The sequence below is a fragment of the Lacrimispora sinapis genome (genome assembly GCF_043633585.1).
GTDB classification, from domain to species: domain Bacteria; phylum Bacillota; class Clostridia; order Lachnospirales; family Lachnospiraceae; genus Lacrimispora; species Lacrimispora sinapis.
The window spans coordinates 2,995,114-3,225,799 of the sequence record NZ_CP141832.1; the positions used below are offsets into that span (position 1 = coordinate 2,995,114).

Consider the following 230,686-nt stretch of genomic DNA (forward strand, 5'->3'; position numbering starts at 1 on the left):
GATCACCGTATATTTTATGATTCCCCGGTCAAGGATCGTACCAGGCTTCACCTCAGCCAATATGGTTCCGATCAAAACCATGGATACCGTAGTGGTACACCCGCCGATGTTTCTTACTGTATTCTCCAGAAATACCGGAAGGTTAAGCTGCGTGACCATTAAAAACATGCCGATGTATACCGCAACAATGCAAGGGTGGGTCACGACTTTTTTCACTACAGTCTTCCGGTCCGGGCTTTTTGTAAAATAGGATACTCCGGCCGACCACATTACGATCCTTTGAGGGATCAGAAAGATAGAAGCATACATCAGACCCTGGCCCCCGTAAACTCCTTCTGCAATCGGATTTCCCATAAATCCTGCGTTGGAACATACCGTACCATACTGAAGCACCTTTTTCCGTCTGTCCGGTTCCCTGTTATAAAGGGTCCTGGCAAACAGCAGACAGCCAAATTGAATTAATGTGGCGATCACCAAAATTACGGCAAATCCTTTTAAAATCTCCATATTAAACTCAATAAAAAAGGAGCTGATGATATTGCAGGGAAGAATCAGGTAAATGACCAGATCCGTCAATACAGCTTTTGCATGTTCCGGTAAAATACCTTTTTTCCGAAGCACAATGCCTGCCGCTACCAGAAGAAAAAGCATCCCCTGCAGATTTATGAGACTGCTGTAATCCATATTTATCACTCTTCTTTTGATTTCATGTATTCATCCATGGCATGGGCCACAATTTTAGAATAGGCGACCGCCTCTACCACGGTCCTGGCTCCTAACACCACATCTCCGGAGGCAAAGACACCCGGAATGGTGGTACGCCCTTCGTCATCGGTCATAAGAAGACCGTTTTGACTGGCTTTTAATCCTTCTGTGGTGTTCACAAGCTTGCTCTTTGGTCCCTGACTGATGGAAATGATGGTGGAATCCGCATAAACCTGTTCCTTTTCCTCGGATATCCCAATCTGTTTTCCTTCTTCATCATAGCTCACCGTTAAAAACACAGGACCGTCATCCGTAATCTCTACGATCTGCTTTCCAAACTGGAAATCTGCACCGTCAAGCTTGGCATACGTGGTTTCATGCTCGCTGGCATTGCTGCGGAGCCCTCTTGCATAGAGAGTCACCTTTCTCGCTCCATGGCGGATGACCGTTCTTGCTACGTCCATGGCAGAATTTCCCATTCCAATGACAGCCACCCGGTCTCCCAGATCATATGCATCGGGATTTGCCAGATAGTCTATGGCATAGTGGACATTGCCCAGAGATTCCCCTTTTACCCCCAGAGTCTTTGGTCTCCATACTCCGGTTCCGATAAAAATACTCTGATATCCATCCCGCACCAGATCTTTAATCTGCAAAGCGGTACCGATGGCTGTATTGGGGCGAATCTTCACGCCGAGGTCCAAAAGTTTTTTGCGGTACCGTTCCAAAATGGATTTGGGCAGGCGGAAATCCGGTATGCCGTACTGAAGGACACCGCCCAGCTTATCCTTTGCATCAAAAATGGTCACACTGTAGCCTTCCTTTGTTAAAAGAACGGCAATCGTGATGCCCGCCGGTCCTGCACCGATCACCGCCACCTTTTTTCCATTCTTGGGCTTGCATTCGATCTTCAATTTATCAAAAACCGTATCTGAAATATAGTTTTCAATACTGCTGATATGGACGGATTGGCCCTTTTTCCCGAGTATGCAGTGCCCCTCGCACTGCTTTTCGTGATTGCATACCAAAGAACACACCAGGGACATTGGATTATTCTCAAATAACATCTCTCCGGCCTGGTTGATATCTCCGCCCTTAAATGCCTGGATCATCTGTGGAATCGGGGTGTTAATCGGGCAGCCCTGCCGGCACATAGGCTTTTTACAATTTAAACAACGGTTCGCTTCGTCAATTACATGTACGGCCATATGATTCATCCTTTCTCTATCTGCTGTTTATGAAATTGCTGCAGTCAACACAGCATTATTTTTTAATTCATATCATATCATAGGGAAAATCATAAAATCAATAGGACCCAAAGATGTATCGAAAAAAATAAATTTTGATAAAAATATATCGATAATTGAAGAAAAACCGCCTGATTTTTCCTCTTATTTTCCTTCGTAAATGATCAGAGATTCCACGTCATATCCGGCAAGTTTTTCTCTTCCTTTTAATCCTGCAAGTTCCATGATAAAGCAGATCTTTACCACCTCACCGCCAAGCTCCTCCACTAATTTAATAATGGCTTCGATGGTTCCTCCGGTGGCGATCAGATCATCAATGATAACCACTTTCTGACCCGGCTTGATGGAATCTTTATGGATCTCAATGGTTGCGGTCCCATACTCCAGTGCATAATCTGCAGAAAGAACCTCTCTTGGAAGCTTTCCCTTTTTACGGATCGGGATAAAGCCTTTATGCTCTGCGTAAGCCACTGGAACACCGAAGATAAACCCTCTGGATTCAGGACCGATGACAGAATCGTATTCCACACCTTCAAGCATCTGGCGAACGCCATCCACTGCCAGGGAAAGTCCATTGGGATCTTCCAGTATGGTCGTCACATCCCGGAAAATGATCCCTTCCTCCGGAAAATCAGGAATGCTTGTGACATATTCTTCTAACTTTTTCATTTTTTATACCTCATCATTATATTATTCATACGGTAAAAGCACGACCTTTCCTATTATATCGCAAACCTGCTTTACAGGCAAATGTTGTTTTTACTGTTCGGGCATTTTAGGCAACAACAAATGCCTTCCGCAATGTATGACGGAAGGCATGTCAAAGTTCTTATTCATTCTTAACCTCTTGGATGGACTCCTGTATAAGCGTGGCGGACCGCATCTTTCTGGGTATAATTCATATACATCTGGGTGGTCGCCATATCCGAATGCCCCAGCATGGCTTGTACCACATGGATGTCCGCTCCGTTGCGGAGCAGATGAGCTGCAAAAGAATGGCGGAGAGAGTGAGGGGTGATATCCGCCTTAATTCCCGCCTTATCGCCGTAAAACTTGATGATCTTCCAGAATCCCTGACGGCTCATGGGCTTCCCGTTGCAGTTGGTAAACAGCCATTCCCCATCCTGTTCCTTTAATAAATAGCTCCGTCCCCGCTCCATATAGGCAGAAAGGGCAAGCTTTGCCACTTTTCCAAAGGGGATCATGCGCTCTTTATGCTGGTCCCTGCAAGTGATATAGCCTACCATAAGGTTTAAATCCGTTTTTTTTAAATTGATCAACTCGGATACCCGGATGCCTGTGGCATAGAGAAGCTCCAGCATGGCCCGGTCTCTCAGTTCCTTGGGAGAATCTCCGTCTGGCTGACTTAATAAGCAGTTCACTTCATCCACGGTCAGTATGGTAGGCGCTTTTTTTTCCACCTTGGGTGCTTTGAGCAGTTCTGCCGGGTCCTTGCTGATTCTGCCTTCTGCACATTCGTAATGAAAAAATGCCTTCATGGACGCCAGTGTTCTTGAAATAGTAGTCGTTGCTTTTCCTTCCTTTTCCAGGTAAAGGATATAGGAATTAAGGCTTGTCTTAGTGACTTTGCCTACTTCTACAATCCCCTGCCGTCCCAAAAAGGAGGCCATCTGCATCAAATCCCTCTGGTATGATACCTCAGTGTTTTTTGATGTTTTTTTTATCTCTCTCAAATAAATTATAAAATGATTAATCTCAACTACCATTTCCATTTCCCCTAACCGTTCGGTTTAAAAAACGCCTTAAAATAAGGCTTCATTCTACCATTATATAGACTATTTTCGATAAAATCAAACACATTTTTCCCACTTTTCTGGTAGTTTCCGACCACTTTACATAATATATACAAGATATTGGCTATTGGATGAATTTGTTCGCTAGATATGGTAATATTGCGGTTGTAATTTTTTTATTTTTTTTCTCTGATCACAGGACATATTTCAGGAAAATCGGGTTGATCCACGCTTCCAGTGCGCTGCCGGCGGACGTAAGGAGCAAAAGCAGCAGGAAGCCAGGAATCCGGAAACGCCGTTCTTTTTGCACTCCCCAAAACAGCAGGATGGAAAAAACCGGAAGGTAGCAAAGGCACTGGGGCATGACCGTCATGAGGAAAACGGGAAGCCCCATCAGACCTTTTTGTACGGTTATGACGGACACTACAAATCCCATGGAGAAACCTGCTCCGGCGGTAAATATGCCAAATAAAGGCAGGGCATATGCGGTCATACCCACCAGCCAGATGATCCAAACCTCCATCATTCTCTGGCTCAGTACCTGTCCGAAAAGCTCCATGCGCTCATCCTTTGTCAGATTCATATTTCTGTTTAAAAGCCCCAGATAGTAGCCCGCTTCATCAGCAAAGGATGAATACCAGAAATTTGCCATGACCGTCCCTGCAAAAAGTCCCGCAAAAAAGCAGAGAAGGAACACGTCCCAGGTCCTTGTGCTCCGGGTCACGGTCACATAGTTTCCTCCCGGAGCCTTTAAAAGTCTCACTCTTAATGTACGAAATAAACTGGGCATAAAAAATCCCCCTACAGGTCTTGTCACACTTTATGCCTGCAGGGGGACATTTATTCAGTTTGTTATTTCACATCATATTTCCGGGCATAGGCAAGAATGGCGGCTATGGTCTTTGCGTCGGTGATCTCTCCCCGGAATATCTTTTCTTCCAAATCCTTCACGGACCACGCTTCCACCTCAATGCATTCATCTTCATCAAGGTTCTGTTGGGATTCTTCCAAATCTCTGGCTACAAAAATATCAATGGCTTCATCACAAAATGCCACAGTCGTATTGACGCTGGCCAGGTATTCCAGATTTTCTTTCCGGGTCTTATATCCGGTCTCTTCCTCCAGCTCCCGTTGTGCACAGTCGATCTTTGGCTCCATCGGATCATCCAGTGCTCCGGCCGGTACCTCCAACGTAAACCGGTCTATGGCGTTACGGTACTGGCGGACCATCAGGATCTTTCCATCTTTTGTTACAGGCACTACTGCGGCGGCTCCGATGTGATGGATAAAATCCCAGTGGGCTTCATGACCATTGGCTAATACGGTATCTTCATAAATCGTTAATATGTTGCCTTTATATTTTAAGTTTCTGTTTAAGCGTTTTACAGGCGGCTGTCCCATTTTCATTCCTCCGGTCGGTGTTATAGTTCCGTACATTTTTTATAGCAGGCATCGGCTGCTTTTATGACGGCGTTCCTGAATCCTGCCTCTTCCAGGGCGGAAACGGCCGCAATGGTGGTTCCCCCAGGGGAACAGACCTTGTCCTTTAATGCTCCCGGATGCTCGCCGGTCTCCAGTACCATTTTGGCACTGCCGAGAACGGACTGGGCAGCCATCTCATAAGCCGCCTCCCTTGGCAAGCCGTATTTTACGGCACTGTCGGCAAGGGCTTCTATGAACATATATACGTAGGCAGGAGAGCTTCCGCTGACGCAGACCACCGCATTCATCAGACGTTCTTCCACCAGACGCATCTTTCCCAAGGAGCCGAAAATATCCGCAATGGCCTGTTTTTCTTCTGCTGAAAATGCCTTTTCCTCATAGCAGACTCCGGTCATTCCTTCTCCAAGGAGCGCGGGGGTGTTGGGCATGGCACGAACCACTCTTTTCTCATCTCCAAGCTTTTCTTTCAGCTGGGTGGTGGTGATTCCGGGAGCTATGGAAATAATAACATTCTTCTCCGTCACTGTATTTCTGATATCCGAGAGTACGGCAGGAAAATACTGGGGTTTTACAGCAAGGACAATGTATTGTGCGCTGGCTGCCAGATGTCCGTTGTTATCCACGTGTTCTATCCCCAGCTCTTTTGTGATTTCTTCGCACCGCTCTTTGTTCACATCGGTAAAAAGAATGTCTTTTCTGCTGTATGTTCCCAACAGCCCCTTTACGATTGCCAGTCCCATATTGCCGATTCCAATTATTCCGATCTTTGCCATAGGATAACCCTCCTGTCCTTTATTTCAGTTTTGCATTCAATTAGCACCATTTTAACACCATTTTTTAAATTGTCAATGAGGAGAAACGGTTTGAAAAAAATAACTATTGACATTTTGCTTTGCATCTCATATACTGTAGCAAAGCAAATCGTAAAACTGTTGAGCAGGAGTAAGTAAGATTTTTTCATCATGCACAGAGAGTTTCCGGCCGGTGAGAGGAAACGTTGATGTCTGATCCGAATGGACCTGCGAGGGCGGCTTGAAACCGGATATGTCCGGGAGTAGATGCTGACGGGTTTCCTATCCGTTATCAAGGGGATGCACATGTTGGTGTGTGATAAAGCGGGAGAAGTCTATCTTCTCCAATCAGGGTGGTACCGCGGAACGCAGATTATAAAGCTTCCGTCCCTCTTTCCATAGGAATATGGAGGAGGGACGGGAGCTTTTTTTTTATATTAAATTTCAGAAAGGAGTATGGAAACCATGAACATCACACCGGACTACCGGGAAATCGAAGCACTTGCCGCTTCCTATCCCGTAATCCCAGTCTGCAGGGAAATCTATGCAGACACTGTAACCCCCATTACCCTGCTGCAGAAGATCGCAGCGTTAAGCAGCCGTTATTACCTGCTTGAAAGCATTGAGGGCGGAGAGACCTGGGGACGCTACTCCTTTTTGGGATACGACCCGGTCATGAGCGTTACCTGCAAGGATCGGGAGGTTTTACTCCGTCATTACGGGACCGGTCCTGATGGGGTTCCTGACCAGATCATAAAAACGGATGCTCCCTATGACATTCTCCGGAATATCCAAAAGGAGTACCATGCCCCCAAGCTCCCCGGACTTCCGCCCTTTACCGGGGGGTTCGTTGGATATTTTTCTTACCGGATGATTGGTTATGCCGAGCCGGTTTTATCCATCAAGCAGGGGGACTGCAACGATTTTGACTTAATGCTTTTCGATACTGTGATCGCCTACGATCATCTGACACAGAAGATTACCATTGTGGTAAATATGAAAACCGGTCAGGTCCTGGAAAATTACAAAAAGGCCTGCGGCAAACTGGAACAGATAGCCCGCATGATCCTTCAGCCACCTCCTCTCCAAACGCCTGCCGCCGGGGTAAAACCTGACTTTCACTGCAATGTGACCAAAGAGGAGTACTGCCAGATGGTGGAACGGGCAAAGGAATATATCGCAAACGGAGATATTTTCCAGGCGGTTCTTTCCAGACGTTTTACCAGCGATTACCCGGATCATCTTTTCAATGCGTACCGGGTGCTCAGAACCACCAATCCCTCTCCTTACATGGTGTATTTAAATACGGGAGACATGGAGATCATGAGCACTTCTCCGGAAACCCTGGTCCGCTTAAATGAGGGGCGTCTTACCACCTTTCCGGTGGCAGGCTCCCGGCCGAGAGGCAGCAATGAGGAGGAGGACAAAAAGCTGGAACAGGAGCTTTTGGCGGATGAAAAAGAACTGGCGGAACACAACATGCTGGTGGATCTGGGAAGAAATGATCTTGGGAAAATCTCAGAGTTTTCCACCGTGGAGGTAACCGGATACCAGATGATCCACCGGTATTCCCGCATCATGCATATCTGCTCACAGGTGGAATCCCAAATCAGAAAGGACTGTGATGCTTTCTCTGCCATAGAATCGGTCCTTCCTGCCGGCACTCTGTCAGGCGCTCCGAAGATCCGGGCATGTCAGATCATTGACGAACTGGAATCAGAGCCAAGAGGTATTTACGGCGGTGCTCTCGGATATGTGGACTTTACCGGAAATATGGATACCTGCATCGCCATACGGATGGCGGTCAGAAAAAACGGAACGGTAACGGTGCAGGCAGGAGGCGGCATTGTGGCTGACAGCGATGCGGAACGGGAATACGAGGAATCGGAAAACAAGGCAAAGGCAGTGATACATGCGCTGGAACAGGCGGTGGAGGTGAACAACGAATGATTCTTTTTATTGATAATTATGACAGCTTTACGTATAACCTGGTACAGATGATCGGAGGATTGGACCCCAATATCCGGGTGATCCGCAACGATGAGCTTTCCGTGGAAGAAATTAGAACATTATCTCCCAGCCACATTATACTCTCTCCCGGTCCCGGCTACCCAAGGGATGCCGGGGTATGCGAGGAAGTGGTTAAAAGGCTTGCCGGATCAATGCCTATTCTGGGGGTATGTCTGGGGCATCAGGGAATCTGCGAAGTTTTCGGAGCCAAGATAAAACGGGCCCAGAAGCTGATGCACGGAAAGCAGAGCATGATCACCATTGCTTCTCATGATCCCCTGTTTCAAGGGCTTAAAAAAACCATTCCTGCTGCCAGATACCACTCTCTCATTGCCGCAAAAGAATCTTTTCCTTCCTGCTTACAGGTCATCGCCACAGATGACTCCGGGGAAATCATGGCGGTAAAGCATAAGGATTCTCCGGTCTATGGCCTGCAGTTTCACCCAGAATCCATCTTAACTCCCGACGGAGAAACCATTTTAAAAAATTTTCTTTCCATAAAAATCAAAGTTAAAGGAGGAAATCACCATGATTCAACAGGCAATCCATGAAGTAATCGAAGGTCAGGATTTAAGCTTTGAAGCTGCAAGAGAAGTCATGAACGAAATTATGAGCGGAGAAACGACTCCTGCCCAAATGGCGGCATTTTTAACCGGACTGCGGATGAAGGGGGAAACCATTGATGAGATCACAGCCTGCGCCACGGTCATGAGGGAAAAGGCACTTCGGCTGGAACCGGATTTCCCTGTGATTGATATCGTAGGCACCGGAGGGGATGAGGCCGGGACCTTTAATATTTCCACCACCAGCGCATTTGTGGTGGCCGCAGGGGGCGTTCCGGTGGCAAAGCACGGAAACCGGAGCGTATCCAGCAAAAGCGGGGCTGCCGACGTTTTAGAGTGCCTGGGCGTCAATTTAAATCTTACGGCGAAACAGTCCGAAAAAATTTTAAAGGAAACGGGCATGTGTTTTCTTTTCGCACAGGCTTACCACGCTTCCATGAAATATGCCGGTCCGGTCCGAAAGGAGCTGGGCATAAGGACCATCTTTAACATTCTTGGGCCCTTGTCCAATCCGGCAGGCGCGACCATGCAGCTGCTGGGCGTGTATGACAGAAAGCTGGTGGAACCATTGGCCCAGGTGCTTAGCAACCTTGGCGTCAAACGGGGATTGGTGGTATGCGGCCATGACGGACTGGACGAAGCCACGGTCACGGGGCCCACCCATGTGTGCGAGATCCGCTTTGGGGAACTGATTCCTTATGACATTACACCGGAGCAGTTTGGACTAAACCGTGCCACTCTGCAGGAACTGACCGGCGGTTCCCCGTCGGATAACGCGAAGATCACCAGGGAAATCCTCACCGGAAAACTTCACGGACCGAAACGGGATATCGTTATATTCAATTCCGCATTGAGCCTGTATCTTGGAATTGATGACTGTTCCATCCTCCAGTGTATGAAAACCGCAGCCGATTTGATTGATTCCGGAAAGGCGATAAAAAAGCTGGAACAATTCGTAACCGCCACCAGTGAGGTAGTCTTATGATCCTTCAAAAATTAGCTGCTGCTTCTAAAAAACGGGCAGAGGCAGCAAAAGAAAAAATTCCTTTGGAAGAAATGAAACGTCTGGCATATCTGGCACTTGAAGATTCGGGGAAAAACGGGAATGACGTTCCTTTTGAACAGGCACTTTCCGCACCGGGAATCTCCTTTATCTGTGAAATCAAGCGGGCCTCCCCCTCAAAAGGGCTTATCTCCCCTGAATTTCCTTATCTGGAGATCGCTAAGGATTATGAACAGGCGGGAGCCAATGCCATTTCCGTTCTTACGGAACCGGAATATTTCCTTGGAAGCAATGAGTATCTGTCCCAGATTCATGAGCTGGTCTCTCTTCCTCTTCTGAGAAAGGACTTTACCATAGACCCCTATCAGATTTATGAGGCAAAAGCCATTGGGGCATCTGCCGTACTGCTCATCTGTGCACTTTTGGATACGAATCAATTAAGGGAATATTTAAAAATTTGTGAAAGCCTTTCGTTAAGCGCCCTGGTTGAGGCCCATGACGAAGGGGAAGTTCATTCTGCGCTTTCAGCAGGAGCCAGGATCATTGGAGTCAATAACCGGAATTTGAAAAACTTTGAAGTAGATTTTGAAACCTCCCTCCGGTTAAGAGCTATGGTTCCCGAAGGTGTGCTCTTTGTTGCAGAAAGCGGAATAAAAACGGACACGGACATCCGCACCCTGGCAGGGGCCGGAGTCCATGGTGTCCTGATTGGAGAAAGCCTGATGCGCTCTCCGGATAAAAAAGAGGTGATCGGCCGGTTTCGGAGGGCTGCCCTATGAGGAATCGAAAAAAACGGATCAAACTATGCGGACTGACCCGTCCGGAAGATATAACGGCAGTAAATACATGGAAGCCGGACTATGCAGGCTTCGTATTTGCTCCTGGAAAAAGGCAGATCTCTCCTGCTGCAGCCCGTGTCCTAAGGGACTCTCTACTGCCTGAAATTCCTTCTGTGGGAGTCTTTGTAAACAGCCCGGTAAAAGAAATCATTTCCCTGGCCGGGGAGCATACCATCGGACTGATCCAGCTTCACGGAGATGAAAATGAGGAGTATATAAAATGTTTAAAAAAGCAGCTTGACCACCCGGTTCCCATTATAAAGGCCATAAGGGTCCGGTCAAAAAAGGATATTGACCAGGCTGTTGATCTGCCTGCCGACTTTCTGCTTTTCGATACTTATTCCAAGGACTCCTACGGCGGCAGCGGCAGAGTCTTTGACTGGACCTTAATCCCGGATATAAAAAAACCATGGTTTCTGGCAGGAGGACTTCAAGCCTCCAACATAAAGGAGGCCATGAAAACCGATGCCTACTGCCTGGACCTAAGCAGCAGCGTGGAGACCGATGGTTTGAAAGACCCTGAAAAAATCAAAGAAATCATACAAATTATAAGGAGTGAAAATCAATGTCAAAAGGAAGATTTGGACAGCACGGCGGACAATTTATCCCCGAAACGCTGATGAACGCAGTCGGGGAGCTTGAGGCGGCATATGAAACATACAGCCACGACCCGGCCTTTCTTTCAGAGCTAAATGCTCTGCACGAAACCTACACCGGAAGACCGTCTCTGCTTTATTATGCCGGGCAGATGACAGAGGATTTAAACGGTGCAAAAATCTATTTAAAACGGGAGGACTTAAACCATACCGGTTCCCATAAAATCAACAACGCTCTGGGGCAGGTCCTTCTTGCAAAAAAAATGGGAAAAACCCGGGTTATCGCCGAAACAGGGGCCGGACAGCATGGGGTAGCCACCGCCACTGCTGCCGCTTTGATGGGAATGGAATGTGAGATCTTCATGGGAGAAGAGGATACGGAACGGCAGGCTTTAAATGTATTCCGTATGGAGCTTTTAGGTGCCACCGTCCATCCGGTCAAAAGCGGAACCAAAACCTTAAAGGATGCCGTCAATGAAACCCTTCGGGAATGGACCAACCGGGTGGAGGATACCCACTATGTGCTGGGTTCTGTCATGGGTCCTCACCCGTTTCCCACCATTGTAAGAGACTTTCAGAGCATCATTGGGAAAGAGGTGCGCACCCAGATTTTAAAAGAAGAAGGCAAACTTCCGGACTTATTGATTGCCTGTGTGGGCGGCGGCAGCAATGCCATGGGACTCTTTTATGAATTTCTGGAGGAACCTTCCGTAAAGCTGGTGGGATGTGAGGCAGCAGGACACGGCATTCATACGGATAAAAACGCGGCCACGCTCTCCACCGGCACACCTGGCATCTTCCACGGAATGAAATCCTATTTCTGCCAGGATGAATACGGACAGATCGCTCCCGTATATTCTATTTCCGCAGGTCTTGATTATCCGGGCGTGGGACCGGAGCACGCAGCCCTGTTTGACTCCGGCCGGGCACAATACGTTCCGGTAACGGATCAGGAGGCAGTGGAAGCATTTGAATACTTATCCCGTAAGGAAGGGATTATTCCGGCCATTGAAAGTGCTCATGCCATCGCTTATGCCAGAAAAATTGCTCCTTCCATGGGAAAGGATCAGGTCATCGTCATCAATCTATCCGGGCGGGGCGACAAGGATGTGGCAGCCATTGCCCGTTACAAGGGGGTCCAAATCTATGAGTAGAATTTCACAAGCATTTTCAAAGGGGAAAGCATTTATCCCATTTATCACCGCAGGAGATCCGGAACTTGCAATTACGGAACAGCTGATTCCTGCTATGGCAAAGGCCGGGGCTGATCTTATTGAAATCGGAATCCCATTCTCCGATCCCGTCGCGGAAGGCATCGTGATCCAGGAAGCGGATATGCGGGCCCTGGCAGCCGGTACAACCACCGACAAAATCTTTGAAGCGGTAAAAAGGGTCCGCAAGGCAACCGATGTTCCCCTGGCCTTTATGACGTATTTAAACCCGGTTTTTGTATATGGCAGCGAGCGGTTCATTAAAAATATGGCGGAATGCAAAATTGATGCGCTGATCGTTCCGGATATGCCTTTTGAGGAAAAAGAGGAGCTTCACCCCATATGCCGCAAATATGGAATTGATTTGATTTCCCTGATCGCTCCCACCTCAAAGGAACGGATCAGGACCATCGCCTCGGAGGCAGAAGGGTTTGTTTACTGTGTCTCCTCCATGGGGGTTACCGGTGTCCGGTCGGAAATCAGCACCAATTTAGGAGAAATGGTTTCTCTGGTGAAAGAGACAAAAAAGATTCCCTGCGCCATTGGATTCGGCATCTCCACGCCGGAGCAGGCAAAAGAAATGAGCCAGGCGGCAGACGGTGTGATCGTGGGAAGCGCGATCGTCAAACTGGCGGCAGAATACGGAGCGGACTGCATCGCCCCCATCTGTAACTATGTGCGAGAAATGAAAGCCGCCATTACAGACATTTCCTGATTTTATTCTTGACAACCGTCTGACCCGGTGCTACACTAATGCCACAAGAGGGAGCTCGTAAGCGGGCTGAGAGGAAGTAATCAAACTTCGACCTTTATAACCTGATTTGGGTAATGCCAACGTAGGGATTTATACGAGACGGATGTATTTTCCGAGCCTGTACCTGTTGGTATGGGCTCTTTTTTTGTAATTTTCTAAAAAGCCCTCGTCAATCCCTCCGGATAACAAAAGGAGGATTTAAAATGAATTACACCACACAAATGGATGCGGCAAGAAAAGGCATTCTGACCAAAGAATTACTGGCGGTTGCCGAAAAGGAACAATGGGAACCGGAAAAGCTTCAGCAGCTGGTCGCGGAAGGAAAGGTTGCGATTCCTGCAAACAAACACCATACCTGCTTAAATCCAAATGGAATCGGTTCCATGCTGAAAACCAAGATCAACGTAAACCTCGGTACTTCCAGGGATTTAAATGACTTGAACATGGAACTTGAAAAAGTAAATGATGCCGTTGCCATGGGTGCGGAATCCATTATGGATTTAAGTTCTTACGGTGACACCAGAAAATTCCGCAAAAAGCTGACCGGCGAATGCCCTGCCATCATCGGAACCGTTCCCATCTACGACGCCGTGGTCTATTACCACAAGGCTCTTGGGGAAATTACTGCCGAAGAATGGATTCAGATTGTGGAAATGCATGCCAAAGACGGTGTGGATTTTATGACCATACATGTGGGAATCAACAAAGAGACCGCACGGAGATTCAAAGAAGCCAAACGTCTGACCAACATAGTTTCCAGAGGCGGCTCCATTATCTTTGCCTGGATGGAGATGACCGGACAGGAAAATCCCTTCTACGAGCATTACGACCGGATTCTGGAAATATGTGCAGAACATGATGTGACTTTAAGTCTGGGGGATGCCTGCCGCCCCGGCTGCATTGAAGATGCCTCCGATATTTCCCAGATCGAGGAGCTGGTGACTCTGGGAGAGCTGACCCGCCGTGCCTGGGAGAAACATGTCCAGGTCATTATCGAAGGTCCTGGCCATATGCCTCTTGATCAGATCGCTGCCAACATGAAGATTCAGCAGACCATCTGCAAAGGAGCTCCCTTCTACGTTCTAGGTCCGTTGGTTACGGATATTGCTCCTGGATACGATCATATCACTTCTGCCATCGGAGGAGCCATTGCCGCTGCCGCAGGCGCTTCTTTTCTCTGCTATGTGACTCCTGCAGAGCACTTAAGACTGCCGGATGCCAATGACGTGAAAGAAGGAATCATCTCCGCCCGAATTGCTGCTCACGCCGCAGATATTGCCAAAGGCATCAAAGGAGCCAAGGACTGGGATCACCAGATGAGTGATGCAAGAAAACGCCTGGATTGGGAAGCCATGTTCCATCTTGCCATTGATCCGGAAAAAGCCAGACGTTACCGGGAGACCTCTAAACCGGAAAAAGAAGACACCTGCTCCATGTGCGGTAATTTCTGCGCCATGAAAAATATGAACCGGATTCTGGATGGAGAAATGATCACCATCTTTGATGAATGATCTATTGTTTGATTTGTTTGAACAGGAGGAATTTTCGTGAATAACAAGGTATATGCAACAATACATAGAACCCCCCAGGGGGATCAGAGAATTAAAATCAAAAAACTGGCCGTCAGCGGTATGCTGGCAGCCTTTACCGTAGCACTCTCCGGCTTTTCCATCCCCATCGGTGCATCCAGATGTTTCCCCATTCAGCACCTGGTCAATGTGTTGGCCGGTATATTTTTAGGACCTGTTTATGGAGTTTCCATGGCATTTTGCACCTCCCTGATCCGAAACCTGATGGGAACCGGAAGCCTTCTTGCATTTCCCGGAAGCATGGTAGGTGCCTTTCTTGGGGCATACCTTTATAAAAAAACCGGCCGGGTTTCTCTCACCTGTCTGGGAGAAATCATCGGCACCGGATTCATCGGCGCCACGCTCTGCTATCCCGTTTCCGCACTTTTCATGGGTAAGGATGTGGGCCTATTCTTTTTTGTGGTTCCATTTCTCATGAGTACGGTCTGCGGTACTATACTGGCTGCATTTTTACTGGTAATCCTCCGACGTCTGGGACTGGTATCCTATCTGACCCGGCAGATGAACGAATAGAAAGGAAGGCATTATGAAACTGGAACACTGGGGCTCTCTGATCGGTCTGGTCAGGGAAAAACGCCCGCTCATTCACTGTATCACCAATTATGTGACCGCAAGAGACACCGCCAATGCCATTCTGGCCTGCGGCGGTTCTCCTGTGATGGCAGACCAACCGGAGGAGGTTAAAGAGGTGACCGGCATTTCCGACTGCCTTTTATTAAATACGGGGACTCCAAACAAACACTCAAAAACCGCCATGAAAAAGGCAGGAAGAGAAGCAAACCGGCTTCATCATCCGGTTATTCTTGATCCCGTAGGGATTGGCGTCTCTGCTTATCGGATGGATTTGATCCTGGAAGTATTAAAGAACGTAAAAATTACCGTCATCCGGGGAAATGCTTCGGAAATTCGCATCCTCCTAAACATTCTGACGGATGTAACATCAAAATCCAACCAGCCTCCCTCCCACGGCGTAGATGCCTCCCCGGAGGATCAAATCACCGGAGATAACATAACCGGGCTTGTGGAAACGGCAAAAGCATTAAGTGCCATGACCGGAGCGGTCACTGTCATAACAGGAATCACCGACATTGTTTCCACCGGGAGCGAAACCAGGCTCATAAAAAATGGCTGTTCTGAGATGGCACAAATCACAGGGAGCGGCTGCATGTTAGACGGTGTCATCGCTTCCTATGTGGCAGCCGTTCAGGATTTTTCTTCTTCGGATACCGGCCAGTCCGGCCTTTTAAAAGCGGTCTCTCTTGCCACCGCCGTTTACGGCCTCTGCGGAGAACGGGCAGCACAAAAAACAAAGGAGTCCCAGGGAGGAACCGGCAGCTTTCACCAATTTTTTATGGACGAAATCAGCCGTTGTGGGGAATCGGATTTGAAGGGAGGATTGAACATTGAAATTTCATAAAGACATGCTTCTTCTCTATGCCATCACGGACCAGGCATACACAGGAGAGAAGAATTTATTGCAGCAGATCGAAGAAGCACTTGCATCCGGAGTTACCTGTTTACAGCTCCGGGAAAAAAATATGGACAAACAGGATTTTCTGAACGAAGCCATGGCTGTCCGGAAGCGAACCCGGCAATATGGGGTTCCTCTCATCATTAACGATGATGTGGAGATTGCCATTGCGTGTAATGCGGACGGCGTGCATGTGGGCCAGGAGGACTTGACCGCCGGGGAAGTCCGCAGGCGCATCGGCCCCGACCGGATTCTGGGAGTGACTGTAAAGACTGCCGAACAGGCAGTAAAAGCATGGAAGGACGGAGCGGATTACCTAGGCTGCGGGGCTGTTTTTCCAAGCCCAACGAAAAAGAATGCCATTGCAATCACCATGGATCAGCTATCCGCCATCTGCCGCTCGGTTCCCATTCCGGTAACAGCCATTGGCGGAATCACATATGAAAATGTTTCTCTTTTGCAGGGAACCGGAATTGGGGGAGTCTCCGTCATTTCCGGCATCTTCGGTCAGAGTGACATTCCTGCTGCCGTCCGGGCTTTAAAAGAAGAGGTCAGAAAGGTGGTGGTATCATGAGCCTGTTTCTCCCATCCGTTCTGACCATCGCAGGCTCCGATTCCAGCGGCGGTGCCGGAATCCAGGCAGACTTAAAAACCATTACTGCTCTGGGACTTTACGGTTCCAGTGCGATCACTGCCCTGACCGCCCAAAACACCACTGGAGTCTATTTGACAGAAGCCGTGAATCCCAAAATGCTTGCCCGGCAGCTGGAGGCGGTCTTTTCTGACATTCCTCCCCAGGCGGTGAAAATCGGCATGGCAGGAAATGTTTCTTCCATAGAAGTCATAGCGGATAAACTGTCCTGCTACCCTAAGATTCCGGTTGTCTTAGACCCGGTCATGGTCTCCACCAGCGGAGGAACCCTTTTACAGGCAGAGGCATTAAAAACCCTGATTGAACGGTTGTTCCCCCTGGCGGCCCTGGTTACCCCCAATATTCTGGAAACAGAGGTACTTTTATCCCCAAAGAAACGGCTTCTATCCAAAAGAGATATGGAAGAAGCCGCATCAGAACTGTCCGGGAAGTACCAAACTGCCTTTTTACTGAAAGGGGGACACTGTGAAACGTATGCCGACGATGTATTATGCCATGACGGTACGCTTACCTGGTTTCCCGGAAAACGAATCCCTACCCCAAACACTCACGGGACCGGCTGCACGTTATCCTCTGCCATCGCCTGTGGGCTGGCAAAAGGTAAAACAATGACGGAAAGCATTGCAGCCGCCAAGGAATACTTAAATGGTGCACTGATGGCGGGGCTTGATTTAGGGAAAGGCAGCGGTCCGATATGGCATGGATGGCAAGCAACTATGGGAGAAACTACTGCCTTCCCTCCGGTTTTGCTCAAGCAGAAAGACCACCCTATCACCCCCTAAGTTTACAAGGGTGGTCTTTTTTTGCCAATTTGTGGGACTTTATAAAAAAACCGTCTTACCATTGGTTGCGTTCCGGCACCAGTCTTACTTCATAGGTAAACGCTTCCTCGTCAAACATATACTCCTTCTTCAAATCCGGTCCGCAGCTTTCAGAGCCGATGCCGTTTTGGCGGTAATCCAGGCAAAGAACCGTACTATCTGCCGGAACAAGTTCAAAGTTATGCTTTTTCTCCGTCAATTCCTCCTGTGTGTAAATGGATGCATTAAATGAAAATGCCCGTTCCGATGCCGCATGGAGAGAAACGTTTCTTCCCTTTACCGTAACAAAATCGCAGTCGCTTCTGCTTCCGTTTTCCTGTGGTTTCAAATAATCCTCGTGCATATCCTTTACACAGGCAGTAAACAGTCCGTGATAACTGGCCCTTCTCTTATCCATATAATTTTCAAACGGCCCAAGTCCATAATAGGTCACCTGATCCATCTGCCTGGGAAGAAAGAGACGGAGTCCAAATCTTGGAAGTTCCGGGAATTCCCCGTCTTTTTTCACTTCCAGCTTCCCATCAATCATACCATTCGGATGAATGATCCACTGTGCATCAATATTTAATATTCTCTGGATCGTTGCTGCGGTAATGGACAAAGTGGTCTTAACCTCCACCCGGTCTTCCAAGACTTCAAACGTAGTTTCATACGCTCTGGAGATTGCCCTGTGGTAATGTGCTTCCAGCCATTCGTTTTTGATCTTGCTGTCATTATCCGTAGGCGCTCTCCAGATGTTATATTCCATGGGACGGTCCAGAAGAGAGGCATTTTCATAATACATCTCCTGGAAACAGCCGGTAAGCTTGTTATAGGTATAGGTGAATGTCTCTCCATTTATGGTCAGATAACGGTCATCCTCTTCCGTTTTTAACGCCTTTTCTAAGCTTTCTCCTGTTCCAGGATTCTTTAACAGCTTGACGGCGGTCTGGTTTCTTCCATCTTGATTTTCCAGACGGATCTCATCAAACCCCAGACAATGTCCTGACTCAAGGAAATTGGATCCATTCTTTAACAAATAGCTTATCTTTAAATAGCAGGTTCCAGCTTCGGGGACTTTAAAATGAAGCGTCACGGTTCCCTCTTTATGAGGACAGATATCTAACAATAACTCTTCCTCAATGATTCCCTGATGGATCACTTCCCCGTCACAGGTCACCTCATAAGCCAGAAAAACGTAATCTTTTAAGTTTACAAAATCCATGTAATTGCGAAGCACCATTTGACCGGAGCTCTGATCATAGGAAACCACTCTTATGGGGCGGTAAACATTTTTAAACTCCTTCAGCCCTGTGTGGGGCTTTCTGTCCGGGTACACCAGTCCATCCATGCAGAAATTATTATCATGAGGATATTCCCCATGATCTCCGCCGTAAAGATACATAGGCTTTCCGTCCAGATTTCTCCCCTGGTATATGGCGTGGTCACACCATTCCCATACAAATCCTCCGCATACTTTCTCGTACTGTTCAAATACTTTAAAATAATCTTCCAGATCACCGGGTCCATTTCCCATGGCATGGCTGTATTCACACAGGATCATTGGCTTTCCTGTGTTTCTTGCCATATACTCATGGATTTCCTCCAAACTCGGATACATGCGGCTGTATAAATCCAGATTGGAATAATCATAGGTCTTATCCGCCGCCCGAAAGCGGGCTCCCTCGTAATGAGTCAGTCTGGAAGGGTCAAATTTTTTTGTCCAGGCAAGCGCTGCTTCAAAGGTACAGCCATAGGCACACTCATTTCCCATGGACCAGATGACAACACAGGTACGGTTCTTATCCCGTTCCACAAGAAGCCTGGCCCGGTCAACCGTAGCCTCCGTAAATTCCGGATTATCTGCAATGGCTCGGTTCCAGCGGTCTCTCCTGATTTCCTCCCTGCGGTTTTCCATATAGACGGATGCGGTGCCATGGCTTTCATTATCCGCTTCGTCAATCACATAAAAACCGTATTCATCACACAACTGATAGAACTGGGGGGCATTGGGATAGTGGCTGGTTCGGATGGCATTTATGTTATGTTCCTTCATCAGTTTCATATCCGTCTTCATCTGTTCCAGGCTGATAGAAAAACCGGTTACAGGATCGCTGTCATGACGGTTCACTCCATGAAACTTAATTTTCTGCCCGTTGAAATAAATCACACCATCCCGAACGGATATTTCCCGAATCCCCACACGGTCCACGATGACTTCATTCTGGGTTTCAAAAATAATGGAATACAAATAAGGCTGCTCCGCATTCCAAAGAACAGGATCATCTATGGTTACGTCAATCCTTCCATCTGAACTCCCTCCCTCTCTGAATGCCGCTGCATTGCCGCTTTGGTCAAGAACTGTAACCTTTAGAGGAACCTCTTTTCCGAAAAAGACCACCTTTGCCTGAATATGGGCCTTTCCATCCTCCCGGACGGTCTGGATAAAATAATCAAAAATCCCTTCTTCCGGCCGTTTTAACAAATACACGTCGCGGAAAATGCCGGTCATACGGAATTTGTCCTGATCCTCCAAATAGCTTCCGTCACACCATTTCAGGACCAGAACAGACAGGGTATTTTCCCCTTCCCTGATGTGCATTGTCACGTCAAATTCACTGGTACCGTGGGATACCTGGCTGTATCCGATGTAGCTTCCGTTTAACCATACATAAAAGCAGGAATCCACTCCTTCAAAATTTAAAAATGCCTTGGGCGCATTATTGTCTCTCTGATAAACAAAATGATGGACGTATGCCCCACAGGGATTCTCCGCCGGGACATAGGGCGGGTCCATGGGAAACGGGTAGCGGGTATTGGTATACTGGTGTTTGTCATAGCCATAATTTTGAAAACAGCCCGGAACCGGGATTTCCTCAAAGCTGCTAATGTCATAGTCTTCCCGGAAAAATTCATCGTTTACATCATAAATGCTGTCATAATAGCGGAATTTCCAGTTTCCGTTTAACAACTGGAACCGATCCGAATTCTCTCTCCGTTCCGTCAAATCAAAAAGCACCTTTGAGGCCGGGATGTAGTAGGCTCTGTTTGGCATGGTATTTTCATGAAGCAGATGCAGATTTTCGTAATGTCTGGGTACGATCATGGGTTCATCCTCCTTGTTATACTACCCTTATTATAAAAGGAAGCCGCAGAAAATCCATAGCTCGGATTAAACAAAATATGTACAAAATGATACCCGTGCCTTTTTCAGGAAGTTAAAAATACGTCCCCAATTTTCGCCAAATCATGATGCCTGACTCCGTGATAAAACGCCATTATGTTGTAGGATTTTTTATTCGTTACCACCCAATCTTTCAATATGCTGGCAAAAGCGACTAAATCCTTGTAATTATTTGTGGTTTTATGTCATGTTTTCAGATACTAACAAACAATCCACAATTATTTCCACATTATTGTGGATAACTGCAATTTGGGGGCACAGTACCTGCTGATGGCCGGTACTTTTTGTATAAGAAATGAAATAGTGCGTACGATAACTCTTATTGAAGACAAATAATCTATTTTCGCAAAAGATTTCTGGAGGAATTCATTTGAACGAGCTAAGTAAAGAAAAATCCCCTTATCTTCTGCAGCACGCTGCAAATCCGGTGAATTGGTTTCCCTGGAAACCCAAAGCCTTTGAGAAAGCAAAAGAAGAAGATAAACCAATTTTTTTAAGTATTGGGTATAGCACCTGCCACTGGTGCCATGTCATGGCCCATGAATCATTTGAAGATACTCAGGTGGCTGCCCTCCTTAACCGGGATTATATCTGCATCAAAGTGGACCGGGAGGAACGGCCGGATATCGACGCCGTTTACATGGCGGTCTGCCAGATGTTTACAGGCTCCGGGGGCTGGCCCCTTACGATTCTTATGACGCCGGATCAAAAGCCGTTTTGGGCCGGAACCTATCTGCCAAAAACAGAAACCTATGGAAGAATGGGCCTTATGGAGCTGCTGGAAGCCGTCCGTCAAATGTGGGAAAGCGACCGGAACGCACTTCTATCCAAGGGCGAACAGATTACCAGCTTATTAAACAAACCACAACCTGCAGGGAAGAAAACAGCCGATTTAAACAAAACCATCTTGTTACAGGCAGCCAGACAATTGAAAAGCAGCTATGACCCCAAGTGGGGCGGATTTGGGTCCGCTCCTAAATTTCCTACTCCCCACAATCTTCTGTTTCTTTTACAGGTTTTCCTGTTGGAGCAAGACGATTCTGCCCTGAAAATGGTCAAGCATACACTTACCCAAATGTTCCGGGGCGGCATCTTCGACCATCTGGGCGGCGGTTTTTCCCGCTATTCCACCGATGAAAAATGGCTGGTGCCTCATTTTGAAAAAATGCTCTATGACAACGCCTTGCTGGCCCTTGCCTATCTGGAAGCATACCATGTGACGGGTGAATCATTTTTTTCCAGAATTGCAGCACGTACCCTGGATTACGCCATAAACGAGCTGCTTGATGAAAACGGCGGTTTTTATTGCGGACAGGATGCCGACAGTGAGGGAATCGAGGGAAAGTATTATGTATTTACCAGAAATGAAATTTACGATGTTTTGGGAGAAGCCGATGGCCCCGTTTTCTGCCAGTATTTCGGAATAACGGAGCATGGGAATTTTGAAGGAAAGAATATTTTAAATTTACTGGACAATCCCCGTTATGCCGAGACTGACCACCAGATAAAAGAGCTTGTTCAAAAACTCTACACCTATCGTTTCAACCGTACCCGGCTGCATAAGGACGATAAGGTGCTGACTTCCTGGAATGCCCTTATGATCGCTGCTTTGGCAAAAGCCGGCTGGCTCCTTGACCGCCCACAATATATCCAAACTGCCAGAAACGTACATTCCTTTATAAAAACAGCCCTGACCGATGAACAGGGAAATCTCATGCTTCGCTGGCGCGAGGGGGAAGCTGCAAATGACGGTCAGCTGGATGATTATGCATTTTATGCCTATGCCATGCTGGAGCTATACAAAGCCACCTATGATACAGAATATTTACAGCAGGCCATCCGCACCGCAGAGCAGATGCTTTATAACTTTGAGGATGCTGACCAAGGCGGCTTTTTCCTTTATTCCAAGAACAGCGAACAGTTAATTAACCGCCCGAAAGAAACCTATGACGGTGCCATTCCCTCCGGCAACTCAGTGGCAGCCGTAGTGCTGGAACAGCTTTCCAAACTGACAGGAGAACAAAAGTGGCAGCAATTAAGCCGCCGTCAGCTCCATTTCCTTACCAACGCCATAGAGGACTACCCGGCGGGACACAGTATGGCTTTGCTTGCCGTGTCACAGGCAGTTTATTCCTCCTCGGAGCTTATTTGTGTAACTGCCGGAAACAATATTCCTCGGGAACTGACTGCTTATTTGAGACGCACTCCTACCGTCAACTTGTCTGTCCTTGTCAAAACCAAAGAAAACCAGGAGGACTTGGAAAAAGCCGCTCCCTTTACAGCAAGCTACCCGGTTCCCGCAAACGGAACGGTCTATTACTTCTGTCAAAACGGAGCCTGTGCTTCACCGACCGACGATCTTTCCACCCTGCTCCATCTATTTTGACCGGTTCACACAGGATTCCCGGATCACCAGCTCCGGCTTTAAAATCCGTTTAACCCGGCTTTCCTCATCAGGAATTCCGTTTATCTTTTCTAAAAGAAGTTCTGCTGCCATTGCCCCAAGCCGTTCCTGAGGGTGGGCAATGGTGGTCAGCTTCACCATTCCGTTTTCCGCAATAAAGGAATTGTCATAACCTGTTACGGAAATATCCCCGGGCACAGACAGGCCGCTTTTTTCAAGGGTTTTTATGACCTCAAGGGCAATTTGGTCGTTGTAGCAGACGATTCCGTCGATCTCCCTTCCCTCTTCCAGCAGATACTTTAAAATTTCCGACGGCTTGATGGTCCGGTCTTCCGTATGAAACCAGATGACCATATCCGGATCATAGGAAAATCCGGACTCCTGCAAAGCCTTCACATAGCCCTTGTGGCGGTCTCTTCCCTGGATATCATCCGCCTTAAAAATGCCCAGAATATGCTTATGCCCAAGGTCAATCAAATACCGGGTGACCAGATATCCGCCCATACGGTCATCCATGAGAATATGAGGCTTCTGCTTCATCTGGGAATAGTAACCCTGGATAAATACATAGGGAATCTGGTAAAAATCCAGCTTATCATACAGCCCTTTGTGACCACACATGATCTCGCTTTTGCTCGGCTCAATGATCAGACCGTCAATCCCCTTTTCCAACATCTCTTCCAGGCATTTGCTTTCCTTTCGCCTGCTGTTCCCGGTGTTTTTAAGAATAATGCTGTATCCGCCTCCCGTAAGCACGCGGTCGATTCCCTGAATCAGTCTGGGAAATATATAATCAGATAAATAAGTGGTAATGACCGCTACATTGCCCGTTCCTTTTTTCCCACCTGCTTTTCTGGAAACAAAGGTCCCTCTTCCATGCTCTGCCTCAATAAATCCTTCCTGTTCCAGAATGGAAAGTGCCTTTCTGACCGTATGGCGGCTGACGTGACAGGAGGCGGACAACTCATTTTCCGATGGCAGACGGTCTCCGGGCTTTCTTTTTCCTGAAATAATCTCTTGCTTCAGTTCTTCCATTAACACATAATATTTTGTTTTTCCGCTGTCCTCTGCCATATGAAACTCCTTATGATTGGTTCTGTCCGTAGTATGCATTCGGACCATGCTTACGCAGGAAATGCTTATCCTGCATGCTTTGAGGTGCCGGAACCACCGATGGATTGAGAATTTCTGTCATCAGATTCATTTTCGCAATTTCTTCCAGCACAACCGCATTATGGACCGCATTGGCCGCATCCGTTCCCCAGGTAAACGGACCATGGTTTTTGCAAAGAACCGCAGGAACATACATGGGATTTCTTCCTTTCAGGGTCTCAATGATCACTTTTCCCGTGTTCTTCTCATAGCCTTCCCTGATTTCCTCCTCCGTTAAATTTCTGGCACAGGGAATCTCCCCATAAAAATAATCGGCATGAGTGGTGCCATAGCAGGGCAGGGCTCTTCCTGCCTGCGCCCAGGAGGTAGCCATAGGGGAATGGGTATGAACGATTCCGCCCACCCCTTCAAATGCCTTATAGAGTTCCAGATGAGTGGCTGTATCGGAGGAAGGATTTAACTCTCCTTCCACCTTATTTCCCTGAAGGTCCATCACCACCATATCCTCCGGCTTAAGCTTATCATAATCCACTCCGCTGGGCTTAATCACAAAAAGACCCTTTTCCCGGTCGATTCCGCTGACATTTCCCCATGTATAGGTGATAAGCTCTCTTCGGGGCAGTTCCATATTTGCTTCATATACCGCTTTTTTCAGTTCTTTCAGCATTTTTTCCGCCTTTCTGCTCCTGTATTTATTTTAAGCTGTCTACTGCTGCACGTTCTATGGAAAGACCATTTTTATATCGTTCCATAAAAATTTCAAAACCTGTTTCGTCCTCTGGGTCCGGTTCAACAAGGGTTCCGGTTTCCCCGGCAAACACCTTTTTGGCCAGATAGTGATCCAGGGTTTCCCCTTCTTCTCTCCTTATCATGTAGGAAGCTAAAAGTGCAGCCCCCCAGGCACCGCCTTCTCCAGCTGTCTCCATGACAGCAACCGGAACCTTCATAGCAGCCGCCATAATCTTCTGGCCCGCCTCCTTTGTTTTAAAGAGGCCGCCATGCCCCAAAAGCACATCCAGCTTTACGCCTTCTTCATAAAGGATGTCCATTCCCATCTTTAAAGCCCCCAAAGCCGTATAAAGATGAACCCTCATAAAGTTGGCCAGATTAAAACGGCTTTTAGGAGTCCTTACGAACAAGGGCCTGCCTTCTTCAAAATGGGTCAGATGTTCTCCCGATAAATACCCATAGGATAAAAGATTTCCTCCATCCTTATCTCCCTCCAGCGCTTTCTGGTACAGCGTGGAAAACAGGGTGTTTTTATCCGTTTCCATTCCCATGGTCCGGGCAAACTCTTCAAAGAGAGAGACCCAGGCATTTAGATCCGAGGTACAGTTGTTGCAGTGGACCATGGCCACCGGGTCTCCGGCGGGAGTCGTAACCAGATCAATCTCCTGATGGACGTTTGACAATTCCTTTTCCAGAACAACCATCGCAAATACACTGGTTCCCGCAGAAACATTGCCGGTTCTTTTTGCCACGCTGTTGGTCGCCATCATACCGGTCCCTGCGTCTCCCTCAGGCGGACAGAAGGGGATTCCTGCCTTTAAATTTCCGCTGGCATCCAGAAGTTTAGCCCCTTCCTCCGTCAGAACTCCTGCTGCCTCCCCTGCGGTTAAAACCTTTGGCATAATGTCTCTCAACTTCCAGGGAAAGGCTTCTCCTGCAACCAGTTCATCAAACTGTTCCATCATGCGCCCGTGAAACTCTTTTGTATTGCTGTCAATGGGAAACATTCCCGCACAGTCTCCGATTCCCAGCACCCGTTGCCCAGTCAGCTTCCAGTGAACGTAGCCTTCCAAAGTTATGAGATAATCAATCTCCCGAACATGCTCCTCCTTATTGAGGATTGCCTGATACAGGTGGGCAATGCTCCATCTTTGAGGAATATGATAAGAAAACAATTGGGTCAGCTTCCCTGCTGCCTCCTCTGTCATGGTATTTCTCCACGTACGGAAAGGAACCAGGATTTCTCCATTCTTATCAAATGCCATATAGCCATGCATCATCGCGGAGAAGCCGATGGCTCCGATGGTAGTCAGCGTTTCCCCATATTGATTGTAAACGTCCTGTGCCATCTTTTTGTAGCTGTCCTGGACTCCTTTCCAGATATCAGCGATGGAATAGGTCCATATTCCATTTTCATACCGGTTTTCCCAATCATGGCTGCCGGAGGCGATGGGGTCGTGATTTTCATTGATTAATACTGCTTTGATTCTGGTGGAACCAAGTTCCATTCCCAGAGCGGTCCTGCCTTCCCGAATCGCCGCTGCAATTTCTTTTTCCTTCATTTGAAACCCCTCCTTAAAATAGGCCCGCCTCTTTTAAAAGGGGCGGGCCCCGCAAAGTATTTACCGGAATACCACTGAATTCCACCTTAATTCATTTTTTAAATCCCGGATATTTGTTTTTTCATCAATGTAAACGGCTTCAATTCCCATGGATTCCGCCCAGTCGCCCATCTGCTCGGCGGTTAAATCATAGGAAAACGCCGTATGGTGAGCGCCTCCCGCCAATATCCAGCTTTCCGCTCCGGTTGTTAAATTGGGTTCCGGAGTCCAGAATGCGGTGGCTACGGGAAGCTTTGGCATTGGTTTTTCCGTCTTTTTGCAGTTTACCGTATTGATGATCAGGCGGAACCTGTTGCCAAGATCAATGAGAGAGGTGGCAATCCCTTTTCCTTCCTTTGCGGTAAACACCAGCCGGGCCGGATCTTGTCTGTTCCCCATAGACAGCGGGTTCACTTTAATGCCGATCTTACCATCTGCAATGCTGGGGCATACCTCCAGCATATGAGACTGAAGAATCCCTTCTTTTCCGGGAACCAGATTGTAGGTATAGTCCTCCAGAAAAGACGTGCCCTTTGCATCCGTTATGCCCTCTGTCATGAGCTTCATAAGCCGGACCATGGCTGCTGTCTTCCAGTCTCCTTCTCCTCCAAATCCATATCCCTTCTCCATGAGACGCTGGATGGCTAGTCCCGGAAGCTGTTTTAAGGAACCCAGATCTCCGAAATGGGTCACAATTGCCTGATAATCCTTATCCACCAAAAAACGTTCAAACCCCAGCTCGATCTGGGCCTGAACGGCCACGTGGGCCTTAAATTCCTCCGGATCTCTCCCTTCGGTCAAAATTTCATATCTGCTGTAATACTCCTCCACCAAAGCCGATACATCGCCTGCTGCCACGTCGTTTACATACTCTGCGATCTCATTCACCGGATAAGCATCAATCTCCCAGCCGAATTTCATCTGGGCTTCCACCTTATCGCCTTCGGTCACCGCAACATTTCTCATATTGTCGGCAACACGGAGCACACGGATATGACTGCTTTCCATGATTCCAACTGCAGTACGCATCCAGTCCCCGATCCGTCTATGGACATTCTCATCATCCCAGAAGCCTGCAATGACCTTTCTCACGATCCCCATTCTGGTCACCATATGGCCGAATTCCCGGTCCCCGTGGGCCGACTGGTTCTCATTCATGAAATCCATATCTATGGAATCATAAGGAATCTCCCGGTTAAACTGGGTGTGCAGATGAAGGAGAGGCTTTCTGTACTCCTGAAGTCCCAGAATCCATGATTTTGCCGGGGAAAAGGTGTGCATCCAGGTAATGACCCCTGCACAGGTTTCCTCGGCATTGGCCTGCTGAAATAGGGCACGTATGGAAGTGTTGTCAATAAGTACAGGCTTTAATACCACCGGAAACGGAAGTATCCCGCAGGAATTAAGCCGTTCCGTAATAATTGCCGAATGTTCCGCCACATTTCTTAAACATTCTTCTCCATAAAGGTCCTGAGAGCCTGTTGCAAACCAGAATTGATACTGTTTTTTTACCATTTTTTTATCCCTTCTATTTTTATTTTCCAAGACGAATGACATTCCAGGAGGCTTTGTGCAGAGTACTTGTCATGATTCCTCCGTCGATGGCAGACTGGCTGGTCTGTTTTGGAGCCACCTTCTGGCTGAAAGGTCCGTTCTCCGCTTTTAAGTCATCCGATTCCAGTACAATATGCTCTAACACACGGTATCCTTCAAAGCTTCTTACATCGACCGTCATTTCCACATCTTCCGTAAGGCTCCGGTTTACTGCAAAAACAGTTAATTCGTTCTTTTCTTCATGATATACAGGTACCGCTTCCACTGCTGTTACATCCTCATGGGTGGCGGTATCAAACTTGGGCGTGCTGATAACTGGTAATAAAGCGGTGCCGCGGCCATATTTCGATGCATGCATAAACGGATAGAAAATTGTCTGCTTCCAGGCAGCTCCTCCCCCGGCTTCCGTCATGATCGGTGCAATCACATTCACAAGCTGTGCAAGGCATGCGATTTTCACACGGTCCGCATGTTTTAATATTGTGATTAACATAAGCCCCACTAAGAGAGCGTCTTCAAAGTTATAGATATCCTCCAACATTGGCGGTGCTGCCTGCCATGGATGGTTTTCTGTAATATCATTATCCGCCGCATTGGAATGATACCACACGTTCCATTCATCAAAGCTGATTTTGATATCCTTTTTGCCCCTCTTTTTCGCTTTTACAAAATCACAGGTAGCTGTAACTGTACGGATAAACTGATCCATATCATCGGAACAGGCAAGAAAATCTGCGGAATCATTTTTCTGGTTGCCATAGTACTGATGCATGGAAACGTAATCCACATAATCATAGGTGTGTTCCAGGGTGACTGCTTCCCAGTCAGGGAATGTAGGCATGGTCAAAGAAGAGCTTCCGCAGGATACCAGTTCAATGGAGGGATCAATAATCTTCATGGCTCTTGCTGTTTCTTCTGCCAAGCGTCCATACTCCTCCATGGTCTTATGGCCCAGCTGCCACGGACCATCCATTTCATTTCCCAGACACCAGGTCTTGATGTTGTGGGGTTCCTTATATCCATGACGAATCCTCAAGTCACTGTATTTGGTATTTCCCGGATGGTTGCAGTACTCCAATAAATTGCATGCATCTGCAATGCCTCTGGTTCCCAGATTCACCGCCATCATCACATGGGACCCCACATCCCTGGTCCATTTGGTGAATTCATTCAATCCCACCTTATTTTCCTCAATGCTTTTCCATGCAAGTTCCAAACGTCTGGGGCGCTCAGAGACAGGACCAACACTGTCTTCCCAGTAAAAGCCTGAAACAAAGTTGCCGCCCGGATACCGGATAATGGGAACATTCAATTCCCGGATCAGATCCTTTACATCGGCACGAAAACCATTTTCGTCAGCAGTCGGGTGTTCCGGAGCGTATATTCCGTCGTATACGGCACGGCCAAGATGCTCGATAAAAGAACCGTAGATCCTCTCATCGATTTCTGCAATGCAAAATTCCTTATCTATTACCATTTTCACTTTGCTGTATGCCATTTGATATCCCATCCTTTCTGAATTTGTTTCAGTTACTTATTCACCAAATGCTTTGCGGTAATCTTCCTGGAACTTTACAATTCCCTGATCGGTCAAAGGATGCTTTGTCATCTGCTCCAGCACCTTATATGGTACGGTTGCAATGTCCGCTCCGTACTTTGCACAGTCAATCACGTGGACGGGATTGCGGATACTGGCCGCAATGATCTCAGTCTCAATATCATGAAGGGAAAATATCTCCATAATATCCTGGATTAATTCAATTCCCGGCATGGAAATATCATCAAGCCTGCCTAAAAACGGGGAAACATAAGAAGCGCCGGCCCTGGCTGCCAGCAACGCCTGGGCTGCTGAAAATACCAGGGTTACATTGGTTTTAATTCCTTCCTTTGTCAGAACCTTTACTGCTTTCAGCCCCTCTGCGGTCATTGGGATCTTAACCACCATGTTGGGATGAATCCCGGCGATCTGGCGCCCTTCTTCCATCATTCCTTCGGCATCTGCTGTTGTGGCTTTTACCTCTCCGCTGACCGGACCGTCTACAATGGAAGTTATCTCTTCAATCACCTGCTTAAAATCCCTTCCCTCCTTTGCGATCAACGAAGGGTTGGTGGTCACACCGCAGATAATTCCCATGTCATTGGCCTTTCTGATTTCCTCAATGTTTGCCGTGTCTACAAAAAACCTCATACATTTCTACCTCCTGCTTTCTCCATAAGAATGAGAGCCTCATCCTCTTACTATCAATGTATAACTTGTACGCACCATTGCACAAGTTGTTTTTTTGTTTCACAAATTGGGTTTGACAAAAAACGGACAAAAACAGAGGCTTGGCTCCATTCTATCACTCTATAGAATTATATTTTTGATTTGTTGAGACATGCATATTTTTATGATTTAAAAAATACAAGAGAAAAATTTAGGTCAGGGCTATGATTAAAACTACTGAAAAAACTTCACCTTGCTTTGAAATAATAAAACGCCAGCTTTTACCATATTTATCCAATTATGATGTTTCCTACAGGTATTAAGCACAAAAAATGATAAATCATCACTTAATTTCTATATTTTTTTAATGATTTTCTATATAAACAAGACATTTTGCATAATTTTATTTATTTGATTGGTAAATGTTTGTTGACACTTTTTCATCAATATGGGGTATATTATTATTTGTAACCCCCCCAATACATTATATAGTTTTTGCTACACCCCATAAGAAACGAAATACCTTCTCCGAAAAAAGACCAGCTACCCCAGCTGGTCTTTTTCATTGTTGTTTATTTTTTTCCTTTTGTGTTCCGGCGTTCTTTTAACATCCGTTCAAAGGCTTCCGCATCGCCTTCTGCCTTTAAACGCCGCCTTCTCTCTTCTCTCCGAAGCTCACTTTGTCTGAATTCTTTTTTTCTTTTATATGCCACAAATCCCGCAGCGGCTCCGACGATCAGCAACGCACCTGCAATCCCTGCTGCCACAACTCCAAACGAATGACTGTCTGTTGTCTTCTTATCGGCAGGCGGTGTCACTTCTTTTCCGTTTTCCGTCTTTGGTTCCGTGGTGTTTTCCGGAGTTTCCTCACCGGACTCTGCCGCACCGTTCTTTGCAGTCAAGTATGCCTGGCCTACGTTCCGGTCATTATAAGTATACTGAATCAGAGCAACCGCTCCTTTGGGACTGTTTTTTGGAAGTTCTGTTACCAGAGACTCTTCCGCATCGGAAAACTTCGCGTCTTTTGGAAGAGTGATAAAGCGTTTGGGTTCCAGCTCCAGATCGGAAGGCTTATAGGCAGTCTTCCCCACCGTAACCGGATCATCTCCCTGCGTATATTTGGTTTCATTTCCATCCAGCGGTACATTCTGAAAACGGTCGTATCCGAACTGCAGAAGATTTTTTCCGTCAATAAAATACTGCTTGGGACTTCCTTTCAGAATAACGGAAATAAGTCTTCTTCCATCCTGTTCTGCGTAAGTGACCAGCGTATTCCCCGCTTTTATCAAATACCCTGTTTTTCCTGCAACCGCTGCCGGGAAATAGAATTCACTGGATGAATCCTTTGTTTTTACCAGTCGATGTTCATTATAAATGGTCAGTCCCTCCGGATTATTGGCAGTAGGAGGGATGTCATGGCTTAACGCAGAACTGATTTCCACCAGTTTTTTGTTGCCGTATGCTGCTTTTGCAATGATGGCCATATCATAAGCGGTAACATACTGGGTGTCTCCGTTCAGTCCCGACGGATTATCAAAGTGGCTTTCCGTACATCCAAGCTCTTCGATTTTTTGATTCATCATTTTGACAAAGCCTTCTCTGCTTCCAGCCACATGTTCTGCCAGCGCATTGGCAGCCTGATTACAGGAATGAAGAATCAGGGAATACAGGCAGTCTTCTACAGAAAGCTTATCTCCATCGGTTACATTTAACTTATTGCCGCTTCCTGCTTCCACGTTATAGATGGAATCCTTGGAAAAAGTAACCATATCCTCAGGGTCGGCATGTTCAAGTACAATAAGAGCAGTTAATATCTTTGTGATACTGGCAGGGGGATATGCATTATGTATATTCTTCCCAAATATAACTGCTCCTGTATCTGCATCAATAACAATCCCGGCTTCTGCCTGAACGTCCGTATCTGACGGCCAGTCCGGTTTTGCATATACAGTCATAAGAAACAGCTGGCTGATTAATATGCAGCACAGCAATAGTTTTAACTTACGTTTCACGTATCAATCCTCCGACATGAAACATGCCCTAAAACCGCACAAAGACAAGTATACGGTTTTAGGGCAATATTTTACTTTGCGTAATCTGTTACTCTGGACTCCCGGATCACGTTGACTTTAATCTGTCCCGGATATTCTAAGGATTCTTCGATCTTCTTTGAAATATCACGAGCCAAAAGAATCATACCGTCGTCATTGATCTGTTCGGGAACTACCATAATCCGAACTTCACGTCCTGCCTGAATGGCAAAGGACTTGTCCACTCCCTTAAAGGAATTGGTAATATCTTCTAACTGTTTTAATCTGTTTGTATATGTCTCCAGAGTCTCTCTTCTGGCTCCAGGCCTTGCTGCAGAAATAGTATCCGCTGCCTGGACAATGCAGGCGATAAGGCTCTGTGGTTCAACGTCCCCATGGTGGGATTCCACGGTATTCAGTACGATGGGAGATTCTTTGTATTTTCTGCAAAGCTCCACACCAAGCTGAATATGAGAACCTTCCATCTCATGGTCAACGGCTTTCCCAATGTCATGTAATAAACCAGCACGCTTGGACATACGGATATCAAGACCGATCTCCCCAGCCAATAAACCGGATAACTGAGCCACTTCCATGGAATGTTTTAATGCATTCTGTCCATAGCTTGTCCTGTATTTCAGTTTTCCAAGCAGTCTGATGAGTTCCGGGTGAAGACCGTGAATTCCCACTTCAAGAGCGGCGGCCTCTCCTTCTTCACGCATATTGGTTTCTACTTCTTTCTGTGCCTTCTCTACCATTTCCTCAATTCTGGCTGGGTGAATTCGCCCATCCACAATGAGTCGTTCCAATGCAATTCTGGCCACTTCTCTACGAACCGGATCAAATCCGGACAATACAACTGCTTCCGGGGTATCATCAATAATGAGTTCCACACCCGTAAGGGTTTCTAACGTACGAATATTACGGCCTTCCCTTCCGATGATCCTGCCTTTCATCTCATCGTTAGGAAGCTGTACTACAGAAACCGTGGTTTCTGCCACATGGTCTGCCGCACATCTTTGAATGGCTGTGACCACATACTCTTTTGCCTTTTTATCGGCTTCTTCTTTTGCTTTGTTTTCAAGTTCCTTAATTAATTTCGCAGTGTCATGTTTTACATCATCTTCAACAGATTTTAAAAGATATTCTTTTGCCTGTTCGGAGGTAAGTCCGGAAATTTTTTCCAGTTCCTGAATGCCTTTTTCATACAGTGATTCCACTTCGGCACTTTTCTTGTTCAGGGCATCCTCTCGAGCAGCAAGACCTGCTTCTCGTTTTTCCATAGCCTCAGACTTTTTGTCCAAGTTTTCTTCCTTGTTTAGTACTCGTCTTTCATAACGTTGAAGCTCAGCTCTTCTTTCCCTGGTTTCCTTTTCCAGTTCATTCTTAGTCCTTAAAGACTCTTCTTTTGCCTCAAGGAGAGCTTCACGCTTCTTTGTCTCAGCGGCCTTTAATGCTTCATCTATTATTTCCCGGGATTTTTCTTCTGCAGAACCGATCTTGCTTTCGTAGGTATTCTTACGGTAAGATATTGCAGCAGACCAGGCAATAAAAGCGACTATTACTGATGCCAAAATTACAAACAATACAGTCGTGAATACTGATACTGACACAGGAGCACCTCCTTATTAGATTTTCATTGTACAACAATACAACACTTCAATTTTAAACTGTTTTATACATTATGTCAAGTATTTAACCCCTGTTTCCGGTATACTTATACACATTTTCCTTATTGTCAGTCATCGTCATAAATACCGCCTAAAATACGGCTCACAGCTTCATAAGAGAAACCTTTTCTCGCCAGCGCGGCGATCACTTTACTCCGCTCTTTTCGGTCCATTTCTTCCAGGCTGGGGCACTTTTTCCGGATATACGCCTTGATTTGGGCTTCTTCATCTACCGGCTGTTCTTCTAATATATCCCGGATCACCTCTTTGTCCAGCCCTTTTCTCTGCAGTTCGTACCGGATCTGCTTCTCACTTTTTCTTCTGGAATTGTATTCCACGTACCGGCGTCCATAATCCTCATCGTTGATAAACCGGTGCTCCTTCAAAAAACCAATGGCATAATCAATGGCTTCTTTGGGGTACGCCCCATCCTTTAACTTTCGGATAAGCTCCTGCTCCGTCTTATCGGAGGCCTTTAACAGAAACAGGACCCTCTCTCTGGCCCTTTTGAATAAAACTTCATGAAGAAGCTCCTGGTAAGACTCCTCTGAAAAAAGCTGTCCTTCTTCTATTTTAAATCTTTTTAGATCCCCTCTATAAAGAACAAGAGTAAAGTCCTCATCAAAAATGACTTTACTCCTGCGTTTATCGACGGGCAAAATCTCAGTTACTAACATACATGCCCCTTATTCTATCTATCATTCTTTAGATCATCGGGAAAGGATTATTCCTTGCCGTCAACTGCTTTACTGTCGGCTGCTTTACTGTCATCCGATTTGATTCTTTTGCTTTCCTTTGCAGCTGTTCCATCTGCTCCCTGTGCAGCTGCACCGCCCTCTATGGGCAGATTGTAGTTCTCCCGGACTTTATTCTCGATCTCCATGCAGATCGCCGGGTTGTCATGAAGATAGGTCTTGGCATTCTCCCGGCCCTGACCGATCTTGGTATTGTTATAAGCAAACCATGCTCCGCTCTTTTCCACGATGTTCTCCTTTACCGCCAGATCCAGAACATCACCTTCTGTGGAAATTCCCCTTCCGAACATGATATCGAATTCCGCTTCCTTAAATGGGGGAGCGATCTTATTCTTCACCACTTTCACACGTACCCGGTTTCCTACCATATCTCCGCCCTGCTTTAATGTCTCAATCCTGCGGATGTCCATACGGATGGAGGCGTAAAACTTGAGGGCCCGTCCGCCGGTGGTAGTCTCGGGGCTTCCGAACATAACGCCCACCTTCTCACGAAGCTGGTTGATAAAGAGGACGATACAATTGGATTTGCTGATAACTGCCGTCAGCTTTCTTAATGCCTGGGACATAAGTCTTGCCTGAAGGCCAACATGGCTGTCGCCCATATCCCCCTCAATCTCTGCCTTTGGAACCAGTGCTGCCACAGAGTCTACGATTACGATATCCACGGCTCCCGAACGGACCATAGTTTCGGTGATCTCCAAAGCCTGTTCCCCGTTATCCGGCTGGGAAATGTAAAGGTTGTCAATATCCACACCAATGTTCTTTGCATATACAGGATCGAGCGCATGCTCCGCATCAATAAAGCCTGCGATTCCTCCGCGCTTTTGAACCTCCGCAATGATATGAAGCGCAACCGTAGTCTTACCACTGGACTCCGGTCCGTAGATCTCTACCACTCTTCCCTTTGGAATTCCGCCAAGGCCCAATGCAATATCCAGACTCAGTGCTCCCGTAGGAATGGTCTCCACGTTCATATTCGTTCCGGTATCGCCCAGCTTCATGACGGAACCTTTTCCATATGCTTTCTCTATCTGTGTAAGGGCGGCATCAAGTGCTTTCAGCTTATCATCTTTATTCATAGTATCCTCCAACACGAACAAATGTTCTTTTTCTAATTATAATAATAGTATACTTTACAGCAAATGTCAACCAGAAATTTAGACTTCTGAGACCAATGGACATCACACTCCCTGCCTGTCCGGCTAAAAATTCATACCTGTTATGGAAATCCCGGCGAAACGCCTGATAATGAATGGAAGAAAAAGGCGATATGCCTTTAGACTGTAAGGCTACTATAACACAAGCCCCCCAAGTCTGCAAGTTTTTTTAGAGTCCGGTGTTTTTAGTGTCCGGACCTGCCGAAGCCAAACGGCGGGGTCCGGATCATAATTCAGTATAAAATCACAGCAAAAGCCGTTCGACATCCAAAAGTCCCCAGCCCTGCTGGTTTATGGGAAGTCCTAAATCCACGGCTCTTTCGCGAAGCATAAGCTTAACATCCCGGTTGCTCATATAAGGATATTTCTGAAGAAGAAGCGCAATCGCCCCTGATACCAGGGGCGTTGACATTGACGTGCCGCTTTTGCTCTGGTATTCTCCTGGTTCATTGGAGCAGCTCATAATTCCTGCGCCTGGGGCGATGATTTCCGGCTTGCAGATACAGGCTCCCGTAGGACCTCTGCCCGAGTAATCAATCATCCGGTTTCCCATAACATTGACCTCTTTGTAATCGTCGGAACAGCCCACCGTGATCACCTTCCGGCTGATCCCCGGAGTTGTGATGGTATTGGTCCCCGGCCCCATATTACCGGCTGCCACACAGACAACCAGGCCGTCATCCCAGGCCGCATTTACCCCGCGCACAAGAACTGAATTTTCCGTCATCCCTTTTCTTGAAAAGGAACCCACAGAAATATTCACGATACGGATTCCGTATCTTTCTCTGTTGTCACGGACCCATTTCAATCCGGCCAGCACATCGGAGGCATAACCGTTTCCTTTTTTATCCAGGACCTTCAGCATTATGATATGGCACTCCGGTGCAACCCCCATATACTTTCCGTCTGAAGCATTTCCGCTTCCACCAATGATTCCTGCAATGTGGGTCCCATGACCATTATCGTCATAGGCATCCCGCCTGCGGTGTACGATATCTGTAAAAGCTGCTACTCTATGTTCAAAATCCTCATGGAGAAAAATTCCCGTATCAAGCACTGCAACTCCGACTCCCCGTCCAGTAAGTCCCATGCGATAAGCCGCTTCACAATGTATTGCCTCTCTTACTTGATTCACAGTCCACTACCTGATTCCTTTTTTATTAAGATATTCCAAGTAGACTCCCATGGTTTCTTTTCAGAGGCAAAATTTTCAATGGTTTCTTTTTCCTGCCGGAATGATATTAAGAAAATCTTCAGAATCTATTCAAATAATATACAAACTTTTCCAAGTGGGGTGTGATATACTTATGTCATAAGAAATGCACAATGTATAGCAATTATCCTTTTACCCTTTTTGAAATCCGAAAATCCTAAGAAAAATCCCCCCTGTGTCTTACGGCACAGGGATTTTTCTGTTTTAAGAACAAAAAATAAGGAAATGGCTAAGAAAGCCATTTCCCGCTCCAGCGATTGAGCTGAAGTTAATATTTTATATCTTTTAAGATGTCGCAAAAATCAAAGGTTGCAAAATAATCCTTGGGTGTCTCGGCTCTTCTTATCATCTGGACACTTCCATCTTCTTTTAAAAGCAGCTCTGCAGATCTTAACTTTCCGTTGTAATTGTAACCCATGGCATATCCATGAGCGCCCGTATCATGGATGAATAGCAAATCTCCCATAGCAATCTCAGGAAGCATCCGGTCAATGGCGAATTTATCGTTGTTTTCACAAAGGGAACCAACGACATCATACTTGTGGCTGCACACCTGGTCTTCTTTCCCCATGACCGTAATGTGATGATATGCCCCGTACATGGCCGGACGCATCAGATTCACAGCACAGGCATCTACACCGATATACTCTTTATAGGTATGTTTTTCATGAATGACCTCGGTCACAAGTCCGCCGTAAGGCCCCAGCATGAAACGGCCAAGCTCCGTATAAATGGCAACCTCTCCCATTCCTGCCGGTACCAGGATCTCTTCATAAACCTTTCTTACACCTTCCCCGATGGCCAGAATATCGTTGGGCTCCTGTCCCGGGCGGTAAGGAATCCCGATCCCTCCGGATAAGTTAATGAAACTGATCTCCGCTCCCGTTTCCTCTTTGAGCTTCACCGCAAGTTCAAAAAGTACCTTTGCAAGCAGAGGATAATACTCATTGGTCACCGTATTGCTGGCGAGAAATGCATGGATGCCAAACTTTTTGGCCCCCTTGCTCTTTAAGATCCGGTAAGCCTCAAAAATCTGCTCCGTGGTCATTCCATATTTGGAATCTCCCGGGTTATCCATGATATCATTGCTGATTTTAAATATTCCACCCGGATTATAACGGCAGCTGATAGTTTCCGGAATGTATCCAATGGCTTTTTCCAGAAAATCAATATGAGTGATATCATCAAGGTTGATAATTCCCCCCAGCTTTTCTGCATACCGGAACTCCTCCGCCGGTGTGTCATTGGAAGAAAACATAATATCGGAGCCGGAAAAGCCTATGGCATCAGACATCATAAGTTCCGTCAAGGAGGAGCAGTCGGCCCCGCAGCCATAATCCTTTAAAATGTTTAAGATAAACGGATTTGGTGTGGCTTTGACTGCAAAGTACTCCCGGTACCCTTTATTCCAGGAAAATGCCTGTTTTAATTTTTCCGCATTCTCCCTGATCCCCTTTTCATCATAAATATGAAAGGGAGTTGGATATTCTTTCACTATTTCACTTAATTTCTCCTTGGTAACAAATGGTTTCTTTTCCATAGCTTTCCTCTCCTCTCGTAAGTCCTACTATGCAGAAAGAGCCTGTCTCAGGCACATCTGCTGGTAAGCTACATTGTACCGGGGATAGACTCTTTTGTCCACTCTTTTTTTGTATAATTATTCAGAATTATTTCATTTATCTAATTTACATTAACCACACGCATGATATTGGTATGAGCGGCTGACTCATGCTTTCTGACTGGATTGACCACACCGGCAGTTACTACTACCGTGTCGTTCTCCTTTACAACTCCCTTTTCCTTTAACAATTCAATAGAGGAGTAAATCAGCACATCCGTAGATTCCGCACGCTTTGCATGATATGGCTTAACGCCCCAATATAACTGCATCTGACGAAGTGCAGAAGAGCTTGGAGACAATCCGATGATCTGGCTTTCCGGTCTCCATTTGGATAACAGTCTTGCAGTAAAACCGGTGATGCTGGGAGCTACGATAGCCTTTGCCCCTAAGTCTCTGGCGGTTGCTACAGAAGAATAGCATACTGCATTGGATACGTTATGTTCATTGGCTGCTGAAACTCTGCGCTGACGGAAACCATTGTAATCCAGATGTTTTTCTGTCTCTTCTACAATAGAAGCCATCATGGAGAGTGCTTCCACCGGATATTTACCCATAGCAGTCTCACCGGAAAGCATTACTGCATCGGTGCCGTCATAAACAGCGTTTGCAACGTCCGTCACTTCCGCTCTGGTAGGACGGGGGTTACGGATCATGGAATCAAGCATCTGAGTGGCAGTGATAACCGGCTTGCATGCCACATTGCATTTTTCAATGATGCTCTTTTGTACAAACGGAACTTCCTGTGCCGGGATCTCAACTCCCATATCACCGCGGGCAACCATGATTCCGTCGCTGGCTTCGATGATATCGTCAAGGTTTTCGATTCCCTCTGCATTTTCAATCTTAGCAATGACACCCATATTAGAACCGTTCGCTGCCAGGATCTCTTTGATCTCACGGATGGCATCTGCAGTACGGACAAAGGAGGCAGCGATAAAGTCAAATCCCTGCTCGATTCCGAACTGGATATCTAACTTATCCTTATCGGTCAGTGCCGGAAGCTTGATCTTAACGTTTGGTACATTAACGCCTTTTCTTTCTCCCAGCTCTCCGCCGTTTACAATTCTGCAGACGATCTCTTTGCCTTTTACTTCCAGAACCTCCAGCTCAATCAGACCGTCATCAATAAGAATGCGGTTTCCGGGAACCACATCTTCTGCAAGGCCTTCATAGGTAATGTGGCCTCTGACGGCATCACCGACAATATCCTCACTGGTCAGTGTATAAGTATCGCCTTCCTTTAACATCACCTTTTTGCCATCCTGCAAAACACCGGTACGGATCTCCGGCCCTTTCGTATCAAGAAGTGCTGCGATCGGCAGATCCAGTTCTTCACGGATACTTTTCAGCATTTCAAGGCGCGCCTTCTGTTCTTCATAGTCACCGTGTGAAAAATTAAATCTGGCAATGTCCATTCCGTGTTCAGCCAGTGCCTTCATTACGTTACGGTCATTCGTATTTGGTCCCATCGTGCAAATAATCTTTGTTTTCTTCATTATTATCCTCCGTAGCTAATTGATCGTATTGTCGGCTGTGGGGTGGTCCGACGTTACATGTTTATGTGTATACAAATGCTCAGAACAGTATTCAAAACTGCCTTCACATTTTGAACAATAACGGAAATCCAGGTCCGGAGAATCTTTTTCGGTACGTCCGCATACAGCGCACTTATGGTGGGTTCCCCCCTGGGGCATGATTTTCATCTGTTTCTGAAAATGATGCTTTCTTTTGATCTCTTTCGGATTGAACCGGCTTAAATTCCGAGTCAAAAGGAAAAAGAGGATAAAGTTAAATAGAGACATAAAAATTGTGACTCTGGTTGCCATGTTGCCGGCAATAAAGCCGTAAAGGAAATATAGCCCGTTGAAGATGGCCAGCCACTTGGCTTTCACAGGAATCACGAAAAACAAAAGGAATTCCAAATCCGGAAATGTTGCAGCAAAAGCAAAGAACAGGGAATAATTAAGAAATTCCGTTGTTAAATATACTGTCTTCCCCATTAACAGATAGACAACCAGCGCTGCCGCCACATGACCGATGACTCCCATAAAGAAATAAACATTAAAGCGGAATGCTCCCCAGATTCTCTCCAGGTTCTGGCCCAGCATATAATACAGATACATACTGATCAGGCTGAACAGCAGATTGGTACTGCCGGGAGGATAGATCATAAACGTTACGATCCTCCATACCTGGCCTTTAAGAATCATTCCTGCGTCAAGGGATAGGTACTGCCAATAAAATCCCGGTGCAAAAAGTTCCATAAGAAGTCCTACACCGTACATTCCGATGATATAATACATCAGATTTGAAATCGCATATTTCTTAAATTTGCGCTCCAGATTATAGAAAAATTTCATGCTACCTTCCTTTTCCTAAGATTAAAACAGATCTTTTTTTGAAAAAATCCACGCGACAATCAGTGTCAGGGCAAGTGTAAATCCTAATACAATCACAAACCCGTAAGGACTGTTGGCAAACGGCATCCCCTGGGTGTTTACATTCATACCATAAAAGCTTGCCACCATCGTAGGGATGGACATGACAATGGTAATGGTTGCCAGAAACTTCATTACAATATTTAAGTTATTGGAAATTACAGAAGCAAACGCATCCATGGTGCCGCTTAATATGCCGCTGTAGATATTCGCCATCTCGATGGCCTGCTTGTTCTCAATGATGACGTCTTCCAAAAGATCCGTATCTTCCGGATACTTTTTGATTTTTTCATTGCGCATGAGTTTTTCAAGCACCATCTCATTGGACCGCAGGGAGGTGGTAAAGTACACAAGGCTCTTTTCCAGTTCCAGAAGCTCAATAAGCTCCCGGTTCTTTGTCGACTTGTGGAGCTTTTCCTCAATCACTCCGCTCTTTTTATCAATGACTCTTAAATATTGCAGATAAAGTGACGCATTCTTATACAGAATCTGCAGAATAAAACGGGTTTTCATGTACGTATGGAAATCCCTGACCCGGCCATCCATAAATGCATTCAGTACCGTAGTATCTTCCAGACATACCGTAATAATGGCCTCATCTGTTGTTATTATGCCCATGGGTATGGTTACATACCAATCTTTGTCATTCCGTTCCTCAATAGTGGGAACATCCACCAGGATCAGCGTGTAATGATCCTCTGTCTGGATTCGGGAGCGCTCTTCCTCATCAAGCGGTGCTCTTAGGTCATCCGGATCAATCTTATAGGTATTGGCAATCTCCAGAATCTCCGTAGCGGTGGGGTTTGTAAGCGCTATCCAGGAACCTGGAGAAAGCGCATCCTTTTGTTGGATCAGACCGTCCTCTGTTTTATATATCTGTATCATAGCGTTTCCCCCTTCCACTGAAAATATTTTAGAAAATCCCTTGGCGGACTTTGACCTATACATTATAAAATCCCCAACCATATTTGTCAAACAAAATGGTACCTGATTTTGTGAACTTAAACAAATTTTGCTAGATTTAACATTAATTTAGCATGTTATGACAATTGTAATATTTCTTATTTTATGTTAAACTGATGTTCGGTGAGCCAGCAACTTACTTCTACACAAAAGGAGGCAGGGGATACCCCCGCACATATGAGTACATACAACACATTAGGAATCGATATCGGTTCCACTACTGTTAAAATTGCAATACTAAATGAAAAAAATGAATTATTATTTTCTGATTATGAACGGCATTTTGCTAACATACAGGAAACACTTGCGGGCCTTTTAAAAAAGGCCTTTGATAAACTTGGCCCTATGAATTTACGTCCGGGCATTACAGGTTCCGGAGGACTGACCTTATCCAAGCATTTAAAAGTTCCCTTTGTCCAGGAGGTCGTGGCAGTTGCCACTTCCCTTAAGGATTATGCCCCACATACGGACGTGGCAATCGAACTTGGCGGAGAAGATGCAAAAATTATTTACTTCACCGGCGGCATTGACCAGCGTATGAACGGCATCTGTGCCGGAGGAACCGGTTCTTTCATTGACCAGATGGCGGCTCTTTTACAGACCGACGCTGCTGGCCTTAACGAATATGCAGTCAACTATAAAGCCATTTATCCAATTGCTGCCCGCTGCGGCGTTTTCGCTAAAACGGACATTCAGCCACTCATCAACGAAGGGGCTACCAGAGAAGATCTTGCGGCTTCTATCTTTCAGGCAGTTGTAAACCAGACCATCAGCGGACTGGCTTGCGGAAAGCCCATCAGAGGCCACGTTGCCTTCCTGGGAGGCCCCTTGCATTTTCTTCCGGAACTGAAAAAAGCCTTTATCCGTACCCTTCATTTATCCGGAGATGAGATCATCGCACCGGAACACTCCCATCTTTTTGCTGCCATCGGTGCGGCAATGAATGCAGTGGAGGCCACCGATGCCACCCTCTCTCTGGAGGAAATGATCTCCCGTTTATCTTCCGGAATCCGCATGGAATTTGAAGTAAAGCGTATGGAGCCTCTGTTTAAAGATCAGGCGGATTTTGATGAATTTATCACCCGCCACAGCAAACACACCGTGAAAAAAGGGGATCTGTCTTCCTATCACGGAAAGTGCTTTTTAGGAATCGATGCAGGCTCCACCACAACCAAAGTCGCCCTCGTAGGCGAAGACGGAACTCTGCTTTATAAATTCTACAGCAGCAACAACGGAAGTCCTCTGGCAACAGCCACCCAGGCGATGAAAGAGATCAAAGAACAGCTTACTGAGGACAGTGAGATCGTATGGTCCTGTTCCACCGGCTACGGGGAAGCCTTATTAAAGGCAGCCTTTCTTCTTGATGAAGGAGAAGTGGAGACCATTTCCCACTATTATGCAGCCTCCTTTTTTGAACCGGAGGTAGACTGCATTCTGGACATCGGCGGCCAGGATATGAAGTGCATACGCATCAAAAACGGCACCGTAGACAGCGTTCAGTTAAACGAAGCCTGTTCTGCCGGCTGCGGCTCCTTTATCGAAACCTTTGCCAATTCCCTGAATTATAAGGTGGAGGATTTTGCAGAGGAAGCAATTTTTGCAGAAAACCCAACGGATCTTGGAACCAGATGTACGGTATTTATGAACTCCAATGTAAAACAGGCCCAAAAGGAAGGGGCACCGGTTTCTGATATTTCTGCCGGTCTTGCCTATTCCGTTATTAAGAATGCCTTATTTAAAGTAATAAAAATTACAAGTGCTTCTGATTTAGGGAAGCACGTGGTGGTTCAGGGCGGTACTTTTTATAACAACGCAGTACTCCGGAGCTTTGAAAAGATCTCCGGCTGCCAGGCAGTCCGTCCGGACATTGCAGGCATTATGGGGGCATTCGGTGCCGCACTGATCGCACGGGAGCGCTATGAAGCGTCTGCAAAGACCACCATGCTGAGCCTTGATGAAATTTTGAATCTTCACTATGAGACTTCCATGACCCGATGCAGAAAATGCACCAACAACTGTGTTCTTACGGTAAACCGTTTTGACGGCGGACGTAAATTTATTTCCGGCAACCGCTGTGAGCGGGGGCTTGGAAAAGAGAAAGCCTCCAGTGATGTTCCGAATCTTTTTGATTACAAATATCACCGAACGTTTGACTATGAGCCTTTGGATGAGGCTGCTGCGGAGCGGGGCACCATCGGTATCCCGAGAGTTTTGAACCTTTATGAAAATTACCCCTTCTGGGCTGTTTTCTTTAAAACGTTAAAATTCCGCACCATTCTCTCCCCCCAGTCCACCAGAAAGATTTATGAACTGGGCATTGAATCCATTCCAAGCGAATCCGAATGCTATCCGGCCAAGATTGCCCACGGTCACGTGGAATGGCTGATCCGGGAAGGAATCAAAACTATTTTTTATCCCTGCATCCCTTATGAAAGAAATGAAACGCCTGATGCAGGAAACCATTTTAACTGTCCCATCGTCACCTCTTATGCGGAAAATATCAAAAACAACGTGGAAGGGATCCAGACAGAGAACGTACGGTTTTTAAACCCATTTATGGCATTTACCAACGAAGAGGTATTAACCTCCCGTCTGGTTGAAGTATTTAAAAACGAATTTAAAATCCCTGCCTCCGAAATTACCGCCGCGGCTCACGCCGCCTGGGAAGAGCTTATGGCTTCCCGCGCCGACATAGAGAAAAAGGGAGAGGAAACCTTATTATGGCTCAAGGAGAACGACCGTCATGGGATCGTACTGGCGGGCCGTCCTTACCACGTTGATCCGGAGATCAACCACGGCATTCCGGAACTCATTGCCTCCTTTGGTTTTGCAGTTCTCACGGAGGACTCGGTCTCCCATCTTGCAGAGATCGAACGGCCTATGGTGGTCACAGACCAGTGGATGTATCATACAAGACTCTACAAAGCAGCCACTCTCGTGAAACGGGAGCGGAATCTGGATATGATTCAACTCACTTCCTTTGGCTGCGGTCTGGATGCCGTAACGACAGACCAGGTTAGTGATATCCTTACCGGATCCGGCAAGATTTATACGGTTTTAAAGATCGACGAAGTCAACAACCTGGGAGCGGCCAGAATCCGTATCCGTTCCCTGATTGCGGCACTAAAGGTACGGGACAAAGAGCACTTTGAGCAAAACGTCGTATCAAGTGCTTATCACCGGGTGATGTTTACCAAAGAGATGAAACAGGATTATACCATTCTCTGTCCGCAGATGTCACCGATTCATTTTGACTTGATTGAACCTGCGATCCGTACATTCGGCTACAAGATCGAGGTCCTGCAGAATCACAACCGGACCGCCGTTGATACAGGACTGAAATATGTAAACAATGACGCCTGCTATCCCTCTCTCATCGTTGTGGGACAGATTATGGATGCGCTCCTTTCTGGCAAATACGATTTAGACCATACTGCCGTATTCATGAGCCAGACCGGAGGGGGCTGCCGTGCTTCCAACTATATCGGATTCATAAGAAGAGCGCTTGAGAAGGCAGGCATGGGCCAAGTTCCTGTGATCTCGGTCAATGCCAATAACATGGAGACCAATCCGGGCTTTAAGATCACACTTCCTATGCTGACAAAAGCGATGCAGGGTGTGGTTTACGGAGACGTATTTATGAGAGTGCTCTACGCCACCCGTCCTTATGAAAAGATTCCCGGTTCCGCCAATGCGCTTCATGAGAAATGGAAAAACCGGTGCATCGAATCTTTATCGAAGAAATCACCGGATATGATTACATTTTCCCGTAATATCAGGGGCATCATCAAGGATTTTGACAATCTGGAACGCAACGACATCCAAAAGCCGAAGGTCGGGGTGGTCGGCGAGATCCTGGTGAAGTTCTCTCCATTGGCAAACAACCATATCGTGGAACTTTTAGAGGCAGAAGGTGCGGAAGCAGTGATGCCGGATCTGATGGATTTCCTTTTGTACTGCTTCTATAACAATAACTTTAAAGCAGAGAACCTTGGCGGAGCGAAAAAAACCGCCACTCTCTCCAATATGGCAATCTCTCTGCTCGAATTCTTCCGAAAGACAGCAAAGCGGGAACTGACAAAGAGCAGACACTTCACCGCTCCTTCCCACATCGGAAACCTGGCAGATATGGCCAAGGATTTCGTTTCCATTGGGAATCAGACGGGGGAAGGCTGGTTCTTAACCGGTGAAATGCTGGAGTTAATCCATACCGGTACCAATAACATTGTCTGCACTCAGCCTTTTGGCTGTCTTCCAAACCACATCGTGGGCAAGGGCGTCATCAAGGAACTGCGGAAATCTTATCCGGATTCCAATATCATCGCTGTGGACTATGACCCTGGTGCCAGCGAGGTAAACCAGTTAAACCGTATTAAACTGATGCTGTCAACAGCACAGAAAAATCTGCAAAAAGACCAGACTTCTGTACAAGGCAGTCATTAAAGAATGAATATGAAGTTTTCTATAGAAAAAAGGCAGGTTTTCCTGCTTTTTTTCTTTTATTTTCCAATCCATTCTATCAATTACAGGTCTATCAATCGGCTTTTCTCCCCATATTATGGGCATTTTCTTATTTTTTTCTCCATTTGCATATTACCATTATTCGGAAATATTACAAAAGTATTAAATATTATCACATTTCTTACACATTCTTACGCCTTTTTTACATGGCTTGACCTTGGACCTGCTCCATGGTTTAAAGTCACACCAACAGCGGAACACGCTGGTTAAACAAAACAGGAGTTATGAAAGGAGATTACAATGAGAAAACAGAACATGAAATGGATTGTTCCCTGCGCAGCGGCGCTTTTTACCATAGGTGCCTCAATGACATCGTTTGCAGCTCAAGGCTGGACCGAGGAGAACAACTCCTGGGTGTATTATGACAACGATGGGGATCAGATAACCGATTCCTGGAGAAAATCCGGAGATAACTGGTTCTACTTAGATTCCGATGGCCAGATGGTAACCAGCAGCCTGATCGAATCTGATGATAACTATTACTATGTAAACTCCGTAGGTGCTATGGTCAGCAACGAATGGCGTGAAATCACCGTGGACGACAGCGATGACGAAGACGGCCAGGACACATTCTGGTACTACTTCGGCAGCAACGGAAGAGCTTATAAGGCTGGTAATTCCGGAAAAACTTCCTTTAAATCCATTAAGATCGCAAACGGAGAAGTTCATGACTATGCATTCGATTCAGAAGGCAAAATGCTCTATGGCTGGGTAAACGAGGATTCTACCCGTGTTACCGGTGATGATGCCTGGAAGGAGGGACTCTACTACTTAGGTGATTCTACAGACGGCGCTAAAACAAGCGGCGCATGGAAGTTACTTGAAGTAGTCGATGATGACAATACCAAAGATAACTTCGACGGCACCTACTGGTTCTACTTCGGACCCAATGGTAAAAAGCTGAAGGATACTACAAAAACCATTAACGGAAAGAAATACCGGTTTGATGAAAATGGTGCCGCTGAATCCGAATGGTATGAAAAAGCATCTGTTGCATCAGCAAGCAATCCAAACCAGTATTACAACCTTCCAGAGCAGTCCTGGCTGGCAAAAGGCTGGTTTAAGACCATTCCAAGCGAAAACGTTGATCAGGAAGCTTACGAAAACGGCGACGAGTACTGGTTCTATGCAAATAACAACGGAGATTTAATCACCAGCCAGATCAAATCCATCAATGGTTTAAGATACGGATTCAATGAAAAGGGCGAAATGCTTCACGGTCTTTACAAACTGACCTTCGATTCCAACAGAAAGATTGATTCTTACGATGAGATTGAGACAGAGGATGAATTCCCAACGGCAGATGACACCGCTTCTGTTTACTATTTCGGTAACTCTCCAAAAGAGGGCGTTATGGCTACCGGCAAAACCACCATTGATCTTGACGGCGAAAATTACACCTTTAACTTCCGTAAATCCGGAAGCAACAAGGGTGCCGGCTACAACGGAATCTACGATGACAGCATCTACATTCAGGGCCGTATGTTAAAGGCTGACAAGGATGAGAAATACAAAGTAGTTGAATTCGACGGCAAAGAATATCTGGTATCAACCTCCGGCAAACTTGCAAAGAACAAGTCAAACATCAAAGACGGAGATGACAAATACTACAAGACAAACAGTGACGGAACCATCAAAGAGTCCGGATACGACAAATTAAAGTAATACATCTATGAGAAAAGGCTGCTGCCACAAAAACACAGTAACAGCAGCCTCTATCATAAAGCAATACAAGTATAATAAACAGCAGTTACAAGCAGCTCAGTTCGGTTATCATATCGTTATAAACGAACATCACAATACAAGATACAATCAATCAACGCAAACAGCACAATGAAAAATATTAACGCACTTCCATCCTAATACAAATCAAAAAGAGCTTTGAAGATAGATATAATACCCTTCAAGGCTCTTTTTTTGATTCATTCCAACGGCTGAAACATGCCGATTTTTAAAAGAAAAAATTGGCATAATAATTCAGTCCAAACCGTTTACAATAATAAACGTAACAATCAATGAAGGAGGGTTTATCTATGTTAGCAAACGGGATTAATGAATGTATCCAATGTTCTATCGACAACTGTGAATATCACGCAAAAAAAGAAGACTATTGTACCCTTGACAGAATCAAGGTAGGTACCCATGAGCAGAATCCTACCCAAAAAGAGTGCACCGATTGTGAGTCTTTCAAAAACCAGGCATAAGCAGCCAAATCTAATTTCCTCCTAAAATGCTGTGCAGAATCCTCTGCGCAGCATTTTTATTGAGAAAAGGGTATCCCTAATGTCATTAGAGATACCCTCAACCAGTCATTTATTCATACAGCGGATATTTATCACAGATTTTTGTGACTTCGCTTCTGATGTAATCGGCTTTATGTTCAAAATCCGTAGCAGCCAGCCAGATACACTCTGCAATCTTATCCATATCTTCTTCCTTTAACCCTCTGGAAGTGATGGCTGGAGTTCCTATACGGACACCAGAGGTCACAAACGGGCTTCTCGGATCATTGGGTACTGCATTCTTATTTAACGTAATATAGACTTCATCACAGCGGTTCTGAAGCTCCTTACCCGTAACTTCCATTCCCTTTAAATCAATCAGCATCAGATGGTTGTCGGTTCCACCTGTTAAAATATTAAATCCCTGTTTTACAAGGGCTGCAGCAAGAGCTTTTGCATTCTTTACTACCTGCTCCTGATACGTCTTGAATTCAGGCTTTAACGCTTCACCCAAGCAAACTGCTTTGCCTGCGATGATGTGCTCCAAAGGACCGCCCTGTATTCCCGGAAACACCGCTTTATTAAAGTTGAACTTGTCAGCAGCCTCCTGGTTCGCAAGGATCAGTCCTCCTCTTGGTCCGCGGAGAGTCTTATGGGTCGTGGTGGTCACTACATCTGCATATGGAATCGGACTTTCATGAAGTCCTGCTGCAACCAGACCTGCAATATGAGCCATATCCACCATCAAATAGGCATTGACTTTATCTGCCACCTCACGGAACCGTTTAAAATCAATGGCTCTCGCATATGCACTTGCGCCAGCCACAATCAGCTTTGGCTTATGCTCGATTGCCAGACGCTCCATCTCATCGTAATCTAGGATTCCCTGGTCATTCACTCCATAAGGTACAATATTAAAATACAAACCGGAAAAGTTTACAGGGCTTCCATGAGTCAAATGACCGCCATGGTTTAAATTCATCCCCAAAACCGTTTCACCTGGCTTTAACATGGCAAGAAAAGCCGCCATATTTGCCTGTGCACCGGAATGAGGCTGAACGTTGGCGTAATCACAGCCGAACAGCTTTTTTGCACGTTCAATGGCGATGGTCTCTACAACATCCACTTCTTCACAACCGCCATAATACCGTTTTCCAGGATAACCTTCTGCATATTTATTTGTAAGTACAGTGCCCATTGCCATCATGACCGGTTCTGAAACAATATTCTCCGATGCGATCAGCTCTAAGTTTCTTCTCTGGCGTCCACACTCTTTTTCAATTGCCTCTCCGACTTCCTTATCATAGCCGGTAATAAACTTCATTACTTCATTTACCATGTCCATTCCCTCACTTTTCCTTTTGAAAACTGTGACTTTTGTATTTTGGTCGATTATATAGCTACTTTTTTATTATGTCAAGGCTTTCTGTCATTCATTTTGGAATCTTATAATTCTTTATAATGATCTGCAAAGACTTATTCCCGTTGTATTCGTTGACCGCAGGATAATAGATTACATCAAGTTTTCTGCAGTTTCCCAACTCCTCCAGAAAGGAATCACCGTCTGTAAACAGCAGGGCATCCATTGGCATTCCTTTTTCTGTGGCCAGGGAGAATTTTACTGCATTTCTATTTTTGCCCAGCACCCTGACGCTTCGTATGGATAAGCCCTTTTGGGCAAACAGAGGCTTTTCATTCCCCTGTCCAAAGGGTTCCAGTAAATTTAGTTCTTCAATCAGCGGTTCGCTTATGTACTCCAACGGCATGGGAACGTCGATCCACACTTTGCGGATAAAATCCTCCTCCTGAAGGGACGCCTGCTCATTCAGACATTTACGGAATTCCTCCACATTTTCCTTTTTCAGGGACAAGCCTGCTGCCATAGGATGACCTCCGAATTTCAAAAGCAGCTCTTTTACCCCCACCAATGCATCAAACATATGATAGTTTTCAATGGAACGGCCCGAACCTTTTACATTTTCCTCTCCATCGGTCAATACAAACGACGGCTTCTGAAAATGTTCCCTCAGCCTTCCGGCAATGATTCCAGCCAGGGATTCATGACATTCCGGCAAATATACCACCAGCACCTTATCTTCCTTATAACGTTCTTCTACCTGTTCCACGGCTTCTTGTGTTCCCTGTTTTGTCATGGACTTTCTCTGGTCATTGAGTTCCTTCAGCTCCAGTGCCATACGGTCCGCTTCTTCCTCATCCTCACTGAGAAGGAGAGAGAGGGCCAGTTTGGCTGTCTGAAGCCGTCCTCCCGCATTTAAGCAGGGACCGATCACAAACCCGATCTGGTAGGCGGTAATTTCACCCGGATCGAGATTGTTTTTTTCAATGAGTTTTCTAAGTCCCAGACTTTTGGTCTGTCCGATCCGTTTTAGCCCTTCCTTTACGATGATCCGGTTCTCATCCTGCAGCTTCATCACATCCCCCACTGTAGCAATGGCTGCAAATTCAAGCATTTCAAGCCATTTATCCTTGGAAATGGAACACGCTTCGTAAAGGGCCTGGACCAGCTTGTAAGCCACCAGGCCGCCGCAGATTTCGGGATAAGGATAAGAGCACAGCATTTGCTTGGGATTGATTATGGCATCTGCCGGAGGCAGAATCTCTTTTTCATTTTCCTTCATGATATCGTGATGATCCGTTACCAGTACCGTAAGCCCCAATTCCTTTGCCAGACGGATCTGAGCCGTTGCGGCAATCCCGTTATCACAGGTCAAAATGGTGTCAATGCCGTCTTCTGCCGCTGCCCGGATAATGGACTCGTTGATCCCGTACCCATCCTTTATGCGGTCCGGAATCTCATAATCTGCAACAGCCCCCACTTCCTGCAATGCCCGGTATAAAAGATAGGTGGAGCATACACCGTCAATATCATAGTCACCTACGATTCTTATCGGCTTTGACTGTCTGATCTTTTCTATCAGGATCTTAACAGTTACGTCCATATCCTTTAACAGGTGGGGACTGTATAGATCCTTTAACCCACCATGAAGATATTTTTCCACAGAATCCCTTCCTATTACATCCCGGTTGCGAATGATTCTGGCCGTAACCGGTGATATGTGATGGCACCTGGCCATTTCTTCAAAATCAGCACGTTTCGTCTGTAGCATCCATTTCTCTGCTGCCATGTTTCTTTCTCTCCCTGCCGGCCGGTTTGCACCGGCTTTTTTATCTGTCATATTACCGTGTTGCATTTTTAGTATATCAAATCCAGCTTCTCACTCCAGAGCTTCAGCTCTTTTCTTCTTTCCATGTAATCCGGGATTACACTCCCCACCACATTCCAGAACTCTCTGGAATGATTCATATGCAATCGGTGGGCTAGTTCATGAACCACCACATAATCCGCAAGCTCCGCCGGAAGCAGCACAAGCCGCCAGTTAAAATTCAGATTGCCCCTTGTACTGCAGCTTCCCCACCGGGTAGCCTGATCTCGTATGGCAATTTTTTCATAAGCTACCCCCATGTGCGATGCCCACCAGGCAGTCTTTTCTTCCAGATAGGCCCTTGCAATTTTTCGGTACCAGAGCTTCATTCCCTCCCTGACTCCTAATTCATAGGCTTCCCGATTATGTTCATCAAAAGGGCCTGTAATCGTAATTTTGCCGTCTGTTTTCCTGATCAGACAGTTTCTTGCTGAAGTGTCCGCAATTACAGAAAGAAGAATATTCTTTCCGAACAGAAGAACCACTGCCCCATTCTTCCAGGAAAATTCTTGCTTTTCCCGTAGTTTTTTCTGTACCTTACTGACCTGTTTATAAACCCATTCTTTATTTTCTAAAATAAACCCTTGCCCTGCTGCCAGGGAAACATAGCGGGGAATCTTGACCAGTACTTCTCCCTCTTTTGTCACCTGCAGCGCCATCGTACGACGGTTTGATGGTACAATTTTATAAGTACAAACGCTCCCGTCAGGAAAGGAAATCTGACCCGTTTTATTTTCTCCGTCATTATAAACTGTTTTCATACGCTTTTATCACTGCCTTTTTAATCTCTGCTCCCAATTATAGCGAAAAAGCCAGAAAGAAACAATAGAGATCTTTTAATAAGTAAAAGCACAGGATGTCCTAAGTGGTACCAGGTCTTCCAGTGCTTTCTATTTTTATATCCAATCAGTAAAGAAGTTATAATCCGTTATCTTTATAATAACCATCCTTTAATTCCTGTTCCGATAAGTTGAGCCTTTTTCCCCTCCGATCCATGTCTCGGACCAAAATCCCTTATTTTCACAGTTATAATACAATCTCACGTAATTCCAATCATCTATGGGAAATTTAAAAAAGTCCTTGAGTGATAAAGCAAAGAGTAACCATTTTATTTGGCTTCACTGTTTTATTTTCGTAAATTGAATGAGTTTCTGGATCGTATTAATATAATCTGTATTCATTTCCCTGGCTTCCCAGTTCACAATAAGATTGGACCGTAAACGTTTTGTCACATTGATTCTTGATGGATACTGATAATACCTTGCTGCTCCTGTCTCCGTAAGTCCATCTGATAACATGACCTTTTAAGAAAGAGAGCTCCATCTGTAAATCATTTAAGAAAGCGTAATTTCTTGTATCATGCGCATAAGCTCCATCGCGCTCCGGAACGGCACTGCTTTTCCCTGGGTCAGTTTGCCCTGCACTCTGCCCTGGAGACTGGAGTATAAACGGTATTCAATGGTGACTAACAGTGTTGCCCTTGCCTTTACCGCCCGCGATATTAATTGACTGCTATCCTGAAACCGAATCTTTGCTTTCACCGGCACATTGTTCTTACCTTCCATTCTATCCCGGTACTGATTCCCCATGCTGCGGCTTAAAAACCGGGGTTCTGTTGATGGATGGGGTGTCCCGATCCAGTTGCATATCTCATCAATTCTTAATACCAGCTCTCCCACATTCTTGAAAACAACAGGACGTTCCATATAGCAGCTAAGTATTTCTCCAAAAACATGGTCGTCCGCTTTCCCGTGCACACAGACAAGCATGGTACTGATTCGTTCCGTTGTTACCATAAAACTACAGTTTCTATACAGTTGGTCTGAGTTTCTCATAAGTCTTTTCCTTCCAATATTCTAAAATGGCCTTAGGTTCTGCCAGTGCTGTTAAAACGGTTTAAGACAGTTTCCAGTGTATTCACATATATCTGCGGATAGGAGCGGGTCTCCTTCTTTATGACCTTCAATGCTTCTGCTGCCTCCATGGAGGGTATATCCGCAGTGAAATAGTCAAACGTGTCGGCAACCATTACAATTTTTGCATATTCACTGATCCGTTCCTCTGTCAGTCTCTTAGGATAACCGCTTCCATCCATTCTTTCATGATGCTGCAAAATGATATTTCTACTGTTTTCCGGCAGTGAGCTGCCCGAAACATAACGTACTCCTAAAATACAGTGCCGTCGAAAAATTGCCTCTTCCTCCAGACTCCGTTCCGTAGGGATCTTCAAAATGCGCCTTGGTATCAGACGTTTCCCAATGTCATGAAAAAGTGCGCCCAGACCGATATCCGTTAAAATCACATCCGAATACCCCAGCTCCGCCCCCATCATCAGAGAAATTAAGGCCACATCTACAGAATGAGGATAAAGTCTGTCATTTCTTAAATTGAGGATTTTAATATACTCAGTCCATGGCTTTAGATCAGATTCATAAAGAATCTGGTTCATAATTCTGTATGCCCGCTCCAGCACCTGTTCCTTCAGCCGGTCGTTTATTTCCTTTGTTTCTTTTGTTTTCAGCAGATATCTGCTTTCATGGCTCATTCTACCACCTGCTTTCTTTTGTAATGGAAAATGCAACACTATACAGATATTGTTGCGTTTGCTGCAACTCCCAGTGTATGATTGAACATTGGAGTAATTTTGGAACAAATGCTGCAACAAAACTAGATGGAGGAAAGAAAAATGACAGTAGAACCGATCCGGGAAAAGGAAAAATTAGAACAAATGTATAATCTTCTATATAACCGGAACCCCAAATATGCAGTAATTTTTAAGTTTGGAATCAATACAGGGCTAAGAATCAGTGATATCATACCAATCCGCGTAAGCAGCATCTTTCTTGATGATGGCAGTTTCAAGGATTATTTTTCATTGATCGAAAAAAAGACAGGAAAGCAAAAGAAAATCAAACTAAACGAAACACTGAGAAGTACTTTGACCAGTTACGTTTTGGAGAAGTGTCTGACCGGAGAAGATTATCTTTTTCCCAGTCAGAAAGGCGGTTATGTGGGAAGAATTCAGATATACCGTATTTTAAAACAGACGGCATACACTCTTGACGTTGAGAACTTTGGTACTCACAGCCTTAGAAAAACATGGGGATACTGGACTTACCGGATTTCCCAGTACAATATTGGGCTCATTATGGACACGTTTAACCACAGCTCTCCTACGGTAACACTTCGTTATATTGGAATAAATCAGGATGAGAAAGATGAGCTTTATGCACTGGTTCAGCTCTAGAATTGAAGAAATAAACAAAAAATGGCTTGTATTATTGACACAACAGTTAGTACTCTCTATAATATTCATTATAAAACGCAACAATATCTGTATATTGTTGCATTTTTCCCATTAATTTACTCATGTTTACGATATTATAATAGAACATATTAGGGGGAATTATTCTATTATGGTTCCAAAATATTCCATTTTTTTAAAAAAGGCGGTTGGCTTTTTGCCTACCCCCTAAAGTCTGAATTTATTCAATTCATGCTGTATTTTCACATGTTACTATTTGAAATTTCCATTAATCTTTCTTTATCCATAATAACATATTTCTTTTCTTTTGCGATTATCCCCTCATCACAAAATTTTTTCATCACATACAGCACATGACGGTAGCTGACATTTAAATACTCGGAAACATCAATATGGGACAAACTGTATTTGCCGCCCTGCTGATGCTCAAGTATGAACGAAGCCAGTCTCCTTTCTAAGGAATAATTCAGATATTCACTCATGCGATAGCTTCTTGCCATCAGCTTTTTTGAAATATAAGATGCAAAATAAAAAGAAACTGCCGGATCTTCCATGCAGATCGTTTTCAGTTCCTGTAGATGAAATTCCAGGCAGACCGCATCTTCCACCACCTGATTTTCCTTAATATAATCTTCCTCACAAAACAGAGATAATTCACCCAGCCAACTCTGTCCGCTGGCAAAGTCCAGGATGGATCTTCTTCCGTTTTCGTGATCAATGTATATTTTCACCGTCCCTTTCTGTATCAGATAGCAATTTACAATTTCTTCTCCTATTTTAAATATGTGGTCTCCCCTTGAAAACTGTCTTTCTACACCTAATGCTCTTAATCTCTCAGGAAACCTGCCTTCGCTTTCCATAATCATATTTTAATCCCCAATGTGATATTTCTCATATTCAAACTTACAGTCCTATGGTACCATAATCCAGAGGTGAAAACAATGTATAAAAAAAACAGAACACAGGTAATATTATCCATTTTTTTCTTTATACTTTTTGGCCTGGGGATTTCGCTCCAACTGAAAGCAGCCATCGGACAGAGCATCCTGAATGCACTTGCAGTCACCATATCACAAGGTGTACAAATGAAAGTGGGATTCGTATTAAATATCATAAACTCCCTGTTTTTTATTTCTTATCTGCTGCTGAGGCACAAAAAGCTTGAAACAAAAGATGGAATTCAGATTGCAGCCACCGTACTAAACGGCTATATCATTAATTTTTTCCTATATTCCATCCTGTCGGCATGGACACCAGGCACTTACCCCCACCGGCTCCTTCTTTACTTTTCCGGACTGATTCTTGCTTCCATCAGCCTGGGAGCAGTGCTTGCCATTGGTCTGGTCAAATTTCCTCTGGAAAGCCTGTGTCTGACCATCAGTGAAAAATATAGTAAAAATTTCAGCAGAGTCAGAATGACCTTTGACGGGTTATTTTTAGCCGCTGCCCTTATTTTTTCTTTTGTGTGCAAATTACCTTTGGAGATCCGGGAAGGAACCCTGATCAGCATTCTCCTGTTGTCTCCGCTGTTAGGTATATGCTATAATTACTTCAAAAATTTATTTACTTCGGAGGAATGACCCATGTATGAGTTTTATTTACTGGATATTGATAATACCCTGCTTAACTTTGATGCAGCTGAAATCCGCAGTTTTCGCAAGCTCCTGGAATCCTATCACATATCTTATGAAGAAGAGTTGTTCCGCCATTATAAGAAAATTAATAAGAATTTCTGGAATTTGCTGGAACAGGGAAAAGTGGACAAGGAAACCGTCCTGATTGGACGTTTCAAAGAACTATTTGCATATTTGGGACTTGAAGCCGATCCCTCTGAAGCGGAAAAACGGTTCCAGAATCATTTAAGTGATTCCGACGATAAGATGCCCCATGCAGAAGAAACGCTTCTCCAGTTAAAGTCGGAAGGGAAAAAAATATACTCCGCTTCTAACGGAGTATATAACACCCAGATCAAGCGTTTAAAAGCTGCAGGGCTTTTTCAATATTTTGAAGGAATGTTTGTTTCAGAAAAAATCGGCTATGAAAAACCGGATAGAAGCTTTTTCGATCACTGTTTTGAAAATATCAAAGACTTTGACAAATCAAAAACCATTATGGTGGGCGACAGCCTGACATCCGACATCCAGGGTGCCTGCAATTCCGGCATAGACTCCTGTCTGTACACTCCAAAAGGCAGCAGTACTTCCTCCAAAGCCACTCATACCATCAATGACTTAAAGGAACTCCTGTCCTTATAAAGCAGACTGCCGCATTTGAACTACGGTCTTATTTATAAAATTTTCCTTCCAACGCCAGATACTGGTCTAAAATCATCCGGCTCACCCTTGCACCGAACACAGTGGCCGGATGGCCCGGATAGTACATGGCATCGGAAAAATCTTTATGGAACATTACGATCACATAAGGCCCATAAGGAGTAAATACGATTCCTCCGTCATTTCTGCATCCATCCATGCTTCCGCTTTTTGACGCAACAGAAATCAAAACATCATCGGTATTGTCACGGTCCATAAAATACGGCGGAAAGTCCTTAGTAATCATGCTGTTATAACGCTGTTTCTTAAAAATATCAAGCATCTGACGGTCCGCCTCAGGAGTTATAAGCTCTCCCTTTGCCAGACGGATAAAGACGCTTGCATAATCTCTTGGCGTACTGGTTCCCAGTCTGCGGTACTTCTCAAAATGAATGGGGTTATGGAGGACCGTATCCTTGCAGCCAAGCCCTTTGATGCACCGGTTAATGGTATCAAGCCCCAGATAATCAATCAGAATATTGGTGGCGATGTTATCGCTGACGATGATCATAAAAACAGCCGCATCCCGGACCCGAAGCATTGCCCCCGGCTTTAATGCCTCAAGCACTCCGCTCCCTTCCTCAAAATGCTCTGTTTTGTATTCCACCAGATCATCCAGGGAAGCATTTTTCCTCTCCACTTCATCAAATAAGCAAGCCAGTATCAGAGTTTTGATTGCACTGGCCGTTTCAAACGTTTCATCTGCCTGAATTGCGATGACGGTTCCATGAAAATCATCCAGATAGATCCCCATTTTCCCGTCATAGCTTTTGATCTCCGCTTCGATCCGTTTTTCCAACGTAAGCCTGGAATCCATAATCTCCTCCGTTTCAATCCTCTTTATTAAAATATACTTCCCGACGCATACCAGCTGTCCTTTAAATCCGCCCGGTAATCTGTGGCTTCCGGATTTAAGCTGTTAATCCTCACACCGCTGCTTCCTGCTTTCCCGGTTGCATGAATATAAGCACCATTCCCCAGGTACATGGCGATATGTCCCGGAAAGTACATCAAATCACCTGGCAGCATCTCCTCTTTTGGAATTTCATGGACCGGAAAACCTGGTTCTATTTTTGCATCCCGGAAAATAATAATTCCATTTAACAGATAACTCTCCGACGTGAGTCCCGAACAATCAATTCCATCTGTGGATTTTCCTCCCCATCGGTACTGGGTCCCCAAATACTCCATTGCCGTTTCCGTCACTCCATCACGAAATTTTGTCTCATCCACAATTTCCCGCTGAGGCAGAATCCCCGTCCACAGCCCTTCCTGGGAGAATTTCTTTTCCCTCAAATGCTGGTTTCTCACATACCCGCACTGTCCGGAAAGAAGCTCTACTCTGGCCCATCCCTCCCGTTGGGAATTAAGATCCAAACCCTTTATTAAAGCTCCTTTGGGAAGACTGAGCAAACGGATTCCCTGGACTCTTGGAAGGGATAGGATATCCACGTATCTTCCGTCAATGACCATGAGCCTGCTCTCTTCAAGCGCTTTTAAATCCTTTAAATCCAAAAGCAGCAAATCACTTTCTTTTACATATCCCGGATAATCATAAAATGTCCTGACCGGATAAAATCCACGGATCAGATCCCCCATAATTTTAAGGCCTGTTCCATATAGTGCTTCATCAGCAATGGCAGATACCGTTTCTCCCCGCTTATTCTTTTTGGTTTCTTCCGGCCCCTCCCATAGGGTAACCACAGGTTTGTGAACGATTCCATACTGCTCCATTCCACCCTCCTAAAAAATTCTAGTTCTCATACAGCTTCTTATACTCTACCGCTTCTTTCCTGTTGGCAAGAACGAAATGGTTGGGACCAATTTCCTGCCAAAATGGTTTATCCTTTGAATAGTCATGTACCGAAGGATCATAGACCAGCAGCTTTTTATGCTTTTCCCGCCTGGGGTCCGGCATGGGAATGGCCGATAACAACGCTCTTGTATACGGATGGAGCGCATGAGTAACCAGTTCCTCTGTGTCAGCCATTTCTACAAGCTCACCTTTTTGAATGACCGCAATCCGGTCTGTAATAAAACGCATGACCGACAAATCATGAGCGATGAAAAGATAGGTCATCCCCCGCTTTTTCTGCATTTCCATAAACAGATTCAAAACCTGGGCCCTCACGGAAACATCCAGGGCGGAAATCGGTTCATCTGCAATGATAAAATCCGGATTCATGATCAAAGCCCTTGCAATGCCGATCCTCTGTCTCTGTCCGCCTGAAAATTCATGGGGAAACCGGCCTGCAAATTCCGGCAGAAGTCCTACCTCGCCCAAAGCCTGCTGCACCCGTTTTTCCCTATTTCGTTTACTTAAACCGGGTTCCAGATTCCTTAAACCCTCGCTGATGATATAATCCACTTTGGCCCTTTCATTCAAAGATGCCTGGGGATCCTGAAAGATCATCTGTATTTCCTTTATTACTTTGTGATCCAGTTCCCTGGAAATAACCCCGTTGATCTTCTCTCCTTTATAAAGAATCTCTCCACCTGAGCTTTTTATGATCCTCATAATCGCCCGGCCAATGGTGGTTTTTCCCGACCCGGATTCTCCCACCAGTCCAAAGGTCTCCCCCTTGTATATTTTAAAACTCACCCTTTTAACTGCATCAAATCTCTTCCGGCGTTCTCTAAAGGTCACCTCCAGATCTTTCACTTCCAATAATACTTCCCGTTCCATCAGAACAGACCTCCTTTTCTGATTTTCTCAACCACCGGGGGCAAAGGTACCTTGGGCGCTCTGGGGTCCAGCAGCCAGGTTTTCGCCTTATGAGTAGGTGACACCTCAAAATAAGGGGGGCATTTTACAAAATCAATCTTCAGTGCCCGTGGATTACGGGGTGCAAAGGCATCCCCCTGTATGGAGGCAAATAGGCTGGGAGGCGTTCCCGGAATGGAAAAAAGCTCTGTTCCCTTCTGTCCCGCCTGGGGAAGAGAGGATAAAAGTGCCCAGGTATAAGGATGCCTTGGATCGTAAAAGATTTCCTCGCATGTTCCGATCTCCACCATATCACCTGCATACATAACCGCCACCCGGTCAGCAATATTGGCCACCACGCCCAAATCATGGGTGATTAAAATGACCGAAAGCTTATATTTGCGGCGCAGCTCCTTTAAAAGGTCAAGAATCTGTGCCTGAATCGTTACATCAAGGGCTGTAGTAGGCTCGTCACAAATCAAAATCCTGGGATTGCAGGCAATGGCTATGGCAATCACCACACGCTGTCTCATGCCTCCGGAAAATTCATGAGGATATTGCTCAAACCTTTTTTCCGGTTCCTCAATTCCTACATCTTCCAAATATTCCATGGTCTTTTTTATGGCATCCATCCGCCCCACTTTCTGGTGAAGCAGGATTGCCTCCATGATCTGGCTTCCAATGGTGCGCAGAGGATTTAAACTGGTCATAGGGTCCTGCATGATCATGGCAATCTCATGTCCCCTGATTTTGATCCAGTCCTTTTCCCGTTCAATGGCAGTCAGTTCCACTCCACTCTCATCATTACCTCCATAATAAACAGCACTCCCTCCCGCTACCCATCCGTTTTTCTCCAACAGCCCCAGAAAGGATCTGGTAAATACCGATTTTCCGCTTCCTGACTCTCCCACAATCGCCAGAACTTCTCCCTTATATAAATCCAGAGAAATTCCCCGAACCGCATGAAGAATTTTTCCTCTCAATTCAAAACGGATATCCAAGTCCTTCACTTCCAACATTTTTTTACGTTCCATCCCCTACCTCCTTATACGTGATTTCTCGGATCAGCCGCATCAGAAAAGGCATTGCCGATGATATAAAATGAAATCGTCACAAAAGAAAGGATGATAGTGGGATAAACCAACTGATACCGCAAAGCCGCACTGGTAATCAAAACCCTTCCTTCATTGATCAGATTCCCAAGACTGGGAATATCCACGGGAAGCCCCAATCCGATATAGGTAATAAAAACCTCATTTCCAATAGCTGCGGGAATCGTAAGTGCCATACGAAGCATAATTACCGAAACCAGATAAGGAAGCAGATTTTTCACGATAATCCGGCTGACCGGCGTACCAAGACACCGGCTGGCCACGTTATAATCCCTGTCCCTGATCATCAAGATCTGATTCCTTATAAACCTTGCCATCTGGATCCACCCGGTAAGGCACATAGCAAAAACCAGTGTCTTAACCCCCGGCTTTAGAATATAAGAGATTAAGATAAGAATAATGGTATTAGGAATATTATCTACGATATTATAAATCTCAGTAAGTATAAAATCTGCTTTTCTCACATATCCCCAGATCACACCCACCGTAATGCCAATCAGCGCTTCTGCCAAAGCCACGGAAAGCCCGATCAAAAGAGACGTCCTGGTTCCCGCCCAAATTCTTGCCCATAAATCCTGCCCAATGGAATTGGTCCCCAGCAAAAAAACTTTCCCCGGAGGAACATTCCGGTACTGCATTCCCCTGCTGTCATTCATAATCTTGTTGGGATCATACTGCCCCGGCAGATACGGCTGGACAAATGTAAATGCCAGCAATAAAACCAGCAAAACCAAAAGCGCCACAGCTCCCCGGTTCTTTAAGAACGCCTGAACCGTACTATTCCAATAGGAATAATTGCTGTACCCCGTTTTCTCCGCTTCCTCCTTTTTAAATTCCGCAAAAGAAAACAGTTCCGCTTCCTCCATATGCTCCATAATCTGTGCCTCTTTCGTATGACGGTAAGAAAACTGCTTCATCATCGGTCCCCCTCTTTCCCTGCCAAGCTGATTCTGGGATCCAGCATAACCATCAACAAATCTCCAAACAGCAGACCTAACACTCCCACACATGCATAGAGCAGCACGATTCCCTGAACCATGGCATTGTCATGCTTTTTAATCACCGTAACAAGAAGTCCTCCCATCCCCGGGATGCTGTAAAGAGATTCAATATAAATGGAACCGATGACTGTATTTAAAAATGCAGTGGGTATGTACTGCACCAGAGGAACAAATGCATTCCGGAAGATATGCTTCAACATGATCCCCCCTTCCGACATTCCTTTTGCTTTCGCCAGTTTTACATAATCCCGGTTATTTTCATCCACCATGTAACGTCTCAGCCACATGCCGTAAAAAGCAATATTACCAAGTGACATGGAGATAATCGGAAGAATCCAGTATTTGGGATCATCAATCTGAAACAAAAGCCCCACATTCAACAGTCTGGTTCCATAAAGCTGGATATAAAGAAAGTAAACGGCTGCCGGAACCGCCTGGATGCAGACAATAAAAAGTGTTCCCACCCGGTCCGCAAAACCATTCTGATTCTTTGCCATTACCGCTCCCAGCAAAATCCCCGCAAACAAGGAAACGATCATAGAACAAACCCCAAGCTTTATGGAAACCGGCAGCTTATCGGCTAAAATATCAGAGACAGGAACATTGGCACGGTAAATTCTTGATACCCCCAAATCTCCATGCAAAAGATCATTGAAAAAGCGGAGAAGCTGGACCGGAAGAGGATCATTAAGTCCCATTTCCTTTAACCCCACCTGTATCTGCTGCGGTGTCATTTTATCAAAGTTCTGGAAATATCCTTCTATTGGCATAAAACGGAGCAGGCAAAACACCACCGTTAAAATAACTGCCAACGTAAGAAAGGAACGTGCCATTCTTTTCCCCAAATACCATCCCATCCTCTTCCCGTCTCCTCTCCTTTTATAATATGAACTCTTTAAAAACAGAGACCCTCCACCCTTCCAGACGGTGTTTTCCCGCCGAATCAGAAACACACCCGCCCGGCAAAATTGGCCCCTTTCTATTTCCCGTTCGCATCCCGATTCGCTTTAAACTCCTCCATGGAAACATAATGATCCAGGAGATGCTGCCCTTTATACCGCAGATTTGACACCCCAAACGGTGCATACTGTCCCTCAAACACGTTAAGCTTGATTGCCAGATATTTGCTAACCGAAATACTGTAAGGCAGAACAAATGCGTGCTCAATGAGGCTGGCCTCCGCCCTGGCAAATGCTTCATACCGGGCATTTATATCCACTTTCATATCTTTTGCCGCATCAACCAGATCAAAATACTCCTTTGCCGCTTCTGCAGAAGGCGTTCCCTCTTCAATGATTTTAGCAATATTTCCATATTTATAACCCAGATCATATCCATTATCTCCCTTCGCCTGATAAAATGGATCTGTAAAGGTTTCCGGATCTGCATAATCCGCCCCCCAGTTGCATTTCATCAGGGCAAATTTTCCGCTTCTGCGGACCTCCGTTAAAAATCCGTCTGCCGGCCCCGCCTGAACTACGATATCAATAAAATCGCTTCCAAGAAGGCTCTCCATCTGCTGCTCCACCACCTGGCACTCCTTATCCCAGTTAATCTCAGAAGGATTGTATGGCATTAAAACTTTCACCGGAAACGTCACCCCCTCTGCAGCCAGTTCCTTCTTTGCCATATCCCGGTATGTTTTTGCCTTAGCCTCATCAAACGTATTTCCCAAAGCCTTCATATCACCTATGGTTGTATAATCCGTTCCATCCGCATTAAATGTGAACTCAGGCGGCGTAATGGACTGGATCACAAAATCCTCCGGAGTGGAAGGCTCTATAACAGCTACTTCCTTTGTTTTGTTCAGGGCTGCAAATAATGCCTTACGGAAATTTTCATTATTCACGGCCTTTCTCCATTTATCCGGCTCATACTGAGGTTCAAACTGTGGATTAAAGTTAAAGCAATAGAAATAGGAATAGCTGGTCTTGGGTCTCTCACGGCTCACAAGATTTTTCGTATCCTTCCCATTCAGCCAGTCATCAAGAATATCCGCTGAAATTTCTGCATAATCCACCTCTCCCCGCTTCACCATCTCCGGACCGATGGTATTAGATTCTGCATTGTATATTTCATGGATTTCATCTATGTAAACAGAATTGGCATCGTAATTAAACGGATTCTTCTTTAACACATGCTTCTCTTGTGGAGAAAATTCCGCCAAATAATAAGCACCGTTATAATACATCTTATCTGCCCCCGTACCAAAATCCTTCCCAAGCTCCTGAAGCTGCGGCCCATAAGCCGGCATATAAACAATATAAGCCAAAGAAGACAGGAAATAAGGAACCTCCTTTTCCAGAGTATAGGTAAGCGTATGTTCATCCACCGCTTTCACTCCCACTTGCGAAAAGTCAATGGAATTCCACACCGTTCCCTCCTGGTCTGTCCCTCCATTGTAAACAAGTCCGTTATAGTAACTTTCCGCATTTGCAATCATCCCAAAAAGCTTCTGCACATTGGCACTTTCATTTTCCGGAGACAGCTGGTACTTCATGGCATCCACAAAATCCTGAGCCGTAACCTCCGCCACTTCTGCCCCCGTATTATCCACCCATTTCGCCTCCCGCAGTTTTAAGGTCCAGGTCAAGGTCTCAGGGTCATAACTCCATTCCGTAGCCAATCCCGGCTTGATCCGCCCCAAGCTGTCATATTCCACCAGTGTATCCACACAGTTTGCACCAATTTTATAATCTCCCTCCGAAGATGAAACAAGATAATTCAGAGTCGATACCTCCGCCCCATACAATTTTGTATAAACTGCCGGACTGCCACTCTCCCTCCCATTAGCCCCGTTTGCCCCATTTTCTCCATCTCCCCTGTTTGCCCCATTTGCACCATATCCTTCCATTTTTGCCCCATTTTCTCCAGTCTTTCTTGTACTGCACCCACTAAATATAATGGTAATCCCAAAACCCATGCACAACAAAACTGCTGCTAATCTGACTCTTTTCATTTATATTCCTCCATATTCTACCATTCTTAATTATAATCAGACTAAAATGTAACCCGATTTTAAATCATCCCTTTAAATCAGGTCTTCATTTCTGATCCATAAAAATATGCCTCCTCTCCCTCCATTAAATTTCTGATGCAACTCAATAAAATGTCCGCGATCCTACGCTTAAGCCTGTGGGCCTCTGTCTCATTTCCGTAAAAGCAAACAATAGAGACATTTTCCCACAAGTATGTTACTATTTGTTACAAAAAAAGAGGCACTGGACCTATCGTCTGCAGCTACCTCATTGTGCCTTAATATGAATTATTTTACTCTAATTTTGGTATAATAAAAGGATCAAATAAATAAGTCAATGTAACATAAATAAATTTTTTATTATAATAAATCCAACTTATGATTATTTAAGCAATGATATTCTATAAATATTATTTTATATTACAATTCTCCCCCTTATATTCTTAATCACCAAAAAAATATACAAAAAAAGAACAGTTTTCAAAAAACAAAAACTGTTCTTTTCATGCGCTGGACAAGATTCGAACTCGCGGCCTTCTGGTCCGTAGCCAGACGCTCTATCCAACTGAGCTACCAACGCAATTATTTTACATCAGTAACTATACACCTAATTTATCCATTTGTAAAGATATGATTTCCTCTTAAACCCTTTAACCAAAAAAAATTGTATGGTTACTGTTGCACTATTTTTTATCCATCTTTATTTATTCACTATTTTTAGTGCATCATTATTTACTTAACATTCTATATCCAACACTATTTACTCAACATTTTTAATGTACCATTATTTTTTCAACCTTCTTTACACACTATTATTTTTTCAACCTTCCTTATACAACACTATTAATGCATCATTCCTTTTTCGCCATTATTTAACACTATATGCCTTTTATTTTTATTATAATAGTAGTACTGATAAAAAAACGTTTTATTTGATCATATCAAGTACCCATTGAGGTGCGAGCTGAGGCAATTCTTTTCCGTTCCTTTTTGCTTCTCTATAAGCCTCAATCGTGCGGCTCCGATCTATTTCATAGGCCAGTTTCTCTTCCGCCAGATCAAGGACTTGACCGATATACTCTCTGGGTATGACACATACGCCATCAGAATCGCCTGCTACCAGATCACCCGGATTCACCTTAACACCACCGCAAAAAATTTCCGTGTTTACATTCCCCTCATCCTTTTTAATTGGTGAATTCGGTATGAAGCCTTTGCTATAGACTGGAAATCCCAACTTAATATTTCCCTCTCTGTCTCTTGTGTATCCATCAACCACCATTCCCTCAAAACCGATTGCCTGACACGCACCCATAATTAAATCACCACAATATGCTCTGCTCTCAAATCCTTTTCCATCAATCACCATAACATAACCTTCCGACGGAGCACTATAAGTTGCCAAATGTATGGGAAAATTATCACCATTTCCAGTTTGTACAGTCAAAGCTGTGCCCACCATAGTCATTCCAGGGGCAACCGGTTTAATAGCTGCTTCCATGCATCCGTTATTTCGTAAATCTATATTTGCTTTTTTTACCCCATCACATAAAAGTGCAACGCTAAGATTTCTAGCCCTTTCCAAATACTTTTGTTCTATCAATTCTGCAGATTTATTAAACATATGTTCCCCTTTAAAATTTTGTTTATTTTATATTCTCACCTGGTGTTGTTTCATTTAATGTTTGTTTCGTTTAATGTTCGCTTTTAGGAGCATTCTATTTCTACCTTATAATCAGCCAATAACTCCATCCAAGCATTTGCCTTACTCCCTTACCTCTGCAAACATTTACATTATAAAAAAGTTTGTCTAATTTCTCCATATAGGCAAATGCTTAACTATAATAAAAATCAAGTATAACACGAAAAAAGCACCCTGTATAGGATGCTTTTACTTCGTGAACCATCAAATTAAAAATGTTAGTCAAACGAAAAAGGCCTCCTTTACAGGAAGCCTTTCTTTTTGCAAACCCTTATAAAATAAAGGTTTTCTGTACGTGCGTGAGAAGATTCGAACTCCCGACACCTTGGTCCGTAGCCAAGTGCTCTATCCAGCTGAGCTACACACACATATTCGATTACTTGCCTTATCAGGCAAATGCCGGCGACCGGAATCGAACCGGTACGGGAGGTAAGTCCCGCAGGATTTTAAGTCCTGTGCGTCTGCCAGTTCCGCCACGCCGGCATTCTCATGATTTCTCATGGAAATGGGACCTATAGGGCTCGAACCTATGACCCTCTGCTTGTAAGGCAGATGCTCTCCCAGCTGAGCTAAGATCCCATAAATGTGACAGTAAGCCATTATGCTTACCTGCTGGTATTAAATAACTGTACTTTCATACAGAACGACCCGGATGGGACTCGAACCCACGACCTCCGCCGTGACAGGGCGGCGCTCTAACCAACTGAGCCACCGGGCCAGATCATTAAATATTTAGTTCAGTGCTAGTGGACCTTCGGGGACTCGAACCCGGGACCGACCGGTTATGAGCCGGTTGCTCTAACCAACTGAGCTAAAGGTCCTAAAATATTAATTTAATACATATATTTGGTCTATGAAAGCCGATGATCGGACTCGAACCGATAACCTGCTGATTACAAATCAGCTGCTCTGCCAATTGAGCCACATCGGCATTCAATGACCCCAACGAGATTCGAACTCGTGTTACCGCCGTGAAAGGGCGATGTCTTAACCGCTTGACCATGGGGCCGTACTTTTGTTTCGTTATCCTCACAGCCTTCGCTTGAGTATCACGAACTCCCCGAGTAGGACTTGAACCTACGACCCAACGGTTAACAGCCGTTTGCTCTACCAACTGAGCTATCGAGGATTATTGCATTGCTGCAATTACTGAGGCATATACCCTCAAAACCACACATTGTCTTATATCTTTCATCCGTTCTTCCTCTTACCTAAACCAACCTGGTTAAGCCCTCGACCTATTAGTGACAGTCAGCTACACATGTTACCATGCTTCCACCTCTGCCCTATCTACCTCGTCGTCTTCAAGGGGTCTTACTCTTGCGATGGGATATCTCATCTTGAGGGGGGCTTCACGCTTAGATGCCTTCAGCGTTTATCCCTTCCCGACTTGGCTACTCTGCCATGGTCTTGATCACCAACAGATACACCAGAGGTCAGTCCATCCCGGTCCTCTCGTACTAAGGACAGCTCCTCTCAAATATCCTACGCCCACGCCGGATAGGGACCGAACTGTCTCACGACGTTCTGAACCCAGCTCGCGTACCGCTTTAATGGGCGAACAGCCCAACCCTTGGGACCTACTACAGCCCCAGGATGCGATGAGCCGACATCGAGGTGCCAAACCACTCCGTCGATGTGAACTCTTGGGAGTGATAAGCCTGTTATCCCCAGGGTAGCTTTTATCCGTTGAGCGATGGCAATCCCACTTTATACCACCGGATCACTAAGTCCTAGTTTCCTACCTGCTCCACCCGTCGGTGTCGCAGTCAAGCTCCCTTATGCCTTTGCACTCTTCGAATGGTTTCCGTCCATTCTGAGGGAACCTTTGAGCGCCTCCGATACTCTTTCGGAGGCGACCGCCCCAGTCAAACTCCCCGCCTGACATTGTCCCCCAGCCAGGTCATGGCTGCAGGTTAGAAACCCAGTATCGCAAGGGTGGTATCCCAACATCGGCTCCTCAAAGACTGGCGTCCTTGATTCTCTGCCTCCCACCTATCCTGTACATGCAATACCGAATCCCAGTATCAAACTAGAGTAAAGCTCCATGGGGTCTTTCCGTCCTGGCGCAGGTAACCAGCATCTTCACTGGTATTTCAATTTCACCGGGTGCATTGTTGAGACAGCGCTCAAATCATTACGCCTTTCGTGCGGGTCGGAACTTACCCGACAAGGAATTTCGCTACCTTAGGACCGTTATAGTTACGGCCGCCGTTTACTGGGGCTTAAATTCAGAGCTTCGCGTTTCCGCTAACCCCTCCTCGTAACCTTCCAGCACCGGGCAGGCGTCAGCCCATATACCTCACCTTTCGGTTTTGCATAGACCTGTGTTTTTGCTAAACAGTTGCTTGAGCCTATTCTCTGCGGCCTGATTTCTCAGGCACCCCTTATCCCGAAGTTACGGGGTCATTTTGCCGAGTTCCTTAACAATGCTTCTCCCGCCGGCCTTAGGATTCTCTCCTCATCCACCTGTGTCGGTTTACGGTACGGGCACATATTACACAATAGCGGCTTTTCTTGACAGCCCCTACAGAGACTTCCCTACTTTTGTTCGGTACGCGTCACACCTTCCTGTTGTTAAGCGGATTTGCCAGCTTAACCAGTCCAATGCTTGCCCCGGTCTTTTCATTCCCGGGTTCTCTCTCGGTTCTGTGTCCCCACAGTTCTGATAATATGCGGTACAGGAATTTCAACCTGTTGTCCATCGACTACGTCTTTCGACCTCGCCTTAGGCCCCGACTTACCCAGAGCAGATCAGCTTTACTCTGGAAACCTTAGATATTCGGCCTGGAAGATTCTCACTTCCATCTCGCTACTCATTCCGGCATTCTCTCTTCTTAACACTCCACATCTCCTTACGGTAATGCTTCGATGCATTAAGAATGCTCCTCTACCAATGTACATAAATGCACATTCCACAGCTTCGGTGTCGTGTTTTAGCCCCGGACATTTTCGGCGCAAGACCTCTCGACTAGTGAGCTATTACGCACTCTTTGAATGGGTGGCTGCTTCTAAGCCAACATCCTAGTTGTCTCTGAAATCTCACATCCTTTTCCACTTAACACGCACTTTGGGACCTTAGCTGGTGGTCTGGGCTCTTTCCCTTTTGACTGCCCAACTTATCTCGTGCAGTCTGACTCCCGTACATCATCTGACCGGCATTCGGAGTTTGATATTCTTTGGTAAGCTTTGACGCCCCCTAGGAAATTCAGTGCTCTACCTCCGGCAGACTAATACGAGGCTAGCCCTAAAGCTATTTCGAGGAGAACCAGCTATCTCCGGGTTCGATTGGAATTTCTCCCCTACCCACACCTCATCGCCACCCTTTTCAACGGATGTGCGTTCGGTCCTCCACCGCCTTTTACGGCAGCTTCAACCTGGACATGGGTAGATCACCCGGTTTCGGGTCTACCTTTACTGACTCAACGCCCTATTAAGACTTGGTTTCCCTTCGGCTCCACACCTTCAGTGCTTAACCTTGCCAGTAACGGTAACTCGCCGGACCGTTCTACAAAAAGTACGCGGTTCCACCTTTAACGTGGTTCCACAGCTTGTAAACACAGGGTTTCAGGTTCTTTTTCACTCCCCTCCCGGGGTCCTTTTCACCTTTCCTTCACAGTACTATGCGCTATCGGTCACTAAGGAGTATTTAGCCTTGGGGGGTGGTCCCCCCGAATTCCCACAAGGTTTCTCGTGTCTCGTGGTACTTTGGATCCTGCTCGCTGACTATTGCTTTCCCATACAAGGCTTTCACTTTCTATGGCCGGTCTTTCCAGGACCGTTCTGGTAACAAATCGTCTCACTTCCTGCAGTCCATAACCCCGCCATGCACGCATGACGGTTTAGGCTCCTTCCATTTCGCTCGCCGCTACTTTGGAAATCGAGTTTTCTTTCTTTTCCTCCGGGTACTTAGATGTTTCAGTTCCCCGGGTTCCCGACGTATGGCTATGGATTCACCATACGACAACTGAGGTTTGCTCAGCTGGGTTTCCCCATTCAGACATCTCCGGATCAAAGGATATTTGCTCCTCCCCGAAGCTTTTCGCAGCTTATCACGTCTTTCATCGGCTCTTAGTGCCAAGGCATCCACCCTGCGCTCTTATTAGCTTAACCAATTCGATGTTCACCTGCGGGTGCGGGCTACTTATCTAAGATACATAGCGTTGTATCTCTGGTCTTAGGTTTGTTCGTTTATCGTACGTCACGATAATTGAACGAGTTTTGTTTGGTTACATCGTTCGATGTAACACCTCGGATGTCTTGATATTGTCTTTTTGCAAAGACTTTATCTAGATATATTTCAATATGTGGTTTTCAAGGTACATACTAATGATTGTTCATTCAGCAAAACTCACTTTCGTTTGTTAAGCTTCCTGAACGGCCTCACACTCAATTCAGCCTTCGCCTTTCGGCTCGTCTTTATGAAGTGGCTTTCGGCCAATGGAGATGGAGAGATTCGAACTCTTGACCCCCTGCTTGCAAGGCAGGTGCTCTCCCAACTGAGCTACACCCCCATAAATAATCTGGCACCCACCTGCTCTCCCATGCCGTTTCCAGCATAGTACCATCGGCCGCTTAAGTCTTAACCATCGTGTTCGAGATGGGAACGGGTGTTTCCCCTAAGCGCATCGGCACCAGAAATTTCGTGTCTTACTAGTAATGTGTGCACGATTAGAAGTCAAAATGGGTGTTGTAAGCTTGCTTACATAATCACATTTTTATTTCTAATTGTATAAGCGGCACAGCCGCGACCGAGTGAGTTTACTCACGAGGTTACACATTACGTTTCTTGGTGTTTCCTTATTCAATTACTTCTTTGAAAACATAAGACTCAACAGTATATAAAACCCCTACTTTTTCTTCCTTAGAAAGGAGGTGATCCAGCCGCACCTTCCGATACGGCTACCTTGTTACGACTTCACCCCAGTTATCAGTCCCGCCTTCGGCAGCTCCCTCCTTACGGTTGGGTCACTGACTTCGGGCGTTACCAACTCCCATGGTGTGACGGGCGGTGTGTACAAGACCCGGGAACGTATTCACCGCAGCATTCTGATCTGCGATTACTAGCGATTCCAGCTTCATGTAGTCGAGTTGCAGACTACAATCCGAACTGAGACGTTATTTTTGGGATTTGCTCCAGATCACTCCTTTGCTTCCCTTTGTTTACGCCATTGTAGCACGTGTGTAGCCCAAATCATAAGGGGCATGATGATTTGACGTCATCCCCACCTTCCTCCAGGTTATCCCTGGCAGTCTCCCCAGAGTGCCCAGCCGTACTGCTGGCTACTAAGGATAAGGGTTGCGCTCGTTGCGGGACTTAACCCAACATCTCACGACACGAGCTGACGACAACCATGCACCACCTGTCTGGAATGCCCCGTAGGGAAGGCCCCGTTACGGACCGGTCATTCCGATGTCAAGACTTGGTAAGGTTCTTCGCGTTGCTTCGAATTAAACCACATGCTCCACCGCTTGTGCGGGTCCCCGTCAATTCCTTTGAGTTTCATTCTTGCGAACGTACTCCCCAGGTGGAATACTTATTGCGTTAGCGGCGGCACCGAAGAGCTTTGCTCCCCAACACCTAGTATTCATCGTTTACGGCGTGGACTACCAGGGTATCTAATCCTGTTTGCTCCCCACGCTTTCGAGCCTCAACGTCAGTTACAGTCCAGTAAGCCGCCTTCGCCACTGGTGTTCCTCCTAATATCTACGCATTTCACCGCTACACTAGGAATTCCACTTACCTCTCCTGCACTCTAGCAACACAGTTTCCAAAGCAGTCCCGGGGTTGAGCCCCGGGCTTTCACTCCAGACTTGCATCGCCGTCTACGCTCCCTTTACACCCAGTAAATCCGGATAACGCTTGCCCCCTACGTATTACCGCGGCTGCTGGCACGTAGTTAGCCGGGGCTTCTTAGTCAGGTACCGTCATTTTCTTCCCTGCTGATAGACCTTTACATACCGAAATACTTCTTCAGTCACGCGGCGTCGCTGGATCAGGGTTTCCCCCATTGTCCAATATTCCCCACTGCTGCCTCCCGTAGGAGTTTGGGCCGTGTCTCAGTCCCAATGTGGCCGGTCACCCTCTCAGGTCGGCTACTGATCGTCGGCTTGGTGAGCCGTTACCTCACCAACTACCTAATCAGACGCGGGTCCATCTCATACCACCGGAGTTTTTCACACCGTGCCATGCGGCACTGTGCGCTTATGCGGTATTAGCAGTCATTTCTAACTGTTATCCCCCTGTATGAGGCAGGTTACCCACGCGTTACTCACCCGTCCGCCGCTCAGTCAATCTTAATTCCACCCGAAGGCTTCCTTAAAATTGCTTCGCTCGACTTGCATGTGTTAAGCACGCCGCCAGCGTTCATCCTGAGCCAGGATCGAACTCTCAAATTTAAGCAAATAGTCTTTGAAAGCGGTCAGATATTTACCAGGAAGTCTGTTGGAAGCTCGCTTCCATAAGGACTTTCGGGTGAATAGCTGAACATTTGCGAAGCAAATGGTAGCGAATGAAGCAAAGCTTCATGAGCGTACCGCTTGGACCTGCCAGTTTGTTCAATCCACGGTCAAAATCAACTAACTAGCTAACTTATTTCCCGTTTTACTTGTTGTTTGGTTCGTATACAATTGCTTGTATTCGTTCTGAATTTCTCATTCAAAGCTGTTCAAACACAGCTTATTTATTAGAATTTTCAGGGTTTTACATACTGTTCAATCTTCTGTTTTCAAAGTGCTATGCATCTTAACGCGAAACTCTTGTTTCACCAAGATGCTGACGCAGAAGGAGGGATTTGAACCCTCGCGCCGCTATTAACGGCCTACTCCCTTTCCAGGGGAGCCCCTTCAGCCACTTGGGTACTTCTGCAGTAAGCTGATTCTATGTTTATATAGCGGCTAAAACCTGCCAACGGAGAGGGTGGGATTCGAACCCACGCGCCCTTGCGGACAAACGGTTTTCAAGACCGCCTCGTTATGACCACTTCGATACCTCTCCAAATGCGCTTTTACATTTTAATAGAAGTTTGTACTTTTGTCAAGCACTTTATTCTATTTTTTCCAAATCCCTTGGAGACCGTTGTTGCCTGTTTTTGTTGATGCCATCAGAAGCAACTTGGATAGTTTATCACTGTTTATTTGTTCTGTCAACATTTTTTTACATTTTTTTCAAATTATTTCTTTTTCCTTATAAATGCTCTAAAATACGTTGTTTTGCTTCCTCGGCTGTCTTAAACTTTTCTTCGGTCCCAACGATATAATAAACCGCATCTTCCCACGCCTTTACCGGATATTCAGCAGCCGGGATTTGAGCTACTGCAAAACGGCAGCGATCTTTAAATACACAGCCCCGCAAATCTGACAGGTACATACAACCGGACTCTGCAGCAATCCGGTCCAAAAGCCCAGCTTTCCTATCCTGGTCGTTCTTTCTCCTGTTTTCTCCAGTCTTCATCTACCGTACCTACTTCCCTTCTTCTCATCTGATGCAGCAGCTGATCATACTCAATAACCATGCAAACCTTATCCAGTAATTTTTAGCATGGTTATACATTAAATACTTTATATAACTAATAATATTGTAACGAATGCAACATGTCAAGTGATGGATTGCATTATTTACCACACATATTTCATTTAATGCAATACTATGGAATCAGGAGGAGTTGCCCATGTATATTGATTTTAATTTTTCAAAACGCCTCTCAGAGCTGAGAACTCAGAAAGGCGTATCCGCACGTGATATGAGCCTGTCTCTGGGACAGAACCCCACATATATTCACAAAATAGAAAATGGAATCGCTCTTCCTTCTATGATGGGTTTTTTCTATATATGCGAATATCTGAATATTGAGCCAGCCGATTTTTTCTCCCACAACGTAAACAGTCCGGCAAAATTAAAAGAACTGATGGAGGATGCACAGCATTTGAACCGTGAGCAGCTTGAACATCTGCATCTGATTGTAAAGGATCTTTTAAAATCAGGAGGGAAAAAATAAAAAGGAAGCTGCGCTTACAGCATTCCTTTTATTTTTTCCCATAAATTCTGTTTAACAATACTTCGGCTATCTCCATATCTTCTGGTGTGGTTACCTTTATATTGGTATAATCACCCCGGATCAGCTTTACTTTTTCCCGGGTCATGGTTTCTACTACCATTGCATCATCCGTTATCCCTTCCTGAAATGATTCCGATGACAGGAGCTTTTTATAAGCATTGAAAACAAGTTCATATTCAAACGCCTGGGGAGTCTGGATTTGCCATAAGCGGGTTCTGTCAGGTGTTATGTGGGCATATTCATTTTCGTCAGAGATCTTAATGGTATCCTTTACAGGCATACCAACCACGCAGGCTTTGTGTTTCATAGCTCCCTTTATAGCATCTTCGATGATTTCACCGGTGATACAGGGTCTTGCTCCATCATGAATCAGGACATAGTCACAGTCTGAGACTGCTTTAAGTCCTTCATAGACGGAATGGTACCGTTCTTTTCCGCCTTTGGTCACAGCTTTAACCTTGGAAAAACCAAACCGTTCGACGATCTCTTTTTGGCAGTAATCGGTTTCTCCGGGACCGGTTACCAGTATGATATCATCAATGGTGCTGGTTTCAAAGGCTTTTATTGCATAATACAGCATGGGCTTTCCAAGGAGTTCAAGATACTGTTTGTGTACCTGGCTTCCCATGCGCGTGCCTTTTCCTGCTGCCAGGATGACAGCGGCTGATCGTCCCATGAGCATCTACCTTTCCCCCAGCTTCAGGTTGGGAACAGCATTTAACTCCCAGCCCGCTCTGGCCCCGTTGATGTATTCGTAGTAGGCTGCTGTGCCGATCATAGCTGCATTATCGGTGCAGTAGATGGGAGATGGATAATAAAATGCCATGCCCTCTTTTTTGCAGGCGTGCTTCATCCCTTCCCGCAATGCGGAGTTGGAAGCAACACCTCCTGCAATGGCAATCTTTTTAAAGCCGTATTCTTTAGCTGCTTCTATGGTGTGGCTTACCAGTACATCCACAACCGCATTCTGAAAAGAGGCGGCCAAGTCCGGCACATCAATCTCTTCTCCAAGCATCCGGGCGTGATTGATATGGTTTAAAACTGCTGATTTTAATCCGCTGAAGCTGAAATCATAAATGCTCCCCTCCACCTTTGCCCTGGGGAACTTTATGGCGTGGGGATTCCCTTCTTTCGCGGCCTTGTCGATCTTTGGACCTCCTGGATAACCGAGACCAACGGCTCTTGCCACCTTGTCAAAGGCTTCTCCTGCCGCATCATCTCTGGTGCGTCCCAGTATCTCAAACTCCCCGTAATCTTTGACTATAACCAGATGCGTGTGGCCTCCGGAAACAATGAGACAAAGAAACGGCGGTTCCAGATCGGGATGTTCAATAAAATTAGCGGATACATGTCCCTCAATATGATGAACACCCACCAAAGGCTTTTTCGCCGCATAAGCAATGGCCTTTGCTTCTGCAACACCTACAAGAAGTGCTCCCACCAGTCCAGGACCGTAAGTGACACCTATGGCGTCAATGTCAGAAAGACTCTTTCCTGCTTCCAAAAGGGCGGCTTCTATTACCTGATTTATTTTTTCTATGTGTTTTCTTGAAGCGATTTCCGGAACGACACCTCCATATAACGTATGGAGAGCAATCTGAGAGGATATTACATTTGATAAAACCTCCCGTCCGTTCTTCACCACGGCTGCTGCCGTCTCATCACAGGAACTTTCAATTGCAAGTATATATACGTCTTCCTCTGTATGATTCTTCTTCATTTCCATTCTCTCATTCCTCATCAAATTCCAGCTCTGCTGTCCAGGCATCTCTGGCCGCTTTGGCTCTCGGAAATATCTCCCGGACTTTATCCATATATTCCTCTGGTCTGGTAAGTGAGGGGCTGTAATGAGTCAGCCACATCTGTTTGGGCTGAGCTTCTTTTGCCAGTTTGGCTGCTTCATAAAATGTCATATGCTTATATTCTCTGGCCTTCGCTTCTTTTCCGTCTTCTCCGTACATGCCTTCGCAGATAAAAAGATCCGCCTCCTTTGCATATTCCGCAATTACAGGAACCGGTCTTGTGTCCGTACAGTAGGTAACTTTAAGTCCACGTCTGGGCGGTCCTAAAACCATATCCGGAGTTAAAGTCCTCTCTCCGTCCTCAACCGTCTCCCCCTTTTGAAGGCGGTTCCAGAATTTCTGGGGTATCCCGGATTCCTTGGCCCGGTCTACATCAAAACGGCCTGTCCTTGGGATGGAAATGGAGTAGCCATAACAAACCACATTATGATTTACCCGGTAAGCATCGATCACATAGGGGCCGATGTTCCTCTGTTCCCGGTTTTCCGTAAGTTCTATAAACTTTAATTCAAAAGGAAGCTCCGGCGCAATGGTGCGCAGTGCTCCTACCACACGTTCCAGACCCTTGGGACCGATGAGAGTCAGGGGTTGTGTCCTTTCTGCATTGCCCATGGTCAAAAGAAGTCCCGGCAGTCCGCTGATATGATCCGCATGATAATGGGTAAAGCAAATAATATCTATAGGCTTGGGGCTCCAGCCTTTTTCCTTTAACGCAATCTGGGTTCCTTCTCCGCAGTCAATGAGAAGACTGCTTCCATCACACCTTGCCATCATGGCTGTGAGCCAGCGATATGGCAGAGGCATCATTCCTCCGGTTCCCAGCAAACATATATCCAACATAAAATTTCCTCACTTTTGCTTCAATCAATGAATGGCGGTCTTAAAACCGCCTCATAAAATCATAACACAAAGGAGAGGCAATTAGCAACTATAAATATTCTAGCTGATCTTCCACTTCCACTGGTATTTTAAATTCCATAACCATGGCATCATAACAGTTTTCACATAAATCAAAATGATGGATCTCCCCATCTTTCTCTGAAAAGAAGTCCCAGCCGTGATTGATACTTATCACTCCTTCTCTGGCAACGCCTTCTGACACAATAATTTTTTTGCCGCAACAGTTACAAACAACTGTTTCAAGCTGACCGCCATTTTTGTACTTTCTCATCTTACTCTCACCTTTCCTTTTTCGCACTTTCCAGATCCGCCCTGATTTTATACCGTTTAAACGCAAGATAGAAAAAAGGGCATCCTAACTGGATACCCCTACATTATAAACGGTGTTTTCCCTTATTTTTAGTGGTAAATGTTTCATATCCTGCTGCACCACATAATTACGGCGTTTTCACATGGATTCTGGTAGTAATTTTTCCGGACGCTCTCTTCGGAAAAACCATAGGATTTATAAAGGTTTCTGGCGATTTTATTGCTTTCCCGGACTTCCAAAAACATGGTTTTTACAGACTTTTTTCTGGAATATTCCACCACCTGGTCCATAAGTTTCTTCGCAAGTCCCCTCCCCCGGAAACCAGGTAAAAGGGCGATTCGGAGAAGTTCTCCTTCTCCGGCTATGATACGGAAAACACAGTATCCAACTATTTTCTCATCCACTGGGAGAACAAGCCAGGTATCCAGGCTGCTGTTTACCCCTTCTTTTATGGAATCCAAAGACCATGGGTCTGTAAAACAGAGTTCTTCTGCCTTTGATACCAACAGGACATCTTCCGCCCTCATCTCACGAACCATGGAGTTCTCCTTTTGCTTCCTGTTCTTCCCGTTCCCGCTCTGCCTGCGGTTTTCTTAAATAATCGGGGGCATGCTCCGCAGCTTCCACAATTCTGCCGTCTTCATAGTACAGACTTCCAAGCGCCGCAACGGCAGCACCTCTCTGCCGGTTTAAATGGGCAGGGGCGAAGGAAAATGGAACCGTCATCAATTCTTCTATCTGTTTTTTGTATACAGGTACTCCGTCGCCCAGGAATATCACGGTTTCTCCTGTTTGATTTAACTCCCTGATCAAATCTTTCACGTCCATGGCACAGGATTCTTTTATTACGGAAAATCCATCTCTGTTATCATAGATTCCGGTATAGACCTGATCTCTTCTGGCATCCATAATGGGGCAGACAATGCTGGTACAGCCGTAAAGATTATAGGCCATGGCATCTACTGTGGGTACGGAGACCAGGGGCTTATGAAGAGCAAGCCCCAGGCCTTTTCCAGTGGCAGAGCCGATTCTCAGCCCGGTAAATGAACCAGGGCCTGCCGAAACAGCAATGGCATCAATGGTATCCAAATCAAAATCTACCATAGTAACGATCTCATCAAGCATGGGAAGGAGAGTCTGGGAATGGGTCTTCTTAAAATTAACGGTGTATTCGGCTGTCACCACCTGATCCGTCACAATGGCTACGGAAGCTACCAGAGACGAACTTTCGATTCCAAGTATGTTCATTTATATTCCCTCCACGGTTATTTTTCTATAATCAAACCCTTTTTCCAGATCTTTTTCTATGGTTACGGAGATAACAGAATCGGGAAGTATTTCTTTAACCAGTTCCGACCATTCAATCAGAGTGACTCCGTCGCCATAAAAGCAGTCTTCGTAACCAATCTCCTCCATCTCGCTCACATCTCCGATCCGGTACACATCAAAATGATATAACGGCAGACGCCCGTCATCATACTGCTGGACAATCGTAAAGGTGGGACTGTTTACCGCTTCTTTTATACCAAGACCAGATGCAAAGCCCTGAGTAAAAACGGTTTTTCCCACTCCAAGATCTCCGTTTAAGCAGTATACCGAAGAAGACACTGCTTCTTGTCCCAGTTTCTTTCCCAGTTCAAAGGTATCTTCTGGTTTCCAGCTTTCTATTACCATAATCTATTTCCTCTTTCGCCTCTTAAAAGGCAATTTATTTATGATCCGCGCACAATAACGGTTGTATGCCGTTTGAAGTGAGCTGTTTAAAATTTCATGGTAAGTGCAATTCGCTTTTTGGGCACATCCACACTTATGACCTTTACTTCAACAATGTCTCCCACACTCACCGCTTCCAGAGGGTGTTTGATGAATTTATCTGATATCTGGGAAATATGGACAAGGCCGTCCTGATGGACCCCAATATCTACAAATGCTCCGAAATCAATGACATTCCTCACCGTTCCCTTTAATACCATGCCTGGCTGCAAGTCCTTCATATCCATCACATCCGTCCGGAGTATGGGCTTTGGCATCTCATCGCGTGGGTCCCTTGCCGGCTTTTCCAGTTCATTTACGATATCCTGAAGGGTGATCTCACCAATTTCCAGCTCGGCCGCAAGGGACTTGTAGTCGACGATTTTTTTGCTTATCCCACTCAAACCTCCGTGTCTTAACTGTTCCGGCTCATAGCCAAGTTTTTTGAGAAGTTTTTTTGCGGCTTCGTAGGATTCGGGATGAACGCTGGTTCCGTCTAACGGGTTTTTCCCGCCCTGGATTCTCATAAAGCCTGCGCACTGCTCATATGCCTTGGGACCCAGCTTTTGGACTTTAAGTAGCTGGCTTCTGCTTAAAAAGGCTCCGTTCTCTTCCCGGTACGCTACAATATTTTTTGCAATTGGCTTTGAGATACCGGATATGTATTCCAAAAGAGAAGCAGATGCCGTGTTCAAATCCACACCCACCTTATTCACGCAGTCTTCCACGACTCCCTGCAGGGCTTCGCTCAAATGTTTTTGATTCATGTCGTGCTGGTACTGGCCCACGCCAATGGATTTTGGATCAATCTTAACCAGCTCGGCAAGAGGGTCCTGAAGTCTGCGGGCAATGGAGACCGCACTTCTCTGTCCCACATCGAAATTGGGGAATTCTTCTGTGGCAAGTTTGCTGGCGGAATACACAGAGGCACCTGCTTCATTGACAATGATATACTGAACCTGCTGGGGAATCTCTTTTAACAGTTCTACGATTATTGCTTCGGATTCTCTGGAAGCGGTTCCATTCCCTACGGAAATCAAAGATATGTTATATTTTTTTATCAGCTTCTTTAAGACAGCTTTTGCTTCCTCTACTTTATTCTGGGGCGCTGTGGGGAAAATCACAACGGTATCAAGTACTTTTCCGGTCTCATCCACCACTGCCAGTTTGCAGCCGGTCCGAAAGGCCGGGTCCCAGCCCAGGACGACCCGCCCGACGATGGGAGGCTGCATCAAGAGCTGTTCCAGGTTTTTACCAAATACCTTGATGGCACCTTCTTCTGCTTTTTCCGTCAATTCGTTCCTCACTTCACGCTCTATGGCAGGTGCAATCAGGCGGTTATAGCTGTCCGCAATCACTTCCTGCAGCACTTTTGAGGTATGGGGGTTGTCCCTGACAATGACCTGTTTTTCCAGATACCGGATCATCTGCTCCACCGGAGCCGCAATCTTTACCGTCAGCAGCTTTTCTTTTTCTCCCCGGTTAATGGCCAAAATTCTGTGGCCTGCCGTCTTTTTTAATGGTTCTTCGTAATTGTAATACATCTCATAGACAGATTCTGCCTCTTCATCCTTTGCGGTTGACTGTAAGCTGCCCTGGCTGAATATGGCATTGCGGATATAGGTCCGATATTCCGCATTGTCGGAAATCCGTTCTGCCAGAATATCCTTTGCTCCGTCTATGGCCTCCTCCGGGGATGAAACTCCTTTTTCCTCGGATACGTACCGGGCTGCCTCTTCTAAAAGGGAAGTCTGAATCATCTGAAGAAGGATCAAATCAGCAAGCGGCTCCAATCCTTTTTCCTTTGCAATGGTGGCTCTGGTCCTTCTCTTTGGTTTATAAGGACGGTATAAATCTTCTACTGCCACCAGAGTCTTTGCAGCCAGAATCTTTTGCTCCAGCTCTTCGGTCAGCTTTTCCTGTTCCCGTATGGATGAGATGACCTGTTCTTTTCGTTCTTCCAAGTTTCTAAGATAGCGAAGCCGCTCATCCAGATTCCGGAGCACCTCATCGTTTAAGGAGCCGGTAACTTCCTTCCGGTATCTGGCAATAAACGGAATGGTATTTCCTTCATCGATCAGCTTTACAGCCGCCTCAACCTGATTCCGTCCAATGGAAAGTTCTTCCTGCAATGCTTTTATTATATCCATGCTGTACCCCTTGCTTCTTATTAGTTCATTTAATTTAATTATTATAATTCATCAGACTTTGGTTTGCAAGACCCGTCTGGACATACAGCCCGTTTCGTGCTACAATCATACAATGCGAGAGAACGCGCTCTTTGCTTTTTAAAATTCGCAAACGAGGTACAAATACAAATGGAAAATCATAACAAAAGCAATAACGGAATGATGCCCCAGCTTCCTCCGGCAGGTTCCTTTCTGGCCTATTGGTCTGTTTTCCTCGGCGGTCTTGGCCTGGTGACCGACTGCCTTCCTTTATTCACCATCTGGAATCTTCCCGCCGGATTGTTCTTGGGTCTGGGCGGTATCGCATGCGCAGTGCTTTCCAAACATGGGAAGCCAATGACACAACAGGCTCAGCTTGGTCTCATTCTGTCTGTCATATCTCTTATCTGCGGACTGCTTATGACACTTTTAATTATCTTTGTCTACGATGCCATGGATAACAACACTCCCTTTGGACAGTATTTCAGGGACGCCATCGAATCCACCACTCAGGCACTTATGCCATCCCGCGGATTAGGAGAATAAGATTTATTTCATAAGAGGAAGCAGGTCCACTCCCTTTATCACCAGCATATAATTCTTGAAGATCCAGTTGATCACTACAATTGCAGCTCCTGTCAGGATAAAAAAGCGGACTCTTTTGTTGTGGTCCATGGGTCGCTTGAACCGTCTGGATAGAAACCTTAGGAATAGTTCCAGAAGAATCACAAAAATAGTATAAAGGACCAGCGGATGATACTGAAAACTCATCCGCAGGTCCCCCCGTAATAAGGAGCGGACTGCCCTTGTTCCCCCGCATCCCGGACAGTAAAGTCCGGTCAGGGTATTGAACACGCAGGGAAGTCCCAAACCTAATAATTTCTTTAACCAATCCATTTCATTCCCCTGTCTAGTCTGCCAGATCAAAGACATCATGCACCGATCTCATGGAACGTTCCACATCTGCTTCATCAATCAAAACTGTTATCCGAATCTCAGAAGTTGCAATCATCTTAATGTTCACATTGGCGTTTGAAAGCGCTTCAAACATCTTGGCCGCCACGCCCGGATTGCTTGACATTCCGGCTCCAATGATAGAAATCTTGGCTACCCCTTCTTCACTGGTCACATCATGTGCCGAAAGAAGCTCTTTATTTTCTCCGAGCAGATCCAGAGTTTCCTTTAAATCCGTTTTTGCCACCGTAAAAGAGATATCTTTTCTTTCTTCCCTTCCGATGGACTGTATGATAATATCCACATTGATGTTGTGCTTTGCCAGAAGGTTAAAGATCTTAAAAGCAATTCCTGGCATATTCCTGACCCCGATGACGGATATTCGGGCTACATTTTTATCTGCGGCAACTCCGCTGACCAGCATTCTCTCCATTTTCGCTTCCTCCTTGACAATCGTACCTTCTTCCCTTGTCAGACTTGACCGGACAACCAACTGTACTCCGTAACGCTTTGCCATTTCCACAGACCTGTTGTGGAGGACCTTTGCTCCCAGGGATGCAAATTCCAGCATTTCGTCATAAGAAACTTCAGGAAGCTTTCTGGCGTTTGACACCACCCGGGGATCTGCTGTGTATACACCATCCACATCCGTATAGATCTCACATGCATCTGCATGGAGGGCTGCCGCAAGAGCGACCGCAGTTGTGTCAGAGCCGCCCCGTCCAAGGGTGGTTAAATCATCGAATTTATTGATTCCCTGGAAACCTGTGATTACGACAATCTTCCTGGCATCCAGTTCATGACGGATACGTTCCGTATCAATCCGCTTTAATTTGGCTGTGCCGTAAGCAGAGGTGGTATGCATGGCTACCTGCGCCGCATTCAAGGAAACAGCCGGAACCCCAAGTGCATCAAAAGCCATGGACATAAGGGCTACACTGACCTGTTCTCCGGTTGCAAGAAGCATATCCAGTTCTCTCTTCGGCGGATTGGGATTCACCTCATGGGCTTTGGCTATGAGACCATCTGTGGTCTTTCCCATAGCGGATAAAACGACTACCACCTGATTGCCTTTTTCATACTCTTCGATACAGCGTTTTGCTACATTGAAAATTCTTTCTTTGTCTGCGACGGAGCTACCGCCAAATTTTTTTACTACTAACATCGCTGCCTCCTGGCGAAAGTTTAAAATTCTGCGCGGATGCGCTGTCTGATTCCTGACAGCTCTTTCGCTTTTCTGTCGTATTCTTCTTCTGTCATCACTTCGGTTAAGAATGCAAACTCATCCATATGATCCAGTTCAATCCCCTCTACCTTACCGAACACTTCTTCCACTTCTTTCATACGCTTTGCGGCGATTCCCTTGATTCTTACAAAGTAGCGGAAGGACATGCTCTCCATGGATGAGATGGCAAGACCTTGATCATCCCAGCCAAAATCCACATGCTGGTCTTCATTTTTAAGGGCTTCAATGATGTCTGCAATAACTGCACTGGCAGTAGGAAGCTTTCCTGCTCCGCTGCCGTAAAACATGGAAGTGCCAAGCATGTTTCCTTTTACTAAAATGCCGTTATAGACATCACTTACAGAATACAGCGGATGGTCCCTGCCGATCATGACCGGAGCAACAAACGCATGGGCAGCTCCCTTTTCCATACGGCTGGAGCCTAACAGCTTAATGGAAGTCCCAAGACTTTCGGCATAGGCAAAATCCACATCCGTTATTTTTGTTATCCCTTCTGTATAAATATGCTCGAAATTCACTTCGTGTCCCGAAGCCATGGCTGTCAGGATGGCAATTTTTCTGCAGGTATCATGTCCCTCCACATCTGCTTCGGGATTTCTCTCGGCATATCCTAAATCCTGGGCTTCCCGTAAAGCTGTTTCAAAGGTTTCTCCTGCTTTTTCCATTTTGGTCAATATGTAGTTGGTCGTTCCGTTTAGGATGCCGGTGATTTCCTCGATTTCCTCCCCTGCCAGACACGTATAAAGAGGGCGAATGACAGGAATACCGCCGCCTACACTGGCTTCAAACAGGAAATTCACATTATGTTCTTTTGCAATCTTTAGAAGTTCAGTTCCGTATGCGGCAACCAGCGCTTTATTGGAGGTAGCTACGTGCTTTCCCGCTTCCAGACATGCTTTTACAAATGGGTAAGCGGGTTTTAGTCCTCCCATAGTCTCTATCACCATAGTTACTTCCGGATCTTTTACAATGATGGAAAAATCATGAACGATTTTATCCTCCACCGTTGTACCTGGAAATTCTCTTAAATCCAGGACATACTTCACAGAGACCGTATCTCCTACTTTTCTTGCTATGGTTTCTTTATTTCTCTCTAATATCTCTACTACACCAGAACCGATGGTACCATAGCCCATAACTGCAACATTCTTCATCTCTCTCTACTCCCTGGCTAAAATTTTTACGTAGTGGACCCCATTCTTTACTTCCATGTCCTCAACCATTTTGGATACGTTCCCGGTGGTTTCAAGAACCTCCACACTCAGTGTCAAAGTGGCTACACCATTGACTGGAATACTCTGGTGTATGGTAAGGATATTGGCGCGGTATACCGCCACAATGTGAAGAAGATCAGACAGCAAACCTGGTTCGTCGTCCATCTGCATCACAAGGGTAATGGTTTTTCCTTTCGTATTATCATAAAACGGAAAGATATCATCCTTGTACTTATAAAAAGAGCTGCGGCTGATCCCGACTCTGTCAGTCGCCTCCTGAACGGTGATGACACGCTCCGATTCCAACAGTTTTTTTGCCTCAACAACCTTTAGCAATACTTCAGGTACAGCTTTCTGCTTTACCACAAAATATTTACTTTTTTCTTCCATAAAAAAATATCTTCCCTTCTGTGTCCGCAACAGAAAAACATCTGTGCTCATAGGGAAGATATTAACATATTTACGATGGGTATGCAACTATTTTTCTATTTATTTTCTTTATTTCTATTCGGACTGGTCCTCACTTACCTTTGCTCCGGTGCTTAACCAGCGCAGATAGGCATACATAAACTGGTCCAGAGCCCCGTCCAAAACACTGTTGACATTGCCGGTTTCCGCATTGGTTCTGTGGTCCTTGACCATGGTGTAAGGCTGTAAAACATAGGAACGGATCTGGTTGCCCCAGCCGATTTCCGTCACATCGCCTCGGATGCCGGAAAGCTTTTCTGCATTCTCCTGCTGCTTTAATAAATAGAGCTTTGCTTTTAACATCTGCATGGCCTTATCTTTATTCTGGAACTGGGAGCGTTCATTCTGGCACTGCACCACGATTCCCGTAGGAAGATGGGTAATACGGATGGCGGAAGAAGTTTTGTTGATATGCTGTCCGCCGGCTCCGCTGGAACGATAGGTGTCAATCCTTAAATCCTCTTCATTGATCTCCACATCAAGATCCTCTTCAATATCCGGCATCACATCACAGGAAACAAAAGAAGTCTGCCGCTTGCCCGCAGCATTAAAAGGAGAGATGCGCACCAGACGATGAACTCCTTTTTCTGATTTTAAATAGCCGTAAGCATTGATGCCGTTTACCTGAATGGTAACAGACTTGATGCCGGCCTCATCTCCGTCAAGGTAATCCAGCACCTCGGTCTGAAAGCCCTTTTTCTCTGCCCAACGGCAGAACATACGGTAAAGCATACTGCACCAGTCACAGGATTCGGTTCCGCCTGCACCTGCATTCAATTTTAAAATGGCATTGTGGCTGTCGTATTCTCCAGACAAAAGAGTGCTTATGCGCATGGCTTCCAGTTTTTCCTTAAACTCCGTCAGCATTTCTTCCACTTCCGGAATCAGGGATGGATCATTCTCTTCATTGCCCATCTCGATCATCACACCAATGTCTTCGTATTGCTGTTCCAGGTCTTTATATCCCTGGACGGTATCTTTTAAATTCTTGGCAAGCTGGACGACCTTGGTGGATTTCTCCGGGTCCTCCCAGAAGCCCGGTTCTTCCATGGACTTGTCTAACTCAGCGATCCTCTTTAACTTATTATCTAAGTCAAAGTGAATCCCTCACTTCCACTAATGGTTTTTGAAACGTCGATAATTCATATTTGTACTGATCTAACTCTACCACTGTGTCACCCACTTTCTGATTATATTATTTATAAATACAAAATTGGGGCCCGCCCCTTTTGCAGGTGCGAACTCCAATTTTATAAAAATACTATACTAATTTACGTCCGCAGCACTGTTTGTACTTTTTACCGGAACCGCATGGACATGGATCATTGGGATAAACCTTTGCCTCCATCTTTTTCACAGGCGCTTTGGGCCCGCTTTCGTCCTTATTGGTTCCTGTCACCTTGGCAGCAGGTTCTCTTTCCACCTTTTGCTCGACCTTGATATGGAACAGGACTCTTACGGTTTCCTCACGGATCGCCGCAGTCATCTCTTCAAACATCTGATAGCCATTCATCTTATATTCCACCAGCGGGTCTCTCTGGCCGTAAGCCTGAAGACCGATTCCCTGGCGCAGCTGGTCCATATCATCAATATGGGACATCCATTTATTATCAATAATCTTTAACAGAATCACACGCTCGATCTCACGGATCTGCTCTGCCTCCGGGAACTCCGCTTCTTTGGATTCGTAAAGCTTGATGGCCTCTTCCTTCAGTCTGTGCTTCAGTTCGTTCTTTTTAATCTTTTTATCTTCCGGAATTGTAATAGGATTTAACGGAATGATGGGAAGAAGGAGGGTATTCAGTTCATTCAAATCCCATTCTTCCGGTGCCTGATCATCACTGACACAAAGATCGACTGCATTCTCCACAATATCAGTTACCATCTTTAAGATGACTTCACGCATATTGTCTCCATCCAGCACTTTTCTTCTCTCCGCATAAATGACTTCACGCTGGTCGTTCATAACCTCATCATATTTTAAGAGGTTTTCTCGAATTCCGTAGTTGTTTGTCTCGATCTTCATCTGTGCCTTTTCGATGGCATTGGACAGCATCTTGTGCTCGATCTCTTCGCCTTCCGGTACACCTAATGCATTGAACATGGTCACCAGACGCTCGGAACCGAAGAGACGCATCAAATCGTCTTCCAGAGAGATATAGAATCTGGATTCACCAGGATCGCCCTGTCGTCCGGCACGGCCGCGGAGCTGGTTGTCAATACGGCGGGATTCATGACGCTCGGTACCGATGATCTTTAAACCACCTGCTGCCTTAGCTTCATCGTCAAGCTTGATATCGGTACCACGGCCTGCCATGTTGGTTGCGATGGTAACCGCTTTGTGGACACCGGCATCGGCTACGATTTCCGCTTCCAGTTCATGATATTTTGCATTCAGGACTTTATGAGGAATCCCGCGGCGTTTTAACATTCCGCTGAGCATCTCAGAAGTCTCGATGGTAATCGTACCAACTAAAACCGGCTGCCCTTTTTTGTAAGCCTCTTCGACTTCCCTGCAGACTGCCTCAAACTTCTCTTTCTTGGTCTTATATACCGCATCTTCCCGGTCAATACGGGCAATGGGGCGGTTGGTCGGAATGGAAATTGCATCCATACCGTAGGTATTACGGAATTCCTTTTCCTCTGTAAGAGCGGTACCGGTCATACCTGATTTCTTCTTATACTTATTAAAGAAGTTCTGGAACGTAATTGTTGCAAGCGTCTTACTCTCTCTGCGGACATTTACATGTTCCTTGGCTTCGATCGCCTGATGAAGTCCGTCGGAATAACGTCTTCCTGGCATAATACGTCCGGTAAATTCATCTACAATCAATACTTCATCGTCTTTTACCACATAATCCTTGTCTCTGAACATAAGATTATTGGCACGAAGAGCCAGGATGATGTTATGCTGAATCTCCAGGTTCTCCGGATCGGATAAGTTCTCAATATGGAAGAACTCCTCCACCTTTCGTATTCCCTGCTCGGTTAAATTTACAACTTTATCCTTTTCATCCACAATGAAATCACCGGTTTCAATGATCTCTTCTCCCATGATGGCAGACATCTTGGTGAATTCCCCGGAGGTCTCTCCGCGTTCCAGCTGACGGGCAAGAATATCACAAACTTCATATAACTTTGTGGATTTGCCGCTCTGGCCAGAAATAATAAGAGGTGTTCTGGCTTCATCAATCAGCACAGAGTCTACCTCATCAATAATGCAGTAATCTAAATCTCTTAAAACCATCTGTTCTTTATAGATGGCCATATTATCTCTTAAATAATCAAAACCGAGCTCATTATTGGTCACATAAGTGATATCACAGTTATAAGCCTCCCGTCTTTCGTCGGAATTCATGGAGTTTAGAACTACGCCTACGGTGAGTCCTAAAAATTCATGAACTCGTCCCATCCACTCCGCATCACGCTTTGCCAGGTAATCGTTGACCGTAACGATCTGGACACCATTGCCTGCAAGTGCGTTTAAATATGCCGGACAGGTAGAAACCAGGGTCTTACCTTCACCAGTCTTCATCTCTGCAATACGTCCCTGATGAAGAACGATTCCGCCGATCAGCTGTACACGGAAATGTTCCATATTAAGAACTCTTCGTGCGGCCTCTCTCATGGTGGCAAAAGCTTCCGGCAATATATCATCAAGAGTCTCGCCTGCTGCCAGCCTCTCTTTAAAAAGCTTTGTATTATTTCTCAGTTCTTCATCCGTAAGGGCAACCATAGCCGGACGAAGAGCTTCTATCTTATCCACAATGGGATTGATCAATTTCAATTCTCTTTCACTATGAGTTCCAAATATTTTTTGAACGAGGTTCATGTTTCATTCTCCTACTCTTCTTAACTATATACACGGTACAATCTTGTATATTGTAGCACTAACTCCTCTTTAATTCAATGAATTCATAAAAAATTAACATTCTGGTAATAATAAGACCATATCCTGCCAGCCCTTCCCTTTTATTCCACGGCAAACGGCGGCAAAACAGAAAATTATTATGGTCAACCTGACACATTGCACAAAAAACATGTTCGATTCTTCGCTTTTCCACATTATCCACATTTCATTGTGTATTTCAACCCCATTTTTATCCCCACCATTTCCTCCCATAAATATTGAAAAAAACAGTTATACACCGAGTTATCCACATTATCCACATTTTTTCTCCACATATTCCCAGAATTCCCGATCTGTTTCCAAACCTTGAAATTTTTGTGTACTTGTCATAAAATTTACTTTTTCGACGGAAAATAACATTTTTTCCTTGACCTTTTTTTATCCCCATCTATAGTTTTTCAATAAATAGATAAAATATAAGTAGATACATTTCACAAATAATTCACACTAATTATCTTAAAACTTTACAATCATATTGAATTATTCTCAAAAATATGTTACACTATTGCTATCTTAAGAAAAAGGAGCTGATGACTTATGCGTTTTACAATTACAGGAAAGAATATTGAGGTCACATCAGGGTTACGGGAAGCGGTTGAAGACAAGCTTGGAAAATTAGATCGTTTCTTTGCTCCTGCAACAGAAGCTACAGTAAGACTCAGCGTACAGAAAGAAATACAAAAAATCGAAGTGACAATTCCAGTGAAAGGACATCTTATCCGGGCAGAGGAATCCAGCACAGACATGTATGTTTCTATTGATCTGGTGGAGGAGATCCTGGAACGGCAGTTAAAAAAATATAAGAACAAGCTGATTGACAAGAAACAGAATGCGCCTTCCTTCTCCGCAGCTTTTATTGAAGAGGAGAATCACATCGACGATCATGTGGAAATTGTGAAAACAAAAAAATTCGCAGTTAAGCCAATGGACCCGGAAGAGGCATGTGTTCAAATGGAACTTCTGGGACATAGCTTTTTCGTATTTTTAAACGCAGACACAGACGAAGTCAATGTGGTTTATAAAAGAAAAGGCGGTTCCTACGGACTGATTGAACCGGAATTTTAATGTAAAAAGCAGCCAGGATAAAACCTGGCTGTTTTTTAATTTGCCTGAATTCTTGTTAAGTACCGTTCGACACTGGTAATGGCATTGGCGCCGTCAGATACTGCCGTCGATATCTGTCTGAGCTGCTTGGTACGGACATCTCCTACTGCAAATACTCCGGGGATATTGGTTTCACAGTCTTCTCCTGCTTTGATATAGCCGTGATCCATCTCGACCAGATTGTTGAACGCTTCACTCTGAGGATTGATTCCGACTGCAATGAATACTCCGTCTACAGCCAGTTTCCTGGTTTCTTCTGTATTAATATTCTTTATAGTCAGGGACTCAACCTGATCTCCGCCTTCAATCTCTTCCACAACCGTATCCCAAATGACTTCTACGTTATCCTGATTGAACAGCTGAGTCTGTAAGGTTTTTGCTCCCCTTAACTGGTTTCTCCTATGAATTAAGTATACCTTTTTACACATTCTCGCTAAGAAGATGGCATCTTCAATGGCTACGTCTCCGCCGCCTACGACTGCAGCCACTTTATTGCGGAAAAATGCTCCGTCACAGGTCGCACAATAGGAAACGCCCATACCGGTAAGTTCTTCTTCCCCGATTACACTTAATTTCCGGTGCTGCGCTCCGGTTGCAATGATAACCGACTTTGTTACATATGTCTTCTCTTCTCCCACTACGGTAAATAAACCGTCAGAAGCTTCGATCCTCAGAACCTCATCGTTGACGAATTCTGCTCCCAGCTTTTCGGCATGTTCTCTGAATTTCATCCCCAGATCATATCCGTTGATGCCAGGAAATCCGGGATAGTTATCCACTTCATAGGTATTAAGAATCTGACCGCCGCTTGCCATCTCTTTTTCGATTACAATCATTTTAAGCTCTGCTCTTTTTGCATAAACAGCGGCAGTAAGTCCTGCCGGCCCGGAGCCTATGATTACTACGTCATAAATTTCACTCATATTTATCTACCTGCTTTCTTAATTCGTTCTGTTATTTACTTCTTTGTATTCATTATATCTTACTAACCATGAAGTATGCAATGTCTGATCCGCGAGAAAACTAAAAAGTATAAAAAAGGTTTTTTTGCCTTTCTTGCATTGTACCTGTCAATTTGATAAAATAATGGTATCGAAAACTGACAGAAAGGGGAATGTTTATGTCCAGGAAAACGGTACTTATCACCGGTGCTTCCCGGGGAATCGGAAAAGCCATTGCCGTGAAATTTGCAAAAAAGGGGTATCATGTGGTCATCAACTGTCTTCACAGCGAAGAACGTCTGCTGCAGACCAAAAGGGAACTGGAAGCTTATCAGATCTCCTGTCTTTCCTATGTGGGCGACATGGGTGACATCACTCAGTGCCAGGAACTGTTTGAACAGGTACGCAAACAATTCGGTACTCCTGACGTTGTCGTCAACAATGCGGGGATCTCCTACATCGGCCTGCTGCAGGATATGAGCACTGAGGCCTGGGACCGGATCATCCGCACCAACCTGACCTCCGTCTTCAACTGCTGTAAGCTGGCTATTCCCGGAATGGTGGAAAAAAAATCGGGAAAGATCATCAACATCTCCTCCGTATGGGGTGTGGTGGGTGCCTCCTGCGAAGTTGCTTATTCTGCGACCAAAGGAGGAATCAATGCTTTTACCAAAGCCTTAGCCAAGGAACTCGCTCCCAGCAACATCCAGGTCAATGCCATCGCCTGCGGTGCCATTGATACTGAGATGAATCAATTCCTGGAAGAAGACGAACTGATCGCCCTCATAGACGAGATCCCTTCCGGCAGACTGGGCAAAGCGGAAGAGGTGGCTGATCTGGTTTACCATCTCGGTTATAAAAATTCTTACTTAACCGGACAGGTCATCGGTCTTGACGGAGGCTGGATCTAACCTGTCTGTTCTTCCTTCCGGCCACCGCTTCCGGCCATTTACAGGTTGTCTAAAAAATAACCTCATATTAAATCATATGTTGTAATTCAAATGCTGTACACTGAATCGGAGAATCCAGACCTTATGGTCTTCAATTTAGTTTATCTAAATTTAATTATATACAATCAAAATAGTTTTGTCAAGCTTCCATATTAAAAAGCGTCCGGAAAAGAAATTCTCTTCCGGACGCCTTGTTTTTTTATCTGATTTTAAACTTCTGGTTTTTCCACTTCAACAACTGCTGACTTCTGCATAGGAATTCTGCAGTTTTTGTTATTACCGAACTCAACGATAACGGTATCATCTGTCATATCGATGATGACTCCATAAAATCCGCTGGTAGTCAGAACACTGTCACCGATCGCAATGCTTGAAAGCATCTGCTCCTGTCTCTTCTTCTCTTTCTTCTGTGGTCTGATTGCAATAAAATACATAAAGCCAAAGATCACTGCAATGTAGAGAATCCAGAAACCCATGCCCATAGTACCGCCTGTTGCTAATAACATAACCATTTCCTCCTTATATAGATCCGCTTCCTTGCCGCGGTATCTTGTCCTATTTTTCGGATTGAGCTTCCATCATACCGGCTAGCTTCTTTTCCTTATATTCCCCATAACGCTGATGCTCGATTGCGTCACGAATCTCTTCCATCATTGTATTATAAAAATACAAATTATGCAAGACACATAATCTCATGCCAAGCATTTCTTTTGCCTTTAATAAATGCCGGATGTAGGCTCTGCTGTAGGAGCGGCAGGCCGGACACTGGCACCCTTCCTCGATAGGTCTGCGGTCCAGTTCATATTTGCTGTTAAACAGGTTGCGTTTGCCCTGATTGGTGTACACATGGCCATGGCGTCCGTTTCTTGACGGGTAAACACAGTCGAAGAAATCTACGCCCCGCTCTACAGACTCCAAAATATTGGCCGGAGTTCCCACACCCATTAAATACGTGGGTTTATTTTCCGGAAGATAAGGGACCGTCTCATCCAGAATCCGGTACATCTCTGAATGGCTTTCCCCTACGGCAAGTCCCCCTAATGCATAGCCGTCCAAATCCATGGCAGAGATGGTCTTTGCATGGGCGATTCGGATGTCTTCATAGGTTCCGCCCTGATTGATCCCAAATAACAGTTGTTCTTTGTTAATAGTATCGGGCAGGGAATTGAGCCTGTCCATCTCAGTCCGGCAGCGTTCCAGCCATCTGGTGGTCCGGTCTACACTATTTTGCATGTATTGCCTGGTGGCCGGATGGGGAGGACATTCGTCAAATGCCATCGCAATGGTAGAAGCCAGGTTGGACTGGATCTGCATACTTTCCTCTGGTCCCATAAATATCTTGCGTCCGTCAATATGGGACTGGAAGTATACGCCTTCTTCTTTGATCTTTCTGAGTCCGGTCAGGGAAAATACCTGAAATCCGCCTGAGTCCGTAAGAATAGGCTTATTCCAGTTCATAAATTCATGAAGGCCGCCCAGCTGCCTGATCACCTGATCACCGGTACGCACATGAAGATGATAGGTGTTTGACAATTGCACCTGGGTTTTAATCTCCCGCAGATCGTCGGTAGAGACACCACCTTTGATAGCCGCTGCAGTACCCACATTCATAAATACAGGAGTCTGAATGGTTCCATGGACCGTGGTTACCTCTGCCCGCTTGGCACGGCCGTCCTTTTTTATAATCTTATAATTCATTGATTGTCCCTTACTTTGGTTTCCTTATTTTTCAGTTACTTGACCGATTCATGCCTGATCATTCTTCCGCCAGAGCCGCCTTAATCATGATGGCACATTCAATCCGCTTCTTCTGCATCTCGCAGCCGATATCGTAAGCATCGGTAATGCTGCCATGGAAGTTAAAGGAATTGGCTGCACAGCCTCCGCTGCAGTAAAATCTTGCAAAGCAATCACGGCATTTGTCTTTTGCGTATACGTTGCAAAGTTTAAATTCATCACGGACTTCTGTGTTGGTCAGACCAATATCCACGTTTCCAAGAAGGAATTTCTCCTGGCCTACAAACTGGTGGCATGGATAAAAGTCTCCCCAGGGAGTCACTGCCAGATACTCGGTTCCCGAACCACACCCGGCAAGACGTTTTGCAACGCAGGGTCCCTGCTGCAGATCAATGTTAAAATGGAAAAAGTTAAAGCCTTTTCCTTCCTTTCTGCGTTTGATATACTCCACCGCAAGCTTATCGTATTCGTCTAAGATCTGAGGAAGGTCCTCTTCCTTGATGGCATAATATTCTTCCGGCTGGGCTACCACCGGCTCAATGGACATGCTTTCAAATCCAAGGTCTGCAAATTCAAGAACGTCTTTTGCAAAATCCATATTCCCTCTGGTAAAGGTTCCTCTGATGTAATAGTCCCTGGTTCCTCGAAGCTTGGCAAACTTCTGGAATTTGGGAACGATCAAATCATAGCTTCCTTTTCCGTTACGGAAAGGACGCATCTTGTCATTGACTTCTTTTCGTCCGTCAAGACTTAATACCACATTGCTCATTTCCTTATTGCAGAATTCCATGATCTCATCATTCAAAAGAACTCCGTTGGTGGTCATGGTAAAACGGAAGTTCTTATTATATTCTTTCTCTTTTGAGCGTCCGTATGCAACAAGCTGCTTTACCACGTCCCAATTCATCAACGGTTCCCCGCCAAAGAAGTCCACTTCTAAGTTTCTGCGGTTCCCGGAATTGGCGATCAGGAAATCCAGTGCCTTTTTCCCCACCTCAAAAGACATGAGGGCGCGGCGGCCGTGATACTCTCCTTCTTCTGCAAAACAGTACTGGCATGCCAGATTACAGTCATGGGCAATATGTAAACAAAGAGCTTTGACAACAGTCTTTCTCTTTTTAAAATCTACCACATAATCATGATACACATCTTTTGTAAACAGCTCTCCCGCATCGATCAAGTACTGGATCTCTTCCAGCGCTTCCATCACTTCTGCCTCTCCATAGGCTTCTTTCAGGCGGCTTAAAATCTCTTTCTTTGCGTGTTCTGATATCTTTTCCGGCTTATCCATCTCAGGAATGAAGTCCTGGGCGATGGCAACCGCATCGTACATCACCGGATCAACAGAATGGACCGAACCGCTGTTGACATCCATAATAATATGGAAGCCATTATTCATATATTGATGAATCACTTGTATTCTCCTTAATGAAAAAGGTTTACACCTTTTATTGATGTTTCGCAGACAAGCGAAGGAACCCCTACTGTCTAACGACCGTAGGGGGCATCTGCTTCTCTGCCTTATGGCTGTTCTATACAGTTTTAACTAACGGTTGCTGTTCTCACAGCTCTGATTTCCTACTGTACAGGATGTCTTGCAGGCTGACTGGCAGGAAGTCTGGCATTCGCCGCAGCCGCCTTTTTTCATGGATTCTTTTAATGTACTGGAACTTAATGTTTTAACGTGCTTCATAAACTTACACCTCCTGTATTTTACATAATTCCATGAGATTATACCACATGTTTTTTCGTAGTGCAAGATGAAATGGACGGGTGATACCGGCTGAGATTCCTTATTTTAAGCCAAACATCTTAGAATATCCTCCATACCGGGAGAATATACTGAACCATAAGACAAGATGTGAGGAGTATTCAAATGGAAAAATCAAAGCTTCAGGTCACATTAAGAAACCTGCTCATCACCTACATACTGACCGGAATCCTGCTTGTTGTCCTGGCCTTAGCACTTTATAAATTCCAGTTAAAAGAAGGCCAGATCCGCCTGGGTGTGAATGCGGTTTACATTATTACCTGTCTCATCGGGGGAATCCTTATGGGGAAAAGCATACGGCAGAGACGGTTCTTTTGGGGATTATTGCTGGGACTGCTGTATTTCGCAGTATTGCTGGTGGTTTCCTTTTTGCTGAACAAAGGGCTGAATGGGTCTATGAATCAGATCCTTACTACCATGGCGATTTGCGCGGCCAGCGGGACCGCCGGGGGGATGCTGAGCTAGGATGGGAGGAAAATGAGGGCACCGGCGTTTGAAAAAACGCTGTACCGGGAAAACCAGCCCTCATTTTCCGGTAGAATTGGTGGATTCATGGGAACCGTTTTAATCTCAGTGCTCACGAAACATTCTTATGAACTCTGCGATCAAAAGGATCAAAGCCCCCAGGAAGATGAAAATATCACCCAGATTAAATACAACTTTTTTAAGCTTTCCGAACTGAAGACTAAAATAGTCAACCACATACCGGCGGACAAGTCTGTCGTATAAGTTGCTTAACGCACCTCCAAGTGCAATGGAAAGTGCCAGCTTTTCTGCAAGCCTTCCCTTTCTCTGGAGAAGTCCGGCCAGCATTCCTCCAAGAAAGGAAGCCACGGCTAAGGGGACTGCCTGTACCAGCTCGGGGCGGTTTTTCAGAAAACCGAAGGAAAAACCGGGATTATGATTCTTGTATAGCAGGACTTTGCCGTTGGTTCCCTTCATTTCTTTGGGAAAGTCACATTCCTCCTGCTCCTCGATGGAACTTTTTATCAAAAGGTCCACGGCTGCCAAAAATACGATGAGACCGATAAATATCATGACGCACACTCCTTCCGACCTTATTATCTCCATTCTATTGTGTTTTTTATGCCTGGTCCTGTCATTCCTGATCTGCTTAACGGTACGTTAGCCTCTCATCTGTATGAATGGACCGCCCTTTTTGTCTAAATAAGCCCGGGTAATAACAACGGAGCCAATGTTGGGGTCTTTGGGGATCTCATACATGATATCCAGCATAAAGTTTTCGATTATGGCGCGCAATGCTCTGGCACCGGTCTTTTTCTGAAGCGCTTCTTCTGCTATCCATTCTAAAGCATCATCTTCAAATACGAGCCGGACCTCATCAAGCTCCAGAAGCTTTTGATACTGTTTTAAAATGGCATTCTTCGGTTCTTTAAGCACGCGGATCAATAACTCCTTGTTCAGGGATTCCAGTGTGACGAAAATGGGCAGACGGCCTAAAAATTCCGGGATCATGCCGAATTTCCTTAAATCCTCGTTGGTCACATGGGAAAGTATATTATCATCCTTATCATACTGATCTTTTAGTTCTGCCGAAAAACCGATGGAGGCTTTTTCTTTCAAGCGTTCTTTGATAATATCCTCCAGATCCGGGAATGCTCCTCCGCAGATAAAGAGTATGTTATCTGTCCGTACGGTGGTCATAGGAGTAAGCGCATTCTTCTGGTTGGAACCTACGGGTACCTCTACCGTACTTCCTTCCAACAGCTTTAACAGCTCCTGCTGTACGGATTCCCCGCTGACATCCCGGCTGCTTGTATTCTTTTTCTTTGCAATCTTATCAATTTCGTCAATAAAAATAATTCCCCGTTCTGCCTTGTCCACATCATTGTCAGCCGCCGATAATAGCTTGGATACGACGCTTTCTATGTCATCACCGATATATCCAGCCTCCGTTAATGAAGTGGCATCTGCAATGGCTAAGGGAACGTCAAGAAGCTTTGCCAGAGTTTTTACCAAATAGGTCTTTCCGCTTCCCGTAGGACCGATCATTAAAATATTGGATTTTTCGATCTGTACATTGCCTTCCTCGTCCTTGTTTTCCTTATTTCCCAGATAAACTCTTTTATAATGGTTATAAACTGCCACAGAGATTACCTTTTTGGCTTGTTCCTGGCCGATGACATATTCATCAAGCTTCTGCCGGATGATATGAGGGGCAGGAATATCCTCTAAGCGCAGCTCCGGCTTTGGTTCTTTTTCCGACCGCTTTTTGATCTTCTGCTTTTTGGGGATATCGAGATCCTGGTTGTTCAGCTTGCCAAGATCACTTAAATTCAAATTCATATAGGGCATATTGGGTATCTTGCTTATATCAAATCCGCCCTGAGTGACGGAATCAAAAGCCTTCTGCATACAATCATGACACAGATTCATGGAGCCAGGCATGGAAACCATGGGGCCTGCTACACTTTCCGGCCTCCGGCATACATAGCAGACTTTTTCGTATTCCTCCTGCTCTTTCTTCTTCTCTTCTCCATCAGAGCCATTGACCGTCGTATCTTCCATCTTCTCCTCCAGTAAATCTTTATCGTTCAATCTAGGTTCTCCTTCTGTCTGTAGTTATATACTATATAAGAATATTATAAAGCATTTAAAACACTCCTACAAGTGCCGGCAAGGAATTTAGACTTTTTTAATGAATCAAAGACTCCCCATGCCAAACGCCTTTGACACAGGGAGCCTTCTCCAAATTAACTTTGCGGCTGAGTCTCTGCAGGCCGCTTGCCAAGTGTAATATTTACAGTTCTTTCTACATACTGACCATTCTCAACTGACTGAACCGTAACAGGTACTGTGGTTCCGCCTTTGTAATATTTCAGCATGTTTGTTAAATCGTCGTAAGTCTTAATGCTCTGTCCGTCAAACTTGGTAATAATATCCTTTTCCCGCAAATCGGACTGGCTGGCTGCGCCGCCTTCCACGATCTTATAGATGAAGACGCCCTGGGGCATACCAAGCTGCTGGCTGGTGGCCGCATCAATATTCTTGCACTGGATCCCTAAATAGCCCTGTTCTCCATCTGCTACCGGAGTTCTGGTCGTCTTGGTCATCAGGTTATCAATGATGGTCTGTGCCTTTGAAATAGGAATCGCATACCCCATGCCTTCTACATCGGTAGAGGAGTATTTTGCAGAATTGATACCGATCACCTCTCCCTGCATATTCAAGAGAGCGCCGCCGCTGTTACCAGGATTGATCGCCGCATCGGTCTGGAGAAGGTCACGGTTCGTTCCGTCTTCCGTCTGAACCGTACGGTCAAGAGCGCTGATATAACCAACGGTCACGGACTGGCCGTAGCCAAGAGCATTCCCGATCGCTACCACTCCCTGGCCAACCTTTAAGTGATCCGAATTTCCGAGTGTAGCAATTGAAATCTTTGATAAGGTTTCGGAAGAAATGTTCTTTAAGGGAACTGCAATCACTGCAAGATCGGAATCGGCATCGGTCCCTTTGATGGCTGCATCAACAGCAGCCTGATCAATAAAGGTAACCTTTAACGCTTCTGCTCCTTCAACCACATGGTTGTTGGTCACAATTAAAAGCTCATCGTTATTCTTTCCTACGATAATGCCGGAGCCGCTTCCCTCTCCTTCCCTCTGCATCGGCCCGAACCAGGTCTGGCTTTCATAAACCACCTTACTGGTAATGGCTACAACCGATGGTACTGCTTTGTCTACAATGCTTGACACGTCATTGACACCACTGATGGCTGAGGTATTGGAAGCAGGGCCTGCCGCCGAAGTGGAAACGGTTTCGGCTTTGTTTATCTCAACGGTATTTTTATTGCCGTAGGCACCGGCGGCCCAGTTGATGCCGACCATGGTACTGCCGGCTATGACCCCGAATACAAGTGCTCCGCTGACAAGTGCAGCGGCTTTCTTTACAAAGCCTTTTTTCTTGCGTGGAGGTACTTCTTCAAGAACGTTGGATTCTGCTGATTTACGGAACTGATATTCCTGGTAATGAGGAATATTCTGAGGTTCCGGGGCCGGACGGGGATCAGGGTCCCTCATTACAAAATTTGTATTTACCGGATCTTCTTTATGCTCTTCAGGATTTAATCTGCCTGTATCTTTATTATCATCAAACATAATATCTATCTCCTTTCCTCTCCACTGATTATCTTTTTGATAACCACAGTCTATCAATGAATTGTGACCATTTTGTGATGAAATTATATTGAATATGTGAAAAGAAAAACGGAGAGATACTATCTTAATTTGCAGGCGGTGCAGGCACTACCGGTGCCTCTGTATTTCCTCCGGTGACTCCATTGTCCGGATATGGGGGAGCAGTTTCTCCCGGACCGGCCGGATCGCCTTTTGTGGTCTCAGGGGCTGTTGTCTCACGAGGGGCTGTTGTCTCATGAGCCGCTGTTGTCTCGTGAGCCGCTGTTGTCTCATGAGCCGCTGTTGTCCCTTTGTTTCCAGGTCCATGAGCGGTAGTTTCTGTGTTTCCTCCGGAATGTGCCGGTTTGGTCTCTCCTGGTTTCATTCCGCCGGGTTCCGTCTGCTTTGACTCTCCTGGCCTGGTCTCCTTTGTTTCGCCGGTGAGTCCAGGTTCCCTTTTGATTGGCTTTCCGTTGGCATCCGTTTCCTGGGCGGAGCTTTCCTGAGAAGAGGATTCTTCTGCCTCCGAGGTTTTTACTTCCTTGGTTTTCTCTGTTTCCTTCTTTGAATTTCCTTTTTTTGTACCGTATTTATCGTCCGCATCCTTACCGCCTTTGTACATACCGGAATCAGCGGCGATCTTGGAGCTGATCTTTTTCACCATATCAGAGGGTTCATAATTTTCTTTCCCAAAGAGAAACTTATGAAGCTCTGAAACATTGGTAACCAGAGTCTGGGGAATTACACAGTCTCCCTTCTTGCCCATCTTCATATCTCCGCGGCTGAACGGGAAACCACCCGTCTCGCCGATGTGATACTTGCCAATGTCTAACAGAAGTTCGGTAAAGTCACTGAAGGTAAGGTTGGTGCCCACCTGTTCCACTTCCATTAAAAGAATACGGTTTAACAGACCTAAATCCGCTTTTTTTGCTTTTTCAAATGATTTTTGAATGATCAGTCTCTGACGCTCGGTTCTTGCATAGTCCGTATCCATCTTTCTCAGTCTTGCATAAGCGACCGCCTGAACACCGTCCAAATGATTCATGCCTGATGACTTTAAATGAACGGAAGGAACGCCCGTCTTTTGCACCGTCTCTGTAATAAAAGAGTTGATATATCGGAATTCTGCTTTGGTAATGTCCACGTCAACACCGCCCAGCATATTGATCCCGTCTGCAACGGATTTCCAGTTAAATGTCACGTATTCTGAAATATCCAGATCAAGATTCTTATTAAGGGCTGCCAATGCCTGAGAGGCGCCCCCGTTGGCATAGGCGGAGTTTATCTTATTATAAGCACTGCCTTCATTAATATTCAAATATGTATCACGGAATATGGATACAAGCCGGATTTCTCCGTTGTCCCGGTTGATGTTACATATCATAATCACGTCGGCGTTGGTGCCTTTATTTACATTGCCGTCACGGCTGTCCACGCCAAACACAGCAATGGTCCGGTATCCGGTCATATGTTTTTTCTGCTCATCAGACATCACTTCGTTCCGGACCTGTTTTTCATCAAAGTTATCCGGGCGCTGGATGGCTCCCATAATTCTTGCAACGTATGCATAGGCAAAAATGAAAGTCAGCGTAAATAATTCTGCAATGGCCAGAAGAATGATCCGTTTAACTTTTCTTTTTTTGCTGCTTTGGGACGCACTCCGGCTGGAAGCTGACGTCTTTTCCGAAACCGGTTTTCTTGGCTGCTGTCTGGTACCGCCGTCTCCGATTACGATCTGCCCTCCGGATGCCGGCCGGCTTCTGCTTTGCGGATTTCCGGAGGACTGCCTCCGGCGGACCTGGGCATTCGTTCCGCCTCCGGTTCTTTTCTCTTCAAAGTCTTCATAGTCATCATCCAGGTAGTAATCTCCATCGGACGGATCTGGTTTTGAATTATAACCGCGTCTTCCCCTTTTCGTTTTCTCACGGTCTAATTCATCATCAAATTCATTTTTCATTTATTTAACCTCATCCTAATCGTGTCGTATCCAATATCAGTACGCATTTTTATTAACAAACCCTTTGAACATTGTCAAAAACAGGATTTTAAAATCATATCCCAAGGTCCAGTTTTCAATGTAATACAAATCGTGCTCGATCCTTTTTGTAATGGAAGTGTCTCCCCTTAATCCGTTGACCTGTGCCCAGCCTGTAATTCCGGGGCGCACCTGATGCTTAATCATATAGCGGGGAATCTCTTCTTTGAATTTTTCTACAAACAGGGGTCTTTCCGGCCTTGGGCCTACCAGACTCATGTCCCCCCGGAGAACATTGAAAAACTGAGGCATCTCATCAATGCTTGTCTTTCTGATAAACCGTCCTACCGGCGTTACTCTGGAGTCATGGGGAGTGGTCCATTTATTCTTTTCTTCCGTTGGGGACTGAACCACCATGGAACGGAACTTATACATTTGAAACGGCCTGTTGTGAAGGCCTACACGCTCCTGCTTGTAAATAAGAGGACCGGGAGCCGTCAGCTTTATGAGCACTGCCGTCAAAAGCATCACAGGAGAAAACAGAATCAAAGCTATGGCCGCACCTATGATATCCACGGCCCGTTTGACCATCGCATTGACCGGGTCTGTGAGCGGTACCCGGCGGATATTGACCACCGGAAGTCCCTGCAGATCCTCTATATAAGGTCTTGTGGGGATCATGTTATTATAATCTGGTATAAACTTGGTATGAACTCCTGATTTTTCACAGGAGGCCACAATCTTCTCTAAATTGGCATATTCATTAATGCTCAGTGTAATGGCAATCTCATCTAAGGAGTTTAAAGCCAGGATCGCATCTAAGTCCTTGATCTTTCCTATGACATTGACTCCCTTATATCCGCTTCCCCACTCTTTTTTATTGTCCAGAATACCTTTGATCTGGTATCCCCATTCGGGATTCAAACGCACCCGGTCAATGAAACCTTCTGCGGCGCGGCTGTAGCCGATCAAAAGAATGTGCTTCTGGTTGTAACCTTTGGCACGCATGGACCGCAGAATGCTTCGGATCAGATTCCGCTCTGCGGTTTCCAGAATAACGTTGATGGCAAAGAAATAAAATACCATCCTGGTGGAAAATTCACGGAAATAAGGATTCTTTTTGATCAAAAACAGAATCAAGGTAAAAAGCAGTACTCCCAGTAAATTAGCCTTTAAAATATTGGCAAACTCATACCGCCTTACCTGAACTCTTTTCGGCGCGTACAACTGGAAGATGCCGTATAGCAACAGATAGGTCGGCAAAATTAAAAGAAGTGCCGCAAAATAGTACTGAGGTGCCAGGACCCGCTTATAGGGGCTGAACAACTGGTTGCCAAGCAAAAGGAACAGCCAGGCAATGACATAAGAAATGACAATGACCAATCCATCCAGTACTACATGAAATCCATTAAATTTTTTCTGATTATCCTTTATCATAGCAGCAAAACCTTCCAATCGTGCATTGCACCATATTTCTCCATGATAATTCTAGTTTATTATACATGATATGTTGTTATAGTTCTATAAAAAATTTCTTAAAATGGCCTGTCAATTTTTAGTTTTCTTCGTAAAAATTCCCAAATATAAAGGACCGTTCCCAAAATCAATTCGATTTCAATTTTTACATAATTGAAAAACCGGGGCATTTGAAACCGAACCTTTTTTGTGGTCCTTGCGGTCCGCAGCCCTTCTTTTAATCCTTCCACATAATCAGATTCAAATCCGATTTTCCGGAAAAACAAGTATTTCACGAATATTCCCAAAATAAGGGGAAACAGATTCAAAAGGAGCTGCAGGGCAGGCATATTTTTATAATTTAAGTAGATATTATTTCTGGCAGCCAGTTTGACCTTAAAGGAATTGTACTTGGAACCGCTGGTTCCGCTTCCCACATGATAAACCACGGCGGAAGGACAGTATACGTTTTCGTAACCGTGGATCTTTGCCCGGTAACCTACGTCTATATCCTCCAGATACGCAAAATGAGCTTCATCGAATCCGCCGATTTCCTCAAACACCTCTCTGCGGTAGATGGCGGCTCCGGCACAGGCTGCAAATACGCTTCTGGGCTTTTTATACCCCCTGCTGCTTTGGCCCACGCCCCTTTGGTATGCCCATCCCAATACACTGTACATGTCACCGGCATCATCCATCAGTTCCTTATGATGGAGCTGGATCATCTTGCTGCTGGCGGAAAATATCTTTGGAGACCGGTCCATCATACGGACCAGCTCCTTTACATAATCCGGCTGCGGCTCAGTATCGTTATTCAATAGAATGACGTAAGGGGTCTTGGCATGGCGGATTCCCACATTCACAGCACCGGAAAAACCGGTGTTTTTCTCCAGAAAAACCGCAGGAATCTTATGTTCCTTCAGCCACTCCACACTTCCGTCTGTGGAACCGTTATCAACCACAAGAAGCTCAAAGTTTTTATCACTTTGAGTTTCCAGGGCTTTCATACAGGGTTCCATGAATTTTAATCCATTATAATTGGGAATAATGATGGTTACTTTTTTCTTCATCTCATACCTCAAGCTTATAGGGTTCTCCGATTTTTTCTTTCCGGAGGTCACGAAGGGCAAAGTTGGATTTGCGCAGGGTCAGATTCGGGTTGTAATAGGGATCCCCGTCTCTTAAGATATCCGGCCATTTATCTGAGAATTTTTTGATCTCCCGGTTAAAGCGGGCTACCTTTTCCGGTGTGTCCTCCAGTCCTCTTGATTTGGACTCATAGTGATAGAACAAGGCATAAGGAGCGTATACCACCTGCTTATTTAAGGTGCGGATCTTCATGCAGTAATCAATATCATTGAAGGCGACTGCCAGGTCTTCGGAAAATCCTCCCACCTGGTCAAACAGGGAACGCTTGCTCATCATACAGGCAGCCGTTACCGCGCTGTAATTTCTGGCACACATGGCCTGGTTAAAGTAGCTGCTTTCCGATTTATGGAGTCCGATAAAGGTATGGCCTGCAATGCCGCCAAAGCCAACCACTACGCCTGCATGCTGAATGGTATCATCGGAATAAAGGAGCCTTACGCCCACAATCCCTACATCCTCCTGCTGGCAGAAGCCTAACATCTCGGAGATACTTTCGGGGTTGATCAATTCTGTATCATTATTTAAAAACAGAAGATATTGGCCCTTTGCAAAGGTGACGCCAAAGTTATTGATGGCAGAGTAATTGAATTCTTTCTCCCATTTCACCACATGAACGAAATCAAACTCTTTCTGAATTTTTTCATAATATGCAAAGGTCTCCGGCTCTGTACTGTTGTTTTCCACAACAACAAACTCCAGATTTTTATAGGAGGATTTTTCAATGATGGAACGCATGCAGAGATCCAAGTCTGCCCAATGATCCTTATTGGGGATAATTACGGATACCAGAGGGTTTCCCGTGATTTCAAACGTCGAATGATAAATGCCGTAATCAATGCCCTTTTCAACAGACAATGCCTTCACTCCCATCCGTTCATAATGGGCCTTAACTGCTCTCGCTCCTGCCTCAAACGCATATAATTTGCTTTCCGGGTTGCTGGCGGTGGAGTTCTGGTGGCAGCGCCAGTGATAGAGTGCCTTTGGCACGTGATAAATCTTTCTGGCTTTTTCCGTACAGCGCAGAATGAAATCATAATCCTGTGCCCCATCAAATTCTTCCCGGAATCCGCCCACTTCCATAAGCAGTTCATGATTTACTACAAATAAATGGCAGATGTAATTGACACTGGTCAAAAGAACCGGATTAAAATCAGGTTTGAAATGCGGCTCAAATAATTCTCCTCCGTCTATATCAAGCTTGTCTTCATCGGTGTAAACAACGTCGATCTCCGGGTCGGAATTAATAGCCTTTACACATTCATATAAGGCATCCGGGGCCATGGTATCGTCATGGTCCGCCAAAACGATAAAGTCTCCGGTTGCCATCTCAAGGGCGGCATTGGTGTTGCCTGAGATTCCTTTATTTTCTCCAAGGATCACATAACGGATTCTTTCATCTTTTAATGCGTAGCGCTTTAATACCCGTTCCACGCTTTCCCCCTTCGGGCTTCCGTCTGCGACGCACACCTCCCAGTTTTTGTAGGTCTGGGCTAACAGAGAATCCAGCATGGCCGCAAGAAAACGCTCCGGGGTCTTATAGGCAGGGATTACGACGGACATCTTGGGGTTGTAATCAAACACTGTCTTTTTCTGGGCTTCCAGCTCTTCCTCCGTAGGTTTTGTAAGCTCATACCATTCCGGATAATCATAATCGCTGTCAATGCCCTGAAGCTTGTGCCTGGATTTGATGAGAAAGGCCCTGAGTCCGTTTTCCTTTAAGAAGTCCACTGCGGACTGAAGAGTCTGCATATTCATCATGCCTTTCAGCTTTACGGTCTTTTTATGGGCGGAACTGTTCTGTTTTTCAATGATCTTTGCATTTAACTTCACCCTTACGGACTTTCCGTCACAGTGGATCACCAGAATCCGGTCTTCGTTATTTTCTCTGATATAAGGAATCCTTATGTCAAATCCCAGGTCTTTATCGGTAGTCTTCTTGAAATAGATCTGACTCACGTCGTCTCTCCGCACCGGAACATATTTGAAATCCACCAGCTGCTCCTGACCGTCAAGAACTTCAAACTTCACTTCCGATCCAAGGGTTTTACCGATCACCCAGCCATTTAACACAATGGAATTTTCACGGATTCTTGCTACATCTATCTTATATTTCATCTCTGTTCCCATCCTCCATGGAGGCTGCTGTAAGAAGCATATCCTCCTCCGGGCCGCAATCCTGCCCGGATGTAAAATTAATTCTTTCTTCTTCAATCACCAAAGGCCGTTTCATGATACGTGCATTGATGGATAAAATGTATTCTCCCACCATCCCGATAAAAAAGATCTGTACGGAACCAAGAAAGCACATGCCGATCAAAAGAGGTGCCATACCTGCCGGGAAACGGTCCCAGTACATCAGCTTCATAATCAGGTAAATCAGTGCCACCAGCATACTGGCAAAGGAACAGATGCTTCCAAATATGGTTGCGACCCGAAGCCCTACCTTTGTATAGGAAGTGATGCTTAACATGGCGGCATCATACAGGCGGTAAAAATTGTTGCTGGTCTTTCCTGCCCGCCGCTTTGGCTGTTCGTAGGGAATCTCCTTCCGCCGGAAGCCTAGCTCCGCCACGATGCCACGCAGAAACGGGGTGGGATCATCAAGCTCCTTTAAGACCTTAATAAACTTAGCATCATAAAGTCCAAAGCCGGTAAAATGCTCGATCTGTTCCACATCGGAAAGCTTTTTGATGCATTTGTAATAACAGCTTCTAAGCCAGTACATAATCTTGTTTTCCTTGCTGGATTTCTTGATTCCGATCACGATTTTATAACCATTCTCCCATTCCTTCACATATCTTGGAATCATTTCCACCGGGTCCTGGAAATCCGCTGCCATTAAAATGGTGGCATCTCCCGTGGACTGGAGCATGGCATAATAGGGGGAATTGAACTGTCCGAAATTTTTTGCATTAAAAATCCCTTTCACCCCCCGGTCGGAAGAACAAAGCTTCCTAATAATGTCTCTGGTCCTGTCTTTGGAATCATTGTCAATAAAAATGATCTCATAGCGGTACTCCGGCAGATCTTTCTGAAATACACCGGATACGGCCTGATACAGGGCCTCTACATTTTCTTCCTCATTGTAACAGGGAACTACGATGCTAATTGTTTTCATACGTTCACTTCCAATCTATCTGTACCATAACTTTAATCAAATCCCTTGGCTTTTCCTTCATCATCTGAAGGGCTGTCTCAACCGCATCAAGACCGGACAGCCGATGGGTCACCAGCTTTTGGGGATTGATCCTTCCGTATTGCACCATCTTCAGCAGCCGCTCCATTCTTGCCCGTCCGCCTTTTGCCAGTTCCGTATGAATGGTCTTTCCAGCCATTCCGCGTCCGCCGGAAAACTTGGGGAAGGAGAGGCTTCCGGTTCCGCCGTAATAATTTACATTGGAAATGGTGCCGACGCCGTACCGGACCATATCCACCGCCTGTTCAAACACTTCATCCCCGCCGCCGCAGAGAATCACGCTGTCCGCTCCAAGACCTTCCGTCCGGGCCATTACCTGTGCTACCACATCACCGTCTTTATAGCTTAAAACTTCGGTGGCGCCAAATTCTTTTGCAAGCTCCACGCAAACAGGGCGGCTGCCTACTGCAAGGATCCGGGCCGCACCCAGATGGCGGGCGCCTTCCACTGCCATAAGGCCAATGGGTCCGATGCCCATAACCACCACTGTGTCACCAATTTTAATATCCGCAAATTCCGCTCCTGTAAAACCTGTCGTCACCACATCCACACACATGAGCGCCTGTTCCAGTGTGACTCCCTCCGGAATCTTAGCCAGTGTGGTATCTGCATCCGGAATCAAAAACTTCTCAGCAAATACCCCGGGCATGGAACGTCCCAGCTGATGTCCGGAAAAGGGTGCGGAAGCGTGCTTATAATTACCTTCCTGGATTCCCAACGCTCTCCAGTCGGGAGTAATGGCAGGAACCGCCACCAGATCACCGGGTTGAAAATCCTGTACCAGTTCTCCGGTTTTCAGAATTTCCGCAACGCATTCATGACCCAGGACCAGATTGGGGGCCTTTCTTGAGCCGCCGCCGTATACGGTATGGACATCCGAGGAGCAAGGGGTTACCGCAACGGGGCGGAGAATTGCTCCATATGGAGTGAGTGTAGGTTCCGGCGCATTATACCAGCCTACTTTTCCAGGTTCAATCAAAACAAAAGCTTTCATAGGTTTTTCTTATATCCTTTCCAGATGATTGGATTTCAATGCCAGAATATCGGTATTCTGTCCAAATTTTTCCTTTATAGTACCTGCAATCTCTTCCGTGTAGCCGGGAGCCACGATCAATATGGCATCCACCGGATTCCTGTGATAGTGGTCCGGAGGCACGATAGGAAGATGGGAGGCAGGTGCATATTTCCCCTGTTTGAAGGGGGCCGAATCTATAATATACTGCGCAAAGGCTCCGATGTCCGTGGTGGAGGCAAGGGTAAAGCCCTGATGGCTGGCTCCCCAGACAGCAAGGGTTTTCCCATGATCCTTTAGTTCCCGGATCAGTTCCCTCATCTCTTGGGCAATGGCATCCTGGCTTCTTATCAGGCCGGATACATCGACCTTTTCTGCCCTTTTTTCCTGGTTTGTCTGTCCGCCCGTCTGTTTTCTTTTTCTTACAATTACGGATAAGGTATCCCGGTTGACCATCTCTTCTTCCAGAACTTCAAAACCGGCCGTTTCCACCGCATAGCGCAGAGTCTCAAAGGTATAATAGGCCAGATGATCCCGGATCAGTTCATAATAACCGTCATACTGAAGAATATACTCCAGACTCGGAACCGTAATTAAACCGACACCGTCTTCTGTCAGGTTGTCCGCCATGCAGCGAAGCATGGAAACAGGCTCCGGCTGATGTTCCAGAAAATTAAAGGACAAAAATGCATCGTAGGGACCGCATGCACTTCCATCTGCCGGGGCCAGGACCTGTCCTTCCTTTGCAAACTGTTTCCAGACTTTAAGCCCCTTTTCCTTTGCCAGTTCCACCAGGTTGTCCCGGTTCTCAATGCCGTAAGCTTTTACCGGGAATTCCGACAGCACAGAAAGAAATTCTCCCTGTCCGCAGCCTGCCTCAATCAGTTTTTTTCCTTCTAAATGACACGTATCTATAAAATGCCGGTACTGGCGTCTTCTTAAATTCACCATGGTGGTGCTAAAACCACCGGACCGGATGACGTCTTTGTAATATGCCACCGGCTCACAGTCAAACTGCACCAGACCGCATGCTTCACACTGGTGAAGCCGGAGGGTCATTCCTTTTTCCTCTGCCAGTTCTTCTTTCTCCGGAATATCCTGAGCGGAAGCCGGCATATGATCCAGAGTCATCAAAGGAGTTTCTCCCAAAGGACTGCCGCATACAATACAAATCCTATCTCTCATACCACAAAAATCCTTTCCTGTCAATGTTTTTCTGCTTCATACGTTCTTCGGATTCCCTCAGCAAAAGAAATCTCCGGCTCAAAACCGGTGGCCGCCTTCAGCTTTTTTATATCAGGAATGAGGTTTGCAGGTCCTTCCGCATTGGGCTTTCTTCTTCCGAAGCTGTAGCTTCCATGAAATCCCAGGATCTCATACATCATCCGGATATAGTCCTTTAACGGCCGGTTCTCCTGTTCCGGTGCTGCTACATTATAAATTCCGGAAACCGATTCCTTTTCCTGTTCCATTAAAAGTATCAGCGCCCGGATGCAATCATCAAGATATAAAAAATTCCACATTTGTGTACACTCTCCCAGAGAAATGTATTCTCCTCTGGAAAATGACCGGATACAGCTTTCCACCAGGGACCAGGGATGGTCACCTGGTCCATAGACACTGAAGATTCTGGCATGGATATATTCCATGCTGCAGCTTCCTTCCTGTCTCCATTTCTTTGTCTGATCCATTGCCTGTTTTAAAAATGCAAGCTTTGCCAGACCATATTCGGAAACAGGACTGCATCCCGTCTCCTCTGTCATGGCTTCTTTATGGATTCCGTATTCGGCCTGGGAACCGCTGAAAAGGAAACGCCTGCAGCCAAGCCGTCTGGCCCCTTCCAGAGCTTTTAAGGAATCCTCTGTATTCTTCTGCTGCACCTTTCGTATCAAACGGTTCTCACTTCCGGAACCATCCCAGCCAAAATGATAAAATGCCTGGCATGGTTCCTTTATTACGTCATCTAACTTATGAAGCTCTTCTAAATTCCGCTCAATCTGTATAAGCCCCGGCCGATTTGTATCAATATATTTTCGGTTCTTAGAGCCGGGCCGGACAACTGCATACACTTTATTTCCGTCTTTTAATAACCGGTCAACCAATGCTCTTCCAAGAAAACTGGTGGCCCCTGTTACAACTACGTTCAACGTCCTTCCTCCTAAACTTCCCTGATGGTATCTTTACCCTTTTAACCTTGGTATGATCATGTTGCGCTCCATCTCCTCCTCCGGAAGAAATGGGGATAAGTCCTCTAAAGGCGGGGATACCATGGTTCCGTCGGGAAGACGCTTTGCCGATGACTTGGGCTCAAAATTCTGGTCCCTGCTTACAAAGACCTCACATATCACAGGTCCCTTTTGGGAAAATGCTGCTTCAATTCCCTGTTCCATCTCTCCGTTATGGCGGATCGAAACATATGGATACCCGTAGGCTGCCGAAAGCTTTTCCATATTCGGAAAGCTTAGATCCCTGCTGTCATCGCCCACTCCCACCAAAGGCTCACCGAAAAAGTTCTTCTGGGTCTGGCGGATGGAGTGATACCCGCCGTTATTGATCAGGAATATCTTAATGGGCATCTGGTGATGGATAATGGTCTGTAATTCCTGTAAATTCATCTGTATGCTTCCGTCACCGGTCACAAGGATAATATCCTTTGAAGAATCTGCCATACAGACTCCGATCGCAGCCGGGAGGTCGTAGCCCATGGAGGCTACTGCGGAATTGGTGATAAAGCGCTGTCCCTCCTTCATGAGGTACGCATGTCCTCCAACCACACAGGCGGAACCATTCCCCACTACCGTGATCTGGCCTTTTTCTGCCCTTCTGCTGAGCTCATTGATAAATGCATAGATATTAGTATTCTCATCTGCTCCATGCTGGTAGTGCTTTGGCAGGACGACCGGATACTGCTCCTTCCACATGCGGCAGGTCTCATTCCAGTTCATGGAACCAATCCCTTTTCCGCCTTTAAAAAGAGGTGCTTTCCCAGTTGCCTCATATTCTGTATCCAAAACCGCTTCTAACGCGGTAAGAAGATCCTTTACATCCGCATGGATACGCATATCTGCATGGATTGATGGTTTTTTCAATTCCTCCGGATCAATATCATTGACGATCACATAGGCATCTCTGGCCCATGTTTTATAGTTATACCCTACCTGGCGGATGCTTAAGCGGCTTCCCAGAGACAGAACCAAATCACTGTTTTGTACGGCAAAGTTGCCTGCCCGGTCGCCCATTCCGCCTCCTCTTCCGGTGTAGAGGGGATGATCTTCGTAAATGCAGTCCTGACTGTTCCAGCCTGTCACCACAGGAATCCCTAGCTTTTCTGCTACCCGGAGGAACACTTCATGAGCCTGTCCAATCCGGATTCCGTTGCCGGCATTGAGGACCGGACGGGACGCACTCTTTATTCTCTCAAGAATCTCTCTGGCTGTTTGTGCTGTCACAGGCTTTGGCAGAATCTGACGCTTTTCCCCACATCCTGCCTGGTCTTCTTTTATCTTCACCTCACTGGCGGCTGCCCAGCCGTCTCCCCCATTTTCATAATCTTCCGGGGAAAAACCGATTAAATCTTCGGTTTCAATGTAAGCGCCCTGGACATTGAGAGGAATATCCAGCCAGGAGGGGCCGGGGCGTCCGGAGAGCGCCAGATATATGGCCTTTTCCAGACAGTAACGGATTCTCATGGGTTCAATAACCATCTCACTGTATTTGGTCATACAGTCCACCGCTTTTACTATATCAAATTCCTGGTCTCCCATCGCACGTATGCCCACGCCAGACCATCTGGCCGTGGTGTCATAGCGGACCTGCCCGGACAGGATCAACATGGGAATGGAATCCAGCCAGCCGCCAAGCACTCCGGTGATGGCATTGGTCCCTCCAGGGCCGGTCGTTACGCAGACCGCAGCAAGCTTTCCATGGATTCTGGTATAGGCTTCTGCTGCTATGGCACATGCCTGCTCGTGATGGTTGTACAGGCAGTTTAACCCTTTTTCATGGCCAAGTGCATCATTTAAATGCATGGCACCTCCGCCTGTGACCGTAAATACCTGGCTGATCCCGGATTCCAAAAGCTTCCCGGAAATATAGTTGGATACTTTCATTCTCATGTTTCATCGCTCCTTTGTAAGGAATGTTTTTATCTGTTTGTGATTATACCACACCAACCTTTATTTTCCTATTAAAGTTTTCTTACTTTCTACCGGCCGTAAACGGACGGGCAGCCCCTGGGAAATCACATCTTTTTTCTTGTTATGTTATCTCCTTCCATATCTGCCATGAAACCACACTATCTTTAAACCTTTCGGGTGGGTTATAATCGCAGAGTAATGCAACTATGGATTTTCGGCCACGATAAAACTTATTGCAAAAAAGGAGAGAACATATTTATGAAAAAGCACTTAAAATTGATGGCTGTATTATCCGCTGCCGGTGTAATAGCAGCCGCAGCTCCAGAGCTGGGTCTCTTTAGCACGGCCTCAACCGCTTATGCAAAGTCAATTGGCTGGGTAGAAGAAAACGGTTCCTGGAAATTTTATGAAGAGGGTGATTACTATGCAACCGATTCATGGAAAAAATACGGTGAGGACTGGTATTATTTAGACGAAGATGGCGAAATCGCAACAAGTCAGGAAATCGACGAATATTACGTTGATGACAGCGGAAAAAGAGTCACAAATCAGTGGATCTCTGTGAACAACGATAACTACTGGGACTCCCCTGACGCTCCTGAAGTATTCTGGCATTATTACGGAAAAGACGGCAAGGCGGTTGAATCCAGATGGCAGAAGATCGATGATAAATGGTATTATTTCGACGAGCAGGGTCAGATGCTGACCGGTAAAGTTGAAATTGATAATAACACCTTTTATCTTGGCGATGAAAACGACGGCGCTAAGAAAACCGGCTGGTTTGAACTTGACAGTGTAAGCGAAGATTCGGAGAACCCTCTCTCCTGGTACTACTTTGATAAAGACGGCGTTATGGTAAAAGATGAAGTTGATAGAAAGATCGACGGTGCTTACTATACGTTCGTAAACGGAGAAATGCAGACTGGCTGGTATAAACTTCCGGTAAAAGCTACCCCTTCAGAAGCGGCCGAAAATACAAACGACAATACAGGTTCCGCAGCAGGATATCAGTACTACGATCCTGATAACGGTGCAAGAGTAGATGGCTGGAGAGAAATCGAAGGCATTTCCGGTGTCAGCACAGAAGATGAACTTTACTGGTTCTTCTTTAAAGACGGTGCTCCTTACTATGCAGAAAAAGGAATTGAATTATTTACTATCAATTCTGAGAAATATGGATTTAATACAAAAGGTGAAATGCAGACTGGTCTTAAGGTCGTTACTTTAAAAGATGGAAGCATTGCAAACTTCCACTTTGCAGACAACGGTGTTATGGATACAGGAAAGCAGACAATCTATAACGAAGACTTAGATGAAAACGAGATCTGGTATTTCCACACTTCCGGAACCAAAAAGGGACAGGGCTATACCGGTATCCTTGACAAAACAGTTTATGAATACGGTTTAAGAAAGGAAGCATCCTCTGATTTAAGACTGGCTTCCGTATCTCTTAACGGTGTTAATTATCTGGTAAATACAAACGGTGTGGTTCAGACTGCATCTTCCACCTCCAAATCTGTTGTTAAACCAGAACTGGGCGCAGGATACAAAGATTATAAAGATAACAACGACAACGTATTTGTAGTTGATGAAAATGGTATTATTCAGTAAGATAACAATTGATTAAAATTACAAAAGATTCATCCGTTCAAATAAAGGAAGTCCGCACGCGCTTATGCGCCGCGGGCTTTTTTTGTGTGTTCTTTATGATTTTTTTGTAAAATCTACAATTTTTGCGTTACATTTTCCATTGATTTGCGTTATATATTATAGGAGTAGACTGTTTTTACATAAAATTTAAGAAAAAAGGAGGAGACTAATGAGAGAATTGTCCGTGTACTACTGTTCGAAATGCGGTTACTATGGATATTATCAGCTTCAGCGCAATGCAGTGTGTCCAAAATGTAAGGTTGAAATGAACGCCTTATCTATCAGCTACCAGGATTTCATGGATCTATCCTGTGAAGCAAGGGACGAGATGCTTTCCCTACATATTATTGAATCTTCGTCTCCTTATGTCCAGCGCCTATTGGCGCCGCACAAGGTTAATAATAACCGGGAGATTATCGCCCGTATGGGTGATCGCATTACCGAATTAGAAATAGAAAATGAAAAGCTGAATCAAACCATTGAATGGATGCACCAGACAATCTGGGAACTTGTCCGCAAAAATAAGGGAATGGTTCCTGATGACAAGACGAATTCAGATAAAGGGATTGATCCCTGACTGGGAAACTCCCGGGAGTGCCGCCGCACTCCCTGACTTATCCCAGGTCAGGCAATCCTGTCAACGCTTATGTACCGGCCGAGCAATCTGTTCAACGTTTGGTTCAACCTTTCAATCACCTTGTGGAGCTTCTTGTTTTCTTCCATTAACCTTTCGTTCTCCATCTCTATAATCCGCAGCTTCTCAGCGTCTGTCATATAGAAAACCCTCCTTTTTTTCTGCTTTTCTAGTAACCACTATAAGCCGTTTCCAACTATTTGAAAAGTAAAATTAATCGCAAAATTCGACATTTTCTTATAACTATTGATTAAAATGTTTATATTTTTTGTGAATTTCCACAAAAAATACTACATCTATTGAATGTCAAAAAAGGAGGTACAAGATATGCTATTTTCATTGTTATTTTATTGTCGATAAAATTTGTGTAAAAATTTTCTTTTTTCGAACTATATTTCACTATTTATCTCTTATTTTAACTTGGATAGATTTTAAAACTAATTGATACATATCAGAATAACTGAAAAACGCATGGAAAGGTTTGGAGAATCTTTCTCTCCGGAATCTCATACAGGGCCGCCGGACCTGTTAGCAGACCTTAACCAGACAGACCATTCAGAGCCAGCTCCACACTCCGAATGCAGCACTCCAAATGAAACAAACGGTTCTTTAAATCACCAATCACCATCCGGTTTTCACTCTTTGTCTCTCCCTGATAAGTGATCACATGTATTAATTTTTTCTATTCCTCCATCTGCCGCCACGGCTTTCAACCCCCGCCGAATTAACTCTTTCATCATCCCGTTCTGAGTTATATTTCCAAAATACTTCTTTCTGACTGCCTTCAACTCAGCCTCCATGTCTGTCGTTAGAGAGATTGTAAACCGTTTCAAGCGTGTACCCATTGATTCCTTCTCCTTTCCGTCCAGTGGTTCACTGAACCTAACAATTTAATTATATTGGTTCACCGATTCACTGTCAATACCCTTATTGCATAACATCTTTACTTCTCTGGTTCACTGATGTATAATTAGAATAATTTATAGACGAGGTGATTGATATGGCTACAAATAAACCAAGATATACCGTTTCTGTTGATGATGAATTGTTTAAGGAAATTGAAGACTTTCGTTTTGAGAACCGTTTCCAGACCAGATCTGAAGCGACAGTGGAGCTGATCCGGTTGGGACTCCGCGCGCTTCGCAAGGAGAGAGAAGAGAAAAAGAATTGAATTGATTTTTGACAGAAAAAACGTAAACGGTAGTCCATAGGTATCTCCGTAAAACTCGTAGTTTTTTAAAGATAAGGACATTATCTCAAAAAAACTAGCTAGAAGCGAGGTACCTATGGACTACCGTTTACGTATTTAATTTCAAGGTATGCATTGACTGTAGGCGCTCCATAGTAAGTACCATCACAAAAGAGGGTGTCGCAAAATCACCAAAATAAGGTGATGGAGTGACACCCTCTTTCTGTTTAGGCAAAAAAACAGGAAAGCCTCCTGCTTTGTGGATTTGTTTAGTGTAAAATAAAACTGTAACGAAATGCAATCGTAAAGTAAATGGTAAATAACCCGTCCAGGTCAATAAGTTCGCCGCCCGATTGGGGCGGCGGTATATTTACCGTGTTTTTAGTTTTCTACATCGATCTGGCAATTCATCTGACCAAGGCATTAATTCTGCCAGTTTGTTTTCTGGAACATTATTCCTTGGATAGTGCATTAACTGTTCTAGCAGATATGAAAAGTACTCATACGATTTAAGATTATTCGCTTTTGCTGTTTCAGCAATACTATATAAGGCAGCGCTAGCCTCTGCGCCGTTCTTCGAATTGATGATGTGCCAGCTGTGTTTACCAACACAGAATGAACGGACACTTCTTTCTGCATCATTGTTATCAAGAGGTATTTCCGGATCCTCCAGAAATACTCTTAAAAACTGTTCCTGATGGATGGAATAATTAAGAGCACCTGCCAGTTTTGAGCTTTTATCCAGTCCCGTTTTACCGGCATACTCTTTTATCCACTCAAAATAAGCATCCACCAGAGGCTTGACTGAGTTTTTTCTATGATCCAGCCTTTCCTCATCGAATGATCTTTCATACATATGATCTACATGATAGATTGCAGCAATTCTTTTTACTGCTTCAGCTGCTATTTTCTGCCCAAATGTGGAAGGACCGTTTTTTCCACTGGCTTTTACAATCTCAGCGAATCGTCTTCTCGCATGAGACCAGCATCCGGCAACCTTCAGATCATCAGACCGTTCTTTCGCCAAGGTGTGATATACCTGATAACCATCTGTCACAAGAGTCCCTTTGTATCCTTTTAGGAATTCTCTTGGAGCGGCAGTTCCTCTCGTTCCTGGATACTCGTAAAGGAAAACCGGTGGTTTTTCTGAACTGCCAGGTGAATGGTAGATCCACATGTACTGCTTGCTTTTCTCCGGCATTACAAAGGGGGTCTCGTCACAGTGTATATGATGGCTTTTCATAATCTCTGCCTTCATCATGTCACGTACCGGGCCAAGATAGTATTGATAAATACGGATCAGCCAGCCGGCCATGTCTTGTCTTGGAATGTTAACATCATTTCTTAAAAACTCTTCAGAAAGCCGGTTTAATGGTACTGCATTGACATATTTGGCGTTAATGATGGCACCTGCCAGTTCCGGGGTAAGGATGCTGTGACTTAATAAACGCAGAGGAACCTCAGCGCGAAGAATCCCGCCGGTATCATGATTTCCGGCATATACTTTGATGTGATGCTCCAGTACTTCGAAGTGAGCCGGTACATACTTTAACTCTTTGTATATTTCATCTGGCAGATTATGCCATCCCTTGGGGAAATGTTCTGAGAGCTCTTTTTCCGTACGTTCATGTGAAACGACGATAGTATCGATATCCTTCAGATTAATATCACGCTTTCCCTTGGAACGAGGCTTGCGCTTACGAACAAGGACTGTTTCCATATCCAGTTCTTCGGAAATTCCATTCTCAGTCAGTGACTCAGCCTCATTGAAGATACACAGATTTTCAAAGTCAAAAGATAATTGCCCTTCTGTCGGCAGAGTCTTCTCAGATTTCCTGCCAAACCGATTCTGTGTAAGAATGGAGATTTGTTCCTTCATACTTTCAACTTGATGGAGCATCTGCTCATTCTGCTTTTGAATGGTAGTATTCTGCTCCGAAATAAGCTGGAAACTTTCATGCAGCTGCAAGTATAGCATAACAATCATATCTTTAGAGAGATTATTCAGTTCATCCTTAGTAATAGTAATCTTTTCCATAGGATTATTATACCATGAAAAGCTCTGAAATTCAGTATATTTCTGGTGTTTTTTAGCTTTAGGATAAAGGATTTAGCTGTCAAGATACTTTGTATAGTCGGGAGTTAATAGATCTCCGGTTTTACCTTGGATATCCTCCTTTTCTGCTCAATGGAAAGCCCCTCCATCAGCCATCGGAATTGCTGGTGGGTAATTGATTGTGCTTCCTGAGTACTGCGTGGCCAGTTTAGATGACCGTTTGTTAGTCTCTTATATAAAAGCAGCCAGCCGTCACCCTCATACAAAAGTGCTTTCATCCGGTCTGTTTTTCTTCCGCAAAACAGGTAAATACTTCCGGGTTCCGTTGGATCAAGCCCAAAAGAGCCACTGATGATAGCTGCCAGTCCATCCACCCCTCGGCGCAGATCCACATATCCAGTACAGATATAAATGTGCTTAAAACCAGCAGCATCATTAAGCATTACGAACCACCTTCAGCACTCTGGAGAGAAGTTCCATTGGAGTTGATTCACTAACTCCCAATATAGTATTTCCAATAGCAATGGTCATTTGATAAGTAGAAAGATTTTCACTTATTGAAACAGGAACAGTTTTTTCCTGGAGAGTCGGCAGTTCAACAAAGCTGTTATGTATCAGAGCAGCTTCTTTTACTTTTCTTAGCCAGTAGTAATAGGCATGACGTGATAGCTGGTGCTGTTCACAGTATTCATTGACGTTCAGACCACTTTGACAACGGTCTTTAATAATTCTGGTCCACTCACTGAGTCGGATCTGGTTGGTTGCAAGTCTTGTGTCCATGTGGAGTTCCTCCTTGAGTTCTGTGTGAAAGTTTGTTAGAAACTTTTTCAACTTTACACCATTATCTCAATTTTATGAGGAATCCAAAAGTAGACGGGTTATTTACCATTTACTTAAATACCGCCATTTCTGGCGGCGTATGTTTTTTCTATTTCATTGGTTTTCGGCATTCATCGGGAAGTAAGTCTGACCATGGTAATAAGCCCTTCATAAAGTCCAAGTTTGTATCATCCTGATGTTTTGGAATCTCACTCAACAGATACTCGAAGTAATTATAAGGTTTTAGATTATTCGCTTTGGCGGTCTCTGCAATACTATAAATAATGGCACTGGCTTTGGCTCCATGCACGGTATCAATCAGATGCCAGTTGGCTTTGCCTACGCAAAAGCCACGAATTGCCTGTTCCGCTGCGTTATTGTCGGCTGGAACTCTACCATCAGTTAGAAATACTTTAAGATATTTCTCCTGATTCAGGCAGTAGGTAAATCCTTTCCCGGTTTCGGACTTCGGTGGTACTTTCTCACGATTCTCACGAATCCACGCAAAGAAAGCCTCTACTAGTGGTTTGACACTGAGTTGACGCCTGCTTAATCGTTCCTCAGGTGAAAGTTTTGCGAGTTCATCCTCTATCTTGTAGATTGCACCGATCTGTTTTAGTGCTTGCCAAGCAAGAGTATCTTTCGCCTTATCCTTACCAAGGGCTTTAACTACATCGGCATATTTTCTACGTGAATGCGACCAGCAACCCGCAATCTTTAAATCCTCACGTTCGTTTTCTAACGTGTGATAGACCTGATAGCCATCCGTAACACATGTTCCCTTGTACTCTCGCAAGAATTCACGTGGATGGCTGGCATTGCGGGTCTTCTGGTATTCGTACAATACGATTGGCGGTGCATCATACATTTTTCCGGTACGATAGACCCACATGTAACTTTTTGAACCAGCTTTTCTCCCATCTTTACTGACCAGAACCGGAGTTTCGTCTGCTTGGATCACAGGACATTTATACAATTCGGTGTGTAGAAGATCCCAAAGCAAAGAAAGGTATCTTTCCGCACACAGAATAGTCCAGTTCGCCATAACCTGACGGGACAAATGTACGTCATTACGTGCGAATTCCTGCTCCAATCGATACAACGGGATGGCATTGACATACTTTGCATTCATCACGGCTGCTTCAAGGGAGGATGTTACAATGCTGTTACGAAGAAGATCCTTTGGACGATCTGCTTTAATAATGGACTGATTATCTTTTCCAGCGTAGACAGCCACATGATGTTCTTCCACTAGAAATGTTGCAGGATGAAAAGTAAGACGTTTATAGACTTCATCAGGAAGACGTTTCCAACCATTTTTTCCGAAAAGCGTGGTAAGTTGTTCATCTGAAAGCTCGTGAGAGATTTCTTTTGTTTCGATTCCTTTGAGATCCTCCTCTCGTTTTCCTTTTTTCTTGTGACGCTTATAGGAATGAGGACAGATTTCTTCCAGCTCAGGCTCTACTGTAGAAGCATCAGAATCGGCAGTCACTTCCGCTTCGTTAAAGCAGCCATTTAAAGAGAGCTGACCATCGAAATCAAGCTTCTCAGATGAACGGCCGAAACGTTTCTGGTTTGCAATAGCGATCTGCTCGGTAAGAAGTTTAAGGTTGTGGTTCATCTGATTCATCTGTTCCTGCATTGATAGAAAGAGATCAATGAGGACCTCCTTACTGCATTGATTCAGTTCTTCCTTAGAATAAGTAGACGCCATGACTTCCTCCGCATTTATACTGACTTTATACTTTATTATACAGGAAAACCAGAAAAAAAGCGAATGGCCGTGACGGGGGCTATCGTCAGAATGACGATTGGAAAAAGTACTGTATAGTAATGAAAAAATCCCTAAAAACAGGATTCTATGAATGCTTATCCACAGCAAACCAGCACATGAATACAGAGATGCTTTCTTCTATAGCTCAAAGAGAACTATGTGTGGATAACTTAATAAATTTTGAGTTTATCGGACTTATATAAGTTTTTTATTTTCTACGAATTGCACAACCACTATATAGGAGACGTCGGCTTCACTTTTCGGATGATTTTCTTCTGTTCAAGCGAAAGTCCCTGCATCAACCAGGTGTACTGGTTTGATGTTATACTTAGAACTTCTGATTCAGTTCTTGGCCATTGAAAGCGACCATTTTCAAGTCGTTTATAAAGAAGAAGAAATCCGTCTTCCTCCCAAAGCAATCCTTTGATTCGATCGGACTTTCTTCCGCAGAATAAAAAAAGGATGTTAGGAGTAAATGGATCCAGATTGAAGTACTGTTTTACAATTCCAGCAAGTCCATCAATGCCAAGTCGAAGATCAGTATAACCGCATGCGATATACACTTTTTGAAAATTTTTGGCATCATTGAGCATGAGATAGTACCTGAATCAGAGTTTGAAGTAATGCCAATCCTAATTTTATTTATTTCCCTACGTCTATACTACTTGTTATGTGCATCCAAAATAACATACCCCAAAATTACCTTATTCATATTTAAAACTGTCTCAACTTCTTTTTCTACCGCCCTAAGCCTTGACCGTTTTCTCTCCTCTAACAGAACAACCTGATCATATTCATAGACTTTTTGCAACGTAAATACATTTTTGTTCATATCTGCACCAAAACCTAATACCAAATCTGGCAATTTCCGCTGAAGATTTATTACAAAATTATTTAATACTTCTTCCTCTACAGTTCCAGTAACGAATACTGACTGTCCAGTATTATTATAAATATGGATATTGGCTGCTATCATGTCATAGATTGACTCATCAGGAACACTTTCTTTTCCTTCAACAGAATCCAACCAATCATCAATACCAGAAAATGCTCTTTTCTTTCTTCTTTCCGAAAATCCGCCAAGGAATTTTAAACCAAAGCGATTTTTCAAATCATCATCGGCACCTATTTTTCCATTTAAAAGGAATATTGCACATACTACACATGCAGATATAAATGCCCCTGCAAGCCAGCCTAAAATCCCAAACTTTATTCCAGCTTTAATAATAGACATTTTGGATAGAGCAACTGGTTTCATAGGCTCTTCCAGTTCTTCCAAAGCCTTTTCTGTATCCTTTAATTTCGTATTCGTTTCAGCCAAATCATCTACCTTCTGTTTTTGATAATCCGCTAGCGTCTGATCTGTTATAACTCCTACATTTTGATTCATAATAATCACACTATGGCTGCCAAGGTTTGTTTGAATTTCTGAATACATAGAATCAATGCTATCTGTTATTTTAGACAAAATTTTCTTTGCACCTTTTTCATCCGGATAGGTTACACTGATATTTAACATATTGCTATCATAATCTGTAGTGACCTGAACAAGTTCTTTTAAGTAAATGATATCAATTCCCATATCATGAGAAAGGCTTTCAAGTGCTCCTCCTTGCTGTATTGCTGATGCATAAGCTTTTACTACTCCATCTGCTAAATCAACCGTAGTAACCACAGTACCTGCAGTCTTAGGCATTTCTGACATTTTTACAAAAACATCTGCTGATGCAAATCCCTTGTTATATGGATCTGTCTTTAACAAAATAGAATTTTCCTTGTACTTTTCCTGATAATCAATACTGTCAGTAAAGATATCAATGTCCCGTTCATAGCCCTTTAAGGTTTGCTCATACTGCTCAAGATCATTTTCATACTCTTTCTTTAATTCAGAGACATACTCATCATCCTTTTGGTTTAAAAACTCCTTTACACATTTATAACCACCTAGCATAAATGACATTGCAAAAGCAGCTAATAAAATTAGACGCCATCTTCTAAATACAGCAAAAATAAGGTCTTTTAAGTCAATTTCATACTCGTACAAATTATTATCCATCGTTATTCTCCTCTTAAGTTTATCTGTATTTTATAAAGCTGAATACAGTACTTAATTATTACCTTGACCCCTTTTTGGTCAATACTACCCAAACAGTCATTATTATTATTTTAATATCAAGTAAAATAGACCAATTATCTATGTACTGCATATCTAACTTTACTACTTCATCAAAATCTTTAATATCACTCCTGCCGCTAATCTGCCATAGTCCGGTAAGCCCTGGAGTCATGCTAAGACGACACTTATGTTTCGCTTCATAATGTTCAAACTCGTCCACTGTAGGTGGTCTGGTCCCCACCAGACTCATATCCCCACGCAATACATTCCAAAACTGAGGTAGTTCATCAATACTGGTATCACGAAGAAATTTTCCAACCCTGGTTATTCTGGGGTCATTCTCCATTTTAAACATTAAGCCTTTTACCTCGTTTTCTTTCATTAAAGCTTTTTTACGTTCTTCTGCATCTTGGTACATGGATCGAAATTTGTAAAAGGTGAATTTTCTTCCATTTTTTCCCACTCTGGTTTGTCCGAAAAAAACTGGGCCTGGAGAATCAAGTTTTATGGCTGGAGCAACAAAAATTGTAACAATTCCAAGCAATATCAATCCAACAAGACTCCCCAATATATCCAACCCTCGCTTAGCAATTACCTGTCTAGAAGAAAAAAGATTTCGAGCAAAGGTAACAACTGCATACTTGCCTACACGATTAAGCGTTTTTTTTCCAGTTGAGGGAATGTTAAAAATATCAATATTTAAATCTACTATTATCCCCATATTTTCTAACTCTGATATCCAATTATGAAGAACAGCTTTTTCTGAAAGCGTATCTGAATTTATAAAAACTTCATCTACATTATTTCGAACCACAAATTCAAGAAGTGTTTCACGATCAGCCACAACTGGAAGACCACAAACCAATTCTCCAATTTTTGATTGATCTGTAAGTGCAACACCTACTAAAAGCCTATTCCAATCGTTATACCCCAACAAATTTTGTAATATTGTCTCAATTTGGTTTGATGTAGTAACTAGCAATAATCGGCTACTGTATTTACTCATCTTATATATTTTTAACATAAACTGTTTAAAGATAACTCTTACTCCAAATACTAGGCAAATATTAATAATAGTAAAATACCCAAAAACCAGACGAGACAAGTCACTACTCCTATGTAACAAAAATAACGTTAGAATCCACAAAACAGAAAATATAAGCTGACTTTTTACTGCCGCCACATATTCTTCAAAGAAACCTCTTCTGAAAAAATGGTGGTTAAAGTCCGCTAAAAGGTTCATAAGACCATACATAAGACTAATAAGCATAACCTGCCAAATCTGATCCATATGATCGTCCTTACCATAAAGTATACCATATCTGATACCATATGATATACCTATGCTAATCCATATGCTGATGATATCAATCAATAAAATCAATATATTTTCTATTGACTTTCGTTTTTGATACATGTTCTTTCCCTCTTTCGTTTTACTCTTAAAATACATTATATAATAATTTGTATAGACAACATTTATGATAATTATCATATCACATCAATTTAGGGGGGACAATTAAGATTTTCATAAGAATGTGTACTGTTCAAGAAAATCTGTAACATTTAAGCTTTAATTTCCCATGTATTCTAACATGCAGCATAATAAGTTTATTAATGTAAGAACAAGTGGTCCCTTCTAAAACACTTATTATAAATAACTTTAGTTTTAGTAGAAGAAGATAAAGAGATGCGGACAGTTTCATAGACTGTATACCATGCAAATACAAGACTTTACCGGTATTCCAATGGACTCATATTTTTAAGTGATACTTTAATTCTGGTTTCATTATACCAAATCAAGTAATTATTAAAAATGGTAATAAACTGCTAAATTGATATTTTTGTCCAGCTGCGATTATAAACCATCTCGTTCTTCAAGCGTCCAAAGAATCCTTCACATACGTAATTATCCGAAGAGCAACCTTTCTTTAACATAGAACGCTTAAGGCAAAATTCTGCCATTCGTTATATCCACCCTGTCCATGGATAATGGTAACACCGATCAGTATGAGCAACCGGGTAATTCTCATTCTCTAGTCTATAGAGGGCATGATCCAGAAGTCGGTTGACAAGACGAGGACTAATAACCTTGCTTATGTTCCAACCGCCAGTATTCCATTAAACAATGAATCATCGCCAATAGATATACATCCCCTCCCTGGAATGTTAAACTCCATAATATCGTAAGCGCATAATTTCGGGGTATACCTTAAAACATATTTCCGGATCCTATTGCTAGAATTCCGGAATGCAAGCATTTTACTCCATTTTGTTCTTGCAAAGTTCTTGGACTGTTTCATCCCAAGGTGAAAGTTTTGCTATCTCGTCATCTGACATGCCCTTGCTGGGACGATTCTCTAGCAAGAACTTCAGATATTCATATAAATTTAAGTCATACGCCTTTGCCATCTCTATGATGGTGAATTGGATTTAATCCATCTTCACCAGTTCGCACAACCCATAGATAAGATTTTGTCTGTGCCCGCCGGTTCTCCTCTTTTAATACCTGGATTGGTGTCTCGTCCATCATAAGGAATCTGCGTTTTAGCAGTTCCCTATGAAAGTAATCATACAACGGCATTATATATTCAATGCCGACTATAATAATCCAGTGTGCCATAGAGGTTCGTCCTATTGGAACGTTCATCTGCAGGAAATCCTGTTCCTGACGATAAAGAGGAATGTACAATCCGTACTTACGATAAATAATATATGCCAGTAGAGATTCTGAAACATAACTTCCTGGAATCAATACAGGCGTTCCATTATCCTTTATAAACTGTGGTTCCTCCGTATCCTTGCACTCTGGGCATGAATACGTAGCTGCCATGTATTCGATACGTTCCAGCTTTGGCGGAGTATAAACGATTTCGCTTCGGATCAGTTCTGTTCCAATCGGAATCATTTGGGTTCCACAGATTGGGCATGCTTTTTCCTCTTCGGTCAGTGTATCTACATTTATCTGTCTGGTCGGAATGTCCTTAAATTGTTCTGCTAAAGTAGGTTTCTTTTTCCGAGATTTCTTTGGAGCATGGACAACCTCCGGTTCAATAAGTTCCACCGGTTTCCCGTCCTCTGGGAGGTTGTCAAAAAGATTCAATTGGCCTGGTACATCATCCACGCGGCGTTCACTGGAAGCACCAAAATACTTCTGGCGAAACCAAGCCAGTTCAGCCTTGAGATTATCATTTTCAGCCTGCTGTTTATTCAATGCTTCCGTAAGTGTTTTGATGGTAGTATTGAGTTCGGAAATCATATCTTTAAGCTGGGTGAGTTTTATATCTTTACTACTGTTCGCCACGTTTTTGCTCCTTAGTTTACTATAAAAAGTATACCATAAAAAGAGGAAAAAAGCCAGAAAAATCAAGGGTTTCAGGCAGTTACAAGAGCTTTCGGCTGCTCAATTTCAAGCCCTGTCATAAGCCAGTCGAATTGCTGCCAGGTAATGTTTTTTGCCTCACTGCTATTTCTTGGCCACCGGTACTTGCCTTGAACAACGTCAAGCCGTTTATAGAGAAGAACCATTCCGTCAGGCTCTCGGAGTAAAACCTTGATTCGGTCACATCGTCTGCCACAGAATAGATAAATGGATGTGGCAGACGGTTCCGCTTTCAACTGGTCTAGAATGATGGCGCAGAGTCCATCTATGGACTTACGCATATCAGTATAGCCTGTAATGATATAGATGTTGGTTGCTGAGGAAATATCACCTAGCACAACATAACACCTCCCATGCATTTGAGAGTAGATTCTATCAGGTTTTTATCTGTGTTATTAAAGAAGCGGATTGTTGCCTTCCCAATCAGAATTTCAACCGTAGGCAATTCTTTGGTAGCAAGATTCGGAACAATGCAAGTATTTTTCTCTACTTGCAAAGGAGCAGGCATTGATGCCGAATCCTGCATTAAGTTAATTTTTACCACTTCCTGCAAAGGTGCTGATGTTTTCTTTCCTTGATTAGATGACATGGGGATTACCATTCCGCGCTTACGAAGTCTACTGATCCAGTTATAAAAGGTGCCTGGATTAATATCATTCATTTGACACCATTGATAGTTGGAGAGGCCGCTTTGTCGGCACTCCATGATGAGCAAGAACTGCTCATCGGCAGAAATTCGTTTTGATTTCATAATTGCTAGTCTCCGAAATAGAGTAAAATGCTTGCATTCTCGCAAAGAATTGGAGGAAAGCGCTAGCATTTCCTGATAACAATTATAAAGGTAAACGGCGCAATTTAAAATCCACCCTTAAATTAGGCGCTTACGACAGACCTTCCATAAGCCAACGGAATTCCTGTCTTGTAAGGTTCTGGACCTCACAAGAATTACTTGACCATTGGAAACGGCCAGCATCTAATCGTCTGTAAAGAAGCACAAAACCATCTTTATCAAAGTGCAATGCCTTCAGCCTGTCACGTCTTTTTCCGCAGAAGAGAAAAAGTGAATTGCTGTAAAGATCCAACTCGAAGGAATCCCGGACAATCTCCATGAAACCATCAATGCTGCGCCTCATGTCCGTGTAGCCACAGACCAGATAAATCTTGGCCACACCGGAGAGGTCACCTAACACAGCTGCTGCAACGCAGAAAGCGTTGCTCTGATAATGGCGGCATCTGCATCATTGCTAATCGCTACAACGATACCATGAAATTCAAGACGGATTAGGATAGAATCCGGTGGATTATTAGGATTAAGTACTTTTGTTTCAGACAATTCATTGTAGTGGACTGGTACAACTTCCTATTTCTTTAAAACCTTCGGAACGGATGCTGGTACAGCAGATGCATTCCTGCGCAGTCTTTTGATGTTGTAATAAAAAGAGCTGGTAGAAATGCCGTTCTGATGACACCATGCATAATCAGATAAGCCGCTAACGCGGCACTTCTGGATGCAGTTCATCCAGTATTGATCTTTTTGAGCTTTTGTCAATGATTAAATCCTCCAAAAAATAGTTGGAGTAAAATGATTCAAAAGTTTGAAATTAATAGCAGTGAAATGCTACAACTTTTGCCGTTCAAGATTAGAACTCAGAGTGATTTACTCCAACTATCCTAATCTTACGGCAAGGAGGAGTAAATGACACTACGGTAGTTTAAGTAGCGGATACACAATAAATGCAAGAATAGGTATTTCTGTTCTATAGCATAATTAAATTCTTTTTTCGTATAGCTTATGCCCGTAGATTTTTCAATGGAACCATATCTATTTCCAATTATCAAAATGTAATAATCGGAAGAATCTATAGCTTTCTTAATGATTTCCCATTGATCCTCGTCAGCGGCACTAAACATTTCCATGCCAATGGGGAACTGGTTCATTGTAAGAATTGTCTAAATTGCTATGTTGCGTTCTTCTTTTAAATCTTCATATGTTGATGATATAAAGAATTGGTATTTCTTGTCCAAATGGTCACCTTCTTATGTCTTGTCAAATTTAATATAATCATCAAATATTTTTTCTCATGTCTTTTGCTTCTTTAATAGACATTTCTGTATTTATCTTATCCTATAAATCTCCATTTAAGGTATCTCAACTTGTTGAAATGTCCTGGAATTTCATCTAGTGGTGTAAATTCCCCTGCTTGACGGTCACACCATGCCTCATACCTCGTATTATTATTAATTAACCACATTGGATTTTCTAAAAACTCTTCCAAACACTTACCGAGTCCAACAAAGCATAGCTCATAATCATATTTTCCTATTACAGCTTCAATTTTTGAATTATCGAAAGTCCTATTATATAATCTATCATAACGTATCTGCCAGGGATTCCACACTCTTTGTAATTCTGTTGAATCTTTTACCATTTTTACCTTTGGTCTTCTTCCTGTTTTCTGTTCAATCTTTTCACAATAAAAATTCAGGATTTCACCCCAAGTATACGATTCAGCTGTTGTAATATGAAAAGCCTGTCCATAAGCTTTCACATTTCCAATCAGTTCAACAACTGCGCCTGCTACATCTGGTCCAAAAGTCAGCGATGTTTTTTTATTTGCGATATCCTCCGGGAAAATGATTGTTCTTCCTTCCAAAGCTCTTCTCAACCAGTTTTCCTTTTCATAGACACCAAGTTGAATTCGATAAGTATTATAGGTAATGTAAGGACGAATGATCGTCCAATTTTTCTTTTTTGAGGCAAATAGTAAATTTTCCTCTTTTCCCTTTGCAAGACCATATTCATCTGTAGCTATATACTCTAGATCTTTGCAAACATCCACTAATCTAGGCGAATCTTCTTTAATTGCTACGCTGGAGTCTGCATAGCATCTTGAAGAACTAAAAAAGAAATACTGGTCTGTATGGTTTAGCAAACTATCCAGTCGCTGTTGAAGTTCTTCCGTTCCATAAACCATGAAGTCAACGATAGCGTCATAATTTCTATTCATTAACTTTTCAAAAAAAACAGGATCTTTTGCATTTCCACAAACATATATAACATTTCCTGAATTTTGTTTCTGCGATCTAGTAGTCACATATACAGTATCTCCTCTTTGCGATAATAGTTTAACCAAAGGAACTCCCATCGCTCCTGTTCCACCTAAAACCAATACTTCCAAACCTATCCCTCCTTATAAAGCACAAGAAGTCCCTTGTTCTTACTCAATACCAGCCTTTTCATATCATCTGGTTTCAAGCAATCATTTTTAACCTCACACGTTTCAAATTTCATAGCCGTTGCATAGTCGATAATCATCTTATTCTTTTCTTGAGACACAACAATGTAACAGATCAAGTCATTCATGTTTATATTGCCGAGCGTGTTAATATCATGAATAAACTCATCTTCAGTAATTAATCCAATATATTTTTTTCGTATTCTCGCCAAGGAAGCTCCCAAAACATTTGCCATTGCCCCCTCATAGCAGTCGGGCATTCCTCCATATACTACTTTTCCCATATATTGAACTTCACTCTTTTTTATACCAGGTGAAATATACAAATATGTATTTTTATCCAGCACAGAACTTAGAACCATTTGCAAAGCATCACATTCTTTTTTTTCGTACTCTGGATTCTCCACGAGCAGTTCGATATGCATAGGAAACTTACCGTTAAGTAGTTCTAAAACATCATCATAATTTAATGCTGTGTAATGCCCTACAACAGCATCGTTTAGTTCTCTTGTATAATCGAGTTTTTTTCCAACAGTAACTAAAGCAACAGGAAGTTTTCTATAAAAGGCCTCGGTCATTCCGGAAAATGCACTTCTTGATGCATTGCCGGCATTCACACAAACTGCAACCTTGCTTTGATTCTGTGCACTAATTCCTGTTGCAACATAAACCGCTGATCTAGCGTCAATTATCGATATACAATTTAATCCGTTGCTTTTACACTCCTGTACGAATGATATATTCTCTAAATCTTCTGTATAAATTAAAGTTGTCACTCTATCCATATTATGAACCTCGGATTATTTTCTTTATAATTCTGCCCACAGTACTCCTTTTAAATTTGGACTTCATTGAAGTATCACTTTCAATGCTGTTCATCAACTTCAAAGCATCACTTTCATTCTTATCCGTTGTGAAAACCTCCATCAAAACTGGAGCATTACTCTTTGCCAACCAGTTATCTTTAAGTGCAGCAAACTCTTCCTTACTAGTTGCGGAAAAATAACGAATTTTCAAATTGTCACAGAGACTTTTAACAACATCAGGATTCTTAAAGCCATTATGACCTTTTGCTGCCATAAATTTATCAGCATCTGCTCCGAAATATGCTGCACGATGATTATAATTCTTAAACTCTGTTCCAACACCGTTGTTGATAAGCATAAAGTGAACATTGGGAGGAATTTCATTGAACAACGTATCTAAATCATAGAAGAACGATAAATCGCCCACTATCATAAAATGCTCAATGTCTTGATTGGTAATTGCAGATCCGATAAAAGAAGAAACACATCCATCAATTCCATAGCCCCCCGAATTTGAATAGCATAATACGCTACTTGGCGTTTCAAAATAATTCCAAATACGCAACGTATTCAGAATGCTAAGATGGAGGACGGAATTTTCAGGAATATATTGAGCTGTTTCCTTCGCAATCCACATATTTGAGAATGGAAGCTCTGGTATTTTTTCTCTTAATTTTTGTTCAGTATCATAGCATGTTTTAATTATTGTGTTATTTTCGCTTTCATCAGTATAGTGTTCAAAAAAGTCCTGCTCTTCCATCTCAAATACATAAGTTAGGTTTCGATAAGGATCTCTTATTACACCATCCCTGTTGACACGCCATGCTTCTTTTCCATAAAAATTTAGGTAGGCTCCATGAACATAGCCAATATATATAATCAGATCAAAATATCTTGTTCCTAAATCTCTTTCCTGGCTGTTTACAAAATTGGCCAAAAATCTATATTTACCACGATAATTACTAATTTGATCGCATATTACAACTGCATTATTTGTTTTGCAGAAGCCATCAATTGCTGCTGTTTCTTCTGCAGTAAATTTTTCATGTGCACCCACAAAGATTCCAATATTTCCTTTTGGAATCTTTGGAAAATCCTGATTTATGACTCTATAGATAACTCTAAAACGTGGAAGTTCCTTGATTACAAAATTGTTGGAGTATGTTGTAAACAAATTAATATGAACAGGTCCAGCTTCACCGTGATACAACTCAAGAATTGCATCATTGATAGCAGTTACTGTATACTGCTTATCTTCTTCGCAATACACTGCTGAAATTTGATAGCTCTTTTTCACCATATCTGAAAATTGCTCAGAGCGATCAATAATCTGCGCAACGTAATTTCCAATTCTCCCTCCATGTTGTGTTGATGTAACAGCAAGAACAGGAAGATGCCTATAATATGCCTCGGTCAGTCCCGGAATATAATTTCTCGATGCTGTAGCTCCAGTGCAAGTCAAGACAACTGGTTCATCTGCTTCTTCTGCTAAACCACATGCCATAAAAGCAGCTGCACGCTCATCGACAGCAGAATAAATTTCAAAATAAGGATCAAATTGAATTGATCCAACAAAGGAAATATTCGTGGTTCCAGGAGACGCAATCACTTTTTTTATACCGTGCGCCTTCAAAAGAGAAACCAGTACCAACGTATTGATTTCATCAGTATAATAATGATTCATTTACGACCTCACCTTCATTACAATAAAATCAAGTTTTCCATGTAACATTTTATTTATAAGCAAGATACTTTGTGTGAATTCGCTTTTTCGATTATAAACTATCAAAAACATAACATTAGGAACAATAAGGCAAATAATAAATCTCACAATCAATGTTATCCAAAGTCCAAAATTGACAAAATTACACACAACAACAGAAATTATACTTGCAACGATTGAAATAAAAACATAAAATGCTAAAGAAGCCAGATATTTTCTCATGTTTTTCTTTTCAAACATTGTGGTAAACAAATTATGAACAAGCCACGGCATACCGACTAAAAGCATTGACAAGACCGTAGATAGAATAATTCCGTATAACCCCCAAAACTGCACCATGACTAAGTTCATACCTAAGTTAGCAATTGCTGTAACAAGCGGTCTAAATCTATCTTCATGCCAAATACCTCCGGCATCCTTGTACGTATTAAGCAACTGATTCACTTCGCATACATAGAAATAGGTAACAAAGCAAATAACAATAGAAAAATCGAGCATTAGGTCTTTTCCAACCCATAATTCCATAAATGGCTGGTATAGATTCAAAAAGCAACAAGAACAAAATCCTGATATCCAGCAAATAATAAATGTAAACACATTCAAATCTTTAAAATTCTTTTCTTTTGTCTCAACAATCAGACTATTTCCAATGCCTGCGGTGACTGCTGAAAAAACAATTGTTATAAATCCTGTAATTGATGTTAAAATGAAATAATAATTCTGATATACAGCTAATGCCGTTAAACCTAAAAAGGCAGAAATAACAATTGTATCCGCAGAATTGACAATAATTCCTCCAATTTTTGAAGTAAACAAATCTCTAATTTTACCATTAATTTTAGATACTTCTTGTTGTGGCAATCCACCTTTCGGACTGAATTGCGGATACAGCTTATCTGCAACTACTGCCGTCACAATATTAGTAATAGCCTGCGTTGCCAGCATAACGACAACATATAAGTAATAATCTCTAAACAACCATAGAACTAACAGCTGCAAAGCATACTGAATTGAACTTGTTACCAACGTGACTTTACTAACAATATCTGTTCTCTGATGAGCTTGCAAAATACTGTTTTTGTATGCGTACAGCCAATAGGACAATACTGTAGCTCCAAGGTTCAGAAGATAAAGAACATAAATATTAAGATTATTTGGAAAATCACCAGAAATCAGCTTCGGAATAAATGGTGTTAATACACAACCAATAACAGCAATAGCAAGGCCAATCACCCTATAGTAAGTTCTATACAGCTTCATTAATTTGCAAATTGTTATATTATCATCTTCAGCAATTGGCTTATACATACTATATATCATAGCAGAACCCACACCAAGTTCTGCTAAATTCAGCACTTGGAGAATTGATGTAAAAAATGAATTCAATCCAAGATACTGAACACCCATGAGATAAATCATGGCTGTACGCATTAAAAAAGGCACTACAATCTGGTATGCTTTCAAAATAATACCAAATACTATATTCCTTACTGCATTCTTAGTTCTCTCTATCTTCATTATTTAACTCCAATATTTTTTCCAAAAAACTAATTGAATATCTAAATAGTTCGTCAAAATCATTTGAGGCTTCAACTTGAGTCCCACCATAAATATGATCTAATAGGCCCTTACTTGATAAAAATTCTTCCAATCTACTAAACATTTTCTCAAATCCAGGCTGAATACGTCTAAAAACGGTAAATTTTTTATTGAACAGTGTTGAAAAAACAGTACAATGAAACGAATCAGTAAAAATATAATCCGCATTTTCAATTAAACTTAAAAATTCACTTGGTCCACATTTTGATATCATACGATTATTATCCGAAAAATCTATTATATTTATTATTTTTAAAGATTTCACTGTCTCCTTCATATACTTTTTATACTCTTCAATTACATCACCCAAAAAATAAACAAATGCATAGTTACTTTGTTCTTTTACAACATTAGATGCTTGTCCTGCTATTTCTTTCCATTCTAATGGGCTTAACAAAAGTGTAGGATCTAATACTTTTGGCACATCTCTTTTCAAAATATCTCTTACAATGTTACAACCCGTTTTTTCTCTACAGGATATTAGTTTCATACCATTTAACCCAACTTTATGCTGTTGTAAATCATTACTAGGGATTTGTTCAAAGCCAAAACTGGCTGCATACGAAAATCTTTTTTCTTTAGGCATAAACTCTAAATAATAAAATGGTAACTCATTGACATCGTCATGCCATTTATGCCAGATTTGATCACTCCCAGCTATGGCAATATCAAATTCTGTCCATTTTCGCTCAAAAGCTTCTTGATTATTTGTAATTCTTATTACATTTTTTATATTCTTTTTGTTGAAATTTTTATTTGCCTTCCTTATATTATTAGTTACGCAAAATTGATTATATTCATCAAGATATTTCCGATTTACAAATATCCCCAAAATGCCTTTTAGTTGCATTTTTATTATATGTTTAAATGATGGTTGTGTTGTATAACAATTGTCCAAAGTCACTACATTAACATTATGTGCTTCCAATAAATGATATAAAGCATAATTTTGCAATCTATTACCTATGTTATTATTGTCAAATAGCGTGACCAACAATACATTTTTTTTTCTTCCCATATTTTTATAAACCTCTTCTAAAAAAGAATAAACTCTTAAAAGCTCTTTTTATATTTTTTTTCCAATTATTTACAAATATATTTTTTATTAAGCATATATAATTCCTCTTTAATTCAAATATTAGCTTATTTTGTTTATTTCGATCAATCTTTTCATTTTCTAAATAATCAATGGCAAAACAAGCCATTTTCATTTTAAGTAAACTTTTCGTTTTTGAATCCAATTTGCAATCAAAATCAATTTTTTTTAATGCAGTTATATATTTTAATTCATCATTTTTGTTAAACATAATATGTTCATTATGCGTAACGCTACTAGAATTTTGCATATAGCAATATAAAGGAGTACTAATCACCCTAACAGAACAAGTATCCTTCATTGAATTTAATACAATTGCGTTAAAATGCATGTCTTCACAAAAGCTTAATTCATTATGAAATTTTTTATCTTTTAATGATTCGGCTCTGTAATATTTATTCCAGACACTTCCCATCACAGAATCATTTATAATAGTTAATTGTAACGCCTTCTTAGCAGATATCGTCTGTTCACTAATCCCTCTATATTCCTTAATAATGCAATTATTTGCAGCAATATACCCTGTGTTAAATCCACCGAACACAGCAACAATTTCAGGATTCATAAGAAATTCATTAACAACCAAGGATATCGCATTTTTTTCCAAAAAATCATCAGAATCACAAAAACCTATAATGTCCCCACTAGCCACTGATAGTCCCATATTTCTTGCCTCGGAAACCCCTGCACTTTCTAATGATTTAACTATAACATTGGTATACTGTTTTGCATACTTCAAACACAAAGCTTTAGAACAATCAATGGAGCCATTTTCAATTAAAACACACTCAACATTCTTGTAGTCCTGTGTCAAAACACTGTCAACGCACTGAATGAAGGTTTTTTCTGCATTATTTACGGGTATAATAATTGATACTTTTAGTAATTCTTTCATAGCTAGATTTCCTTTCATTAGATACGCAGTGTTTAAAATCCTATATATCTTTGCAACCAAATTTAAAAGGTAAAGGACACTCAGCAACTCACCTAAATTTCAAAATGGTTTGAATCCTTTCACTCGCAATTCATAACCAATATTCTTTCTAATAATTTCAATAGTTTTTCTTATTCCTGTAAACTGCTTGGTATTTAAGAAAACATATCCTTTCCTTGTCAGCCCCCAGTTTGCATTAAACCAATGTATTGTATATGTTTCATCTGTTTCAACTTGATCTGTTTTATAATCTTTAAACGGATCATAGGGAGAAAGGACATTTCTATCCAAAATAACACAATGATTATTTAAATCTGGTCTTTCTTTTAAAACGTTACTAAAAATAATAGGATTATTATAATAATTAACTTTCCAAATTTTCACAGAATAAAAGTCCAGCAACTCTTTAATAAACGGATTACTTTTCTCAGCACCAATAATTCCTGTTCCTATGTAATTGTTCATCTCATAACCTAGAAACATAGGATTAATCAACAAATCATCAAATGGTTTGATAACTTGAACATCTGTATCCATGTAAATGCCACCTTCATGACATAGAATCCAAAGACGCAAATAATCGGACATAAATGCCCATAATTTATACTTCATGCAATATGAAAAAAAACGATTATTAAATGCTATTTTATCCAACGGTAAATTATCTTCATTCCATTCAATAATTTCATAATTATTAAGAATGGATTTCCATCCATTTATGCATATTTGCGAAGCTCTATCCTTTTTATTTTTTCCAAGCCATATATAATGTATCTTTTTGGGAATCATATAAATCTCTCCATTAATTTACTGCTAATTTTTCTGTATTTTTTTGATAGCATAGGGAATTCCAAGTAGCATCCCTGCAAAAAACGCAGTATAAGTATCTCTCAATGTTGTATTGTAAAAGAATAAAAGTAAGATAATTATAGTAATTGCAACTGATATATCCATCCATGCTTTTTGTTTGGGATCATAGATTATTTTTCTATTCTTAATTGACAAAACCAATGTGCTTACAATAACCCCTAAATTTGCAAAGACTCCAAATAATCCTGTCTCCAAAAAAATATTTGAACTGGAAAAAAAAGTATATTGTAAGTTCTGATGAATATTGTAAAATGAAGAATGAGTAGAGCAGTTTCCCAAGCCAAATCCAAAAAGCCAACCACATAAGTCATCTTTAAAGAATGAGTTACCCAACTGAGAAAACACTTTCACACGACTTATCTTATATACTCCTGTATTACCACTATTAAATCCCAAATATTCTAGTATATTGGGCAAGGATAACAAAAATAATCTCTCAGTATTAAATTTCATAAACAAATAAAGCCCTATCACAATACCACATAATCCACCTGATATAAAAAATAATTTTCTTTTTGATATATACTGATGTTTGGATTTATTTAATAAAAATAATATCGCACCAATTATTGCAGCTTCAAAAAACACCATATTGATCTCAGCCATAATAGCAATATAAAAAATAACAACAACATTAATAATTAATTTCTTTTTTGAAAAAATATATTTTAAATAGTATTCAATAGTAACACAAAAAACAAACACGCACAATATATTTTGAATTGCATTGACACCTTGGTTATTTCCAAATGTCCCTCCAATAACATCCTGCCTTAATCCTTGGAAGAGGAACTGATATGTCATAACAATAGCATTCACGTATAGCAACGTTTCCACGTACTTAAATAATTTTTCAAGGTGCTTTATATTGAATGCCAATGCAGAAATCATTATAGCAATGATCATTCTAAAATATGGCCTAACACTGTAAAAAAGATTTGAAAATGATACCCCTCCATTAACAATAATAGATATTATTCCAGAAAAAGCAAAAACAAATAACCAGAACTCGAGAATACTATTTCTTTTTTTCGATAAATAAAACACTACTAATAATAGCACAACCGCATAAGCATCAAATAGGGGCATGACCGCATAAGACATACCAAAATTATCTGTAAAAAACCTAACAAATAGCGGCAAAAATATTAGTGCATATATATATTTATATAAATTACTATTTGAAATCTTCATACTAATAAATACATGATTGCACAATGTTAATCATGTTCTCCCTTCTGTTTAAATGCCAAAAATATTTTTTGCTTTCATCGTAATTTTCAATAAAAAATAATTTTGATGTCTAATCAAATAATTAATTACCCTAGATGCCATTCTAATATCGTGATCATCATATTCACTCATTATTTCTTGTAACGTATTATTTTTGCAAATTCTACGCACATTTTCATTAGCAATATTCTTTCCATTCGAACCTGCAAATTTGTATTCCAATTTTATTGAATACCTAGCAATAGCAATAACTGTATTCTGCAATCTGACCTTACAAAGATTTTCTATATTAAGATTCTTTGATTTGTCTATCAAAAGTTTATATAGCCTTATTTGACTTTCAAAACGATCGCCTCGATACTTTGTTGTCAATGAGTCCTCGTTATCACAATAATAGTAATCTGTTGTATCTAATATGCAAACTCCTTTTGACAGTGGATAATATTCAAAGTCGAATACAAGATCCTCACTAACATATTCTCTTTCAGAAACAAATCTTAAATGGTTATTTTGAATAATCTCATTTGAAAGAAGAACCATGCACACAGACATTTCAATGTAGTCATTTCCATGAGCATCCGCCCCACACATTCTTGGAAGAATATGTTCTTTAATCTTATCTTTATATACTTTTCCTGAACAAACATTAAGATGTTCGACTTGTTTATCTTTATATACTTTTGTGTGGCCAGCCATACAAGTGTCTGTTTCAGTTTCTTTCATAAAACTATACATCTTCTCGATTTGCTTATTACCAATATAATCATCGCCATCAATAAAAGTTACATATTTACCAGATGCACAATCAAGACCAGAGTTTCTTGCAAATCCCAATCCACCGTTTTTTTTATGAATTACCTTAACACGAGAATCCTGTTTTTGATACTCATTACAAATCACTCCACTATTATCTGGAGAACCATCATCGACTAAAATTATTTCAAGATTTTTATAAGATTGATTAATAATTGAATCAACGCATCTATGTATATATTTCTCAACTTTGTAAATTGGAACAATAATACTGATCAATTCATCCATTATTGGTTCTCCTTTCTGATTTATACTATACTACTCAAAAATTCTTCTATATTCTTATACTGTTTTTTATTTTTATCATTACTTCATTAGTAAATGTCTCGTTTCCAGTAATCCTGTTCATGTTCTTCCAAATTTCTGGAAGAGTATCTGGTTTATCGGAAAATAGCCAAAAGAATTCATGCAAAGCAATTTCATCAGGTTCTTTACCTTTTCTTTCTCTATACAGTCTAACAGGTTCAGTTGCCTCTTTTTTCTGTTCAGATTTTCTTTTTTCATGGTATTCGGCTAAACTCATTATGACTCTGCAGGGATTACCAGCTGCCACACAGTTATCTGGAATGTTTTTATTTACTAACGAGTTTGCCCCAATGATTACATTGTTTCCAATGTGAACTCCTTTTAAAATCGTAGTATGCATTCCAATGAAAACATTGTTTTCAATTTCCACTCCCCCGATGAACCAAGGACTTCACCATATACACCTTTAAGCACTGACCAATCAAAACCATGAGACAAGATTGTTACTCCTGCAGTAATTTGAACATTATTACCTATACAAATCATTCAAGGGCGAGTTTCATCTATAATTGTTGAACGTGGATCAAAAATAGTAGTTCTGCATCCTATTTGCATCCCAATTTTTTTCAGATAACTGATATAAGTTTCTGAACTATATCTAACCCCATATTTCAGTTTTCTATATGCTTCTTTTAACCACATACCCACTTCACTCCGTATATATCTTTTTAAATTCGTCTGCCATATTAGTGGAACTAGCTTTTTCGAAATCTAGAAAAGATCCAATGTCACTTCTACTACTAACAAAATCAATGCTTTGTATTTCTTTTTTCCAAGTCGCAATATCTAAATGTAATTTACTAAAATATTTTGAACACCTTGTTTCATCGGTAACCTTATCGGATACAATAGTGTATAAACCATTTACCTGTGCTTCTAATGCACACATTGGTAGGCCTTCAAATCTTGAAGGCAAAATAAAAGTATCCATTGCACTCAAATAATCCGGAACATTCGTTACAGCACCAGCAAATATCACATTGCCAATGCTAGCATCATCGTCAATTAACTTTTTTAAATCACATCCGCTTGCCCTATTTCCGACAAATAAAAAAATGTACTGCTCATCATTTTGGAACGCCTTAACAAGATTATATATAAATTCCGGGCTTTTTTGGGGGGAAAAATCACTGACACTTCCTATCACCTTTTTCCTCTCTATTTTCAATTCTTTTCTGACATTTTCTCTCGCTGCAGGATTAAATTTAAACTTATCGATATCTACACCATTACGTATAATAGAAACAGTTTCAGTAGTATCAAACATCCATTGAGCCGCAATTTTTGAGCAAGCGCATTTATATTTAGCTGATTTTATAATTGGCTTGGTAATCAAATGTAATAAATAATTGATTGTTTTGTAATGTCCATTGATTCCACTGGAATGAGAGTGAACAACTATACGCTGAATTCCCGCTCTCTTTGCAGCCAGATAGTAAACACTAATTTTCCATGCTGTATCTGAATGGATGTGAACTATATCATAATTATTGTCACATAAGTACTTATAAAAGCTCTTGTATAATTCGTATTGTTTTAAAAATCTATTATTACAGTCAAGTTTTCCTACGCATCTACTTCCCATTGATAATAAATGGGTGTACACATCGTTCTCCACAAAATCATCCGGAAAAAAATAGTCAAATATGTATTCGTTCTGCAATTCTTTCTGTGCTTCATATGCAACAGAAAATGCACCACCTTGATTATTTAGATTTGCCTGTAAAATACGTTTTCTTATACTCATAATTATCAAATTCCACCTTACTTATATTTCAACATCGCCTTATACAATTTTTCATATGGCAAGTCAATTTTAAATAATCTCTTCATAAACCCAATTTTCCATCTGCTTGATAAGAAATCATTTTTCAAAGTCTTCAAATGAAGCAGATAAAAGAATATGTTCTGTGGCTTTGCCAAGTATTGAATTTCACCCTCATCAAAGAACCTAAAATCAGCAAACATTTTTATGTCTCGCCGTTTTGGCTTTAAACCAGTCTCAGACAAACCTTTAAATAATGTTTCTGCTGGAAGTTCAATATTAATATTTCCAAATCTTTCTATAAAGTCTAAAGACCCCTTTTGAATATCCATTACACATTTATATTCAAAGGTTGGGTTTCCATTTTCTAAATATTCATATGGCAAACGATTAGATATCACACGGCCATTCTCTTCTTTATAATTTTTTACTGAACCACCCTGTTCCAAGAATAAAGTCTCAAATAAACCTACAAATGCACTTCTCTTATCCATTGCATTTTCATCATGTAAAAAATCAAAGAGGTATCCATTTAAGTCTAATGAAGGAATAACCGCAATGTTTCGTTTGTAATAATCAGCGACACCAATATAGTATCCTTTAATTTTTGATTCAATACCCAATTTATTCAAAGTTTCGATTAAGTATCGTTGCATCCCACCAGACCAACCGATATCTACAATTGCAAAACGTCCTGATAATTTATTTTGGTTAATGAATTTAACCAATAGACGATACTCCTGTTTAGAAACAGTTTCAATATCACTGCTCAATTCTGTATATAAATCATTCAAAGCCTTATTATTATGTAGGTCTTTTCTGTAAAAAGTTGAATTTAACTCAAAACCATATTTCTTGATCAGATTTACATAGTTGTTTATATTCAGTCCTACTCCATCAAATATTGTTGCAAGAGACACCAATTTTGATGGAGAAATCATATTTATCACATGATCTAATTCATAATTCATCCATAAAATTGGAACTCGTAAAGCTCTTCTAGAGACTTCCAGATAATGCGTTTGGACATCATTAAACAAAGTATCAAAAGCCTTTTTAATAATCAGACCATCTCTGGAAAAGAAATAAACATTATCTATGCCAGCATTCTTGATTGACTTATGCAACCACCTAGAATAGCCCCATAAAAACATTCCAAATTTTTCATACCCAAACCTATAATACTCATTTTGCTCAATCGGTGAAGTATTATTCAAAAAAGAATTCAAAACATTACACTCTATATTCTCGCTTTTTAATTGAAAAGTTCCTTTTAAAACATTAGTGGAAATATGAATTGCATCAATTCCTTTTTTTCGAGGGATATCACAATCAGCTTTAAAAGAATCTCCAATATGAATTATTTTTTTTTCATGACCAAGTTCATCGAAAATAAAATCAAACAGTTCTCCAGAATTCTTCGTTTTACCGACAGACGACGATAGGTATAATTTTTTATATCCTTCTATCTTTTCTCTTTTAAGAATTCGAATAATAAAATTTTCAGGTAAATACATATCAGAAGTAATTATTACCATTTTTGATTGTAACGCCTTTTTATACACAGGCATAATCCAATCGTTTTGAATTAGTAATTCTGATTCTGTTTCTAATTCTTCTTTTGAAAAATCAAAAGGCATCTCTTCATATATATCTTTAAGAGTAACTTCTGTATTTTTTTTTGCTCTGGCTCTTTTTTCAGCTTCTATTCTTTCGTTAAAAAAACCTTCTTTATTGTATTTCTTTTCCATGTATTTAAAAACATCCGTTGGTTTTTTTATGTTTCTTTTAAGCAATGTATCAAATATATCGAATGATACTACGTCGTACTCTTCTATTTGTTTGATAATGCCAGCAGTATCAATTGAACGTTTAGTATTCAATTTTGTTTTTATCTGTTGTATTACCTTCATTTTATTATCCCATCTACAATGTTTTCTAAATCATCACAAAACTTCTTGTTATTACTAGTCATTCCATGTCCCATACCTGCAACAATTTCACCATAGTTTGTTATAATTTCTCCAAGTTTGCTGATATCTTCAACTGGAATGATTGTCCCCATTCTTTCTGCCACATTTCTAGCAAACTCAACTTGATGATCATTTACATGTTCTTCAAATTGATGCTGACGAGGTACTACGATAGGCGTTTTGCCAATATGTAAAGGCATGATAAAGCTTGCCGGACCTCCATGTGTAATCACAATGTGAGCCTCTTCAACGTTTTTTATCATCTGCTGATATGGAAATAGCTTGCTCCACTGACAATATTTAGGCTCATATGTACTGAATCCAGTCTGCATAATCACCTCTTCAGTAATAACACCATCTCTTTTTAATTCATCTACTGCCTTCACCAGCCTGTTAAATGGCTGCTCATGCGTTCCTACCGTTACGAATATCATCTTTTCCCTCTCTAAAAAATACTGCCTAGATTAATTGCTTTTGGATACACTTTCTTCTGCTCATCCCACTGTACAATAAACTTGTCAACAATCGGATATACCATCTTTCCTGTCATTGTAGGCTTATCAATACGATCAAACACTTCAATGTAAATCAGCTTTGCTCCCATCATCTTGCCCAGGTAGAAGAAAGGTACAGCTACCGCAGCACCAGACGAAATGATTAAATCCGGTTTTTCTTTGCACAATATTTTCCATGCAATAGCAGTGTTCTTAATTAAAGCCTTAATACTTCTGTTCGTTGGGTAATAGCAAGGGTACATCTTTTCACCCTCTAACAGGCTTTTTGCATCTTCCTTATCAAAGGTTACCCAGAAACGATTCTTGTCTTTCCAAAAAGGTTTCAGCATATACAGGTGTGTTAAGTGGCCTCCGGAAGAGCCCACTAAACAGATTTTGAGATTCTTCTTGTCTGCCGCATGTTTCATCTTGCATAACTCCTAATCAAAATTTTCAACATGTATAGTAAAATCTAAGTGTGCCAACATAGCCTCCTGCGTCACCGCAACAAGCCTCTACACTTTGCAGAAATCACCATACTCTATATTTGGGTGTGTAGTGATATGAAAATCTCTGCAATCTTTTTTACTCCACTCCAAAATGCCTGTGTCGGTACCGAACACAGGCTCTTGACTTTCCTCCTTCTTTGTATTTTTGAGTACTACTTTATCGGTCGAACAGGGTCAACTAAGAAGCCTTCTGCAATTTAAAGATTTCTCTTTCCCGGTGACTGTTTTGATGGTATACTCATCTCACAAATGCTTTTTCTGAAAGTCAAGAGACTGAGAAGCCCTTATTTTACAGGGGATTTCTTGGTTGTCCCTATTATATCTCCAGTTCCTACCACGAAACAATTAGTAATAACTCTTTTTTTATTCATAATAAACAAACCACTCCTCTTATATTTTCATAAATGTTTTATGTTTCTCCAGTTAATTTTTGAGTAACCAAATGCCAATAGCCAGAATATCAAGAACCTATATGTAAAGATATACGTAACAAAAACAATAAAAATAATGATCCCAAAAAGATTTTCATTTACTCTCTTATGAGTACTTTTTAAAAATATTAGCTTTATAAAAGGTACTATATAAATACTAAATAACGACAAACCTCCATGTGCTAAAACAGCTCCTGCTGATGTGGTATATCCTTTATTATTCTTTCTAAACTCAGCCATATAAAACTGAATGACGCTATTATTTTCAAATCCAGTACCAAAAATGAGAGATTTTTTCCATGCCTTAAAACAGGCAATAAAATCATCTAAATGCGAATTATAAGAATCCGCTGCATGCTCTTTTTTGTAGATAATCAGAACAAATACTATTGTAATCAAACATAACACCAAAAAATATACGATCCATTTTCTATCATTATCAACATATACACAAAGCTTTAAAAATATGGCAACAGAAGATAGTATTACACCCAAACTTCCAAAAGTAGACACGATTGTTATAAAGAAAAGCAATATCCTCCATATCTTTAATTTAGGTCTTAAAAATAACTCCGTACATAAGCCAAGTAATAATACAATATTAAACATAGGACTTTCAGGATACAGACCAATATTTCTATACACTGAAATATCAAAAAATTTTATATACTCCCTCTGTTCCGGTCTAAAAAACTGCAATCCCCAATAACTATTAATCTCTGTCATCGGCTCCCACAGGCTCTGAATGACTTTATTCGGCTGAATTATACCTAATATTGGTCCAATCAACCACAGTGTAAGTGATAATACCGATAAAAATACCAAAATATCAGAAATTCTAAAAAAAAGCTGATTATCCATATTTATGTTATTGTAGAGTTTAAATAGCATAATACTAATTGGAAGAAATAAAACAAAAAATTTAATATAACTTCCACGTAGTCCATTAGGAAACTTTAAAAGTATAAATAAAATCAGAGAAAACACAGCAACCAAAGCAGCAGGGTAAATAATTGACTTTAAAGTTTCTATCAAATTCATATTGTAACACCAACAAATAACCGCAATTAGTATCACACTTAATACTAATGACATCTTCTGAAGATTAAACGGACTATTAACTAAATTAGCGTATACACTATTGCAATCCAATATGATAAAAGATGCCAAAATATATTCTATATATGTAATGAAGATTTTCTTATTTCTAATAGGTAACATTCTGACCATTTTCCCTCCATTTTCCATTTAATAAAATGGACAATTACTTCTTAACTATGATATACTTTAAAAACAAAAATACAATGAGGTTTCATATGAATACAAAAAAATCAATAAAAGTCAATTTTATAATGAATGTCCTATTAACTGCATCATCAATTATTTTTCCGCTCATAACCTTTCCTTATATATCGCGCATTCTTTTACCTACAGGCACTGGAAAAGTAGCATTTGCCACGTCTGTCATTTCATATTTTTCTATGTTATCTGCATTAGGTATCCCTGTTTATGGGATTAGAGCCTGCGCCGTGGTTAGAGATGATAAAAACAAATTGTCTAAAATTGCACATGAAATTTTTATTATTAATTTAACTACTACAGTTTTGACATATATAATATTTTTTACATGTCTTGCACTTATTCCTAAATTACACCAGGACAGTGATTTATATATAATATGCGGCTTAACTCTTTTATTTAATCTTTTAGGTATGGAGTGGTTATATAAAGCTTTAGAAGAATATAGCTATATAACAACGCGCTCCATTGTATTTAAAATTGCTGCACTAGTTCTTATGTTCTTACTTGTTCATGCCAAATCAGACTACTTAATTTATGGGGCTATAACCATCCTGGCCGGTGTCGGATCTAATATTATTAATTTTATAAATATAAAAAAACATATAAATACTTTTTACTGTGGGCCTTATAATTTTAGACCACACCTAAAACCAATCATTACTTTTTTTGCTCTTTCTGTCTCTGCCACTATATATACTAATCTTGATATTGTTATGCTAGGATTTTTAAAAGGTGATTTAGCAGTTGGGTATTATAATTCTGCAGTTAAAATCAAAACTATACTGGTAGCTTTTGTAACATCGCTAAGTTCTGTATTGCTTCCCAGAAGCTCCTATTATGTGGAAAAAAATATGACGAATAAGCTATTTGAACTTGCCTCAAAATCAATTCAATTTGTAACATTGACTTCATTACCTTTAATCTTTTATTTTATTATTATGGCAAGAGACAGTATTCTTTTTATTTCTGGACCAGCATTTTATGGTTCAATTCGATCAATGCAGATTATATTACCTACTATACTATTTATTGGTCTTACGAATGTTATGGGAATACAAGTGCTTGTACCTCTTGGAAAAGAGAAACTAGTGCTTTATTCCACTATCCTTGGTGCTTTCGTTGACACATTAATCAACTTTTTATTAATTTCTAATTTAGGAGCTGAAGGAGCAGCCATTGGAACACTGGTAGCAGAGTTCTCAGTACTAACATTACAAACTGCTTTTTTACGTTCTAACATCAAAATACTGTTTAAAGGATTGCAACCCATAAAACTTATTATGTCTTTACTTATATCTACTATTTCATTAAAATTTTTTAATGTAGATTCGGGTATAATTCTGGTTGATTTAGTAATATCTTCCATAACTTTCTTTGGAATATATATGATATCTTTAAAATTTATATTTAATTACGAATTCAATCCTTCCAACAAGTGTTGAAAAATTTGATCACTATATGATTGACTGTAAAAATTTTTAAACAGACTATAACACCTTTTTCTCATGAGAAATCTTTCATCACAACTTAATTTAGCATATTCATTTATGCAACACAAGAAACTATCAGCATCATCTGAGTAATACGAGTCAACACCATGCGTTATCCTATAACCCTCAAATACATGTGTTGTTCCAACTACGGGAAGCCCATAAGAAAGGGCTTCCGCCACCTTTACTTTCATACCAGCTCCATTAAAAACTGGTGCAATAGAAATATCTGCATTTAAAAAATATTGTTCCATAGATTCAGGCGAGTCAACTAATTCTACACCTTTCAATCGATTAACTTTTTCAATTAATTCTCCATTTGGTTTAGATCCGGCAATTATTAATCGTTTTGGAAAATCTAGTTTATTATAGACATTATCCAAAAACCATTTAATTCCTTCATAATTCGGCCCAAACCAAAGAGAACCGTTTATCAGCATATTTAATTCATCAGAGTATGTACCACTTATTTTAATACCTTTAGGTTCTTTTACGCAAACAGGCAAAATTTCCATCTTATTTTCTGCTATTCCATATAATTTATTTAGACGCTGTTTATCTTTTTTTGTCAATACCATAAGCTTACTAGCTGCATTAACTATTTGACGTTCTCTTTTACCAGAAAATATGTAATCAATTAAATTGAATAAATTTTTATTATGTTTAAAGTTTTGATAGGAGTAATCTACTTCAACATTATGAACACGAACAATTAATTTCTCCTTAGGTATATGCTTTAAAACATAATTAAGTTTCGTAAATTCCAATAAGATTATATCATAGTTAGACATATCAAGTTTAAGGTTTTTCCAAGCTCTATACCTCCTGTTCGTATTCATATTTAAGGAATCATAGATACGTAATGGCAAATTATTTGAAGGCTCTAAAACATACATATAGTTATATAACTGCCGTATTTCTTTCTCTTCTATTTCTGGTCCTGCATAATCAACAACATACTTATTATTAATTAAGGAATAAATTGATTGTTTAACACCTATCTTACCTCCTGAAAGACTCCCGGGAGCTTCTGGTGTTATATGAAGCACTCTCATAAATATCTCCTCTGATTTTTTTCTATATATTGCCTGTATTTGACCGGATCTAGTGCTTTACCCCTTCTATTAAGCAAACCATCCACGATTGATCTAATGACTAAATATGACCTAAGTAGATGAGCTCCTCGATATTTGGGCTTTATCAGTGCGGCAGCCAGAACAGCTATCAAATTTAATGTGAGCTCTAAATATGCTAAATTTTTTACTAATATATTATTCTGGAACTCTCTTACCATATAATATTGATTTCTCCAACAATAATAATCTTTCCACCACGATTTTCTATCTCGGCTATTGTTAACTATCGGGGGGTCCTGATGATCAATTATAGCTTTTTTTACCAAATAGCCCTCCAACTGTCTTGTGATTCGAAATGTGTATTCCGTATCATCCCCATAGATAAACATACTTCCATCGGCTACACCAACCCTTTCTACTGCTTTAGCTGATATTAACGGTCCCACAAAAGCATTCGCATCAATGTGGCTAATATCCGCTAATTTCTCATATTGAATTGTTAGCGGTAAATTTTGATATGTTCTTCCTCGAATTAATTTATGATGATACCACTGATATTCATTCAAATCAATGCCATATATAAGTGGTGCAAGATAACCTATATTAAATAGTCCATCTGCTGATTCCAGCAACTTTTCAAGACAATCCTTCCTAGGATATGCATCATCATCCATAAGCCAATACCAATCCGGATTAAATAACTTACGGCATTCATTCATTCCATATTCAAAGCCACCGGCGCCACCCAAATTTTCTTTTAACCAAAATATATGAACATTGTCCAGATTTCCAGCAAACATTTTTAAGCGTTCTTTTTCTGCAATGCTGCTGTTATTATCAACTATTATAATAGTATCTGGTTTTCTAGATTGACTCAGCAATGACAATAAACATCGTTCCAGCGTTTTTGTTCTATTATATGTAACAGTAATAGCAACCACCCGTTCCATATTAGTCTCCTTTGTTATCAATATAAACTACGCAGAGTTTTAATGCTCTTTTCCCACCCAAAATTGTTAATAGCATATACCTTACTTTTTTCACTTAAAGCTTGTCTTTTTTTGTCATCGTTTAGCAACTCTTCTACAGCCAATTGATATTCAGTATTGCTTTCTGCCAAAACAATTATTTTTCCTTCTTCATCAATACCCTCTGCTCCTATTTTTCCTGTAATAACAGGAACACCAAGTGCAAGACTTCTTAGTACTTTTAACTTGATTCCAGCCCCTAATAATAATGGAAAAACCGCAAGTTGACATTTTAAAATATAGGAATCTACCTTTTCTACGTAACCAGTAACATGAATATATTCATTTTCTTCTGCTTTTAGGCACTGGGGAGGATTATTTCCTACAATATAAACTTGCAAGTCCGGTATATTTTTCTTAATTAATTTTGATATTTGTATCAAACGATATGCTGCTTCATAGTTTTCTTTTCTACTCATTTGACCAAGAAAACAAATGTTTTTCCCTTTATTTGTATAGTTTGATTGAAATTCTATTTTCTCATCAATACCATAGTAAGGATTTAATACTCTTACATCCTTGATTTTATAATACTTCTGAATCAATGATTTATCCTTTTCGTTAAAGACAATTACAGTATCCGCTTTTCGACAATAAGAAGCCTCCGCCTTTTTAATTAATTTACACTGCCACTCATAATAGAATTTTATAATACCAGCAGCACTATCCCGCATTCTTTCATATGATTGTATTGTAACATCATGTTCTACCAAGTTAATTTTAATAGAAGGAAATAACCACCTTATCAGACCAAAATACTGTCCCATAGAAGAATATTCGGCATGAACTGCCTCAATGTTATTTTTCTTTATCATAGTAATAATATGAAAAGCAAATCTAATGGAACTTCTGGCAGCAAAAAAGTTTGGCAATATTGGCAAAAACAAAACATGTAGTAATTTTGTCCATTTATTTATATTTACAGTTTTATAAAAATAGTCATTCTTATATTTTACTGCAATATCATGATCAAACTTAGATGTTATAAAAGTTAGAATAAAAACACGATTCCATTTTTTTAGAGTATCAACTTCCTTTCCCATACAAACCCCACCTGCATGGTTTTCATCTATATCCGGAAAGTAAGGCGATATATGTAATATATTCACTAAAATTCTCCTCTATTTATCTATCAGCAATTCATTCATACACTTTTGCATCTGCCTGTTATATGCCTCTTCTGAAAAGAAACGCTCATACAGCAAGCGTATGTTACATCTATTTTTCCTCATCTTCAATCTGTCATTAACTATTCTTTTAGCAATATCAACGTATGGACCACGCTTACAATTAATACCTAACGTATACGTTTCAATAAGCTGCCAGATATCTCCCCCGATATTATTGATCATAGGAAGACCCGCATGCATATAATCAACCGATTTCATTGTAACTCCAACACATACAGATTCCTTCATAATGTTTAGCCCATAATCACATTGCGATAAAATTTCTATTTTTTTGTATTCATCATATATACTGCCATAGTACATGTAAGATATACCCGCTGCACTGAGCTCCGATAGAAACTTATCTTTCTTTTCTCCATCACCAATAATATGCAAAACAGTTTTCATTATTCTATTTAATTCAATCGTTAGTTTATTAATAAAATCAATATCAATGATGTTATTGATTGATCCAAGATAACAAATGTTCAATTCACTTTCTTTTCCTGTAAAATCAGGACATTCCAAAGTGACTTTTCTTGGCCAATAGATCACTGATTTTTTTACCTTTTCAATATATTTTTTTAGTATCATTTGATACAGACCACATTCCAATATTAAATAATCACATTTACATAGATTATCATTTCTTAAAGAAGCCCACAATGTAAATGGCCAGACCTTCTTAAAATACCTAAACGGTAAAGATTCTGGCCATAAATCAATAACATCTGCCACTAACTTAACCTCAGGATTACTATTTTTGTAGATTGCTGCAAATTTAAGCAAAGCATTGGCAGGTATAAGTACATAAATCAAATCGTACATCTGGGCATTTAATAATTTATATACCTTCTTTGCAAAATTGTAATGGGAAAACAATCGTCTAAAGGAAAGATTTCTTTTGTAAGGTATCGTATCAATATAAATAGTGTTCTCAGCCGGTTTATCCCTAATCACTTTTTCTCTATGAATAAAATTAGACTCAATTCTTGTAACATTGTGACCATTTCTCTGAAAAAAAGCAACAATCAAATCTACTCGAGGCTCATAGCTAGTTGAATTAGTAATAATTGCTATTCTCATAATCTACCATCACTTTTCAAGTTGTTCATTTTCCATGTTAATTGTTTGAACTTGCACTCCTTCAGTAGCTTCTTTCATAAACATGATCTTAGGAGTCATTAAAATTAGTTTCAAATCCAAAAGCAATGAATAATTTCTAATATAAGTTAAATCTAATTTCAGTTTATCGTATGGTGTTGTATTGTATTTTCCATATATCTGAGCATACCCTGTCAGTCCAGCTTTTACTTTCAAACGGTAGTAAAACTCTGGTATTTCATTCTCAATTTGAGCTGCTAACTCTGGCCTTTCAGGACGAGGACCAACCAGGGACATATCACCTTTTATAATGTTTATTAATTGCGGAAGTTCATCAAGCCTAGTTCTCCTTAAAATTTTTCCAATAGGAAGAATTCGGGAATCTTTTTCCTCTGCCAAGCGAGCAACTCCATCTTTTTCTGCATTTTGAATCATAGTTCTGAATTTATAAATATTAAATGTTTTTCCATCTTTAGTAAGACGCTCCTGGCAAAAAAATATGGGACCTCTGTCTGTCAGCTTAATTGATAGTGCAATAACAAGAAAGAAAGGTAATGCAAATATCATACCTGCTAACGATCCAACAATATCTATGAGCCTTTTTATAAATTGTTGCTCAATAGCAAGTCCTTCATTTCTTGATAGAAGCAGAGGAGAATCAAATAAATTTAATTCTACAGAGCTTTTTAAAAGAATATCAGATATCTTTGGCACGCTATATGTACGTATGGAATTAGCAAAGCAATATTTAAGAATAATATTTCTTTCGTGAGAAGATATATCTCCTACTATAATACCATCATATTTTAATACTTCTTTTTTAAGCAGTTCTATTCCTTTATCTATATTTATAATATTGCATATCTCATACTTATCTTCTCTCGAATTGATTTTTTCAATCAAATGATAATCTGATCTTCTTCCCGATATCAAAAGCATCTTTCTTGGCGGAAAAAGTTTTACGTATATCCACTGATAAATCACAGTCCAAATAACTATAACCAATATATCAAGTACCGTCATTCTCATAAGATATATGGGAGTCAAAAAATGTTTATCGATCGCGGCAATTTGAAAATATGTAAAAACATTAGTAAATATTACTGCCAAAACCTGTGAATAAATCAAGTTACCTTTCTTAAGATATCCAACTTTAAATCCTCCATAAACATTCATAATAAGGATTAATGATACACCATAAAGAAATATCATCATCCAGTTACCTCTTCGATAAAAGGGATACTCTAAAATATTGTTATAGCATTTAATCCAAGTCCACCCGTAAAATGCAATTAGCATTGTAGCAATTACAAATGTAAAAAAAATTTTGAATAGCCGTTTGTATTTCTGATTTGTCTTCATTTATATACACCTTTAACCAACGTAGTTTTTTATTTTTATTCAGCTTTAATAGTATAACACATATTAATGGCGCAATACAATCTAATCAGCTGTAAAAAGGGTTGTTATATTTTAATATTTTATGAAGAAATTACCTTTATTTTAATTATTTCAAACACCAGGAAATTATATAACTGATTTCTCCTAATTTATCTATTTATCCATTGAACTTTGGTAAACGGTAGTTTATAGGTACCTCGCTTCTAGCTAGTTTTTTTGAGATAATGTCCTTATCTTTAAAAAACTAGATAGTGTCAAGATTTTTTCGCAAATTGTATTTTAGCCGTTAGGTAGCCGGTAGTCAGCCGGCTATGATATCAGACTGATTCTGGAGATCCAATTCTTTCAGATGCTCCATATTCATGTAGCGCTTTGTACCCCACTGGGTTCCAGCTACGTGTCGCAGTCTGGCACATACAAGCATTAAAGCACTTTGCCCATCAGGAAAAGTGCCAATAGCACGGGTCCTACGTTTGATTTCCCGGTTCAGACGTTCAATAGTATTGTTAGTACGGATTCTAGTCCAGTGTTGGCTGGGAAAATCCATATATGTCAGGGTTTCCTCAATTCCATCTTCGACTTTTTTTGCTGCCGAAGTTAATTTCATCTCGCGAAGTTTATCCGCCACTTGTTTCGCCTTTTCCTTTGCAGATGTTTTGCATTCTTGAGCATGGATAGCCTTCAGCAGCATAGAGACTTCTTTCATCTTATTACGAGGAGTGGCTGAAAATTTATTCCGATAGAAATGAACTGTACATCTTTGATACTTTGCATCCGGAAATACTTCTGGAATGGATTCGAGCATTCCAAGACATTTATCACCGATCATTAGGCGCACTCCGGCCAGGCCGCGTTCTTTTAGCCATACAAAGAATGTTCTCCGGCTTTCGCGGTCTTCCTTCATGCCTTCAGCCGCACCAATAATCTCGCGACATCCGTCCTCGTTGACTCCAATGGCAACAAGGATAGAGACGTTTTGTATTTCACCACCCCAGCTGCGCTTTAAATAAACACCATCTACAAAGACATAGGGATAAGAACCTGTAAGCTTGCGGCTTCTCCACGTTTCAATATGTTCATAGGCTTTTTTATTTAGATTGCTTATTGTCCCAGGTGAAACCTTTGTTCCCCATAACGCCTCGGTAATGTCTTCAACGCGGCGGACAGAAACACCTGCGAGATACATTTCAATAAGAGCTTCTTCTACAGAGCATTCTCTGCGTCGATATCGCTCAATAATGGCAGTTTCAAACGGAACGCCTTTTAACTTTGGTATCTTCAATTTAACCTCACCGGCAGTGGTTTGAAAGTTTCTGCTGTAATGTCCGGAACGATATCCTTTGCGATCAGCGGAACGTTCGTATTTTTCAGCATTAACGAGTTCGTCTGCTTCATGATCCAGCAAGGCATTAAGGGTTTCCTCAACGCTGCTACGTACTAAATCTTTCAATTCGTTATGGATGAGTTCCTGATTTAACTGTATAATGTTATCAGACATGTTCTATAGCCTCCTTTGTGAGATTTGGTTGTGGTGACTTTATTTTACCAAACGGCTATAGAGCATGTCTATTTTTATGTAACTAAATTTGCGAAATTAATTATACGTCATCTAATTATACGTCATCTAAAACTAGCTAGAAGCGAGGTACCGTAAATGGTAAATAACCCGTCCAGGTCAATAAGTTCGCCGCCCGATTGGGGCGGCGGTATATTTACCGTGTTTTTAGTTTTCTACATCGATCTGGCAATTCATCTGACCAAGGCATTAATTCTGCCAGTTTGTTTTCTGGAACATTATTCCTTGGATAGTGCATTAACTGTTCTAGCAGATATGAGAAGTACTCATACGGTTTAAGATTATTCGCTTTTGCTGTTTCAGCAATACTATATAAGGCAGCGCTAGCCTCTGCGCCGTTCTTCGAATCGATGATGTGCCAGCTGTGTTTACCAACACAGAATGAACGGACACTTCTTTCTGCATCATTGTTATCAAGAGGTATTTCCGGATCCTCCAGAAATACTCTTAAAAACTGTTCCTGATGGATGGAATAATTAAGAGCACCTGCCAGTTTTGAACTTTTATCCAGTCCCGTTTTACCGGCATACTCTTTTACCCACTCAAAATAAGCATCCACAAGAGGCTTGACTGAGTTTTTTCTATGATCCAGCCTTTCCTCATCGAATGATTTTTCATACATATGATCTACATGATAGATTGCAGCAATTCTTTTTACTGCTTCAGCTGCTATTTTCTGTCCAGATATGGAAGGGCCGTTTTTTCCACTGGCTTTTACAATCTCAGCGAATCGTCTTCTGGCATGAGACCAGCATCCGGCAACCTTCAGATCATCAGACCGTTCTTTCGCCAGGGTGTGATATACCTGATAACCATCTGTTACAAGAGTCCCTTTGTATCCTTTTAGGAATTCTCTTGGAGCGGCAGTTCCTCTCGTCCCTGGATACTCGTAAAGGAAAACCGGTGGTTTTTCTGAACTGCCAGGTGAATGGTAGACCCACATGTACTGCTTGCTTTTCTCCGGCATTACAAAGGGGGTCTCGTCACAGTGTATATGATGGCTTTTCATAATCTCTGCCTTCATCATGTCACGTACCGGGCCAAGATAGTATTGATAAATACGGATCAGCCAGCCGGCCATGTCTTGTCTTGGAATGTTAACATCATTTCTTAAAAACTCTTCAGAAAGCCGGTTTAATGGTACTGCATTGACATATTTGGCGTTAATGATGGCGCCTGCCAGTTCCGGGGTAAGTATGCTGTGACTTAATAAACGCAGAGGAACCTCTGCGCGAAGAATCCCGCCGTTATCATGATTTCCGGCATATACTTTGATGTGATGCTCCAGTACTTCGAAGTGAGCCGGTACATACTTTAACTCTTTGTATATTTCATCTGGCAGATTATGCCATCCCTTGGGGAAATGTTCTGAGAGCTCTTTTTCCGTACGTTCATGTGAAACGACGATAGTATCGATATCCTTCAGATTAATATCACGCTTTCCCTTGGAACGAGGCTTGCGCTTACGAACAAGGACTGTTTCCATATCCAGTTCTTCGGAAATTCCATTCTCAGTCAGTGACTCAGCCTCATTGAAGATACACAGATTTTCAAAGTCAAAAGATAATTGCCCTTCTGTCGGCAGAGTCTTCTCAGATTTCCTGCCAAACCGATTCTGTGTAAGAATGGAGATTTGTTCCTTCATACTTTCAACTTGATGGAGCATCTGCTCATTCTGCTTTTGAATGGTAGTATTCTGCTCCGAAATAAGCTGGAAACTTTCATGCAGCTGCAAGTATAGCATAACAATCATATCTTTAGAGAGATTATTCAGTTCATCCTTAGTAATAGTAATCTTTTCCATAGGATTATTATACCATGAAAAGCTCTGAAATTCAGTATATTTCTGGTGTTTTTTAGCTTTAGGATAAAGGATTTAGCTGTCAAGATACTTTGTATAGTCGGGAGTTAATAGATCTCCGGTTTTACCTTGGATATCCTCCTTTTCTGCTCAATGGAAAGCCCCTCCATCAGCCATCGGAATTGCTGGTGGGTAATTGATTGTGCTTCCTGGGTACTGCGTGGCCAGTTTAGATGACCGTTTGTTAGTCTCTTATATAAAAGCAGCCAGCCGTCACCCTCATACAAAAGTGCTTTCATCCGGTCTGTTTTTCTTCCGCAAAACAGGTAAATACTTCCGGGTTCCGTTGGATCAAGCCCAAAAGAGCCACTGATGATAGCTGCCAGTCCATCCACCCCTCGGCGCAGATCCACATATCCAGTACAGATATAAATGTGCTTAAAACCAACAGCATCATTAAGCATTACGAACCACCTTCAGCACTCTGGAGAGAAGTTCCATTGAAGTTGATTCACTAACTCCCAATATAGTATTTCCAATAGCAATGGTCATTTGATAAGTAGAAAGATTTTCACTTATTGAAACAGGAACAGTTTTTTCCTGGAGAGTCGGCAGTTCAACAAAGCTGTTATGTATCAGAGCAGCTTCTTTTACTTTTCTTAGCCAGTAGTAATAGGCATGACGTGATAGCTGGTGCTGTTCACAGTATTCATTGACGTTCAGACCACTTTGACAACGGTCTTTAATAATTCTGGTCCACTCACTGAGTCGGATCTGGTTGGTTGCAAGTCTTGTGTCCATGTGGAGTTCCTCCTTGAGTTCTGTGTGAAAGTTTGTTAGAAACTTTTTCAACTTTACACCATTATCTCAATTTTATGAGGAATCCAAAAGTAGACGAGTTATTTACCATTTACGAGGTACCTATGGACTACCGTTTACGAACAAACCATAAAAATGGCTCTAAGCAACGAATGGAGCGGGATTCATACGAATCCCACCCCAACTATTGACATAGAGCCTAAAAAGCTTTAAATTTCAATAAATAAATTATCAAAATTTAAAGCCTCCTATGAATTTAACATTTTTTGTTTTTTGCAGATACTATTCCCAACAAAATCCAAAAGACTGGAGTCACAATAGGTAGATTAAGATTAACGAACGCTTGAACACTATAACAAACAATTCCAAAGATAACTGCCATTACATAAGAATCATTAATGTACAATCTTATCCCTCTTTTTACAACTCCTACTATAAAACTTAAATAAGATAGCATTCCTACAATACCAACCGTGATTAGCAAATGTAAATACTCATTGTGTGCACTATCAAATATTTCATTATAAGGATTATTAGTCGTTTTTTGCAACATTAATATTCCAAAAGTCTCCGGTCCATATCCTACAAGTCTTTTCCACCATGATAGATTAAGATAACACTCTATAGCATTTCTCCAGATATATCCCCGGTGTGTACCCCAATCATCATTAAATAAAAGATATGAACTCAAACTTCCATATTTATTTGCATTTCCCATGATATTGCAGTCAAATAGTGCATATATGATACCTAAAAATGCTAATACTAAAAAAAACATCCATGCATAACGTGGTCTGTTACTATACAAAATATAATTATTACGTTTATAAAAATCGACTAAATACCATACCAATACAACTATCCATAATACCAATGGCAAAAAAACAAATCCTTTAATTCCTACTATCAATTTAAAAGAACTATCTATTCCAATGACATTGGCTGCAAAATATTTATTAATCCAGCCAACCACTTGAATCACAGAAAAAAAAGAAGCCAAAACAGTAAGATATCGTCTAGTTCCTTTATTATCCTTAAATAAGTATAGCGGTAAAAATGCAAACAAAGCTCCTAATGACAGATAAGCATTATCACTTACACCCATGATAAGTGCAAAAAAGCTAATTATCATACTAACAAAATAGAACAGCATTTTTCTGAATTCTTTTGCAGTTGAAAAAAGAACCGCAGAAATAGCTGCAATTATCCCTACATAAGCGGTGTATGTGTTGATGTTTCCAATCGTAGATGTAAAAATATCTTTTTGACTTTCAAGCATAGGCGCCTTAAACTTTAATATATCAAGTTGAAAGTAATCAGTTATTCCAAACACACACACCAGAATACCCGTACCAATTAAAATATCAATATATTTAGGTTGAAATTTCCAGAATCTGCTTACACAAAAATAGGATAAGACATACCATGTTATTAAAAACAATCCTGTATATCTTCCTTCATTTCCCCAAAAGGATTCATATAAATAATCTGATGTAAAAGTAGAAATAAGAGCAACCATATAAAACACTATTACAGAAATATCAGCTATTGTTAAATTATTTATAATATTCTTAATTAGACTTTTCTGTATTAAAATATCTTTTTTATATAATTTATATATAAAATATACAAAGGTTATAACTAGGATTGAAATGGTAGATGCACAATAATAATAATATTTAACGATAAGAATGTCGAAGTACTTATCTCTAAAAACTAAAGGAAGACCTACTCCGATTAAAATAACATAAAAACACATTAAAACAGAAAGGAACCTATTCTTACTCACTTCTTTACTTACTTCCTCACTGATATTTTCCTTAAGATTTGTCATAATTTACGATCCTCTCATATTACTGCACTTTACTAGTATATACTTTTTCGTTTTTTAGTATACCATTTACTTCCTTATAAAGCAACTTTGCATTTATAACATGTTATTAACTTATGATAATGTCACCTTAGAATTATCTTGAGAAAATGTCTCTTTTTGGTAAACTATTAAGATATGAAAGAAGGTACAATTACATTGTCACAAGATCAACTTAAAACTTATACCATTATACAGCGTTTCATTGATAAGTCTATTTCCAACAACAGGCTGCTGAGCTTCTTGGCTTTTCTACACGCCAGATTACACGTTTAAAGAAAGGAGTCCTCTCTTCTGGCGCTCATTCTCTGATTCACAAAAATACCGATAGAAAGCCTGCTCACTCTGTTACAGATGAAACGAAGGAAGCCATCCTTAAGATTTTTTCCCGCCCGGAATTCTCTGGGATCAACTTCCTCCATTTCAAAGATATACTTCTTGCAGACTTTGGGATTCAAATTTCCTATTCTGCACTTTACAGTATACTAAAAAATGCAGGTTTTAAAAGCCCCAAAAAGAAAAAAATCCGTCATCGCACTCATCGCCGTAAGCGCAAACCTCATCCTGGTCAGCTCCTTCAGATCGATGCTACCCCTTATGAATGGTTTGGTGGTAACATGAAATATTCCCTTCATGGTGCTATTGATGATGCAACTGGACAGGTCATCGGACTTTTCCTTACCCAGAATGAATGTCTTTACGGTTATCTGGAAGTTATGCGACAGTGCTGCCTTGATTTTGGTATTCCGCAAAGCGTATATTCAGATATACCATACCATCTTCCGTTCCCCTAAGACAGGGCGGCTTACTGTTGATAAGCTCATTGCTGGTAAAACTGTACACCTTGCTCAATTCGGGCGTTCTATGCATGAGCTGGGCATTGATCTTATCTTTGCAAAAACGCCTCAGGCCAAAGGTAGAATCGAACGTCTCCGGGGGGCTCTGCAGAGCCGTCTCCCGATTGAGGTAATGCCTCTACCGGGAAATATCAGTGTATTCTCGTTGATCCAAAGAAACACCTGATTCTGGATATCCTGCCAGATCGTACTCAGAGTCATTTGGCTGATTACTGGAGAAACATTCCGAGAAAGGAAAGGCTGAAAGTAAAATTCTTTGTATGTGATATGTGGCTTCCCTACGCAGAACTGGCCCGGACTTTCTTTCCGAATGCAAAGATCATCGTAGACAAGTATCATTTCTTCCGGCAGGTCACATGGGCAATTGAAAACGTTCGGAAAGTAGAACAAACCATAAAAATGGCTCTAAGCAACGAATGGAGCGAGATTCATATGAATCCCACCCCAACTATTGACATTGCACAAAAGAGACAGGATTCAATTGAATCCTGCCTCTTCTTTATAAAAGATTAAAATATAGTATTAATCTTCTACATATACAGCTTTGATTTTCTCACCATCAACTAAGTAGCAAGTATCATTACCGTCTTTTGCTTTTTTCTTATTTTTCTGAACAGAACCAGAAGTATTAACTACTTTATAGTCTATATCTCCTTTGGCGTTAATGTCATAGTATTCTGTATAATCACCAGTATTTAATTTTTCAGTATTTACAGTAAGGAAGCCTGCCTTCTTAGCATCAGCAAGGAACTCATCTGTTGCTAATAATTCGTACTTAACAACCTCTTTGTTATCTTTCTTAGTAGTAGTAATTTTAATAACAGAATACTTATCGTCCTTATCAGCCTTTAAGAGCATACCAGCATTATAATATTTGCGATCATCTTCGCCAGTTTTTCCAGCTCCTTTGAAGCTACCAGACTTGTTGAATAAGAAGCTGTTAACATCACCGTCGATGTCAACGCTCTGTTTTCCAGTCTTCATTGAACCGTCATTGCTATCACCGAAGTAATATGCTTTATAATCTGCTGCAACCAGAGCACTTGCATTCTTTTTAAAGTTATCTTCTGTATCATATGGAAGAGCGTCGTTATCATCCTCTAAGAATTCAGTAACTTTTTTTCCATCAGTTTTAATGAACCATAAACCATCTTTCATTCTACCATAGTTATCGAATAAATACTTCTTACCATTGATAGTCTTAATCTCAGAGCTTACAATATCACCATCACCATCTGCATAATACCAGTAAGATGAATCATCATCGTATTTTGCTTTGTGTAAGTTCTCGTCAGGAACAACTTTGAACCAACCTTTGGTTGTTCTTGCACCATCTTCTACAGAATTGAAATATTTGAAACTTGAAGAATAGGAAGCAACACCCTGGCTAGCAGTTGAAGGAGTAACATCAAAGATAACCCATTCAGCATTCATACGGCCATCTGCATCAAAGCTGTATTTCTTTCCGTTAATGGTTTTTCCATCTTTGTCCTTAATCTTCTTACCGTTGCTCTGGAAATAGAACCAACGGCTCTGATTTTCATCATCAAAAACATTGCTGCTGGAATATCCAGGCTTATCGCTGCTTTGCTCATATTCATCATCAACGATATCAATCAGTCTCCAGCCGATTGACTGAGCGCCATCATTCTCGTCGCCTAAGTAGTAAATTCCGCCTTCATCAGTCTTCCAAGCTGAATCACCGGTAACTCTTTCACCATCTTCGTTGACCCAACCATACAGCATCTTACCTTCATCATCGAAAATATATTTCTTTCCGTTAATGGTTTTAAAAGAAGCAGATGAGCTATTAGTAGAGCTCTTGTAAGCTTTACCATTAGATCCGAAGTAGTACCAGTAGTTAGCTGGATCTTCATCACTGTCGCCATCATATTCATCATTCTCAACGGAAACCCACTTATTGGTTACCATTGCACCGTTTTCATCTACATAGTAGTAGTTATCATCGTACTCAATGATAGCATCGGTAGCCATCTCGCCATCTTCGTTTAAGTAGAACCAGTTGTCACCGGATTTCTCCCATTTCTCCGTTTCTAAATCTCCGCTCTTATCATAGTACACCCATGTACCATTTTCTTCCTGCCAGCCCTGAGCTGCGAAAGAGGACATGGAAGCGCCTACTGCAAGCAGGGCTGCTGTAGATAAAACAGCAACTAATTTGGTCTGCTTTCTCATAATTAATGCACTCTCCTTTTTTCTTTTTGAAATACTTTCTGAAATTCCTAATAGCATTACGAGGTAATTATACTTCCTATAATGGAAATTATCAATACTTTTTTTACTTTTTTTGCATATTTTTCAAAAAGCTAAAAATATTTACATTTCCGCCAGAAGCTATCAATTCCTCCATCACATGGAACAGTATAATACATTTTTTAGGAAAATACCATAACATTTCTCTGTTCATTTTCTTACATAATCTTTACGAAAATGGATTATGTTTGTAAAATTGTACTTTTATTCATACATCAAGTGGATTTTGAACCTGAGGGGAGGGAAATCCTATATTGATTTTTATCGTTTGAATGGTATAATGTTCACATAGTTCTTACAAGTTATTGATTTTGAACACATACTTTTTATATATGGAGGGTTACTGCTATGGATCGTAATGTCATTATCTGCCGCTCTATTTTGGAAAATCCGGCTGTTACGCAGAGAGAGCTGGCAAAGGAGCTTCATGTTTCTTTGGGAACGGCCAACAGTCTGGTGAAAGAGTGCCTGGAAAAAAATTTGATTACTGCTGGGAAGAAAAAGGATTCCTATGAGCTTCTGCCAAAGGGGCAGGCTTTGCTTGATAAGCATAGAGTCGATGGGGCTGTTATTATTGCAGCCGGCTTTGGTTCCCGTTTTGTTCCTTTGACTTTTGAAATGCCGAAGGGGCTGCTTGAGGTATTCGGGGAACGGATGATCGAGCGTCAAATCCGCCAGCTTCATGAAGTGGGAATAAGGAATATTACGATTGTGGTGGGGTATTTAAAGGAAAAATTTGAATATCTTATGGATAAGTATGAGGTGAAGCTTCTATATAATCCTGAATACTCAAAGAAGAATACGCTGGCTACCATCTATCATGCACGCCACCTTTTTTATGGAAAAAATATGTATGTGCTTTCTTCTGACAACTGGATGAGGCACAATATGTACCATGCTTATGAAGGGGGGGCGTGGTATTCTTCTTCTTATATAGAAGGGGAAACTTCTGAATGGTGTTTAAGCTACAATAAAAAGGGACGGATTCTTGATGTTTTTGTGGGGGGGACCGACCAATGGGTGATGTATGGACCGGTATTTTTTTCAAAGGATTTTTCCAGCCAGTTTCTCCCGGTTCTGGAGGGTTATTATCATCTTCCCGGGACGGAGCAGCTTTATTGGGAACATGTATATATGGATATGCTTTCCGGAGAAGCTGCAAAAAGACTTCCTGATGTGCCGCAGGCAAAGCAGGAAATTGATATGTTTATCAACCGGAGGCCGGCAGACGAGGTATATGAATTTGAAAATCTGGAGGAACTGCGCCGGTTTGATATTAAATATCAGCGTCATTCAGATAATGAAGCGATGGAATTGGTTGCCAGGGTATTTAAAGTACCGGAGTCTGATATTACGGAGATCCGGTGTTTGAAGGCGGGAATGACCAACAAATCCTTTTTGTTTAAGATCAGGGAGAAACAATATATCTGCAGGATTCCTGGACCGGGGACGGAATTGCTGATTAACCGGCGACAGGAAAAAGCGGTTTATGATGCACTCCATGGTATGGATATTACGGAAAAGGTTGTTTATCTCGACGGGGAAACCGGGTATAAAATTGCGGAATTCTATGAGGGTGCTCATAATGCGGAGGCGGATAATGAGGAGGAAATAAAAAAGTGCATGGCGCTTGTCCGTAAGTTTCATGGGTCCGGGTTAAAGGTTGATCATTCTTTTGATCTTAAGGAACGGATTGAATTCTATGAGAAGCTGTGCAAGGCCCACGGGGATGTTTTATTTGAAGATTACAGCGTGGTTCGGCAGCAGATGTCCGAGCTTTTAGAGAGATTAGAGGGACTGGGACATAAAAAGGTTCTTTCCCACTTGGATACGGTAGTGGATAATTTTCTTATCCTGCCCAACGGAGATGTTCGTTTGATTGACTGGGAGTATGCGGGTATGTGTGATCCTCTGGTGGATATTGCCATGTGTGCCATCTATTCCTATTATAATGAAGAACAGACCGACAGGCTCATGGAGATTTATTTTGAGCGGAAGCCTACCATGGAAGAGCGGTTTACGATTTATGCCCATATGGCTCTTGGTGGATTTTTATGGAGTCTTTGGGCGGTTTATAAAGCGGCTTTAGGGGAGGAATTTGGCGAATATACCATCATCATGTACCGGTATGCAAAGAATTTTTTTAGAAAATGCAGCAGCATTGTATTATAATGACATTTTTGGAAATTTGTCTGCAAATCGTAATAAAATATTTAGGTATTATTACCTTTCCTATGCTATAATGGCATTATGTGTAAAAAGTAATGCTAGAACAGGAGGATAACAACGGTATGCGATATGGAAAAAAGGCGGCAGCTCTTTTGCTGGCAGGTCTTGTAGGGACCACTTCCCTGATACCTGCAAGTACTGCCTGGGCAGCAACCGGATGGGTTTCGGAAGGATCTCAGTGGAAATACATTGACCAGGACGGGTCTGTTCATAAAGGATGGGTAAAGACATCAGACGGCACCTTTTACTTTCTTGATCTCTCCACCGGCTATATGGCTACTGGCTGGAAACAGATCAATGGAAACTGGTACTACTTTCATTCCAATGGTGCCATGGCTACCAAGTGGATTCAGAATGGCGGAAAATATTATTACCTGATGGATGACACCGGAATCCTTGTAAAGGGCTGGCTGAAGATCGGGAATGATTATTATTATATGAAGGGTGACGGTTCCATGGCCACCGGATGGCGGGAAATGGACGGCGGCTGGTATTATTTTAAGGAGAACGGAACATGCGTCATCGGTTGGGGAAAGGTTGGAAACGACTGGTTCTACTTCGGCTCTGACGGCAAGATGGTCACAGGCTGGAAACAGATTGATAATGCTTACTACTATTTAAACGGGGATTCAAAGTCGGTCTTAGGCAAGATGATGACCGGCTGGCTCAGTGACGGCACCAATAAATATTACATGGATACAAGTAGCGGAAAGATGGCTCATGGATGGAAAGAAATTGAAGGTTCCTGGTATTATTTCAATGATTCCGGTCACATGCTGACAGGATGGATCCAGCTTTCCAATGTTTACTATTACCTTGATCCTTCTACCGGTAAGATGGCGGCGAACACGACCCTTACCATTGACGGAAAAAGTTATACATTTGCTTCCAACGGAGCATATCAGGGCAATGGATCCGCTCCGACTGCTACCCCTGCAAACGGGGGATCGGACAATACCCCTGGCGGAAGGGATACTTCTGGGTCGAACAATGCAGGACCGGGCGGTACTTCTGCCGGCAATGACACTTTAAGCGGAACTCCTGGAAGTTCTTCCAACGACACACCGGGTGGGTCATCCAACTCTTCCAATAACGGAGTATATCAATTGTCTCCCGGACTTACAACAGGTCCTGGCTGATTTGACTGAGTTCGCATCTGTGTGGGTATCTGCACCTCCGTGCGGATACCCATTTTTTTGCCTGAATGGTTTTACGGGACAAATATACTACATTACATAAAAACAGATTTGATGAAGGAGGATTCGTTTTGAGACACAAAAAGATAAGGATGCGGTTCGCCGCAGCAACATTATGCGCCTTTATGGGGATATCGGCAGGCTTCTATCCTGCCATGGATTCCTGGGCAGCGGCCGGTTATGAACGGGTCAATGGGTATTATCAGATGAGGGATGGTACAGTCCTTGATCAGGTCATCGCAAGGGGAATCGACGTTTCCAGATGGCAGGGAAATATTGACTGGTCCGCTGTAGCCGCAAATGATGTCAGCTTCGTTATGCTGGGTACCCGCTCAAAGGGGATTGTGGACCCCTATTTCCACACCAATGTACGCGGAGCTTCTGCGGCCGGACTGAAAGTAGGTGCCTATATCTACTCTCTGGCTACCACTCCTGATATGGCGAGAGAGGAAGCGGATTTCGTTCTGGATCTGGTGAAGGATTATCCAATATCATTTCCTATTGCATTTGATGCAGAGGACAGCGCAACGCTGGGCACACTGCCTCCAAGCCAGGTGAGTGAGGTCATCAACGCATTTTGCAGCAGAATCGAAGAGGCAGGTTACTATCCTATTGTATATGCCAATGACAACTGGCTGAGCAATAAAATTGATTTATCTCAGATGAAGTATGATGTCTGGGTGGCCCGCTACGAGGCGAAGCACAGATATGCAGATCCCATCATGTGGCAGGTGACCAGTACGGGTTCCATTCAGGGAATTAACGGCAATGTTGATATTGATTTTCTTTATAAGGATCTGACTTCAAAGCTTCCAGGTAATTTATGGAGAACCATTGGCGGGAAAACCTATTATTATCAGAACTATGCCATTCAGAAGGATACATGGATCAATGACGGAACCGGTTGGTTTTACATGAATGGAGACGGACAGAAAACTACCGGATGGTTTGAAAAGGACGATCAGCGCTATTATCTTGACGAGAACTCAGGTCGGATGGCTACCGGCTGGAAACAGCTTTCTGATAAATGGTATTTCTTTAACGGAAGCGGTGCCATGAACAAAGGCTGGCTTCTCGATAACGGCTCCCGGTATTATTTGAATTCTGACGGTTCCATGGCTGCCGGCTGGATGACCATTGATGGAAAGCGTTATTACTTCAATGAATCCTCCGGAAATATGGCTGTGGGCTGGAAAAAATTAGATGAAAAATGGTATTATATGAATGACAACGGGGTTATGACCACCGGCTGGCAGGATATTAACGGCAAACGGTACTACTTAAATGATGACGGAATCATGGCTACCGGCTGGCTGACGGAAGGCAATTCCAAATATTTTCTGGCAGACAGCGGAGCTATGACCACTGGTTGGGCGAAGCTTGACGATAGCTGGTATTACTTCCATAATAACGGAACTATGGCTACCGGCTGGATCAACGTAAACGATGTTTGGTATTATCAGGCACCCGATGGAAAGATGCAGACCGGCTGGTTGGATGACCGGGGTACCAAATACTATTTAAGCACTTCCTCCGGTAAAATGACAGTGGGCTGGAGACAGGTAGACGGCAATTGGTATTATTTTAATAATAGCGGCGGTATGGCTACTGGTATGGTTACGGTTGACGGCAAACAGTATTACTTGAATCCTTCAGACGGTAAGATGGCCGCTTCCACTACCTTTGAATTAAACGGGGTTACCTATACCGCAGATTCCAATGGAGTTTGTACGGTGGCACCGCAGGAGACTCAGAATCCGGAAGGGCAGCAAAATGCCGGGGATAGTCAGCAGAATACCGGTGGTAACCAAAATACACCGGCAGCAACGACTACCGCTCCGGAAAATCAATCCAAGGAAGTCGGTCCTGGAATTGGTTTATCGAAATAACTGAATAATAGGAAGTTATGAGGAATGAGCACCTTATTTTCTATCAAGATCCAATCAATCTTTGCATTATTGATTGGGTGCTGGGAAAGAGGTGCTCATTTTATTCAGGCGGTTTTTATTTACATAAAAATGCACTGGCAGCTATCAGAAAAAATACATCTGATATCTGGCAGTGCATGATACGTTTATAATACAATGCGTCTTTTTTATAAATTGTTTCTTGACAATCAATCTTTATGTGGTTTTTTATTTCTTCCTTATCCACAATTCAATGGGATTTATTCATGATCATCCACATTCTTAGTCTCACCCACAATATAAATGGGCCTGTCCTTTAATTCTGCAAAGAGAATGGCAATATAATTTCCAATGATCCCTACAATCAGAAACAAGACTGCAAACATAAAGCAGATCAGCACAATGGTGGTTGCATAGCCGTTGGGAGTGCCGACTCTGGCCCAGCTCCATATGGTATAGATCATCATGACCAGGCCCAGGATTCCGGCTCCGCAGCCTGCGTAAATGCCCAGCTTCAAAGGCAGATTGGAAAAGCACATGATGGTGTTTAAGGAAAAGGCAATGAGCTTTTTGATGCTGTATTTGCTCTCTCCCGCCACTCTCACTCTGGCTTCGTATTCAATGGTCGTCCGGCGGAAGCCGATGTTCTGCACATAGCCACGAAGGAAGCGGACTTTTTCCCGGTAATGATCCTTTAGTACCTTTCCTGCTTTTTTAGAGATTGCAAAAAAATCAGATGCGTTGGGTTCAAATTTTACGTCGGACAGCACATTGATCAAATGATAAAACGCAGAAGAAGCGAAATTTTTAAACCAGCCTGCGGATTCATTCTTGGTACGGACCATATTTATGACATCAAAGCCTTCTGTGAACTTCTTAACGATCTCCGGAAGATATTCCGGAGGATGCTGTAAGTCCGCATCCATGCAGACAATGCCGTCCCCTTTGCTGTAATCAAGACCAGCAATCATGGCGGCTTCATGGCCGAAGTTTCGGGAAAAGCTGATCACCTTTACCTTTGGATCTGCTTGGGATAAGCGGGTAAGCACTTCCATGGTGCTGTCCTGACTCCCGTCGTTGACAAAAATAAGTTCGTAATCCCAGTCGAGTTTATTTAAAATACGGGACGTTTCCTCATAAAACTGGTTGAGTGCCAGTTCCTCGTTGTAGCATGAGACTACGACCGATAGTGTTTTTTTCATCTTTTATGCTCCTCATGCAAGTGCCTTTCAAAATCATCCTTCAAAGGCTGCATTGTCTTTTATTCTGTACTTCCGTCGCTGCGGAAAATACTATACCCATTTTCCTTTAATATTGTCAGTGCACTGCGTACCTTTGCACCGCTGTCTTTCCGGCTGGGCCGGTACTCGAAATTTGCCCGAAGCTCCTCATCGGTCACGTGTTCAAAATTACGGGCCATGGCTGCCATTCTCTGGAAGCTTTCTAAACGGAATGGGGCTTTTTTTATTTCGATATATGTGGTGTAACAATTTCCGGTCAGAAACAGCACACAGGCTCCCGCGGCGGCGAACCGCATTAAGGGTATGGCTTTCTTTCTCGTCATCGGAAGAATCAGGGAAAAGGTCAAAAGAATTCCCAGAATTCCGGTTTGAAACTGCAGGGCGTATCTGGAGCTGAGACCATAATTCTCCTGCAGGAATATCCATCTGGACAGCAGGATAAGCACGTGATTGAGTCCGCCGGATACCAGGAGGATTAAGGGGAACACCGTCTTCTTGTAAAGGCGGTATTTCCAGTTATACCAAAGTGCCAGCAGATAGAAAAATATGACCAGAAAGCCCAGCAGGAGAAACGGCAGATTGGTGTGAAAGATTTCTTCCGCCCGTTCTCCGCCGATGACCATGGAAGAAAAGGACTTTATAAAAAACCGGACAAAAAAGCCGGGGGTCTCTCTCAGCTGGTCAAAAATAGAGCCTGTGGCTGGTGCCGCATGGTCTTCCACCGCATAGGTATTGCTCCATAAATATAAGAAAAGGGGAATCAGAGTGCTGATGCCGTAAATGCAATAGCTGCCCTTTCCTTTCCCTTTTTTTATCAGAAACAAAAATCCGCAGGCCAGAAGGACGGTGACCGAGTAAATGGCACAGTAAGGTCCTGCCACTAGCAACGTGGTAACAAAGGGAAGAAGAAGTAAAGTTCTACGGTCATTTGGTTTTTCTTCTCCGGTCCATACACGGTCCAGAACTTCGTAGTGGTAAAAGAAGAAGGCAAAGGACAGGAAATGGGCCCAGCCGCTTCCATTGGTCAGCATTTCCCATTTATTCAGGCTGAACAATACCACCATTAAAACTGCAAACCATGGAAGGGAAATTTTTTTTCTGAAACAGTAGGCCGCCAGGACCATTCCGGATAATCCAAGGGCGAGAACACCTAACACCCGGTCAAACATGATGTTATATCCAAACAGGGAAATATTGATTATCCTGCCCACATAGTTGGCGGGTATCCGGGTCAGGATATCGGGGACGAAAAATTTGGCCGGATTCCACACATCGGGCAGATAGCTGTTGACCAGACGGATGTAATCGGAATATATTCCGTCACAGGTGGCGGAAAAAATGTACCAGAGGCCAAACACAGTTCCCAAAAGGGGAAAGAAATAATATAGATATTTTCGATTCATGCCTTCACCTCTGTCTCTTAATCTGCCGTAATATCCGCCACTACGGAAAGACGGGTCTCCCCTCTCTGCTCCGTTGCTGCGTCGTAATAGAAATTGCTTTCAAACGTTACTTCCGAAGTCTGGGATGGGGGTACGTCGAATTCAGCAGTTACGGTGCTGGCGTTGATCGGAATCACCCTTTGTTCACTTCCGTTTACCGTCACCACAATGTGCTCCAATCCTGTGATGACTCCGGGATAATAAAATTTAAAATGGATTTTCCCTTCTTTTCCTGCCATGATGCGGGCCTTGGCTTTCTGGTCCAGCCAGCCGTCTTCATAGCAGCCATAGATCCGTTCAAATTTTAAATTCCGCACAAAATCCGTTATGTCCTGGTATGCATTGTGTGCCGGATCTTCCCTTAAAACAAGCATATTGGGGGTGAGAAGACCGATGGAATTTATGGAGTCGATAAAGGTGACCTCCGTTCCTTCGGCAGTCCGTTTTTTGTCAAAGGTCTTAAAAAAGGTGCGGGCGGTAAAATCGCTCATATCATAAGTATTGCCAATGATGTATATCTTCTTCCCAAAAAGTTTTTCCTGGTATTTTCCATACGTCTCTTCTGCCAGGGAATTGTAACGGAGCTGGGAGGACCAGTAATACAGATTCTCGTATTTTCCCCGATAGAAACTTTCAATGGGAAGCATGAGAATTCCATAAAGCAGAAACAGACTGCAATACAAAAGGGGCCTGGTAAGATCGGCTCCTGCCTCTTTTTTCGGGACTGCCACTCCGCACATATAAGCGGCAAACAGCCAGGCGGCTGTCATGGATACATAGACCCATCTGGTTTCCACCCGGATGGTGACGCTTGATGATCCGATACAGAGCGCAATAAACAAAAGGAATAAGCCTATGACCTGGAACCGTTTTTTCCGTTCCTTCCGCTCTTTGATTACAACGGTCAGGAAAATCACGGTCATAAGCAGAAGCAGAATGTCTGCCACGATGACAAAGACACGGACCCAGGCCGGAGAGCCGCTAAAACTTAACCCACTTAGATGCTCCGGACCTGCATTGATCCCAAAAATATAAAAGACCTGACTGAACGCAAATTTTATGGCGGAAGCGATACTGAAGGTCTCTGCCACTGTGGTCCCGCCGGTTCCGGCAGGAGAGATGCTTCCGATGGCGAAAAAGCGGAGGGCCTGTACTGCGGCAAATACTCCGGTGACCAACAGCCACGGTGCTTTCCGCCGCTCTTTTTTCATAAGGAACGCTGCATAGAACAGAGGCAGGAGTACCATATAGCGTTCATGGATGAAGCAAACGCTGAAATACAAAAACACGGAAACAGGGAGCAGGCTTTTTCCTGGTTTTTCCTCTGTCAGATAGCGGTAGAGGCAGTATAATATGCCGATGGCCGCCCATAATGCCAGGCTTTCCATCAGGCCCCATACCTGGCTGATCTGATAATAAGACATGCGGGAAAGCAGATATAAAATCCCTCCCGAAAAGCCGATGATCCATCTTCCGGACAAACGCTTTGCAAACCGGTATACGGTAAATGCGATACAGACGTTTACCAGTATATTGATGGGGACAAACCAGCTCATGTGGCTGCCGACCAACATCAGTTCCAGCCATGCAGCCAGATTATAAACAAAACGGAACCGTGTGCTTCCTAACGGGAAGACAAATTCACGGAAAGACTGTTCTCCGTAGCAGGACCAAAGGTAGAGGTCATCCATATAAAGCCCTTTTATTTCGATTCCCCGGTTAATGAAGAAAGCAAAGGCCAGCAAAAGTACGGCTGCAATGATTTCGTCTTTCCATGCGGCTTCCTTACCTATCCATTGTCTGTCTTTCATCTTATCCTCCTGTGGTGCGCTTCCAGCGTCAAAAATCCGGGGTATGAGAAACGCTTCCCCTACCCCTGGTGTTTAGAAAAACCGTTCTTCCAACATCAAACAGAGTGCGTGATAGATGGGGAGATGGTATTCCTGAATTTTAAAGGTTTCTGATTCCGGCACCACGATGGTCACATCGGCTGCCGTTTTCAGCTGCCCGCCGTCTTTTCCTGTAAGCCCGATGGTTTTCATGCCAAGCGCTTTGGCTGCAGCCATGGCGTACATGACATTTTTGGAATTACCGGAGGTGGAGATCCCAAGGAGCACATCTCCTGGTTTTCCGTAGCCATACGTCTGCTGGGCAAAGATCAAATCGCCGTCCACATCGTTTAAAAATGCGGTGGAAAGTCCTGGATGACCCGTGAGCGCAATGGCGGGAAGTCCTCCCTGAAGTTTTTGGGCCAGCTCTTTTCCCCGTTCGGGATCAGCTTCCGTTAGTTTTTTTGCAAATTCTTCGGAAACGGTCCTGGGTTTTACAAATCCTTTCATCAGTTCCCCGACGATATGCTCTGCATCGGCACAGCTTCCACCGTTTCCGGCGATCAAAAGCTTTCCGCCGTTTTCATAGCAGGATTCCAGTATATGATAGGCATTTAAAATCTCAGCCTTCACACAGGCAAGGGCCGGATACCGCTCCAAAAGTTCCTCTAAATAGTTCATGGGTTCCATGTGGATCTTCCTCCTTCTCGTAAGAGTATAAAATCAACTGCCTCCTTCATGGAGGAAGCATAAAAATCAAAGGATTTTTCTTTCTCTTCTTCTGTCATGGTTTGGTAAATATCCGCACCATATCCGGTTCCTACCAATATGGAACTCACTCCATACCGTCTTCCGGCTTCCGTATCCAAACGCTTATCGCCGATCATGTAAGAATGCGCCTTGTCTACGGTGAAACAGGCTTCCGCCATCTCAAACATCCCGGTCTCCGGCTTGCGGCAATGACACTTCTTTTTATACTTGCCGATGCCGTGTACCGGGTGATGAGGGCAGTAGAAAAAACGGTCGATGGCAGCACCTTCTTTGGAAAGATACTGATTCAAGGTCTCATGAAGAGATACCACATCCTCTTCTTTATAATATCCTCTGGCAACGCCTGCCTGATTGGTAACCACCACCAGGCGAAAGCCATGGGCTTTTAAACGCTTTAGGGCTTCTGGCACTCCGGGAAGAATCACAAGGTCTTCCGGACGGTGCAAATACTCCACTTCCTGATTGATGGTGCCGTCACGGTCTAAAAATACAATTTTATCCATAGTTTCCTGATTCCCCTGCAGCTGATAGAATGCTTACAGGTTAAAATGATATTCGCCGCCTGGTATCTTTACCCGGATATCCGGATAATCCCACCGCGTTTCATCGGTGATCCACGCCTGTGCTCCTCTGAGTTCAAAATTCCAGTCCGTCAGCTGTCCGCCCACTTCTTCCATACGGGCAGCCACCTTATGACGGACGTTGTAAGGACAGTATACCAATAAGTATCCGCCGCCGCCGGCTCCTAAAAGCTTTCCGCCGAGAGCACCGGCTTTTAAGGCTTCCTCGTAAAGCTCGTCAATCTGGGGAGTGGTAATTTTGCTGCTCATCCTTTTTTTGCTCTTCCAGCCATAATCCAACAGCTTTCCAAAGCTATATAAATTCCCTTTTAAAAGCTCATCTTTCATGGCATAGGCCAGTGCCTTCACTTCGCACATGGCATCAAAGGGATCTTTCTTTTCATAGTTCTTAACCTGGTCTTTGATGATATTGGCCGATACGTGGATATTGCCGGTGTAGCATAAAAGCAGGTTGTACTGAAGCTCATGGATGACTTCTTTTTTGATTCTAAGGGGATTGACCACCACGTTGTTGCGTCCGTGGAATTCGATGAAGTTAAAGCCTCCGAAGGTAGCTGCATACTGATCCTGGTAGCCTCCGTCGATCTTTAAATCTTCTCTCTCCACCTTGTATGCTAAGTCTGCCATGGCATAGCTGTCTAACTCCACGCCTTTCCATTTGGCCATGGCGGTCAAAAGAGCCACCATAACCGTTGAGGAGGTCCCAAGACCGGAGCCTGGAGGTGCATCGCACTGTAAGTAGACTTCACAGCCCTGCTTGATGTCCATGGCCTTCAATGCCGCGGTCACAAGATCCAGCCGCCCGTCGTATACATAGTTTTCATTGGTGTTGTATTTGACGGTCATATCAAAGTCCAGGGAATGTACGATGATCTGGTCATCTTCTCTTGGAACGATGGAACAGTAGGCATATTTATTGATGGTGCTGCCGATGATGGCACCTCCCTGCTCCTCACAAAAAGGGGCTACATCCGTACCGCCGCCGCCAAAGCTCACCCGAAGGGGCGCGCGTCCTCTGATTATCATACGATCACCGTTCCTTTCTTTATATCTTCCATAAACCGGAAATAATCCTCCGGCACGCCGATATCAATGAAATAACCGTCATTGACGATGCCGCCCAGCTTCTTTCCTTCCAAAAGCCACCGGGGGATCATGTCATGCTCTAAGGATACCTTTCCTTCCGGTATGGTATCAAGCAGGGAGCGGCGCAGATAATATACACCTCCATTGATGGTTCCCTGGCATTTATCTTCAATCTTTTCGTCAAAGGTTTTTAACCAGCCGTCTTCCAGCACAGCCTGTCCGTATCGGGATACGTCGGGCACTTCTCTTAAAACCAGAGCCATGTCAAGATCCCGTTTCGCACTTAAAGCCGTCAGCCGGTTGTAGTCGATCTGGTAAAAGGTGTCCGCATTCAGCACTAAGAAACGGTCATCGGTCACCTTCCGGCCGGCATTCTTAATGGCTCCGGCTGTGCCAAGAAGTTCTTCCTCGTAGGCATAGGAAACCTTGATCTCCCACTGGGAACCGTCTTTGAAATATTCTTCCACCATAGAGCCTTTATAGCCTACGGCAAAAATAATCTCGGTAACTCCATGTTTTTTCAGTTCCAAAATAACATATTCCATAAAGGGCTTTTCTTCAATCAGTGCCATTGGCTTTGGTCTGTCACTTACAACAGAACGGAGCCGTGTGCCAAGACCCCCTGCCAGCAAAACTGCCTGCATACCAGTTTCCTCCTGTTCACCTTTTCTTTGGTTCCACCGCCGAAACATTCTTATTATATTATATCACAGATCACTTGGAACAATCTACTATCCTGGCTCTAAAAGTCTTCCCCAACCACGTTCCAGGCCGCATCAATGCTGTGATATCTGCGGACATAGTTCTGGGTCTCCTGGCTCATCTGCCGGCATCGTCCGGGATTCTGATACAGAGAGAGGACTTCCATGGCAAATTCTGCGGGATCATCTTTAACTGCCATGACCTGCCCGGCATCCGGTATCCCTTCCGCACCGATGGAGGTGGTGACCACAGGAGCGCCGTTATACAACGCTTCTATGACTTTTCCCTTCACACCTGCACCGTAACGAAGAGGAACCACCACGATGCGGCAGCTGGCATAGAGTCTTGAAAGCTCTTCTTCCGATACAAACCCTTTTACAATAATTCCATTGCCAGGCTGTTCCAGGGCCTTTATTTCGTCGGTTACCTTAGAACCTACAATGTAGAAATTCACCGGCATCTGTTCCCGGATCAACGGAAAGATATCTTGTGCAAACCATAACACTGCGTCTGCGTTTGGCGGATGGGCAAAGCCTCCTACAAACAGCAGCCCCTCTCTTTCTTCAAAGTTGTCGGGAATCTGGTTTAAAAATTTCTCAAATACATAAGCGACAATGGCCTTTACATGAATGGATGGCTCAATCTCATGGATGGCATCCCGTTCCACATAGGAGGGATAATAGGATACCGCAGCCTTTTTCATCAGCCTCAGCTCCATGGACTTCCAGTACTCAGAGGCTTCCCTCTTTTCGGGATCTCCTGTCAGCTCATACTCTCTGCCTTCCCGGAGGAAATGAAGGTCGTGTCCGTAATAGATCACCTTCATGTTGGTTTTATTCTTAATGAAATCCACATACTTGGCGGCAATATGAGGCCGGTTTAAATAGGCCACCTTGATGTCATCGCCATGTTCCTTCAACCAGTCCCAGATCTTTGCCTGATGTTCTTTTCCATAGAGGATTTCGATTCCCATCTGCTGAAGCACCGTGGAATAAGGTTCTTCATGAAGGAAGTTATCCCCAAGAAATTTTACCACGTAGCCTTTTTCCACAAACATCTGCAAATACTGGAAGGTGGTCTTTGAGCCGGCATCCCGGTCATAAGTGGGTACATAGTGATCAATCACCAGAATGATGTCCTTATTCTGGCTTCTTTCCCTTGCCCGGAAAGGATCCGGGTTTCCATTGTTTTCACTCTGGTTTTTGAACTCTTCTGCCCATTTTTCTCTTAATTTACGGCTGTTTTCCACCTGATAGCGTTTTAAACCGGTACCGTTGACATCCGTACCGTTTGAAATGCCCTCAAAGTGTATGACCTTAGAAAGAGGCTGATAAACCACCCGCAGCCCTGCTTTTCGGACTTCAAAGGCAAGGTCCGAGTCTTCACAGTAAGCAGGAGCGAAACGTTCATCAAAACCGCCGATCTGATTCCACAATTCATTGGATAATAAAATAGAAGCGCCGGAAATGTAATCCACATCCTTTACATAGTTATACTCCGGCTTTTCCGGGTCATCCAAACGCCCGTAATTCCAGCCGGAGCCGTCACTCCAGAGAATGCCTCCGGCTTCCTGCAGACGTCCGTCGGGATAAACCAGTTTGGAGCCAACCATACCAATGGTGGGATCGGATTCAATCAAATTCACCAGACTGGAAAGCCAGCCTTCCGTTACCTGGGTATCATTGTTTAGAAACATGATATACTTGCCTCTGGCTGCCTTTGCCGCCTGGTTGCAGTTTCTTAAAAAGCCCTGGTTGGTTTCATTTCTGCAGATCACCACATTTTCCGTAAACTTATAAAGCTCCCTGGTCGCATCACTGGATACATCATCGGCAATGATCACTTCATATCCCACATCCTTTGTATGCTCCAAAATAGAGACCAGACAAGCATAGGTATAATGGATCTGATTGTAAACGGGAATGACAATGGAGACCAATGGATGTCCTTCCTTGATAAAGCGAAGTTTGCCATGGGTCCGGTACAGTTCTCCGATCTTCATATCGCCTTCGATCAAATTCCGGCCTTCCTCTGTGGTATAGAGCTGGAAGGATTTTATGGGATGAAGGACTGTGTTTTTGGCATAATAGAAATATTTCCGTTTTTTTGTCCCTTCCGGAAACCAATCGTTAAAAATATGCTTTACTTTTCTTCCCACCCGGTAGAACAGGGCTTCATGGTGTCTTAACCGGTCGATGATCTGCTGCATGTTTTCACAGTCCTGGCGAAGCGTGTTTATGATCATCTCCTGGTTGGTCACGTGATTGTCTGTCAGCCGCTTAATTTCCTGCTGCTTGGTGATGGTCACGTCCTTTTCATGAAGTTCCATCTCCATCTGGGAAATATGCTCTTTGGTATCGTCAATGACCCGGGAAAGCTGAAACATATCTTCCGGCAGCGCATGGGTCTCATGCATGTAGTTTACCAAATAGATCTGCTGATTCTCCCCATGGACGTACTCCTGAAAATTTTGTTCCATCCGGCGGTAGGTTTCAATCCGGTCCGGTTCCACACCAAATTCTTCCAAAAAAGCTTCCAGAGATTCATAAGTCAAAATGCTCTTATACTGTTCATAGAAATAATAAAGCACCCGGAATTTTACGAAAGTCACAGGGACCGGGAAGGAAAATACCCATTCATAATCCAGACAGTAAGGGCCGTCTTCCGTTATCATGATGTTCTCAAAGAGACAGTCGATGTTAGAGGTCTGGAACGCCCAGTCTTTTTTAACGGACGCCTCCTCTTCGGAAAGCTCACCAAACACTTCGGAAAATTCAGGAGTCATATGAAAGGGAAACATATAGTCATCTTTTACGCTTAAAATCATGGAAAGCCCGTCTTCCATCCTGGAAACAGGCACTTTGCCATCTATGATCTCTTTTCCCAAAAGTTCGGATAAGGTCTCTCCTTTCAGAAACTCAAAGCGTGCCGTCCGGCCGTCCGGACTAATGGAAACCTCCACTACCTTTAACTTCTGGTTTTGCTCCTTAAGACTTTGATATTTTTCTTCCAGGGATCTGATATGTCTGGTCCCTTCGTCTCTCAAGGCTGTTTTTTCCACAAAGGGAGTGCCGTTTTCCTCCACCAGACTGGTGCGGATCTGGAACAGCTCCCTGCGGGTTTTATTATATTTTACAAAGTTAATCTTCTTCATGGCAGCTCCAAATGGTTAAAAATGAATTGGCAAATGTTTCAAACTCTTTTCCTTCACAAACCTCATCAAACATCTTTCCTAAATCAAACCGCAGATATTTGGGATAATCATAGGCCAGGATCGCGTGCGTCAAATCCCCCTTGGACGGCAGATAAGAGTCCGAATACAAGGTTATGGGAAGTTTATAATCGGGCATGGGATAATAAAAGGCTGCTTTTCCTTCCGTCCTGCCGCTTCCGCATAACAGCTCCATAAGCTCTTTTCTGGAAAGACGGATCTGGTCGGGAATGGCACCTGCCTGGTATTTCAGTCCCAGGCGGTTGCATACGGAAAGTATCAGCTTTCCGCCCGGTCTTAATAAGGCTTTGGCTTTTTCGATCTGTTCTTTTACGGGTTCTTTTAAAGAACCTGCAATGACCACATAATCGAAGGTTTCCCCATGAATGGAGCTGAGCTCTCCATTGACATAACGGATATTGTTCCGGTCCTGGTGCCTCAACTGGTTAAAGGAAAGGTTATTCTGGCTGGAGTCAAGGACGGTCACATGGCTCACCCTGCGGCTGTATAATCCCGTAAGCGCGCCGTAATCAGAACCTACCTGAAGCAAAGAAGCCGCCCTATCAAATTCATACCATTCCAGCAGATTTTCCCGGATATCCGACAGCGCGTATAAATAGTCCGGGTTTGGATTTTCTGCCAGCAGCCTCTTAATATCTCCGTTATATTTTATATACAGGTTCCTGATTTCAGGGCTTAAATCGTTCATCAATGCGTTCTCCTCACTTTCCTGCCCGGTGCAGCTCTAAGCTCACTTCCGGCTCCATATCATAGACACCTACCGTATTTTTATTGGAAATGACCGTAATATTTACGATATCATACAGGCGGTGATAGACGACATGTTCCCCGTTTTCAAAACCGGTACAGCTCATGGAAAGCAGATACTCCCCTCCCTGAAGGGTCATTTTCTGTTTGAATTCCACTTCATATTCATCGCCGTTGTCCACAGCCTTCACATCGGAAGCCTCATACATGGTATTGGTGCCGGTCAAATCCGCCCCCCGCTTGTCCTTGATGGTATAAGTAAAAATGGGAGCTTCGATCTTTGCATGAAAATGAATCCGCTCCTTGATGGAAAAATACTCTCCCTTTAATAAAAGATTGGTCACATTGCCGCGCTCGTCAAGAAGACCGAAATCCACGATCTCCGCCTTCTTATCCCCGTATTCGGTACGGTTTGGGTTGACCGTCAGCTTCTCCTTCATGAGGCCCTCCTGACGGGCTTTTGCCGCCTCTTTTTTGGATACGGCCTTTTCTCCTGAGAAGTCGTTTAACTCTCCGCTTTTTATCTCCGCAAGCTCCATGGATAAGTCATCCATTTGGTTTGCAAGAATCTTCTTATATAAATCCACCATCTTCCCAGGTTCTCCCTGTGCAATGAAATTCCCTTTATTCAGCACAACCACCTGGTCACAGTATTTGATAATGGCGCCCATATCATGGGTTACCATTAAGATGGTAGTCCCCTTTTGACGGATCTCCTCCATGCGTCGGTAGCATTTGGCCTGGAAGAACACATCTCCTACGGACAGAGCTTCGTCAACGATCAAAATCTCCGGCTCCACATTGATGGCAAGAGCAAATGCCAGACGAACGAACATACCGCTGGAGTAGGTTTTTACCGGCTGGTAGACAAAGTCTCCAATGTCGGCAAAGCCCAGGATATCATCCATTTTTTCCTCCATCTCTTTTCGGGAAAATCCCATCATGGTACCATTCATGTAGATGTTCTCAATTCCGGTATAATCCATGTTAAATCCGGCTCCCAGCTCCAAAAGTGCGGAGATCACACCGTTTACTTCCAGGCTTCCGGAAGTTGGGGTCAGCACTCCGGTGATGATCTTTAAAATGGTGGATTTGCCGGATCCGTTGGTACCGATGATTCCCACCGTCTGTCCTTTTTTTACATCAAAAGAAATGCCGTTTAAGGCATAGAAATCCTGATGATAGTTTTTATGGGTGGGACTTAAAGTCTCTTTTAACCGGTCAATGGGTTTTTCATACAACCGGTATATTTTTGTTACATTACTTACAGTTATTGCATTGTTGTTCGATTCTACGGACATTGAATCCTCCATACTAAGCCGGTCACAGCACATCTGAGAAGTGCGGACGCAGCTTTTTAAATACTTTTAACCCAATGAGCATCAGGACAATGGTCACGGTCCAGAAATACAGGCCAAGGGTCGGTCTTTCCACCAGCCAGTCGCCGGTCAGCATGCTGTCCCGGTATCCTGCTACCACATAATAGAACGGATTTAACTTAAGCAAAGTCGGCAGCCAGGAGGGAATCCTCGGAAACATCTCCGGCGCCCACATAATCGGCACCATCCACATGCCGAACTGAAGAAAAATCCCGATGATCTGAGCCATATCCTTAAAAAACACATGTATGGCACTGGTAAAATAAGTAATCGCCAGCGACAGCATGGAACTTGCAAAGGTATAGTAAAGGATCTGGAGCCAGCTTGCCTTTGGAAGGACACCGTAGCAGAAAAATACCACGATCATGATCAGGGCGAAGATCCCATGAACCATGAGACAGGATATCATCTTGATGACCGGAAGGATCTCCACCTGAAATACCACTTTTTTTACCAGATAATTATATTCCTGCAGACAGCCGGTTCCCAGATTCAGCACTTCGCTGAAATAAAACCAGGGAACAATGCCTGGAATCAGCCACAGCACGTAGGGATAACCGGGGACCGGCGGTACACTTTTAAATCCCATCTGGAATACAAAAAAGTACACCAGTACCGTAGCCATGGGCTGTAAGAACATCCAGGCGATGCCGAAATAAGAGCCTACAAACCGTTTCTTAAAATCTGCTTTTGATAAATCCAGGATGAGTTTTCTTTTTGTAATAATTTCTTTTAATAAGGAAACCAGATACTTCATGGTTTTCTCCTCTCACTAAAATTTAAAAGTTTCCCGGATTCCGCTCCACTTCTGGTCTTTTTCGGAAATGATCAGCTCCATGCCTTTTTCGATCGGCCATTCGATGCCGATTTCCGGATCACTCCATAAAATTCCGCCTTCATCTCCCGGGTGGTAGAAATCGGTACACTTATATGCAAATTCCGCCTCATCGGACAGAACCAAAAATCCATGAGCAAACCCTTCTGGAATGTAGAACTGCTTTTTATTTTCCGCAGACAGCTCCACACCGAACCATTTTCCATACGTCTCAGAAGCGGAACGCAGATCCACTGCCACGTCAAACACCGTTCCTCTGACCACGCGGACCAGCTTTCCCTGGGGATACTGTTTCTGAAAATGAAGTCCACGGAGAACCCCTTTGACGGACATGGACTGGTTATCCTGTACGAATGCCATGTTGAGACCGGCTTCTTTGAAATCGTTCTGGTTATAAGTTTCCATAAAATAACCTCTGGAGTCCGGAAATACCGTTGGCTCAATCACATAAAGACCTTCTATTTCGCAAGCTGTTACTTTTATCTTTCCCATTTTTTTATGCTCCTTTACCTGTCAAAACATTCTTATACTTGTAGCATTCTACCACAACTTGGTATATATTTCTATGATATCAAAAATTTTTTTGAAATTAAGAAGAAAACTGTAAGAAGTTTATCTGCTTCCTATTTACAGCTGCCGGCCAAATACGGAAGTTTTTTCCCAATATGCCTGATTCATGGTGCATTTCCGTATGAGCCATTTGGGTAGGGAAGAATATCGTTTTCCCATGAAGTATCCCAGATATTTAAAACCGCTCTTTATGATGACCCCGGGAATCAGCTGGTATTTTTTCTGCTTTGCCAGCCAAAAACAGGTCTTTTTCACCAGACGGATTCCCTCGCTTTCGGAACGGATGCCCTCAAATACTTCGGGATGGTCCGCCTGGGATACTGCCAGGTCAAAATTCCGGTGGAACTGGGTTTTACAGCCGTAATTGTGGGAATGATAGACTTTGGCCTCTGCCACATAGGCCACCGCCTGTCCCCGGTGTCTCACCGCATTGCCGGCATAGATCATATCTTCGTTAAAGATCGTTTGGTTTGTAAATCCACCGTTTTTCAAAAAGGCTTCCCGGTCATAGGCACAGCAGACGTTGGAGGCAAAAAAAGTCTTGATTCCAAGCTCCGGGATATCGTCCTTTGTCTTGACCCGGCTCTGGTCCGGATAATTAAAGGAACGGGTATACTGCTCTGCCAGCCCGCAGTCCGGGTTGGGGAGCTGTCTGGCATATGCCTGGACCACCGGTTCTCCATGTTTTCCCGTCTGTTCCAGCCCTTTTAATAAGGACCGGATCAGGTGACTGTCCGCGGGAACCGCATCATCGGTCATAAAGACGATAACATCGGCATTGGAATAGGAGGCTCCCTGATTCCTGGTTCCGCCGTGATCAAATTCCTCTTTGGTCACGTGATGAACCTCCAGATTTTCAATCAAATTATACGCTTCGTCGTTCCAATAGGACTGTTCCGTATTAATGACAATGATTTTTCCAATGGGATAAGACTGCTTTCCAAGGCCCTCCAACAGGCGCCTTAAAGTCTCATCTGGTTTATAGACCGGAATGATCACATCTACGGTCTTTTTGTTGAGTCGTTTTTCTTCCATCGTCTTTTCCTTTCTGTCATAAACGCAGACATGAGGTGGAGCAGATCCGGATCAGGGCATAGATGCTGACAAAGCATTCCAGATACCAGGCACTTTTCCATAAATCCACCTTTATGGACAGATTTTTATCAAATATCGTCAGAAATACCAGGGGCAGAAGGGGAATGAAATACCGTCCCTGCACTCCGGTTATATAAGTCATTTCCTTTGGGGTCCAGCCAAGAAACATGGAGGTAAGCACCAGACAGGCACTTAAAAAGACCAGGAACAGCATGAACCATTTCTGCCCCCTCTTTAACGGAACTTCCTCCCCTTCTCTTCTTATTGCACTGATAAATAGTGTATAGCACAAAAGAATCAGGCAAAAGGCTGGTACGGTCAGATTGGGGTCCAAATTCCCCAGAAAGCCTCCCAGCATGGTTACCAGATAATAATTCAGCTGGGTCACAAAGGTCTCATAGTAAACCAGGAAACTATCATAGGGCCGGTTCCATACATCGGAAAGGGTATAACCTGCCGCCTCACTCCAGCCCACATAGCTTTCCGTCTGGGTCGCCCAGGTGGTAAGCACCAGGCGGTTTACCAAAAATACAGATAGAAGAACTGCTCCGATCACACTGAAAAAAGAGATCCAGTACTGCTTCTTTGACTGAAATTTGGCCGAAGGGATGAAAAGGCAGATTCCGGCTAAGGGCAGATACACGATTTTTCCCGGCTCCAAGAGAATCAGGAGAAGGGCCAAAAGGACCGTATCCTTAACCGTCACTTTGTCTTTTTCAAACGCCAGATAAAAGCACCAGGCAAAAAACATCATGGAAAGTCCGATGAAAACCGTATCATAGGAATAAGAGGCTGCAAGATGAAGCGTCATGGGCAGACAGGATACTGCTGCGATGATCTCTTTTTTAAAGGGCATGACCCGTATCGCAAAATATGACATACCAGCAAATGTCAGCAGATTAAACAGCCGTCCAAGCATAACAAGGGGAATGTAGCCCAGGTGAAAGAGTCTTGCAAGCGTGATGCCAACCGCCTGGGGCAGATAAACCACCGGAGAGGTATTCACCGGGATTTCACTCCTTACGGTCAGTCCCTGGCTGTGATCTTTGGAAAACAGCTGAGTGAAAACCAGGTTGTAAGCAGTCTGGCCTGGTTCTGTGTTAAGTCCTGGCACATCGTCTCCGCTGCGCACCAGTACATTGGCTCCGTGACGGATCCGTTCTTTCTCTTCTTCGGTAGCGTTAGATAGGAATTTTTCATCGGCTACCGCCTGTTTTCCCATGATCTGACTGGAAAGGCGGTAAGCACTGACAAAATGAGCCGCTTCATCGGGCGCACTAAAAGGGGGAAGCACCAGAAGATAAAATAAGCCAAGGAGAATTACGGTCACCGGATACAGTCCGTATGAAAATTTCTTCTTTATCCACAAAAGAGCTCCCAAACAGAAAAGAAATCCACAGCCCAGCACGATTAGCCAAAAATAAAAACGCCGTACCGGCTCGAATGCAGGTGAGGGGATTCCTATGATGGTCTTTTTATAAGGCACGAGAAAGAGAAAAGCGAGAAGCAGGATGCTTCCCGCCGTAAGCGTTAATCCTTTTTTATTCCTGATGAGATTCACGTTTTAATTCCTCCTCTTCCTGTTTTTCTTCCCGGTCAAGGGCAAAGGCCTGGATCAGCTCCGTCATTCTCCGCTCCAGCTGGGATATCTTTATGGACTGGAAAAACACCTTTACCAGCAAGATAAAAATCATAAAGGCAAAAATAAAATTTGCGGTTGAATAGGTTCCCACCATGCGGGATACAAAATCCGCAAGTCTCGGAAATAAGCTGAACGCCACCAAAAGCAGGGCAAACATCACCCAGAAAATCGAGTCCTCGATCTTCATTTTGGAGTGGCGGATTTTTCTTAGTACATAGCATGTAAGCAATATGGAAACGCAGATCAGCACGCCTCGAAGCAAAACCGTCATGACATTCTCCCTTCTTTTATCTTCTGTCCCGGATGCGGAAGCTCTGTACCAGCAAAATGGAAAACAGCATTTTCCCCATATACCGGGCCGCATTCAAAGGATTTAAATAGCTTTCTCCAAGAATCCTCTCATCCATTACCACAGGAATCTCTGCAACCTTTGCACCATGGCGGATCAGATAAGAGATGGTGTCCGGTTCGGGACCGTAGTTTAGACCATCCGCAAATTCCTTGATCATCTTGCGGCTGAACATGCGCATGCCGGAGGTTGGGTCCTTTACCCCCACACCGGTGGTGAACCAGATGGCTCCGCTTAAAAGCCGGCTTCCAAGCATCCGCATGGTATGAGGTTTTTTCTCCGTTACAAACCGGGAACCGATCACGATGTCATATCCCTCATCCATCTTCTCTTTCATGGGGGATATGTATTCCGGCCGGTGCTGTCCGTCCCCGTCAAACTGTATGGCATACCGGTATCCGTGCCGGTGTGCGTATTTAAGACCTGTCTGAAAAGCTCCCGCAAGGCCAAGGTTCACAGGCAGATCAATGATTCTCCACTTGTGTCTTCTGCAGATCTCCGCCGTATCGTCGGTGGAACCGTCATTGATGATCACATAATCAAACATGGGGTAGTTTTTAATCACCTCCCCTACCACCCGTTCGATATTCAATGCTTCATTATAAGCAGGTATCACTACCAGTACTTTATCCGTCATTTTCGTATCCCTTTCTTTTCCTTCCACAGCACATAGGCTGCCTGTCCCATAAAGCAGAGCATTAAAAGCAGCATGGAAAGCATATAGGAGAAAGCTCCGCCGTTAATCCCTCCTGTCTTCACAAATGAGAAGGAAAGGAAAAAGGACAGTATGCAAACCGGTACATAACCGAAAAAGATCCGTTTCTGCCGCTTCATGATGACCAGTACATAATAAAACAGATTCATGACCGCAAAGAAACCTCCGCCAAGCACAATGGCAAGAAGCCCGGATTTATACGGTTTCAGCCCCACATTCGAGATGGCTCCCAGAACCGGGACTCCAAGAAACCAGGTGCCTGCCAGGGCGGTCACCGTAAGAATCAGTATGATTCCGGTCAGCTTCCTCACTTCAGACATAAAACCTCCAAAGCTCCTCTCCTCCCACAAATAAGACAGCTTTGTAAGAAATGGGCGGATGACGAAATTGGCCGCAAGATTAATGACTGAGGTAGGCATAAAGATGGCCACGAATATGGCATTATCCGTGGAGGTCATCTGAGCGTCCACCGCATATTTAGCCATGGCAAAGATCAGTCCGTCCAGAAATACGGATAAAAACAGCAAAAACCCATCTTTTAAAAGCTCCCACTCCTTGCCGGTTCTCCTGGACCCGTCAATTCCCGGCACCCGTCCTGCCGCCCGCTGATCAAAAATCAAAATTCCGGCTCCCTGAGAAGCCACGGCAACAACGCTGGAAAATACCAGATTTTTTGTGACCGCCAGAGCCGCTAAAAAGCAGCAGACGGACAGAACCGTGCGGAAGGCCATGGCCTGTCCCGTAAGATACAGCCGGCCGTTTCTCTGAAATTCCGATTCATACACATCGGCAAACCCGTCCAGCACTTTATACAACACCATCAAAAGCACTACAAGAGCCTTTTCCCTGGTATAACCGCCGGAAGGTATGACCATGTTCCAGGCGATATAGGCAATGCCCATAAGGACTGCCGCCAGACAGGTGATGAACCGGGCCTGACGGTATTCACCAAAGGTATAATTGCTGCTGATATCCGTACTCTGCAGGGGTCTCATGCCAAAATAGGCCACCAGAAACATCTGCTGCCCGAAGGTGCTGAAGGCAAACCCAAAGATTCCTCCCTGGTCTGTGCCTATCAAATGATTGACAAGGGCCGTAAGGACCATGCTGGAGCCGGCATATATAAGGCTTCCAATCATGTTCCAGACCACATTTTTACGTTCCATTTATAATTTCCTCTTATTTGCCCATGCTCTTTGGGCATAAAGGTATGCCCGAAGGGTGTTTCCTCTTATTTGCCCATGCTCTTTGGGCATAAAGGTATGCCCGAAGGGTGTTTCCTCTTATTCGCCCATGCTCTCTGGGCATAAAGGTATGCCCGAAGGGTGTTTCCCCTTATTTTACAATATCCGACGGAAAATGTAAACCTGGAACCCCTGTTCCCGGAATGTGTGTAAAAACCACATGTTTCAAGACGTGGGTCATACGTTCCGGTCAGTTCTCCCAGATAAAAGCAAACAAGCGGGCCGTGCCAAGTGCATGCACACGCCCTAATGCCTGCCAAATCCTGCTGTCCGCCACAGATACAAAAAGGCTTCCAGCCGGAACAGCCAGGACAGACCTGCATAAACCAAAACGCCTACCAGGATCTGCACCATCAGGGTGAGAAGTGTTCCTTCTATTATATACTGGACACCATATACAGTCACTCCCATGACCGCGGAGACCAAAAGAGACGGGATCACATCCTTCCACTGTTCATAAAAACTGTAATTAAGCAGCTTTTTGTTGGGATGGGCATTGATGAAGGTGCAGATAAAATCCGTCACCGCACGCAATGCCACCATGGTATAGATTCCAAACGGAATGCTGATGATAAGGGCGATGACACTCACCGTTTTTTTTATGATCTCCAGTTTTAAAAATATCTCACTTTTGCCCAGTGCATTGATGGCTTGTAAGTTGGCCACATGGAGCGGCCAGGTAGCGTATGCCACGCAGAGAAGCCGAAGCATGGGAACACAGGGAAGATACTGATCCGTCAATAGCAGTTTCACCATAGGCTCTGCCACTGCAATCAATCCTGCCATCATGGGAAATACCAGGTAGGAGCTGGTAACAATGGACCTTCGGACCATACTTTTTACCTTTGCCCGGTCATCCTGGCAGGCAGAAAAAGCCGGAAGCATGACGGACTGGATTGCGGCACCTAAATTATTGGCAATCAATGACGGGAACTGGTTTCCTCTTGAGTATTGCCCCATCATAGCGGAATTATATATTTTTCCGATCACAAGTCCGTAAACATTGCTGAATATGGTATCAATCAGGCCCGAACAGAGGATTTTCCAGCCATAGGAAAAAAGCTCCCCCGCCTTTTTCACGGAAAATAAGAGCCTGGGGCGCCATTTTACCAGTACAAACAGCACTGCCATTAAAAAAAAGCTGTAAAAGAACTGCTGCATGGCAAGCGCCCACACGCCGTATCCCATGAAAGCCATCGCCACACCGATGACTCCCGAACCCAGGGCTGCAAAAATACTGGCCAGGCAAAGCTTGCGAAACTCCATATTTCTTGCTACTGCCGCAGACTGCACCGATGTGACCGCACCGAAAAACAAGGTCACTGCCAGAGTCCTGAGCACCGGGCGGAACAAAGGCTGTCCATAAAATTTTGCTACCAAGGGAGCCGAAAAAAACAGGATCACATATAAAATCCCAGCAATGCCTGCACTGATATAAAAAGCAGAGGAATAATCTTCCTCATCAACCTTTTGTTTTTGAATCAGGGAAGTGTTAAAACCGCTTTGGACAAACACATTTCCAATGGTTATAAATATCATGATGAGCATGACTTCCCCGGACTGGGCAGGGGTCAGAAGCCTTGCCAGCAGAACAGATACGAGGAACTGGATGCCCTGTGTTCCTCCATTTTCCATCACTTTCCAAAACAAACCGGAAAGGACTTTGCTTTTTAAATTTTCCTGATACATACTGGTCATTCCCCTCATTTTACCAATTAACAATTCCGCCTTATTGTACTATATTACCCATTAAATGTAAATCGTCTCTAGCATTTTACATCCAATCATGATAAACTATTTAGGATTATACTCAATTTTTTAGAATTCAGGAGGTTTTATATGATGCGAAAACTGATACGCGGTCTGGCAGCATTCTTCCTGACAACTGTTCTGGTTTCCGGACATGCTTCTTATGCCTGGGCAGATGTGGCACGTGGACCGGGATTTAGAAATGGCGTTCCTATAAGCCAGAATGACAGTCAGACTGAGACCGAAGATCAAGAAAGCACTGAAACAGAAGAAGCGGAAACCGCTTTGGCCAATGCCGGCATAGACATCGGAAAAGAAGCAGAAGTAAACGGGGAGGATGGCGTTGTAGATGAAGCCACCAAAGCTGCACAGGAAGCCTTAAAAGCGAATTTCCCCCGGCTTCAGACCACCGTAATGGTAGGTGACAGCAACTGGTCACAGCCCTTTGTAAACGATGCGTGGATCACAAACAACGGGGAAGGATTCCATGGAATGTCTACCTTCCTTACAAATATTGTGGGCAATGTCCTTTACCGGACCTATACCTCAAGTACAGGCTGGTCCCCCTGGGCGATCAATGGACAGCAGACCACCAATTATGCCAATGACGTGAATGTGGAAGCCGTACAGATGCGCTTTTCCGGCTATGTAAATAATCAGTTCGATCTTTATTATACCGCCCAGTTAGAGGACGGAACCACCATGGATTGGGCAAAGAACGGAACCACCACAGGAACCATGGGCACCGGTCATTACATCACCGGACTGCGGATGGCCTTCTACGCCAAGAACTCTGCATTTCCTTATCCCACGGAAAAGCCCCTGATCTCCGCCGTACCGGACGGGATGCAGCAGATTGACGGAGCACTCCGTTATATCAACGGGGATGGCACCCCATTTACCGGGTGGGCATGGCAGGGAAATGAACGGTACTATTTCGTTGATTCTGCCCCGGTAACCGGCTGGCAGTACATAGACGGCTACAAGTATTATTTTGACGAAACCGGAAGAATGCTTTCTGATTTAGAGCCTGTCATCGGTGCAAAAGGCCCATTTCTAATCAGCATCAATAAGGAAATGAACACCATGACCATTTTTGCCAAAGACGGGAACAATGGGTTTATCATTCCGGTAAAATCCTTTTTAACTTCCACCGGCCCGGACACTCCTTTAGGAACGTTTAAGACTCCGGCCAAATACCGTTGGAGAGATATGAATCATGGCATCTTCACCCAGTATGCCACCCGCATCTGGAAGGGATTTTTAATTCATTCCATTCTCTACAGCAGTCCAAATCCCATGACTCTGGACTCCAGTACCTATAATTATTTAAGCATCGCCCAGTCCGCGGGCTGTGTCCGCCTGTTATCCGGGGATGCAAAATGGGTGTACGACCATTGTCCGATTGGTACTACCGTCACGATCTACAATTCACCGGTTCCAGGCCCATATGAGCGCCCGGCCATTGAACAGATCATACCGGATTCTCAGACCTGGGACCCAACAGACCCCAATGTGGGGCGTTAATCCAGAATCGTTCGATGCTGCATATTATAAGGGCAGAAGTTGGTTTTATCCGCTTCTGCCCTTATTTTTATTACTGGTTAAGAAATTTTCTTCTTAAAAATCCATAAAGCCCTGGAGTCCGATATTCCATTTGAATAAAAAACCTTGTTCTCGGTGTCAGCTCTTTGTAATATTTCTTATAGTCCGGATTCAGGATTTCCTTGAATTGTCTGGTATTGACCATGGTGTGATAGTAGGTCCGTTTTTCCGCACTTTTAATCGCTTCCCGAAGCCGTCCGCCGGTTGCCTGATCATACAGTTCATAGACTTTTTTCATTCGCTCATAATAGACCTGCTGCTTTCTGGCATAGTCTCCCTGCTTTCCCTCCATGGTCCAGGAACCGGCAACTCCCACCCGGTATCCGCTCATGGGTTCATCAAAATAATAGCCGTACCCTTCACTGGCGGCGATCATCTGGATGGGCGTATCCCCTACGGGGCATTCTACATAATAGTCGGGAAGATTTTTAACAATGCGGGAAGGAAATGCCATGGAGGACATGGCGTAGCCAGAGGATTTATCCACAATTTCCTCCGGTGAAATGACTCTGTTTCCACAATAAGGACGCATTTGTCCCTCCGTCAGCGCTTTTCCCACCAGTTCGATCCTGGCACTGTGGATGCAGAGGGTACAATCGGGATGAGACTCCATATAATCCACCTGTTTCTGCATTTTATCCGGAGAAATCCAGTAATCGTCACCATCGCACATAAAGATGTATTTTCCCCTTGCCCGTGGGAAATTAAAGGCTCCGCTGATGTTATCAATTCCCTGGGAGTACTGGTTTTCTGTCTGGATAAGAGGAAGCACCTTGCCCGGATATTTTTTTTCGTATTCCCTAAGAATTTCTCCGGTGCCGTCTGTGGAGGCATCGTCATGGACCAGAATCTCAAATTCAAAATTGGTTTTCTGCATCAAAAAGCTGTCCAAGGCCTGGCGGATGTAATCTTTATGGTTAAACGTGACACAGTTTACGCTGACCATGATCTCTGAATCCGGATTGCTGCTCATTCTTTCCCGACTCCTTCCCCAATTATTTTTGTAATATATTCCTCATATTTTCTGGCAATGTACATGCCTGTGGCACCATGAAACGGTTCTATGCGCTCTCCGGTGAAACATCTTATATGGTTGGTCACACAGTCATAGCCCGCCAGACAGGAGAACTCCACTCCTCCTGAAAAACGGGGATTGCATTCCAGCATATGATAAAGGCCGTCTACTCCTTCAATAAATTCAAAATTCACACAGCCGTTGATGTTTAAAGCCTGAGCGGTCTCTCTGCACATATCTTCCAAACCAGGATTTGTAAATACCAGGACAGAAGTTCCAGCACCATTGGCCGTGCGCAGCAGCTCCTTGCGGCAGATCACTGCACATTCTCCCGTATCCTCCTGCCTTACGATATCCACGGTGATGATGCTTCCTTTATAAAACGGCTGCACCACGAATTCTCCGGCGTGGCTGAATTCAAGAAAGCTCTTCATCTCTTCTATCGAAGCGATATAGTGAAGCCCCTGACTGCTTCTTCCATTGAATGGCTTTACAACCGCAGGGTAAGACAGCTTTTCAATGTCTGCCTCCAATAAATCCAGAGTAGGAATGGGGTGTCCGATGCCCTGTTCTGATAAAAAACGGCTCATCTCTCTCTTATCTCTGCACCGGCGGAGCGTTTCTTCCGAAGACAGGCAGAGAGTTACGTCACATTCCAGCAGTTCCTTTCTGTGCCGGTTCCATACATCCACTTCTGCATCGGTGAGGACGAGCAAGTGATCTGCCTGTTCCTCCGTACAGATGGATAACATCTGTTTTACATACCGGTTCTCATCGGTGGCATAGGGAACCTGATAAAAAGAATCCACACTGTTTGCATCAGCGATCCATTCCGAAGGATATATATCACAGCCCACCACACGTATGCCGTTCTTTTTTAAATTCTTAATCACGATATCGGCAGAAAATGACCCGATCGCCGTTACCAGTGCTGTTTTCATAAGTTCCTCCTGTTTGATTCCTGTTTCTGTCCGGCACTGACAATGATATCGCAGATCCGGTCCACCTGGCTCAGGGGCAGATCTGCATACAAAGGCAGAGTCAGAACGCTGTCCGCCGCCTTTTTCGCAACCGGAAGCACTGCATCTTTGAATGATTCCCGGTAACAGTCAAAATCCGTTATCAGCGGATAAAAATATTTTCTTGCGAAAACATGATGGGAAGCGAGAAGCTCATACACTTCATTCCTGGTCAGGGAAAAGTCTTCAAAGGCAACCGGAAAATAGGCATAATTCTGCAGTATGCCTTCCTTTTGGGGGTTCAGCCGAATGCCGGGTATCTGAGACAAACGTTCCCGGTACCGTTCCGACACCAGCCTGCGCTTTTCGATGTTGTCTCCTACATGGCGGAGGTTGCAGATGCCCATTACAGCCTGAAATTCGTTCATCTTGGCATTCCCGCCCACATATTCCACAGATTCTTTTCCCGTGATTCCAAAATTCTTCAAATAATTTAACAGAATCTCAAGGGACGGGTCCTGAAAGGTTACCGCACCGCCTTCAATGGTGTTGAACACTTTTGTGGCATGAAAACTGAACATGGAAGCATCTCCGTAAGTTCCGATTCCTCTTCCATGCACCTGGACGCCAAAGGCATGGGCCGCATCATAAATGACTTTTAAATGATGTTTTTTAGCGATCCTTTCGATTTTATCCACCTCACAGACATTCCCATACACATGGACCGGCAATATGGCGGTGGTCTTAGGGGTGATCAGCGCCTCGATCTTGTCTGCATCTATGGTATAATCATCCTCCCTGATGTCGCAGAACACAGGAGTTAAATTATTTCTCATTATGGCATGGGTGGTGGAAGCAAAGGAAAATGGTGTGGTGATCACTTCTCCGGTCAAGTCCATGGCCTGCAGAGCCATTTCCAGTGCCATGTGGCCATTGACAAACAAAAGCAGGTTGGGGACCTTTAAATACTCTCCAAGCTGTTCCTTTAACCGGTCATGAAATTCTCCCATATTGGTCATCCAGGAAGTTTCCCAGATGGGTTTGATTTCTTCTATAAATTCCTCATAAGAAGGCATGGACGCCTTTGTCACTAATATATCTTTCTCTTCCGGTACCATATTCCATTATCCTCCGATTTCCATTCCGCCCAAAGGAGGTCAGATGGAAAGCATCTGGCCAAAGGTCCTTATCAGGGTGCTTTTATAAAATTTGTATTTCCAAATGGTGTATATTTTTTTGATCCGGTCCATTTCCTGCAGCTTAATGAATTGTTCCAGGGTCTCTCTTTGTTCTCCGGTCATATCCGTTCCGAAGCGGTCCAAAAACAGTTCTGCCTGCAAAAACAGCTTTCGGTACTGTTCCCGCACCTGATGTTTATGCGTCAGCCTTTCCGCATATTGTCTCATACCGCCTTTTGAACCAACCTGATTGCTTTCATGCTGCCGGTAAAGCAGCAAAGGCCGGTCAATATAGGAAATCTTTCCAAAACAGCTTGCCAACAGTCCCAGCCACCAGTCGTGCATCATGCAGGTCTGGGGGATATAGGTCAGATAAGGATAAAATCCCTGGTTGATCATGACCGTATTCCCGGTGATGTTGTTCTCCACCAAGTAATGGCTGAACCGGTTATCCAAAACCGCGATTTTCTGGTACCTGGCCATGGACTTATGGCGGATTCTGCCGTCCTGATCCGTCACAGACAAATCGCCGTGAACCAGCAGGGGAACGTCTCTTCCCCATTGTTTCTCCAGGCGTTTCATTTCTTTTAACGTCACTTCTGCTTTATCGGGAAGCCATAGGTCATCCTGATCACAGAGCATGACATATTCTCCGCGAGCCTGACGAAGCAGACGGAAGAAATTGTTCTGGGGACTGCCGGAGGCGGTTTCATTCAACATGCATGTTATCCGGTCCGGATAGGTTTGTTCATATTCTTTTAGAATTTCAGGAGTTCTATCCGAGGAATGGTCGTCCGATATTACAATGGTCAGTTCCTTATAGGTCTGGTCCAGAATAGAATCCAGCTGCTGCCGGATGTATGCTTCGCCGTTATAAGCTGCTAAAAGCACCGTAATCACAAGACGTTCCTCCTTTCCCAAAAGAAGGGACTGGTCTACCAGGACAGTCCCACAATTTTTGTCAAGAACCAGATCTCAGCCATTAAAAATCTCAGAAACAGTTTTACACCGATTTCTTCCAGCCGGTTGATCTTTAAATAGGTTTTATAATAATGAAGCTTACTCTCATGAAGCAAAGCCTGTCTTTTTAAAATAGATTTCACGCTCTTTTGAATGGATACGGAATGCAGGTGGACATAGGACTGTTCCAGTAAAAGAACGGTCTTATACCCCTTTTCTTTCAGCTTATGTCCCAGAATTTTTTCCTCATAGTAGAGAAACACTTCCTCATCATAAAGACCGCACTCCATCAATGCCTTGACATCTGCCAGGAATAAGGAGCCAAGAACCGCATCCACATAGGCATACTCCTTGTTTTCATTCTGATTCCTGTTCTTTGGAAGCTCCGGCCGGTCATTGAGCCAGCGCCCAAAGAGCCGCCTTGTAATAAGTCCGGTGTCAAGCAGGTCTAAAAGCACTCCATGGAGCCTCCAGCTGGACAAGGCTACTGCCCCGGTCCCGTCCTTTGTGACAGCTGCTGCCACTGCCAGACGGTCCTGCCCGGAAAATGCATGCTTCATGGCATCAATGCAGGCTTCCGAAACTTTTACATCGGGGTTTGCGATCAATACGTGAGTGGCATGAAGCGTGTGGTAAGCATATCGGATCCCCACATTGTTCCCGTAGCCATATCCGCCGTTTTTAGGAGTGCTTATAAAGCGGACCTTTTCATCCTCCAGTTCTTTTAACCTTACGGGGGAATCATCGGTGGAATGGTTGTCCACGACTACAATGGAATCCAGGCACTGATACGCCCGAATGGCATTTACCAGACTCTCTGTGGTTTTTGCATCATTATAATTGAGAATGATACAGCTAACATTCATATCCGCTCCTTTTTAAGAACCCTTTCGGGAATTGATCACCTGCATACCAAAACGGCGGCTTACATAATCCCGGAAAGGGGGACACAAAAATGTGCCGTAATTCATCAGATGATACGCGATCATATAAAGGCGGCTGCCCTTTTCTTTTGCCGTTCCCGCCCATGGAGTCCGGGCAAGATAATGGTCATAGGCCCTCCGGTAATGATTGAAATTTCCCTGCTTCCAGGGTCTTTCGTCTCCCATATAATGAACGATGACCGGGTGCCGTTTCGCCTCTTGAAAGGATGCCTTTGATACGTTTTTGTATACCGGAGACAGCCTGACTAAATGACCGTAGCGGAAATACCGGTAATTGGTAAAAAAATTATACCGGGGAGACAGCATTTTTATCTGCCCCTTTAAGGCTCCGTTGATGGTGTCCTGGTCTCCTGCAAAAAGCGTTCCGCTCTTGGAACAGTAAAAGTCCAGAAGCAGCTTCTGGGCATTTTTAAGCCGCCATTGTTTCATGTCTATTAAAAGAACACCGGAATTAAAATAAGGGTCCTCCGGCAAAAGACCGATCTCTTCTTTCATCGAGGGATAAATGGTAGGTTCCATAACGGCTCCCAGCATATAAGATTCCAAATCCGTTTCCCACAGCCGTTTTAAGGAAGACAGCACCACAGTATCGCAGTCCAGATATAACACCCGTTCTGCCGCATCCGGCAATACTTCCCCTACAAACAAACGGGCCAGGATGCTTAAATCAAAGCCTCCCGTGTTCACCTCATAGGAGAAGCGCTCCTTTAGATCTCCCAGTTCTATGATTGTTATCTGCCGCCCGAACGTTTTTCCAATGACCGAAAGCCGTTCCCTTGTCTGCCCGGATAACCCCATGGACAAGATATAGACCTGGAGTTCACCGGACTCCCGGTTGTGCTCCAAAAGGGAATAGAGGGATACCCCTAAGTGTCTGGCGTAATGATCGTTGGAAGCGTATACAACATTCATAGAATCCTCCCGTTCCGTACCTTTTTGTACCTTTAGTTCCGTTGTATTGTACTATATCTCATAGGAAAAGTAAACAGCCTGGCGGGCCGGGTCATTTCAATTCTTCCATTGCGGCCTTCATGGCGGATTCAATGACCTTGTCCATATCGTAATACCTGTATTCCCCTAACCGTCCCCCAAAGATGATATGGGATTCCTGCGCTGCCAGGGAACGATACTTTTGAAATAGTTTTTGATTTGTTTCATCATTGACCGGATAATATGGTTCCATGCCTTCGCTCCAGTCTCTGGGATATTCTCTGGTAATGACCGACTTCGGCTGGGTACCGAATTCAAAATGCTTGTGCTCGATGATTCTGGTAAAAGGTGTCTCCCGGTCCGTATAATTTACCACTGCAACCCCCTGGTAATTATCCGTATCCACGGTCTCCGTCTCAAACTCCAGACTCCGGTATTCCAGCTTTCCGAACTGATAACCGTAAAAAGCGTCGATCATACCGGTATAAATGGTCTTTTCTGCCAGACCGTCATAATGGTCCCGTTTCTCTAAATAGTCCGTTTCCAGCTCCACGTCGCAGCCTTCAAACAGCTTGTCAATGATCACATTATAACCGCCGATGGGGATTCCCTGATACAGATCATTGAAGTAATTGTTGTCATAGGTAAAGCGGACCGGAAGACGCTTAATGATAAATGCCGGAAGCTCCCTGCAGTCTCTGCCCCATTGCTTTTCCGTATAGCCTTTCACCAGCTTTTCGTAAATATCTGTTCCCACAAGGCGGATGGCCTGCTCTTCCAGATTCTTAGGTTCCCCTGTTACTGCCTTCTTCTGCTCCTCGATCTTTGCTTTCGCCTCCGCGGGAGTGGCTACGTTCCACATCTTGCTGAAGGTGTTCATATTAAAAGGAAGGTTGTACATCTCACCCTTAAAATTGGCAACCGGGCTGTTGGTATAGCGGTTGAATTCCGCAAGCTCATTAACAAACCTCCAGACCTCTTTGCTGCTGGTGTGGAAAATATGGGCGCCGTAGCGGTGCACATGAATCCCTTCGATTTCCTCACAGTAAATATTTCCCCCCATATGGTTTCTTTTCTCTACTACAAGGCATTTTTTTCCTTTCTGGCGGGCCAGATATGCAAAGACACCGGAATAAAGGCCGGCTCCTACAAGCACATAATCATACTTCTTCATGGTTTCTTTCTCCTGTCATTTTATAAACTGTACTTATTATACTAAAATGAGAAGGAAATGTAAAACCCTGCTTGCGGAAATGGGAACGAGAAAGGAGGCAAAATGCTCATTAAATGTGTAAATATTGGCATTCAACAGGTATAATTTTGGCACTTGGGTTGAAGCAGTTAAAAATATATGTTAAAAGAAGTTATATTAATTTATGATTTGCAATCAAAAAAGAGATGATAAGTTTTAGATGGACTCAAATACCTAAGGCTGCCGTTCAACAAAGGGCGGTGGAGCGTACAGTCCGGACATTTTACACTGATAGTAATTATGCAACAGTCGTCAGTTCTACTACAACACATGTTTATGCAAGAGGATATAGAGATTAAGTGAAAAAAATTATGGAAAAACTAATTAGTGCCTGGAGCTATATTGCAATAATCGTTGGTATATTGCTGGCAGAGAAAGTATCCACAAAAGCTACCTGGTGGAATATTCTTAAATCTGAATTCTGGGAGATAATTCTTGTAATTTTTGTAGGTTTGATTGCTTCTGCAATTATCAAGTATTATAAAAGTAATAAATGATTGTGTTTGATAAAAGCGTTGTCGTAAAGACAGCGCTTTTTCTAGTGTAAGTGTTGATTTTGAATCTAATATTCGTCCACGTGGTAATGTTGGAAGTTCTCCCCCAAAAATTAGGCTTACGGATTCTGGAAATGGAAAGTTTGTATGGAGTTAGAAGGGGCAGGCTTAAAAAAACCACCGAATGATTCCGTAAGATCAGAACAATCAAAGGCTATGATTCTTTCATACTGAATCATAGCCTGAAATATTACTATTCTAATGAATGTACTGCTGTTCTTCTCTTACGTTTTTCCCCTTTAAAAGTTGCGGAACATACTTTAAGGCAAATTCAATCCCATATACCAGTGAAAATGACATTATTGCTGTCATGAGCCATAAAAAGAACAAATGGAACCCATAAGGAAGAGAATTGGCTGGCTCTCCCATAATTTTGATCAGCACAAAAATCAAAAAGTAATTTGCCAGATAAGCCCGGTATGCATATTGGGCCAGAAACCGGAACGGCACTAACAATTTTGAATGGTTTTTGATCAGTACCAATCCAAAGCCATATACAGCAATGATTGCAAAAACATCATAGCAGAAGGTGGAAATTCTTAAATAAAGTGAATTGGATAGCTTTATATGTTCCATTCCGTAAGAGAACATCTCACGGTTTTCAATAAGAAAAAACATACAGATCAAAGGCAAAACGGCAAGCTTGGCCTTTGATACGAAGCTTTCCCATTTCTCAACATTGGAAGAAGCAACTGTTCCCAAAATCGCATAAATGCTGAAGCCGATAAACGAGCGGTCGAAATAAAGCAGTATCGGATTGGTTCTTCCGCCGAATATATAAGTATCATAATAATATACAAATGCTGTATAGAAAATAAATGCAGCCAATAATACAGGGCCGATTTTCTTACGATCCTTTGACAGCTTTGCATGGAGATACCAAAGTACCGGTACCAGTAAATGGAACTGGAACATCATCACCAGATACCAGGTGTGGGGTGCACTGCTGCCCAGCAAATACCCCTTTAAAATATCTTTTACGCTATGATAGTTTGAAAGGTCAATCAATATATAAACCGTAGTCCACAAAAAATACGGCACCAATAATTCCTTCGCTTTGTGGAATACATGGGTCTTATAGGGAACATTTTTTATTTTGCTGATATCAAAGCAGATTGCAAAAATAAAAAAAGGCGCGGAATATTTCACAAGGTCAAGGATCACAACCGATTGAGCCTGTTGGCTGATTGTCAAATCCTGTTTCATCATAGCACCTAAAATTCCCTGCATCATCACTGATAATACTGCAAAAACTTTTAAAATATCAGGAATTGTTGTCTTTGTACTCAATGCCTCTCGATAGCCATTTGAAAATATAACATTGTCTTTTTCCATACTCTTCTCCTGAAAATTCATTTTTCTCTTTCATTCTTTATAAGGATGCAGGCCGATTCGATCCCGCTGTTTAATGCGGAAATACAACGGGCATCCGGAAATTCTTTCTTTGCCATGTTGGTTAGGGTCTCGCCCGGCCCGATCTCCACAAACAGCCTCACTCCACGTTCATACATTAACGTAGCAGAATCATGCCACCGTACCGTTTGGGAAACCCCCGCTGAAAGATCCTGTCTGATATCCTCCACCGTCCTTAAAACTCTCGCTCTGCAGTTGCCTACAAATAATGTTCTGGGAGGGGTTAAATTTATTTCCGCCATTTTATCTGCCAGTTCTTTTGATACTCCATTTAAAAGCCTGCAATGGGAGGGGACGCTTACATTTAATAATTTGGCCTTATGAGCGCCCATGGTTCGTGCAAGGGCAAAAACATCTTCAATGGCGGATAAAAGACCAGAGATGACGATCTGGTCATACCTGTTTAAATTAGCAATATAAACGGGGGAGGTTTCTGAATTTACCTGTTGGACCAATTTGCCCACCTGCACCTCATCAAGACCCACGATCACACCCATACCGTAATCTTTGGGATAGCTTTGTTCCATGAGCCTGCTTCGCAAATCCACCACAGAAAGGGCATCCGAAAAATCCAGGCTGCCGGATACGACGGCTGCAGAAAACGATCCGATGGAATGGCCGGCTGCAATGTCCGCAGCAGCGCCCTCTGCCTTTAATACTCTTGCAACAGCTACCTCGGAGATCAGCAGGGCGAGCTGAACGGAAACCGTTGACTGCAAGGCTTCCCTGGTATCCAGCTGAAGAATGTCTCTCCCCAGTACCGTTCTGGCTTCTTCTATGGTTCTTTCCACTTCCTCATGCTTTGGAAGTTCATGAAGCATATTGATCTTTTGTGACCCCTGACCAGGGAAAATAAATGCTACGCTCATACATTTCCTCCAACTTTCAGACTGGTTCCCATGGATCTTCTACCAATTTTGGCCCATGGACGGTCCGAAGCAGGAGCTTGCTCCCGCCTCTTGCATATTCCTCCAAGGCCACACTTCCGTTTGGAGTCTCCATCTGTACATCTAACTTTACGGGGAGCTCCGAAATTCTTTTTACAATATCCTTTGCAGTACAGACGGGCAGAACCTCCGGGGTACGCATCACAATATCCAGATCGCTGGTTTCCGTAACCGTATCGGCCTTGCTGGCCAATTCAAAGCCAACACTCCCTACAGGTCCCCATAGGATTTGATAGCTTTTAAAAATCTTATGGAGGGTTTCAAGTGGTTCAAACAGTCTGCTCTTTCTTATATGGCTTCTGGTTCTCCACCCCATCTCTGCAGATATCTGCTCCGGAGTGATGACTTCTTTGATACCGGTGGATAAAACGGCTGCTGCCAGCCTCTGGTTCCGGTTCTCTCCACGGATGCCTGCCGGAATCAGGCCATCTGTAAAAGGGGCACGGCGCACCACCACAAATGGTGCCCGTGTCACAGCCTTTAAAAGCCATTCGGCTTCTGTAAAATCCCCTTGAAGGTCCTTTACCGAACTGATTCTTAATAAATCATGAACTCTTAATTCCATTCTTCCTTTAACTTCCTGCGCACCTTAATGCCGGCGGCTCTTCCCGTAAGAGCATTCTTTGAAGTAAGACGGTTTCTTAAATCCCTTATTCCACTTTTCCGTGTGACTTCAATGGCCTTGTTTAATTTTCCCTTTATGGTTTCAATATCTTCCGCCTTTGGAGCTTCCGGATTGATTCCTTCTACTAATTCTTCCAGGGTCCCAAGAGTTGCATAGGACTGGATGTCATAAGCCATGGAAGGAACCTTTTTGGCTGCTTCATCAAGCTCTTCTACCGTCCGCTTGGTTATTCTTGCCGCAGACTGCTTTGACATTGCATGTACCAATACTCCCGGATCGTCAAGGGCAATGATTCTATTTGCCTGATATCCATGGGTTAAGAACGCACCGGATATGGCTGGTCCAACCAATAAAGAGATGACCGGGTGGCCGGCAAATCTTGCAGTCGCATAGGCATCGACAGCCGCGGCACAGGACTGGAAAATACCAAGCAGCTCTTCCTTATAGCCATAGGCCTGGCTGGGGACATCTACGATTGCAATGATGGGACGCTTCTCAGCCTTCCCTGCATCTGCTTCCACGGCTTCCCTTACGTATTTCGCAATGGTCCAGCCTTCTTCCAATCCCACTTCTCCCTTTCTTGCCCGGGGGAACCGGTTATTGGGATTTGGCACTACCGCAATATAACGGACCTCTTCCCCACCTAATTTACAATCTGCGTGAAGCACGGAGGGAACTGCTCCGGTCTCAGGATCTTTTATTCCCGTCAGCTTTTCAAACCACAGTCTTCCTCTGCTCATTTCCTTTTCCGATGATTCTTTTATCTCTCCGGTTCCGGCAGTCTCTTCATTTAGTAAATTCTCATCCTTGGACCACATGTTTCTTACATCCATCGGACTTATTTTTTTAGACGGATCAATGCGTTTGAGCCTTGATAAGAATAAGTCGATTTGCTTGCTTCTAAGCTCAGAAGGTTTTCCTTCCTTGACAGCGGTTCTTACAGCCTCTGCAATTGCAGCAATGTCATCGTCTACAAGCACATCTGCAAGACCAATGGCCTGACGCTGTGCGCCTCCCGTTGTATCCCAGATAAGCTTCTTATCTTTGGAGTCGAACTCGGCCACGCCTGCTTCCTGCTCGATTACCTCCGGTCCGTTTAAGGTCATTCTTCCTTCCCGGGTAATGATTATCTTACTGAATAATCCGGCAGTCATGGACATTCCGCCAAAGCAGCCGATTTTTCCAGGGATCACGCCAATTACCGGAACATAGTTACGCAGGGCAACAATGGCGGATTGAATTTCGGCAATTGATAACAATCCGTAATTTGCTTCCTGAAGTCTCACACCGCCGCTGTCATGAACGATGACTGCGTTGGTCTTTATTCCCTGTTCGTTATCCTCAACTGCTCTTTCCAATGCTCCGGCGATTTTGGCACCGGATACTTCACCGATTCCGCCGCCCTGGAACGCTCCTTCTATGGAAATCACCACCACGCGCTCGCCGCAGATGGTTCCGCGTGCCACAACAACTCCGTCGTCACATTGGGGAACAATTCCCTGGGGTTCCAAATGCGGGGATTCCAACCGTTCAAATGGTCCCAGCAGTTCTCTGAAAGTTCCTTCATCAAGTAATGCCATTGCACGGTTACGTGCCTTTAACTCTACAAAACTTTCCTTCATTTTATGCATTCTGACTCACCTCCAACGCTTGCATCAGCCGCAATGTGACCATGCCTGGTGTTGCACCAAAATCATTGATTTCAATGTTTGCAGCAATATCATTCTCTTTGAAAAACTTATCCAGCAGATCCTTCCAGATCTGTCCGAACCCATCAAATCTTGTTCTCACTGTAACATGAGCCCTTGTTCCTTCTACCGGCTCTAACAAAATCTCCAAATCTCCGGAACCTACCACTCCGACATATGCCTTGTTCGGTACAGATTTAGTTGCCAAATAATCAAACGTTAATTTTTCCATATCGAGCCACCTCCAAATCTATTTTTTTCCTGTTTACCAGCTGAAAATCAGCGAAAAATGTTTCACTTGGTTTACCAGCTTCTGAACTTCACCGGCGGTTCATAAAGACCATCGGACCAGTCCACCAGATCATCTATGCTCTTTGCTGCCAGCAGAGAACGTTTTGCATCCGTTCGCTTGATCTTAAGATCCTCCGGAAATGCAACCACGCCGTCTTTTCTCAGCTTTTCCGTGATCTCAGACCCGCTTCCTTTTCCAAGAGGTGTTACCCCTGCAATTGCAGCTAACGCCTGTTTCCGTTCTTCTTCATTCTGAGCTTTGTATAAATACGCGATTCCTTCTTCTGTTACCACATGAGTGACATCATCCCCATATACCATGACCGGTGCGATGGGGAGCTTGGCATCTTTTCCTACTTTTATGGCATCCAGGGATTCTACAAAAACAGGTTTATTTCCCTGCTGGAAGGTTTCCACCATCTGGATGACCAGCTTTTTCCCGCGCTGGATGTCACTTTCGCCTGTTATCATATTTAACCAGGCATCGGAAGCGTGTCTTCTTCCGTGAGGATCGGAACCCATATTCGGGGCGCCGCCGTATCCGGCCAGCCTTCCGAGTGTAACGGTGGAGGAGTTGCCGTAAAAATCCATCTGAAGGGTGGAGCCTACAAATGCATCGACTGCATATTGTCCGGCCACCTGGCACATGGCCCGGTTGGAACGAAGACTACCGTCTTTTCCTGTAAAGAAGACATCCGGTCTTGCTGCAACGTATCGTTCCATTCCCAATTCTCCGCCGAAGGAGTGTACGCTTTCCACCCAGCCGCTCTCAATGGCAGGGATCAGTGTGGGGTGGGGATTCAAAGTCCAGTTCTTGCAGATCTTCCCTTTTAAACCAAGGGATTCTCCATAGGTGGGAAGGAGCAGTTCAATGGCTGCGGTATTAAAACCAACCCCGTGGTTTAAGGACTGTATGTGATGCCGTTCGTAGATTCCCCGAATGGCCATCATGCCCATAAGAATGTGCATTTCACTGATCTGTCTGGGATCTCTGGTGAACAAAGCCTCTAACTGGTACGGTTTATCTGAAACAACAATAAAATCCACCCAGGAGCCAGGAATATCCACTCTTGGAAGTTCCTCTGTCAGCTCATTGACCTGGGCAATGACGATTCCATCCCGGAAAGCGGTGGCTTCAACAATTGTCGGAGTCTCTTCTGTATTGGGACCTGTGTAAAGATTGCCGTGGCTGTCTGCCTTATCGGCTGCAACTAAAGCAATATTTGGTGTTAAATCCACAAAAAGCCTTCCATATAACTCAAGATAAGTATGAATGGAACCGACCTCAATGGAACCGTCCTCGATCATCTGGGCCATACGAAGACTCTGAGGTCCTGCAAAGGAAAAATCCAGCAGTCTGGCAATTCCTTTTTCAAAAATATCCAAGTGCTCCGGCCGTGAAATACTTGACATCACCATGTGCAGATTGTTTACTTTGGCGGAATCCACGTGGCTGAGCGCATCGGAGAGAAAAGATGCCTGCTTTTGGTTGTTTCCCTCTAAAGCAACGCAATCTCCCGGCTGAATCAGAATTTCAAGCGCGTCCACAATTTTATTGGTCGGGATCACCCGTCCCTCTGTCAGACGTTTCATCTTGGAAATCTGTTGCGCCTTTTTGTCACGGCGCGTAGTCCATGAACGTGCAGAACCATTCATTTCATTTGATTGATCCATGTTATATTCCCCTTTCTTCCAGCAACATTTCTTTGACTTAAATATAAACCAAATTTATTTATTCTTTATATGTGATTATAACCTTGAAATACAGGGGGTGTCTAATATATAATAATGTATTGGATTGATACATCAGAATGTATAGAAGGGGGATAAAATGGAATTATTACAGCTTAAATACTTTCAGACCGTAGCACGGCTTGAGCATATGACACTGGCAGCAGAAGAACTTCATATTCCTCAGCCTGCACTTAGCAAAACCATATCATCATTAGAAAAAGAGCTTGGAGTTTTGTTATTCGACCGACGGGGGAAATATATTTACTTAAACGAATTTGGAAAAACATATTTAAAAAGAGTGGATCAGGCCTTGTCCGCCCTTGAGAACGGAAAACATGAACTGGAAGATTTGACCGGCAAAGAATTGGGTGACATAAAGCTGTTAATCCTTTCCGCTTCTCCGTTAATCCCTGATCTTCTGGCTTCCTTTTCCAAACTTCATCCCCACATAAATTTTAACCTGATCCAGCATTTCTCAACTTCTGTCTCCATAACAGATTTTGACTTATGCATCTCTTCATCTCCGTTAAGAATCAATCACATCACCTCTCTCCCGTTGATTACTGAGGAAATTTTCCTGGCTGTTCCGTTGGACCACCGGTTTGCCGGTCGCAAATCCATTAAACTATTGGAGGTGGCTGACGACAACTTTATCAGTCTGACACGGGGAAAGGATTTAAGAACCATCACAGATATTTTTTGTAACGATTCCGGATTCAGCCCTAATATCATCTTTGAAAGCGACGATCCCGCAACGGTCCGGGGATTAATCAAGGCCGGACAGGGGATCGCATTCATTCCGGCAATCTCATGGGGGAATTATATCGGCAATTCCATCTCTCTTTTGCATATTGAGGAACCGGTATGTGAAAGAACCATTTCATTGACCTTTAAAACCGGACATTATCTGTCCCAGGCTTCCTGTTTATTCCGGCAATTCACCCTGGACTATTTTGCCTCCATTGATTCCAAACAGGAACTAAATGGTGAAGCTCTCATCTGAACTCTTATATACCATCCAAAAAACGAGACTGCCAAAGAATTGGACAGTCTCGCTTTCTACTTTATGAATAAAATAACCGGTTTACTGCACTGAAGATCCCACGGATGGAGGCTCTGGTAATATTGGAGCTGATTCCCACGCCGTAGGTTGCCTTTCCTGACTTCACATCCAGCAAGTGGATATAGGAAGCAGCCTTCGCACCGGAACCTGAGGTCAGTGCGTGTTCGTAGTAATCAAGTACCCGGATCTCTATGTCAAGCTCTTTCTCAAGACCTTTTTGTACGGCATCAATGGGACCGTTGCCAACGCCCTCGAAGATCTTTTCTACGCCGTGATCGCTATAGCGAACCTTGACAAGTGTGGAGAATTCCACATCCTCCTCTGCCTCTGTAATCTGTGCTTTGAGAAAATGAATGGGTTCTTTTTTATCGGTGTAATTGCTCTTGAATTCGTCAAGAATCTGCTCTGGAGCAACCTCTCCCTGCTTCTCGGAAATCGCCTGAATAACATCTGCAAACTCCTTGTGCATTCCTTTTGGAAGCTTGAAGCCATAGAAGGTATCCATAACAAATGCCACACCGCCCTTGCCGGACTGGCTGTTGATCCGTACCACAGGCTCATACTGCCTTCCGATATCGGCCGGGTCAATGGGTAAGTAGGGAACCTCCCAATAAGGATTCTTTCTGTCCTTCATCGCCTTCAGGCCCTTATTAATGGCATCCTGGTGGGAACCTGAGAAAGCGGTAAATACCAGCTTTCCGGCATATGGATGTCTTGGTCCCACCTCCATCTTGGTGCACCGCTCATAGACATCAATGATCTCACGGATATTTTCAAGATGAAGCTCCGGGTTGATCCCCTGGGAGAACATATTATAGGCAACCGTTAAAATATCCAAATTTCCCGTCCGCTCTCCGTTGCCTAACAACGTGCCTTCCACTCTCTGTGCACCGGCAAGAAGGGCAAGCTCGGCAGCAGCGATCCCGGTCCCCCGGTCGTTATGAGGATGAACGCTCAAAATGATGCTGTCACGGTCTTTGAAATGGGTATTCATCCATTCAATCTGGTCTGCATACACATTGGGCGTGGTCATCTCTACGGTACTTGGAAGATTAAAGATGATCTTCTTATCCGGAGCGGCCCCCCAGGTCTCCTGTACTGCCGTACAGATATCCAGAGCAAATTCCAGTTCTGTTCCGGTAAAGCTTTCCGGAGAATACTCAAGAACCACTTCTCCATCAAAATCCTTCATGTACTGCTTTACCCATTGGGCTCCCTGGACAGCAATGGCTTTGATCTCATCCATATCTTTATGGAACACGACCTCGCGCTGTAAGGTGGAGGTGGAATTATAGATGTGAACAATGGCCTTCTTGACTCCCTTTAAGGCTTCAAACGTTCTTTTCACCAAATGCTCTCTGCACTGTACCAGAACCTGAATCACAACATCGTCTGGAATCAGCTTTCGCTCCACCAGCTGTCTTAAAAAATCAAATTCGATCTGAGAGGCCGCCGGAAAACCGACCTCAATCTCTTTAAAGCCCAGTTTCACTAAAAGATGAAACATCTCAATTTTTTCTTCCACTACCATTGGCTCTGTCAAAGCCTGATTTCCATCTCTTAAATCCACGCTGCACCAGACCGGTGCTTTCTTGATTTCGTTGCCGGGCCATTGTCTCTCCGGATAGTTCAATACCGGTACCCGCTTATATCTTTCATAGTTCAACATGTCTTATCTCCTCCATTATCATTCACTCGTCTGTCTGTTCCGGTCTCACGCCGGATTCTCCTTAAAGCAATGCATCTGTTAAAAGTTTTCTTCAAAACGATCACAGGCTTTGGAGTCGATAAATCACGCTGTACTTCTTGACAATGAACAACGTGGTCTTTATAGGTCTAACCCCATCTTCATCATTCCTTTTCATTAAAATCACAAGCCGTGCTCTGATAATGCGTCACGGTGAAGTGTTATGTTATTATAGCATGACAAAAGAAGGCTTACAACAGAAAAATAAATTTTCTGCTGTAAGCCTTCTTTTGTTATTTACTGAGCTGCAGAAGCTTACTTTTCAGTTCGCCTTCCATTCGGGCAAGTTCTGCTTCCGCTTCCCTGCGTTTTTGTCTTCCTTCCGACTGAATCCGAACCACTTCATCCAACGTGGATATCAGGGATTCGTTGGTCTTTTTAAGGGTCTCCAGATCCACAATGCCCCGCTCCGATTCCCTGGCTGTTCCGATGGTTGCGGTCTTTAATACCTCCGCATTCTTCCGCAGAAGCTCATTGGTCATGTCCGTCACCTCGCGCTGGGCTTTGGCGGCTTCCTCGGAATGGTTGATACCGATGGCAAGCACCATCTGGCTCTTCCATAAGGGAATGGTATTCACAAGTGTGGACTGGATCTTTTCCGTCATCATCGTATCATTGTTCTGGACCAGCCGGATCTGAGGTGCCATCTGAATGGAGATCATGCGGGTCAGCTCCAGGTCATGGATCTTCTTTTCAAAACGGTTTATCATGGCAGCCAGATCGTTGGCTGCCTGGGCATCTTCCGGAAGACCGCTTTTGGCCGCCCGTTCCATAAGCATAGGAAGCTCCTGCTTCTGCGCCTTCTCAAGTTTTCTTTTTCCCGCAAGAATATACATGGTCAGTTCCTTAAAATACCTGGTGTTTAAGTCATACATCTTGTCCAGCAAAGCGATATCCTTTAAAAGCTGGATCTGATGATTTTCTAATACCTTGCAGATCTGATTGATATTGGCTTCTGCCTTGGCATATTTTACCTTCATGCTTTCCAGACGGTTCACACTCTTTTTAAAGAAGCCAAAAAATCCTTTTTCCTCTTCATCCACTTCAAATCCTTTTAATTCCACCACCACATCCGAAAGCATCTGACCCACTTCTCCCAGGTCCTTGGATTTTACATTCTCAAGGGCTGTTTCTGAGAAATCGGCAATTTTTTTCTGTGCACCGGCCCCGTACTGAAGGATCAGATTGGAATCCATAAGATCAATCTTTTCTGCGAACTCAGATACGGTCTTCTCTTCCTCCGGAGTCAGGTCTGCTTCCGGGGCAAGGTCTGCCTCTTTAGCCAATGGGACCTCATTGCCGGGAACAACTGGGTCTGAAAGCGGCGTCAGAGTCAGTTTTGGTGTTTCTTTCAGCATATCTTCCATTTCTTTCCTCATTCTACTTTCCTCCTGTAAAATCACTTTCTGCAAAGCCATCCTTCTTTAACATGGTCTGAAGCACCGATGCGTCTGTGGTAACATCAAGAACCGCATCTTCATATAAATCATCAAGAAGCCGTTCAAATGCCTTCTGAATGGTATCCAGGGTTTTTTCAATCTCCTCTTTGGCAGAGGTCACATTGTCTCCCCTTGTCCCGGCACTGTCAAAATCCCGGTAAGCATTGACAAGTTTTACGGTGGTGGGAAGGTAATACTCCATAAAACGTTCCATTTCATTGACCTGCTCCGGATGCTTTTTGACGGATTCAAAGATCCGCCGGATCACATCCTCCAGACCAGAGATCTTCCTTGAGATAACTTCTCCGGGAATGGCATCATTGGCTTCTTTTAATGTCCGTAAATAGTTTTGCCCTGCTGCTAACATTTTTTCAAAATCTTCGGAGAACGTTTTCGTTTCTTCCTTTGACTCTTCCTGTTTTCTTTCCTTTAATGCTCTCTGGGTTTCCAGATACTGCCTGTATGTGGCTTCGCTTAAAATGAGACAGGTCTTCTGCTCATCCATATACGCCTGGGGAAACACATTCCGCTCGATCATCTTCTGAATGTCCTTTCTGACAAAATCCTTTGATTTCCCCACCAATGGAGCCAGCTCGTCAATGGAACAGTATAACCTTTTTCCTGCCTGCTTCGCATAAAGCCTGGCTCTTTTTAAACGGCTGCCTATAAAAATCCCGCTCCGCAGCATGAGTCCAAAGGTGATGCCCAGGGCACCAAGGAACAAAGAAGCGCCTCCGATCACCCATGCCTCCGGCCTTGCAATGAGAGCGATGATCCACATGACCAGAAAGATGACCAGCATAAATCCCAGGCCGATACTGCCAAACACAGTAAATAAAACTCCGGCCACCCGTTCGCTGTTATTGATTCTGACCACGTCTTCCCCAGGCTTTCCCTGGCGGCCCCGGCCAGTCTCACCTCTTTCTTTCTCACTGGTCTGGAATGCCCGGTATCCCGGCTGCTGACGTTTCTTTTCCTTATCCTTATAAGTTTTTGTTTTCTCATTGGTATGACTTCGGTAGGAACGGTTGTAGGAAAAAGTTCCGAAATTCCCCTGGTTCCTCATATGGCTTCTGGCTTCCTCAATGGCGTCATTGACGGTATCGGAAATGGTTCTGTTCAGTTGTTTAAAATCCATGGAATTAATCGCATTTTCTACCGAATCCAGGATTTTGTCTCCTAAATTTGACGAATCTCTTTTATCCATTCTTCCTGATCTCCCAAAATCTTTCATTTTATAAAATTAATCATATCACGAAAGATATGAATTTACAACGAAGGGGCAACGTAAAATATATGGAAAAGCAAGCTGGCTTTCTGTAACCAAAGCCGGCTTGCTTTCGTTCAATCGTTATTTATGAATATTATGGAATCAAATGTCCCTTTGCCCTCATCACTTCAATCACCTGATCCACGTATTTCTCACAGGTATGGATGTCCTCAGCCTCAACCATCACACGTACCACCGGTTCCGTACCGGACTGGCGGAGTAAGATCCTTCCGCTTTCGCCAAGCGCTTTTGTTACGTTCTCCACCTCTGCCTGAACAGCTTCGTCTTCCTGTGCGGCAGCCTTATCGTAGACCCGTACATTTTTCAGGACCTGGGGGAAAATCTCCAGCTCAGAAACAAGCTTTGCAAGGCTTTCCTTTTTCTCCAGAATGACCTCCATAATCTTTAAAGAGGTAAGAATCCCGTCACCGGTGGTGGCATGTTTGCTGAAAATGATGTGACCGGACTGCTCACCGCCCAGACAGTTTCCGTATGTCACCATATTTTCGTAAACATACTTATCCCCTACTGCCGTCTTATCGTAATCAATGCCTTCCCGTTCCAGAGCTTTATACAAACCGAAATTGGACATGATGGTGGTCACGACTTTGTTGTTCTTTAAGGTGCCCTGCTCTTTCATGTACTTTCCGCAGATATACATGATGCCATCCCCATCCACCACTTCTCCGTTCTCATCCACTGCCAGACAGCGGTCTGCATCGCCGTCATAAGCAAACCCTACGTCAGCTCCCACTTCCTTAACAAATTTCTGAAGCTGTCCGATGTGGGTGGAACCGCAGCCGGTATTGATGTTCAAGCCGTTCGGCTCGTTGCTGATCACATGGGTTTCCGCCCCCAAAGCGTCAAATACATTCTTTGCAATGGCAGACGCACTTCCGTTTGCACAGTCAAGCGCTACCTTTTTATTCTTAAAGGATCTGGTTGCGGTGGAGATTAAATAACCGATGTAGCGGTTTCTTCCTGCCGCAAAATCTACGGTGCGGCCGATCTTATCCTGTGTTGCAAGGGGAAGTTCTCCCATCTCCCCATCCAGATATCGTTCAATTTCAGAAATTACGCTTTCTTCCAGCTTTTCTCCCTTTTCATTCATGACCTTGATCCCATTGTCATAATAAGGATTGTGGCTGGCAGAAATCATGATCCCGCAGGAAAAGCCTTCGGTTCTTACCACGTAGGAAACGCTGGGAGTCGTGGTGACGTGAAGCAGATACGCATCGGCACCGGAAGCGGTCAAGCCTGCCACCAGGGAATATTCAAACATATAGCTGCTTCTTCTTGTGTCTTTGCCTATTACGATCCTGCAAACTTCATCCGGCTTCTTCTTTCCGTAGTACCACCCCAAAAAGCGGCCTACCTTATAAGCATGTTCTACGGTCAGTGTGACATTCGCTTCTCCACGGAAACCGTCAGTTCCAAAATATTTTCCCATATATTTTCTCCTTTTTTACCAGTCTGCAGTTTATACAGAATTATATGTAATATACCATACAACTCTCTATTTTTCAACCTGAGGTACCTGGAAGACGCCTGGAGCAAAAGGGCACAAAATCGCAGATTTTACTTTCCATTATTTTCCATTTCTTCTATAATTATCGTTTTTCTTCAAAAAAATACAATCTTTTGTAAGCTGCGCTAGACTTTTTCCTTATTTTTCTATATACTTTAAAATAAGAAAATGTCATTTTGGAGATGCTTATGAAAAATCAGGAATCTGTCATCTATGTAAATATGCTGGGTGGATTCTCCATATCCATCGGAGACAAGGCGATTGTGGATAAGAACAACCAGGCAAAAAAACCTTGGAGCCTTTTAGAATATCTTATTACTTTTCGGGGCCGGGACATTCCGGTAGAAGAACTTATTGATTTATTCTGGAAAGACGAAACCAGCAACAATCCGGCAGGAGCATTGAAAACGCTTATGTTCCGTGTCCGGAAACTTTTAGAACCTCTCGGATATCCTACTCAGGAACTGATTTTCCAGAACCGCAAGGCCTATGGCTGGACAAAAGACCTGACCACCATCTGCGATACCGACCGTTTTGAAGATCTGTGCGTCCAATCAGAAGCACCGGACCTTACTGCAGAAAAGCGTCTTTCCCTTTGCCTGGAAGCATTTTCGCTGTACAAGGGAAACTTTCTTCCAAAATCCGAATGGGAATCCTGGGTGATACCGATCCACACCTATTATCACACCCTATATCAAAAGCTGATTAACCGAATCCTTAAAATGCTTGAGGAAAAAAAGGACTACCCTACCATGATCGACATCTGTCAGCAGACCATTTCCATTGATCCTTATGGGGAAGACGCTCATTATTACCTGATCTGCGCCCTTTATCAGAGCGGAAACCAGCTCATGGCAATGGAACATTACCAGCGGGTCAATGACATGTTCTACAATGAATTTGCCATCACCCCATCCATCCGTTTTAAAGAGCTTTATAAATTGATCAGCGATAAAAAACATGGGATCACCATGGATTTAAGCACGATTCGGGAAATCCTTCTGGAGGGAGGCTCAAACAAAGGCGCTTTTTGCTGCGAACCGTCTGTCTTCCGTGATATCTACCAGCTGGAAACCAGAGCCATTGAACGAACCGGCGATTCCATCTTTTTATGCCTGTTGACCATCAGCAATTTAAAGGGAGAGCTTTTAAAACCGGCGGTTCAGACAAGGGCCATGGACGAGCTTGGGGAATCCATCCGCAACTCGCTGCGCCGCGGGGATATTTTCAGCCGCTACAGCGTCAGCCAGTATTTAATGCTTCTGCCCACCGCCACGTATGAAAACGGGGAAACGGTACTAAAAAGGATCATACAGAACTTTAAAAAAGAGTACTCAAGAAAAGATTTATCAATTACCTATTCGTTGCAGAGCGTTACACCGAATTAGGCTTATGTCCCAAAAGGACCATTATTTACTCATAGGAGGAACCAAATGTTACAGGACGATTTTATCACTCTTACTCTTGAAAAGAAAAAGAATATTGCACTCATCGCTCATGACAATAAAAAACATGAGCTGATCTGCTGGTGCAGGGAACATCTGGAAATATTAAAAAAACACAACCTTTGCGGCACCGGCACCACCGCCCGTATGATCACCGACCAGACAGGCCTTGTGGTAAAAGGATATAACAGCGGACCCTTAGGCGGAGACCAGCAGATTGGGGCCAAAATCGTAGAAGGACGGATTGATCTGGTGATTTTCTTTGCTGACCCCCTGACCGCCCAGCCCCACGACCCGGATGTAAAGGCTCTCCTGCGTATTTCCCAGGTGTATGATATTCCCATTGCCAACACAAAGGCTACGGCTGATTTTATTATCACCTCACCGCTTATGGAAACCACCTATGAACATGAGGTGATTAATTTCAACAAGAATGTTCATGATCGTGCAAATAGTTTATAAAATTCAAATTATATGTTTTAATAAAATAACAAAGGCAGAACCCTTTTACCAGAAAGGAGGCTGCCTTTATTTTTATTTCCCTATCCGAACACCAGCTTGCACAAGGCCTTGTATTCCTCATAGGCCGGATATTCCTCCATTCCGGTGAGACGCTCTGCAATTCCCTTATAGTACCAGGCGTGTTCCGATTTATTTTTTTCATTAAAACGCTGCCAGACTTTATCTCCCATCAAATAATAGTCTCTTGCAGTGGAGCGTAGGTTGCTCAGCTTGTCCGCCAGTACCAGGATCTTACAATCTTTGGAAGCGTTCTCCAAATGAAGGAGTGTGGCAGTTTTCCGCTCTTTCCAGCTTTTTGATTTATCTTCCGTTTCTTCCATAACCAGCCTGGTCACCCGGGAGCCAAATTCTTTCAATAGCTCTGCTTCGGTGACACCGGCATCTTCCACCACATCATGCAGAAGTGCGGCACAGATCAATTCTTCATCTGACACCATCACGGAAACAATGACTGCAGTTTCTAACGGATGGACGATATAGGGAATTTTCGTCCCTTTGCGGTAGGTTCCCTCATGGGACCTGGCTGCAAATGCAGCCGCTTTCTCGACCATACTGATTCTCCTTTAGTTGTTTCTTAATATAGTAGCACAATTTTTTCTGGTTTAACAGGGAATCTTGTAAAGTTGCAGATAAAATACAGGCATGCATATCCGATAACATTTATTTTTCTATTCATTCCTGACTGAATTTTTAAAGATGGGGAATAATACCAATGAAGTTTTACTTTTTTTAATAAAAAATCAAATCAGGAGGTTACTTATGGGAATTATCGGTTGGATTATCATTGGGGCATTGGCCGGTTGGCTTGCCAGCATGGTTACTGGAAATAATAAAAATATGGGAGCATTGTCAAATATTGTGGTAGGTATTATCGGCGGTTTTATTGGTGGATTCGTCATGAATCTGCTGGGCGGAGTCGGCGTAACCGGCTTTAATCTTTGGAGCCTTTTGGTTGCCTTTATCGGTTCCCTGATCTGCTTGTGGATCTTTAATAAAATCAACAATAAAAATTAACAATCGTTTTTTATCTGTCTCATCCCCTTCAAACAGGCTTAAACCGGACATCTCGTAAGAATAAATTAAATTATTACAATTTACTGGTTCATCTTGTAAGATTCCCTGTTTTCTGCTATGCTAGGAAACGAAAATACAATCAGGAGGAAAGTGAATCAGTATGAACCAGTATAACAATCAATCAAGGCCAAGCCGCAGGCAGCCAAACTCCCAAAACCGGCGAGATGGGGGAAGACATGGTTTTCTTTCGGTCCTTCTGTTTTATGTGCTGCCTTTTATCGTTATCAATGGTCTGATATTTTTTGCGGTAACGGAAAAACCAAAGGCTGATGTGACCATCGGTGAAAGCAGCGATTATATTTCTACTACCATGGAACTTAAAATCAAATCTCTCCTTCCGATCAAGACCATGGAAGTGTCTCTGGATGGAACACCTGTGGAGATTACAAAAACAGGTTCCAAAACCTACACTGCGAATTTGAAAAATAACGGGGTGCTGGAAGTAAAGCTTACCTGTTTTAATAAAATGAAGACCATTATGTATGACCAGGTCAATGTGCTGGATGATACACCTCCTGTGATCAAGGACAAGTTATTTAAGGACGGGGTCCTTTCCTTCCGTCTGGAGGACAGTCAGTCGGGCGTGGATTTTGGTTCCATTACTGCTTCTAACGAGGACGACCCTGATATTCTTCCGCTGTCCATTGACAGAAGTACCGGGCTTGTGATGTTTGAGATCAAGAAAGAGAATTTAACCATTTCCGCAAAGGATAAGATCGGCAATGAGATGCATATCACATATAATCCCAAAGGGGAGAATATAGAAGATGAGGAAATGGATGGTATTTGAGAGAAAAGAGACTTTTAGAAGTCTCTTTTCTGTTACCTGGTACGTCCATATAGATGAGACAGTTCCCGGCATCTGGTTTGTATTTCTTCGGTCAGTTCACCGGGCAGAAGGCGCCAGCGCCAGTTTTTTCCCAGGGTGGAGGGTTCGTTGATGCGGGCTTCGGAGCCCAGGCTCAAGTAGTCCTGTACGGGGATTATGGCCAGACGGGCCACACTTGAGAGGGCCAGGCGGATGTAGTTCCAGGAGATCTGGTCTTCGGTCAAGGTTGATGTGTTTATGTTTAAATAGTTGTTTGTGTAGGCCCGGTCCTCGGAGGACAGGCTTTGATACCAGCTTTTTATGGTATCGTTGTCATGGGTCCCGGTGTATACCACACAGTTTTGTGTGTAGTTATGGGGGAGGTAATCGCTTTCCTCCCAGGAGTTAAAGGCGAATTCCAGGACCTTCATTCCGGGATAACCGGTTTCATTTAAAAGAGCCCGCACCGAGGGGGTCAAAAAGCCTAAGTCCTCGGCTATGATGTCCAGGCTGCCGAAGGTTTTCTTCAGTTCCTGGAATAAGCCGATTCCAGGGCCTTTTTCCCAGGTTCCGTTTATGGCATTTTCATTGCCGGCGGGTATGGAGTAGTATTCGTCAAACCCGCGGAAATGGTCTACCCGGACCACATCATAGAGAAGAAAGCTGTATTCCATCCGCTTTTTCCACCATTGGTATCCGGTTTCTTTGTGATATCCCCAACGGTAGAGGGGATTTCCCCACAGTTGTCCCGTGGGAGAAAAGCCATCCGGCGGACATCCGGCTACCGCTATTGGATTTTGGTTTTCATCAAATAAAAACAGTTCGGGATGGGACCAGGTGTCTGCGCTGTCAAATGCTACATAGATAGGCATATCTCCGATGATCCGGATGCCCTGGCTGGCGGCATAGGCTTTTAATTTTCCCCATTGCTCCTTAAATTTTATTTGAAGAAAGCCGTAGAAGCCGATCTCTTCTTCCAAATGCTGTTGGTAACGAGACACGGCCTCCGGGGTCTTTAACCGGATATCTTTATCCCAGTAAATCCAGCTTTTTCCGTTAAAATGGTCTTTTATTGCCATGTAGAAACAGAAAAGAGACGTTTCTTCCATAAGAGAAGCGGCCGGTTCCTTTGAGGAATGGCCCTGTTCTCTCCAGCGGGAATAGGCTTTCTTTAACAGAGGGAAACGGTTGTAATACAGCTTTTCATAATCAATATCCCGTGGATTCTCCCCAAAATCCGCCCCTTCACACTCCTCCCCAGTTAAAAGTCCTTCCTTTATCAGCTCCTCCAAATCAATAAAATAGGGATTTCCTGCAAATGCAGAAAATGACTGGTAGGGCGAGTCTCCATAGCCGGTGGGACCAAGAGGCAGGATCTGCCAGTACTGCTGCCCTGCTCTTTTTAATTGATCAATAAATTCATAGGCTTCTTTTGAAAATGCTCCGATCCCGTACTTTGACGGCAGACTTGCGACCGGAAGCAGCATCCCGCATTCCCGCATAAGTAATCTCCTTTTCCTCATCAAGCGCTGCGATTTTACAGTAGAAAACATTGATGATTCAACAGTAACACGCTAGGAAAAGAAATACAATCGGTTTTGATGAACTTCGTAATCAAAATCTATGAATTTCGATATGGAATGTTAAGAGAAAAGAAATACTTTATCTATTTTTTTCCTGTAAAATAAAGGAATAAAAGGAGGGATTTTATAATGAGAAAAATTAATAAACCATTGGCCGCTATTTTTGTTGCTGCCTCCGCACTGAGCCTTACGGCATGTGCAAAGACACTTCCTGCTGCAGCAAATGCTGCCAATGTGTCCGTTGATAATAAAGCTGCAAGTACCATTCAGGTACAGAGCACCGAAGAAGTAAAGGTCACCCCGGATATGGCGGAAATCAATTTTGCTGTTTCCACCCAGGAGGCGGACCCCAAAGCCGCTCAGGAGAAAAACAGCCAGGACTTAAATAAGGTCATTGAATTTTTAAAGCAGTCGGGCGTGGATGAAACGTCGATCCAGACTTCCAATTACGGACTTTCACCCATTTACGATTACACTTCCGGGCAGAAAATCACAGGCTATCAGATGCGCACCAGCATTCTGGTTTCCAATCTTCCCATTGATAAGGTAGGAACTCTGGTCTCCTCCAGCATTGCTGCCGGAATCAACAACATTGACAGCATCTCTTACCTGTCCAGCAAGTATGACGAAAGCTACCAGGAGGCACTTAAAAAAGCCATCGAGTCTTCAAAAGTTAAGGCGGAGGCCATTGCGGCAGCCAGCGGCACCTCCCTTGGAGGTATTTTCCATATAGAAGAGGTCAGCACCTATAACAATACCCGTTATGTTGGTTACACTGCGGCAGAAAGTGCGGCACAGGGCAATCCAAAATCCATGGTAGTAGAGCCGGGACAGTTAAATGTCCAGGCGCAGGTGACCGTATCCTATAAAATCAAATAAAAAGAGTACGCTTGGTTTTCACCGTCCTTGCACGCTGCTTCACTTAGCTTTCCAGATTGTCTTTCTACCGCCTGCTGTAAAAGACAATCTGGAATTTTTCGCTGCTCCCTCGGCTAAAAGTCACTGTTTCCCTGCCTTTTGGGTTTCGATTAAATGCCGGGTGACCATGACCGGATGTTTGAAAATCAACCGCATCCCGGAAAACCGCATAACTTCTCGGATTCTCTCTCTCATATCCGCCCGGTAGCAGTGTACTTTGCATTGAGAGCAGAAGGTCTTTGTCTCCATAAAAGGACAGCTTTCCGTTTTGCTGCGGGCGTAAGCTTCCAGTTCTCTGCAATCGCCGCACAGTTCCTTTTTTGTTCCATGCTTTTTCCTGCAGTATAATGCGATCATATGATAGGTAATCTGCATCTCACGTTCTTTTTTTTTCTGGACATTCATGCATCTGTTCCCTTCCCATTCTTCATTTTTCGTATATGAGATTCTTGCTCCATTGATTTTCCCCTCAAAGCCCACAGCACCTCCTTCATGGGGGCACAGATCAAAAGAATGAGGATTGCCAGAGCTTCTGCTCCCACTAGCCCTGATACCGGCGTCCGGTCCCCGGTGTAAGGGATCACACGTCCGTCTGCAATCTGCTGGGAAGCAGAGTCCTCCCTTTCCTCTTTCTTGGTGCTGTTCTTTGATGAGGCTTTCAGACTTTTGCTACGGCCAGAAGTGGTTTTTGTTCGGTTTCCGGCTTTTTTATCTTCCGGCCTGGCGTTTTCCATTGGGGAAGCAGCGGCAATTACACGGCCGCTTTCTGCCAGAGCATAGAGAGTGAAATGGTCCACGCTGGCTTCATAATAACTTCCGTTCAGCCTGCCGTTGATCTCTTCTTTTACGCCGTCGCCGTTGATCCGGTAAAGGACCAGCTTTTCCGTGTCAAACCCTGTGGGAACAGGGATCCGAAGTGTGACTGACTCCTTGGGCTGTATGTATCCTGACCCGGCTTTCAGTTTGATATCATACAGAACAAACTGGCTGGCTGTTTTGCTTAACATGGTATGAGCCTTTTCATACTCGGTTCCGCTGGTCTTTTTGCTCGCTTCCATGGTTACTGCCGGCCCGCCGGTATTCCCTTTGATCCGGATTCCGGTCTCAGCGCTGATTAATTCTGGCACACTGGTTCCTGTGACGGACCCGTTTTTTGCGGAGTCATTTTTATCCTTATCTACATCGCCGGTTAATTTATCCCACGCTTCCTCCTTGGATTTGCTTAAAGACCCCCAGTCAACCCTGAGACGCGCTTTAACCGGATCGGTTCCCATAACCTCTACCTGGGGATCAACCTTACATTTATAATACTTACTGTCGTCATCAGGTAATTTAAATTCATAAATCCATTTATTATCTTCCGTAGAAACCAATTCCGCAGCTTCATAAGCATCACCATCATAGATATAGAAATCGTGGAGATGGGCGGTAATGCCGCTGAGTGACATGTTTTTGGTCTGCAGACGCATAGTAACCTCATCATCTTCGATCTGCATATAGGCGGTGGATATGATTGCCGATGCCCCTGCCGAGGCTTTGTTCATCGTCGCATGCCACAGTCGTACTTTTACTTTATAATAACCGTCCTTGTGCCTGCTTTTACTTCTACTGCTTCCACTTTGGCCGTTGCTTCTACTTGTGCCGTTGCTTCTGCTTGTGCCGTCACTTCCTCCACCGCTGTCATTCTCAACGCCGCCGGAGCTGCCGGACACCAATGCCAGTGCTTTGATTGCCGTACAGAGTTTTTCCTTTTGTTTCTCTACATCCGCTTGTGTAACGGAATCATCCTTCAGCATTGTGACTGCAGCATCATACTCTATCATAAGCCTGCGAATGGATTCATCCGTATATTTTGAAGTTTGTGCTAAGAATTCTTCAGACCTTTTTATCAATGCTTTTAAATACTTAAAATTAACGGTTCCTGTACCGGTATCTGGTTTTTGTTTCTTTTTTAAGCTTTTATAAGCCTTTTTAAGCAGTAAGATCTGTTCATCAATTTCTCCCTGCGTGCACTGATTTTTTGCCGCCTTGATAAGAATTGATTTTGCCCCCTTTAAAGCTGACTCAAGGTCCTTCCAGCTCTCCCTGGTATAAGTTTCTTCTGTTTCTTTTTCTGCCAGACGGATCAACCTCTCAAGAACCGAAGTGCTTAATCCTTCTTTGTCCCTGTCTCTGCAGCCCGCCGTCCGGTCGATTGCTGAGGTAAGACTTAAAACCGCCTGCTTCACCATCCCCTCTGTCACATAATCCGCTTCCTGTATACTCTCCGCAAACGTTTTTGCCCGCTCCAGTTCTTTCCAGGCATTGATGCTGTAATCCGATTCTTCGGCCAGATAGGCTTCCAACAGTGTACTGCTTAAATTTGACATGGTGCTTTCGTCTGCCACAGGGATCAAAGCGTCAATGCTTGCTTCAATAGCCTTTGCCTCACTGTCTGCCATCTCCTGAGTCATCAGGCCGGAGACTTTGATTTCCTTTGCTGCCTTTATGCTCTCCGTTAATACCTTCCAGCTAAATGGGGTATAGGAGGATTTCTTTGCTTCCAGCTTTTCTGCCTTTCGTATGGCTTTTTGCAGGTTTTCCAGGTCCAGGGAGGAATCTATGTCTGTGGAACCGTTCATATAGTCCAGACTGTTCCAATCGACCCGAAGTCTTGCAATCTGGGCTGGAAGTGCCATTCCCGGTACATCTACTTCCACTTCTATCGGCAGATATGTATACTGCTTTCCGCTTTGAGGGGTGACAACAAAGCCTAAAATATCAGGATAATCCGATATGGACTCTGGGTAGTCTGCCTTTTGTGTCTTATAAGAAATCCCGTCCTCATTTTCCTTTCGGTCTATGACCTTTTTCATGGTTCTTAATCTGCCCTCAAACCCATCAAATTTTATTTTATTCAAATGGACATAGAGAGTCCATTTCCCATGGTCCCGGATCATTTTGCCCGGCTCAGTTCCATAATCCAAGGCAGGATTGCCCATGGAAGCATTATTTTCATTCCATTTCCATAGATCGTAGTCAACGGAATAGGTTCCATTCTTTTTTGTGCCAGCAGAGTCTGCGGCTGTTAGAACGTGTGGGGTATTTCGGGAAATGCCAGCTGAAGTTACGAATTTTTTTTGTGCATTTTCCTTACTGCTGTTGGTGGGCAGGGCTGGGCTTAATTTTGTGCTGGCTTGTGTAATTAACCTAACTTTTGTTATAGGATTAGTTTCTGTTTTTGACTTAGCATCTGTTTTTGGCTTAGATTCTGACTTTGCCCTTGTTCTAGCTTTTTCTTTGGCTTCTGCTTTTGCCTTGGTCTCTGTTTTTGCCTTAGTTTCTGCTTCTGGTTTGCTTTCCGCATTTGCCCTTGTTTCTGCTTTTGCCTTCGTTTCCGCTTCTTCCTTCGTTTCTGTTTCTTCCTTCGTTTCTGCTTCTTCCTTCGTTTCTGCTTCTTCCTTCGTTTCTGCTTCTTCCTTCGTTTCTGCTTCTTCCTTTGTTTCTGCTTCTTCCTTTGTTTCTGCTTCTTCCTTTGTCTCTTCATTTGACTTTGTTTCCGCTTCTTCCTTGGTTCCTGCTTGTGCCTTGGTTTCTGCTTCTTCCTTGCTTTCTGCTTCTCCCTTAGTATCTGCTTCCTTCGTGGGTTCTTCTTTTATCCCATCTGCACCAGTCTCTGGTTCTGATTCTGGCATTGTCTTTTCCGGCAGATTGACCGTTTTCTTTTCTTTGAGTTCCTCTAAATCTTCCAACGAAAGCTCAGGAATATCCATTTTCAGACTCTCTGGCTCAGCCTGGCCGTTGGCTTCGGCTTCACAGACCTTTTCATCAGCTTCCAGTGATTTCTGAAGCAGGGTTATCTCCTGATTCGTCAAATAATAGTTTCCTTCTATGGCCAGTTTAGCGGCTTCCATCGCAGCTTCCAGCGAATCATAAGTCAAAAGACCTGCGTATTCACAGGATCGGTCTTTGATCTCTTCCAGCGTCTCACGCAGGCAGGCCAGACGGCTCTGTGTTCCGGTTTCTGCAATCAGCTTGTTTCTCGCTTCCAATAGATTCTGAATCGCTTCTTCTTCCTCTGCTTTTGTTAAATCTCCCTTAGAAAGCAGGCATTCTGCCTCAGACTTTGATTCTTCATATTCATCCCAGGATTCTTTTGTAAAGTTTTCTTCCTTTACCCAGGAATCATAATCTTTTAAAAAGGATTTTAAGGTTCCATCCGTTTCGGTGTCACTTCCGTCATTGCCGTCTTCTTTCTTTAGAGCTGCCATTTCTTCCTCAAGCTGGTTTCTGTAAATATCTTCATCTGTCTTGCTGACATCGTCTTCTTTCTGTATCTTTTTTTGTATCTCATTGATGAGAGATACCAGCTTCTTTCTGCTCTTTTCCGTATAGTCTGTATTTTTAGACGCTTTTACTGCCTGAATGAGATCTCTTTTTAACTGTGCCAAACTGGCCCTTTCCAATAGGCCGTCTATGGCCAGCTGAAGGGACTCATTCTGATCATTGATCTTGGTCTGACCGGCATCAAAAGTTTCTATAAGAGCTTCTGTATTTTTGATTTCATCGGTCAGTATTTTTTCAGTGCTTGAAGTGTATTTGGTTTCCCCTGACAGGAGCTCTTTTGCCTTAGCAAGAAGATGCTTGAGAGATGATATATCTGCACTCATACGTTTTGCATTGGCAAAATCCAAAGACAGGGCACGTTCTTCTAAAGCCGTCTTTACGAAAAGAGGTGCTTCCGTATAGGGAAGGGAAAAACTCACAAGTTTCCCATCCCCGGATACGATGGCATCGGTTTGATACTCCCCATAATCCCCATGGTATTCAACCGTTGGCATAAGGGTCTGATCCGCTTTTTCAAGCTGCACTGTCATGGTTTTGCCTTTGATCCCCACGTTTACGGGTGTTTTATAATCGCTCCAATCCTCCGTATTCATTACCGGAATCTCATAGATCCCCTGTTCCAGGGCCAGAGCGTTATAAGCAGCGTTTAAAATGGACCGCGCATGAGCAACTGCTTCCTGATTTTCCGTAACAACAGTACCATTTTCTAACTGCTCTCTTGTCTCCTGACTGATCCGTTTTGCATAGGCAGCCTTTTCATGGGTCCAGTTACCGTTTTCTCCCAAAAATTCAAGTTTGGATGCACCTGCGGAAACAACACTTCGGTCGTACCCGTGAATGGGATTTTCGCCGTTTTCCACCTTTTCAATCCGGGATAACCGCACCTGAGCCGACTGCTCTGATTTTCCGCTGCCCGGCAATCCGCCTGCGATCCCATCCATTGCAGGAATGAAAAAGCTGACCCAGTATGTATTGCTTTTTGTAGGCTTCCTAAGAGGGAAGGATACACGTTCCACTTCAAAGACCATATATTTCTTTCCGTCCGTGTTGGTACGCACATTTCCGGCATCATCTGTGCCATACTTTAAATAAGTGACTTCCTTTTTGGTCTCATAATTTCCATCATTCCAATAAAACATATTGCTCAAGAAGCCGGACTGGGTTCCAAAGGAAGCGTTTCCTACCTCTGTATACAAGGTGGCAAGGCCGTCCTTCACTTCAATATAAGCATCCTTTGCTGCAAATGCCGCATTTGCCAGAGATACCCGCAAAGAATCATCCTTATGGCCGATTCCCACTTTGGTTTTGTATATCCCGTCCTCCAGGCCTTCGGCGGTTTCTGCCGTTCCCGCATCGTAAAGAATCAAAGTGCAGTTGTTGCTGCCCCTGGTATGATCTGAAAATACCAGTTCATTTTTTTCTTCATTGAAATATTGGTATGGAGAAAATTCAGCGGATGCCTTATCCGCACCCAGACGGAAAATCCTCATCGTGTCAATATTCCAGCCCTCAGGAATCGGGATAACCTTCTTCACCGGATTGACGGTATCGGTCATCTCTCCCTTGTTATCTAACATGTGAAAGGTATAGGTTCTGTAATCTTTTGAAAAACACGCATAACTATGAAGCGTGGATTCTGTTAAATAATCCGCTTCCTTTGTCACATCAATCTGTGGTGCACCTCCTGGAAAATCCCTTTTATCATACACCACGGAAACTCCGGTGTCCGGGTCCCAATAGACTGCCTTTTCGTCTGCTTCTACCGGCCAGATATGCAAAAATGCACAGTGATACTGTTGGTTTTCAGGGCTTTTTCCCTGATTGGACTCCTGCAGATGTTTTGTCGTGATCCGCACTCCCTGCCCATATATTAAATCACGCACAGGTATGATTACCTGCCCGTCCTTGATTTCAAGTTCTTCATATTCTGCATCATACTCTGTCAGCAGCTTTCTTACGTCTTCCCCCGTAAAGCTCTCCTGATCGGAAGTATTTCTGCTTACTGCCCGTTCCATTTTAACAATTTCATCAAAAGCACCTTCCTGCAGCTGCTTTATGGTAAGCACTGCAAACATGTTTCCGTTTGCGTCTACCTTAACGGATGCATTGTCTGCAAATCCTTTTGCAAAAAAGCTGTCCGCCCCCGCCTGACTGCCCCGGATATGAGTTGTTTCCGCTAAACTTACATTTTCTTTAAAGCCCATCCATTTGATTGTGCAGGAATATTCTCCCTCAGTTAAGGCTTCACCATTGACTGCACTTTCTGGTTTTAATGAAATGATCTGCGCGGTCGGATATTCTTCGTTTGAATCCTTTTGTTTCCCATAAAAATCAGAATAAGTCTTTATTAATATTGGATTTTCTAAATCTTTAACCTTAATTGTTATGGTTCCGGCATCCATATCCGGATCAGCATCACTGTTTAAAATCACCTGATCCTTTGGCAGGTAATAATCATTGTATTCTCCGTTTACCTCTCCTTCTGAAACCCAGGCGTTGTAACGATCTTCCCCACCCTCCCAATATGTGAAAGTTCCAGTGGGAAGTCTCCAGAATTCTCCCTGCGTCAATTTATTGTCCTTCTCAAGTACTTGAGCCGCCTTTTCTTCCTTTACAACCTGAATCATATTAAGGAGATGATAAGAACCGATGCGCAGGGTCACCTGATACCCATCTGTTACTTTTTTTACCAACGCGGTTTCACCGATTTGGTTTCTTGGTGTACCCAGTTCCTCCTTTTTCGCATAGGTATCGTTTCCGCTGTAGATTTCTAACGGTACAATCTGCTGCTCTCCCGTTATCGGTTCCCCAGACTGCAAAGTAGTACTTGCCGGGACGTTTGTATTTATCTCTGCCCAGACGGTTGCAGGAAGCAGAAAAAGGGCTGACATGAGAACGATTCTTAACAGTTTGCTTTTCATTTTTCACCTCAATATTTATGCTGTTTGCACCGCTGCACAGCCTTTTTGGCACCTGCCTCCTGCAGTGGATTTCTGCGGGAGGCCCATTTCAAAATCACATGCTATTCCTGCAGATCGGGAATGTAGACACGAAATGTCTTGGTCGCATAGGAAGTAATATCAACGGTAATGGAAAAGTTTGTATATCCGTATGCGTCCGGATCCTTATTATACTTGATCTGATCCCCTTTTCTTCCTTTTACAAAGAGTTTGGTGTCCACGTTCTTGTCGTACACCCCGTTCGCATTTTGATCAATAAAGGCATTGGAAATCTTGCCCGTATAAGTCTGACCGTTGTTTTCATACTTGGCTTCCTGAAGATTCAGCGTCACCCGGTTCCCGGAAACCGTATAACCAGAAACACAGTTCTGGCCCATTGGAGCCGGAGTATAAACGCCATCTCTAAGTAAGTAGAAATATGTACCGGTTGTGTTTGCCATTGCGGTCATGGCTCCGCCCGCCATCATAACGGCTGATGTCAGGCCTGCTGCAACTCTTTTTAAGATTTTCATAGACTGATACCTCCTGTATGTTCTCCCTTTCCGGGACGTTTATAGTGACTCCTGTCCATTGCAGGACAGTCTTGTGTTCTTTTGTCTGATCCGGTGTTTTACCGAAAGCCCAGCATCCACATTTCCAGACTGTGTGCCTGATTTTATTCCTCCGGCAATTCCATTGAGGTAACTGATTCAACCGGAAGCACAAACTTCCGGCCCCCCACCTCAACCACCGGAAGGCGGATTCCATAAAGTTCGTGAAGAATTTCACAATCAATCACTTCTTCAGGCGGCCCCTCTGCCACGATGGTTCCATGCTTCATGCCCACAAAGATATCCCCGTATTCCATGGCCTGATTGATGTCATGAAGCACCATAATAACGGTGATCCCATACTCTTTATTCAGTCTTTGCACCAGCTTCATAATCTCGATCTGATACCGAATATCCAGATACGTGGTGGGTTCGTCGAGAAATAATATCTTTGTTTTCTGGGCAAGCGCCATAGCAATAAAGACTCTCTGCCTCTGGCCCCCGGAAAGCTGGGAAACACGCTGATTTTTTATGGACCGTAAATCCGTCACCTCCATAGCCCAGTTAATGATGTCCTCATCCTCCCTGGTGCCTGCGGCCTGAAAGGAATGGAAATAGGGCGTCCGTCCATAGCCAACCAGCCTGTTGACCGTTAAATCTGCAGGTACCGTATTGTTTTGATGGACAATGGCAGTCTGTTTTGCAAATTCTTTCCGTCTCATGTCTTCAATATCCATTTCCCCAAGTAAAATCCTGCCCTGATCAGGAATCAGATTCTTTGTCATCAACTGAAACAGCGTACTTTTCCCGCAGCCATTGGCTCCCATCAATACGGTGATTTTCTCCCTCCGGATGTTAAGCTCTAAGTCCTCTATGATGTTTTTTAGCCCGTCATAGGAAAAGGTTAAGTTTTCCGCTCTCATCACAATTTCTTCACTGCACACCATAAATTTCCTCACTCCTGCGAATCAGAATTATCAGCATGGGGCCGCCCACAATGGAAAACAGAATGGAGGCGGATATTTCATAGGGGGCTGCAATGGTCCGCCCCAAGGTGTCTGCCAGCAGCATGAGAAACGCCCCGCCCAGCATGGAAAACGGGATAAGAACCTTATGGCTTGAGCCAACCAAAAGTCTTGCAATATGAGGAACGATCAACCCGATAAAGGAAACCACCCCCATCTCAGCCGTGGAAATGCCGGCCAGCACCACAGCGATGAAAGAAACGGAAATCCTGGCTGTGGTCACATGGACCCCAAGCCCTCTGGCGGTCTGATCGCTCAATGACAGCAGATCGCAGGAATAAAATGACCCAAAGGCCAGCACCAGGCCAAGCACCACATATCCGGAGATCATGTACACATCCTCCCAGGTTTTCTGTGAAATATTGGCAATGGAGGAAGCTCCTGTCAAATTTCCGCCTGTCATGGAGTGAAATGCCTGGGTAAGCCCTGTAAATACTGCATTGACCGCCACTCCCACAAGAATGACCCGCAGAGGATTTAAGCCGTTTTTAAATGCCAGAAGATACACAAGCACGCAGGAGACGATCCCTCCGGCAAAGGCAAAGAAGGGAGTAAAGAAATACAGGGAAGGAAACATTCCTGCAATCAGCACCGACACAAAACCTGCCCCGGCACTGACTCCCATAATGCCCGGGTCTGCAATGGGATTTTTCATACATGCCTGAAAAAGAACGCCTGATACGGAAAGGGCTGCACCGCCGAAAGAGGCGATGAAAATCCTGGGAAAACGCAGGTCCCAGACAGCGGCCACATCGGGATCATATTTTACAAACAAACCGGAAAGAAGCTGTTTTATGGAAATGTTCAGACTTCCTGTGTTTACCGATATAAAAACGGTGATGAGAAACAAAAGCCCCAGTCCCAGAAAATAGAATCCTTTATAATTGCCTGCCTCCGCCTTCTTATGGCTTTGCACACTGATTTCTGTCATACCTATTCCTCCCCGTAAATCATTGGCTGCAGAGTTTCCAGAGCTTTCGGAAAATTAAATTTGGCGCTCATGCCAAACTGGTCTTGGGGAAGGTCATAGACCGCTTTCTCCCGGACCGCCCGGAAATGCTTCCATATGTCGTTTGTTTCAAACTCGTCCTGAAACATCTGCATCACATCCTCTGGCATGGCATGTGCGGCTCTTAAAATAATATCCGGATTCTTTGACTGCATATCCTCCGTATTGGCCGTAATGAAATTCTTTTCTTCGTTTTCATACACATTGATCCCCCCTGCCAGCCTTACCAGACTTCCCACATAGCTTTTGCCGGTCGCCACCACATAGGAACCCGGCAGCCCCATCAAAACCAGTACTCTGGGACTTTCCTTGAACTGATTGACCTTGCGGTATTCATAATAGAAGGCGGAAAACTCATCGGTCATCTTCCGGGCTTCCTCCTGCCTTCCAAATAGTTCCCCAAGCTCCTCCACACTCTTATAAAGCCCTTCCACACTTTCCAGATTTATAAATACACCGCTCACTCCTGCTGCATCAAGCTTTGGCTGCAGATCAGACTGAAGGGCCGAAGGTCCCACCACATAATCCGGGTCCAGTGTTTTTATGACTTCTGCATCTGGATTCATGGCCAGGCCGATTCTGGTAACGCCGTCATAGCGGGAGGGAATTTTAGAAAGGCCTGACTCCGGCACTCCAACAAGATCAATGTCAAGCCTTGCCATGAGTTCTGTAACCGCCGGTGAGGCCGCCGCTATTTTAAGATTACCGGCATCTGTATTCCTGACTCCCGTACCCGTTTGGTCTACACAGCCGGTAAGAACAACAGATGTCAGACCGACAATTGCGAACATTGTTTTAATAAATCCTTTTCTTTTCATTGTCTGTCTCCCTGCCGCTGTCTTAAAACTCCCAGTCCCATAGAAGCTGCCAAAACTGCGGATACCCCAAACAACCCCATCATAACCTTCCGGTTTTCAGACTCTTGGGGCTTTGGTATCCGTTTCCCCCTTTCTTCCGGCCGGGTTCCTGTCACCGTCACAATTCCAACCGCGTCTTTTAACATCTGGCTGGTCTGCTTTCTGGCTTCTTCCATGGGAACCTGGGATAAATCATAAGACGTATCCAGATGATAAGAAGTAGCTTCGTTCTGGTATTGGACGTTTTCTGGAGCGGTTGATGTTAAAGAAGGTTTTTCCGGAATTCCGGTGACCGGATCATCTGCTTCCCCGCTGCCGTTTCCCATCTCCTCTTCTTTCCCATCAAAAGTAAGCACTTTTTTCTCTGAACTTTCTTTTAATCCCAAGGCTTCATTTTCTTCTGCCTGCAATTCTTCGACGGTCTTGGTCTTATTCTTCGATTCCGTTCTCTTTGATTCCATGCTCTTTGATTGTATTTCCTTGGAATCTTCCGATTTTCCGGTAACAAAATCTCCGCTTCCTGCCACCGGATCTTTTGCGGTAAAAAAGAAAACGACATTTCTTTCCGCTGGTTTTATAAAGGCTTTTCCCCGGTATACAGAATCCAGACTGGTTATTTTCATGCGGTAATCCGTATATCCATACTTATCCCCAAGATCCAAAGCCCCTTCCTCTGCCGTTTTTGACTGAACCTCCTGATAAGGCAGCTCCGTATAGGAATCTCCTTCCCGCTCTTCAAACGTAACATCACGGATAAACCTGGATAAATAATACCGCACCGTAAGGTACATGGTCCCTGAACCGTCCACCTCCAAAAGTGCGGTGGAACCGCACATACGCTCTGTCATTCCCTGTCCGATGGCCTCATTATTACCCGGATCTTCAATCTTGCCTGTCTCCGGGTCCTTATAGCTGGGAGTAATAGTTACCAGATAGGTTCCTTCCTCCTCCGCCCAAACCAAAACCGGATGGACCGCTCCGATTGCCAGCGCCAGCATCATAACCAGTGCGAGAATCCGTGCCACGGCTCTTTTTTCCACCAGTCTCTTTTTAATCTTCATCCGGCGCAGCCCTCCTTGCCATTATCACCAGCCTTCCGTTTTCTTTGCTGTAATCACAGGTGGAAAGGGTCAAACAATCATCTCCATAAGTGAGACCGACTCCTGTATCATAGAGGGAATTAGACTCCATCGCTTCTATTGCCTTCTCTGCTTCCGGGTCAGATGCACTTGTAAAACCATAGGGAAGTTCCTCCAGATCGTTGTCCGCCGCCACACTGGCGATCTCATACGTCCTTGTTTCATAAAGCGTATCCAGCCGGATCA

197 protein-coding genes, 12 tRNA genes, 3 rRNA genes, 1 pseudogene, 1 riboswitch and 1 other annotated feature (2 of these 215 running past the window's edge) are annotated in these 230,686 nt (G+C 43.5%); of the genes and pseudogenes, 41 read left to right on the top strand and 172 right to left on the bottom strand.

Annotation, left to right across the window (positions count from 1 at the left end):
• From VIG27_RS14085 to proC, 7 genes are all read right to left on the bottom strand, one after another.
• Positions 1-684: the 5' portion of an AEC family transporter gene (locus VIG27_RS14085; RefSeq protein WP_394523159.1), read on the bottom strand. It extends 225 nt beyond the left edge of the window; the window shows 684 of its 909 coding nt (coding positions 1-684); it begins with the start codon at positions 682-684; the stop codon falls past the left edge of the window.
• Positions 685-689: 5 nt separating this feature from the next.
• Positions 690-1,913, bottom strand: a complete 1,224-nt coding sequence (locus tag VIG27_RS14090) for an NAD(P)-dependent oxidoreductase (RefSeq protein ID WP_394523160.1) — start codon at positions 1,911-1,913, stop codon at positions 690-692.
• A 183-nt stretch (positions 1,914-2,096) separates the two neighbouring features.
• Positions 2,097-2,621 carry an adenine phosphoribosyltransferase gene (locus VIG27_RS14095; RefSeq protein ID WP_394523161.1) on the bottom strand — a complete coding sequence of 175 codons (525 nt, stop codon included), beginning with the start codon at positions 2,619-2,621 and terminating at the stop codon, positions 2,097-2,099.
• A 170-nt stretch (positions 2,622-2,791) separates the two neighbouring features.
• The gene (locus tag VIG27_RS14100) at positions 2,792-3,679 is read right to left on the bottom strand and encodes a site-specific tyrosine recombinase (protein ID WP_394523162.1); all 888 of its coding nucleotides are present in this window, start codon (positions 3,677-3,679) and stop codon (positions 2,792-2,794) included.
• A gap of 220 nt (positions 3,680-3,899) precedes the next feature.
• The gene (locus VIG27_RS14105) at positions 3,900-4,496 is read right to left on the bottom strand and encodes a stage II sporulation protein M (RefSeq protein ID WP_394523163.1); all 597 of its coding nucleotides are present in this window, start codon (positions 4,494-4,496) and stop codon (positions 3,900-3,902) included.
• Positions 4,497-4,558: 62 nt separating this feature from the next.
• Positions 4,559-5,107 (bottom strand): NUDIX hydrolase, encoded by a 549-nt coding sequence (locus VIG27_RS14110; RefSeq protein ID WP_394523164.1) that lies wholly within the window; start codon positions 5,105-5,107, stop codon positions 4,559-4,561.
• 20 nt (positions 5,108-5,127) lie between these two features.
• Positions 5,128-5,922, bottom strand: coding sequence for a pyrroline-5-carboxylate reductase (gene proC, locus VIG27_RS14115; RefSeq protein ID WP_394523165.1), 795 nt, complete (start codon positions 5,920-5,922; stop codon positions 5,128-5,130).
• A 150-nt stretch (positions 5,923-6,072) separates the two neighbouring features.
• Positions 6,073-6,335 (top strand) — a binding site (T-box leader).
• Positions 6,336-6,405: 70 nt separating this feature from the next.
• On the opposite strand from proC, the gene VIG27_RS14120 reads away from it, so the two are divergent.
• The 12 genes from VIG27_RS14120 to thiD all read left to right on the top strand — a co-directional run bounded on the left by VIG27_RS14120 (position 6,406) and on the right by thiD (position 17,410).
• The gene (locus VIG27_RS14120) at positions 6,406-7,890 is read left to right on the top strand and encodes an anthranilate synthase component I family protein (protein ID WP_394523166.1); all 1,485 of its coding nucleotides are present in this window, start codon (positions 6,406-6,408) and stop codon (positions 7,888-7,890) included.
• Positions 7,887-8,501, top strand: coding sequence for an anthranilate synthase component II (locus VIG27_RS14125; protein WP_394523167.1), 615 nt, complete (start codon positions 7,887-7,889; stop codon positions 8,499-8,501). The genes VIG27_RS14120 and VIG27_RS14125 overlap by 4 nt, the downstream gene beginning before the upstream one ends.
• Positions 8,479-9,498: an anthranilate phosphoribosyltransferase gene (gene trpD / locus VIG27_RS14130; RefSeq protein WP_394523168.1), complete on the top strand. Its 1,020-nt coding sequence runs from the start codon at positions 8,479-8,481 to the stop codon at positions 9,496-9,498. Before VIG27_RS14125 ends, trpD begins: the two co-directional genes overlap by 23 nt.
• Positions 9,495-10,295, top strand: a complete 801-nt coding sequence (trpC, locus tag VIG27_RS14135) for an indole-3-glycerol phosphate synthase TrpC (protein WP_394523169.1) — start codon at positions 9,495-9,497, stop codon at positions 10,293-10,295. Before trpD ends, trpC begins: the two co-directional genes overlap by 4 nt.
• Entirely contained in the window at positions 10,292-10,975 is a 684-nt protein-coding gene (locus VIG27_RS14140; RefSeq protein ID WP_394523170.1) for a phosphoribosylanthranilate isomerase, read from the top strand. Before trpC ends, VIG27_RS14140 begins: the two co-directional genes overlap by 4 nt.
• Positions 10,921-12,105 (top strand): tryptophan synthase subunit beta, encoded by a 1,185-nt coding sequence (gene trpB, locus VIG27_RS14145; RefSeq protein ID WP_394523171.1) that lies wholly within the window; start codon positions 10,921-10,923, stop codon positions 12,103-12,105. Before VIG27_RS14140 ends, trpB begins: the two co-directional genes overlap by 55 nt.
• Positions 12,098-12,877: a tryptophan synthase subunit alpha gene (gene trpA, locus VIG27_RS14150; RefSeq protein ID WP_394523172.1), complete on the top strand. Its 780-nt coding sequence runs from the start codon at positions 12,098-12,100 to the stop codon at positions 12,875-12,877. Before trpB ends, trpA begins: the two co-directional genes overlap by 8 nt.
• Before the next feature lie 37 nt (positions 12,878-12,914).
• Positions 12,915-13,023: riboswitch (TPP riboswitch) on the top strand.
• Positions 13,024-13,119: 96 nt separating this feature from the next.
• Positions 13,120-14,427 (top strand): phosphomethylpyrimidine synthase ThiC, encoded by a 1,308-nt coding sequence (gene thiC, locus VIG27_RS14155; protein ID WP_394523173.1) that lies wholly within the window; start codon positions 13,120-13,122, stop codon positions 14,425-14,427.
• A gap of 90 nt (positions 14,428-14,517) precedes the next feature.
• Positions 14,518-15,018, top strand: coding sequence for an energy coupling factor transporter S component ThiW (gene thiW, locus VIG27_RS14160; protein WP_394527597.1), 501 nt, complete (start codon positions 14,518-14,520; stop codon positions 15,016-15,018).
• A 13-nt stretch (positions 15,019-15,031) separates the two neighbouring features.
• Positions 15,032-15,922, top strand: a complete 891-nt coding sequence (thiM, locus tag VIG27_RS14165; protein ID WP_394523174.1) for a hydroxyethylthiazole kinase — start codon at positions 15,032-15,034, stop codon at positions 15,920-15,922.
• Positions 15,909-16,550, top strand: coding sequence for a thiamine phosphate synthase (gene thiE / locus VIG27_RS14170; RefSeq protein ID WP_394523175.1), 642 nt, complete (start codon positions 15,909-15,911; stop codon positions 16,548-16,550). Before thiM ends, thiE begins: the two co-directional genes overlap by 14 nt.
• Positions 16,547-17,410, top strand: a complete 864-nt coding sequence (gene thiD / locus VIG27_RS14175; protein WP_394523176.1) for a bifunctional hydroxymethylpyrimidine kinase/phosphomethylpyrimidine kinase — start codon at positions 16,547-16,549, stop codon at positions 17,408-17,410. The genes thiE and thiD overlap by 4 nt, the downstream gene beginning before the upstream one ends.
• Before the next feature lie 55 nt (positions 17,411-17,465).
• Here thiD and VIG27_RS14180 read toward each other — a convergent pair whose 3' ends face one another.
• Positions 17,466-20,534 carry a glycoside hydrolase family 2 TIM barrel-domain containing protein gene (locus VIG27_RS14180; RefSeq protein ID WP_394523177.1) on the bottom strand — a complete coding sequence of 1,023 codons (3,069 nt, stop codon included), beginning with the start codon at positions 20,532-20,534 and terminating at the stop codon, positions 17,466-17,468.
• A gap of 448 nt (positions 20,535-20,982) precedes the next feature.
• Between VIG27_RS14180 and VIG27_RS14185 the strand changes: the two genes are divergently transcribed.
• Complete coding sequence (locus VIG27_RS14185; protein ID WP_394523178.1) at positions 20,983-22,998, top strand: thioredoxin domain-containing protein; 2,016 nt, start codon at positions 20,983-20,985, stop codon at positions 22,996-22,998.
• Here VIG27_RS14185 and VIG27_RS14190 read toward each other — a convergent pair.
• From VIG27_RS14190 to VIG27_RS14260, 15 genes are all read right to left on the bottom strand, one after another.
• Positions 22,990-24,090, bottom strand: coding sequence for a GntR family transcriptional regulator (locus VIG27_RS14190; protein WP_394523179.1), 1,101 nt, complete (start codon positions 24,088-24,090; stop codon positions 22,990-22,992). The two genes, VIG27_RS14185 and VIG27_RS14190, sit on opposite strands and share 9 nt — an antisense overlap.
• A 10-nt stretch (positions 24,091-24,100) precedes the next feature.
• Positions 24,101-24,796: an L-ribulose-5-phosphate 4-epimerase gene (locus VIG27_RS14195; RefSeq protein ID WP_394523180.1), complete on the bottom strand. Its 696-nt coding sequence runs from the start codon at positions 24,794-24,796 to the stop codon at positions 24,101-24,103.
• A 25-nt stretch (positions 24,797-24,821) separates the two neighbouring features.
• The gene (locus VIG27_RS14200) at positions 24,822-26,420 is read right to left on the bottom strand and encodes a xylulokinase (protein WP_394523181.1); all 1,599 of its coding nucleotides are present in this window, start codon (positions 26,418-26,420) and stop codon (positions 24,822-24,824) included.
• A 60-nt stretch (positions 26,421-26,480) separates the two neighbouring features.
• On the bottom strand, positions 26,481-27,974 hold the full coding sequence (gene araA, locus VIG27_RS14205; protein WP_394523182.1) for an L-arabinose isomerase: 1,494 nt from the start codon (positions 27,972-27,974) through the stop codon (positions 26,481-26,483).
• A 19-nt stretch (positions 27,975-27,993) separates the two neighbouring features.
• A complete protein-coding gene (locus VIG27_RS14210; RefSeq protein ID WP_394523183.1) occupies positions 27,994-29,511 on the bottom strand; it encodes an alpha-N-arabinofuranosidase in 1,518 nt (505 codons plus the stop codon).
• Positions 29,512-29,547: 36 nt separating this feature from the next.
• Positions 29,548-30,201 (bottom strand): fructose-6-phosphate aldolase, encoded by a 654-nt coding sequence (gene fsa, locus VIG27_RS14215; RefSeq protein ID WP_394523184.1) that lies wholly within the window; start codon positions 30,199-30,201, stop codon positions 29,548-29,550.
• Between the two features lie 590 nt (positions 30,202-30,791).
• Complete coding sequence (locus VIG27_RS14220; RefSeq protein ID WP_394523185.1) at positions 30,792-32,231, bottom strand: D-alanyl-D-alanine carboxypeptidase family protein; 1,440 nt, start codon at positions 32,229-32,231, stop codon at positions 30,792-30,794.
• A gap of 71 nt (positions 32,232-32,302) precedes the next feature.
• Positions 32,303-33,862 carry a ribonuclease Y gene (gene rny, locus VIG27_RS14225; protein WP_394523186.1) on the bottom strand — a complete coding sequence of 520 codons (1,560 nt, stop codon included), beginning with the start codon at positions 33,860-33,862 and terminating at the stop codon, positions 32,303-32,305.
• A 125-nt stretch (positions 33,863-33,987) separates the two neighbouring features.
• On the bottom strand, positions 33,988-34,596 hold the full coding sequence (locus VIG27_RS14230; RefSeq protein WP_394523187.1) for a regulatory protein RecX: 609 nt from the start codon (positions 34,594-34,596) through the stop codon (positions 33,988-33,990).
• A gap of 47 nt (positions 34,597-34,643) precedes the next feature.
• Positions 34,644-35,753 carry a recombinase RecA gene (gene recA, locus VIG27_RS14235; RefSeq protein ID WP_394523188.1) on the bottom strand — a complete coding sequence of 370 codons (1,110 nt, stop codon included), beginning with the start codon at positions 35,751-35,753 and terminating at the stop codon, positions 34,644-34,646.
• Between the two features lie 322 nt (positions 35,754-36,075).
• Complete coding sequence (locus VIG27_RS14240) at positions 36,076-36,966, bottom strand: S8 family peptidase (RefSeq protein ID WP_394523189.1); 891 nt, start codon at positions 36,964-36,966, stop codon at positions 36,076-36,078.
• 346 nt (positions 36,967-37,312) lie between these two features.
• Positions 37,313-38,584 carry a diaminopimelate decarboxylase gene (locus tag VIG27_RS14245; protein ID WP_394523190.1) on the bottom strand — a complete coding sequence of 424 codons (1,272 nt, stop codon included), beginning with the start codon at positions 38,582-38,584 and terminating at the stop codon, positions 37,313-37,315.
• A gap of 140 nt (positions 38,585-38,724) precedes the next feature.
• On the bottom strand, positions 38,725-40,161 hold the full coding sequence (gene pyk, locus VIG27_RS14250) for a pyruvate kinase (RefSeq protein WP_394523191.1): 1,437 nt from the start codon (positions 40,159-40,161) through the stop codon (positions 38,725-38,727).
• Positions 40,162-40,176: 15 nt separating this feature from the next.
• Positions 40,177-41,025 carry a rhomboid family intramembrane serine protease gene (locus VIG27_RS14255; RefSeq protein WP_394523192.1) on the bottom strand — a complete coding sequence of 283 codons (849 nt, stop codon included), beginning with the start codon at positions 41,023-41,025 and terminating at the stop codon, positions 40,177-40,179.
• A gap of 21 nt (positions 41,026-41,046) precedes the next feature.
• Entirely contained in the window at positions 41,047-41,988 is a 942-nt protein-coding gene (locus VIG27_RS14260; protein ID WP_394523193.1) for a magnesium transporter CorA family protein, read from the bottom strand.
• A 255-nt stretch (positions 41,989-42,243) separates the two neighbouring features.
• On the opposite strand from VIG27_RS14260, the gene VIG27_RS14265 reads away from it, so the two are divergent.
• The 3 genes from VIG27_RS14265 to VIG27_RS14275 all read left to right on the top strand — a co-directional run bounded on the left by VIG27_RS14265 (position 42,244) and on the right by VIG27_RS14275 (position 48,791).
• Entirely contained in the window at positions 42,244-46,509 is a 4,266-nt protein-coding gene (locus VIG27_RS14265; RefSeq protein ID WP_394523194.1) for an acyl-CoA dehydratase activase-related protein, read from the top strand.
• Between the two features lie 318 nt (positions 46,510-46,827).
• Positions 46,828-48,252, top strand: a complete 1,425-nt coding sequence (locus VIG27_RS14270) for a cell wall-binding protein (protein ID WP_394523195.1) — start codon at positions 46,828-46,830, stop codon at positions 48,250-48,252.
• A gap of 368 nt (positions 48,253-48,620) precedes the next feature.
• The gene (locus VIG27_RS14275) at positions 48,621-48,791 is read left to right on the top strand and encodes a DUF1540 domain-containing protein (RefSeq protein ID WP_394523196.1); all 171 of its coding nucleotides are present in this window, start codon (positions 48,621-48,623) and stop codon (positions 48,789-48,791) included.
• A gap of 109 nt (positions 48,792-48,900) precedes the next feature.
• Here VIG27_RS14275 and glyA read toward each other — a convergent pair whose 3' ends face one another.
• The 6 genes from glyA to VIG27_RS14305 form a co-directional block, all read right to left on the bottom strand.
• Entirely contained in the window at positions 48,901-50,148 is a 1,248-nt protein-coding gene (gene glyA / locus VIG27_RS14280; RefSeq protein WP_394527600.1) for a serine hydroxymethyltransferase, read from the bottom strand.
• 94 nt (positions 50,149-50,242) lie between these two features.
• Entirely contained in the window at positions 50,243-51,955 is a 1,713-nt protein-coding gene (gene recJ / locus VIG27_RS14285; RefSeq protein WP_394523197.1) for a single-stranded-DNA-specific exonuclease RecJ, read from the bottom strand.
• Between the two features lie 68 nt (positions 51,956-52,023).
• Complete coding sequence (locus VIG27_RS14290) at positions 52,024-52,794, bottom strand: M48 family metallopeptidase (protein WP_394523198.1); 771 nt, start codon at positions 52,792-52,794, stop codon at positions 52,024-52,026.
• Between the two features lie 357 nt (positions 52,795-53,151).
• Entirely contained in the window at positions 53,152-53,331 is a 180-nt protein-coding gene (locus tag VIG27_RS14295) for a hypothetical protein (RefSeq protein ID WP_394523199.1), read from the bottom strand.
• Positions 53,332-53,367: 36 nt separating this feature from the next.
• Positions 53,368-53,868, bottom strand: coding sequence for a hypothetical protein (locus VIG27_RS14300; protein ID WP_394523200.1), 501 nt, complete (start codon positions 53,866-53,868; stop codon positions 53,368-53,370).
• 32 nt (positions 53,869-53,900) lie between these two features.
• The gene (locus VIG27_RS14305) at positions 53,901-54,578 is read right to left on the bottom strand and encodes an HD-GYP domain-containing protein (protein WP_394523201.1); all 678 of its coding nucleotides are present in this window, start codon (positions 54,576-54,578) and stop codon (positions 53,901-53,903) included.
• A 141-nt stretch (positions 54,579-54,719) separates the two neighbouring features.
• Here VIG27_RS14305 and VIG27_RS14310 point away from each other — a divergent pair, with 141 nt between their 5' ends.
• A complete protein-coding gene (locus tag VIG27_RS14310) occupies positions 54,720-55,280 on the top strand; it encodes a tyrosine-type recombinase/integrase (protein WP_394523202.1) in 561 nt (186 codons plus the stop codon).
• A gap of 260 nt (positions 55,281-55,540) precedes the next feature.
• Here VIG27_RS14310 and VIG27_RS14315 read toward each other — a convergent pair whose 3' ends face one another.
• Positions 55,541-56,164 carry a cyclic nucleotide-binding domain-containing protein gene (locus tag VIG27_RS14315; protein WP_394523203.1) on the bottom strand — a complete coding sequence of 208 codons (624 nt, stop codon included), beginning with the start codon at positions 56,162-56,164 and terminating at the stop codon, positions 55,541-55,543.
• Positions 56,165-56,239: 75 nt separating this feature from the next.
• On the opposite strand from VIG27_RS14315, the gene VIG27_RS14320 reads away from it, so the two are divergent.
• Positions 56,240-56,878, top strand: a complete 639-nt coding sequence (locus tag VIG27_RS14320) for a hypothetical protein (RefSeq protein WP_394523204.1) — start codon at positions 56,240-56,242, stop codon at positions 56,876-56,878.
• A 3-nt stretch (positions 56,879-56,881) separates the two neighbouring features.
• Positions 56,882-57,553, top strand: a complete 672-nt coding sequence (locus VIG27_RS14325; protein ID WP_394523205.1) for a YjjG family noncanonical pyrimidine nucleotidase — start codon at positions 56,882-56,884, stop codon at positions 57,551-57,553.
• Positions 57,554-57,581: 28 nt separating this feature from the next.
• Here VIG27_RS14325 and VIG27_RS14330 read toward each other — a convergent pair whose 3' ends face one another.
• The 24 genes from VIG27_RS14330 to VIG27_RS14445 form a co-directional block, all read right to left on the bottom strand.
• Positions 57,582-58,427: a serine hydrolase gene (locus VIG27_RS14330; RefSeq protein ID WP_394523206.1), complete on the bottom strand. Its 846-nt coding sequence runs from the start codon at positions 58,425-58,427 to the stop codon at positions 57,582-57,584.
• A gap of 26 nt (positions 58,428-58,453) precedes the next feature.
• Positions 58,454-59,344, bottom strand: coding sequence for a C40 family peptidase (locus VIG27_RS14335; protein WP_394523207.1), 891 nt, complete (start codon positions 59,342-59,344; stop codon positions 58,454-58,456).
• A 19-nt stretch (positions 59,345-59,363) separates the two neighbouring features.
• Positions 59,364-60,296 (bottom strand): ATP-binding cassette domain-containing protein, encoded by a 933-nt coding sequence (locus VIG27_RS14340; protein ID WP_394523208.1) that lies wholly within the window; start codon positions 60,294-60,296, stop codon positions 59,364-59,366.
• Positions 60,296-61,348 (bottom strand): ABC transporter ATP-binding protein, encoded by a 1,053-nt coding sequence (locus VIG27_RS14345; RefSeq protein ID WP_394523209.1) that lies wholly within the window; start codon positions 61,346-61,348, stop codon positions 60,296-60,298. The genes VIG27_RS14340 and VIG27_RS14345 overlap by 1 nt, the downstream gene beginning before the upstream one ends.
• Positions 61,349-61,359: 11 nt before the next feature.
• Positions 61,360-62,346 (bottom strand): ABC transporter permease, encoded by a 987-nt coding sequence (locus VIG27_RS14350; protein ID WP_394523210.1) that lies wholly within the window; start codon positions 62,344-62,346, stop codon positions 61,360-61,362.
• Positions 62,343-63,284 (bottom strand): ABC transporter permease, encoded by a 942-nt coding sequence (locus VIG27_RS14355; RefSeq protein ID WP_394523211.1) that lies wholly within the window; start codon positions 63,282-63,284, stop codon positions 62,343-62,345. Before VIG27_RS14355 ends, VIG27_RS14350 begins: the two co-directional genes overlap by 4 nt.
• A 122-nt stretch (positions 63,285-63,406) precedes the next feature.
• Positions 63,407-65,386, bottom strand: coding sequence for a peptide ABC transporter substrate-binding protein (locus tag VIG27_RS14360; RefSeq protein ID WP_394523212.1), 1,980 nt, complete (start codon positions 65,384-65,386; stop codon positions 63,407-63,409).
• A 524-nt stretch (positions 65,387-65,910) separates the two neighbouring features.
• Positions 65,911-65,984, bottom strand: a tRNA-Arg gene (locus VIG27_RS14365).
• A 348-nt stretch (positions 65,985-66,332) separates the two neighbouring features.
• Positions 66,333-67,028: an RraA family protein gene (locus VIG27_RS14370; RefSeq protein ID WP_394523213.1), complete on the bottom strand. Its 696-nt coding sequence runs from the start codon at positions 67,026-67,028 to the stop codon at positions 66,333-66,335.
• Positions 67,029-67,400: 372 nt separating this feature from the next.
• Positions 67,401-67,474, bottom strand: a tRNA-Arg gene (locus VIG27_RS14375).
• A 29-nt stretch (positions 67,475-67,503) separates the two neighbouring features.
• Positions 67,504-67,589, bottom strand: a tRNA-Leu gene (locus VIG27_RS14380).
• Between the two features lie 23 nt (positions 67,590-67,612).
• Positions 67,613-67,685 (bottom strand) — tRNA-Val (locus tag VIG27_RS14385).
• Positions 67,686-67,750: 65 nt separating this feature from the next.
• Positions 67,751-67,824 (bottom strand) — tRNA-Asp (locus VIG27_RS14390).
• 29 nt (positions 67,825-67,853) lie between these two features.
• Positions 67,854-67,927, bottom strand: a tRNA-Ile gene (locus VIG27_RS14395).
• Between the two features lie 37 nt (positions 67,928-67,964).
• Positions 67,965-68,037, bottom strand: a tRNA-Thr gene (locus tag VIG27_RS14400).
• Positions 68,038-68,043: 6 nt separating this feature from the next.
• A tRNA-Glu gene (locus VIG27_RS14405) sits at positions 68,044-68,115 on the bottom strand.
• A gap of 47 nt (positions 68,116-68,162) precedes the next feature.
• Positions 68,163-68,235 (bottom strand) — tRNA-Asn (locus VIG27_RS14410).
• A gap of 92 nt (positions 68,236-68,327) precedes the next feature.
• Positions 68,328-71,219: ribosomal RNA gene (locus VIG27_RS14415) — 23S ribosomal RNA — on the bottom strand.
• A gap of 328 nt (positions 71,220-71,547) precedes the next feature.
• Positions 71,548-71,620, bottom strand: a tRNA-Ala gene (locus tag VIG27_RS14420).
• Between the two features lie 7 nt (positions 71,621-71,627).
• Positions 71,628-71,745, bottom strand: a 5S ribosomal RNA gene (rrf, locus tag VIG27_RS14425).
• A 229-nt stretch (positions 71,746-71,974) separates the two neighbouring features.
• Positions 71,975-73,505: ribosomal RNA gene (locus tag VIG27_RS14430) — 16S ribosomal RNA — on the bottom strand.
• The 16S, 23S and 5S rRNA genes sit together here with 11 tRNA genes alongside, the layout of an rRNA operon.
• A gap of 380 nt (positions 73,506-73,885) precedes the next feature.
• Positions 73,886-73,974: transfer RNA gene (locus tag VIG27_RS14435), tRNA-Ser, on the bottom strand.
• A 43-nt stretch (positions 73,975-74,017) separates the two neighbouring features.
• Positions 74,018-74,103, bottom strand: a tRNA-Ser gene (locus VIG27_RS14440).
• Between the two features lie 189 nt (positions 74,104-74,292).
• Positions 74,293-74,559: a hypothetical protein gene (locus VIG27_RS14445; RefSeq protein WP_394523214.1), complete on the bottom strand. Its 267-nt coding sequence runs from the start codon at positions 74,557-74,559 to the stop codon at positions 74,293-74,295.
• A gap of 217 nt (positions 74,560-74,776) precedes the next feature.
• Between VIG27_RS14445 and VIG27_RS14450 the strand changes: the two genes are divergently transcribed.
• A complete protein-coding gene (locus VIG27_RS14450; RefSeq protein WP_394523215.1) occupies positions 74,777-75,103 on the top strand; it encodes a helix-turn-helix domain-containing protein in 327 nt (108 codons plus the stop codon).
• Between the two features lie 28 nt (positions 75,104-75,131).
• Here the strand turns inward: VIG27_RS14450 and ispD are convergent, their stop codons facing one another.
• The 8 genes from ispD to VIG27_RS14490 all read right to left on the bottom strand — a co-directional run bounded on the left by ispD (position 75,132) and on the right by VIG27_RS14490 (position 82,077).
• On the bottom strand, positions 75,132-75,839 hold the full coding sequence (ispD, locus tag VIG27_RS14455) for a 2-C-methyl-D-erythritol 4-phosphate cytidylyltransferase (protein ID WP_394527605.1): 708 nt from the start codon (positions 75,837-75,839) through the stop codon (positions 75,132-75,134).
• Positions 75,840-75,845: 6 nt separating this feature from the next.
• Complete coding sequence (gene tsaD, locus VIG27_RS14460; RefSeq protein WP_394523216.1) at positions 75,846-76,883, bottom strand: tRNA (adenosine(37)-N6)-threonylcarbamoyltransferase complex transferase subunit TsaD; 1,038 nt, start codon at positions 76,881-76,883, stop codon at positions 75,846-75,848.
• 10 nt (positions 76,884-76,893) lie between these two features.
• Complete coding sequence (locus VIG27_RS14465) at positions 76,894-77,805, bottom strand: ribonuclease Z (RefSeq protein WP_394523217.1); 912 nt, start codon at positions 77,803-77,805, stop codon at positions 76,894-76,896.
• Between the two features lie 88 nt (positions 77,806-77,893).
• Positions 77,894-78,136, bottom strand: a complete 243-nt coding sequence (locus VIG27_RS14470) for a hypothetical protein (RefSeq protein ID WP_394523218.1) — start codon at positions 78,134-78,136, stop codon at positions 77,894-77,896.
• Positions 78,137-78,279: 143 nt separating this feature from the next.
• Positions 78,280-78,714 carry a ribosomal protein S18-alanine N-acetyltransferase gene (gene rimI, locus VIG27_RS14475; RefSeq protein WP_394523219.1) on the bottom strand — a complete coding sequence of 145 codons (435 nt, stop codon included), beginning with the start codon at positions 78,712-78,714 and terminating at the stop codon, positions 78,280-78,282.
• Positions 78,704-79,423 carry a tRNA (adenosine(37)-N6)-threonylcarbamoyltransferase complex dimerization subunit type 1 TsaB gene (tsaB, locus tag VIG27_RS14480; RefSeq protein WP_394523220.1) on the bottom strand — a complete coding sequence of 240 codons (720 nt, stop codon included), beginning with the start codon at positions 79,421-79,423 and terminating at the stop codon, positions 78,704-78,706. Before tsaB ends, rimI begins: the two co-directional genes overlap by 11 nt.
• Complete coding sequence (gene tsaE, locus VIG27_RS14485; RefSeq protein ID WP_394523221.1) at positions 79,424-79,849, bottom strand: tRNA (adenosine(37)-N6)-threonylcarbamoyltransferase complex ATPase subunit type 1 TsaE; 426 nt, start codon at positions 79,847-79,849, stop codon at positions 79,424-79,426. It lies immediately after the preceding gene.
• An 86-nt stretch (positions 79,850-79,935) separates the two neighbouring features.
• The gene (locus VIG27_RS14490; protein WP_394523222.1) at positions 79,936-82,077 is read right to left on the bottom strand and encodes a Tex family protein; all 2,142 of its coding nucleotides are present in this window, start codon (positions 82,075-82,077) and stop codon (positions 79,936-79,938) included.
• Positions 82,078-82,245: 168 nt separating this feature from the next.
• On the opposite strand from VIG27_RS14490, the gene VIG27_RS14495 reads away from it, so the two are divergent.
• Complete coding sequence (locus VIG27_RS14495) at positions 82,246-82,641, top strand: sodium:solute symporter (RefSeq protein WP_394523223.1); 396 nt, start codon at positions 82,246-82,248, stop codon at positions 82,639-82,641.
• A 3-nt stretch (positions 82,642-82,644) separates the two neighbouring features.
• Here VIG27_RS14495 and VIG27_RS14500 read toward each other — a convergent pair whose 3' ends face one another.
• From VIG27_RS14500 to secA, 6 genes are all read right to left on the bottom strand, one after another.
• Positions 82,645-82,992: a DUF2752 domain-containing protein gene (locus tag VIG27_RS14500; RefSeq protein ID WP_394523224.1), complete on the bottom strand. Its 348-nt coding sequence runs from the start codon at positions 82,990-82,992 to the stop codon at positions 82,645-82,647.
• A 13-nt stretch (positions 82,993-83,005) separates the two neighbouring features.
• Entirely contained in the window at positions 83,006-84,214 is a 1,209-nt protein-coding gene (locus VIG27_RS14505) for an aspartate kinase (RefSeq protein WP_394523225.1), read from the bottom strand.
• 20 nt (positions 84,215-84,234) lie between these two features.
• Positions 84,235-85,449, bottom strand: coding sequence for a homoserine dehydrogenase (locus VIG27_RS14510; RefSeq protein ID WP_394523226.1), 1,215 nt, complete (start codon positions 85,447-85,449; stop codon positions 84,235-84,237).
• Positions 85,450-85,455: 6 nt separating this feature from the next.
• A complete protein-coding gene (locus VIG27_RS14515; RefSeq protein ID WP_394523227.1) occupies positions 85,456-85,899 on the bottom strand; it encodes an ACT domain-containing protein in 444 nt (147 codons plus the stop codon).
• A 114-nt stretch (positions 85,900-86,013) separates the two neighbouring features.
• Positions 86,014-87,148, bottom strand: a protein-coding gene (gene prfB, locus VIG27_RS14520; protein ID WP_394523228.1) for a peptide chain release factor 2 whose coding sequence is annotated in 2 segments (ribosomal slippage) — positions 86,014-87,072 and positions 87,074-87,148 — 1,134 coding nt in all. Because the reading frame shifts where the segments join, the coding sequence is not laid out codon by codon here.
• A gap of 90 nt (positions 87,149-87,238) precedes the next feature.
• Complete coding sequence (secA, locus tag VIG27_RS14525) at positions 87,239-89,809, bottom strand: preprotein translocase subunit SecA (RefSeq protein ID WP_394523229.1); 2,571 nt, start codon at positions 89,807-89,809, stop codon at positions 87,239-87,241.
• Between the two features lie 615 nt (positions 89,810-90,424).
• On the opposite strand from secA, the gene hpf reads away from it, so the two are divergent.
• Positions 90,425-90,952: a ribosome hibernation-promoting factor, HPF/YfiA family gene (gene hpf, locus VIG27_RS14530; RefSeq protein WP_394523230.1), complete on the top strand. Its 528-nt coding sequence runs from the start codon at positions 90,425-90,427 to the stop codon at positions 90,950-90,952.
• 35 nt (positions 90,953-90,987) lie between these two features.
• Here the strand turns inward: hpf and trxB are convergent, their stop codons facing one another.
• Positions 90,988-91,914 carry a thioredoxin-disulfide reductase gene (gene trxB / locus VIG27_RS14535; RefSeq protein ID WP_394523231.1) on the bottom strand — a complete coding sequence of 309 codons (927 nt, stop codon included), beginning with the start codon at positions 91,912-91,914 and terminating at the stop codon, positions 90,988-90,990.
• A gap of 197 nt (positions 91,915-92,111) precedes the next feature.
• Between trxB and ymfI the strand changes: the two genes are divergently transcribed.
• On the top strand, positions 92,112-92,843 hold the full coding sequence (gene ymfI, locus VIG27_RS14540; RefSeq protein WP_394523232.1) for an elongation factor P 5-aminopentanone reductase: 732 nt from the start codon (positions 92,112-92,114) through the stop codon (positions 92,841-92,843).
• A gap of 248 nt (positions 92,844-93,091) precedes the next feature.
• Here the strand turns inward: ymfI and yajC are convergent, their stop codons facing one another.
• The 4 genes from yajC to scfA form a co-directional block, all read right to left on the bottom strand.
• Positions 93,092-93,388: a preprotein translocase subunit YajC gene (yajC, locus tag VIG27_RS14545; RefSeq protein WP_394523233.1), complete on the bottom strand. Its 297-nt coding sequence runs from the start codon at positions 93,386-93,388 to the stop codon at positions 93,092-93,094.
• A 49-nt stretch (positions 93,389-93,437) separates the two neighbouring features.
• Positions 93,438-94,580, bottom strand: coding sequence for a tRNA guanosine(34) transglycosylase Tgt (tgt, locus tag VIG27_RS14550; protein WP_394523234.1), 1,143 nt, complete (start codon positions 94,578-94,580; stop codon positions 93,438-93,440).
• A 58-nt stretch (positions 94,581-94,638) separates the two neighbouring features.
• Positions 94,639-96,033: a thioether cross-link-forming SCIFF peptide maturase gene (scfB, locus tag VIG27_RS14555; protein ID WP_394523235.1), complete on the bottom strand. Its 1,395-nt coding sequence runs from the start codon at positions 96,031-96,033 to the stop codon at positions 94,639-94,641.
• 132 nt (positions 96,034-96,165) lie between these two features.
• Entirely contained in the window at positions 96,166-96,312 is a 147-nt protein-coding gene (gene scfA / locus VIG27_RS14560) for a six-cysteine ranthipeptide SCIFF (RefSeq protein WP_097003442.1), read from the bottom strand.
• Between the two features lie 183 nt (positions 96,313-96,495).
• Between scfA and VIG27_RS14565 the strand changes: the two genes are divergently transcribed.
• A complete protein-coding gene (locus VIG27_RS14565) occupies positions 96,496-96,855 on the top strand; it encodes a TIGR04086 family membrane protein (RefSeq protein WP_394523236.1) in 360 nt (119 codons plus the stop codon).
• A 105-nt stretch (positions 96,856-96,960) separates the two neighbouring features.
• Here the strand turns inward: VIG27_RS14565 and VIG27_RS14570 are convergent, their stop codons facing one another.
• The 12 genes from VIG27_RS14570 to VIG27_RS14625 all read right to left on the bottom strand — a co-directional run bounded on the left by VIG27_RS14570 (position 96,961) and on the right by VIG27_RS14625 (position 113,425).
• Complete coding sequence (locus tag VIG27_RS14570) at positions 96,961-97,428, bottom strand: signal peptidase II (RefSeq protein ID WP_394523237.1); 468 nt, start codon at positions 97,426-97,428, stop codon at positions 96,961-96,963.
• Positions 97,429-97,515: 87 nt separating this feature from the next.
• On the bottom strand, positions 97,516-98,919 hold the full coding sequence (gene clpX / locus VIG27_RS14575; protein WP_394527607.1) for an ATP-dependent Clp protease ATP-binding subunit ClpX: 1,404 nt from the start codon (positions 98,917-98,919) through the stop codon (positions 97,516-97,518).
• A gap of 185 nt (positions 98,920-99,104) precedes the next feature.
• A complete protein-coding gene (locus VIG27_RS14580; RefSeq protein ID WP_394523238.1) occupies positions 99,105-100,505 on the bottom strand; it encodes a S1C family serine protease in 1,401 nt (466 codons plus the stop codon).
• A gap of 124 nt (positions 100,506-100,629) precedes the next feature.
• Positions 100,630-102,480 (bottom strand): LCP family protein, encoded by a 1,851-nt coding sequence (locus VIG27_RS14585; protein WP_394523239.1) that lies wholly within the window; start codon positions 102,478-102,480, stop codon positions 100,630-100,632.
• Between the two features lie 36 nt (positions 102,481-102,516).
• The gene (locus tag VIG27_RS14590) at positions 102,517-103,935 is read right to left on the bottom strand and encodes an undecaprenyl-phosphate glucose phosphotransferase (protein ID WP_394523240.1); all 1,419 of its coding nucleotides are present in this window, start codon (positions 103,933-103,935) and stop codon (positions 102,517-102,519) included.
• A gap of 98 nt (positions 103,936-104,033) precedes the next feature.
• Complete coding sequence (locus VIG27_RS14595) at positions 104,034-105,023, bottom strand: glycosyltransferase family 2 protein (protein WP_394523241.1); 990 nt, start codon at positions 105,021-105,023, stop codon at positions 104,034-104,036.
• Between the two features lies 1 nt (position 105,024).
• Positions 105,025-107,217, bottom strand: coding sequence for a glycosyltransferase family 2 protein (locus VIG27_RS14600; protein WP_394523242.1), 2,193 nt, complete (start codon positions 107,215-107,217; stop codon positions 105,025-105,027).
• Positions 107,207-108,220, bottom strand: coding sequence for a glycosyltransferase family 2 protein (locus tag VIG27_RS14605; RefSeq protein ID WP_394523243.1), 1,014 nt, complete (start codon positions 108,218-108,220; stop codon positions 107,207-107,209). Before VIG27_RS14605 ends, VIG27_RS14600 begins: the two co-directional genes overlap by 11 nt.
• Positions 108,221-108,224: 4 nt before the next feature.
• Positions 108,225-109,292 carry a zinc-binding dehydrogenase gene (locus VIG27_RS14610; protein WP_394523244.1) on the bottom strand — a complete coding sequence of 356 codons (1,068 nt, stop codon included), beginning with the start codon at positions 109,290-109,292 and terminating at the stop codon, positions 108,225-108,227.
• A 9-nt stretch (positions 109,293-109,301) separates the two neighbouring features.
• The gene (locus VIG27_RS14615; RefSeq protein ID WP_394523245.1) at positions 109,302-110,495 is read right to left on the bottom strand and encodes a class I SAM-dependent methyltransferase; all 1,194 of its coding nucleotides are present in this window, start codon (positions 110,493-110,495) and stop codon (positions 109,302-109,304) included.
• Positions 110,496-110,515: 20 nt separating this feature from the next.
• Entirely contained in the window at positions 110,516-111,457 is a 942-nt protein-coding gene (locus VIG27_RS14620; protein WP_394523246.1) for an NAD-dependent epimerase/dehydratase family protein, read from the bottom strand.
• A 33-nt stretch (positions 111,458-111,490) separates the two neighbouring features.
• The gene (locus VIG27_RS14625) at positions 111,491-113,425 is read right to left on the bottom strand and encodes a thiamine pyrophosphate-binding protein (protein ID WP_394523247.1); all 1,935 of its coding nucleotides are present in this window, start codon (positions 113,423-113,425) and stop codon (positions 111,491-111,493) included.
• Positions 113,426-113,704: 279 nt separating this feature from the next.
• Between VIG27_RS14625 and VIG27_RS14630 the strand changes: the two genes are divergently transcribed.
• Together VIG27_RS14630 and VIG27_RS14635 are read left to right on the top strand one after the other, a co-directional pair.
• Positions 113,705-115,057, top strand: coding sequence for a cell wall-binding protein (locus VIG27_RS14630; protein ID WP_394523248.1), 1,353 nt, complete (start codon positions 113,705-113,707; stop codon positions 115,055-115,057).
• A 208-nt stretch (positions 115,058-115,265) separates the two neighbouring features.
• A complete protein-coding gene (locus VIG27_RS14635; protein ID WP_394523249.1) occupies positions 115,266-115,673 on the top strand; it encodes a hypothetical protein in 408 nt (135 codons plus the stop codon).
• A 47-nt stretch (positions 115,674-115,720) separates the two neighbouring features.
• Here the strand turns inward: VIG27_RS14635 and VIG27_RS14640 are convergent, their stop codons facing one another.
• Both VIG27_RS14640 and VIG27_RS14645 read right to left on the bottom strand, forming a co-directional pair.
• Positions 115,721-115,870, bottom strand: coding sequence for a hypothetical protein (locus VIG27_RS14640; protein ID WP_394523250.1), 150 nt, complete (start codon positions 115,868-115,870; stop codon positions 115,721-115,723).
• Between the two features lie 495 nt (positions 115,871-116,365).
• The gene (locus VIG27_RS14645; protein ID WP_394523251.1) at positions 116,366-116,518 is read right to left on the bottom strand and encodes a hypothetical protein; all 153 of its coding nucleotides are present in this window, start codon (positions 116,516-116,518) and stop codon (positions 116,366-116,368) included.
• A gap of 212 nt (positions 116,519-116,730) precedes the next feature.
• Here VIG27_RS14645 and VIG27_RS14650 point away from each other — a divergent pair, with 212 nt between their 5' ends.
• Entirely contained in the window at positions 116,731-116,901 is a 171-nt protein-coding gene (locus VIG27_RS14650; RefSeq protein WP_394523252.1) for a hypothetical protein, read from the top strand.
• Positions 116,902-117,289: 388 nt separating this feature from the next.
• Here the strand turns inward: VIG27_RS14650 and tnpC (VIG27_RS14655) are convergent, their stop codons facing one another.
• The 29 genes from tnpC (VIG27_RS14655) to VIG27_RS14795 all read right to left on the bottom strand — a co-directional run bounded on the left by tnpC (VIG27_RS14655) (position 117,290) and on the right by VIG27_RS14795 (position 145,895).
• Positions 117,290-118,957 carry an IS66 family transposase gene (gene tnpC / locus VIG27_RS14655; RefSeq protein WP_394523253.1) on the bottom strand — a complete coding sequence of 556 codons (1,668 nt, stop codon included), beginning with the start codon at positions 118,955-118,957 and terminating at the stop codon, positions 117,290-117,292.
• A gap of 104 nt (positions 118,958-119,061) precedes the next feature.
• Positions 119,062-119,418, bottom strand: coding sequence for an IS66 family insertion sequence element accessory protein TnpB (gene tnpB / locus VIG27_RS14660; protein WP_394523254.1), 357 nt, complete (start codon positions 119,416-119,418; stop codon positions 119,062-119,064).
• Complete coding sequence (gene tnpA / locus VIG27_RS14665) at positions 119,411-119,755, bottom strand: IS66 family insertion sequence element accessory protein TnpA (RefSeq protein WP_394522700.1); 345 nt, start codon at positions 119,753-119,755, stop codon at positions 119,411-119,413. The genes tnpB (VIG27_RS14660) and tnpA (VIG27_RS14665) overlap by 8 nt, the downstream gene beginning before the upstream one ends.
• Positions 119,756-119,903: 148 nt before the next feature.
• On the bottom strand, positions 119,904-121,508 hold the full coding sequence (gene tnpC, locus VIG27_RS14670) for an IS66 family transposase (protein ID WP_394523255.1): 1,605 nt from the start codon (positions 121,506-121,508) through the stop codon (positions 119,904-119,906).
• A 293-nt stretch (positions 121,509-121,801) separates the two neighbouring features.
• Positions 121,802-122,161 (bottom strand): IS66 family insertion sequence element accessory protein TnpB, encoded by a 360-nt coding sequence (tnpB, locus tag VIG27_RS14675; RefSeq protein ID WP_394523256.1) that lies wholly within the window; start codon positions 122,159-122,161, stop codon positions 121,802-121,804.
• Between the two features lie 68 nt (positions 122,162-122,229).
• A complete protein-coding gene (locus VIG27_RS14680; RefSeq protein ID WP_394523257.1) occupies positions 122,230-123,624 on the bottom strand; it encodes a hypothetical protein in 1,395 nt (464 codons plus the stop codon).
• A gap of 58 nt (positions 123,625-123,682) precedes the next feature.
• Positions 123,683-125,101 (bottom strand): sugar transferase, encoded by a 1,419-nt coding sequence (locus tag VIG27_RS14685; RefSeq protein WP_394523258.1) that lies wholly within the window; start codon positions 125,099-125,101, stop codon positions 123,683-123,685.
• Between the two features lie 317 nt (positions 125,102-125,418).
• Positions 125,419-125,487: an IS3 family transposase gene (locus VIG27_RS14690; protein WP_394527609.1), complete on the bottom strand. Its 69-nt coding sequence runs from the start codon at positions 125,485-125,487 to the stop codon at positions 125,419-125,421.
• A 592-nt stretch (positions 125,488-126,079) separates the two neighbouring features.
• Positions 126,080-126,988: an IS66 family transposase gene (locus VIG27_RS14695; RefSeq protein ID WP_394523259.1), complete on the bottom strand. Its 909-nt coding sequence runs from the start codon at positions 126,986-126,988 to the stop codon at positions 126,080-126,082.
• Positions 126,989-127,059: 71 nt separating this feature from the next.
• Positions 127,060-127,404 (bottom strand): IS66 family insertion sequence element accessory protein TnpB, encoded by a 345-nt coding sequence (gene tnpB / locus VIG27_RS14700; protein ID WP_394523260.1) that lies wholly within the window; start codon positions 127,402-127,404, stop codon positions 127,060-127,062.
• Complete coding sequence (tnpA, locus tag VIG27_RS14705; protein WP_394523261.1) at positions 127,398-127,817, bottom strand: IS66 family insertion sequence element accessory protein TnpA; 420 nt, start codon at positions 127,815-127,817, stop codon at positions 127,398-127,400. Before tnpA (VIG27_RS14705) ends, tnpB (VIG27_RS14700) begins: the two co-directional genes overlap by 7 nt.
• Before the next feature lie 130 nt (positions 127,818-127,947).
• Positions 127,948-128,235 (bottom strand): IS66 family insertion sequence element accessory protein TnpB, encoded by a 288-nt coding sequence (gene tnpB, locus VIG27_RS14710; protein ID WP_394523262.1) that lies wholly within the window; start codon positions 128,233-128,235, stop codon positions 127,948-127,950.
• A gap of 191 nt (positions 128,236-128,426) precedes the next feature.
• Positions 128,427-128,615: an IS66 family insertion sequence element accessory protein TnpA gene (gene tnpA, locus VIG27_RS14715; RefSeq protein WP_394523263.1), complete on the bottom strand. Its 189-nt coding sequence runs from the start codon at positions 128,613-128,615 to the stop codon at positions 128,427-128,429.
• 128 nt (positions 128,616-128,743) lie between these two features.
• Positions 128,744-129,004, bottom strand: coding sequence for a DUF4062 domain-containing protein (locus tag VIG27_RS14720; RefSeq protein WP_394523264.1), 261 nt, complete (start codon positions 129,002-129,004; stop codon positions 128,744-128,746).
• A gap of 182 nt (positions 129,005-129,186) precedes the next feature.
• Complete coding sequence (locus tag VIG27_RS14725; protein WP_394523265.1) at positions 129,187-130,245, bottom strand: hypothetical protein; 1,059 nt, start codon at positions 130,243-130,245, stop codon at positions 129,187-129,189.
• Positions 130,246-130,247: 2 nt separating this feature from the next.
• Positions 130,248-131,087, bottom strand: coding sequence for a hypothetical protein (locus tag VIG27_RS14730; protein WP_394523266.1), 840 nt, complete (start codon positions 131,085-131,087; stop codon positions 130,248-130,250).
• 1 nt (position 131,088) lies between these two features.
• Positions 131,089-132,792 carry a thiamine pyrophosphate-binding protein gene (locus VIG27_RS14735; protein WP_394523267.1) on the bottom strand — a complete coding sequence of 568 codons (1,704 nt, stop codon included), beginning with the start codon at positions 132,790-132,792 and terminating at the stop codon, positions 131,089-131,091.
• The gene (locus tag VIG27_RS14740) at positions 132,793-134,349 is read right to left on the bottom strand and encodes a lipopolysaccharide biosynthesis protein (protein WP_394523268.1); all 1,557 of its coding nucleotides are present in this window, start codon (positions 134,347-134,349) and stop codon (positions 132,793-132,795) included.
• On the bottom strand, positions 134,330-135,448 hold the full coding sequence (locus VIG27_RS14745; RefSeq protein ID WP_394523269.1) for a polysaccharide pyruvyl transferase family protein: 1,119 nt from the start codon (positions 135,446-135,448) through the stop codon (positions 134,330-134,332). The genes VIG27_RS14740 and VIG27_RS14745 overlap by 20 nt, the downstream gene beginning before the upstream one ends.
• A 4-nt stretch (positions 135,449-135,452) precedes the next feature.
• Entirely contained in the window at positions 135,453-136,421 is a 969-nt protein-coding gene (locus tag VIG27_RS14750; protein WP_394523270.1) for a glycosyltransferase family A protein, read from the bottom strand.
• A 99-nt stretch (positions 136,422-136,520) separates the two neighbouring features.
• Entirely contained in the window at positions 136,521-137,249 is a 729-nt protein-coding gene (locus VIG27_RS14755) for a glycosyltransferase family 32 protein (protein WP_394523271.1), read from the bottom strand.
• Positions 137,250-137,273: 24 nt separating this feature from the next.
• On the bottom strand, positions 137,274-138,524 hold the full coding sequence (locus tag VIG27_RS14760; protein WP_394523272.1) for a hypothetical protein: 1,251 nt from the start codon (positions 138,522-138,524) through the stop codon (positions 137,274-137,276).
• Positions 138,525-138,572: 48 nt separating this feature from the next.
• Positions 138,573-139,604, bottom strand: a complete 1,032-nt coding sequence (locus VIG27_RS14765) for a glycosyltransferase family 2 protein (RefSeq protein WP_394523273.1) — start codon at positions 139,602-139,604, stop codon at positions 138,573-138,575.
• A 46-nt stretch (positions 139,605-139,650) separates the two neighbouring features.
• The gene (locus tag VIG27_RS14770; RefSeq protein WP_394523274.1) at positions 139,651-140,052 is read right to left on the bottom strand and encodes a DapH/DapD/GlmU-related protein; all 402 of its coding nucleotides are present in this window, start codon (positions 140,050-140,052) and stop codon (positions 139,651-139,653) included.
• A gap of 279 nt (positions 140,053-140,331) precedes the next feature.
• Complete coding sequence (locus VIG27_RS14775; RefSeq protein WP_394523275.1) at positions 140,332-141,429, bottom strand: glycosyltransferase; 1,098 nt, start codon at positions 141,427-141,429, stop codon at positions 140,332-140,334.
• A 17-nt stretch (positions 141,430-141,446) separates the two neighbouring features.
• Positions 141,447-143,360: an HAD-IA family hydrolase gene (locus VIG27_RS14780; protein WP_394523276.1), complete on the bottom strand. Its 1,914-nt coding sequence runs from the start codon at positions 143,358-143,360 to the stop codon at positions 141,447-141,449.
• Entirely contained in the window at positions 143,357-143,854 is a 498-nt protein-coding gene (locus VIG27_RS14785) for a glycosyltransferase (RefSeq protein ID WP_394523277.1), read from the bottom strand. Before VIG27_RS14785 ends, VIG27_RS14780 begins: the two co-directional genes overlap by 4 nt.
• A gap of 11 nt (positions 143,855-143,865) precedes the next feature.
• Positions 143,866-144,342, bottom strand: coding sequence for a PssD/Cps14F family polysaccharide biosynthesis glycosyltransferase (gene pssD, locus VIG27_RS14790; protein ID WP_394523278.1), 477 nt, complete (start codon positions 144,340-144,342; stop codon positions 143,866-143,868).
• Between the two features lie 479 nt (positions 144,343-144,821).
• A complete protein-coding gene (locus VIG27_RS14795) occupies positions 144,822-145,895 on the bottom strand; it encodes a hypothetical protein (protein WP_394523279.1) in 1,074 nt (357 codons plus the stop codon).
• Between the two features lie 275 nt (positions 145,896-146,170).
• Here VIG27_RS14795 and VIG27_RS14800 point away from each other — a divergent pair, with 275 nt between their 5' ends.
• The gene (locus tag VIG27_RS14800; RefSeq protein ID WP_394523280.1) at positions 146,171-147,598 is read left to right on the top strand and encodes a flippase; all 1,428 of its coding nucleotides are present in this window, start codon (positions 146,171-146,173) and stop codon (positions 147,596-147,598) included.
• Here the strand turns inward: VIG27_RS14800 and VIG27_RS14805 are convergent.
• The 10 genes from VIG27_RS14805 to VIG27_RS14850 all read right to left on the bottom strand — a co-directional run bounded on the left by VIG27_RS14805 (position 147,568) and on the right by VIG27_RS14850 (position 159,454).
• Complete coding sequence (locus VIG27_RS14805; protein WP_394523281.1) at positions 147,568-148,701, bottom strand: glycosyltransferase; 1,134 nt, start codon at positions 148,699-148,701, stop codon at positions 147,568-147,570. The two genes, VIG27_RS14800 and VIG27_RS14805, sit on opposite strands and share 31 nt — an antisense overlap.
• Positions 148,698-149,672 (bottom strand): glycosyltransferase, encoded by a 975-nt coding sequence (locus tag VIG27_RS14810; RefSeq protein ID WP_394523282.1) that lies wholly within the window; start codon positions 149,670-149,672, stop codon positions 148,698-148,700. Before VIG27_RS14810 ends, VIG27_RS14805 begins: the two co-directional genes overlap by 4 nt.
• Before the next feature lie 17 nt (positions 149,673-149,689).
• Positions 149,690-150,793 (bottom strand): glycosyltransferase family 4 protein, encoded by a 1,104-nt coding sequence (locus VIG27_RS14815; RefSeq protein WP_394523283.1) that lies wholly within the window; start codon positions 150,791-150,793, stop codon positions 149,690-149,692.
• A gap of 78 nt (positions 150,794-150,871) precedes the next feature.
• Positions 150,872-152,005: a hypothetical protein gene (locus VIG27_RS14820; protein ID WP_394523284.1), complete on the bottom strand. Its 1,134-nt coding sequence runs from the start codon at positions 152,003-152,005 to the stop codon at positions 150,872-150,874.
• Between the two features lie 9 nt (positions 152,006-152,014).
• Positions 152,015-153,385 carry an exopolysaccharide biosynthesis polyprenyl glycosylphosphotransferase gene (locus tag VIG27_RS14825; protein ID WP_394523285.1) on the bottom strand — a complete coding sequence of 457 codons (1,371 nt, stop codon included), beginning with the start codon at positions 153,383-153,385 and terminating at the stop codon, positions 152,015-152,017.
• A gap of 340 nt (positions 153,386-153,725) precedes the next feature.
• Positions 153,726-154,922, bottom strand: a complete 1,197-nt coding sequence (locus VIG27_RS14830) for an IS256 family transposase (RefSeq protein ID WP_394523286.1) — start codon at positions 154,920-154,922, stop codon at positions 153,726-153,728.
• Positions 154,923-155,136: 214 nt separating this feature from the next.
• A complete protein-coding gene (tnpC, locus tag VIG27_RS14835; protein ID WP_394523287.1) occupies positions 155,137-156,804 on the bottom strand; it encodes an IS66 family transposase in 1,668 nt (555 codons plus the stop codon).
• Between the two features lie 104 nt (positions 156,805-156,908).
• Complete coding sequence (gene tnpB, locus VIG27_RS14840; protein ID WP_394523288.1) at positions 156,909-157,265, bottom strand: IS66 family insertion sequence element accessory protein TnpB; 357 nt, start codon at positions 157,263-157,265, stop codon at positions 156,909-156,911.
• Positions 157,258-157,602 carry an IS66 family insertion sequence element accessory protein TnpA gene (gene tnpA, locus VIG27_RS14845; protein ID WP_394523289.1) on the bottom strand — a complete coding sequence of 115 codons (345 nt, stop codon included), beginning with the start codon at positions 157,600-157,602 and terminating at the stop codon, positions 157,258-157,260. Before tnpA (VIG27_RS14845) ends, tnpB (VIG27_RS14840) begins: the two co-directional genes overlap by 8 nt.
• A gap of 274 nt (positions 157,603-157,876) precedes the next feature.
• On the bottom strand, positions 157,877-159,454 hold the full coding sequence (locus VIG27_RS14850) for an O-antigen ligase family protein (protein WP_394523290.1): 1,578 nt from the start codon (positions 159,452-159,454) through the stop codon (positions 157,877-157,879).
• Positions 159,455-160,135: 681 nt separating this feature from the next.
• On the opposite strand from VIG27_RS14850, the gene VIG27_RS14855 reads away from it, so the two are divergent.
• Entirely contained in the window at positions 160,136-160,513 is a 378-nt protein-coding gene (locus VIG27_RS14855) for a hypothetical protein (RefSeq protein WP_394523291.1), read from the top strand.
• A pseudogene (locus VIG27_RS14860) lies at positions 160,456-160,728 on the top strand (ISL3 family transposase); the annotation flags it as partial. The gene VIG27_RS14855 and the pseudogene VIG27_RS14860, both read left to right, overlap by 58 nt.
• A gap of 141 nt (positions 160,729-160,869) precedes the next feature.
• Here the strand turns inward: VIG27_RS14860 and VIG27_RS14865 are convergent.
• Positions 160,870-162,543 (bottom strand): cell wall-binding protein, encoded by a 1,674-nt coding sequence (locus VIG27_RS14865; protein WP_394523292.1) that lies wholly within the window; start codon positions 162,541-162,543, stop codon positions 160,870-160,872.
• Between the two features lie 426 nt (positions 162,544-162,969).
• Between VIG27_RS14865 and VIG27_RS14870 the strand changes: the two genes are divergently transcribed.
• The 3 genes from VIG27_RS14870 (at position 162,970) to VIG27_RS14880 (ending at position 167,935) form a co-directional block, all read left to right on the top strand.
• Positions 162,970-164,793: a phosphotransferase gene (locus VIG27_RS14870; protein ID WP_394523294.1), complete on the top strand. Its 1,824-nt coding sequence runs from the start codon at positions 162,970-162,972 to the stop codon at positions 164,791-164,793.
• Between the two features lie 119 nt (positions 164,794-164,912).
• Positions 164,913-165,989, top strand: a complete 1,077-nt coding sequence (locus VIG27_RS14875) for a cell wall-binding protein (RefSeq protein ID WP_394523295.1) — start codon at positions 164,913-164,915, stop codon at positions 165,987-165,989.
• 128 nt (positions 165,990-166,117) lie between these two features.
• A complete protein-coding gene (locus tag VIG27_RS14880; RefSeq protein ID WP_394523296.1) occupies positions 166,118-167,935 on the top strand; it encodes a GH25 family lysozyme in 1,818 nt (605 codons plus the stop codon).
• Between the two features lie 278 nt (positions 167,936-168,213).
• On the opposite strand, the gene VIG27_RS14885 is transcribed toward VIG27_RS14880, so the two are convergent.
• The 18 genes from VIG27_RS14885 to VIG27_RS14970 form a co-directional block, all read right to left on the bottom strand.
• Positions 168,214-169,155, bottom strand: a complete 942-nt coding sequence (locus VIG27_RS14885) for a glycosyltransferase family 2 protein (RefSeq protein WP_394523297.1) — start codon at positions 169,153-169,155, stop codon at positions 168,214-168,216.
• 59 nt (positions 169,156-169,214) lie between these two features.
• Complete coding sequence (locus VIG27_RS14890; RefSeq protein ID WP_394523299.1) at positions 169,215-170,597, bottom strand: hypothetical protein; 1,383 nt, start codon at positions 170,595-170,597, stop codon at positions 169,215-169,217.
• A gap of 17 nt (positions 170,598-170,614) precedes the next feature.
• Positions 170,615-172,447 carry a hypothetical protein gene (locus tag VIG27_RS14895; RefSeq protein ID WP_394523300.1) on the bottom strand — a complete coding sequence of 611 codons (1,833 nt, stop codon included), beginning with the start codon at positions 172,445-172,447 and terminating at the stop codon, positions 170,615-170,617.
• Positions 172,448-172,519: 72 nt separating this feature from the next.
• The gene (locus VIG27_RS14900; protein ID WP_394523301.1) at positions 172,520-173,155 is read right to left on the bottom strand and encodes a D-sedoheptulose-7-phosphate isomerase; all 636 of its coding nucleotides are present in this window, start codon (positions 173,153-173,155) and stop codon (positions 172,520-172,522) included.
• On the bottom strand, positions 173,143-173,739 hold the full coding sequence (locus VIG27_RS14905; RefSeq protein ID WP_394523302.1) for a D-glycero-alpha-D-manno-heptose-1,7-bisphosphate 7-phosphatase: 597 nt from the start codon (positions 173,737-173,739) through the stop codon (positions 173,143-173,145). Before VIG27_RS14905 ends, VIG27_RS14900 begins: the two co-directional genes overlap by 13 nt.
• A 33-nt stretch (positions 173,740-173,772) precedes the next feature.
• Positions 173,773-174,843 carry a GHMP kinase gene (locus VIG27_RS14910; protein WP_394523303.1) on the bottom strand — a complete coding sequence of 357 codons (1,071 nt, stop codon included), beginning with the start codon at positions 174,841-174,843 and terminating at the stop codon, positions 173,773-173,775.
• Positions 174,840-175,547: a nucleotidyltransferase family protein gene (locus VIG27_RS14915; protein ID WP_394523304.1), complete on the bottom strand. Its 708-nt coding sequence runs from the start codon at positions 175,545-175,547 to the stop codon at positions 174,840-174,842. Before VIG27_RS14915 ends, VIG27_RS14910 begins: the two co-directional genes overlap by 4 nt.
• A 98-nt stretch (positions 175,548-175,645) precedes the next feature.
• Positions 175,646-178,759 carry a glycosyltransferase gene (locus VIG27_RS14920; protein WP_394523305.1) on the bottom strand — a complete coding sequence of 1,038 codons (3,114 nt, stop codon included), beginning with the start codon at positions 178,757-178,759 and terminating at the stop codon, positions 175,646-175,648.
• Entirely contained in the window at positions 178,746-179,525 is a 780-nt protein-coding gene (locus VIG27_RS14925; protein ID WP_394523306.1) for a class I SAM-dependent methyltransferase, read from the bottom strand. The genes VIG27_RS14920 and VIG27_RS14925 overlap by 14 nt, the downstream gene beginning before the upstream one ends.
• Positions 179,526-179,538: 13 nt before the next feature.
• The gene (locus VIG27_RS14930; RefSeq protein ID WP_394523307.1) at positions 179,539-180,885 is read right to left on the bottom strand and encodes an ABC transporter ATP-binding protein; all 1,347 of its coding nucleotides are present in this window, start codon (positions 180,883-180,885) and stop codon (positions 179,539-179,541) included.
• A gap of 22 nt (positions 180,886-180,907) precedes the next feature.
• Complete coding sequence (locus tag VIG27_RS14935; protein WP_394523309.1) at positions 180,908-181,720, bottom strand: ABC transporter permease; 813 nt, start codon at positions 181,718-181,720, stop codon at positions 180,908-180,910.
• Between the two features lie 15 nt (positions 181,721-181,735).
• Complete coding sequence (rfbC, locus tag VIG27_RS14940) at positions 181,736-182,290, bottom strand: dTDP-4-dehydrorhamnose 3,5-epimerase (protein WP_394523312.1); 555 nt, start codon at positions 182,288-182,290, stop codon at positions 181,736-181,738.
• 135 nt (positions 182,291-182,425) lie between these two features.
• Entirely contained in the window at positions 182,426-183,403 is a 978-nt protein-coding gene (locus VIG27_RS14945) for a glycosyltransferase (RefSeq protein WP_394523313.1), read from the bottom strand.
• A 16-nt stretch (positions 183,404-183,419) separates the two neighbouring features.
• The gene (locus VIG27_RS14950) at positions 183,420-185,024 is read right to left on the bottom strand and encodes a DUF2142 domain-containing protein (protein WP_394523314.1); all 1,605 of its coding nucleotides are present in this window, start codon (positions 185,022-185,024) and stop codon (positions 183,420-183,422) included.
• Complete coding sequence (locus VIG27_RS14955) at positions 185,005-185,376, bottom strand: DUF2304 domain-containing protein (RefSeq protein ID WP_394523315.1); 372 nt, start codon at positions 185,374-185,376, stop codon at positions 185,005-185,007. Before VIG27_RS14955 ends, VIG27_RS14950 begins: the two co-directional genes overlap by 20 nt.
• 16 nt (positions 185,377-185,392) lie before the next feature.
• Entirely contained in the window at positions 185,393-186,091 is a 699-nt protein-coding gene (locus VIG27_RS14960; protein WP_394523316.1) for a glycosyltransferase family 2 protein, read from the bottom strand.
• Positions 186,088-187,335, bottom strand: coding sequence for a lipopolysaccharide biosynthesis protein (locus VIG27_RS14965; protein ID WP_394523317.1), 1,248 nt, complete (start codon positions 187,333-187,335; stop codon positions 186,088-186,090). Before VIG27_RS14965 ends, VIG27_RS14960 begins: the two co-directional genes overlap by 4 nt.
• A 324-nt stretch (positions 187,336-187,659) precedes the next feature.
• Complete coding sequence (locus VIG27_RS14970; RefSeq protein ID WP_394523318.1) at positions 187,660-189,102, bottom strand: lipopolysaccharide biosynthesis protein; 1,443 nt, start codon at positions 189,100-189,102, stop codon at positions 187,660-187,662.
• Positions 189,103-189,255: 153 nt separating this feature from the next.
• Here VIG27_RS14970 and VIG27_RS14975 point away from each other — a divergent pair, with 153 nt between their 5' ends.
• Positions 189,256-190,689, top strand: a complete 1,434-nt coding sequence (locus VIG27_RS14975; RefSeq protein WP_394527613.1) for a L,D-transpeptidase — start codon at positions 189,256-189,258, stop codon at positions 190,687-190,689.
• A 70-nt stretch (positions 190,690-190,759) separates the two neighbouring features.
• Here the strand turns inward: VIG27_RS14975 and VIG27_RS14980 are convergent, their stop codons facing one another.
• The 7 genes from VIG27_RS14980 to glf all read right to left on the bottom strand — a co-directional run bounded on the left by VIG27_RS14980 (position 190,760) and on the right by glf (position 197,927).
• Positions 190,760-191,740 (bottom strand): glycosyltransferase family 2 protein, encoded by a 981-nt coding sequence (locus tag VIG27_RS14980; RefSeq protein WP_394523319.1) that lies wholly within the window; start codon positions 191,738-191,740, stop codon positions 190,760-190,762.
• Positions 191,737-192,723: an ATP-grasp domain-containing protein gene (locus tag VIG27_RS14985; protein WP_394523320.1), complete on the bottom strand. Its 987-nt coding sequence runs from the start codon at positions 192,721-192,723 to the stop codon at positions 191,737-191,739. The genes VIG27_RS14980 and VIG27_RS14985 overlap by 4 nt, the downstream gene beginning before the upstream one ends.
• Positions 192,720-193,859 carry a DegT/DnrJ/EryC1/StrS family aminotransferase gene (locus tag VIG27_RS14990; protein WP_394523322.1) on the bottom strand — a complete coding sequence of 380 codons (1,140 nt, stop codon included), beginning with the start codon at positions 193,857-193,859 and terminating at the stop codon, positions 192,720-192,722. Before VIG27_RS14990 ends, VIG27_RS14985 begins: the two co-directional genes overlap by 4 nt.
• Before the next feature lie 39 nt (positions 193,860-193,898).
• Entirely contained in the window at positions 193,899-194,819 is a 921-nt protein-coding gene (locus tag VIG27_RS14995) for a glycosyltransferase family 2 protein (RefSeq protein WP_394523324.1), read from the bottom strand.
• 35 nt (positions 194,820-194,854) lie between these two features.
• Positions 194,855-195,745: a glycosyltransferase family 2 protein gene (locus VIG27_RS15000; RefSeq protein WP_394523325.1), complete on the bottom strand. Its 891-nt coding sequence runs from the start codon at positions 195,743-195,745 to the stop codon at positions 194,855-194,857.
• 12 nt (positions 195,746-195,757) lie between these two features.
• Positions 195,758-196,735, bottom strand: coding sequence for a glycosyltransferase family 8 protein (locus tag VIG27_RS15005; protein ID WP_394523326.1), 978 nt, complete (start codon positions 196,733-196,735; stop codon positions 195,758-195,760).
• Between the two features lie 91 nt (positions 196,736-196,826).
• Positions 196,827-197,927, bottom strand: a complete 1,101-nt coding sequence (glf, locus tag VIG27_RS15010) for a UDP-galactopyranose mutase (RefSeq protein WP_394523327.1) — start codon at positions 197,925-197,927, stop codon at positions 196,827-196,829.
• Between the two features lie 389 nt (positions 197,928-198,316).
• Between glf and VIG27_RS15015 the strand changes: the two genes are divergently transcribed.
• Positions 198,317-198,502 (top strand): hypothetical protein, encoded by a 186-nt coding sequence (locus VIG27_RS15015; RefSeq protein WP_394523329.1) that lies wholly within the window; start codon positions 198,317-198,319, stop codon positions 198,500-198,502.
• 255 nt (positions 198,503-198,757) lie between these two features.
• Here the strand turns inward: VIG27_RS15015 and VIG27_RS15020 are convergent, their stop codons facing one another.
• The 6 genes from VIG27_RS15020 to mdcA form a co-directional block, all read right to left on the bottom strand.
• Positions 198,758-199,894 (bottom strand): acyltransferase family protein, encoded by a 1,137-nt coding sequence (locus VIG27_RS15020; RefSeq protein ID WP_394523332.1) that lies wholly within the window; start codon positions 199,892-199,894, stop codon positions 198,758-198,760.
• Positions 199,895-199,911: 17 nt separating this feature from the next.
• On the bottom strand, positions 199,912-200,841 hold the full coding sequence (gene mdcH, locus VIG27_RS15025) for a malonate decarboxylase subunit epsilon (RefSeq protein WP_394523334.1): 930 nt from the start codon (positions 200,839-200,841) through the stop codon (positions 199,912-199,914).
• Between the two features lie 16 nt (positions 200,842-200,857).
• Complete coding sequence (locus tag VIG27_RS15030) at positions 200,858-201,484, bottom strand: malonate decarboxylase holo-ACP synthase (protein ID WP_394523335.1); 627 nt, start codon at positions 201,482-201,484, stop codon at positions 200,858-200,860.
• The gene (locus tag VIG27_RS15035) at positions 201,475-203,175 is read right to left on the bottom strand and encodes a biotin-independent malonate decarboxylase subunit beta (RefSeq protein ID WP_394523337.1); all 1,701 of its coding nucleotides are present in this window, start codon (positions 203,173-203,175) and stop codon (positions 201,475-201,477) included. The genes VIG27_RS15030 and VIG27_RS15035 overlap by 10 nt, the downstream gene beginning before the upstream one ends.
• A complete protein-coding gene (locus VIG27_RS15040) occupies positions 203,168-203,464 on the bottom strand; it encodes a malonate decarboxylase subunit delta (protein ID WP_394523339.1) in 297 nt (98 codons plus the stop codon). Before VIG27_RS15040 ends, VIG27_RS15035 begins: the two co-directional genes overlap by 8 nt.
• Positions 203,465-203,535: 71 nt before the next feature.
• On the bottom strand, positions 203,536-205,197 hold the full coding sequence (gene mdcA, locus VIG27_RS15045) for a malonate decarboxylase subunit alpha (protein WP_394523340.1): 1,662 nt from the start codon (positions 205,195-205,197) through the stop codon (positions 203,536-203,538).
• Between the two features lie 157 nt (positions 205,198-205,354).
• Between mdcA and VIG27_RS15050 the strand changes: the two genes are divergently transcribed.
• Positions 205,355-206,260: a LysR family transcriptional regulator gene (locus tag VIG27_RS15050; RefSeq protein WP_394523342.1), complete on the top strand. Its 906-nt coding sequence runs from the start codon at positions 205,355-205,357 to the stop codon at positions 206,258-206,260.
• 61 nt (positions 206,261-206,321) lie between these two features.
• Here VIG27_RS15050 and leuA read toward each other — a convergent pair whose 3' ends face one another.
• From leuA to glmM, 4 genes are all read right to left on the bottom strand, one after another.
• Positions 206,322-207,989 (bottom strand): 2-isopropylmalate synthase, encoded by a 1,668-nt coding sequence (gene leuA / locus VIG27_RS15055; RefSeq protein WP_394523345.1) that lies wholly within the window; start codon positions 207,987-207,989, stop codon positions 206,322-206,324.
• A gap of 311 nt (positions 207,990-208,300) precedes the next feature.
• Positions 208,301-209,446: a toxic anion resistance protein gene (locus tag VIG27_RS15060; RefSeq protein ID WP_394523346.1), complete on the bottom strand. Its 1,146-nt coding sequence runs from the start codon at positions 209,444-209,446 to the stop codon at positions 208,301-208,303.
• Between the two features lies 1 nt (position 209,447).
• Positions 209,448-210,713 carry a 5-bromo-4-chloroindolyl phosphate hydrolysis family protein gene (locus tag VIG27_RS15065; protein ID WP_394523347.1) on the bottom strand — a complete coding sequence of 422 codons (1,266 nt, stop codon included), beginning with the start codon at positions 210,711-210,713 and terminating at the stop codon, positions 209,448-209,450.
• Between the two features lie 157 nt (positions 210,714-210,870).
• Entirely contained in the window at positions 210,871-212,226 is a 1,356-nt protein-coding gene (glmM, locus tag VIG27_RS15070; protein WP_394523348.1) for a phosphoglucosamine mutase, read from the bottom strand.
• Between the two features lie 266 nt (positions 212,227-212,492).
• Here glmM and VIG27_RS15075 point away from each other — a divergent pair, with 266 nt between their 5' ends.
• Positions 212,493-213,692 (top strand): BTAD domain-containing putative transcriptional regulator, encoded by a 1,200-nt coding sequence (locus VIG27_RS15075; RefSeq protein WP_394523349.1) that lies wholly within the window; start codon positions 212,493-212,495, stop codon positions 213,690-213,692.
• Between the two features lie 45 nt (positions 213,693-213,737).
• Positions 213,738-214,211 carry a methylglyoxal synthase gene (locus tag VIG27_RS15080; protein WP_394523350.1) on the top strand — a complete coding sequence of 158 codons (474 nt, stop codon included), beginning with the start codon at positions 213,738-213,740 and terminating at the stop codon, positions 214,209-214,211.
• An 80-nt stretch (positions 214,212-214,291) separates the two neighbouring features.
• Here the strand turns inward: VIG27_RS15080 and VIG27_RS15085 are convergent, their stop codons facing one another.
• Positions 214,292-214,822: an HD domain-containing protein gene (locus tag VIG27_RS15085; protein WP_394523352.1), complete on the bottom strand. Its 531-nt coding sequence runs from the start codon at positions 214,820-214,822 to the stop codon at positions 214,292-214,294.
• A gap of 208 nt (positions 214,823-215,030) precedes the next feature.
• Between VIG27_RS15085 and VIG27_RS15090 the strand changes: the two genes are divergently transcribed.
• Together VIG27_RS15090 and VIG27_RS15095 are read left to right on the top strand one after the other, a co-directional pair.
• The gene (locus tag VIG27_RS15090; RefSeq protein ID WP_394523353.1) at positions 215,031-215,285 is read left to right on the top strand and encodes a GlsB/YeaQ/YmgE family stress response membrane protein; all 255 of its coding nucleotides are present in this window, start codon (positions 215,031-215,033) and stop codon (positions 215,283-215,285) included.
• A 160-nt stretch (positions 215,286-215,445) separates the two neighbouring features.
• Positions 215,446-216,135, top strand: coding sequence for a hypothetical protein (locus VIG27_RS15095; protein ID WP_394523355.1), 690 nt, complete (start codon positions 215,446-215,448; stop codon positions 216,133-216,135).
• A gap of 32 nt (positions 216,136-216,167) precedes the next feature.
• Here the strand turns inward: VIG27_RS15095 and malQ are convergent, their stop codons facing one another.
• Positions 216,168-217,655, bottom strand: a complete 1,488-nt coding sequence (malQ, locus tag VIG27_RS15100; protein WP_394523356.1) for a 4-alpha-glucanotransferase — start codon at positions 217,653-217,655, stop codon at positions 216,168-216,170.
• Positions 217,656-217,865: 210 nt separating this feature from the next.
• Between malQ and VIG27_RS15105 the strand changes: the two genes are divergently transcribed.
• Complete coding sequence (locus tag VIG27_RS15105) at positions 217,866-218,615, top strand: SIMPL domain-containing protein (RefSeq protein ID WP_394523357.1); 750 nt, start codon at positions 217,866-217,868, stop codon at positions 218,613-218,615.
• A gap of 120 nt (positions 218,616-218,735) precedes the next feature.
• On the opposite strand, the gene VIG27_RS15110 is transcribed toward VIG27_RS15105, so the two are convergent.
• The 8 genes from VIG27_RS15110 to VIG27_RS15145 form a co-directional block, all read right to left on the bottom strand.
• The gene (locus VIG27_RS15110; protein WP_394523358.1) at positions 218,736-219,059 is read right to left on the bottom strand and encodes a nitrous oxide-stimulated promoter family protein; all 324 of its coding nucleotides are present in this window, start codon (positions 219,057-219,059) and stop codon (positions 218,736-218,738) included.
• Positions 219,056-225,901: a hypothetical protein gene (locus VIG27_RS15115; protein ID WP_394523359.1), complete on the bottom strand. Its 6,846-nt coding sequence runs from the start codon at positions 225,899-225,901 to the stop codon at positions 219,056-219,058. Before VIG27_RS15115 ends, VIG27_RS15110 begins: the two co-directional genes overlap by 4 nt.
• A 101-nt stretch (positions 225,902-226,002) precedes the next feature.
• On the bottom strand, positions 226,003-226,452 hold the full coding sequence (locus tag VIG27_RS15120) for a hypothetical protein (RefSeq protein ID WP_394523360.1): 450 nt from the start codon (positions 226,450-226,452) through the stop codon (positions 226,003-226,005).
• A gap of 143 nt (positions 226,453-226,595) precedes the next feature.
• The gene (locus VIG27_RS15125) at positions 226,596-227,417 is read right to left on the bottom strand and encodes an ABC transporter ATP-binding protein (protein WP_394523361.1); all 822 of its coding nucleotides are present in this window, start codon (positions 227,415-227,417) and stop codon (positions 226,596-226,598) included.
• Positions 227,404-228,426 carry a FecCD family ABC transporter permease gene (locus VIG27_RS15130; RefSeq protein ID WP_394523364.1) on the bottom strand — a complete coding sequence of 341 codons (1,023 nt, stop codon included), beginning with the start codon at positions 228,424-228,426 and terminating at the stop codon, positions 227,404-227,406. The genes VIG27_RS15125 and VIG27_RS15130 overlap by 14 nt, the downstream gene beginning before the upstream one ends.
• Before the next feature lie 2 nt (positions 228,427-228,428).
• Complete coding sequence (isdE, locus tag VIG27_RS15135) at positions 228,429-229,322, bottom strand: heme ABC transporter substrate-binding protein IsdE (protein WP_394523366.1); 894 nt, start codon at positions 229,320-229,322, stop codon at positions 228,429-228,431.
• A complete protein-coding gene (locus VIG27_RS15140; protein ID WP_394523368.1) occupies positions 229,319-230,422 on the bottom strand; it encodes a heme-binding Shp domain-containing protein in 1,104 nt (367 codons plus the stop codon). Before VIG27_RS15140 ends, isdE begins: the two co-directional genes overlap by 4 nt.
• A protein-coding gene (locus tag VIG27_RS15145; protein WP_394523369.1) for a class B sortase crosses the window boundary here: on the bottom strand, positions 230,412-230,686 show its final stretch. 529 nt of this gene lie beyond the right edge of the window; the window shows 275 of its 804 coding nt (coding positions 530-804); its start codon lies off the right edge, out of view — the gene reads right to left on this strand; it ends in the stop codon at positions 230,412-230,414. Before VIG27_RS15145 ends, VIG27_RS15140 begins: the two co-directional genes overlap by 11 nt.

Excerpts from the sequence above, each read along its gene's own strand:
- VIG27_RS14090 (WP_394523160.1), bottom strand. The coding sequence starts at position 1,913 with ATGGCCGTACATGTAATTGACGAAGCGAACCGTTGTTTAAATTGTAAA.
- VIG27_RS14095 (WP_394523161.1), bottom strand. The coding sequence starts at position 2,621 with ATGAAAAAGTTAGAAGAATATGTCACAAGCATTCCTGATTTTCCGGAG.
- VIG27_RS14100 (WP_394523162.1), bottom strand. The coding sequence starts at position 3,679 with ATGGTAGTTGAGATTAATCATTTTATAATTTATTTGAGAGAGATAAAA.
- VIG27_RS14105 (WP_394523163.1), bottom strand. The coding sequence starts at position 4,496 with ATGCCCAGTTTATTTCGTACATTAAGAGTGAGACTTTTAAAGGCTCCG.
- VIG27_RS14110 (WP_394523164.1), bottom strand. The coding sequence starts at position 5,107 with ATGGGACAGCCGCCTGTAAAACGCTTAAACAGAAACTTAAAATATAAA.
- proC (WP_394523165.1), bottom strand. The coding sequence starts at position 5,922 with ATGGCAAAGATCGGAATAATTGGAATCGGCAATATGGGACTGGCAATC.
- VIG27_RS14120 (WP_394523166.1), top strand. The coding sequence starts at position 6,406 with ATGAACATCACACCGGACTACCGGGAAATCGAAGCACTTGCCGCTTCC.
- VIG27_RS14125 (WP_394523167.1), top strand. The coding sequence starts at position 7,887 with ATGATTCTTTTTATTGATAATTATGACAGCTTTACGTATAACCTGGTA.
- trpD (WP_394523168.1), top strand. The coding sequence starts at position 8,479 with ATGATTCAACAGGCAATCCATGAAGTAATCGAAGGTCAGGATTTAAGC.
- trpC (WP_394523169.1), top strand. The coding sequence starts at position 9,495 with ATGATCCTTCAAAAATTAGCTGCTGCTTCTAAAAAACGGGCAGAGGCA.
- VIG27_RS14140 (WP_394523170.1), top strand. The coding sequence starts at position 10,292 with ATGAGGAATCGAAAAAAACGGATCAAACTATGCGGACTGACCCGTCCG.
- trpB (WP_394523171.1), top strand. The coding sequence starts at position 10,921 with ATGTCAAAAGGAAGATTTGGACAGCACGGCGGACAATTTATCCCCGAA.
- trpA (WP_394523172.1), top strand. The coding sequence starts at position 12,098 with ATGAGTAGAATTTCACAAGCATTTTCAAAGGGGAAAGCATTTATCCCA.
- thiC (WP_394523173.1), top strand. The coding sequence starts at position 13,120 with ATGAATTACACCACACAAATGGATGCGGCAAGAAAAGGCATTCTGACC.
- thiM (WP_394523174.1), top strand. The coding sequence starts at position 15,032 with ATGAAACTGGAACACTGGGGCTCTCTGATCGGTCTGGTCAGGGAAAAA.
- thiD (WP_394523176.1), top strand. The coding sequence starts at position 16,547 with ATGAGCCTGTTTCTCCCATCCGTTCTGACCATCGCAGGCTCCGATTCC.
- VIG27_RS14180 (WP_394523177.1), bottom strand. The coding sequence starts at position 20,534 with ATGATCGTACCCAGACATTACGAAAATCTGCATCTGCTTCATGAAAAT.
- VIG27_RS14190 (WP_394523179.1), bottom strand. The coding sequence starts at position 24,090 with ATGGCAGAGGACAGCGGAAAAACAAAATATTATGTGTTAATGGAAGAA.
- VIG27_RS14195 (WP_394523180.1), bottom strand. The coding sequence starts at position 24,796 with ATGCTGAAAGAACTGAAAAAAGCGGTATATGAAGCAAATATGGAACTG.
- VIG27_RS14200 (WP_394523181.1), bottom strand. The coding sequence starts at position 26,420 with ATGAAGGAAAAAGAAATTGCAGCGGCGATTCGGGAAGGCAGGACCGCT.
- araA (WP_394523182.1), bottom strand. The coding sequence starts at position 27,974 with ATGGTAAAAAAACAGTATCAATTCTGGTTTGCAACAGGCTCTCAGGAC.
- VIG27_RS14210 (WP_394523183.1), bottom strand. The coding sequence starts at position 29,511 with ATGGCATACAGCAAAGTGAAAATGGTAATAGATAAGGAATTTTGCATT.
- fsa (WP_394523184.1), bottom strand. The coding sequence starts at position 30,201 with ATGAGGTTTTTTGTAGACACGGCAAACATTGAGGAAATCAGAAAGGCC.
- VIG27_RS14230 (WP_394523187.1), bottom strand. The coding sequence starts at position 34,596 with ATGTTAGTAACTGAGATTTTGCCCGTCGATAAACGCAGGAGTAAAGTC.
- recA (WP_394523188.1), bottom strand. The coding sequence starts at position 35,753 with ATGAATAAAGATGATAAGCTGAAAGCACTTGATGCCGCCCTTACACAG.
- VIG27_RS14245 (WP_394523190.1), bottom strand. The coding sequence starts at position 38,584 with ATGGAAAAGAAACCATTTGTTACCAAGGAGAAATTAAGTGAAATAGTG.
- pyk (WP_394523191.1), bottom strand. The coding sequence starts at position 40,161 with ATGAAGAAAACAAAGATTATTTGCACGATGGGACCAAATACGAATGAC.
- VIG27_RS14255 (WP_394523192.1), bottom strand. The coding sequence starts at position 41,025 with ATGAAATTTTTCTATAATCTGGAGCGCAAATTTAAGAAATATGCGATT.
- VIG27_RS14260 (WP_394523193.1), bottom strand. The coding sequence starts at position 41,988 with ATGATACAGATATATAAAACAGAGGACGGTCTGATCCAACAAAAGGAT.
- VIG27_RS14265 (WP_394523194.1), top strand. The coding sequence starts at position 42,244 with ATGAGTACATACAACACATTAGGAATCGATATCGGTTCCACTACTGTT.
- VIG27_RS14270 (WP_394523195.1), top strand. The coding sequence starts at position 46,828 with ATGAGAAAACAGAACATGAAATGGATTGTTCCCTGCGCAGCGGCGCTT.
- VIG27_RS14275 (WP_394523196.1), top strand. The coding sequence starts at position 48,621 with ATGTTAGCAAACGGGATTAATGAATGTATCCAATGTTCTATCGACAAC.
- glyA (WP_394527600.1), bottom strand. The coding sequence starts at position 50,148 with ATGGTAAATGAAGTAATGAAGTTTATTACCGGCTATGATAAGGAAGTC.
- recJ (WP_394523197.1), bottom strand. The coding sequence starts at position 51,955 with ATGGCAGCAGAGAAATGGATGCTACAGACGAAACGTGCTGATTTTGAA.
- VIG27_RS14290 (WP_394523198.1), bottom strand. The coding sequence starts at position 52,794 with ATGAAAACAGTTTATAATGACGGAGAAAATAAAACGGGTCAGATTTCC.
- VIG27_RS14295 (WP_394523199.1), bottom strand. The coding sequence starts at position 53,331 with ATGTTATCAGATGGACTTACGGAGACAGGAGCAGCAAGGTATTATCAG.
- VIG27_RS14300 (WP_394523200.1), bottom strand. The coding sequence starts at position 53,868 with ATGAGAAACTCAGACCAACTGTATAGAAACTGTAGTTTTATGGTAACA.
- VIG27_RS14305 (WP_394523201.1), bottom strand. The coding sequence starts at position 54,578 with ATGAGCCATGAAAGCAGATATCTGCTGAAAACAAAAGAAACAAAGGAA.
- VIG27_RS14310 (WP_394523202.1), top strand. The coding sequence starts at position 54,720 with ATGACAGTAGAACCGATCCGGGAAAAGGAAAAATTAGAACAAATGTAT.
- VIG27_RS14315 (WP_394523203.1), bottom strand. The coding sequence starts at position 56,164 with ATGATTATGGAAAGCGAAGGCAGGTTTCCTGAGAGATTAAGAGCATTA.
- VIG27_RS14320 (WP_394523204.1), top strand. The coding sequence starts at position 56,240 with ATGTATAAAAAAAACAGAACACAGGTAATATTATCCATTTTTTTCTTT.
- VIG27_RS14325 (WP_394523205.1), top strand. The coding sequence starts at position 56,882 with ATGTATGAGTTTTATTTACTGGATATTGATAATACCCTGCTTAACTTT.
- VIG27_RS14330 (WP_394523206.1), bottom strand. The coding sequence starts at position 58,427 with ATGGATTCCAGGCTTACGTTGGAAAAACGGATCGAAGCGGAGATCAAA.
- VIG27_RS14335 (WP_394523207.1), bottom strand. The coding sequence starts at position 59,344 with ATGGAGCAGTATGGAATCGTTCACAAACCTGTGGTTACCCTATGGGAG.
- VIG27_RS14340 (WP_394523208.1), bottom strand. The coding sequence starts at position 60,296 with ATGGAACGGGAAGTATTATTGGAAGTGAAAGATCTGGAGGTGACCTTT.
- VIG27_RS14345 (WP_394523209.1), bottom strand. The coding sequence starts at position 61,348 with ATGGAACGTAAAAAAATGTTGGAAGTGAAGGACTTGGATATCCGTTTT.
- VIG27_RS14350 (WP_394523210.1), bottom strand. The coding sequence starts at position 62,346 with ATGATGAAGCAGTTTTCTTACCGTCATACGAAAGAGGCACAGATTATG.
- VIG27_RS14355 (WP_394523211.1), bottom strand. The coding sequence starts at position 63,284 with ATGGGATGGTATTTGGGGAAAAGAATGGCACGTTCCTTTCTTACGTTG.
- VIG27_RS14360 (WP_394523212.1), bottom strand. The coding sequence starts at position 65,386 with ATGAAAAGAGTCAGATTAGCAGCAGTTTTGTTGTGCATGGGTTTTGGG.
- VIG27_RS14370 (WP_394523213.1), bottom strand. The coding sequence starts at position 67,028 with ATGTTTAATAAATCTGCAGAATTGATAGAACAAAAGTATTTGGAAAGG.
- VIG27_RS14445 (WP_394523214.1), bottom strand. The coding sequence starts at position 74,559 with ATGAAGACTGGAGAAAACAGGAGAAAGAACGACCAGGATAGGAAAGCT.
- VIG27_RS14450 (WP_394523215.1), top strand. The coding sequence starts at position 74,777 with ATGTATATTGATTTTAATTTTTCAAAACGCCTCTCAGAGCTGAGAACT.
- ispD (WP_394527605.1), bottom strand. The coding sequence starts at position 75,839 with ATGGGACGATCAGCCGCTGTCATCCTGGCAGCAGGAAAAGGCACGCGC.
- tsaD (WP_394523216.1), bottom strand. The coding sequence starts at position 76,883 with ATGAAGAAGAATCATACAGAGGAAGACGTATATATACTTGCAATTGAA.
- VIG27_RS14465 (WP_394523217.1), bottom strand. The coding sequence starts at position 77,805 with ATGTTGGATATATGTTTGCTGGGAACCGGAGGAATGATGCCTCTGCCA.
- VIG27_RS14470 (WP_394523218.1), bottom strand. The coding sequence starts at position 78,136 with ATGAGAAAGTACAAAAATGGCGGTCAGCTTGAAACAGTTGTTTGTAAC.
- rimI (WP_394523219.1), bottom strand. The coding sequence starts at position 78,714 with ATGGTTCGTGAGATGAGGGCGGAAGATGTCCTGTTGGTATCAAAGGCA.
- tsaB (WP_394523220.1), bottom strand. The coding sequence starts at position 79,423 with ATGAACATACTTGGAATCGAAAGTTCGTCTCTGGTAGCTTCCGTAGCC.
- tsaE (WP_394523221.1), bottom strand. The coding sequence starts at position 79,849 with ATGGTAATAGAAAGCTGGAAACCAGAAGATACCTTTGAACTGGGAAAG.
- VIG27_RS14490 (WP_394523222.1), bottom strand. The coding sequence starts at position 82,077 with ATGGATATAATAAAAGCATTGCAGGAAGAACTTTCCATTGGACGGAAT.
- VIG27_RS14495 (WP_394523223.1), top strand. The coding sequence starts at position 82,246 with ATGGAAAATCATAACAAAAGCAATAACGGAATGATGCCCCAGCTTCCT.
- VIG27_RS14500 (WP_394523224.1), bottom strand. The coding sequence starts at position 82,992 with ATGGATTGGTTAAAGAAATTATTAGGTTTGGGACTTCCCTGCGTGTTC.
- VIG27_RS14505 (WP_394523225.1), bottom strand. The coding sequence starts at position 84,214 with ATGTTAGTAGTAAAAAAATTTGGCGGTAGCTCCGTCGCAGACAAAGAA.
- VIG27_RS14510 (WP_394523226.1), bottom strand. The coding sequence starts at position 85,449 with ATGAAGAATGTTGCAGTTATGGGCTATGGTACCATCGGTTCTGGTGTA.
- VIG27_RS14515 (WP_394523227.1), bottom strand. The coding sequence starts at position 85,899 with ATGGAAGAAAAAAGTAAATATTTTGTGGTAAAGCAGAAAGCTGTACCT.
- secA (WP_394523229.1), bottom strand. The coding sequence starts at position 89,809 with ATGAACCTCGTTCAAAAAATATTTGGAACTCATAGTGAAAGAGAATTG.
- hpf (WP_394523230.1), top strand. The coding sequence starts at position 90,425 with ATGCGTTTTACAATTACAGGAAAGAATATTGAGGTCACATCAGGGTTA.
- trxB (WP_394523231.1), bottom strand. The coding sequence starts at position 91,914 with ATGAGTGAAATTTATGACGTAGTAATCATAGGCTCCGGGCCGGCAGGA.
- ymfI (WP_394523232.1), top strand. The coding sequence starts at position 92,112 with ATGTCCAGGAAAACGGTACTTATCACCGGTGCTTCCCGGGGAATCGGA.
- yajC (WP_394523233.1), bottom strand. The coding sequence starts at position 93,388 with ATGTTATTAGCAACAGGCGGTACTATGGGCATGGGTTTCTGGATTCTC.
- tgt (WP_394523234.1), bottom strand. The coding sequence starts at position 94,580 with ATGAATTATAAGATTATAAAAAAGGACGGCCGTGCCAAGCGGGCAGAG.
- scfA (WP_097003442.1), bottom strand. The coding sequence starts at position 96,312 with ATGAAGCACGTTAAAACATTAAGTTCCAGTACATTAAAAGAATCCATG.
- VIG27_RS14565 (WP_394523236.1), top strand. The coding sequence starts at position 96,496 with ATGGAAAAATCAAAGCTTCAGGTCACATTAAGAAACCTGCTCATCACC.
- VIG27_RS14570 (WP_394523237.1), bottom strand. The coding sequence starts at position 97,428 with ATGATATTTATCGGTCTCATCGTATTTTTGGCAGCCGTGGACCTTTTG.
- clpX (WP_394527607.1), bottom strand. The coding sequence starts at position 98,919 with ATGGAAGATACGACGGTCAATGGCTCTGATGGAGAAGAGAAGAAGAAA.
- VIG27_RS14580 (WP_394523238.1), bottom strand. The coding sequence starts at position 100,505 with ATGTTTGATGATAATAAAGATACAGGCAGATTAAATCCTGAAGAGCAT.
- VIG27_RS14585 (WP_394523239.1), bottom strand. The coding sequence starts at position 102,480 with ATGAAAAATGAATTTGATGATGAATTAGACCGTGAGAAAACGAAAAGG.
- VIG27_RS14590 (WP_394523240.1), bottom strand. The coding sequence starts at position 103,935 with ATGATAAAGGATAATCAGAAAAAATTTAATGGATTTCATGTAGTACTG.
- VIG27_RS14595 (WP_394523241.1), bottom strand. The coding sequence starts at position 105,023 with ATGAAGAAAAAAGTAACCATCATTATTCCCAATTATAATGGATTAAAA.
- VIG27_RS14600 (WP_394523242.1), bottom strand. The coding sequence starts at position 107,217 with ATGAAATATAAGATAGATGTAGCAAGAATCCGTGAAAATTCCATTGTG.
- VIG27_RS14605 (WP_394523243.1), bottom strand. The coding sequence starts at position 108,220 with ATGAAAACAATTAGCATCGTAGTTCCCTGTTACAATGAGGAAGAAAAT.
- VIG27_RS14610 (WP_394523244.1), bottom strand. The coding sequence starts at position 109,292 with ATGAAAGCTTTTGTTTTGATTGAACCTGGAAAAGTAGGCTGGTATAAT.
- VIG27_RS14615 (WP_394523245.1), bottom strand. The coding sequence starts at position 110,495 with ATGAGAGATAGGATTTGTATTGTATGCGGCAGTCCTTTGGGAGAAACT.
- VIG27_RS14625 (WP_394523247.1), bottom strand. The coding sequence starts at position 113,425 with ATGAGAATGAAAGTATCCAACTATATTTCCGGGAAGCTTTTGGAATCC.
- VIG27_RS14630 (WP_394523248.1), top strand. The coding sequence starts at position 113,705 with ATGAAAAAGCACTTAAAATTGATGGCTGTATTATCCGCTGCCGGTGTA.
- VIG27_RS14635 (WP_394523249.1), top strand. The coding sequence starts at position 115,266 with ATGAGAGAATTGTCCGTGTACTACTGTTCGAAATGCGGTTACTATGGA.
- VIG27_RS14640 (WP_394523250.1), bottom strand. The coding sequence starts at position 115,870 with ATGACAGACGCTGAGAAGCTGCGGATTATAGAGATGGAGAACGAAAGG.
- VIG27_RS14650 (WP_394523252.1), top strand. The coding sequence starts at position 116,731 with ATGGCTACAAATAAACCAAGATATACCGTTTCTGTTGATGATGAATTG.
- tnpC (WP_394523253.1), bottom strand. The coding sequence starts at position 118,957 with ATGGAAAAGATTACTATTACTAAGGATGAACTGAATAATCTCTCTAAA.
- tnpB (WP_394523254.1), bottom strand. The coding sequence starts at position 119,418 with ATGCTTAATGATGCTGCTGGTTTTAAGCACATTTATATCTGTACTGGA.
- tnpA (WP_394522700.1), bottom strand. The coding sequence starts at position 119,755 with ATGGACACAAGACTTGCAACCAACCAGATCCGACTCAGTGAGTGGACC.
- tnpC (WP_394523255.1), bottom strand. The coding sequence starts at position 121,508 with ATGGCGTCTACTTATTCTAAGGAAGAACTGAATCAATGCAGTAAGGAG.
- tnpB (WP_394523256.1), bottom strand. The coding sequence starts at position 122,161 with ATGCTCAATGATGCCAAAAATTTTCAAAAAGTGTATATCGCATGCGGT.
- VIG27_RS14680 (WP_394523257.1), bottom strand. The coding sequence starts at position 123,624 with ATGGATAATAATTTGTACGAGTATGAAATTGACTTAAAAGACCTTATT.
- VIG27_RS14685 (WP_394523258.1), bottom strand. The coding sequence starts at position 125,101 with ATGTATCAAAAACGAAAGTCAATAGAAAATATATTGATTTTATTGATT.
- tnpA (WP_394523261.1), bottom strand. The coding sequence starts at position 127,817 with ATGAAATCAAAACGAATTTCTGCCGATGAGCAGTTCTTGCTCATCATG.
- VIG27_RS14720 (WP_394523264.1), bottom strand. The coding sequence starts at position 129,004 with ATGAACCAGTTCCCCATTGGCATGGAAATGTTTAGTGCCGCTGACGAG.
- VIG27_RS14730 (WP_394523266.1), bottom strand. The coding sequence starts at position 131,087 with ATGGATAGAGTGACAACTTTAATTTATACAGAAGATTTAGAGAATATA.
- VIG27_RS14735 (WP_394523267.1), bottom strand. The coding sequence starts at position 132,792 with ATGAATCATTATTATACTGATGAAATCAATACGTTGGTACTGGTTTCT.
- VIG27_RS14740 (WP_394523268.1), bottom strand. The coding sequence starts at position 134,349 with ATGAAGATAGAGAGAACTAAGAATGCAGTAAGGAATATAGTATTTGGT.
- VIG27_RS14745 (WP_394523269.1), bottom strand. The coding sequence starts at position 135,448 with ATGGGAAGAAAAAAAAATGTATTGTTGGTCACGCTATTTGACAATAAT.
- VIG27_RS14750 (WP_394523270.1), bottom strand. The coding sequence starts at position 136,421 with ATGAAAGAATTACTAAAAGTATCAATTATTATACCCGTAAATAATGCA.
- VIG27_RS14755 (WP_394523271.1), bottom strand. The coding sequence starts at position 137,249 with ATGATTCCCAAAAAGATACATTATATATGGCTTGGAAAAAATAAAAAG.
- VIG27_RS14760 (WP_394523272.1), bottom strand. The coding sequence starts at position 138,524 with ATGAAGATTTCAAATAGTAATTTATATAAATATATATATGCACTAATA.
- VIG27_RS14765 (WP_394523273.1), bottom strand. The coding sequence starts at position 139,604 with ATGGATGAATTGATCAGTATTATTGTTCCAATTTACAAAGTTGAGAAA.
- VIG27_RS14775 (WP_394523275.1), bottom strand. The coding sequence starts at position 141,429 with ATGAGTATAAGAAAACGTATTTTACAGGCAAATCTAAATAATCAAGGT.
- VIG27_RS14780 (WP_394523276.1), bottom strand. The coding sequence starts at position 143,360 with ATGAAGGTAATACAACAGATAAAAACAAAATTGAATACTAAACGTTCA.
- VIG27_RS14785 (WP_394523277.1), bottom strand. The coding sequence starts at position 143,854 with ATGATATTCGTAACGGTAGGAACGCATGAGCAGCCATTTAACAGGCTG.
- pssD (WP_394523278.1), bottom strand. The coding sequence starts at position 144,342 with ATGAAACATGCGGCAGACAAGAAGAATCTCAAAATCTGTTTAGTGGGC.
- VIG27_RS14795 (WP_394523279.1), bottom strand. The coding sequence starts at position 145,895 with ATGAATTTGATAGAAACTTTAAAGTCAATTATTTACCCTGCTGCTTTG.
- VIG27_RS14800 (WP_394523280.1), top strand. The coding sequence starts at position 146,171 with ATGAATACAAAAAAATCAATAAAAGTCAATTTTATAATGAATGTCCTA.
- VIG27_RS14805 (WP_394523281.1), bottom strand. The coding sequence starts at position 148,701 with ATGAGAGTGCTTCATATAACACCAGAAGCTCCCGGGAGTCTTTCAGGA.
- VIG27_RS14810 (WP_394523282.1), bottom strand. The coding sequence starts at position 149,672 with ATGGAACGGGTGGTTGCTATTACTGTTACATATAATAGAACAAAAACG.
- VIG27_RS14815 (WP_394523283.1), bottom strand. The coding sequence starts at position 150,793 with ATGGGAAAGGAAGTTGATACTCTAAAAAAATGGAATCGTGTTTTTATT.
- VIG27_RS14820 (WP_394523284.1), bottom strand. The coding sequence starts at position 152,005 with ATGAGAATAGCAATTATTACTAATTCAACTAGCTATGAGCCTCGAGTA.
- VIG27_RS14825 (WP_394523285.1), bottom strand. The coding sequence starts at position 153,385 with ATGAAGACAAATCAGAAATACAAACGGCTATTCAAAATTTTTTTTACA.
- VIG27_RS14830 (WP_394523286.1), bottom strand. The coding sequence starts at position 154,922 with ATGTCTGATAACATTATACAGTTAAATCAGGAACTCATCCATAACGAA.
- tnpC (WP_394523287.1), bottom strand. The coding sequence starts at position 156,804 with ATGGAAAAGATTACTATTACTAAGGATGAACTGAATAATCTCTCTAAA.
- tnpB (WP_394523288.1), bottom strand. The coding sequence starts at position 157,265 with ATGCTTAATGATGCTGTTGGTTTTAAGCACATTTATATCTGTACTGGA.
- tnpA (WP_394523289.1), bottom strand. The coding sequence starts at position 157,602 with ATGGACACAAGACTTGCAACCAACCAGATCCGACTCAGTGAGTGGACC.
- VIG27_RS14850 (WP_394523290.1), bottom strand. The coding sequence starts at position 159,454 with ATGACAAATCTTAAGGAAAATATCAGTGAGGAAGTAAGTAAAGAAGTG.
- VIG27_RS14855 (WP_394523291.1), top strand. The coding sequence starts at position 160,136 with ATGATGCAACTGGACAGGTCATCGGACTTTTCCTTACCCAGAATGAAT.
- VIG27_RS14865 (WP_394523292.1), bottom strand. The coding sequence starts at position 162,543 with ATGAGAAAGCAGACCAAATTAGTTGCTGTTTTATCTACAGCAGCCCTG.
- VIG27_RS14870 (WP_394523294.1), top strand. The coding sequence starts at position 162,970 with ATGGATCGTAATGTCATTATCTGCCGCTCTATTTTGGAAAATCCGGCT.
- VIG27_RS14875 (WP_394523295.1), top strand. The coding sequence starts at position 164,913 with ATGCGATATGGAAAAAAGGCGGCAGCTCTTTTGCTGGCAGGTCTTGTA.
- VIG27_RS14885 (WP_394523297.1), bottom strand. The coding sequence starts at position 169,155 with ATGAAAAAAACACTATCGGTCGTAGTCTCATGCTACAACGAGGAACTG.
- VIG27_RS14890 (WP_394523299.1), bottom strand. The coding sequence starts at position 170,597 with ATGAATCGAAAATATCTATATTATTTCTTTCCCCTTTTGGGAACTGTG.
- VIG27_RS14895 (WP_394523300.1), bottom strand. The coding sequence starts at position 172,447 with ATGAAAGACAGACAATGGATAGGTAAGGAAGCCGCATGGAAAGACGAA.
- VIG27_RS14900 (WP_394523301.1), bottom strand. The coding sequence starts at position 173,155 with ATGGAACCCATGAACTATTTAGAGGAACTTTTGGAGCGGTATCCGGCC.
- VIG27_RS14905 (WP_394523302.1), bottom strand. The coding sequence starts at position 173,739 with ATGGATAAAATTGTATTTTTAGACCGTGACGGCACCATCAATCAGGAA.
- VIG27_RS14910 (WP_394523303.1), bottom strand. The coding sequence starts at position 174,843 with ATGATAATCAGAGGACGCGCGCCCCTTCGGGTGAGCTTTGGCGGCGGC.
- VIG27_RS14915 (WP_394523304.1), bottom strand. The coding sequence starts at position 175,547 with ATGCAGGCAGTTTTGCTGGCAGGGGGTCTTGGCACACGGCTCCGTTCT.
- VIG27_RS14920 (WP_394523305.1), bottom strand. The coding sequence starts at position 178,759 with ATGAAGAAGATTAACTTTGTAAAATATAATAAAACCCGCAGGGAGCTG.
- VIG27_RS14925 (WP_394523306.1), bottom strand. The coding sequence starts at position 179,525 with ATGAACGATTTAAGCCCTGAAATCAGGAACCTGTATATAAAATATAAC.
- VIG27_RS14930 (WP_394523307.1), bottom strand. The coding sequence starts at position 180,885 with ATGTCCGTAGAATCGAACAACAATGCAATAACTGTAAGTAATGTAACA.
- VIG27_RS14935 (WP_394523309.1), bottom strand. The coding sequence starts at position 181,720 with ATGAAGTATCTGGTTTCCTTATTAAAAGAAATTATTACAAAAAGAAAA.
- rfbC (WP_394523312.1), bottom strand. The coding sequence starts at position 182,290 with ATGGGAAAGATAAAAGTAACAGCTTGCGAAATAGAAGGTCTTTATGTG.
- VIG27_RS14945 (WP_394523313.1), bottom strand. The coding sequence starts at position 183,403 with ATGGAAGAAAAACGACTCAACAAAAAGACCGTAGATGTGATCATTCCG.
- VIG27_RS14955 (WP_394523315.1), bottom strand. The coding sequence starts at position 185,376 with ATGACGGTTTTGCTTCGAGGCGTGCTGATCTGCGTTTCCATATTGCTT.
- VIG27_RS14960 (WP_394523316.1), bottom strand. The coding sequence starts at position 186,091 with ATGACGGATAAAGTACTGGTAGTGATACCTGCTTATAATGAAGCATTG.
- VIG27_RS14965 (WP_394523317.1), bottom strand. The coding sequence starts at position 187,335 with ATGGAACGTAAAAATGTGGTCTGGAACATGATTGGAAGCCTTATATAT.
- VIG27_RS14970 (WP_394523318.1), bottom strand. The coding sequence starts at position 189,102 with ATGTATCAGGAAAATTTAAAAAGCAAAGTCCTTTCCGGTTTGTTTTGG.
- VIG27_RS14975 (WP_394527613.1), top strand. The coding sequence starts at position 189,256 with ATGCGAAAACTGATACGCGGTCTGGCAGCATTCTTCCTGACAACTGTT.
- VIG27_RS14980 (WP_394523319.1), bottom strand. The coding sequence starts at position 191,740 with ATGAGCAGCAATCCGGATTCAGAGATCATGGTCAGCGTAAACTGTGTC.
- VIG27_RS14985 (WP_394523320.1), bottom strand. The coding sequence starts at position 192,723 with ATGAAAACAGCACTGGTAACGGCGATCGGGTCATTTTCTGCCGATATC.
- VIG27_RS14990 (WP_394523322.1), bottom strand. The coding sequence starts at position 193,859 with ATGGTACCGGAAGAGAAAGATATATTAGTGACAAAGGCGTCCATGCCT.
- VIG27_RS15000 (WP_394523325.1), bottom strand. The coding sequence starts at position 195,745 with ATGAATGTTAGCTGTATCATTCTCAATTATAATGATGCAAAAACCACA.
- VIG27_RS15005 (WP_394523326.1), bottom strand. The coding sequence starts at position 196,735 with ATGAATGTTGTATACGCTTCCAACGATCATTACGCCAGACACTTAGGG.
- glf (WP_394523327.1), bottom strand. The coding sequence starts at position 197,927 with ATGAAGAAGTATGATTATGTGCTTGTAGGAGCCGGCCTTTATTCCGGT.
- VIG27_RS15015 (WP_394523329.1), top strand. The coding sequence starts at position 198,317 with ATGGAAAAACTAATTAGTGCCTGGAGCTATATTGCAATAATCGTTGGT.
- VIG27_RS15020 (WP_394523332.1), bottom strand. The coding sequence starts at position 199,894 with ATGGAAAAAGACAATGTTATATTTTCAAATGGCTATCGAGAGGCATTG.
- mdcH (WP_394523334.1), bottom strand. The coding sequence starts at position 200,841 with ATGAGCGTAGCATTTATTTTCCCTGGTCAGGGGTCACAAAAGATCAAT.
- VIG27_RS15030 (WP_394523335.1), bottom strand. The coding sequence starts at position 201,484 with ATGGAATTAAGAGTTCATGATTTATTAAGAATCAGTTCGGTAAAGGAC.
- VIG27_RS15035 (WP_394523337.1), bottom strand. The coding sequence starts at position 203,175 with ATGCATAAAATGAAGGAAAGTTTTGTAGAGTTAAAGGCACGTAACCGT.
- VIG27_RS15040 (WP_394523339.1), bottom strand. The coding sequence starts at position 203,464 with ATGGAAAAATTAACGTTTGATTATTTGGCAACTAAATCTGTACCGAAC.
- mdcA (WP_394523340.1), bottom strand. The coding sequence starts at position 205,197 with ATGGATCAATCAAATGAAATGAATGGTTCTGCACGTTCATGGACTACG.
- VIG27_RS15050 (WP_394523342.1), top strand. The coding sequence starts at position 205,355 with ATGGAATTATTACAGCTTAAATACTTTCAGACCGTAGCACGGCTTGAG.
- leuA (WP_394523345.1), bottom strand. The coding sequence starts at position 207,989 with ATGTTGAACTATGAAAGATATAAGCGGGTACCGGTATTGAACTATCCG.
- VIG27_RS15060 (WP_394523346.1), bottom strand. The coding sequence starts at position 209,446 with ATGAGGAAAGAAATGGAAGATATGCTGAAAGAAACACCAAAACTGACT.
- VIG27_RS15065 (WP_394523347.1), bottom strand. The coding sequence starts at position 210,713 with ATGGATAAAAGAGATTCGTCAAATTTAGGAGACAAAATCCTGGATTCG.
- glmM (WP_394523348.1), bottom strand. The coding sequence starts at position 212,226 with ATGGGAAAATATTTTGGAACTGACGGTTTCCGTGGAGAAGCGAATGTC.
- VIG27_RS15075 (WP_394523349.1), top strand. The coding sequence starts at position 212,493 with ATGAAAAATCAGGAATCTGTCATCTATGTAAATATGCTGGGTGGATTC.
- VIG27_RS15080 (WP_394523350.1), top strand. The coding sequence starts at position 213,738 with ATGTTACAGGACGATTTTATCACTCTTACTCTTGAAAAGAAAAAGAAT.
- VIG27_RS15085 (WP_394523352.1), bottom strand. The coding sequence starts at position 214,822 with ATGGTCGAGAAAGCGGCTGCATTTGCAGCCAGGTCCCATGAGGGAACC.
- VIG27_RS15090 (WP_394523353.1), top strand. The coding sequence starts at position 215,031 with ATGGGAATTATCGGTTGGATTATCATTGGGGCATTGGCCGGTTGGCTT.
- VIG27_RS15095 (WP_394523355.1), top strand. The coding sequence starts at position 215,446 with ATGAACCAGTATAACAATCAATCAAGGCCAAGCCGCAGGCAGCCAAAC.
- malQ (WP_394523356.1), bottom strand. The coding sequence starts at position 217,655 with ATGCGGGAATGCGGGATGCTGCTTCCGGTCGCAAGTCTGCCGTCAAAG.
- VIG27_RS15105 (WP_394523357.1), top strand. The coding sequence starts at position 217,866 with ATGAGAAAAATTAATAAACCATTGGCCGCTATTTTTGTTGCTGCCTCC.
- VIG27_RS15110 (WP_394523358.1), bottom strand. The coding sequence starts at position 219,059 with ATGAATGTCCAGAAAAAAAAAGAACGTGAGATGCAGATTACCTATCAT.
- VIG27_RS15115 (WP_394523359.1), bottom strand. The coding sequence starts at position 225,901 with ATGAAAAGCAAACTGTTAAGAATCGTTCTCATGTCAGCCCTTTTTCTG.
- VIG27_RS15120 (WP_394523360.1), bottom strand. The coding sequence starts at position 226,452 with ATGAAAATCTTAAAAAGAGTTGCAGCAGGCCTGACATCAGCCGTTATG.
- VIG27_RS15125 (WP_394523361.1), bottom strand. The coding sequence starts at position 227,417 with ATGGTGTGCAGTGAAGAAATTGTGATGAGAGCGGAAAACTTAACCTTT.
- VIG27_RS15130 (WP_394523364.1), bottom strand. The coding sequence starts at position 228,426 with ATGACAGAAATCAGTGTGCAAAGCCATAAGAAGGCGGAGGCAGGCAAT.
- isdE (WP_394523366.1), bottom strand. The coding sequence starts at position 229,322 with ATGAAAAGAAAAGGATTTATTAAAACAATGTTCGCAATTGTCGGTCTG.
- VIG27_RS15140 (WP_394523368.1), bottom strand. The coding sequence starts at position 230,422 with ATGAAGATTAAAAAGAGACTGGTGGAAAAAAGAGCCGTGGCACGGATT.